We start from the raw sequence: 230,686 nt of genomic DNA, 5'->3' as shown, positions 1-230,686 counted from the left end.
TTAGCTTATTACTTTACTATTTCCGAAATTTAGACCTTTATTGGATTGGCGTAGTGGTGTGTTGCATCTACTAGATCAAGTCAATTCATAGCTCTAAACACACCTAATTCTTGGGCTTCCGTATATTTGCGATTACACGCTGAATCAGGCGTTATACATAGCTATTATTCTATAGGTCAAAAAAAAATACGAAAAACTGCATAATTAATCTGGAGTATGAAAAAATCATGGATGTACGAGCGTCTTGATTCGATATCTATTCGTTCCATAGCGATACGGTTTGAGACTGTGTTAAGCCAATTTTGCCAGGTGAGTGAACTCCTAGAGATATGTTTTAGATGACTATCTCTAAGAGTTCAACTTTAGGGTTCGAAAGTTGCTATTACGTCACTTTTAGCTATTACGTCGCTTTTGGCTATTACGTCGCTTTTGGCTATTACGTCGCTTTTAGCTATTACGCTGCCTTTAATGGGTACTTACTCTGGTCCGCTAGCTTGCGAGAACAGAGACTTCCTTTGTCTGCATTGTTGTTCTAAGGGACTGGAAACATCATTGGTGCAAACGTTCTTAATGATTGGAGATCGCTTCGTTGCCGAAACCATAGGATGGCAAGTCATTAATACATCAGGTATCAATTACGTCAGATATCAAACAGTTCTCTGAGGATTCCTCTATTGGTGCTGCAAAGCGCGATAGTCTTAGGTGGATTAAAATAGCCAGGAAACTTGAAAATCGCGCCCAATGAGTTTAGAAAATGGCTGAATTTGCCGCCAAAATAAACTCGCCTCTGGAACCCAATAAATAGGAGCAAATATGAGAGAACAACACTGGTATGGTGCTCTATTAAGAGGACTAACACACTATCTTTCTCGCAGGTTTCGTCGCTGGCAGTTACTGGTGCTAGCGACAGGGATAACCCTTGGCCTGGTGATCTTGGGGCACGACGCGATCGCACAAACTGATCCGGTTGAGACGACACTTGAAACCGGCCCGACCAATGCCGCCGTCTATCACTTCAAAGTGGGTGACCTTAACGCCATGGTGGTAAGTGATGGTACCCTCTCCTTTCCCGCCAGTTTCTTTGTCCCCAATGCCGACCCCAGTGCCGTAACAGCGGTGCTGACAGAACATTTTCTCTCAACAGAAGATGTGTTTGCCCACGTCAATGCTCTATACATTGAAACTGACGACCATAAAGTGCTGATTGATACGGGTGCAGGCAATGCCTTTGGGCCTACCGCTGGTCATCTGTTGGAAAATCTAGAAGCGGCAGGCATTGCTGCCACAGATATTGACACTGTTATTTTGACCCACGCTCACCCGGACCACATTGGCGGTATTTTAGACACCGATGGTCAGCTACGTTTGCCCAATGCCTGGTTCTACATCTCCCAGGCAGAATCTGAGTTTTGGATGGCGGACACCGTGGAGATGCCTAAGTCGCTATTGGACGAAGAAACACGCACCGGACTCATTGCGGCGGCTAAGGGGAACCTGACGGCAATTCGCGATCGCACCACCCTATTTGCCATGGGCGATGAGGTCATTCCCCATATCCAGGCGATTGATTCTGCCGGGCACACCCCAGGACAAGCGTCATTCCTCATTACCTCTGGTGAAGATAGTCTGCTCTCCACAGGAGATGTGTTCTTTAGCGATCCTCTCAACCTGGAAAACCCGGACTGGGAAGTTGTCTTTGATGATGATCCTGCACAGGGCGTGATGGCCCGTCGTGAGCTACTTGAAACGACTACAGCTGAGCGTCAACTGTTGTTGGTGCCCCATATGCCCTTTCCAGGGTTGGGGCACGTGAGAACCCAGGGGAATGCCTATGGTTGGGAACCTGTTGTCTGGCGGTTTACAGCTTAGCTTACTCCTAAATTTATGGAGATTGGGGTGCAGATCTTCTGTAGAGGTGTGTACCCCATTTCTTGTATTTCCAAGAGAGATTCCAGCAGGGTCGAGCGGCAGGGGTCGCGATTTTGTGGCAGTTATCCATGATCAAGCTGCCTTATACGAAATAATGAATCGTGACCACTCACCATCAGACTACCCGTCGCTACAGATGCCCTGCTGGGCAATGTCGCTCTCGGGATGATTGGTGAGATAGTCCTGGAGCCAGTCACAGCCAACTGCCATGGCCCGATCGAGATCTAGAACGCTGAGGTCCCAGCTGATTAGGGTATCGTCATAGCTGGCTGAAACTAAGGACTGGCCCTCCTGGAAAAACTTCACATCAAGGACAGCATCTTGGTGGCCTGACCAGGATGCGATCGCATCTCCGGATCGCTGCCAGAGGCGAATGGTTTTGTCAGCACTGGCGGAGGCCAGGAGCTGGCCGTCGGGACTAAACTCCACCCCGTACACTTCTCCTGTATGTCCCGCCAGGGTTTGTAGATCCCCTGAACCCACTGTCCAAAGACCCACCTTGTCGTCACTGGCGGCAAAGGCCAGCAAATCTCCGGCAGGGCTATAGTCAAACTGGTATACGCTGGCGGGGTAGTCAATTTGTTCAACCTTCTCGTAGGTCTGCATATTCCAGATCTGGAGGCCGCCTTCTCCGGCGACGGTCATATGCTGGCCGTCGGGACTGAAACCCACATTAAAGACCGAGTCGCCATAGGCCAGAGTGTGTTTTACCGTGCCATCTAGCCGCAGCAGATAAACTGTTCCATCATCTGCGGCGGCGGCAATGGTCTGATTCTCAGTGTCAAAGGCCACACTAACAACCCATTGACCATAGCGGCCCAGGCTGCGGAGGAGCTGACCTTCAGAGTCCCACAGCTCCACTAGGCCAGTGTTTGTGTCATCGTCGCTGCCGCCGCTGACAATATATTGACTGTTGGGGCTGACGCTAGCGTGATAGACAGTGTCGATCTCTCCTTGCAACACATGACTCTTTCCCTCCTGGTTCCAGATCCGGAGGTTGCCATCGGCGCTAGTGGACACCCACTGCCCCGGACCCGGACCAAGGGATACGCTGTAGACATCGCCTTGATGGCCCAAGTATTGCTGGGTCAGCGGTAGATCCAAGGCCCAGAAACGCACAACGCTATCGCGACCGGCGGACAGCAAGCTGCTACTGTCGGGGGTGAAGGCAAAGGTCTGGATCGCTCCCCGGTGCTGCCGTAGAGTTCTTACCAGGGTCTGATCCTGGCTATGCCATAGCTTGACGGTGCGATCGCGGCTGGCGGTGGCAATCCACCTGCCGTCAGGGCTAAAGGCTACGGCGTTGATTCTGTCGTCGTGGGCTACGAATTTTGTGATCAGAGTCCCATCTTGCTGCCACAGATGGACAGTGCCATCGTCGCCAGCGCTAGCCAGGGTTGTGCCATCGGGGCTAAAGGCCACATCCATCACCCAGCTCCCATGACCTGCTAAGAACTTTAAAGACTTACCGTCGGACTGCCACAGCCCCACGGTGCCATCATCACTGGCAGAGGCCAGCAGTTGCCCGTCGGGGCTAAAGGCCATTTTATTTACAATATCCTGGTGACCCGTCAGTTCCATGCTGGTCTGATTAGCCAGGTTCCATAGCCGGGCGGTACCGTCGTCACTGGCCGATGCCAGGGCGTTGCCGTCGGGGCTAAAGGCCAGGCCAACCACAAAATCTTGGTGTCCTTCCAGGGTGTATAGGGGGTCTCCCTCGGCGGTCCACAAGCGCACCAGGCTGTCTTCCCCGGCAGAGGCCATCATTTGCCCGTCAGGGCTATAGCGCACGTAGTTGATCGCTGCACCACCATGGGCGTCGGTCAGGGTCTGGCGCAGCTGCCCCGATGACTCCCAATATTTGATATCTCCATCCCGGCTAGCGGAGACGATCGTGCCATCGGTAGGATGTATTGCAAGACCGTATATCCAGTCGTTATGACCTTCGAGGCGGTTATATTCCTGGGTTTGATAGAGTGCCGTTACCATAGCGGTCCGCACCGACGCCAACAGATCTGGCTGCTTCAGCCAGTGGGCCTGCTGCTGCCGATGGCCCGCCTGGATGGCCTGATTTAGGCCATCCAGGGGATAGCCTTGAGCCAGGGTGGCGGCAGAGGCGGTGGTGAGGGCCGCAATTTCTCGGGTGACAGCGGTGCGTCGCCTCATCTCCCCGACAGTGGCGAAAAGACCAACCAGCAGCAGTAGGCTGGAAATTACCATCAAGGCCAGACGTTGCTGCCGCAGGGTTTGCTTTTGTTGCTGAGTTTCTGCTTGACGACTGGCAAGCAAATAGTTCCGCTGCTGCTCCGTCAGAGAAGAGCTTTGCTGAGCTGGGGACAGCGCCCACTGCTCGAAGAACGCTAGGTTTTTGCCCCTCAGCAACAGACTGGTATCCTGTTGGTGATGCAACCATTCATCGGTCTTAGTGAGCAGGCGGGTGTGGACACGGACAGCATCGAGATCTTTGCTGAGAGAATCGCACAGGTCGGTAAAAGCGGACTCGAATTGGTCGGGTTCTTTGTCAGGATCTGGAAAAAAGACCCAGTTAACGTTTGCGATCTTATGATTCACTGTCTGAGGCTCAACCGTTTGGTAGAGAATCGGCACTAAACGTTTGTTGTGGGCAATGGCACAGTCCACTTCATTAGTGCATTCTGCTGATGCCACAGAATCAGGGCTCATGATGTACAAAAAATTGTCTGCTGCAACAATCCCCTGACGAATTTCTTCTCGCCATTGAGACAGTAGGGGAATCTCTTCCCAATCTACCCATAGCTTGTAACCGACGGAGCGGAGCCGCTTCACCAGTTGTTGCACAAAGGCCTTGTTGCGTCTGGAGTAGGAAACAAAGAGATCGTACTGGCTGCGAGGGCTCTCTTGAACAGTATCAGGTGACGCGTCAGGTGACGCGTCAGATGACGTAGGTGAAAAATCCATTGGGAACACTGGGTAGATGGTAGTTAGGTGTAATCGTCTGGGAAGCACCAGGCTGGGGCTCTAGTAAACGGGCTCTAGCAAACAGAACGTGGGACACCACTGGCGCAAAGCCTACTTGTCCTTTTTCGTTTTAATCGGTGTCGTTAAACGAGTATCAAGACCGTAGTTGCTCACCTCTACCCACTTGGTGGTCAGCAGCGTCCACCAGTGGGTGGCCAGTCCCTGGAGCACATAATCATAGGACAGCCAGCCATAACCTTGCTTGCCCCAGTCAGTTCCCCAGGAGTTTTGAATCAAAAAGGCCCGGCGATCGTCGTCGTAGCCTATCGCCAAAGCCGCATGGCCCGTCACCTGGCTGTTGTTAGGGTCGTGAATTTGCTGCTTGAGGGCGCTGATTTTCTCTGAATCTATCGGACAGACAATATTACCCCCGTTAGTATATGTTTTGCCGTAGGGCTGATCGTAGGTTGCATCGTGGATAAAGCCAAAGACAGCAGGAAAGCCCGAGGCTAGAATCACTTTAATTTGAGACAGGATGATTTGAGCACATTCCAAGGTCGGCTCATTGGGGGACCCAGGATTCTCTGTTATGGGATCCAATCGGAAATATTTAAGTGCCTGATAACTTTGGGCAAAGGCGTAACAGAAGGGGCTGGGCTCTAGATCAAAATCTGGAGAGCTAGAAGTATAGGGCCAGTAGCGCTCTTGGGGAATCCCAAATAGCTGTAGTGCTTTAAAGGTTTGCCGCAGGGAAGCGCCGATATCGGTAAAGTCGGTCATAAATTCGGCGATTTTTTCATCGTCAATGTACTTCTGCAGCTGTGCGGTGGACGTAAACGCGACCTCCATGTCTGCCTTAAGCTGTTGCAAGAGAGCCTGCTGCTTTGCCTCGGAGACAGCCTGGCCGGTCTCGGTTTTGAGGTATCGACCATATCGTTTCACTGCGTCAGCTCCTAGTTCCCCAGCCCCCAACCGACGAGCAACCTTATATAAAAAGCGAGCGGAGAGATGGCTTGGGGTAAAGGTACCATCTGCTGATGAGCCCTGGGCGTAGCGATTTTGGAAATATTCCACCAGGGATGCAATGGCGCTGCTGGTACAGGCATTCAGGCTCCCTTGGTCCTTGACTGGCGAACACCAGTAGGATAAATCCACGACCCGAGGCAGCTCTAGCAGGATGTCTTCGCCATGGGTAATGCGATTCACCAGATGCCGAGTCAGGGGCAGTTGCAGTTTGATCGTCTTTGACTCCCCAGTAACCGAGTCTGGATCAGTAGTAGGGAGCGGAAACTGACGAATTTTAAGCTTGTCCCCCGATGGTCTAGTGGGTGATATCAAATTTTTGAAGTTGGTGAGGTTGGCTATTAGCTCTGGCTGCTGCATCAGCTCCTTTAGCATTTTTGAATCTGTGAAGTTGGTGAAGTTGGCTATTAGCTCTGGCTGCTGCATCAGCTCCTGTAGTATTGGTGCATTGGAGAGCTTAGCTATCAGCTCCGGTAGCAGGTGAAAAGCATCCTCAATCAGCTTTGAATAGGCTGCTTTTTTCTGTGCTGAAATAGGAGAAAGTTCCTGCAGAGCACCCTCAACCTGTGCCAGCAGCTCATGGTTAAATGCTACGCTTTTTGGCAGATTTGCTAGGCTGCTATCTAAAATCTTGGCGAGGTGCTGGCTGATTTCCGTGTCGATAGGGGGGGCGATGCGATCGCTATTGACCATATCCTTCTGGGCCTGGTAGTCATTCGGTATCACCAACTCAGCATCAAATAACTCTATGTCCGAATCAACATTAGCCAGAATCTGTTTAATGTTGTTTTGAAGATGCTTGATCGATGTGTTCAGCAGCTCATTCGAGCTAGCATCCTTTGTAAACCACTTTTTAAGGGATCTAAAAAATCTCGGGATGAGGTTTTCCTCAGATAGCTCCTGCTGGGTAGCCGCTAAAATTTCTTCATCATTCTGGGTAATTTCCTGCTTGGCCTTTTCCAGGAATCGAATAAACTGTTTGGTCACTTTTACACGGGTTAAAAGCGCCCTCACTTCTTGATTTTCTAGCTGGTAATCCTGGAGACTCTGCCCGTCAGTAATCCAGCCAGTTTTGCGATCGCCCATAGTACTCTTAGCACCCCTAATAGTGTTAGATACGATTGACTTTGCTCAAGTGCGAAAAAATCGTCAAAAAAGTCAGCAGTCAAGCTGCTACTTGGATCAGCCACCAACAGCTTGAGTGACCGTAGGTACCAATCTCTCCTTAAATTTGTAACTTCTTTGTAACTTCCTTGTAACTTCTTCTCCGAAACTACGGACTGATTTTTCGGACATAACTTAGTAAATTATCAAATTATTACCTGATTTCACGATCCGTTATGCTCAATCGCAGCAATTCTCAGTATGAGATCTTGGCATTGAAACTAGCCCCTAAAGCTCGGTTTTCTGAACGAAAAAATGGGCTTTCAATCCCTGGCTGATTTCAAAACAGCTCTGTCTATTGAGGGATAAAACAGTATTCATTGGTACCGTTCATCTGACAAAGTGGAGTGTGGTGGTTGCTCCATCTGTGGTCCACGCTGTTTTGGTGACTCGACATTGATGGCGACGAGTGGATTAGCCTCGCTATGGGACTATTACTGTTATTGCTTGATTGAGCAGACCATCGCCTAACAAATCTGTTGCCATAGAATAATGTAACGCTCTAGCATTGCCTGCACAAGGATTAACATCTCCCTGAGCGAGGCGAGATCATTATAAGCTAATGACTACCTACTGTTGCCTGAGATGAGGAGAGAACTTTGACGCAGTTAGATTCACAGTTTATTAGAAGTCAATTTCCTGCCTTTGCAGAACCGTCATTAGACGGATGGGGCTTTTTTGAAAATGCAGGCGGGTCCTATACATGCCGACAGGTAATTTCCCATCTAAACGACTACTATACACAGACCAAAGTTCAACCTTATTACAATTATCCAGCCGCACAAAAAGCTGGTGCGGCAATGGATGAAGCCTACCGTCAACTAGCTGCATACCTCAATGTTAGCGAAGATGACGTTCATTTTGGCCCATCCACTACCCAGAACCTCTATGTTTTGGCCCATGCCTTCCGGGAGATATGGCACGAGGGGGACGAAATCATCCTCTCTAATCAGGATCATGAGGCCAATGCCGGATTTTGGAGACGTCTTGAAAAAACAGGCATTGTGATTAAGGAATGGCGCATTGCCCCTGAGACAGGTAGGTTGAATCCGGATCATCTGGATACCCTGTTGTCCGATAGAACCAGACTGCTGGCATTTCCCCATTGTTCCAACGTCATTGGCCATACTAATCCGGTCGCAGAGATTGTCTCAAAGGTAAAGACTGCGGATATCTGTGTTGTTGTTGACGGGGTAGCCCATGCCCCCCATGGCCTGCCGGACATTAGGGCTCTGGGGGTCGATATTTATCTGTTTTCCCTATACAAGACATGGGGGCCACATCTCGGTCTCATGACTATTAAAAAAGAGATCATGGATAAATTACCCAACCAGGGACATTCCTTTAATGCACATAGTGCTCGGAAAAAGATGTTGCCAGCTGGTCCGGACCATGCCCAGATTGCTGCTGCTGTTGGTGTAGCCCAGTATCTGGATACAGTTTATGAGCATCATTTCTCTGAAGCTGTTAACCATGCAGAAAAGGGACGGCAGCTTAAGAAACTGTTCCAAGAGCATGAGAAAAGCTTGCTAAAACCTCTTCTGGAGTGGCTACGGCAGCGCGACGATATTTCCATTATCGGGCCAGATGATCCAGCGTTGCGCGCGCCCACTGTATCTGTCGTACCCAAAAAGAAATCCATTGATGAGATATGTGCGGTACTAGCAGAAAAGAAACTGATGGTAGGGCAGGGAAATTTTTACAGCATGCGTCCGTTAGCGGAGATGAATATTCCCGTTGATACTGGAGTTTTGCGATTATCGTTTCTCCATTACACAATCGAGGATGAGATTAGCCAATTGATTAACGGGCTTGCCGCTGCTTTGGATTAACACGATAAACCTCTCCATTTGCGCATGGGTTAGTCTAATCCGCCACTATCAATGCCAAAGCACATACCCGGCACATAGGATATGGCATCGGAAGCTAACCACTGGGGCGTTGCGCATGTCGACTTGTATGTAGGTGGCTTCGTCACCCATGGTGCGGCGGGAGAGGTTTGGTCTGGTTTTGGTGTTGGTTAGTTCTTTAAACGAGTGCTCCTGTAGGGGGGGATCTATCGGAACGATTGAATTGGCCTACAGCGCGCGCGCCCAGGCAAATGCTTGAACAGATATGCTTATTAGCGGTAGCTAAGCATATCTGAAAAAAATATTAATGGTCTGGCAAAAAAATGGTTGATCACTGGGCCAAAGATTGTGGACAAAAGTCTGTTCAGTGGAGTAGAGAGCTCTTTTCCAATATTAAAGGCTTCCTTAAGATCCGCTGGTTTGGTTTCATCGAGACGTTCTCGTTCGATGCCGATGTAGCCACGATTGCTATGGATGCTAGACCAGGCGAATTGCTGTTTTACGGTGAGGGGACGGTTAAAAAAAGCCGCGACTGATCAAAAGCTTGATCAATCGCGTATAAAGGAATGCCGTGGTTTTTTAGCTATGGAAAACCCACACCGTGGCAGGCTCGAAAAATTGCTTGCGCGGTGTGCTGCTGACTTTTTGGAGTGCCGACAAGAAATGTGGAACAGTCGATTATCGGTATCTCTGTTTACTGAGGTTGAACGTTATCAGTGTTCATTACCCAAGGATTAAGCGGCTTGTACTTGTAACACCTCTCTTACAAATTCGGTCTGAAACTCGGTGATTAAATCTTGCTGACCTTCATCCAGTAAATCCCACACTAATGTCTGTAGTGATTTTGGCACCTTTGGATAAAAGGCCTCCGCAATACCACCAGCAATGGCGGCCAGGCTTTTAGCATCACCCCCGAGGGCAATGGCTTTGCGAACAGCATCTTCAAAGTCCTTGGAGTACAGGAATGCAGTAATAGCTGCTTCCACAGTGTCTGTTGCTAAGCAGCTGAACTGATAGCTTTGTTGCAACTCTTGGTAAGGTGTCTTAAAGCTATAACCAAAAATACTGGTTAACAGCTGTGAGATGGTCTCCTTTGGAGCCTTTTCTTTGGCTAGAAAGATAGCAGCAGCAGTTGCTTGGGCACCTTTAATGCCGTCAGGATGGTTGTGACTGACCATGGCAGAGCGCTCAGCTTCTTCCATAACCTCTTTAAGATTGTCAAATGCATAGGCGATGGGGGCCGCTCTCAGTGCGCCATCGTTACGACAACTGTAGTAAGGCTTTAGGCCATTTGTCTTAGCCCACTCACTAAAGCTGTTGTTGTACCCTCCCTTTACATCGGGATACCAACTATACCAACGTGTATAGCTTTCTTCGTATTCCCCGCCATAGAGCAAGTAGTCTGCAGTAGCCAGTGTAAAAACTGTGTTTTCTGTCCAGTGGCTATCTGGAGTAATCAGTTCAAAGTCTTGGATTTTGGTGCGTTGATGGGCAGAACCAAACGCATCTCCAAGAATGACTCCGAGCATATCTTAGTTAATTGATTTCCATCGACATTCGCCGCTTCCGCATTCTAACGTATATGTGTTCAAGTGGGATACTGTTACTGATTAAAACCTGAAAATATCCTTTACAACTTGCGTTTGTGAGGCTTCATAAAGTTGATTTCCGGACCTTTGGGAACAATGCTGGTTGGATTAATGGTTTCATGACTTTGGTAATAGTGGCGTTTAATATGTGAGAAATTTACCGTTTGTGCCACACCAGGCATTTGATATAGCTCGCGCACATACCCCCAAAGGTTTGGATAATCCACAATCCGCCGCATGTTGCATTTGAAATGTCCGACATAGACTGGATCAAAGCGCACCAGCGTTGTAAACAATCGCCAGTCAGCTTCGGTAAGCTGATTACCGGTAAGATAGCGCTGATTAGTTAGAATCTCTTCCAGCCAATCAAGGGATTCAAACAGTGGTTTTAAGGCTTCTTCATAGGCTGTCTGGGTAGTGGCAAAGCCGCATTTATACACGCCATTATTGACGGTGTTATAAATACGTTCATTCAAGGTATCAATTTCTTTTCTGAGCGAATCAGGATAGAAATCTCCTGATTTAGCCCCAATTTGATCAAACGCACTGTTAAGCATGCGTATGATGTCTGACGATTCGTTGTTAACAATAGTTTGAGTTTGTTTATCCCATAGGATAGGTACGGTTACCCGCCCAGTATAGTTAGGGTCAGCATGGGTATAGATTTCATGTAAAACCTTAGCATTAAATAAAGAATCGGCAATGACGCCTTCTCCTGGTTCAAAGGTCCAACCATTGTTACCCATAAGCCAATGGACAACAGAGATCGATATGATCTCTTCTAGGCCTTTTAAGGTGTGAAAAATTAGGGTGCGGTGTGCCCAAGGGCAGGCGTAAGAGACATAAAGGTGATAGCGTCCAACTTCTGCCTTAAAGCCACCTGCTCCTCTGGGGCCAGGGGCACCATCAGGTGTAATCCAATTGCGGAATTGAGAGGCCTTACGAACAAAGCGTCCGCCGGTACTACTGGTATCGTACCATTGGTCTTGCCATATGCCATTGACTAATAGTCCCATCGCTATACGCTATTCTGGTAAAGTTCACTGTTTGAAATGTTGACAGTACTTCAGCTTCATAGCTAATAAGCTAAAGCACCCAACGCCTAACATCTGACAGCCAGGCAAAACGGGTATTTTATTTAGCGGTAAGTCCCTAAACACTCATGCTTAGCTTTTATCTAAAATCGTTTCTCTTCTAGCCAGGTTCCGTCGTTGCCTACAATCATATAACGGTAGTTTTGATCGGCAACTTGCCAATAGTCTTCTAGTAGAGCTGTGTCAAAATTCCCAGGGACATTAATTTCAAAATAGCCATTTTCTGGCACCCAGGCAATCCACCAGTCGCTGTTTTCATAGCCTATGGAGTTCCAGAAGTTAAGCCGGACTCTCTTTTCGGCCATGGCACCGATGGGGAAATTAACCTGTCGCCAGCTTGGTTGTCCCGCGTTGCGTAACAGGCTATCGGCTAGGTTATAGGGCTGGCTGCGACCCTGACTAAGATAGGCCCAGCTGTAGCGCTGTTTTTCGGTCAATAGGATAAACACAGTACAGCCGTCATACACTCCGCGTAGTAAACGGCCCTCATGGGTCATGACCTGGTAGGGAGACAGTCCCATTCCTGGTGCTTTCAGACGTTCTAAATAGTCTTCTTCGGTGAGGTAGTCTCGACTATCAAAGGAGAACAGTGTCTGAAGTACTTGCTGCTTTTGTTCTCCGTCGAGCGTATCAAAAGCTTCTGTTAGAAAGACCTGGCCGTTTTCAATACGTTCAAAAACACGGGCGTTACCCCATGGATAGCTGGTCTGGTTTTGTAGAAATTGGAAATGGGCGGTCATTGTAGGGCGATGCCACTCTACACTACCGACCCAATCGGGGCAGTTGGCCCAGGCTGGGGTTAGCTGAGTCAACCAGCTGATAACAATACCAGCGGTGATGCCAGAAAAGAATAACGTTTTGGATCTGAGGGATACCATCGCCTTTTCCAGATTGGTGAGGCTATTGTAGCCGCCCAATTTTGCCTTAATAGGTGCTAAGTGACACTTTTGCGATAAGAATCTTGATAAAAGTGGAAGGTGATGGAGGATAAGGAGAGTTCAAGGGGAAGAGGGAGTAAGGGGAGGCAGTTGTTTACTCTGTGCGATCGCATCCGACTTTCCATCAGCGTGATGCGATCGCACACCACTCAAAAACTTTTCCAAAGCCTACTTTAACGCCGCCAAAACAGCCTGAGCTGCTGGTTCAGACGAAGCTGGATTTTGACCCGTAATCAAGTTACCGTCCTGCTTAGCAAAAGCTCCCCAGTCTGGACCGGCTTCAAAGATTGCCCCCAACTCCCGCAGACGAGTTTCTAACAAGAAGGGAACAACCGTGTCTAATGCAACTGCCTTTTCTTCACTGTTGGAAAAGGCAGTGACTACTTTACCCTTGATCAACGGCTCCCCCGCAGAGGTTTTCACATTCACCAATCCAGCAGGCGCATGACAGACAGCTGCAATGATTTTCTCTTCCTCATCAAAGGCTTCAATCAAATTGCTCAGGGTAGAACTGGTTGCAAAGTCCCACATGGTGCCGTGACCACCGGGCATAAAAATAGCGTCATAATCACCTGCATCAACCTGGTCAATAGCCAGGGTATTGGCTAATGCGATTTGGGCTGCACTATCTGCTATAAAACGCCTTGTATCGTCAGTTTGACTCTCTTCTAGGTGACTTTTCGGATCTAACGGAGCCTGGCCCCCCTGGATAGATGCAAGCGTAACAGTGGCATCAGCATCTAAAAAGGTGTAATAGGGACAGGCCAGTTCTTCTAGCCAGAACCCAGTGGCATGTCCGGTGTCACCTAGTTGGTCGTGGGATGTGAGAACAATCAGAATACGAGGATTAGCCATGGAACGTTGCTCCTAACGAATTTAGAAAATCTGAAAAATTTAGCACAAAGAAATTAATCCGAAAACCCTAAAGCACGCTAAACCAATGCTATTTTGCCTAACTGTCAATACCCGTCGGCATTGTCTTAAAAGCCAGTACTACAGTCCCAGTTGGGTCGAATCGGTCAACTATATGCTTATTGTTGCTCAGGCAATATAAAATCGAGTTTAGTTAAATGACCTTTGCTCAGCAGCAACAATATAGATCCATGGGCATTTGGGATGGTGTGTCAGAATTTGTGACCGTGGTGGATGCAGGCAGTTTCTCCGCTGCCGCAAAGCGGCTGGGCGTTTCCACATCCTATGTCAGTCGTCAGGTGGCTGCTCTGGAGGAGCGATTAGGCATTCGGTTATTGGCCCGCTCCACCCGTAAAGTGCGCATGACAGATGCTGGAGCAGAATACTATCGTCGCTGTTCTGAACTGGTGGCAGGGTTAGAAGAAGCCAACCAGGTGGTGGTGGGTGAGACGGCTGAGGTGGTGGGTCGCATTCGCGTGTCGGCAGCAGGAGCTTTTGCAGAACGCTATGTGGCCCTCGCTTTGGCAGAGTTTGCTCGACAGCACCCCCAAGTGCACATCGACATCGACTTTAATACCCGTAATATCGACCTGATTGATGAAGGGTTTGACTTTGCCATTCGCTATGGAGTGCTGCAAGATAGCAGTCTGATTGCTCGCAAACTAACCGGGCGCACCCTGGTGGCCTGTGCCAGTCCTGACTATTTACGGGCATGGGGTAAGCCCATCGAGCCAGAGGAACTGCGCGACCATGCTTGTTTAATTGCCAATACTGACCGCTGGCGATTTTCCTACCCTAATGGAGAACGGTTTATCCGGGTATCTGGGGTCTGGCGTAGCAACAATGGACCAGCGTTAGCAGCAGCAGCTGTGATGGGATTAGGCATTGCCTATTCGCCTCGGGTAAATTTGGCGGAAGCTTTAGAGGCTGGACAGGTATTGCCTATTTTGCAAGACTTCTGGGATCGGGATCGCTCTACCTGGATTGTGTATCCCAATCGTCAGCATTTACCTTTGCGGGTACGTCGGGCGATTGATTTTTTGGTGGACTACTTTCGTCAGCGTCAGGAAACACTGGCTGTGTAGTCTAACGCCTACCGTCTTCACCTCCAGGCAATCCTATAATGTGTCCTTTAGCCTATGGAAAATCAATCTAATGAGCGATCTGGTGTTTCTACCTGCCCATAAGCTGGCAAAAATGATTCGGGACGGCAAAATCTCTGCTGTAGCGTTGCTAGAAGCTCATTTAGACCAGATTAATCGATATAATCCTCGGCTGAATGCTATTTGCACTTTGGATGCGGAGGGGGCAAGAAAACAGGCGCAACAAGCAGACGATGCTCTGGCAAAAGGAGAAAATTGGGGACCTTTGCATGGTGTGCCCATGACTGTAAAAGATATTTTTGAAACTGCTGGTCTCCAGACAACGGTGGGCTATCCGCCTCTAAAAGATTATGTTCCCAAGCAGGATGCCACCGTGGTGGCTCGTCTAAGAGCAGCTGGGGCTGTAATTATGGGCAAGTCTAATTTGGCGGAACTAGCGGCAGATTTTCAAAGTACGAATTCTCTTTTCCCTCGGGTGAATAATCCCTGGAATGTTGACTATACAGCTGGAGGGAGTTCAGGCGGCAGTGCGGCGGCAGTGGCAGCCGGATTATCGCCGCTGGAGATTGGTAATGACATTGCTGGATCGGTACGTCAACCCGCTCATTTTTGTGGAGTATATGGGCTAAAGCCAACAGAGCGAAGGATTTCCACAGCAGGTCATATTCCAGAAACACCTGGAATGCCCCACTGCCTGCGGCAAATGCTGACCATAGGGTGCTTTGCCCGTTCCATAGAGGATTTAAGGTTGGGATTCTCCTTGCTAGCAGGTGCCGATCCACGACGCCCAGAGATTCCGCCAGTGCCTTTAGATGTGCCTTCTGGCAAAGAACTCAGTGAGCTAAAAATTGCGTGGATTTATGAATGGCCAGAGATTCCGGTAGCCGCTGAGATTCTTGCAGCGATGCAAACGGTGGTACATACTTTAACAGAAGCTGGAGCCCAGACAGATCAATGGTCACCAGGTGATTTTGATTTGTCTGAGATATGGACGCTGTATGGTCAAATGGCGGCCTATCTTAATAACTACGCCCAACCTAAGGATTGGTATACGATCCGACGCAGTTTAACACTGTTATATCGAACGGCAACCCAGGGCGATCGCAACCTGCGTCAATTAGGTAATTTTGCCAAGTTCTGGCCAGAGCTGTTGCGACCTAGCCTCAAGGGTTACTTTGAAACCCTGACGGAGCGCGATAACTATATTGCTAGGTTGGATGCAGCCTTAGAACCATGGGATGTCTGGCTGATGCCCGTGGCGGCGACAGCAGCCTTTACCCATCGACCTGCCTGGACTGCTGTGGAAGTCAATGGCAAACAATATCCCCACAGTATTGCCAATGGTGCCTATACGATTCCATTTAGCTTAAGTGGCCATCCGGCGGTTGTCATACCCGTGGGGCAAACATCTCAAGGACTACCGGTAGGGGTTCAATTAGTGGGAAAACGTTGGCGAGAGATGGAATTGTTAAGCATTGCCCAAATGTTAGATCAATACATTGGAGAATGTTGGCAACCACCGGGATATTAGATGCCACACCTTGTAAGGTGCCCTATCCATGCACCGAAACCAATGCGGCACAAACGAGGGGGGGCTTTATCAGTGGGTTCTGGTAAGACCCTTAGACAGCCGCAGCCTTGCAGGGCAAATTGTTTCATGTGAGCTGTATGTTATTTCCGACGTGGACAAGACCCGGAGATAAAACGCGGGCATAGAGACGACTGGTACCGGGATGGTGTTTTTGGCTAATGCGGCTGTAGCGACGATCGCTGAAGTAGCGGCTAATGTGGCGGCAGGGGGCGGCATAGTCGGTGATCAGCAGCCGAACTGTATCGCCAAGCTGAAGTTGCATATTCGGTTCAAGTTGTGCCCACGTGAGGCCAGCCACCGTGATATTTTCGCCAGTGCTGCCTGGTGCTATGGGGTGGCCTTCGTTTTGTAAGGTTTGGATGATATCGGCGGACCAGAGGCAAACGGCACGGTCTGGGCCACCGTGATATTTGAGGTTGCGTTGGCGATCGCCGGTGAGACCAGCTGGGGTGATTTGAACTTCGAAAATAGGGCGTTTGGGAGTGCCGCCGTCAGAGATGTTGATTTGGACGATTTGACCTGAGGATATTTTTTTCATAGGTATTAGGCAGTGGTCATTGGCATCTACCCCCAAAAATTAACGAAGGTTGGCGTTGAGCAGTATTTATGAAGTGCCAACTTTCGTCCCATGCCACCGAGGTCTATTTGCGTAAATTTGCGACTTTATTTTTCTTAAGAATAGAAGGCGTTTTCCCCAGGGTTTTCCGTGACTTTTCCCCAGTTCACATGGAGTTATCCACAAATTAAGACGAAGATTCAGTGCATTCAGCCCTTTTGTGGAAAATGATGAAGACCGGGGATCGCTCTCAGTTTGTAACGATAATTAACAAAAAAATGGGCTGAACCCTATTGGTGTCGTCAGCCTAAATTTCGAATTAGAACATTCCCAAAACTGACGGACATTGCGAATTCCTAGGGTCTCCTGCACAATGAAACACCACTGCATCAGGCGACCTAGTTGCGTCTTCTTTGTCCTGTGTTCCAAATGTCGTTAGCCCTCCGTGGCACGCTTGGGCAAAGAGTTTGTACTAGGCTCCAGTTTGTTGTGTCTATACATTTATCTCGTTATCTTTATGACTCCAATGACCACAGCTCCAGCCACTGTCAGCCTCATGATCGAGATTCCCGAAACGCTACATCAATCAATGCAGGATTATTTGAGCACCCATGAACTGTGGAGCCAGGAACGGGTGATGCAGGCCGCTCTGTCCCTCTTTCTCATGCAAAATGGTGTGAATCAGCCCCAGGTGAATAAACTCTACCTGAACAGTTTGTTCGGCTGTGCCGCATAGCGGTTGATCGGCTACGTGCTCTTCATCGTGAGTGTCCAATCCGCCCGTGTCCAGTCATCGGTCCTGTCGATGATCTTAGCGTCGGCATCAGCGACTCACTCAGCGGTGCAGACATTAGGCTTAATGACCTAAAAGGGTCCTGATCAATCGATCAGGACCCTTTTAGAGCTAATAAAAAAGAGGAGAGTAAACAGCCTTACATTTGTTCAGTAGCAACCTGCTGAATAGTACGCATCAACATAGAGCGCTGACGGTTGCGCGATTGCTGACGATTGGCATGCTTAAGAAGGCGTCCTTTATTCTCAACAGAGGTTAGGGGAGTAACAGGATGTAGTGTCATGGGATTAACTTCCTCAATACAACGTGATGTGTCTAGAAATTGAGGTGCGTTCCTTCGGATGGCAGTGCATAGAAGCTCTGCTGCCTACTTCCATGACCCAACTCACTAGCAAAAGAAGTAATGAATGGATCACGAACGTTCATTTCTGTATCTATTGTTACCGTTTTTCTAGAAAGTCGTCAAGTGTTCTGGTAAACATTTCTAACTTTAGGCATCTAAGCTTTAGGTATTTGACCGACGGTGCTGCTCATCATTGCACTGTCAGTCAATATCAAAAAATGTGATTCTTATGGGCGTACTGGGCACTATTGCTCTACGAACAACGGCTGTAACTAATCATTGAAAGTTCTGCCGTTGCTGCTTGAGAGGATGAATCGATCGGCCAGACTTACCCTAAATTCGTAATTTTTCAGATTAAATCTTTCTGAGGATCACTTTCTGAGGATCAGTAACGCCAAAATTACTACTCATACGCACGCATATGGAGAGTATGAAACCCTTACTCACAATTTCTATCGGTGTTGGCTCTGCTTTAGTGTTCTTTGGTTCTGCTGCCCAGGCACAGTACGATTCGTTTGAGCCCCCATTGGGTTTTTATGTAGATTATGTTTGTTCCAGTCAAGAGGGATTGGAAGACCTCAATGTCGAGTTGTTTACCACCCAAGGGGGATTATTTCTGACTAGTGACGAGAGAGATTTTCCTCAATTTCTGGGGGTCAGCGACGAGCTGAGTCCCTATGCTGACTACAACGAATTTGGTGAGCCATGGGCATGGGAGTATGAGTTTACTGGCAGTTCAGTAGATGAACAATTATTCTATGATATTGTTCTGTTAGATCAGTAGAACTCTGATGACAGTGAGTATTTGAGAGTAACGCAGTATCCGCCAGAGTTGGATGGAGCACCTCGGGCACCCGTTGTTCTGAATTATGTTTGTGAGGTGACAGGAGCCGGTGTAAATCCTTTCTTGTAGGCTGCTGGCATTGGATTTATTGCATCTTCAGGTATTTTATGAATGTGGGCTGCATGCGGTGGGTGTGGACCGGGTGATTGCTGAGGCGAAAATTGCGAAGACGAGCCTCTATCGCTACTTTTCGTCAAAGGATGCGTTGATTCAGGCGTACTTGGAGCAACGGAATCAGCAGTTTTGGCAGTTGTTGGAGGCATTTTTAGCGAACTGTGACCCTGAGCCCATGGCTCAGCTGGTAGGCATTGTGGATTTCATTGCCCATTTGCTAGAGAGGTCTGACTGTCAGGGCTGTCCGTTTTTGCTGACGGCCAGTGAGTTTGCGGATGCAGAGCATTTATCGCGGCAGGTGGTTTTGGAGCATAAGGGGAGTGTGTGCGATCGCATCACAACCCTAGCCACAGCTGCCAATCTCAACCAGCCCAAAACCCTGGCAGCCCAACTAACAATGGTCATTGACGGCGGCTTTTCCCAAGCCCGATATTTAGGAACTGAGCAGATCGGCCATACTTTTAAGAGTGCTGCCATGGCCTTAATTGCCCAGGCTGTTGCAAAGTCATGCAAGTCGACCTAAACCAGATGCTGACTGCGCAATCGCTTTTGCTGTAACCACAGCACCACCAACAGAGTGAGCAGCACCAGCGGCCAGCTCATCTGATTAAGAAGTTCCCAGTCAAACCGATGAAATATTGGCCCTGCTAGGAATGTAGCTAGAGCGACAAAGCTAAACATAATAAAGTCGTGGATCGCCTGAACTTTTCCTTTCTCCTCAGGTGTATGGGTTTCTGTGAGTAGGGTGGTGGAACCCACGTACATAAAATTCCAACCTAGGCCCAGTAACAATAGGGCAATAGTAAAGTGCCAAAAGCTGGTACCGGATAAATTTAACCCCATACAAGCCAGATTTAGCACTGTTCCAGTCACGATAATTTGCAACGTGCCGAATCGCTTAATCAGCCAGCCCGTCACCAGCGAGGGAGCAAACATGCCAAGCACATGCCACTGAATGACAGAAGCCGTTTGCTCAAAAGAGTAGGTTGCTGCTGCCATGGCCAACGGCGTAGCCGTCATCACAAACGCCATGACACTGAAGCTGACAGTGCTTCCCAGGGTAGCTACCAAAAATTTAGGCTGTCGCATAATCTCGGCCAGCGGTCGTGTGTTCTGGGTATGGTGAGCTGATGTCATTGAAGGAATCTGCAACCCTAATAACAAAAGACTCGTGAATACATGTAGCCCCAGCAATGCCACTAGCGCACCGATGTATAGCTCACTGTTAAACCATCCTTGTGATCCTGTGGCCAACCATGGTCCCAGAATGGCTGCAATGATACCGCCTGCTAACACCCAAGAAATTGCTTGCGATCGAAATGCGCGATCGGCCACATCAGCTGCTGCAAAACGATAGTAACCAAAAAAGCCACCGGAGATACCGAGCACCGTCATGGAGAGGGTAAACAGCCAAAAATTAGCAATGGCGAGACTATAAATACCGACACCCGTACCAACCAGACCGATAAAATTGCCCATCAGAAATCCATTGCGTCGCCCAATTCTCTGCATGAGTAGTGAAGCTGGGATCGTGGCTACCATCATTGCAACTTGGCGTATGGCCAGTGGTAGTGTGGCCAGGGCTTTGTCTGTGGCGAGGGCGTAGCCGATGAGAACAGCAACAGTGACCAAGACCGTATTAATGGTCATGGCCGTCGCCTGACACAAGGCCAGTAGAGCAACCTGGGATTTAGCGGATTTCATGGGGGTGGGTTATGAGTAGGCTTCGAGCCTAGCATGTTTGTCCTTGGAGATCTATTTGTGATCTGTAGTATGGCTATCTATGGGATTGATTTAGGTTAAAACCGTTCTACCCAGGGGCGTAATTCTATTTCCCAGGTCCAGGCGCTGCGGTGTTGTTGCAGAATATGCCAGTAGCTGGTGGCATATTCATCCGGTTCCAGAAATCGATCAGGACTGTCCGCAGATTGTTGTTGCCCTGGTGGCAGGATGGCTCCATCGATAATGACGATGAGCGCTGTTTTGAAATCTGTCATGGTTTTTCCTTGGGGGATATGGGATGTTATATCAAATCCAAACGTATGGCTGCCTCTTGTGGTTACCCTGCGATATCTAGCAACACAAACCGAAATTCCACATTACGTAGGGGCATCCCTTGTGGATGCCCTGCAATACCAAGAGCCACCAACCGAAATCTCACATTAACGGGAAGCTATCTGTCGCCGCTGTCTAAGCAGCGCATCAATTGCCATAATACTGCTTGCTCCGGTCAAGGGAACGCCAAATAAAGGAATGAGCACAATAGGGAAAGTGGCAATATTCTCCATCAGAGGCACTTGCAATACGGTGAAGGTAAGCCCAGTGCCAACGGCAAGAATAAAATCAAGCTGACCGAACAGGTGGAACGCGATGTACTTTTGGATGCTTTCTTTGCCTAAAAGGATGATAGGGACTAGGAAGCCGACGGCTAAGTCACCGTAGCCAGCGTTGATGACGAAGCGTTCTGGCAAGAGGTTTTGACTGCCGTAAGAGAGAAAGGCAAAGCCTGCGACGATGCGCCATAGGTGGAAGATGACTAATTGTCGGGGAGGTAGGTTGTTGATATAGATGTTCAGTGCTGGGTTGCGGTAGTAGAGGACGACTAGGATAGTGAGGCTGAGGATGACGAGTAGGGCAATGCCGTTGGCAGGGATGTGGGTGAAGAGACCGAGATAACCGGTGATAGCGACGGTGGTGGCCCATATGGAGAGAGAGAGGAAGACTTTTTGTTGGGTATTTTTATGAGTGTAATGCATGATGATTGTCCTTTTTTGAGAGTAAGTTCTAAGAGTGTCCTCCCCTTACCGCCAGGGAGCTGTCTTAGGCGGAGGAGGGCGAGTGATGGCGTAAGTTTTCGAGCCTCCTCCCTGGCGGTTCCCCTTTGTTCGGAGAACCCTGCCTGAGGCAAGTGTTTAGCCTTGAAATAAGGTTTCTTTTTAGGAATGGTGCAGTAATGAGTCCTGCTGCTCATAAGAGCTACAAGAGTACTAATGGTGCAGACAATTTCTGAAGTTCTAAAGTGTTGCCCAGCCACCATCAACCAGGATCTCTTCGCCGAGCATGTAGGAAGAATCATCGCTGGCTAAGAACAGAACGGCTTTAGCAACCTCGTCAGGTTTACCAAAGCGACCAATAGGCGTACGTCCTAGCACTTGCGCAGGAACATCTTCAGGCAGATCCATCTTTGACCAGATAGGCGTTTCAATAGGACCAGGGGCGACTGCATTAACCCGAATCTGACGATCTAGCAGTTCTCTGCTGAGGGAACGGGCGAGAGAGCGAACAGCGGCTTTAGAGGCTCCATAGATGCCTTCACCAGGGAGGGCGGTTTGGTCGAGAATAGTGGTTGTCAGAATAATGCTGCTGCCATTGTTCATCAGGGGCTCTAGTTTTTGGACGGTGAAGAAAGCGCCTTTAAAGTTAATGGCAATTTCTTGGTCGAAGTCGGCTTCGGTAACATCGCGGAAGTTGGCACGTTTGGCGATGCCTGCATTGGCAAAGAGAATGTCGAACTGGCCAACGATTTCTTGGACTTGGGTAGCGAGAGAGTCAAGTTCATCGAGGGATTGGACATCGGCTTTGATGCCAGCGACATTGGAGCCAAGAGCAGCAACAGCTTCATCGAGGCGGGTTTGGTTGCGACCGGTGATGATCACCCGTGCGCCTTCGGCAATGAACAGCTTTGCGGTTTCAAAGCCGATGCCAGTGGTGCCGCCAGTGATAACTGCTGTTTTGTTAGTTAAACGTGCCATGGTGATACCTCCAAAGGTGAATAAATATTGACTGATCGGTCTAGGTTTTTGCAAAAAAATACCCCTCATCCCCCAGCCCCTTCTCCCCGAGAGAGAAGGGGAGTTAGAGAACGTGGATCTTATTCAAAATAAGAAGATCTTCAGTCTTCAAAGCCCTTCTCCCCAGGGAGAGGGATTTAGTGTGAGGGGGGCTCTTCCTCTAAAAGTAGCAACGCGGATTGCACTGCGCCTTTTAGGGTGGTGTCGTCTTCCATGACTCTGCCCAGGAGGGCAATGCCCTGGGTGGTGCAAAGTAGCAGGCGAGCCAGGTCCCGTGGGTTTTTGTTGGGGCTTAGCTCTCCGGCTTTTTGGGCGCGGGTGAGGGCGCTGCTGAAGGTGTCTTCTAGCTGACACAGGTAGCCGCGCATAACTTTGGCGATGGCTTCATCGTCGGTATTGAAGTCGGCGATGTTGGTGCCGAGCATACAGCCGCAGCTACCAGGGCGACCATGCATGGTTTGCCAGTCGAGGAGTAGCTGTTTGATGTTGTTAAGGGCAGAACCCTCTGCTGACAGGCGTTTGCGGATATCTCGCAGCGTAGTATGGGCGTAGTGCTCCAGAGCTTTGAGAAACAGCGATTGCTTGTTGCCAAAGGTGTCGTACAGACTCTTTTTGCCGATACCCATTTGCTTGAGCAATTGTGAGAGGCTAGCGGCTTCGTAGCCGTGCTCCCAAAACACGTCCATGGCCTTGCTAAGGGCGATTTCGGTGTCAAATTGCTTGCTGGGTCCGCGTGTCATGGGTCTGGGTGGTTGACGACCTTGATTTAAGAATAGCGAACTTAGACTAACTGGTCAAGGTTTATTTTGGATTAAGTTTTAGAGCTTGGCTGGTGTGGGTTTGGCAGAATAGCGGGGATGGTTTCTGGAGATGGTTGGTATGACGCGGGATGAGTTGCTGGAGGTGATTGAGGAAGCGGCGAGGACTGGGGCGACGAAGTTGAATTTGTCGGGGCGGGGTTGACGGAGTTGCCGCCGGAGATTGGGCAGTTGACTCAGTTAGAAACATTGCAGTGGGGTTGGAAACTTTATGAAGGGCAATTGATTCGGACCCAATTGAGTGCGCTACCACCCGAGATTGTCCAGCTGACGAGTCTTCAAACACTAGACCTTAGCAAGAACCAGTTGAGTGCGTTATCCATGAAAATGGGCTGCCTCCCCTTTTAGATGCGGCTAAGAATGAGGGCTGAAAATCATTTGGGTACCGATTAGTTCTAGTCTCTATGAAGAGAGTGCTATAGCGGAATATCAGACTGCGCATGCTCCGGAGCGGCCTTTGAAAAGTCTTAGTGCTGCTGAGCAAGATCAGGCTTTAGTGGAGATTTGTAAGGAAATTAAGAAGGCTGCTGGTGGTTAGTAATAATCGGGAGCCCCACCCCGGAGCCCCTCCCCGGAGGGGAAGGTTGTCGAGTAGTTGCCTAAGCTCTGATAAGAACAAGCTCCCTTTCACCTAGACAACCGTCTATAACGGTTCGTCAAATACTGATTAAGCCAACGCTCTAAGTAAATCGCGAGTTTCTCCATCCAGCGTACCCGACAGCCCACTGTCAACCGCCGTAGCAACGGCAACAACAAGATTTGATGTCGCTGCTGACCTAAATGTTTAAAACGCAGCATAAAATCCCGATCAATATCCAGAGACCACTTCTTTTGGAAATGAATCAGACTTTCCGCTTCCCAAGCATCACTCCAGCGCAGCATAAAATAGAGCAGATCCGACCAACGACGGGGCATCTCAGGAACATAGGTGACCACTGATGCAGGTTCACAGTAAATTTTGCCACCTGCTTGGGCCACACTGAGACAAAAATCAAGGTGCTCCTGAGAATTCAAGAGATTTTCGTCTAAGGGACCAATGTCGCGAAAGATACTGCGCTTTACCAGCAAACAGCTTAACTCTGCATAGTCGCAGGCACGCTGATGTAGCTGGCGTTGCATCAAAGAAACAGAACGATTAACCAAATGACACTTTTTGTACAAACGACGATGCTCAAATTCGTCACCTGTTTCCACAAAAAATCTGATCTCACCCCCAGCCATCAAAATTCGCTCATGCAATGGCTTGCCAATACACATAAGTGGAGAGACGACGGTAGCATCTGTTTCCTGAGCACATTCTAAAAGCTTCTCTAACCAACCAGGAGAGACATGAATATCGTTATCGATAAAAAGAACATAGTCTGTAGTTGCATGACCTAACCCCAGATTACGAACTTGATTTGGCGAAATAAACCGCTCGGTGCGTAGTAAAGTGAAATCTTTGTCAGCAGCTGATTGAGCTAAGTAATGGCGCAGGTGCTTTGGAGAACCGATATCAATGTATATCAGCTCAAACGGTAGTTTCGTGTATTTGTAAATGCTTTCCAGTGATGGTTGGATATAGCTGAAACGTTCCCGTGGTGCTATGATAAGCGTGACTGATGGTATAGAGAGACGTGTAGCTGTAGCACGTTTAGCAAGAGCTTGTGTTTTCATGTCATAATCTTCTCAAAAAAGAGGTGGAGTTCACAAGTGTATGTCTTGAAGAGATGGTAACTGATGGGACGTCGAGCAATTGCACTCGTTTGTTGCTGAAAAAGAGATTTTATAAAACTCCTAGGCATAGAGGATTATCTCTACCTATTTAGGAGTAAAGTAAACCTTTGAATGGGCTTTTAAGCCAGTATAGGCTGCATCTGCCTAACCTAGGCAAAGTAACCGGTCTAATGGGGCATTAAATGTGGTTGAGATAGTTGCGTAGGATGACTGTGACTATCAAGCACTGACCTATGCAATTTTTTGTGAGGGACAGTCTTATGATTGGGTGAGGGAGATGTAGGGGTTAGCTTTTTTATAGGGGTGTGCCGCAGTTTGGCATGGCGATCTGCAAGTATCTGGTTCAACCACTGTTCTAGCTTTATGACAATGTTTTCTAACCAAGAGACTTTGCGGTTTCCTTGCAGCCGATGTAGCAGTGGGTATAAGAATGTTTGATGGCGACGTTGGCCCAGCTGTCTGTATCGTTGTAAAAAGTACTCGTCCATGTCCAAAGCCCACTTTTGCTGGAAATACATGAGACTTTCTACTTCCCACATATCGCTCCAGCGCAGCATAAAGTACCCTAAATCAGACCAACGATAGGAAATTTCAGGTACATGGGTGACCACTGAAGCCGGTTCACAGAACATTTGCCCATTGGCTCGACTAACGCTTAGGCAAAAGTCTATATCTTCTTGAGTGCCCAATAGTTTTTCATCTAAGCATCCTAATTGTTCAAAAATATCTCGCCTAACCAGTGTGCAGCGCAGTTCTACAAGCTCACAGGCGCGTCGGTAAAGCTGATGCTTGATGGCGGCAGCGGAGCGACTTACCAAAAAACGTTTCTCATAAAGACGCCGCCATATCTGTTCGCCCTGCACATCCATAAAAATCCTGGCCTCACCTCCTGCAAAGTGAATCCGATCATGGAGTGGTTTGCCGATGCAAGTTAAGGGACAGACAGCAGCTGCATTTGTTTCTTTTGCACAACGTAAAAGAGGCTCCAACCAGCCACTCGAAACATGAATATCATTATCGATAAAGACTACATAGTCTGTCGTTATTTGACTAAGACCAAGGTTACGTGCCTGATTTGGTGAGAGAAACTGATCGGAACGTAGGAGGGTGAATCCTCTTTTAGCTGCTTCTCTTGCTAAATATTTTTGAATATGTTTAGGGGAGCCAGCATCTACGTATATGAGCTCAAATGGTATTTTTGTGTGTTGATAGATGCTTTCCAGAGACTTTTGCGTGTAGCCAAAGCGTTCTCGTGGGGCAACCACAATGGTAACGGATGGCTGTAACGCAGTGACGGTAGGCGGTGAGAGAAGTGTAGCAGTCATGGGAACTATCCAGAATTTGGCAGTGAGGACAGTGGGATAGTGCGGTCATGATTGACCGCGGACCTGAGTCCAGATATGCTTTTTTCCTGATGGTATTGAAGCCCCCTGATTAAACTAAGGAGCTACAGACGTTAGTTCAACATTTCGGTAGTGGCACCGAACATCTCTGAGTCAAAATTATGACAGGTGCGACTAAGAATCTAATGAAGTAGACATGAGATTACTTTCATGGAGGTCCATCATCATTGACTGATATAGATCTCTGATTTAGGTGAGTACTAGCTTAGATACTGCTGCGGGGGCATTTCAGCGTTCTTTTGCTACTTACTCCAAATCATAAGGTAATTCTCATCAAGAAAAATCAGTATAAATTGGTATTTTTTGGAAATCTTGTAAAATAAGGCTTTCGCGCTTGATTTAAAATATCGTTATGAACATATAGGATTTTTCGAAGACTGTTGAGAATAAATGTGTATGTATTTTTATATGTCTACAGTGGTCGTATTTTTACTGATTGGATGTGATTAAAGTAAAGTTCCATAGAACTGTAGCTGTGTGCCTCGATAATAGCATTTCTGAGATCTAATCTGCGAGAGATAAGTTTTGAATTTAGTCATGGTTTTGATACTAGTCGATAAACTTGGAGAGACCTACTTCTAAGGGGATGGTTAAATGTTGATGGCTTGGACGATGGGGCGATGGTTTTTGGGATAGTGGATGACGCTAAGGTGACCGGGTGTTAAGGAGATTTTTGCGCCTTCGTAGGAACGACCACCCAAGGTTTGGATGAGCAGGGTTTGGATACGGTTGGTGGGTGCGATCGCAATCCCCGTAATCAGTTTTTGCTCTGGCTCCAAAGCATCAGCTAAGATCTGTTGCCAATCCTGCAAAAAATCATCTCGGTCATCTATAAACTGAGCTGTTTGAGAATGATGCTGTAACAGCATCGGTAGCCAATACTTTCCGGTCGTATTCGACAGGCAAAAGTCCAACTTGATGGTTGCTAAACGGTGAGCGATTTGTTGACAGGCCTTATCGGTCAGTGAGTCTTCTGGTAGTAACAACAGTCGCAATCCTTCTTTGCCAGCTTTGAGTTTAGGCAGAGTCTCCTTAATCGCTGTCGTCTGATTCAGTTGAGTCAGCTGCACCCCCTGCCCCGAGAATTCCAAAATGCTGATGCCACAGTTAGACTGCTGCAAGCTATGGTGGTGCTCAGGAGATAGCCCAAACGCAGTACTAATTAAGGCATGATTAGTGCCCCCATGGCTAACGATTAAAACAGTTTTGCCTGTGTGATGATGTAAACTATGGGCCCAAAATTTTTGAGCACGCTGATAGAGATCCTTGACTGGAAAATGATAGCTATCATCAGCGGGTAGCTTAAACTCATGGGGCTGCTGTTGCCAACAGTTATAGGTCTCCCGATGGTATTGCCGGACATAGTCGTAGGTGAGACCTTCCCACACAGACAAATCAATTTCTCGGAGATAGCGACTCACGGTAATGGGTTTAGGGCGTTTATCCGCTATCGCTTTGAGAATCTCTCCTGTGGTTTGTTTTGCCCGCAGTAGGGGGCTGGTATACACAGCGTCGATGGTCATGGAGCGGAGATATGCACCCACCTGTTGGGCCGTGGTCACACCCTTGGGGGTGAGTATTGCCTCATCTGAACTGCCCTGATAGCGCCCTTGGTCATTAAAAGAACTGCGACCATGGCGAACTAAAATAATGCGACTAGGGAATGCGTCAGTTCGCATAACTCTTCTCTGCTGAATAACTACCGGATTGCAAACGATACATTTGGGCATAGCGACCCCCTAAGACCATGAGCTGATGGTGAGTCCCCCGTTCTAAAATGCAGCCTTGTTCGATGTAAAGAATTTGGTCTGCATGTTGCACAGTACTAAGGTTATGAGAAATCCAGAAACTGGTTTTACCCTGGGTGAGACGATTTAGCGCTTCGCTAACGAGGCGTTCGCTAGCGCTATCCAGGCCATTGGTGGGCTCATCCAAGATGATAATGGGGGCTCGACGAATGGCAGCTCTGGCAATGGCAATCCGCTGTCGCTGACCGCCGGAGAGAGTGGCCCCCCGCTCTCCAAGAATGGTTTCATAGCCTTCAGGTAGGTCCATAATAAAGTCATGGGCATTGGCCAGACGCGCTGCGGCCTCAATCTCTTCATCACTGGCCCCGATGGCCCCATAGGCAATGTTGTCGCGAACGCTGGCAGCAAAAAGTACGCTGTCCTGTAGCACAATACTAATTTGCTTGCGGAGAGAGGTGAGGGTGTACTCTCTGAGATCATGCCCGTCGATGTGAACGCCCCCTTCAATGGGATCATAGAACCGTAGCAACAAACTGATGAGGGTGGATTTACCCCCCCCAGACGGGCCGACAATGGCAACCTGTTCTCCGGGCTGAGCTGAAAAGGTGAGGTTGCGCAAAATTCCCTGCTCCGGATTGTAGGCAAAGGTGACATGCTTGCAGTGCACATCACCTCGAAAGACAGGAGCCGGTTTAGCTCCTTTCAGGTCACGCACTTCAGGTTCGGTCTCTAGCAAAGCAATGACTCGTTCACCAGAGGCAACAGCCTTCGCAATTTGACCCGTATATTTGGCTAGCTGTCGCATGGGCTTAAAGGCGACTTTAAGGTAGGTGATAAACACTAACAGGTCCCCTGGTGTAGCGCTGCCAGTCAGCACTAGCTGTACCCCACGCCACAACACCAGAGCTTGCACAATGGCAACAAGCGTTTCCACAAGACGTTCCTGCCCTGCTCGCAAACGTTGGGTTTCTGCACTTTCCTTTAGACTTTTACGATTGTTTTTGGCAAAAGACTTCCCCAGAAAATCTTGCAGTGATAATGCTTGCACCACTTTAATAGCCCCAATGGCTTCCGCTGCAGATGCGGCCATGGCTCCTTCCCGTTTACGCTGGGTGCGTGCCACCTTGTGGATTTTTTTTGACATGGTGGTGGTGGTAAGGATAAAGAGAGGGAGGATTGCGATCGCAATTAGTGCTAATTCCCAGTTCAGCCAAAACATCACACCCACCATGCCAATTAAGGTGAGAAAATGTGTGGTCAACGGGAGCGCAGCCACCACGGTCACTTCCCGCAGACGTTCGATATCGTAGGTGACGCGGGTAATCAGGTCACCACTTTTGGCACGGCTATGGAACGACAGTGAGAGCGCTTGGATATGACTATAGAGCTGTCCACGGATGTCGGTCATCACATGGGTTGCGGCTACGGCCATGCCAACAGTACTAAAGTAGGCGGCAGCCCCTCGTGCTGCTGAGATCACAATTAGGGCAGCGGCAAGGCCCGTGAGTATTAACAGTGGTGAAACTCCTCCCAGCGCTTCAATGTTGTGACTATGGATATTAAAGCCAGTAGGTAAAATGACCCGATCAAACATCAGCTTTAGGGGCCAGGGCTCCAGCAAGCGCAGACCTGTTTCTGCCAGCAGGGCAAAGAATGCGCCTGTGAGTAGGTGAGCCTGTTTACAGATGTGGGGCCAAAAGCGTTGGGCTATGCGTTTTAAACCGGGTAAGGATGACCTAAAGGATTTTTGTTTAGCCATAATGCTAGGATTGGGGAACTTCCCGTTATGGGGAATATGGATTAAATAATTTGTTCAAATTAAAGATGGCCTTGTAGGGGCGCATGGCCATGCGCCCTTCAACATATTGACCATTGGCCTGTGTTTCGCAGGGGGCACTGTGGTGCACCCCTACGGAGACAATGTTGTGTTTATCCAGGCATCTTACTCATGGTCTGTGTACCTTGCACCTGAGTATTTGTTCCATACAAGCGTTGATATCGACTGGTGAGCATGCGATTCAACTGTCTCTCTAGCTGAATAACCAGCTTTTCTAACCAAGGAATCGTTTTCCCAAACGTGAACTTTCGAACCAACGGACGCAAAAACGCATGATGTCGACGGTGTCCCAAACGCTTATACCGTTTCTTAAAATACTTGTCCTTATCCAAATTCCACTTCTTGCGGAACCGTTTGAGACTTTTCACTTCCCACTCATCGCTCCAGCGCAACATAAAGAATGCCAGATCCGACCAGCGATAGAGAATATCAGGCACATAGGTCACGACTGACGCTGGCTCACAATAAATGCGCCCACCTGTTTGACTGACATTCAGGCAAAAGTCAATGTGCTCCCGGGTGTTGAGGAGTTTTTCATCCAATACCCCAATCTGGTCAAAAACAGATCGTTTAACCAACATGCAGTGAAACTCTGCAAATTCACAAGACCGACGGTGCAACTGCTCTTCCACATCAATGACGGCACGATTCACAAAATAATGTTTTTCATGCACCCGACGATGGGTCTTATCACCCTTCAGGTCAGTAAAGATTCTGGCTTCACCGCCGGCTAGATGGATTTTCTGGTGTAAGGGTTTGCCAATGCAGGTCAACGGACAAACAACAGTTGCATCCGTCTCTTGGGCACACTGCCACAGCTGCTGTAGCCAGCCATGGGACACATGAACATCATTGTCGATAAAGAGCACATAGTCAGTTTTAACATAGCTTAGCCCCAGGTTACGAGCTTGATTAGGGGACAGAAAATGTTCGGTGCGCACCAGGGTAAAGCCTTTTTCCTCCGATGCCTGGTTCAGATACTGCTGGACATATTTAGGAGAACCGCCATCTACATAAACCAGCTCAAACGGTAGGTTTGTGTATTGGTAGATGCTCTCTAAAGACTGTTGACTATAGCTAAACCGCTCCCGTGGTACAACCACAATTGTAATTTCGGGTTGAGTAATATTAGATACGGTAGAGGTTTCTGTTGTGATCGTAGAAGTCATCATTAATCTCCTAAAGCTAAGATGCAAGAACGGTAAGAGATTGGCTCAAGACCTGGCGGTAGACCTTGGCCCAATTTCTTTGTTCAACCATGGGAGAGAGTTGCTGGCGGACGGTGGCTTGAGCTGCTTTTCCAAAGCGCTGTCGTAACTCTGGAGACTGAGCCAATATGAGAATGGCATCTTTAAGTTCAGCACTAGAGCCTGGAGTTACAACTAAGCCATTGTAAATATGATCTAAAATCTCGCCAATGGCGTCAACACTAGTACCGACAATGGCGCGACCAGCCAGCATGGCCTCCAGCAGAGCATTGGGGCAGCCATCGTGGAGAGAAGGTATGGCATACACGTCCATATATTGTAGGTAGGCCATGCCTTCAGTCCGAGGAACCATTCCTGTAAGCACGGTGTTATCCGCCATGCCACTTTCGCGAATAGCGGCTTCCCAGTAGGGACGTTCTCGCTCTGCAAAGTCGCCCACCAGTAACAGTGTTATCGGCATGGATTGTTTCAGATCTGCACAAGCGTCTAACAGATATTCCAACCCTTTCTTATCGCGGAATCGACCCACTGAGCCAATGACTAAGCCGGTGAGCCGATCGGCTAGGGGTGGTTTAGGTAGGTTTGAAACCTCTACAGGCTGAATTGAGTTCCAGAAGGCACTGGATTTCCCTTTAAGGGCAGGGACAAGCACCTGACCCCGTCGTTGTAAATCTCGACTGACAAAGGTGACCCAGTCTGAATTTTCTAAAATCCAGCCAATCTGACCATGTTGTTTGGGGCTAAATACGTGCTTGTGTAAGTCGCTGCCGCGCACGCTGTTGATGATGGGTATACCTTCTTCCTTAGCCAACAACGTAGTGATAAAGCCAGTTTCATTAATAAAAAAGGCGTGAAACAGGTTGAACTGGTGCTGACGGTGCAGTTGTTTCAACTGGAAATAAACTTCGCTGCGATAGTCTTGTAAAATTGGCGTATTTGAGCGACTAGCTGGAGTGAGTCGGTGCACCTGGATGCCATTTTTTTTGGTGGTGTCACAGTCTGAGCGACAATAACCTTCGGCCTTACGCTGTTTGGAATGAAAAACAGCAACGTGAACCTCATAGCCGATATCCTGAAGCAAATTGGCAATACGAGCCACTGACTCGCCAACGCCACCAACATCGGGGGGGAATTCTAAGGTGGTAATACAAATTTTAGACTGTGTCATAGATTGTAAGAGGTTAAGAGTTAAGAGTTTTGGATTTTGAGTGTTGAGCTCCCAGCTCAACACTCAACACTCAGGGGCAAAGACTGATGCTTGTCGTAGAGGATGGGGCTGGCTCAAACCAAAATCTCTTCTTTGATCAGTGCCTTAACGCGAGCAGCCGTCATCTCCACCCCACGAAGACAGAAGTGTTGATGGCTGGGGTTGACGCTTAACGTTTTCATCACCTTAAGGGAGAAGAAAATAGGATCCAAATCGTCAGGATTAATGACGTTGACAATGCCCAGATCTTCTAAACGGCTAGACCGCAGTCGTTGTTCCTGGTCATCATTACCGGTAAACGGTAGCTGCATAGCCCGCACCCCTGTCTGCAAAATGTTGAGAGTGGTGTTGTAGCCTGCCATGCTAATGGATAAATCGGCCTTAGCCATGTAGCTGAGAAGATCGGGGGTATAACGCTGGACTGTTAGATTGGAGCGATTGGTTGCAATTGTCTGTAAACGTTTATAGACGTCATCTGGTGAAAATGGCCCTGTAAACATTTGAATGTGGTGAGGGATCTTGTTTTCTAACAACTGACTGGCTTCGGCCACACATTGTAGAAGCTCATGGCCAAAGCGCCCACCACCAACGCTAGCCAGGATCATCGGTGGATCGGATGCTGTTTTTTGGGTAAATTGTCGATCTACATCGGGAACTACGTAACCGGTATAGTGAACCTCACAGTCAAGATCGTTCACCCTAGAAAAACTGTTTTCTAGGGGTAAAAACTCTGGGTCGCCATGGATCAGCAGCTGGTCAAAATACCGATTCATCAGTTTGCATACTTTAGCTTCATGGCGCTCCTGATCTTGCTTGGTGACAACAATGTCTCGGAGGCTGCAGGTGATTTTAGCGCCGTGGTCTTTAGCGCGCTCTAACAGCGGAATTAACTCGGTAGAAAAACGCCGACGACCAAAGGGGAATAGTTCTACCATGACGACGGCGGGGCGGATGCGATCGCAAACCTCCAACAACCGATCACGACGATATTCCAATGTGGACTCGACATCGGTAAACCCATCAGGTACCTGTAGTTCCCGAAAATTTGCATCGGTTTTAATGGCAGGTAAATTAATCACTTCAATGCCTGCCGGTACAGGAAAGTCCTGAATGACCTCTCCACCATTGACAAAGTAAACTTTGAAATCCTTAGTCAAGCCATGGGCAATAGCCATACTGCGGATCAGGTGACCGATACCGAGAATGTGTTGACAGTAAAAAAGCAAAGTCTTCATAGCATAGTCCCTCGCAGAACAGAGTATTGACGTAGATAAATCTCGAAGATATTTTCTTCCTGGGAAGTGGTTTTAATATCGCGATTCTCCTCTCCTAAGAGGGGAGAGTATAGGGTGGCACGTTGCTCAATGCGGCACGACCTTAGGAAGCAGCTAGCTTGAGTAAATCCCCTAATACACTGGCTTGAATTTGCGGTCTCATGGGTTCCTTAATAGCCTGTAGTAACCAATCTTTAACTGCGCCCACATTGCGACTCAGGCCAAACTTATTTAACACTGTAAGACGTCCGGCTTTGCCTAAAGCTGTTCTCAGGTCTGGCTGTCGCACAAGAGCCTCCAAAGCCTGTGCTAAAGATAGGGCATCCTTTTCCGGCACCAGCACACCATTTGCATTGGATCTCACCAGCTCAGAAATACCTGAGATATTAGTCGAGACCACGGGTAATTCCATGGACATGGCCTCTAACAGAACGTTAGGAATACCATCGCGGTCACCGTCATCGGTGACCAGGCAAGGGAGCACAAACATATCTGCCTGTTGGTAATACTCAATTAGCTGGTCCTGGGTCAGTTTGCCGACTAGGGTAACGTGCTTGTTGAGTTCTAGATCGTTAATTTGTTGTCGAATAGAATTCTCTAGGGGACCGTAGCCAACAATGACACAGCGAAAAGATAGTCCTACCTGTTTAAGTATATGGCAGGCCTTTAATAAATAGGGAAAACCCTTTTTCTCACAAAAACGACCAACACTCAAGATTAAAGGCACATCAGACGTTTGAGTTTTTGGTGCAGGAGTAAAGCGGCCTACATCTAAACCGTGATAAGCCAGGTGAATAGGAGTGCGAGATGTGGAAATCTGTTCAAGATAGTGACGGTTATAGTCGGTACAGGTGAGCACAAATTCCGCTTTGGCCATGCGCCGGTTCAGGGCATCATTGTTGCTTAAGTAAATGTCTTTGGCATGGGCCGTAATGCTGTAGGAGAGTCCGGTGAATGCCTGGGCAATTTCTGCTGTGGCTGTGGGCACATTGGCAAAGTGAGCATGGAGGTGAGTAATGCCTAGTGTTTTTAGCTTCCAGGCCAAGTAGCCGCCTTGTAAAAACTCGTGGAACCGTCGTTTCTCAGGGCGACTCATATAAAACTTTAGGGCCTTTAAATAGGTGCTGCCATCCTGGTGGAATAAGTCGAGATGGGCGTCCAGAAGCTTTTTTTCTTGGGCTGGGTCAAACTCCGGCAGCAATGATGGCAGGTAGGTGATTGGTGCTTTGACGGTGGCTACACCGGGATGGGTACATCGCTCTGGTGGTTGTCTTAAGGAGAATATGTGTAGGTTAAGGCCTTGCCTTTCTAACTCTAGAATCTCATTCAGAATAAAAGTCTCAGACAGTTTGGGGTAGGTTTTTAATAAAAAGCCAATTAAAGGGCGCATGATAGTTCTGCTAAATCACGGTTGGATGGATGGACGGCACAAGCCATGAGATCATGCATGAGCTGGGCGATGCGAGGCAGGCCATCTAGGCGAAAGCTGTTGATGGCATGGGGTTTGATGGTCAGTGCCCGATGTAAGGTTTGGGATAACTGTTGGGGGGTGAGTTGTTGGGGATGAATGGCGTATAGAAGGCCGCTATCGGCAAAGCGTTTGGCCCGCATCCACTGTTCTTGAACGGGACGAGTACGAGGTACAACAACGGCAGGTTTGCGTAAAGAGAGAATCTCGCAGGTGGTGTTGTACCCGGCCATGGCAACGATGGCGTCGGCGGCATTGAGATAGCTAATCAGGTCATCGCTAAATTCGAGGAGACGAATTTGAGGATAAGCGGCCACTTGAGTCTGTAGCTGTTGCTGTTCTTCAGTGGGCATCTCTGGACCTGAAATTATCACCGTTTTGGGGATGGGTTGAGCCGCTTTTAGTTGTTGGTCCATACTTGCCAAATAGGTTTGGATCAGTTGATGCCCATCGCCACCACCACCAGGGGTGACCACCACCAGTTTTTCCTGAGGGTGAATCTTTAACTGCTGGCGAAGGACAGTTTGGGATGTGCGGCCACAGCCACGGCTGAGATAGCCACAGAATCTAACTTTGCGCCGTAACGGCAGCGGAAAATTATACTCATCAGGTAGATTGAAAATCTCGGGTGTGCCTACAATCCATATTTGGTCATAATGTTGTTGGGTTAACTGGTAATAGTTGTTGACTTGCCATTGTTGAATGGTGGCAGCAGGAGTATCCAGGATATCTCTGAGTAGTAATACTCGTTTGGTGTTGGGGCTATGACGGTTCAGATGGTTGAGGGTTTCTTTGAGTTCATTGCGTAGGCCCAGAGGTTTTTTGTCAATGAGCAGCACATCCGGTTGAAAATGTACTACAGCGGTGAGAATTAGGTGAGATCGCAACCGCACCAATGTCTCTGGCATACTCTTAAGATATCTGGCCTCTAGCTGACCGGAGGTGTTGCGCCCCAGACAGGGCAATTTAATATAATCTAGACCTTCAGGTAGTCTCAGGGTGTGCAGGGCGGGGGAACCTGACACCACTAATATGGAAATATTAGGCAAGGTTCGTAGCAAATACTCACAGATTGTTAGCATGCGGCGAATGTTGCCTAACCCAAAGGCATCATGGGAATAGACCATCAATCTCATGTCAGGATCTCCTTAGGGTATCCGAACCTAGGCAGCAAGAACAGAATGGCGAACAGTGGGCCACAGCAACTGACCGGCACTGGGTCGACCAATCGCTTGGTAGTAGAAACCTGACTGTTGCAGCTGTTGTGGGTTAAGACAATTGCGACCATCGATCAAAATTGGGTGTTTCATACGACGGGCTAAATCGCTGTAGTCCAGGTTTTGAAACTCATTCCAGTCGGTGACTAGAACCAGGGCGTCGCAGTTATAGGCCAATGTTGTTGGTGTATCCACCAGGATGACGGGGGCAGAGATGTCTTCGATAATGGGGTCATAGGCCTTTACTTTGGCACCTAGCCGTTTCAGCTCAACAATAATGTCGAGGGCTGGCGCATCTCGCAGATCGTCTGTGTTGGGCTTAAAGGTGAGACCCAATAGACCAATGGTTTTACCCTTGAGAATTTTTAGGGTTTTTTGGAGCTGATAGACCACCTGTAGTCGCTGACGCCGATTGGTGGCAATGGTGGCATCCAATAGAGTTGTATCTACCCCGTAGTCCTGGGCGATGTGCATTAGGGCTGATACGTCTTTCGGAAAACAGGAGCCGCCCCAGCCGATCCCTGCCTGTAAAAATTTGCCACCGATGCGACTGTCGAGGCCAATGCCCTGGGCCACCTGGGTGACATCAGCACCGATGCGATCGCAAATATTAGCAATTTCATTGATAAAGCTGATTTTTGTAGCTAAAAAGGCGTTAGCGGCGTATTTAATTGTCTCAGCAGAGGCCAGATCGGTAACGACCACTGGCACCGCAGGTAAGGTGGTATCCACCGCAAACTGTCGGTGAATAATGGGTGCATACAGCTGTCGCATACGTTCAATGGCCTTGGGAGAATGTCCTCCCAAAACAATCCGATCTGGATTAAAGGTGTCATAAACGGCAGATCCTTCCCTCAGAAATTCAGGATTGCTCACAACTTCGAAATTGGCCTGAGCGTCGCGATCTTCCAACTCATCTAAAATGAGTCGACATACCCAATCACCAGAACCAACAGGCACTGTAGACTTATTGACAATGACTTTATAGTCGTTACCAATATGCTGACCAATCCCCCGTGCCACAGCTTCTACATAGCGAGTATCGCTTTCTCCTGTGGGTAACGGTGGTGTACCGACAGCAATAAAAATCACCTCGCCATGGCTCACACCAGCAGCTAAATCAGTCGTAAATGACAGCTGCTCTGAGTCCATGATATCGGTAAGCCCAGGTTCATAAATAGGCGACTGACCCGCCTGCAACATGGCAACTTTTTCAGCATTGTTATCTACGCACACGACTTCGTGACCGATGTGTGCTAGACAGGCTCCAGTTACCAGGCCAACATAGCCAGTCCCAATGACAGATACACGCATGGCATCATTCTCCAGTAGTTGCTCTTGAACCGATAAAACTACTGTCGTCAGGCTGATTAAATTCTCAATGAAGTGATCGTTAGAAAATTCTCATGAAAATTTCATTAAGTAATTCGCTCGATAGCCTGTTTAAATTGCTGGGGAGTTATCTCAGCTACCAACGGTAAAAATATGAAAATGATAAGCTGACATTAATTAAAAAACTTAGGTTTCCTGCAAACTGACTCTATGTAAGACTTCCCTATCTAAACTGAATCTTTTTAAGCATTCATCAAAGGTTTTTTAAAACGCCGCTTAATCGAGGAAAATGAACGGAATTTTATATTGAAATATCCTTCTTAGGGCTAATTTTATATCAACTGTGGTCAGTTTTTGAAATGTCACAACTTTGATGGCTTTGTTAAACAGACAACCTTACTTTTTGAGCAGTTCTGGATGATTTTCACAGAAAATACTGAAAATCACGGATGTTTTCCCTCACAATTGAACTAAGTATTATCCGTATACGTTTGTAGGATGCAGCGCTTTAAATTATTCGGTTTATTTAAGGAAGCACGGACCAGAATCTTTCTGATTTATGTGATCTTGATGCTAGTGGCTGTCTGTTTGTCTGTTCCTATTTTTAGGATATTGCTGTTTCGAGCTGTTGACGAACGTGTCAAGGAAGATCTTTTGGAAGAGGTTGAAGAATTTGATGATGTCTATGCTGAATGGGCACAGTCGACCGATCTATCTTACGAATCCCTCCAGCAGGCTCTGGATGACTACATAACGAATACACTGCCAGAAGACGATAATTTTCTCATCGCTATTTTAGAGGATAAAGTTTATCGGTCGAATCCACCGGCTCTGCCTTCTGTGATATACACAGAGTCAGAGCTATTTGAAAAATGGATTCAACTTGATGAGAGTACCCAAGGGCAGAAGGATACAGGGGATCCAGAAGCGGGTAACGCTCTCTATGTAGTAGAACCTATAACAGTTGATGGTACTTTACAGGGCCAGTTTGTGATTGTTCACCTCTCGGCAGGGGAAAGAGGTGAAGCTTTGGCCGGGATAGTTGTGTTTATGGAAGTTGCTGGCATCCTAATTCTGTTGTCACTGTGCCTGGCTTGGGTGGCAACAGGTCGACTGTTGCGACCGGTGCAAGAGTTGGCCAAGACGGCTCATAATATCAATGAAACTGACTTGAGTGGCCGTATTCAGGTCACTGGCACGGGAGAATTCGCCCAGCTAGCAAAGACATTTAACTCAATGATGGACCGCTTGCAGGCATCGTTTAGAACTCAGCGTGATTTTATCAATGATGCGGGCCATGAGTTACGCACCCCGATCACTATCATACAGGGGCATTTGGAGCTGATGGGAGATGATCCTGAAGAACAGGCTGAAACCGTTGATCTAGTCCTGGATGAATTGGATCGGATGGGACGTTTGGTCAACGACCTAATTCTGATTGTTAAGTCTGAACACCCTCAGTTTCTTCATTTAGAGACGTTAGATATGGCTAGTTTTTGTCAGGACATTTTTACTAAAGCTCAAACCTTAGCGGAGCGAGATTGGAAACTGGTTGTTAAAACCCGTGTACGTATTGTTGCTGATTCTCAACGGTTGACAGGGGCCCTGCTCAATTTACTGAACAATGCGGCTCAGCACACTCAACCAGGGGATTCCATTGAGCTTGGGTGTCGTCAAGCTGGCAATCAAGTGGAACTTTGGGTTAAAGATACAGGGGAAGGTATTCCTGAGGCAGAACAATCTCGTGTCTTTAATCGCTTTGCGCGGGTGCAATATACCCAGCGTAAGTCAGAGGGGTCAGGATTAGGGCTAGCGATTGTACAGGCAATCGTTGAAGCCCACTGTGGTGAGGTGGGGGTATCCAGTCAGCCTGGTTTAGGCTCAGTATTTACTCTGCGTTTACCCATAGATCTGTCTCAACCGATTTCTGTCTTATAGCCTCGTAAGGAACTGTGAACAAGGAAATGTGAACAATGAACCGGATTTTGATTGTTGAAGATGAGGTGCGAGTAGCTGAATTTTTGGATAAGGGGCTACAGGCCAATGGATTTATAACGACAGTAGCAACTACAGGTCTTGAAGCCGTTGCCTATGCGTTGGATGGCGAATTTGAGCTGATTGTGTTGGACTTAGGGCTGCCGGGTAAAGATGGTTTGTCAGTCCTGACCGAGTTGCGTGGCCAGGGCTGCCAGAGCCCGATTATAATTTTGACCGCCCGTGATGACATTGCCGATAAGATCACAGGCTTTGAATCGGGGGCGGATGACTATGTTACCAAACCATTTCGCTTTGAGGAACTCTTAGCTCGTGTGCGGGCGCGGTTGCGTGCAGCCAGCTCTAAACCTGAAAAGAAGTTTATCCTTAGACACCAGAATATTGTGCTAAATCTACGTACACGGTTGGTACATGTGGGTGAGAAGGCCATTGAATTATCAGCCCGCGAATTTACTTTGATAGAAACCTTTATGAGTCATCCGGGGCAAGTGCTTAGCCGTGAGCAGCTCTTGGATCGGGTATGGGGCTATGATTATTCCCCCGGTTCTAACGTGGTGGATGTCTATGTCGGTTACCTACGTAAAAAACTAGGCAGTGGCCTGATTGAAACTGTACGAGGCATGGGGTATCGCATGCCAACTTAGGTGAGCTACTCGCATCGTTGCCCTTGATTAATCGTGACTAATTGCAGTGTGGCGTCTACATGTGGTGAGCAGGCCCTTGCCTTATCTATGTCTGGTAGGGTTGCCCTGATCTTAATCCCCTTGGTAAATATTTTTAGCAGCCTGGGGTTGTTTGGGTAATGTGAAAAACACTTTAGTCCCGCAGCCTTCCTCGCTTTCTAAATCAAGATTGCCCTCATGTAGGTCAATACAGGCTTTAGTAATCGACAACCCTAAGCCAATGCCTTGAATGTCGCTAGCGTTGCTGGCTCGGCTAAAGGACTGAAACAAATGGGGCTGATCGGCACTGGGAATGCCAATGCCAAAGTCTTTGACGGAGAGCGTAATTGTGGTGTGTTCTCCCAGTAAATGAATTTCGATGCGGCCTCCATCGGGAGAAAACTTAATGGCATTGGAGAGGAGATTGTCGATGGCTATGCGTAGCATGCCCTGGTCTCCCCAAAAACCATTGGTTTTGCCGGTTATTTGCAGAATTAACTCATGGTTTTGGCTTGTTTCTCGATGCTCTTCAACAATATCTGCAACAAACTGCAGAATATTCATGGGAGCGGCCTCAAATCGGGCTTGATCAAGCTCACACTGATGCATCATCAGCATGTTGTCCACAAGTCGGGTCATGTGTTTGGCCTTATCCTGAATCATGCTCAGAAAGCGGGTCTGCTGTGATGTATCTAAACGTTCGCTATGGCGGTCAAGGGTAGAAGCAGCCCCGAGAATAACTGCCAGAGGAGATCGGTATTCGTGGGAAACCGTAGCTAAGATTTGGGATTTAAAGTGGTTCAGTTCTTGGGCTTTTGCTAATGCTATCTGGGTTTGGGATAGGAGTTCAGATTGTTGGATTGCGATCGCAAGTTGTACCGCTAATTCATTGAGAATATTATGTTCTTCAGGTTGCCAATCCGTTGTTTTAGAATGTTGATTAGCTACTAAATATCCCCAAATCTGATTTTGAAGTGACTGTGGTGAATTGATGACAATGGGGGCACTTAGTTCTCGATAGTTAGGCCTGGGCGGACTATCAGTATTCTGGTCATTAAGCTGGGCTGGTGCATTGAAAGATGAGGGGGGGTGATCGCGTGTTCCCAACTCAGCCTTGATGGTGGGTGTCTTCTGCAAGTCACATTGATAAACTGCCACATGGTCACATTCCAACAGCTGCTGTACTTCTGCTACTGCCGTATCCAAAATTTGCTCAAGGTCTAGCGATTGCCGAATACGTAACGCGGTAGTGGCGATTAGCCGTTGCTGCTCACGGGTTTTGTGCAGAGCAACATGGAGATGAGATTGTTGAATAACGCTTCTAACCGTGCGTTGTAATATCTCTGGTTGCAGATGGTGCTTCCCTAAATAATCTTGCACACCATTCTTCATTGCTTGCACAGCCAGTTCCTCATTCCCCTGACCTGTCAGCATGATGATGGGAGAATGAATTTTGCGTTGGTGTTTTTGTAACTGACTGAGAAACTCTAACCCAGTCATATCGGGCATATAGAAATCTAGCAACACAACATCAAACTGCTGCTTTAAAGAGAGTTCTAGAGCCACCTCGGCTAAACCAGCTTCGCAAAACTCATAGGTATTGTGAGGATCACAAGAAAGATATTCACGATAGACTTCCCTATCCTCTGCGCAATCATCAACGATGAGTAAAGTGTGAGCTACAGGCATATAACATAATGGGGCATCTCAAATAACAGCGTGCCACCATATTTTAATTGTTAATAAAATATAAAAGACAGTATACAAAAGTTAATAACGTGTCCGGGGCTGATCTAAAATCTGCTTTAGAAAGGTTTGCAAGTGCCCTAATCAAAATGTAAATGTGCAGACTTTGATCATCTAGAAGATTGCCTACCTTGTAAGGCAGTGAATTCATGCGCAATCTGACTTTCAGTCCGCTATACCCATTTGTCTGACTTTGATTTTTAAGCTTGATATATCCCTAATTTATCCCAGTTAATTCAACCCAATCAGGGGGAGTATTTGTATGCAACCAATAGTTTACAAAGGCTTGAATTGCTTTCTCAAATTTTTCTGTCCCAACCGGTTTTATTAGATACCCATTTGCTCCCTTTCTATAGCAAAATTTAATATCCCTTGGATCAGAATTAGTTGTAAAAATAACGATCGGAATTTCACGAAACTGATCATCTTGCTTTAGCCGTTCTAATACTTCTCTACCGTCGGTTCCAGGAAGATTTAGATCCAGCAAAATCATGGAGGGACGTGCTGTATTTTCAGGGGCTTCTTGATCCAGGTTTCGATACAAAAAATCTAGAGCTTTATCCCCGGTGGTGCAGCGATAGATAGGATTGGCAACAGCCAGATCTTCCATGAAGATCTGTAGGACTTCAAAGTCTTCATCGCTATCCTCAATGACTAATAGAGGCGTTGTGCTATTGTCGGGCATAAACTTAAGAAAGGTTTAATTTTTCGTTAGAGTTTATTATTTTTCTTCACAGTTTAGCACGAAGTAAAAGGTAGTCCCTTGACCATAGTTAGATGCCACCCAAATGTGCCCACCATGGCGTTCGATGATTTTCTTCGCAATCGTTAATCCCACCCCTGTTCCACCACCGTAACTATCACGTTCATGGAGGCGCTTGAATAGCCGAAATATGTTTTGAAAATGGCGTTCCTGAATGCCAATGCCATCATCTTTAACGTAAAGTACGCATGTATTGGGCGCGATGGTGATTTTGTCTTGACTGTCAAGCTGCTGCTCATGCTCAACTAAATAGCCAATTTCAATCATGGGCTGGGGCTTATCAGTGTATTTAAGGGCATTGCTAAGGAGGTTGCTAAAAACTTCCAAAATTAATACGGGGTCAGCCCTGACTGTAGGTAAAGGTCGTGGAATCTGAATCTGGAGTAGCGGTCCGCTACCTTCACGACCAGCTTGCAAAATATCGATAACTGTTGGTAAAAGCTTATTCAGATCGATGGGCTGAGAGTTCAATTCAGCTTGCCCTAGTCGTGAAAATTTAAGCAAAGCATCAATCAACCCATCCATGCGCTCTGCTAGCTTGACCAAAGTTTCTAATCGCTTGACACCAGAGTCACCTAAAGCCTGACTATGGCGTCTTAAAAGGATATTTGAAAAATTGCTAATCCCTCTCAAGGGCTCTTTGAGATCGTGGGAAGCTGCATAGGCAAACGAATCGAGTTCCCGATTGCTACGCTCCAATTCAAGATTGATTTGTGCCAGTTCATCAGCCTTATTCAGCACAATGCCAACGATGGCATTTTTTAAGGCTAGGGCGTTGTCTATTTCTGCTGCTTTCCAGGGCAGGGCTGTGGCTTGTACAGTCTCTTGCCATTGTTGAAATGACGTGCGGGGACAGAGAAAAATACTGCCATCTTCGGTTTCATGGATAGACTCTTGTGGATTTCCTGCCCAATTAACCGTTTGTAGAACTTCAGGCCGAAACCAGAGAATGAGATAACGCCGGAGTTGAGATATTTTGAGAATAACTAGACCACTGGCGATGTCCTTAAAATTGATGGCGGCTGGATATTCCTCAGACAGACAGTTGGTGTGAAAAATTTCTGTGGTTTTGGTTTCTATAGACCAGTTAATTAATGCCTGCACATCTTCCGTGGCAGGGGTATGACCAATTAGCGTAATATCTTCACCGAGACAAACTGCGACGCCTTGAGCCTGGAGGACTTCTAATAGCCTTGGTTCTGGATGAATCAGTGCCTGTTTAAAGTCTGTTGCGCTGGCAATGGATGAGATAAAGTCAGCCTGGATTGCCTTGAGGGTGTTGAGATAGTGGAGTTCATTTTGGTTAACTTTGCTGGTTAGTTCAGCGGCAATAAACTGTCCTAATATCTCGCAGACCGCTCTAACGGTACAAGGAAGGAACTTCTCTGTGGGGTGGTGGCATGAAATCAGACCCCACAGCTGATTGTTACTGACTAAGGCAATCACCAGTAATCCAGTGACGGCCATGTTTTGATGATATTCAATGCAGCAGGGGTCAACACCTCTGAGGATGGAATAACTTAAATCTAATGGTGCCTTACCCGACTCAAGCTCTGTAGAAATGAGTTCAACGGGGGGGGCGGTTAGATTGGGGATAAATCGCACCGTGCTCTTTTGATAAAGCTGTCGCACTGAGGTCGGGATATCTGTGGCGGGATAGTGCAGATCTAAGTAAGACACCGCCTCAGCGGGCTTTACTTCGGCAACCACTGCACCAGCCTGTTCTTCATCAAACTGATAGACCATGACTCGGTCATAGCCAGTCAATGTCTGTATTTCAGTGGCAGCTGCCTGGAGAAAAGCAGTTAAGTCGTTGACACCGCGTAAGCGAGCAATAGCCTGTTGAGCGTTGCTTTGTAAAACCGCCAGACCCTGGACCGTATATAGACGGGTTGGTTCTAGTTCTAGAATGATGGTTTCATTCATTCGATGCACCAGACCATCAAAGTATTTGGTGTCATCTGATGTGGAAATAGCAATGGGTATATAGCTGGGACGCTCCGGAGCGTTTGCTAAGCGGTGTAGCAGTTCCGCTTGCGTTGATACCGGGGACTCTAACAAATCCAGGAATGACTGTCCTAGCAATGTTTGGGGCTCGATACCTAGATAGTCAGTGGTATTACAACTGAGCTGTGTAATGGTGAAGTCTGATGCCGCTAGTGCCATCAACACGCCATGGGGCTGAGTCAAACCAATGCGATGGACAGGAAATGATTCATGGTCTTGCTGGAGCCTACCTGGACCGTGTGGCGGATCAAACTGTCTCATTCTGGAGGGGGCAACGAAGGGAGAGCTACACGGAACAACTTAATACATTTTCCTACTGCTACAAGTATTACAGAAAGTTAAGAGAACTTCAGCTTCTCTTAACAGTCCGAGGGATATTAGTTATAAATATGTACACACCTCTGATAAATGTGTTTGGTCCTAGCGCTTAGTCAGAGTTTTTAAGGTTCTCAATGTCGGATTTGAAGCGACTTGAGCTAGCATTTTTCCTTAATCAGCTATTTGCAGTTTGTTTTCAATAGGTTAAGTAAGTGCCTGAGACGGTTAACTGCTTTGCTTATTGAAAGTGTATGTCTCTACTGTTGATTTAGAATTCAAAGGCAATGGTTTCTCAGCGTCATTGGCCGGTAAAAGCGACTGTTATATTTTTGGCAAGTCTTGTTGTACTACCTACGGCCCTATATTGCTTTATTGTATGGAAGCTCTATGGGTTTGCTGCCATGGGTATTTGAGAATTGTTTTGTTCTGACATTGTCAGAAAGGGGTTGATTGTTAGCAACTTCACGAATTAAGTGGCTGCGGCTGCGAATGTACGCTCTGATCTCATTAGTTTCATCGTGGCTCAGATGAATGTTATCTTTTATTTTTTTCAATAACCATAGGCAGATAGCCTCGTCACTTAAGCCTTCCAGTATATAGCTATAAGTTTCCACCATGCTCCAAATCAGACGGAGATGCTCACTATTAAATGAAATCATTTTTATAAAGTATAAAACTGCTAAAGGTTAAAGAGATATACGAGTTTCCTTAGAGATAAGGAAACTCGTATTGTTTAATAAGCGTTTCAATCTGATGGAATGCAACTATGGTTGAGGTCTGATGTTTAGGCCGCACTAAATCTGGCACGTTTGTAGTTAGCATGCCGCTTTGCGATCGCATCCTTAAAACTTGCAAAATCAGTGGCACTATCCGTTTCACTAAGCAGGCGTTCGCTCGTAATGGACTGCAGGCTAACCAGCTCTGTGCGGGTGCTTGAATGGGCAAAGTGGTTAAGTAAGCGAGTAAAGCGACCATCTCCACTGACTAGCACAACGGTGTCGCAAAAAGCCGACTGTGTGATCATGTCCGTTGCTATTTCAACGCAAAAGTCAATAGAGCGCTGGGAGGCATCAGAATTCTCTTTTGTTGAAATCTCTTTAGTAATTACACGATAGCCATTGCGCTTCATCCACAGCAGAAACCCTTGCTGTTTAATGTTGTTGGGATCTACGCCAGAGTAAAAATAAGCCCGTAATAGCTGACCGTTGGGAACAAGCTGTGATATCAATTTGCTGTAATCAATCTCAATGCCCAGCGTTGACGCTGCATAAAAAACATGGGCAGCATCGATAAAGACAGATACCCTACCCTGTTCTAGAATTGCAGGGGAAGTGGGTAAGTCTTTAAAGGTAGCTGGGTTATTAGTTAGCATCGCAGAAAGATTCCTCTACTGAGTTAATAGATCAGAGAGATATTCGAGGCATTCTTTTGGATCGATTCCGGTGTTCTAGCGAATGGCTCGATTCTGAGCAGCTTGCAAGATCACTTGTGCCGAAAAACAAGATCGTCTACAGGACTCTCAATCGATATACAAATGAATTTTCGAAAACTCTCAACTGAGTTACTTAAAAAACTGCCAGATGACTAATAAAACCTGGCATGATTGGGGAGTTCAAAAAAACACTGATTTAATAATATCTTAAGATTTGCGGATTATTTTATATTCTGAGAAGTAAAAATATGTGAAAGTTCATTTAGGCCCAAGGTTAAGGGTGTTATGAAGCTGCTTAATCATCTAAACCAAAGACAGGTAATTGTTTAAAATGCTTGCCAGGCGTACTTTCAGGAATGTTGCGTGCTTTTAAAGTACTGGTTAGCCGCTGTCGCTTTTAGACTTAAGATTTTTGTTACATATGTCCATGAAAATAGGTGTCTGTACTGTGCTACTTGAGTAGATGGTGGGTGTCTGGTGGTCACTAGGTGAATCGTCTTTTTATGGACAGACCGCTCTGACTGCACCTGCATCACTCCCTCGGCTACACACATAGCCAGTGCTGGCGCTACCACTTACATCCATCCAGGCAGCATCGTAATAGATCTGATGAACAATAGAACGGATGCTGTCATCGGCAACATGCTCAATCCAGGTTGCTAGGTAGCCACCGCCATTGCCTGCATAATTGGTTACCAATACTTCCACCCAGGGGCGTTCAGCACTAATGCCTTCAGGGATTTCGTTGGGTAATATCCAGCCCCCTTGCAACCAACCTGCTTGTTTGGCTAATGCTCTGACCAGCATGTAAAGCGGCTCATTATCACTATCCCAAGGAGCAATATCCATATCCATAGTTGTTTCAATTGCCCAAGTACTGTTGTTGGGCTCTTCTATGGCTGCGCAGTCTAGTCCTAATCCACAGGTTGTAGCCCTATCAAGCGCTGATTGCTCAATTTGTGTAGCGGCTGGTAGCCAGTCAGCAGCCATATTCATCACAGGTAAAAATTCCAATCCAATGGCTAGGTGTGGCGTCGTGCTGTTTAAGCTAGGGTCCACATTCTCTACCCCATGGCTATCTACTAAAGCTTGATAAAGTGCTGGCGATAGATTGTAGTGATCGAGCTTTACGTGATAAAGAAACTCAGAATTTTGCCAAACCGGATACAAGCGCACTCTTACACGCCAAGTCGGTGTGTCTGGGATACCACCTAAACGTGTTGCATATTCTAAGGGTCCCATGGTTTGAAAATATCTGAAGCCTTGCTCATCAAGACTTTCTAGCCCATTGGGTGGTACCTGTTGCAGCTCGGCTGGTGTGGAGGTAGCTGGTGTGGCCGGGGCGGGGGCTTCAGCTTTGGCTAGACTGCAGGCAATCCACAGCGGCAGGATTAGGGCTACCACATGGCCTATATGACGAATACCCATGGCGAATCAGACTCCTAAGGAAATCAATTACAACTGGCTGACCACAAGCGGCAATCAGGTGCAAAGATATCTTCCAAATCTGGCTGGGGTTTTCCGGTAATGCTTGATGTTAGGGACCTATGCTAGCTCTCAGGTTGGTCTTACATGAGGAGTTTGGCCAGCTTTTTTCTATGAACTGTGGCTTTTCTCAGCAAGCCAACTGCATAATCAATACGCTTTAACCATATAACAAGGCTAGACTAGGTCAGATAAATAAGCCAAACTAATAATTGACAGAATATCCAATATGCCGGACGCATGGTTGAGCATGAACCAGAGGATCCTAGAATTCAAGAAATTATCCAGGCTGAAAACTTGCCACCTGAGGTTGTAGACCAGGTGGTGGATGAGTTTTTTAAGATCTTTAAGAGCTCTTACGCAACCATTTGCATACAGTTGAGTGAACGTCTCTTAGATGAAGCATTACGGATTGGCCGAGAAAGGATTAATCCTGACGATAGTTGAGAATGGGTAACTTAGTGTCAGTAAGCTCAGCAATTTAGCTCAATGCCACCAAAATCAGAATATTTTAATCACTGGCTACGTCATAGACCTGGAGGATGAGAGCATCAGGGGCTATTCTGCCAGTCGTACCCATAGCAAAGCCTCTAGTAATAAGTGCTAGAGGCTTCTTTATTTGAAAAATGTATCGTGGGTGGCTTATAGCTTTGGTCGCCCTAAAAGTAATGTAGTTAAGGCGTCTCGTGCACTTTCAGGACGGGGGCGATTAAGTAACCAACGTAGGGGCGGAAAGGCAATTTCATCGGGAAGTAAGACAGCTTGAAAATTAAACGGCAGCAACAGATAAGCAGTGTGGTTTGTCTGATCGTGAGTGATCTGGCGGATGCCAATCATCAATCCTAGGCTATAGGCCATCATCGGTGGAAGATCCTGGATGTCCTCAGGGGTCTCAATCAAATCTGTTATCAGATCCGCTACTTCAATCATCTCAATCAAAGGTCTGCCCGGTCTTAGGTTGCGGGTCTCTGGATCCAGGCCTAGACAATTCTCTCCTGTGACTCTGGTAACAAAAGATTCACCAGGGTTAATTACGCTTAATACTTGAGATCGAGATAAGTCGCCACTAATGGGGATGCCTGCACGTACAACGCGCTGTGTTCGTCGTGTAGTTCCTGAGCTGACCGTGCTTCTGTCCCAATCAATAAATACCTGGGCATCACTCGTTGTGTTGCGGATAGTGACATTGAGGTCCATCAGTGACATGGCCAGAGGCATGCGACCCATGGGGCCAACATTGACGGTCACTTTGCGCTTTTGCTGAGCATTATTTTGAGATGTGACCGTTAGTGCCAGTTGGGGAGGTAATTTATATCCTTTAAGCTCCAGCTCTTCGATTTCCGCCGTAATTTGCTGTGTATCGGGGAGTTGTTGCAGCTGTTGGTTAACCTGAGCAAGTAACGCTCCACGGTTTAAGTCAACCTTTAATTTGTTTTCCAGGGTATTTTCTACAGAGAGTGCCATTTGGTAGAGCACATAAATCACTACCAAAAAATAGACTGTCAAAATTAGAACATCACTACCCATTACCCGACTACAGCCCTATAGATTTACTACTGACCAAAAGTGCCTATAGGTTACACCTATTTGTAAAAAGTAGGGCTGTAGATTGGGGCAAGATGGTTAGGGATTAGAAGAGGATGAGTGGTCAGTGGTGGGTGGTGACTGAAAGGAATGTTCAGTATGCCAGTATTTGTCTAGGCTACGGGCTACCTGGTTGGATAGCAGCAGGAGACCCAGCATATTGGGAATACCAAGGGCAAAGACCATGATGTCACTAAAGCGAATCACAGTATCTAGGCCAATGATGGTGCCGCAAAAGCTACCCAAAATATAGAGTAGCTTATAGGTCAATAGACCTTGCTCTCCGAACAAGTAGCGCCAACAGGCTTCGCCATAATAAAAACAGGAAATAATTGTGGAAAAGCTAAATAGGCAAACAATTATGGCCAGCCCCCAGGTCATCATCGGCACTTCGGTGGCAAAGGCAGTCGTTGTGAGCTCAATGCCGTTGACGATGCTGCCAGGTTGATAAACACCTGTTAGCAAGCAGACTAAGGCGGTTAGATTGCAGATAATAACTGTGTCGATCAGTGGTTCTATCAGGGCGACGATACCTTCACGGACGGGTTCAGGATTCTTAGTGGTGGCGTGGGCAATGGCTGCAGCACCCGTACCTGCACCATTGGAGAAAACACCTCGCTGTAGACCCTGTACCATGACGCCGACGATGCCCCCTTCAATGGCAACTGGATGCCAGGCCGAATGCCAAATTTGACCCATGGCGTTGGGGATATCTCCCAGGTGATGGCACACGATCCAGAGGGCGGCAGTTAGGTAAAGCCCTACCATGGTTGGCACAATGGCTGAGGCTACTTGGGCAATGCGTTGGATGCCGCCAATAATCACGGTAGCAACGGCCAGGGCGAGAGCGATACCGTAAACGCTAGGCTCACTTAGCCAGCTCCACTGTAGGTGTTTCCCCAGGGCAGCGACTGCCATCCCCGACTGGTTGGCCTGAAACATATTGCCACCGCCGATGGCCCCAACCATGCAAAGAATGGCGAAGGTAGCTGCCAGCAACTGTCCCATGGGTTTGAGCCCGCGCTCGGCCAGGCCCTGGCTGAGGTAATACATGGGCCCCCCCAATACCTGGCCATCTTGGATAACGCGATATTCTTGGGCCAGGGTGCATTCGGTAAATTTGGTGGTCATGCCCAGTAGTCCTGCTACGGTCATCCAAAGGACTGCACCGGGGCCTCCCAGTTGGATTGCGATCGCAACTCCAGCAATATTCCCCAACCCCACCGTTGCCGACATCGCCGTCGCCAACGCTTGAAAGTGATTCACCTCCCCAACCTCATGCGGGTCATCATAGTCACCCCGCAGTACCGCCAGGCTATGGCGCAGCCCCCGCACATTAATAAACCCCATGCGCAGCGTCAGATACACCGACCCTGCCATCAACCACAGCACAATCAGCGGCACACCCCACAGTCCAAAAAACAAGGTACGCTCCAACAGCGTCACCCCGATATCAAAACCATGGTCCATATGTGTTAGCAGTTGATTCAAGGTTGCGCTTTCCATTAACGGCAAATCATCTTTTCTAGGATCAAGGTCACCCTAGGGCCATCGGTACAGGCCTAACCCGAAAACAACTCAGCCCATGCCTGTACCTGCTGCTGTGCCGCAACGGTTCCCTCTGCCGGAAACTGCTGCATAAAATCCTTATCTGCTGCTGGTACGTAAGGCCCTTCCTTAATCTCAAACATCACCGTATTTGGAGCCAGGGCGATCAGCGAGTGGTACTGTCCTTCCGCCAGCTCTAAACCATAGGTTGGTCCCTGGGCACATAGGCGCTCAATCTGAATCACCTGCCCCTGCTCATTCAGTATTAAAAAACCAATCTCACCCTGAAGCACCAGAAATAGCTCAAACCCATTGCTATCTTTAGCCCGTAGATGTCGGTGTGGACGCACATAGGTGCCAGGCTGTAACACATTGATAAACCGTTGGACAGAGTCCGGTAGCTGATGCAAGTTGTGGTTTTTCCGTAAACGAGGCAGCGCTGATGCCTCCTGGGAAACGCTGTCAAACAGCTCTTGAGATACGCGTTTGATGACGGTGGGCATGGGATGGAACAGTGATGATTTCGGAATAAGTTACCAGTTATCTACTAGTGTAAACCTATGTAAAGGGTGCCTCAATTTGAAAGCGCCCGCACTTGCTTATAAAGCTTTTCCATCTCCGGTACTTTGACCCCTACCTCTGCCGCGGCCCTCACCGGGTTACCTAAAATCGCCTCCACCTCCAATGGTCGCCCTTCATCAAAATCAATTTTCATGCTGGTACGATAGGGCTTCATTTTTGTAGTGGCATTCAGCATGTCAGCGGCCCAATTTATAGGAATATGGCGAGTCGAAGCAGTTTGCTTAGAAAGATGGTCAACCCATGTGTTGGCAGCCGTGATCACCTCCGTCATCAGGGCGTGGATCTGTGCCTTAACCGCCTCATCTGCCATCAGCTCATTCGTGGTCGCATCCAACACCACCGACAATCCGTTATAAGGCACGTTCCACACTAGCTTGCGCCAACGGGCCATAAACAAATCTTCGGTGACATCTATGGGAATCTTTGCTCCACGGAAGTCATCGGCAATTTCCATCATCGTGGTTGTAAGTTCTCGCTGTTGATTTTTCCCACTGTAGGCTCCGAGCTGAATTTTTCCGTAATCCAGGTGATGAATGTGACCTGACCCGACCTTGTTAGAACAGATAAAACAAAGGCCTCCCATAATCTGTTGTGGTGACACCAGTTGGGCAATATCTTCTTCAATGCCTAGGCCATTTTGTAAGGTGAGTATTACTGCGCCCTCACGCATCGGTGGCATTAGCTCTGTAAGGCGATGATTTTGTGTTGTTTTTAAGGCAATAACAACAACATCTACCGGTGGCATATCTGCTGGGCTATTGTATGCATTTACCTGGGGCAGTGTGATATCACCATCGACAGATTCCACCAATACGCCGTATTTTTTTACATGCTCATAGTCGCTACGCAACAGAAAATTCACATCACAGCCGCTTTGCTGTAATCGTGCTCCGTAATAACCGCCAATGGCCCCTGTGCCAATGATGACATAGCGTTTAGCCGACATCCTTCCCTACTCCGATGTATCATGCCCATCAATTGTACGGGGCAAACTGAGATCTCTGCCGTTGCTGATTTAGACGATGAATCGCCCCGTAAAACTTGCCAGCAACCTAGATTGGGCGGGTTGAAACATACCGCAGATCAGCAATGGTAGATTTTTCTTGGTTGTGGTGTTCGAGTATTCGATTGTTCGACAAAAACTGCCTCTCAAAAACAGAGTTAGACCTTAATGCCATACTACAGCCGCTATGTTTTTGGTTTAGGCGTTGTGTGTGGTGATGGTTTGGTCGGGTTTACCATTGACAGAATGGATAGCATTGATAAATAGATAAAAATCTATTGTCATTATTTGTTTTTTATTGAGTTTTGTTTACATAAGCTACATATGTATCAATATAAAATTATTTATAATCCTGAGTTCCTATTATTCTACAGGCTATAAAAAACCCTATTTATACTGAGTTTTCTTGATGAGAACTAATTAATAATTTAGATGAGTAAGATGAGAGCTAATTATTAACTAAAAGCAGCAGCAACAGTTTCTTGGAAAGCCCCCACATTCCTCTAGGCTGTTTGCTAAGCTAGAGCCCAGTTAACGCTTTTGTCTTCTTCCAGTAAGCTTTAATTCGAATGCCGATAGGTTAAGCCTGTTAGCTATTTATGGCTGAATAACTGAGGCTATTTGCTAAGCTAGAGCCCGGTTAACGCTTTTAATTTCTTCTTCTAGTCAGCTTCAATGTTGGATGCTGATAGATTAGCCTGTCAGCTATCCATAGCTGAATGACTTAGAAGAAATTACACCTCATTCCATTCTTATCTATTTTTTTTCTGTGTCTGTGAGGTAGCAATGTGTATGGTTGCCACTACAATATTTGAGTAGAATTACCCATGCTTTTAGTTTAGCTGTAAGCATGCTCCATTGAGAAAAAATAAGCTGAGAAAAAATAAACTATATCTACGCTTAGAGCCACCCGTCATTGCTGACAGTTACTGTCTATTGTCCTTGCCTGAAAACTTTGAGTGGTTTCCATGACTGCTAAACGCTTTAACCCCAATGCTTTACCCCAAGCAGCCTCAAAGCCTTCGATTACAATCGTCGTCTCACCGCGCGAATGCTTTGGTAGTACACAGCAGACTCTGGAAAGTATCTACAGGCATACTAAAATGCCATTTGAACTTGTATATGTGGATACTGGTTCACCCAAACAGATTAAAAATTACCTATCCCAAGCAGCAGTTAAATATAATTTCACGTTATTACGTTCTGAGCATTTTCTTACACCAAATCAAGCCCGGAATCTGGGCCTAAGTCAAGTTACGACAGATTATATAGTTTTTATTACTAATGATATTCATGTCTCAAATGGTTGGTTAGAAAGGCTTTGGCAATGTTCCCAAGAGACGGATGCAGCCGTTGTTTGTCCCCTTACCTGTGTGGGTACACCTTTACATGAGCGCATTCATCTAGCTGGTGGTGAGGCCAGGGTCTTCATGGATGTTCAGGATGGACAGCCCCGTCGTTGTCTTTATGAACAACCCTTTCTTGTGGGTTGTTCAGCAACAGCTATGAAATCTCAATTGTCTAGACGAGCCTGTGAATTTGCAGAGTTAAACTGTCTGTTGATTAAACGAGAGATTTTTGCTCAGATTGGCTATTTGGACCCAAGGTTGGTGGGGGCTCAGGCAGATATGGATTTTTGTCTCAATGTGAATCGCGTTGGTGGGCTCATGTTCTGTGAACCTGCCTCAGTTGTGACCCATGTTCCACAGAAACCCAATAATTGGGCTGATTGGTCTTGTTTTATGTTGCGTTGGAGTGATGCGTGGGGCCTGGAAAGTCTGATGCGTTTTCAACAGAAATGGGATTTAGATGTGGAACGCTATTTTCAGACGCGCTATAGTCATCTAGGACAGCATCGTCAGGAGACTGTTGTTTATCCTTTACTTCGTCAGTTAACCATAGGCAATATCTCTCCATGGTTGGAGCAGCTGACCATTGATGTTGAAAGGTGGTTCAATCAAACACTTGCAGATCGATATGCTCAGTCTAGTGAGGAGGCTGTTGGTAAGGTGGTTCACGCTGCTGTGGGATCGACTCAAACGATGGAGTCTCGCACACGGGCTTTAGTCAGTATTTCTTTGTAATAGCAGCCTTGTTATTTGAAGATCACTTAAGGTTTCACCAATTACTAACTCCATAATATCGTTGGACTTTGCATCCAAAATCGATGGATGGGCTTAGGGGAGGGGGATAGGTGTTGGATGGGGTGTTGGGTTTCATGTTTCAACCCAACCTGCGGGCTATCGTATATGCACATCTCGAAAAGATGTTCGATATCCTGCCTTATCAAGGGGAGATCTAGCTCAGACACTCTTGTATTCAAAGTTTTATTCTTGTTGTCCTTTTAGCTCGTTGTAACCTTAACCAATGTTTTCCTAGGTCGATGAATTAACAAATGAGCTGACGGGATAAAATACAACGCCAACAGTGTTGCCCCCCCTAGACCCCCAGCGATCGCAATCGCCAACGGTGGCCAAAACCCAGTCGAATCGAGCAATAGCGGCGTAAACCCAATAATCGTTGTAACCGTCGTCGCCACTACGTGCCGCGTTGCCCTCATCACCACCTGTCGCGTTGCGCCTGCATCTCCCTTTCGTGCCAGGGGATCATTTCGCAATGCTGCCAACACCACAATCGAGTCATTAATCGCTAGACCAATTAGACCCAGCGTACCAAGAATGGCAGTAAAGCCGAATAGTGAGTTAAACAACCACAAGGCCATTGCTGCTAAACCCACTGCCGCCACTGCAACAACTGCCAGCAACCCGGCCAATGCAAAGGAATTAAAGGACAATACCAGTGTCGCTGTCATCAATACCACCAAAACTCCCACCGTTGACAACAGATTACCAACGGCAGATCCTCTGGCATCAGCCTCCCCTCCATAGCTGAGACGATACCCCGTTGGTAGCTCAAAGCCCTGCTCTGTCAATGCCTGTTGAAACTCAGCCAAAACAGTGCTGGGCAAAGACCCCGCCGTAATAAATGCCTGTACCGTATTCACCCGCTGTCCATCCCGTCGAGCGATAGTGCTCAGTTCTGGACGTAAGTTAACCGATGCCACGGCAGAAAAGGGAACTGTTGTCCCAGTAGCACTGAGTAAATCAACAGAGGTAATGCTTGCTAAGTCACCGCGCTCCGGCTCCGGTAGCTGTACGCGTACAGGAATATCTTCTGTGTCTTCTAGAATAGAACCGCCTAGCTGACCATCTAGAAGAGTACTGAGTTGGGATGCGATCGCACCATTATCCAATCCCACTCGTTTCGCCGCTGCCTCATCCACCTCCAATGCTAGCTTTGGCGATAGCTCTGTCAACGTGGCCCGAGTATGGGTAACCTCATTCAGCTGAGACAATATTAGCCGCAGCTGATTTCCCAGTGTCCTCAACTGTTCCAAATTAGGTCCATAGAGACTTACCTCAAGCGGCGCATCAAAGGGCGGTCCCTGCTCCAGCTGTTTAACCAGGATTTGAGCATCTGGAAAGGCAGTATCTAACTCAGTTTGTAGAGTTTGAATGGTTTCTCGTAGATTGTCTGTTGACTCCAACTGCACAATCCCCTGGGCATACTCAGCTGCATTACGACGACTGCCAATGACGTTATAGAAAAAAGACGGGGCGTTTTGGCCTAGAAACCAATGGATATCGTTAACTGCCGGATGTTGTTGGATTAGTTCACGAATGGCTAAGGTTTGATTGCGGGTGGTTGCGATCGCGCTAGATGCCGGACGTTCCACTTCAATTTGAAACTGGTCACGATTTGTTGGTGGAAAAAACTGTTGTGGTAAACTGGCAAACTGTACAAATCCCACCATAGGCAGCACCATGGCTATCAATACACCTAAAATAGGTCGACGAAAGACAGCTCGTAAACTTCCCTCATAGATACGTGAGAGAGTTTGATTAGAGAAGCCACCAATACTCCAATGTTGAGAGTGAGAACGTAACGGTCGCCAACGATAGACTAAGCCGGCTAAGGCTGCAATTACAGTTAGTGAAAGAGTTAACGAACTCAGTAGCGCTAAAATTACAGTGCTGCCAATCGTGCCAATAAACTCTCCTGTACCACCAGGAGAGGTGGCAATGGGAACAAATGCCAGCACTGTAGTCAGTGTGGATGCCAGCAACGGAACTGTCAGGTGCTTCACTGTTTCACCCACCGCGATCGCAGGATGGCTGCCACTTTGCAAGTGTACCCGCACCTCATCCACCACCACAATGGCATTGTCAATCAGCAAGCCCAGGGCAATAATTAACCCTGTAACAGACATCTGGTGTAGCGGAATGCCCAGCACGTTCATACTGCCAAATACCATCAGTGTAGAGAGCGGTAGCGCCATGCCAACAATCAGAGCTGAGCGCCATCCCAGCACCACCAGGGAGATGCCAATCACTAAAAGAGAACTAACAATCAGGTTGCCAATTACCCCATTCAATCGCTGTTGCACATACCGACTTTGATCCAGCACAATGTTGATGCCAAGACCATCTGACAGATTAGCTTCAAACATTTTGAGAACTTTTCTGGCCTGCTGTGCCCATTGGTCTACACGGTAGTCAGACTCAACAGTGGCTGCCACTACAACCGCGGGTTGACCACCGATCAATGCCAGGTCAGAGACTGGAGTTTTTACTCCTTTGGTTACCTGAGCAATATCTCCTAGCTGAGCAATCTGCCCCTCTGCCCCTACCTGAATTGGAATTTCTCGAATCCGATCCAGCGAATCCAGAGAACTGTCCACCTCAAACAAGAGTTCAGTAGCATCACTTCGCAGCTCTCCAGTAGAAATCTTCGCATCGCTAGCCCTAATCTGTTGTGATAAACTCTGGGCACTAATGCCTAACTTCAGCAAATCAGCCTGACTAATTTCCACCTGAATCTCTTCATCTGGCTCACCAAACAGCTCTACACTGTCCGTCCCAGGCAAGTTTCTTAATTCAGCTTCCAAGCCCTCTGCCACCCGACGCAGAATCGAATAGTTAACTGGCTCATTCAGCTCCCACGTTAGCCCCACAATCATGGCGCTTGCCTGTACCTCTTGATCCTCATACTCAGGCCGACTTGCCTCAGCAGGTAGCTCAGGAATCACATCGTCAATCTGACTCCGCACCCGTGCCCATACTGGCTCCACAGCAGACACCGTATCCTTCAGCTCCACTGTAACTACCGATATGCCAGGACCAGAAGACGAACTAATCTCCTCAACCTCTTCAATATCAGACAGCTCTTCCTCAATTTTGTCAGTTACTAAAGACTCTACTCGTTCTGCACTAGCCCCTGGGAAAAAGGTAGTCACCGTCGATGACCGCTGAACAATTTCAGGATCTTCCAACCGGGGTAATGATAAGAATGCAGACAGACCCCAGACAATAACTAATGTTAGCGTCAAAAACAGTAACTGCCGATTTCGAAAAAATAGATTAAACATAATTAGGTCAAGAGAAAAAGCAGTTCTTAGTCAAGACTTTGTATAGGAAAATAGCTTGGTTAGCGGTGGGGGAGTGGAGGCCCCCACGAAAGGAAGGGTTTCAGGAAGGAAAGCCCTGAGCAACCCCCACCGCTATTGACCAATTTTCACGCTCCTAATTCTTCACCAGCTGCCCTGGCACCAGCCGATGTGTACCACTTGTAATAATCTCTTCCCCTGGCTGTAGAAGCCCCCGCACAAAAGCCCGATCACTTTCCGCATAAAGCACCTCCACCTCTCGACGACTCACCTCATAAAGATTCTCACCAATGTTAATTTCCGCCTCATCCAACACATAGACCGACCACAATCCTCGCTCTCCAGCAACAAGAGCACTGGTTGGTAACCAGTAGCCAATTTCATTCTGTTGATCTTGCAACTCCAGTCGTGCAGTTGCACCAATTGTTGGCTGTGCTGCCGGTGGCAAAGCCATTACCACAGTGACCGTCTGGCTAGCATCATCAAGCTCTGGTAGCACAGCAGTGACCCTGCCCTCGAATGCTACCCCATTGACTTCGATAGTCTGAACGTCTCCGTTATTAATACGATTTGCTATCTGGTTAGGCACTCCAATACGAGCTTCTAAAGCATTACCTTCCACCAGGCGCATGATGGTTTGACCTGGGCTGACAACGACACCTTCATCCATAAGCCTCAGAGAGACACGACCATCAAAAGGAGCGTAGATAACGCTTTTAGCAATTGAGACATCTAAATTTTTCAAACTGGCCTCAATTTGGTCTACCTGGGCATCCTGAGCGCTGACTTGTTCCACCCGAGTACCTGTGTTTAGCTCATCTAACTGACTTTTGGCCTGATTAAGACGACTTTCTAAGGCATCGGCACCAAATTTGGCCTCATCTCGTTCTTCTAAAGAAATTGCACCTTGAATATAGAGATTCTCACGGCGCACCTGCTGTAACCGCGCCAGGTCAAGCTGAGCTTGCAAGTCTTGAACAGCAGCAGCGGCAGCGGCAATATCTTCCTGACGGGGACCGCGTTCTAATTCTTCAAATCGAGCCTGAGCCTGACGACGTTGGGCCTCAATCTGCTGACGTTGAGCTTGCAGGCTGCGGGTATCTAACCGAGCTAGAGGTGCTCCGGCAGCGACGGTATCCCCTTCATCTACAAGCACTTCCACCAGGGTACCTGCTTGCTCAAAACCCAGATCACTACTGCGTCGAGCAACGATTTCACCGGTGTAGGTGCGCTCTACTTGATATTCATTAACACGTTCTAAGGCTTGGGTTTGAACGGGGAGCGGTTGAATCGCATCCTCAGCCACAGCTGAGCCAGACCGAAAACGCCCCAGCCAGATGGCAGGAGCTACTAATACCGGCAGCAACCATAACCAGTGCCAGCTAGGGCGCTTTGCACTGGTATCAGACGTTGATGAAACCATAGCTCAATATCCAAACAGTTGATATTCACTTAATTGATATTCGCGTAGTTGATAATCAAATAATTGATATCCAACTTGTTGCTTATGCTTCCATAGCGTATACTCAACATGTTGGATATGTCAACGGATTCTCCATTCAATCTGTCTGTTAAGTCTGTCTGTTAAGTCTTTAAATTCTATGGCCCTAGCCCACACCATCCTTGCGTTGTTAGCCCAGCGACCCGATAGCGGATACGACATTAGTAAACGCTTCGACGAAGGGCTTAGCTGCTTTTGGAAAGCTTCCCAGCAGCAGGTATATCGAGAGCTATCTAAAATGGAGTCCCAAGGCTGGGTGAATTTTGAAAAGGTGCCCCAGGAAGGTAAGCCGGACAAAAAGATTTACAGCATTACAGATTCGGGATGGAGTGAACTGACCCGCTGGTATGCAGAACCTACTGAACGCACCCAAATCCGAGAAGATTTGCTGGTGAAGGCGATGATTGGCTATAAAATGCCCCGGGAGATGTTGTTGAAAGAATTACACCATCGCCAGGCACTACATCAGGCACAGTTAGATGAGTATCGTGTTATTGAGGAGATGTGTTTGGGGCATCCTGAACCCCCTGTGGAGCTGCAGTTTAAATACCTCACCCTGAAACGAGGGATTGCTTACGAAACAAGCTGGCTGCAGTGGTGTGCTGATGTGCTTTCATTTTTGGAGCAGTACGATGCGCAGCAAAGGACTGTGTCTTAGGGTGGGGTGCGATCGCATACTAGTTTCGACGGTTGCCATGGCCTTAGTGCAAAATTATTGATTTGACTTCAGGCGTACAAGACTGATTATTATTCAATTGCAATTATCGTTATGCTTCTTTACGTATCCTAAAAGAAGTCTCAAAACCCTAACGATTTCTCAAGAATCTTCAGATATCAGTCGTTTCTAGTGGGTGAGCACCCCACTTAGAGCTCCCTTTTCTGAGGAAAATGCAACATAATTAAACAAATTGAGTAAATATACTTATCAGTTTTGCTAGTGGGGGACGGCCTGTCACTAATATGTCCTTGACTAAAGGGCTCTATGTCGGCCTGCTTGTCCATTTATAAAAGTCAATTAAAAATGCAGACACTTGCCAATAACAATCAGGTCATCCCCGTAGCCACCAACGGTGGTATCCGTTTAGAAAGTGGTGATGCCAGCGGCATTAAGATGTTTTCTACGATGGATAAAGCAGACTGCTTGCAAGCAGTTTATCGTCGTCTCTTCAAAGACAATCGCAACATTGATTTTCACCACAATGAGTCTCTGGATTCAGCTTATCTCAATGGTGAAATTACCACGCAGGAGTTGGTTCGCGAGCTAATTTGCTCTGATATGTTCGTGAACTACATTCTGGCCAACAACAGTAACTATCGCTTTGTTCAGCTTTGCTTTGAGCGGGTTCTAGGTCGCCCTGCCATTCAGTCAGAAGTATTCAAGTGGAGTTCATTGCTAGCTTCAGAGGGCATTCGCACATTTGCTGAGCAGCTGACCGGTTCTGAAGAGTACATAAATGCGTTTGGTCCTTACCAGGTGCCTAGCCGTCGTTCCATCAAGCTATCCTCTAGCGATCAGGATTTACCTGCTCTACCTAAGGAACTCAGCATCAAGCGTTATCAAGGTGAAGGTAACGTTAATCAGTTTAACTACATTGGTGCTATTAACCCACTATGGGACGGCAACATGCCGCCAGCTATTATCCGTAAGATTGGTGCTGTGATTACCGTTGCTGGCGTTATTGAAGTCACTCGCATATTGTTTACAGCGGCTGTGGGTGCCATTACTGCTGGCCACATGTAATGGTTGTTTCAATCATTTAATTACTGCCTAATTCTTTGGATTTCTGTAGGGGCAGCCATAAGGGCTGCCCCTACAACGTCTATCTTCAAAATTCAAGGTCTTCCTTGCATAAGGTCAGCACAAATAAACCCCATAGCGGCATAGGCTTGCCTCCATGGGGTTTTGTTTACGAGGAGATTCAGACAATTATCCCAGGGTGGAAGGCACCACCCCTACGAGATTATCCAGTTTGAATGTGAATCAGGGAGACTTTATCGAATTTGATATTATTTCCCTTCTGGTAATCGCTGGGAGCTACTAGCCAGATTGTTCACGGCACTGGCAATATCCAGGCCAGTCGTCTGTTTTAACTGTTCGATAATGGCAATTGCCTGTTTTGCGGTGCCCCCTGTCTGACTGTCAATCATGGTGACATTCTGAATGTCAACATCGGGTACCGTAGCACTCAGGGTCTTCAACAACATTTCTAGCTTTTGTAGTAAGAAAATGTCGCGGGCATTTGCTCCAGCAGCGCGCCAGGACTCGGCTAACTGTTTAGTACCTTCGGCCTGGGCTTTACCATCTTCAACAATCTGAGCTGCATCCCCTTTGGCTTCTGCCAACGATCGTTTGCAATTGGCCTCAGCTGGGGCAATCACATCTGCTTTGAGCTGTTCAGTCACTTGCTTGATGCGCTCTTGCTGTACTGGAATCTCGGACTGAATACGGACGAGTTCAGAGGCAATTTCAGCTTCTACCTCGGCCACAACAGCCCCTCGCTTAGTAAGGGCATCCTGGATTCGACGCTCGGCTTCCGCTTCAGCAATGCCAGTGTCACGCTCAATCCGGCGCACAGAGGTAATCTTTTCGTTCTCAGCTGTTTGAATAGCTGATGCTGCCTGGGCTTTGGCCTCGGCGATACGGGCATCACGCTGGAGCTGGGCCTGCTGTTTACGACCGATGGAGTCAAGGTAGCGCACGTTATCAGAAATGTTCTGAATCTGTAGGGTATCGAGCACTAATCCTAGCTTTTCGAGATCTTCTTCTGCTTCATCTAAGAGACTTTTGGCAAAGGCAATTTTGTCTTCGTTTACCTGTTCTGGTGTAAGGCTAGCGAGAACGCCCCGTAAGTTACCTTCTAGGGTCTCTTTGGCAATTTTTTCAATCTCTTTTCGACTCTTGCCCAACAATCTCTCAATGGCATTATGAATGGCGGGTTCTTCACCAGCGACCTTGATGTTAGCAACGCCATCTACCTGCAGCGGAATACCGCCTTTAGAGTAGGCATTAGTTACCTTGAGCTCGATAATCATGTTGGTGAGGTCCATGCGCAGCGCCTTTTCTACCAATGGCTTACGAATGCTGCTACCACCTTTGACCAGACGATAGCCTATCGTTTTTTGCCCCAATCGCTGCTGAGCGCCCGCAAAGATCAGTACCTCATTCGGCTGACAAATGTAGTAGAGGTTGCGGATGATTAGGGAGATTACTCCAGAACCACCACCGAAAATAACGAGTAAAAGAATTAAACCTTCCATTAGCGATTGCCCTCCATGTTGGGCTCTACAGTTGTTGTATTGGTTGTGATAGCGGGTTCCAACTGGCGCTGAAAATCTAAGCTTTGGTTCAGGGTGCCCGTAACATCGATACCCAGGGTGTCGTCTACCTGTTTAAGGAACTGACGGACAACGTCGGGATAGACATTGACCAGGTTGGCAATAGACTTACCGTCGCCATTGTCAATAACGTTGACATTCTTAAGATGGATGCGGTCAGGAATTTTAGCGGCTTCCTTCAGTACCATGTCAATTTGTTGAATCAAAAAGACCTGGGTGGCATCGGTCCCGGTTTCGGCCCAGACCTCAGCTAGCATGTTGTTGACGAGAGCAGCGGCCTTAGCATTCTCTTCGAGAGCAGCGGCTTGACCCTTGGCGTGCAGTTCCTGAGCTTGTTTTGCAGCTTGGGCAGGCAGTACTTCATCGGCTTGTAGACGCAGTCGCTCTAGCTCGGCTCGCACTGTCTGGAGCTGTTGCTCGGCACGGGCGCGGGCTTCTTTGGCGGCAGCGATAGTGCGTTCCTCTTCAGATTTGGCTCGTTCCTCTAGCTCAGCTTTGATTTTGCGAAGTTCGTTTTGCTGTTGCTGTACAACTGTCAGAGCCTGGGTTTTTGCTACTTCCGCTTGCTTTTGGCAATCGGCTTCGATACGGTCGGCTTCACCCACAGCTTCAGACTCGGCAATCTCAGCATCGCGAATGATATTGGCAATTTGGCGGCGACCAATGGAGCTGAGATAGTCCATATCATCGGTGACACTTTGAATTTTGAGCGTATCTAAATGCAGTCCCAACTTACTGAGATCTTTAGCAACGTCAGCTGCAATGCGCTCGGCAAAGTTCATGCGATCTTCGTTGACCTGCTCAGGAGTAAGTAGGGCGACAACACCGCGTAGGTTACCTTCAAGGGTTTCGCGGACCACCCGACGAATTTCGGAGCGGTTGCGGCCTAGAAAGCGCTCAATGGCGTTACCAACAACGCTGCGATTGCTAGAAATTTTGACATTAGCGATGGCCTGAATATTCAGTGGTGTACCCCCTTTGGCATAGGCATTTGTCACCTCAACGGGGATAGGCATGGTCGTCATGTCCATGCTTTGCACCTGTTCAATAATGGGTACCACCAACGTACGACCACCAAATACCACACGGTAACCAACTGTCTGCCCCCTTTTGTTTTTGTATTTACGACCCGAGATAATCAAAATCTGATTGGGGTTGCAAATACGCAGGCAGGTTTTGAGCACTATGATTAGCGCGCCAATGCCAATCAGGCCAAGAACTAAGGCACTACCGCCTAAAACGGCACCTGCCTGGGCTGTATTTTGGTTAGCCTGTGAAATAGGAATGACCTGGGCAAGTTCGTAACTAACGGTCTCAGTGGTTTCGGCCTGGACCGATATTTTTTGATCCCCTGCTGGTGTAGTCTGTCCCAGCAAGAATAAAGTGTGTGTCATGGGTATGAAATGGGTATAAGTTAGTTCTGCTGAGCAGCGGTTTCGTCTGAAACGACCCAAAGCCGGTTTTTCTCGACATTAACGACGAGCACTTTATCACCCGGTACAAATTGTTTGGTGTCGTCCGTGAGTGCCATCATGTGCAAAGTGCTACCACGTAGTTCCAGACGCACTTTGCCTTTGCTTTTGGCATCAAAGGGCAGTTCTACGATGCCCACCCGTCCAGCAAAATCCTCGGTACGAATAAGGCTATCGGCATGGCGACGAGCCAGGTGGCGCAGGGTAATGGCCAAGGTGCCTCCTAGCACAATGCCCATGAGCAAAGCGACGATAAAGATGACTGAGGCGGGCCAATTGGATTGTACCCAGCTCAGGCTGAGGCCCGTCAAACCAAAGAAAAATCCGCCGACAGTCCAGAATTTGAAACTGGTGAGGATGTTCAGGCTGAAAATGTAGGCTCCTTTAACTTTTCGTAGGAGCTGAAGATCAGTGTCTATCTCGGCATCGAAGCCACCACCTGTACTGATATTGGGGCCAATATCTGGCGCATCGCCGTCAAGGTCTACATCACCATCAAGATCTAAATCTGCATCTAGATCTATATCGGCATCAAAGTCAGCGTCAAAATCAACATCGGTATCGGCATCGAAATCTGCATCACCGGCACCACCTAGTGTGGCGATCGCAACAAAGACGCCGCCAATGACAAAACAAAACCAATAAATTGACTGCACAGTATCTCCTTAGGGTTCATTCCCTAGTGATAGTCAGATACAGTCTGTGCCTCTAAAATTCCTGACAATTTTTAATGATTGGTAGGGTGGGCAGCGCCCACCAATCCTTGCAGCGGAAGTGCTACCCAATATCGTCATCATAGAATAGATGTACTTATCATATCCCAGACAGATCAAGGTGCGCCGTCACTTAGTTAAATAACAGCGCACCTGATTTTAGTTATGAGAGTTTGTGCGGTTACTTATGGTTGCTAGCCTCAGCCACAATTTTCTCCTTTAATCTCTCAGGTACAGTATTCAGATGGTCGTACTGCCAGCTGAAGAAGCCCACACCCATACTCAACGAACGCAGTTCCAGGATCAGCGTTTGCATTTCAGCAACCGGTAGCTGTGCAGACACCTCATCCCAACCAGGCCAGTTAGCCTTGTTGGTATACCCCATCACCTGACCCCGACGACCGCTAATCAGAGTGAGCACGTTAGAGGTAAACCGATTCGGAACGGATATAGACAGAGAGGCAATCGGCTCTAACAGCGCAGGTTTGCACTCGGGTAGACCCGTTTGCATGGCAATGCGTGCAGCCTGCTTAAATGCCTGGTCAGAACTGTCTACATGGTGGTACGACCCGTTCTTAAGGGTGACCGAGACATCCACCACTGGGAAGCCTAATGGCCCTTGCTTGAGAAACTCTCTCACACCAGTCTCAACACTGGGAATGTATTGTTTAGGAACAACGCCGCCAACAATTTTCTCAGCGAACTTAAACCCTTCTCCGCGCGGTAGGGGCTGAATGTCGATGTAAATATCACCAAACTGTCCATGGCCGCCGGTCTGGTGCTTATAGCGTCCGCGAATGTCCTCTTTGGCATTGCGAATGGTCTCTTTATAGGCCACCTGGGGAACGTGAGTGACCATGGATAGATTGTACTTACGGCGGAGCCAGTCCATGGCAATTTTGAGATGGACGTCTCCTTGTCCCCACAAGATTACTTCGTGGGTGTCGCCATGTTGTTCCCAATGCAGAGCAGGATCTTCATCTACTAGCTTGTTGAGTGCTCCACTCAGCTTGACTTCGTCATCGCGCTTTTCGGGAGCAATGGCTAAGGAGTAAACCGCTGGCAGAATATCTGCGATAGGTAAGGTTTCGTCAGAGTTTTCTGCTGTGGTGAGGGTGTCGCCAGTCCTAGCGTGTTCTAGACGTGCGATCGCAACCACGCTACCTGCTTCCGCTGCACTGAGTGCCTGCTGCTGACTACCCATCAAAGAATACAAACCGCCCATGCGATCTAGCCCTAGGTTGGCTCCATCCTTGAGGGTGCCTCGCCACAGCCGAGCTAAAGACAGTTTGCCGCCTTGGGGACTATAGTAGGTTTTGAGAATCTGAACCAAAGGCTCAGTAGAGTTCAGATCAATGCCACGTCGTTCTGCAGTGACCTGAGGCTCAGGCGTTTCTCGTACTAATGCATCCAGCAGTGGACGAACGCCATAGTCCTTAGAGGCTACACCGACAAAGACGGGCACCACTAGGTCTGCGCCCAGTTCCATTTTGAGATCCTGGATAATCTCGTCCTCCGGTGGATCAATTTCTTCCAGTAGCTCTTCTAAGAGGTGATCATCGAAGTCTGCCAGGGTCTCTAGCATTTCCGTGCGGGCTATTGCTTCTTCGACCGCCAACTCCTGAGGCAATGGCACTGGATCGGCGGCGGCTCCTGCGTGGTAGTGATAGGCCTGCTCACTGACTAAATCAATGAACCCGACCAAGTCTGCTCCAGCGCCGATGGGATATTGATGGGGGACCAGGGGCCGACTGGAGACTGATTTTAAGGCTTCTAAGACGTCAGAAAATGGTGCACTGGCCCGATCCATTTTGTTGAGCCAGAGAACATGGGGAATTTCCCATTTATCTAGAAAATGCAGCAGTGGCGATACGGTAAGTACTCGGCTAGGGTCAGGTTCGCACACGACGATGGCGGCGTCTACTCCCATCAATATATGTAGCGGTTCTTGGAGCAGCTCGATGGAACCTGGGCAGTCAAGGAATGTAAAACGAATGCCGCCGTACTCAGTACAGGCGGCATTCGTTTCGACCGTCATTTGGCGATTGCGGGCTTCAGGTGTATGGTCTCCAATCGTATTACCTTCAGGAATGGATCCTTTTCGAGAAATCGTATCGGTGACCGAAAGTAGACTTTCAAGCAATGTGGTTTTACCACTGGAATATGGGCCTACAATCGCCACGTTTCGTGAACGAGAGACAGCAGCTTTTGCCATTAGGTTTACCCCTTTTTCTAAAGAGACGACTATTGGCCAAGCTCAGATTGACTTGTTAGGTTATAGGGCGTCTGAGCTGGTAGAGCGGGGAAAACAACCTCTTAACGGAAATTAAGGGCGAAACGATTGGTTAAGAAGTGTATAACCCCTTGGTTTTATATAGCCAGCCTAACGCTGCTGCAAACCTTTAATGACAAGGGGTTTGAAAAAGTTCACTAGGTTAAGAAGCATGAGCAACCTTGAAGTTTTGAGTGGTAAATGTTGAGTTTTGAATTGAGCTTAGAAAGTATCCAACTGGACAACTAAGTTAACGAATAACCGAGTCGCGTTAGGGTTTTTCCGGCAGATTGATGCCACAGGTCGATATGTTCTTGCGATAAGGCTGTTTTCCAGTTGTTGATATTTCCCTTGTTGATATGTTGGCCAATGCCTTTATTCTTAATGTTTTCAATATTGTAGGATTCTATAATTTGGCTCAGTTCTGTAGTCGTAATCTCTAAATCAATAAAGTTACAGATTTGATTGAGTTGAGTGATCGGATCTTCTCGAAGTTCCTCGTATTTGATTGAATACATACGAGCTGAAAAGGCTGGATCTAGAGAAAGTTTCTCACTTAAAGCAATGCATCTTTCCCATTGAGAAATTATGGTTCTTGTGTCGTATTCAGCCCATCGCTTTGTTGTAGCTCTGGCTTGTAAAGACGCACAAACATCCCGACCATCTCGGACTATGTTGATGATTCTGGCTTCGGGCCAACTATTTAAGATGACATCAGCATATTTAATGTGAAATGGAGTTTTTTCGAGAAAAAACTGTTGTGGCTGTCCGCCCACCTGTTCAAAAAAAATATCGATAATAAGCTGGATTAGGTACTGGGCCTTCTCTAGATCTGAATCTGAGTTTTGTCTTACTTGGTGGATTAAGGTTTTAAGTTGTTGATAGCTAATGAGATGATGTAAACCGATATCGTTGTTTTTTTGATAAATTTGATAGCTCTTCAAGATACTGTTCCAAACATCTGAAGAGGTTGCTCCAAACAACAAAGCAGGGATGCCAAAATGTCTTGCGAAGCGTGGCCAGTCTTGCCAACGGCGTTGTGCATTTAATTTAGTGATATAGGTGAATGGCTCATAGATAAGCCGATAAATATGACTCTCATTTTTTACGGGAATCACATTTCTGTGATTAGAGAGCATTTTCTGTAACCACGTAGTGCCCGAGCGAGGACAACCAACAATAAAAATCTTTTTGTAAGAAATCTGAGCTTCCATTTAAGCCTGCTTTATCGAGAAGTAAGGGCATCAATTTAAGCTGGGAAAGCTTGGCTGAGTAGGAGTTAGAAGCTCATGAATTCTGGCTTCTGACTCCTGACTTCTATGCTTGGAGACCTGTCCCGCTCTGACTTGATACCCGAATTAAACCTATAGGTTCGGTGAAATGAGAAACAGCTAGTCCAAACGGACTAGCTGTTTTCTATAGGTAAAATTCCCCTAAAGCGATGCGCGCTAACGGAAAATCACGAACTAGGCAACATGTTTCATATCTCTGTTATTTCTTATTTCCAATTTTTATTCACGCCAATGAGATTGCCAAATAACATGATGAAACCACTAGCCAAAATAATGATGGCCAAAGCTACAAAAATACCGTCGTAGGTTGCTAGGTCTTCCATAGTGCGGAGTGAAGGTTTTTATACTCTTATAGTTTAGAGGTTGGTGTTGAGTTGCGGGCACGCTGACCGTCAAACTTGTCAAGCATGATGTCGCTATAATGACTTGCGATCGCACCCACCGACAGCAAACATACTTCTAGCTCTGTTGGGTCCATATGTTGGCCACCCAAAATCCGGTTAGCAAAAAATACAGTACCGGCTTCATCGGTCTGAAAGGAGCCAAATCGCATTTTTCGGTTTTCGTCCAGTAAAAACCTCAGTAAATCTAACTCTGGGCCACAGCCGATGGCCACACAACTGCTGGCTCGCACAATGGCCAGTTCCTTATCGGGGTAAGGATGCGCCTCCCATGGCAATATGTATAGCTCAATCAGCGTTGTATTTTGGTAAATTAAGTCAAAATAAGGCTTTTCATCACTTGCCCGCACTGTTTCCTTAAATATGCTGCCACTTAGATAGTCTTGAACCCGTTCATAGGTTAGTTCTTGGGCATCATTTGTAAATTTCATAGGTGGTTTACCACTTACATGATGAACATGTCGGCGCTGACTTCTGTCATGGCACCTTTTGTCTTGCTTTGGACAAAGGCATTGGGAGTGGTATCTGATTCCAAACGACCGTCCACCAGGTTAATAATCCGATCGGCTACGTCTAAAATACGGTTGTCATGGGTAACCATCAGCACGGTGCAACCCTCTTGTCGCGATAGGGTGTGGAGATAGTTGACCACGTCCCGACCAGACTTTTTATCTAAGGCCGCTGTGGGTTCATCAGCCAAAATTAGCTTTGGATGGTTGACTAGGGCTCGGGCAATTGCCACCCGTTGTTTTTGTCCCCCAGACAGCGAATGGGGTTTATAATCGACTCGATCAGCGAGTCCCAGTGCACTGAGCATGGCTACGGCCTGCTCTCGCTTTGAAACAAAGTCTCCTGTCAGTTCCACGGCCATTTCTACATTTTGGCTGGCGGTCAGAGACTCAAATAAATTGTGAGCTTGAAAGATAAAGCCGATATTGCGTCGGACACTGACCATGGCGCGTTCGCTCATGCCAACGAGTTCTTGGTCCAGTATGCGCAGACTGCCGTCCTGTAAATGTCGCAAAGCCCCCGCCAGGGTGAGCAGTGTTGTCTTACCGGAACCTGATGGGCCGGTCAGGATAACAATCTGACCCTTGGGTAGCTCCAGGGAAATGTCGAACAGCACCTGCTTGCTCAGGTCGCCGATACCAAAGTAATAGTTAAGATGCTGAATATGGACGGCTAGGTCGTCCTGTGGAGGGTCAAACGTAGATTGTTGCTGAGTTTTGAACATGCTATTAACCTAATTCAACGCCACTATAAAAGTTGCTAAAACACGTCTGCTGGGTCGGTGGTTTGGACTTTGCGGACTGCGATCGCCCCCGACACTAAACACATAATGAATGTGGCCACTAGCAAATTCAGGACGCGTTCGGGGGTCATTTGAAAAAATAGACCAGTGGCATTACCTGCTGCCTGATAGAGCAGCTGACTGACCAGAACCCCTGGAATAAATCCCAATACAGATAAGATCAAGGCTTCTTGCATCACGACCCCCAGTAGATAGCCATTTTTGTAGCCCATGGCCTTGAGCGTGGCATATTCAGCCCAGTGGTCTGCCACATCGGTGTAGAGAATCTGGTAGACCAGGATAATGCCGACAAAAAAGCCCATGCTGGTCAGCAGCGAAAACACAAAGCCAATATTGGTGTTTTCTTGCCAATATTTACGTTCGCGAATGACAAAACCGTTCTCCCCATCGCGAGCCATGACCAACACATCATTGGGTAGATTGTCCTGCAGCGTTTTCACGATGCGATCGACATTGGTTCCTGGTTCAAGTTTGACGACACCTATATCCACCGTGGCAAAGCTACGCTTATCCTCCTCGGGACCTCGGTCAGCAAAGTAGCGCAGAAAGTTTTGGTCGCTCATGATCAGGTTGCCATTGCCTGAGGCAAAGTCAGTGCCCATGGTAAAGGTGCCGACCAAACGAATGCGTCGATCGGCCAATTCACTCACTACTCCAGCTTCCACTGGCCCTACCTCTGCCCGTGATTGGGTATCCATGAGCGCGGTTTCTGGAAGCTTCAAAACCTGGCGATGGGCCTTGATTTCAGGAATATTGAGGACTGGTTCATCGGGGTTGATGGCAATGACCCTGACACCACGCGACGTACGATTGTCTGGATTTTTCCAGTTCACTTCACTGACGTATATGGCGAAGGCGTCCTGGACACCTTCGAAGGCACGGGCCTGGTACAGCCGCCTGCGGGCAAAGGCCCGAGGCACAAACATGTTGGTACGCAATCGATTGACGATTATTACCTCACCGTTAAACCGATTGAGTAGCTGTAGCTGACTGTCGTATAGGGCATTCATAAACCCGTTGAACATAAACATCAGCAGCACAGCAAAGCCTACACCCGCTAACGACGTGGCAAAGCGTCTGCGGTCGTGGGTCAGGTTGAGCCAGGCTAGGGGAATGCGTTTGATCATGGCTTTCCCCTCTAAAAGATTTCTGCTGGGTCAGCTTTCACCGCTTTGCGTACGGAAATCAAACCCGATAGGCAGCACATGACTAATGTTAGGATCAGCACAAAGATGACTCGACCACCGTTCATGGCGACGGGTAACGTGCCAGCGGTGGCGGTGGCGGTGAGATGGTAGAGCCCGAGAGCCGCTGCTAGCCCCGGAATATAGCCCAATAATGCTAATAAAATCGCTTCTTGAAGCACGATTTTGAATAAGTACTGGGAGCGATACCCCATGGCTTTCATGGTGGCGTACTCAGGCAGGTGATCGCGAATGTCAGTGAACAAGATCTGATAGACAATCACGGCCCCCACTACAAATGAAACCATCACACCCATGCTGAAAATAAAGCCAATGGATGTGGCTTCTAGCCAGTAGGTGGAGTCATGCTCGATGATGCCTGCCTTGGTGTACACATCCACATCGGCGGGTAGGACTGAGCGCATGGTTTCTGCCACTTTTTCTGCCGAGACCCCTGGCTGGAGTTGGACGAGGCCCACATTGACCAGACTCAACGGTCGTGGTTCTAGATACCTGATAAAATTCTGATCGCTCATGATCAGGGTGCCATCGGCAGCAAATCCACCTCCTAGAAAATAGGTGCCGCCGATGGTGGCGCGACGACGATCCGCTTCAGTGGTGGTGCCAATGTCTTGGGGGCCAAACTCGGGGCGTGAGAATCTGTCCATAAATACGGTGTCGGGTTGACTGAGGATGCGGCGGGCCTCTTCACCCTGTAATTCAGGCATCAGAAATACGGGGTCATTGGGATTGACGCCATAGACAAAGATGGCGCGGCTGACACCGGTTTCTGGGTTACGCCACAGTAGATATTCGCTGTAGAGGGGCATGACGCGCTCCACACCATCCACGCCAGCGACCTGGTACAGTCGCTCCCGTGGAAAGGCGGTAGAAGTGCTAATTTCCAGTGTTTCTGGCGAAATTAAGAAGAGCTCGGCATTGAACTGTTCATAGAAATTGGTGGCAGTGGAGATCAGGGCTCCCATGAACCCAAGGTTCATAAAAATTAGAATGACGGCGAAAGCCACACCTGCGATCGCAACCACTAACCTGGTACGCTCGTGCATTAAGTTGGCCCAAGCCACCGACACCCTGGCCATCGCTAGTTCTCCTCAGCTTGGATGTCGATCAGCACATCCACCTGAAGATTAGTCAGCATGGCGACGGCATCATCTTGATCGACTGCAATGCGCACCTCCACAATGCGGGCATCGGCATTGGCAGCCGGGTCATCGTCCAACACATCATTTTTAAAGATTTGCAGACCGATCGTTTCTACGGTGCCGGTCAGTTCTCCTGCAAAGGCTCCGTTACGGCTAGTAATCATCGCCTTTTGTCCCGCTTTCACCAGGCCGACATCCGTTTCATAGACCTCGGCGACTACATACATTTCCTCCGTATCGCCCATGGAAAGCAGCCGATTGTTAGACACAGTCTCCCCTGGGCGCACATAGATATCGAGAATTTGACCCGCAGCTGGTGCTTTGATCACGGTGCGATTAAGTCTCGCTTCGGCCAGGGCTAAATTCTGCTGAGCCGCTTCTACGCCAGTTTCTACGGAGGCCAGTTGTAAATCTGCCTCTGCCATGGAAACTTGGGCAGCCGCATTGTCTAAGGCGGTATTTCGAGCTAGTTCTAGCTGGGTTTTGGTGGCCACAGCATTGGCAATGTCGCTGGTGAGTTCGTCGACCTCGGTTTGCTGACGGTCCAAATCTTGACGGGTAATGGCCCCTTGGCTAAACAATTCCTTAAACCGAGCCAGATCGGTTTCCGCCAGAGCCAGGCGAGCTTCTAAGCTGCGAATCTGAGCTGCCTGGGCCTCAATCGCCTGAATCTGCGGCTGATCAATTTGCCCCGCTTTGGTGTTAGCTTCGGTAATCCGGGCCGCGCCTAGACTGCGCTCCGCCGCTAAGGTTTGCTGAGCTTCCGCCAGCTGACTGGCGGCATAGTCCCGCTCAGCTTTACGGATTTCGTACATATCTAGCTCAGCTAAGACTTGGCCAGACTTTACCTGCACGCCTTCTTGCACCAGTAATTTAGCGAGCACTCCAGTCTCAGCGGCGGCCACATCAATCACTTCGCTTTTGGGTTCAATCCGCCCCAGGGCAGCGACATCTACTCGTTCGGGGGGGGGGTTAGCAGCTTCTTCCAGGGCTGCCTGTCGTGCCTGCCGTGCAGACCGTAGGGCTAGTAAGGATGCAGTGGCAATGAATAAAAGTAATGCAACCCCAATCCAGACGCTGGTTTTTCTCAGGGGACGTTGCGCAGACTGTGGAACCATATGGATCATTAAGTTCTTTCTCTATGGTGCTGGGGGTTAGAGAAAATTGGCTGAATTGTACTGTTTAGTTTAATTCTTCAATGAATCAAGTTCATTAACGTCACTTCCCATACCAAACGCGGTTGCACATATCTGAGCAGCTGCTTGCGTGCTAATTCCAGGTGTTCCATGCCTTGGGCATGGCCTTGCCGCCAGCGGCTTTGTTGGAGATAGTCCAGTAACCAAAGCTGGGATTCTGGTGCGAGGATTTGTACGATTTGGCGGGCGAGTTCTAGGGCGCTACGGACGTTGCTAATGGGTTGGCTGACCTGTTGTATTAGCTCTGGTGGAATGGACTGTAGCTGTTGCCAACTTGCGATCGCACTACCCGGACATCCTTGGGCCAGGGAGAGTACTTCAGGGGAGTCCAAAATCTCCTGGTGACCCACCTTAGTCAATACTTGAGCCATGTCAGCTGGGCTCAATCGCCGAAATGGAATGGTCTGACAACGTGAAATTAATGTGGGTAGCAGTGCCTGTTGGTCGGGGGCAATTAAGATAACTGACGCCTGCCCCGGCTCTTCCAGGGTTTTTAATAGACCGTTGGCGGCTGCTTCTGCAATTAGCTCGGCTGCTTCAATCACCACTATGGCTCTGGAGGCTTCTAAGGGTGGACGACTTAAAAACCGAGCAATGTCTCGAATCTGGTCAAGACGAACCTGGGGACGACCCCGTCGTTTAATACCAGCTGCTTGGGCTTCAGCGACGGTCAATAGCTTGTTTTGGTGCAAATAAGTGGGCTCAACCCACAATAAATCAGGATGATTGCGAGACTGAATACGACGTTGAAGGTTATTTGGGGCGGTGTGTTGATCGCCAAGCAGCATAGTGGCAAAGGCTTTGGCAGCTAGGCTACGCCCAATGCCATCGGGGCCTATAAATAAATAACCAGGGGCAATCCGTTGGCGAATGACGGCCTGAACCAGTAGGTCAACGGCCTGGGACTGCCCAACAATGTCAGCAAAGTGCTGCATCAACTGCTGTGTTTGCCCTATCGAGGCTGAGGACAATTTAGAAGGCATACCACTGCTGTAAATACTTGGAGACGATGGCTTGAATTTGCTCAGCCACTGCTTCTGGGTTGAGGCTAGCATCCACGGTAACGAACTCATCCCCTTCGGCTTGGATGCTGAAACCCTTATGGACCCTACGATGAAACTCAACTCCGGCCTGTTCGATCCGATCGGCTTCGCCACGGTTGGCTATGCGTTTAAGCCCTTGCATGACGTCTAGCTTGAGCCATAGGGTAAGATCGCTGGTCAAACCACCAGTGGCAATGGCGTTAAGGTTGTTGATCAGATTTAGGTCTAGCTGTCTGCCATAGCCTTGGTAAGCAACCGTTGATGCGGTGTAGCGATCGCAAAGTACCAGATGTCCAGTTTCAAGGGCAGGAATCAAAATTCGTTCCACATGCTGTGTACGATCAGCCGCATACAGCAACAGCTCAGTCCGACTCGTTAGACTCTCAGCATTTTTTGACGACTGTAATAAAATCTGTCTGATTTCTTGGCCAATGCTGGTGCCCCCTGGTTGTCGAGTGACAATCACCCCCGTTGGATAGTCAGATGGACCACTGCTGAGAAGTGTGTGCTCTAACCACTGACGCAGATGCTGAATTTGCGTAGTTTTACCACTACCTTCAATTCCCTCAAAGACGATAAGTTTACCGCGCATCCTTTTCCTCAGCAGCAGAATATCATTACACTAACCCAACAGGGATGCTCTGGGAATTTAACCTACATTTATCCTGAAAAGCTTACTGTTTTCGAGAAGGGTAAAGGTAGATGCAGATTTATATCTAGATCTAGTGACATAGTATATCTGGACAAAAAATTGCAAGTTTGTGACTTATTGTTTAGTCTAAATTTACTGCTCCCTATCTTAAACACCCTTAGATTCTGAAATTGTGCAATAGCTCCAGAATTTTCTATGGCCCGGTATACCAACATTTTTGTAAGCGTCCTACCCGCAAATAACTTGCGTGAATCCCTACCAGATGTACTACAGTCCTGTGGTCTTCATTTGGTCTATCAGGATGGAGACTACATGATGGCTAAAGAACGCCCTGGTCTGGTTTCCTTCAGCAAGCTAGCTACGGTTGAGGTCTTGATCGGTTCTACCGATGAAACTGAGCTAGTCACCCAACATAGTGCTGCAACTGTGAATCTGGTAGTGAAGAATGAAGAGCTGCCGTTACAGGTCAATAACCATTGTCACAAGGTTTTTCAGCAGGTTAATCAGGCTCTCGAAAGCAAAGCAGGTTAACCCGCTTATCAACAAGCCAGTAATAATTAATACACAGGGGCCTGCAAAACTTCTATAGACCCCTTTTGAGTTTTGCGCAATGGGATACGGTCAGAAAGCACTTAAACTACCCGTTTAATTCACTTTCCTCTTCTTCGTCAATCATGTTGGGGCTGATCAACGTGATATCGAATTCGTCGGGGGGAACAGTTGATGTGGTATCCCGTTTCAACTGATAGTAAATGGCCCGTGCTTGTGGCCCAAAGACAATCTCGTCTTCATTTTTTAGATCATGGGCCTGTAGCTTACGCCCGTTAATGAGCATGCCATTGGCACTAGGCTTACCTTTCAGGTTTCCATCTACAATCCGATAGTAGTAGGTCTCGTCGTCCCTAGGAAGCTGCACTAGTGTGGCGTGGTGCCGAGAAACAAACTGTGAAGCTAAGCGAATATCACATTTTGCATCGCGACCAACAGAATAGACGGAGCTATCTAGGACAATCTCCCGTCGACCTTGACTATCTTCGACTATAAGAATACTGCTGAGATGAGAACCTGAAGCCATGCTAACCGTGAAATGATAAATCTTCGAGAAAAAATCAGGCCGTCAATAATTTCTTTACTATATTATTCCGCCAGTATTTGGGGCCTTCAGGATTCTCCCATGCTCTTCAGCTTGATTCGATGGGGACACCATGTCTGTAGATGAATTCCGCTGTCTTCATAAGAGGTTGAATTAACCCAATAACAGCAAGATGTTACTGCTCATCAAATATTCATGAAGGCACAGCAGCCAATATAGCATTCCCGGCGGAATACTGGAATATGACAGTCCTTATCCTGTAGTCATTCAGTATCCCGTCTTAGAAAAATCCTGCCCATATCCAGAAAAATGCCATTTTGCTGAACCAGCAAAATGGCATCGAACTGATAGTACTTTGACTGATTAAGCAAGTGTCTTCAGCTTAAATAAGCGTCTTAAGCGACGACGGCGGCACTAACACCAGCTCGCGTATTCGTTAGACGTTCGTAAGTAGCGCGCATTTTCAATCCAACCAGCACTTGGAAGAGGCCGGTACCGTTGTTAGAGCCAGGATATTCCCGATGCTTTAACAACAGCTCAGTCATTTCACCGTAGCTACGGGTGGAGATATTACTGAGGTGCTCTTCAACATAGATTAGCTCCTCCAGCTTCTCAAACTGGCCATCAATTTCTAGAACTGACACCTCATTGCCCATATAGGTATCAGGACCATAGGTCATACGGATACCAGGATAGGAGCAAGTTAGTTTTCGACCACAGGGCACCCAGTTAATGGTAGAACCTTCATCAAATAGGTAGGCGGGCTCAAAGCCTTCAATGCCTTCCTTCTGAATCATTTGTACCCGTAAAATCTTGCGCTCTTTGTCCTCCTTAATCAGGTTAGTGGGTAGAACCTGTAGAACGACATCGGCATATTGCTTCTGAACGTCGATATAGGCTTCAAAGTCAGGTTTACGAGCTTGAATAGAGGCTAGAACATCCTCATAGGTGTGGCCCCGCTCAGCCATATCACGCTGGATTTTCCAGGCAATTTTTACTTCGTCGCTAATGTCAAGATAAACGCTGAAATCTAGCAGATCACGAACTCGCCCATCGTAAAGGGGGTGCAGACCTTCAATAACGACCACATGATTTGGATCAATACGTTCAGGCGGATCAATGAAACCAGTTTCGTGGTTGTAAATTGGCTTATCGATAGATTGTCCTGACTTAAGAGCCTTAATTTGCTCGTACATCAGATCGAAATTGTTCGCTTTTGGGTTGAGGGCCGTCACCCCAGCTTGCTTGCGTTGCTGACGATCCAGACTATGGTAGTCATCCAAACAGATGACGGTCATAAATTCTTCACCGAACAGATCGCTGAGGCGTTTCAAAAATGTAGACTTTCCACATCCTGAATCACCGGCAACACCGATTAAAACCACGCGGTCGGGCTGACTGGTCATGGAATCCTCTTCTGAAAATAGTTGACAAATTGATCTAAAACCAATCAACGAGTCTATGAACCCTGACTCATTTGGGTATCACTAGTGGGTTGTAAACGTTGCAAAAGTTAAGGTTGATCCTATCAGAATCTGTATTCTTTTGGAAGGCTGAAGTAGGGGCTGTGCTTATGAAATCGCTAAGTTAATTAAAAAGGTTGTTTGCCTGAAATAATAGATGACCTGATAGGGACTCCGTTAGCTCAAAAACAGCAAATCTGTAGTGGTTTTATCTCATTTGCTCAGTCATCATTTATTGAGAGTGCTGTTAACAGTTACTCCGTACCAGTCAGATAATGGTTCCTGATGATTTTGGGTGTGGGATTTATACCGTTTGTTAACCTTAGACTTTAAACTGACTATAGGCTTAATCATTGCCTGGTTAATAGTTTTCTAGTTTAAAGCGATGCTTTGGCAATGCTGACTATTCAGTCAGTCTGCCAACCTCATTTCAATACTCTTTCTAAATCAACATGGCTGTTTCTAAAGCAACTGTTTCTGACACAACCAATAAGGATAGTGTCCTGCGTCGTGAAATTTTAGGAGCTCGTCGTTGGAGCAACTATTGGTGGGCCGTGGTAACGACCATTGGGGGAACGGGATTTTTGCTGGCAGGCATTTCTAGCTACATGGGGATTAACCTTTTGCCTTTTGCAGATCCCACACAGCTTATCTTTATCCCACAAGGGTTGGTGATGTGTTTCTATGGCACAGCGGCTTTGCTGCTATCGCTTTACCTTTGGTTAATCTGTGCTTGGAATGTTGGAGGTGGCTATAACCTCTTTGATAAGAAGAGCGAGGAAGTGCAGATTTTTCGCTGGGGTTTTCCGGGTAAAAACCGCAAGATTGACTTCAAATATCCTTTGGCGTCTGTCACGGCGATTCGTGTTGATATTCGAGAAGGATTAAGTCCTAAGCGTGCGCTTTATCTGAAGGTTAAAGGTAAAGGAGATATTCCATTGACCCGTGTTGGTCAACCGATGTCGCTGGCATCTGTGGAAAATCAGGGTGCTGAGTTGGCTCGCTTTCTGCAGGTTCCCCTAGAAGGTCTGTAATAAATAGTGCCGAATGTCCAGGAGGCTCCCTATTGAAAAGGGTGTTTCCCTGTGACAAGATATGGTGCCCTTAGTGAACAAAGGAATTAATCATGGTTTTCGGTTTCCGGATGCAATGGGCCATTGGTTTGGTAGTGGCTTTGTTTATGGTGGGCTGTACGGCTGGGGCCACTGACCCATCTGAGTCGAGCACCACTTCGCTAGCTGAACCCGCTGAGTCAACGGAGTTGGCTGTGACTCCTTCTATACCTGAGGGTCTGGCTCGTCTAGAGGGTAAGGCCACTGTTGAGTTGACGGTGAATGGGGAGCGAATTCTGGTGGAGGTTGATGGTACTCAAGCTCCAATTACAGCTGGTAACTTTGTTGACTTAGTTGAACGCGGTGTTTATGACGGCACTGTCTTCCATCGAGTAGTGCGTGAGCCTCAACCGTTTGTGGTGCAGGGGGGAGATCCACAGAGCAAGGATCCTACTGTGCCTGTGCAGCAACTTGGTACGGGTGGTTTTGTTGATCCTGATACCCAGGAAAAACGCCTGATTCCTTTGGAGATAACCCCTGCGGGCTCAGAGCAACCTATCTATGGTCAAACCCTTGAAAATTCTCAGCCTGCTTTGCAGCATACCCACGGTGCAGTGGCTATGGCACGCTCACAATTTCCTGATTCGGCCTCTTCCCAGTTTTACTTTGCACTGGCAGATTTGCCTTTCTTAGACGGTAGCTATGCTGTCTTTGGGTATGTCACTGAAGGTCTGGATACTGTGGATGCTATTCAACAGGGAGATGTGGTTGAATCGGCCACGGTGCTTGAGGGCTTGGACAACTTGGTGACTGAATAGTGTAGGGAGCGTTTTGGTAAGTTTGCTTGATGGTTGATGTCGATATTACCGGCATTGGTTTATGGACAGCCTTGGGGAAAACAACCAAGACAACCTGGGCCAACTTACTAGCGGGTAAAAGTGCGATCGCACTACGCCAGCCTTTTCCCTCATTGCCTGTCATGCCCGTGGGCATGGCAGGCAAATTGCCTTCTGACCCAGAAGATATTGCGATTACCGCTGTCAAAGCCGCCATGGCGGATGCCGGTCTCCCATCATCGTCACTGGTGGATTGTGGGGTGGTGGTGGGTTCTAGCCGTAGTTATTTAAACCGTTGGGAGGCCATGGCACGGGGTGATATGGCAATGCATCATTGGCTCGCTGCATTGCCCTGCGGTTTGTCGCATCAGATCGCTCAAGCAGTGGGTAGTCAAGGGCCTGTGCTGGCTCCGATGGCGGCCTGCGCCACAGGTTTGTGGGCTCTGTTCCAGGGCTATATGTTGCTCCAGGCAGGGCAATGTGAGCGAGTGGTGGTGGTGGCTGTGGATGCGCCGATTACGCCCTTAACGCTGGCGGGGTTTCGACGGATGGGGGCGATGGCGAAGGATGGCTGCTATCCTTTTGATTGCGATCGCAGTGGATTAGTCCTGGGAGAAGGCGCAGCGGCTGTAGTTTTAGAAATTAGGGGGACAAGCACACGCCCATCTAATTACTACGGCCAAATATTGGGTTTTGGCCTGAGTAATGACGCGTACCACATTAGTTCTTCCCGTCCAGATGGAACGTTATCTGTGGCCCACCAATGTTTACAGCGTAGTGGTTTACATCCAGATGACATTGACTATATCCATACCCATGGCACGGGTACTCGTCTCAATGATGCCAACGAGGCATACATGATTCAGCAGCTGTTTCCTGAGGCTGCCGTCAGTTCCACCAAAGGAGCCACGGGCCATACCCTGGGTGCCGCTGGGTTGATGGGCGTTGTGTTTAGTGTGTTAAGCCTGCAACAGCAGTGTTTACCCCCCTGTGTTGGTCTCAGTAAGCCTGAGTTTGATCTGAATTTTGTGCGAGTTGCTTCCCCTGACGCTAAAACCGTGAAGCATGTGTTGTGTAGTAGTTTTGGGTTTGGTGGGCAGAATGGCATTGTTGCGATCGCCCGATAAATTCCTATCGGTTCAGGGATGTCTATCATCGCCCCCTGGTTAGCAGATTAGAACGCTAAACTGAGGATATTGATTTGACAAAGACCCACTGGCTTACTAGCTGTATTTTTAGTTCTACGTTCTCTTCTATGAATAAGCCCACCCCCCCCTCGTCCCATAAATCTGCCCTTAGCCGTCGGGCTGCTCGGACTTTGGCCACTGGATGGTTTGTGTTGCAAACTCTGATTGCAGCCCCCATGGTGGCAACTCAGCCAGTCCTTGCCCAGGCAGAAGGGGATGAAGAAACTAAAATTACCTATGGCCAGCTGTTAGAGAAACTGGAGCAGGGTGATGTGCAGCGGGTTGAGCTGGACAACCTGCGGGGTGTAGCCAATGTGCGCATTAAAGGCGATGACGATAATGCGCCGCTACATGAGGTGACCCTGTTTGCCAATGATGTTTACAACCAACCTTTGCTACAAAAGCTGCGCGGCAGCAGTGATGTTGAATATGAAGTTCTAGAACGCTCGGATAATAGTGCGCTGACGGGATTAGCCGTGAATGCCTTGTTAGCCCTGATTGTGGTGTTTGCGCTGTTAATGATCCTGCGGCGGTCTGCTAATTCGGCTAGCGGTGCCATGAATTTTGGCCGCTCCCGTGCCCGGTTTCAAATGGAAGCTAAGACCGGGGTCATGTTTGATGATGTGGCCGGGATTGAGGAAGCGAAGGAAGAGCTACAGGAAGTGGTGGTCTTCCTCAAAAATCCTGAGAAGTTTACGGCCATTGGAGCCCGTATTCCAAAAGGTGTGTTGCTGGTGGGCCAGCCTGGCACCGGTAAAACCCTCCTAGCTAAAGCAATTGCTGGTGAGGCCGGTGTGCCGTTCTTTAGTATCTCAGGCTCTGAATTTGTGGAAATGTTTGTGGGGGTGGGGGCTTCCCGTGTCCGTGACCTGTTTAAGAAAGCCAAGGAAAACTCCCCTTGCATTGTCTTTATTGATGAAATCGATGCCGTTGGTCGTCAGCGTGGAGCCGGTATTGGTGGCGGTAATGATGAACGTGAACAAACCCTAAACCAGCTACTGACGGAGATGGATGGTTTTGAAGGTAACAGCGGCATCATTGTGATTGCTGCCACAAATCGTCCCGATGTTCTGGATGCTGCATTGTTGCGTCCCGGTCGATTTGATCGTCAAATTACCGTTGATTTGCCTGGCTATAAAGGGCGTTTGGGCATTTTGGATGTGCATGCGCGGGACAAGAAGATTGCGGATGATGTCAACCTGGATGCGATCGCACGTCGCACCCCTGGTTTTTCCGGTGCTCAGTTGGCTAATTTGCTGAATGAAGCCGCTATTCTGACAGCCCGCCGTCGCAAAGATGCCGTCACCATGGCAGAAATTGATGACGCCATCGACCGACTGACCATTGGACTCACCCTGACACCGCTACTCGATAGTAAAAAGAAGCGGTTGATAGCCTATCATGAAGTCGGGCATGCGTTGGTCAGCACCATGCTGAAGCATTCCGATCCCCTAGCAAAGGTGACAATCATTCCTCGATCTGGCGGTGTGGGTGGTTTTGCCAGCTATCTGCCCAAGGAAGATCGGGTGGATGATGGCTTGATTTCCTATGCGGAATTGATTGACCGCATCACTATGGCCCTCGGAGGGCGTGCGGCTGAAGAGATTGTTTTTGGATCTGATGAGGTAACCCAGGGGGCTGCTAACGATATTCAGCAGGTGACCAATATCGCCCGTCAGATGATTACGCGTTTCGGTATGTCAGAGCTGGGGTCATTTGCCATGGAATCTCCCAGCAGTGCCGTATTCTTGGGGCGTAGCGACCTGATGCAGCGCTCGGAATACTCAGAGGAAATGGCTGCCAAAATTGACCAACGTGTGCGGGAAATTGCCATGACGGCGTACATTAAAGCGCGCTCAATGCTGAAGACCAATCGCTCACTACTCGATCGCTTAGTCGATCGGTTGGTTGAAAAAGAGACGATCGATGGTGAAGAGTTTCGCGGCATTGTGAGTGAATACGTAGACCTGCCGACCCCTCATCAATGAGCGAGGGAATAAAGGCGAGGCTGTAGTCCTATCAGCGTCTCAAATTCGCCCTAAAATGTACCCTTGTAGGAGCCAAGGGTACGTTAACTAAACCTAACTGCGGTCTCAAGTCTTGAGTAACAGCGCGGAGGTCTATTCGAGTGGTGCGCCGTCCAGCAATTCAATCCGACCGGAGGTGCGTAGACACTCTAAGCGCCAGCGCTGACCGGATACTCTACCGGGAAGAAAACCTGAGATGGTGAGATGATTTTCACCGCGGTCAGTTTTAACTTTGACCAGCAAGTCATCTTTACTCTGACTGACGATGAGTGCCTCGATTTCGAACTCACCTTCACGATTCCAAGGCAGTTCATATTGTGAATTGGGCTCTTGAGAACGAAGAACAGCGCGAGTGTTTTCAGCTTCAGACATTGGAGCAGTCATAGTTTAAGTGGGTGGTTGTCGAACAGGGGTACAGCTGTAATGTACCCAGCCACTCGCAATGATGGCCTTAGCTAGACGATAGCATCTCGGCTGGTTGATAGATTGTGCTACAGATCATAAAGACTCAAGAGTGCAAATCATGAAGCCCGGTGAGAGTCGGAACTTGTAGAGAACGTTAACCGTCTGTTCGGTGCTTGTAGCCGCCCATGACAATGCATTCAAGCCTATCGAATGGCCTGCTGATCGTCATACATTGCTCGTAAAACCATCGCTGGATCTACCCAGCTATTTTCAAACTTTAAGCCCCAGTGTAAGTGAGGGCCGGTGGTGCGTCCTGTCATACCGACACGACCAATGGGCTGGCCAGTGCCGATATTGGCCCCTTCTCGAATACGAATATTGCCATCGGGATCCACCATAACCCGTCTCCCTTCTTCATAGGAGACATAGCCTTGCATATGGCAATAAATGTGCAGCCACTCTCCTGATTCAATGACCACGGAGGTGCCGCAGGCGCTATCGTCTGAGATTTCCACCACATGGCCTTCCCACCAGTTGCGGATATAGCTGCCCAGCGGAGCAGCAATGTCTAACCCATAGTGGAATTGTTCGCCTCCATAGGGGGATTGGCGATAACCAAAGGGAGAGGTGTAGGCTTGAAAATTCTCCACTGGAAATGAAGCAAAACTCCAAGGATTTGAAGCTCTGGCGAGTTCTACTTCGGCAGCCTTGGCGGTTTTGCGTTGGGCCGGCAAGACCAGACCGATGATCATCCATAAAGACAGAACCCCCAAAAGTAAAACCCTGGTGTAAGCAGTACGTCGGCGTCGGGATTGCATGAGTTTTTTAAAGCGACCCATAAGAGTTTGGGTAAACCCCTTGAGAGGAATGGATTTAAAAGAACTCGATTTCATATATCCCGAAAACGCAGAACGATTGGTTTTGAAAGACTGGCCTTTACAATGTTTTCCTAGGTCAATGGGTAAATCAGTTTAGGGCGGAACTGAATTAGCCTAGGGCAGCCTCAATATTACGGAGCTTTAATTACGGAGATTTAATAAAGTGCGTCTATGACTGAAAGTCATTGATCGAACGCATTAGTTTGCCCAACTGCTGCTCATAGTATTGCCCGCTAATGTACATCAATTTCTTGAAATTGCATACATTTGTTTTTCTGATTAGTGTCAAGGATGTTTTTAGGTGGTTGTAATAAAACATATGGGTTGGCCTATGCAGTCTTGAGAGTGAATTGGAGAGGGGGATGGGATCGATGGATGAGCAATTACAAACTCCGGTGGATTGGTATCAAAAAGGTGTTTTCTTGGATGAGCAGGGGCAATCCCAAAACGCGATCGCATGCTACACCGAGGCCATTGACCTCCAGGCTGATTATTACGAAGCCTGGGTGCGACGTGGTCTGGCCCTGATGTTGCTGGAAGAGTTTCGGCCTGCGATCGCAAATTTTAATCAGGCGGTGGCGCTAAAAATGGATCTGGATTTAGCCTGGTATCTCAAGGCCTACTGCCATGCCCAGATGCAGGCGGATGATTTTGCCCTGTTGGCCTTACAAAAGGCCTTTGCCCTCAATCCTACGCAGTGGATTGCCATGGCGAATAAGGAGCCTGCATTTGATGGGCTGCGGGGTGATCCACGCTTTCAGGAATTAGGGGGTAATTAGCGCTGCTGTCGCTGAAGTCTGGCACCAGCTCTTCAGGAAAAATTCACGCGTCACCCTATTTTTTCTGCTATCTATAGTGGGCGCGGTGCGCAGTTTTTATTGGCTCCCTGACGGCTATGCAGGCGACAACTTCAATTCATACGGATTTATTTTTTGTGGGGGGAGGGCACACCCACGCGATTGTGCTACGCAAAATTGGCATGAAAGGTCTACCGGCGGGGGTGCGGCTGACGCTGATTACCAACCTGGTGGATACTCCCTATTCTGGGATGCTGCCTTGCCATATTTCAGGGCTCTATGACTTTGACCAGTCCCATATTGATTTGCGGCCGCTGACTCGGTTTGCCAATTGCCGATTGATTATGGATGAGGTGGTTGATGTTGATGTGAATCAACAGCTGATTCACTGTCGCCATCATCCGCCGATGCGCTATGACGCTCTGTCCATCGATATTGGTAGTACACCGGGGACAGTGTCGGTGCCGGGGGCGAAAGAATATGCAATTCCGGCCAAACCTGTGCCCAACTTGTTACGAGCCTGGCATCACTATTTGGAAGGATTAGATCAGGCGCAGTCGGCCACCATTGGCATTGTCGGTGGTGGTGTCGGTGGAGTGGAGCTAGCCCTCAACATGCAGGTGCGGCTACAGCAGGTTATGGGTGAAGCGGCAAATATCCATGTGTTTCATCGAGGGGCGCGATTAGCAACGGGGCGTAACCGGACGACGCAACGCCAGCTGGCTAAGATTTTTCGAGATCGCAATATCCATACCCATTTATCAGAATCGGTTTGTGCATTGGAGCCAGCGACAGCGGGGGCTGTCCAGGTGCACTGTGAGTCGGGGTTAAAGGTGAGTTGCGATCGCGTGTTTTGGGTTACCAGTGCCAGTGCCGCACCCTGGCTGGCTCGTACGGGGCTATCAACGGATAAAGATGGGTTTATTTTGGTCCAAGATACGCTGCAAACCTTGTCCCACTCCAATATATTTGCTGTGGGGGATGTGGCTACCATGGCGAACCATCGCCGTCCTAAGGCTGGGGTATTTGCTGTGCGACAAGGCCCCCCCCTATATAACAATCTGCAGCGTTATTTCTCTGGAAAATCCCTCAAGCCCTTTAAGCCCCAGCGTCAGTTTCTCAACATAATTGACTTGGGCATGGGGGGTGCGATCGCATCTCGCGGTCGCTGGTCCGCTGAATCTATATGGTTTCGGCGCTGGAAACATCAGATTGACGGCAAATTTATGGCGCTGTTTGATCAGTTCCCCCCCATGGTAAGCGGTAGCCAGATGACACCGGAGAGTGCAACCATGACGCCCCACTGTGCCGGATGCGGCTCCAAGGTCAGTAGTTCAGTGCTGAGTCGGGCCTTAAACCGCGCCAGGGCAGAATTTCCAGAGATGGAGCACTGGTCGAACCCCGTCAAGGTCGGTTTAGATGCACCGGATGATGCTGCCGTAGTTGCCATGCCCGCTGACAAGCTAGCCGTGCAAACGGTGGATCAGTTTCGAGCCATTGTGGATGATCCCTACACGTTTGCGCAGATCTGTGTGAACCACTGTTTAAGCGATCTCTTTGCCATGGGGGCAACGCCCCAAACGGTTTTAGCGCTGGCTACATTGCCCTACGGAACAGATACTCTCCAAACGGAGACCCTTTATCAGTTGATGGCAGGGACCTACCAGGCATTGGCCCCTGCCCAGACCTGGCTCGTGGGCGGGCACACCACCGAAGGTCCAGAGCTATCCCTAGGTTTTGCCTGTAACGGTTGGGTTGCTGCCGATCAGATTTTGACCAAACAAAACTTGCGACCTGGTTTAGGCTTAATTTTGACTAAGCCCCTGGGGACGGGGGTATTATTTGCGGCAGATATGCAGCGGGCGGCTAAAGGGCGGTGGATCGAAGCTGCTGTGGCCACTATGGTGCAGTCAAATCAGATGGCTGCCAAGTGTTTCCAAAAACATGGTGTAGTGGCCTGTACGGATGTGACCGGATTTGGTTTATTGGGCCATCTCCATGAAATGTTGCAGCCTGAGGTAGCGATAGATTTGAATCTGGATGCTTTGCCTGTATTGCCCGGCGCTCACACCTGTTTTGAGGCGGGCTATCTTAGCTCTCTTCAAAAACGTAATCAGCAAATTGAACGGCACTTACATAATCCTCACCCCCATCACTCCCATTACCCACTCTTGTTTGATCCTCAAACGTCTGGAGGACTCGTGGCAGCCATTCCCCAGAACCGTGTCAGTGATTGCTTGAGTGCTTTAAAGACTCAGGGATATAGCCATAGTTGTCACATTGGCAATGTTGTCCCTGCTGTGGAGGGACAAGCGCCTTTTACAATCAGAGGGTGAAATCCTGAGGGGTTTCATTTGTTTTTTCAGTAACCATGTGGTGACCCAACTTCTCCCGATTTCTGACTTTTGGCAGGCCCCCGGTCCGATTTTAGATGTGCGTAGTCCTGGGGAGTATGCCCAGGGGCATCTGCCTGAAGCCTTGAGCTTTCCTCTGTTTTCGGATGAAGAACGGGCTCAGGTGGGCACTTGCTACAAACAGCAGGGACAAGAGACTGCCGTTGAATTGGGGTTGGAGTTAGTGGCTCCTAAAATGGTGGGTTTAGTTAAACAGGCTAAGGCTTTGGCTCCGGAGCGTCAGGTCAGGGTGCACTGCTGGCGTGGTGGGATGCGCAGTGGGTCTGTTGGCTGGCTTTTAGAGACCAGTGGTTTAGAGGTCAAGTTGTTGAAAGGGGGCTACAAGGCTTTTCGCCACTGGGTGAGAACCACGTTAGCCACCCCTCGAACCCTGATTGTGGTGGGCGGTATGACTGGCACAGGCAAAACCGATATTCTCCATGCCCTTAGAAAGTTAGGAGAACAGGTTTTAGACCTAGAAGGTTTAGCCAATCATCGTGGCAGCAGCTATGGAGCCCTGATGTTGCCCCCCCAGCCCAGTACTGAGCAGTTTGAAAATCTGATTGCTGAGCAATGGGCAACCTTTAACCCTCAGCGCCCTGTTTGGGTTGAGGCGGAAAGTCGCCGTGTGGGTACCTGCCGAGTACCTGAGGAAATTGTGGACCAGATGGAAGCGGCTCCCACCCTGGAGGTGGTTCGCTCCGAGTCAGAACGGTTGGCAATTTTGGTGGATGTTTATGGTCAAGCAAACCCAGATGAGTTAACAGCCGCTACTGAGCGTCTCCGCAAGCGTTTGGGGGGACTACGTACCCAGGAGGCCGTTCAGCACATTAAGAAGGGGGAACTGGCAGCTGCGGCTGCAATTATCTTGACTTATTATGATCGTACTTACCGTCATGACTTGGTGCGTCGCGGTCAAGAAATTCCCAAAATTGATATTGCTGAGATGTCAGTTTTGCAGGCGGCCCAGCATTTACTGGGCCAGGTGAATCATTGGGGGTGGTATAACAGTTGACTTCTGTGGAGAGGTGAGTGAGCGTATAGTTTCTATGCTTATCGACTGTTGGCTTTCTGTGTCTATGCTCTGAAATATCTGATAAGTATCTGATTTGATTATGAGCTACTTGTACTACCTATTGCCCGCTAGTGTCACTTTCTTAATTGCGTCATATGCATTTTTTAAGGATACCGATGCTTCCAAAGCAAGTGTACTTAACTGGTCTTTTGTCATCATTTCAGGGGTACTTTGGCCAATTACGTTGCCGTTTATTGTTTGGAAAAAGATAGTGTCACGTTTTAGCGTAAACAGTGATGTTGCCTTTGAGTTCAAACGGATCCACATACGTTAGCTGCGGGCATAGAACGACACAACCTAGGTTCATCCATGTAAGACTCTGCTGTTTGTAGATGTTTGATCAGTGTGGGTTTAGGCAGAGGCCCTTCTAGGTGGTCCCAGGGTAAGGGCTGCTCTGTTGACCAATCTGTATAGACATAGAACTCTAGGGGGGGAAGTTGCCCTTTTAGTTCCTTAAATGCCCGACGGTAGCTGCCCAAGGAATCTCCGTAGTGGCGGGTGAGTTCTAATAGCTGGCCAATGCGTCGATCGCCTCTGGAAATCAGAGTTTGAATAACTGACCAGTTGTAACTTTCTGGTCTGAAATCAATGCCTTGCGATCGCAGCTTCTTCTGTAAAAACTTCAGCCGCTTTTCTGCTTTAGGGTTCACGCCGTACCACTGAAATGGGGTGTGGGACTTAGGGACAAACGTACTACAGCCCAGGGTGAGCCGCAGTCCCTTAGCCGCCTTCTTTAATTGCAGCATCATGTTGGCCGTATCCTCTAAATCGGTCTCCGTTTCACCGGGGATACCGGCCATACCGTAGAGTTTAACGCTGCTGAGACCGCCCGCTTTAGCATTGACGACGGCGCGTTCAATATCAGCGGTTTCAAGCTTTTTATTAATGGTTTCACGAACCCGTTCTGAACCACTTTCCACGGCAATGGTGATGGACTTGGTCCCGTGGTTAACCAGCGTATGGGCTAGTTTCTCATTGACGGTATTGGTGCGCACCGAAGCAATACTTAGCCGTACATCATCGTATTCGGGCCGATTAATATAGTCCAGTAGCTCTTCAAACCCTGGGTGCTGAGTTACCGAGGCCCCCAATAGCCCTAACCGTTTAGTGACTGCCAAGCCACGGTCAATGGCAGGAATGAGCGATTCATCCAGACTAGCTGTACGAAACGGCAGCGTTAGATAGCTGGCCAGGCAAAATCGACACATCTCGGGGCAGCTGCGCACCACCTCCACCATAAAAATATTTTCCCAGGCAGCCTTTTCTGTAACCACCGTTGAGGCTAGCAGCACATTGCCTCGATATGTTTGTTTTTTGACAACGGCGGGGACACCATCGGCGGGTTCTACTCGACTGATGGGTCCGGTGGGGGCGTCGTATATGGGCTGATAGAGGCTGGGTATGTAGATGCCAGGGACCTGGGCCAGAGCCTTCAACTGTTCCCATCGGCTGGCGTCCCGTACAGTTTGATAGGTGTCTATAAAAGTGGGAATCAGATCTTCACCATCGCCCAAAAGAACAATATCAAAGAAGTCGGCAAAGGGTTCAGGGTTAGCGGTGAGGACCGGACCGCCGCCAAAAATGAGGGGATGATCGGAGGTGCGATCGCTGCTACGAACAGGAATCTGCTGCTGCTCTAGCAAATTTAAGATATTGATATAGTCCAATTCCCAGGACACCGAAAACCCCATGAGCTCAGGCTTGGCAGGCAGACCACTGGCCAAGTCTGTAAACAGACGGCCCACGGCCAGATCGCTGCGCTGGGCCAACATGGCCCAAATTACCTGATACCCCAAACTCGTAATCCCAACGGAATATTCGTTGGGAAACGCGAAAATAACGGGAACTGCATCGGAGTGGGGGGCAGCGGGCTCAAAAAGTAGATGTTCGGCTGCAAATACGGACGCGGTCAAAATAATTGCCTATAGCGATGGGTGTCTCTTTCCATCATAGGGATTAACTGACGGCCCATATTATGGTCAGCTATTTAGCTGAACTAGAGACCGTGGCAATCAACTAGGGGTTAGTACGGTTATGGGGCTTTCAACGAGCACATTAGTATAGATGCGTACGTAGATTCATGCTCGCATTGCGCTGACTACCTGAGTTAACTACCTGAGCTGACTAACTGGGCTGACTAAGCTTCCTGGAGATTTGAGTATGCACAATAAGGATTCGCCAATAGTGATCTCCGGTAGTCAACTGCCTGCGGCGCAGAGTAGTGCAGATAAGATAGCTGATCACTATCTCAAGGAAGGATTGGCTTACCATCGTCAGGGTCGATACTCGTCTGCATTAGACACATTGCAAATTGCCTTGCATAGCCTGAATCCAACGGGTGATTGCCTCTTAGAAGGCAAAATTTATCATGCCATCGCGCTGACTCAGTATAGTCAAAAGCGTTATCTCTGGGCCTTAGACTCGGCTCGCAGAGCCCTTGATATTGCTAACGCCTCTAACTATGTTTATTTGCAAATGTCAGCTCTAGATCAAATTGGTAATAGCTATCGCCACCTGAATGATCTAGATAAAGCGCTCAATGCTCTGTGGCAAGGTTATGAGCTAGCTAAAGAACTGAATAACGATAAGGTGCTGAGCCGTTGCCTTAACAACTTGGGTTTAGCCTATAAAGCAAAAAGTCAGTATCCTCAGGCCATTGATTGTTATGAACAAAGCTTGCAATTAGCACAATCACATCAAGGTTCCAAAGATATAGCTCAAATCTTACGCAATATTGGCAACCTCTATCATCGTATCGGTGACTATGGCAAAACTGTTGAATACTACAGCAGACTTTTAGATATAGACAATCCTAGGTTGGATAAATCGGCAGCGATCAAAATTTTGCGTAACTTAGCGACTGCTTGCTACGCATTAGGCCGTTATCAATTGGCGGTTGGCTATCTGAAACAACGTCTCCAATTAGCCCGAGAATTAAGTGATTTAAGGGCTCAAGAACAAAGTTTAGACAGTTTAAGCATTAACTATGATGCTTTAGGTCAGACGGATGACGTTGTTCGCTATCAAGAACAACGTCTTCAGGTGTGTTTAGCACTGCAAAACTTGAATTTGCAACAGCAGGCACTCAACACCTTGAAAACGACCTGTTTAGCTTTAGGAGACTTTGATCGTATTCTTAAATACCAACATTTGTTCAATCGCTATAGGTCTCAAGTAGAGCAGACCGTATAACATTTAAGTCTTGAGACATGGGAACCACTATCCACTGGATGTGTTATTTGTAGACAAAGCCCGCTGCATACAAGATACAGCGGGCTTTGAATGCTTAGAAAGCTATGTGGGTTATGCTTGCCAATTAGCCGCAACAACCTCAGCTAGATCAACAACGCGTTGGCTATAGCCCCACTCATTGTCATACCAAGCAACAACCTTAACCATGTCACCATCCATAACTAACGTTAGGCTGGAGTCAACAATCGAAGATTCATCAGTCTTACGATAGTCGATGGAAACAAGAGGCTCTTCTGTATAGCCCAGAATTCCCTTCATAGAGCCACTAGCAGCAGCTTTCATGGCCTCGTTAACTTCTTCCTTGATTGTCTTCTTCTCAACCTGAACAACCAAGTCAACGACGGAAACGTTGGGTGTGGGGACGCGCATTGCAATACCGTTAAGCTTACCCTTCATATCAGGAATAACTAGAGCCACGGCCTTAGCAGCACCGGTGGATGTCGGCACAATGTTGATGGCAGCTGCACGGGCACGGCGCAAATCACGGTGGCTAGCATCTAAAATGCGCTGATCACCTGTATAGCTATGGGTAGTGGTCATTGTTCCTTTGATGATGCCAAAGGCGTCGTTAACGACCTTAACTACGGGAGCTAAGCAGTTAGTGGTGCAGCTAGCGTTGCTGATGATGGGATTCTTGCCGTGAACATACTGGTCAGCATTAACGCCAACCACATATGTATCAATGTTGCCACCTTTACCAGGAGCTGTAATCAGAACCTGCTTAGCTCCCGCCTCTAAGTGGCGGCGTGCGCCCTCTTCACTAACAAAAACGCCTGTGGATTCAATTACAAGATCAATATCCCAAGCGCCCCAAGGCAAATTGTTGGGGTTACGATCAGAACAGCATTTGATAGTCTTATTGCCGACGGTAATGGTGTCGTCGGTGAAGCTAACATCTGCATCCAAACGTCCCAACAAGGAGTCATACTTCAGCAAATGACAAGCTGTTTTAGGATCCGAGGTATTGTTGATTGCAACAATGTCAAATCCTGAATTTTCTCTGGTTAACCAACAGCGTAGGAAGTTGCGTCCAATGCGCCCAAAACCGTTGATAGCTACTCTAATCACTGCGCTTACCCTCTGTCGTACAACTGCGTCAAATTAGCGTTTGCGTTAGCAAAATCAATGATATCCCATTGTCTAAACAGCCCGGGCTCGTAGATATCACAGTCAAGCCTGCGCCAAATTCATGTAATAAAGGGATGCCCGGGCTTAACAAATGGATTATCGTTCTATATTGAAATTAAGTATAATTGCTCACGGTATTGGCTTACAAGTCAGTCTCAGGAATCTGCGTGAAGTTCTGACGAAGATCCAGCATATATCGCTTTCCTGGAATCAATGTTGAAGTTTTAAGGATTGGTACCTAGTAAATTGCGCGAAATGGCGAACCCTGGTAGTTGGGTGTGTAGCCATTCTATAGATTCCTGGTATTATACGCCTGAAATATCTGTGTGTGGTGTGTGAGGTAAGTTTTATGCCAATGGCAGTAGATTTTAATGGCAGACCATTACACTTTATTGGTGTTGGTGGCATTGGTATGTCAGCTTTGGCCTATGTATTGGCCGAAAGGCAGTTACCAGTGTCTGGGTCTGACTGCCATTTAACTCACATTACTCGGCGCTTGCAAGAGAAAGGTGTCCACATTTTTTGGAGTCAAGAAGCTGACAATATTGCTCAGGCAACCCAGACGCTAGCGGACGATACGCAGGTCTTGCCCCAAGTGGTTTGTTCTACGGCAATTAGTCCTAGTAACCCTGAATATAAGGCTGCTATGGATGCTGGCTGTCCTATGTTCCATCGCTCTGATATTTTGGCTGCCCTGATGAATGAAAGTCAGGGTATTGCGATCGCAGGCACCCATGGCAAAACCACCACTAGCAGCATGGTGGGGTATCTGCTGCTTAAGGCCGGCATCGATCCTTCTATCGTTATCGGAGGTGAGGTCGCGGCATGGCAGGGGAACGCCCATGTGGGGACCAGCGATTATATGGTGGCTGAAGCAGATGAGTCTGATGGCTCCCTAGTGAAACTGTCAGCTGAAATTGGTGTTATCACTAACATTGAACTAGATCATCCGGATCACTACAGCACTCTGGATGAGGTAGTAGGCATTTTCAAACACTTTGCACATCAGTGCGATGTGGTGATTGGTAGCGCTGATTGTGAGACGGTTATGAACCAGATTCAGCCTAACGTCACCTACAGTTTGCGGCCCGAGTCAGGGGCTGATTATATTGCCACAGATATTTGTGAAACATCGCAAGGGACAACGGCGGAGATTTGGGAAAGAGGCCAGCGTCTGGGGGAATTACACCTGGCGATTTTAGGGCGTCATAACTTAAGTAATGCTTTGGCGGCAATTGCTGTGGCTCGCCGATTAGGGGTAGAGTTTGATGTGATCTCCACCATCATGGCTACCTTTGAAGGTGCTAAGCGTCGCTTTGATCACCGTGGGTTTCACAACAACATATTGTTTATTGATGACTATGCCCACCATCCTAGTGAAATTAAGGTAACCCTGGCAGCGGCCAAAGTAAAAAGTACGGAGAGTCTAGAAGGTGTTAACCAACGCCTTGTAGTAGCTGTGTTTCAGCCCCATCGCTATAGCCGCATTACAACGCTACTGCAGGAGTTTTCAATGGCATTTGCCGAGGCAGACCAGGTGATTGTCACTGACATTTATAGTGCTGGAGAGAAAAATCCCTCGGGAATTACGGGCGAAGATGTCACTAGTGCCATTGGTGAACACCATACCCAGGTAAGTTACGCAGCTACTCTAGATGACGTGAAAGCAAAGTTGGCGGCGTTGTTGCAGCCGGGCGATCTGGTTATTTTTCTAACGGCAGGTAATCTAAACCAGGTAATTCCAGATGTGATGGACTATCAAGCCAAGCAATCTGAAAAAACCGCCCTGACAAGTGTTTAGGACACAGCCAGCAATCATGTTGTGCCAAGATGAAAATTTCGGCTGGCAACAACTTCTCTAATCCGTATTTTTAGCAATGGCCATTGAAAAGCAACTTACGAGTACCGGCTGTATCGCTAAGGCCCAGTATCCCCTGGCAAGTCTGACCACATTTAAGGTGGGTGGGCCAGCGGAGTGGTTTGCTGCCCCCCGCAGTGTCAGCGAGCTACAGGCCTGTGTTCAGTGGGCAAATGCTGAAGGGTTATCCATTACTCGTCTGGGGGCTGGCTCCAACTTGCTGATTAGCGATCGCGGTTTACCCGGTCTGGTAATTTGTACCCGCTATCTGCGGCAAACTCAGTTTGATGAGGCAGGTCGAGTCACTGTCGCTGCCGGTATGCCCATGGCCACATTAGCTTGGAAAGTGGCTAAACGCGGCTGGAGGGGGCTGGTGTGGACTGTAGGAATTCCAGGAACCGTTGGTGGAGCGGTTGTCATGAATGCGGGAGCCCATGGCAGTGATACCCAAGAAATTTTGGTGAGTACTCAGGTGTTAAATCCAGATGGCTCTCTAGAAACCCTGGTTCCTGAGCAGCTGCAGTTTCAATATCGAACCTCTGTTCTACAAGCCGATCCACGGATTGTGACCCAGGCCACGTTTCAACTACAGCCTGGCCATGAGCCAAAAGTAGTTCGGGCAGAGACCTCTGCCGATCTAGAGCAGCGCCGATCCACCCAGCCTTATCATTTACCCAGCTGTGGCAGTGTATTTCGCAATCCTCAGCCCAAAAGTGCAGGCTGGCTGATTGAACAATCAGGTCTGAAGGGATTCAAAGTGGGGCAAGCTCAAGTGGCAGAGCGGCATGCCAACTTTATTCTCAACTGTGGTGGTGCAACCGCTAGCGATATTTTCAAGCTGATCCGGCATATTCAGGGCATTGTAGATGACAAATGGTCTTTGCAACTAAGGCCTGAGGTGCAGATTCTAGGAGACTTTCAGGCTGTATGAGCCAATGGACAGTTGTCGATACTGTGTGAGTAGCGATTGCAATTCCTGCCAAGGCGACGTATAGTTTGACAGTTCATTTAGTAAAATCACGCCGCCAATTATGAGCAAAGGGCAAGGTTTTGGCTTCGGTCTTGGAAAAATGAAAGAGCTGAGCGAAGCCTTTAAAAAGGCTCAGCAAGTTCAAGAGGGAGCTAAGAAACTCCAGGAAGAACTTGAACTAATGGAAATTGAAGGCCAGTCTGGCGGTGGCTTGGTTAAAGTTATCCTCAGTGGCAATCAGGAGCCCAAACGGGTTTCTATTTCCCCTGAAGCGATGAATGAAGGGGCAGAGGTTCTCTCTGACCTAGTATCAGCCGCTATGCGTGACGCTTATCTCAAATCTACAGAGACCATGCGTGAGCGTATGGAAGAGTTGACGGGTGGTTTACAGCTTCCAGGCCTCTAAGTCCATAGAAATAGTTTTTGCCCAAAGGCGGCTAGCGTACTGATCGCTAGTCGTTTTTGTATAGCCAATTTCTCTACGTTCATCGAGTTTCTGCCATGACGACCCGACTCTTATTTGTCTGCCTAGGCAATATCTGCCGATCTCCATCAGCAGAAAACATCATGAACCATCTGTTGGAGCAACGAGGTTTGCAATCGAAGGTGGTTTGTGATTCTGCAGGAACATCGAGCTATCACATCGGCAGCTCTCCAGATAGCCGTATGACAGCTGCTGCTAAAAAGCGCGGCATTAAACTAGTCGGTCGGGCAAGACAGTTTACAGTGTCTGACCTGGATCAATTTGATCTGGTGCTAGCCATGGACGACAGTAACTATCGCGATATTTTGGCCCTTGACCCGTCTGGGAAATACGCGCACAAAGTAAAGCGGATGTGCGATTTTTGCCAGACACATTCTGACCGGGAAGTGCCTGACCCCTATTATGGTGGGTCAGATGGGTTTGACTATGTGATTAATTTATTGATGGATGCCTGTGATGGCCTGCTGCGAGAGTTGAATATGTAGTAGCTGCTAATCGACTTTGAAGACAAAGTCGTAGCTTTTATAGAGGCCTTGCTCGTAATTGACGACAAACCAGGTGTCTGGGTCAAACTCTAAGGGATAAGCCTCGCTTTGCTTGCTTTGATTTGCTTTAGACAATGTGCAATAGGGGCTAGAAATGGTTTCATGGACGATTGTCTGGGCTGAATCTTGGGCAATCACTAAAAATTTAGTTAATTGGCCACGGGAAAGACGCTGGTCGGCATTTACGACTGTCTCGCATGTTTGAGTCGCCTTGGTGCGATTCAGATACCATGGCTGCACAGACTGTGACTGGGTAGGCTGAGTAGAGATCGGCATGGAAATGCGCGACCATATATCTTGGGGAATAAGTGCTAAGGTCGCTAGTGCAATGCTGCCAAATAGCCAATTGGGTCGCTGCGATGACCGGGATGAACGTGCTTTGACGTAATAACCTGCGGGGTGTCTTTCATGACGTCTTTGGGGCCGTCTTTGGGGTGCTGGACGACGGCGTGGTGTATACAGATCAGACCGAGACATAGGACAAACGTTCTAATGGTTGTGACATCAATAATAGTACATTTGAACTAAAAAGAGGCTAGTCTAGGGCCATAAAACAAAAAAGTTTTTATCATTTAGGCAGCGAATTATAGCGAGCACCAAAGGTATGGATGTAATCTGCTGGGCTAGGAGGCGCTGATGAATCGGACGCTAGTGTGGTTTCGTCGTGACCTGCGGATATATGACCATGAGCCCCTTTATCGAGCCGCACGTCGTGGCGCAGTCATACCGGTGTTTGTGTTTGATCGTGCGTTGCTAACGCATCCAGAAACGGGGGCTGCTCGAGTCGCTTTTATGGTGGACTGTTTGCGTCATCTGCATCAGGATTTGCGCCATCTTGGGGGGCGCTTAATTTTGCGTAGTGGTAACCCAGTGGATGTGTTGCCCCGTCTGATTAGGGAAACTCAGGCTGAGGGCATTTATAGCTATACCGACTGTGAGCGCATCTATGGTCGAGTTCGCGATGCCAATCTCCATAGAGTGCTAGCCGCTCAGCAGATGAAAATTCGCTGGTTTGAACCACCTGCTAGCCGGTCAGAGTTGATGGCCTATCCTCGGTACCGTCAATGGTGGTACCAAGAGATGGCAATGCCATTGGTGCCTGCGCCATCTTGGGTAGAGGTGCCTGCTGAAGTGGTCAGTGATGAGCTGCCTGATCTAGAACAGCTGGGGCATAGTTTGGATGATAAGCCGATTCCCATAGGCAGTACTCAGGCAGCGCGACGGCAACTACAGCAGTTTTTAGCCGAGAAAGCCGATCGCTACTATTGGCAACTGTCTTACCCCAGTGCGGAAATTACAACGGGGCTAAGCCCGCATATCAAGTTTGGGGTAATTTCTGTCCGGGAGTGTGTACAGACTATTCAACGGGCTGATGACCGGGGTGACCGCCGTATTCAACGTAGCTACCATCAGCTGATTTCTCGATTGCGTTGGGGAAATGGGTTTACCCAGCGTTTTCGCTATCTGCCTCAATTGGAGCTGCGATCGCTATACAAAATTTTTGACGACGACGGCTGGGACTTCGACGAGGACCTTTACCAGGCTTGGCAGCATGGGCAGACCGGATTTCCCATGGTGGATGCGGCGGCGCGCTGTTTGCAGGCCACTGGTGGGTATTTATCCCTCAATTTTCGATCGCGGGCTATTTATTCCAGTTTTCTCAGCAATCTGCTGGGCATGGACTGGCGTTATGGAGCGTTGCACTTTATGCGTCACCTAATTGATGGTGACTGCCCGATTGACCATTATCAGTGGGCTATGCAGTCGGGCGTGACCCACTGTGTGGATAAGACCTGGACGCGTATTTATAACCCTCAGCAGGTGGCCGTTGACCGCTGTGATCCAGAAGGGCTGTTTATTAAGCACTGGGTGCCAGAACTGGCCCACTTACCCCCAGAACAGCTAGGGACACCGCCGCCCACCAAGGGATATCCAGAGCCAATTTTGGACTATCGGCAAACGAGATCTCGCCGTGTACAACAATTAGAACAACAACGGGAAAAATTCTTACACAGCGATAATGTTGTGCCCTATTTAGGGCGTATGCCCAAAAATGTGATGCCTTTTGGCGTTGAACGCTACCCTAGTGAGACAGATTGGGCCGCTACTGAGGCCCCCAACCTGTTCCCGACCGCACTAGAGTTAGACAATTTGGACGCTCAGCAGTGTAGTGATTTACGTACATGGTTTGTCGCCCATGGGAACATTACACCCCCTAAAAAACGCAAACAAAAATCGTCGGATTCGCCGGATTTACAACAGCTACGCCTACTCTAGATCTAGCTACAGTGCTTATATAGCTGCGAGCGCCAGGAAAGTAGCGTATGCTTGATAACTTAACAACTGATGGTTGCAATTAATTGCAAACCTAAGCCGTGGTTAGTTCTCGTTCAATTGCAGTCATTAAAAGGCGATTGCAGATTTTGTTGGTTGTCTGTCTGTTGGTGGGCATTACATTGCGCTGCACTAATGCCGCCCACAAAGTTTACTGGCATGACGAAGTATACACAACAATTCGAGTATTAGGCCATTCAGGCAAAGCGCTTGAAAAGCAAGTGACTCAAGCGCCTGTAATATCAGCATCTGAGCTACAGGAACTGCAGCAATTTCCTCAGCCCAGACGTTGGGGCGATACCTGGTCTGCTCTGGTCAGCCACCCAGAACATCCACCCTTGTTTTATCTGTTAGAACGCTTGTGGGTAGGAGTTTTATCACCTTCCATAACATCGTTTCGAGCATTGGCTATTGTATTTGGTTTAGCCTTATTGCCGTTAACCTACTGGCTTTGTCAGCAACTTTGGCAAGATCACTGGGCTGGCCTAATTGCCACCTGTCTTATGGCGCTGTCACCCGTACAGCTACTCTACGCTCAAGAGGCTCGAGAATATAGTCTGTGGGCTTGTTTGATTTTGGTGGCCAACGGCTTTTTAATCAGAGCAATGCGTTCTTCTGGCCGATACTCCAGCAGTGCTATCGTGGTCCGTTCTTCCTTGGCAACGGTTGTACGTCCGTGGGGGTTTTACGGTCTCAGTGTTGCATTGATGTTATACACGACGCTGTTGAGTATTTTGGTGATAGTAGCCCACAGCTTGTATGTGTTGATCAGTGGTTCACGACAACATTGGCAACGGTTTGCGATCGCTCTTGGTGGAGCATTTTTAGCCTTTATTCCTTGGCTATTGGTCATATTGAGTAACAGGGCCAAGTTAGAGTCAGCAACTGAATGGACCTCGTTTCGACAACCGTTAGGCCAGCTAATCAAATTGTGGGGACTGCATCTCAGCTCAACCGTGATTGATCTGGGGTTGCCGCTGGAACATTCGTACACTTACTGGGTGCCCCCTATTGTGTTGGCATTGTTGTTGATGGCTCTATGGCAGTTGCTGTTGGTGACTCCGCCCCCTACAATGGCCTTCTGCATAATGACCCTGATGGTGCCTGCTTTAGGGTTGATTTTGCCTGATTTGATTAATGGTGGGCAGTTATCTATCAGTACCCGATACTTTATGCCATCCTTGCTGATGGTGACGTTAATATTGGCAGGTTGGTTACGACAGCTGATGTTGTCTGACCGGGGACTATATCGGCTTTGGGGGCAGGGTATTTTAGTCCTGTTGTTGGTTATGGGATTAGTCTCTAACACCCTCAGTGCAGCATCCTTTACCTGGTGGAATAAGAATATTAATTATCACGGTAATGTGATGGGAGAGGTTATTCGGCAAACTACAAAACCCTTGGTAATTGCTGAATTGGGATCGACGGGGTTAGGCAGCATGATTTCATTGAGTTATGCAGTGACGCCTGAAACTGACTTTGTTTTGTTTAAACCTGGTCAGCTACCTGACATTCCAGCAGGATATAGTGATTATTTTGTTCCCTATGCAACCGGGGAATTGTTAGATGCGATCGCATCTAAAACTGGCCGTTCTCCCGTACTAGCTGGAGGAGACTATCCTTTGTGGCGACTAGAATAGTTTTGTGGCTACTTTATTCTCAAACCGTAGCTATGAAAATAAAAATCTTTTAGATAAGAGAATGTGAGGTTTCAAATAAGAGTTGAGTCTTAGCTGCTTCAAAAACAGGAATGGCAATTCTCTAATCACTGACACCACCAGAGAGTATTCATATCGATCGATACCTACTGTGTAGATGGTCTAACTCAATAAATGTTCCCCTTAGATCTTCTAGCGTCGATCCTCTAGTGCCTAAATAAAGCTACTCGGTGCTGATGCGAAATCCTGCCTGATAGTGTCCGGTGCCCGGTGCAGTGTCCGGTGCCCAGTGCAGTTCCGGTGCCCGGTATCAATGAATTCGGATTGGGGATTACTTATGCCGAGTAGCTTTTAAAGCTTCTTTTTGGAACAAATAAAAGGATAGATGCTGTGTTTAAATAGCTCTTTAAAGGTTGTTTGAATTGGAACAATAATTCTTGATTTGTATGCCTTGAATTTGATAAAGAGATGGCAAAAATTCTACTAACTTTTGGTGAAAAGCACTGCTTATAGGGATTAAGTAGATTACTTTGAATAGAAGGTAATAGCAAGCTGTTTTATCTTATCCTCAAGATGAATTGTTTTGCTGACAGTTGATGCATAGCAACAATGAGAGATAGAACTATCTTCTAATTGAGCTAACGCTCAATAGTCTGAGTGAGGTATCTGAGGAATCATTCTACGTAGCAAAGATTATCTAATATGCTAAATAGCTCTCATCGCTCCCAGGTAGAAACAGTTAGCCATTTAGGTGATGTTTGGGCCGCACGTTATCGCCCTGATTTTTCTGCGTTAGAAGCCAGTGCAAGATCTTTGATTATTGGAGAGATATATCAATCATTGCAAGCACCGGGCTGTAGAAAAGTATCGGAAAAACTAAATGACCAAAGGGTTGTGGAGTCATGCAAGCTTGCTGCGGTCAGAGCTAAAGACTTCTATGTCCAGTTTGATGACTTAGACTTGCAGGAGATTACAAGCCTGGCTAGACTAGCGAGCTGTGTTTACCGGCAATTGCTGGAGTTTTATCAAGCCTATCCAGCTGTACTAACGGTCTCAGAGTGGGAATTAGAGCATTTTCCATTAGATCGTTTGGGCCAACTTTTTAAGGTTCCTAATCTGAATGAACTGTCGTGTATTTTAGAGCCGCTTCTCGATCGGTTTGGGGCTCAGAGCATTCGCTCAGATGGTGGGAAGAATTTGGGGTTTATGACAACACAGATAAACTTGACGAATACGTTGCTATTGCAAGATTTAGACCCGGTAGAGCAAGCTTTGATGAGTCCTTACCTTCACTTTTTAGAGGACCACATTGCTGTGCCATGGCGCAGGCTATGTGTTGCCGCAGGAAACCATAGGGTAGGCGGACCTGTGTTTGGGGTGGTTGAACGCATGTTGCCCATGATTTCTGACATTTCCAGGGCAACGTATACACCATGGAGTCAGGACTTTCCCTATTATTGTGGCCGTAGAGGTCGCCTGGATAATCCCGATGTGAGGCATTCTTCGCTGCGGGATTTCAACATGTTTCAGGTCTATCTATGGCTTAGCTTTTTGCAGAGCAATTCAAAAGTAATTGTAGAGGAGTTGGTACCTCTGTGTCGGGTAGTATATGGTCAAATCGGCATTTCTTGGGAAATGACAATGCAAGGAACAAAGCTGCTAATAGATAAGCTGCTGAGTTGTTTAGAGCCCCATGAACTTAGTTTGGTGAGCCCATTTGCATCCAATATGATCAATGCATTTATCGATAGTAGTGCTGTGGATGTTACACCTATCAGCGCGCTGCGTTATCCACTGTTTAGGTGATGCTGGTTTCAGTTCTTGGTGCTCTTAGTTCTCGGTGCTTAGTTCCTGGTGCTTAGTTTTGAGTGGGGCCTGTTCCTAAGGATAGTACTCGGAAGTAATACGAATTCGGATGTCTTAAACCTGATTAACAATGGACAATCCTGTTGGGGCACTCCCTTGTGGGGGTCGGCTGAGGCTTCGACGGTGAGCTCAGCCGAACCGCTCACCATCGAAGCCATGCCCTGCGATGACTAGCCAAAATTTCCCGACTTACGTGATACCCATTTAGTGCTGATTTATCCTTTGGCTACAGTCATTGCTTTAACTCGGATGTCACCTGTGAGTACCCGTGGTCGGAAGAGCGTTTTGATTAAAATCCAGAGGGATTGCAGCTCACCTGGTGTATTCCAACGTTTCCACTGACCGGGACGACAATACAAAAGCTCAACCATTTTGCGAGTTTCGGGTAGGGTGACATTTTGGAACTGCACGTTAACGCAGGGAAATTCCCCATCATTGCTCACACTGGTTAATACCCCGCGTAGAGAAATCAGGTCTTCGCTAATGGAGAGTTGTACTGGTCGAGTTTCCCCAGGTGCCAATTGGGGTAATCCTCGCTGAGTAAGGGTAATCTGAGCTCCAATTTCTGAAATAGCTGTTGTGGTGCCCCACCAGATGCGATCGCCAATTTGTAGACGCACCACCCGACGCAGATCAAACCAATCGTAAGGGTTAGGGCGAGGAACATCTAGCAACACCAGCAAAGCCGCACCCAGCATCATCAGGTTGTACAAGCTCCAGATCCAGCCGATGCCAAGACCCCGTAAATGGGCTACAGCCTCAGGCGTTACTTCCAATGCCCAGTTGCCGCGTGCCAAACATTCTCCCAAATTTAACCAGATGCTACAGGCCGTCAGCACAAACATGAGCATTAGAGGCCAGGCTAGACTCCAGTTAAATCGAAAGCTTTGACTGGATGTGCCCTTGGGAGTGACCTTAAACCCTGTGCCAAAGGGTGACAGCAGTGCCTGAATGACCGTTGCTGCCAGAGGAAATGCTAGCACTAGCGAATAGACATCCGAAAGAATGGCGGAACGCGAATGGTGGTTTAGCCAGGAAAAAACGGTGATCTGCACAAAGTAGTAGGGTAAGAAGAAATAGATAATTTCTTCGGGGGTGGAACGAATGGGAATCACACCGAATGCATAAAATAGGGGTGCAATTAAGAAAATAATCCTGGATATGCTGGTAAACCAGTGCAAAATGCCTTCCAAGTGCCCCAGGCGTTGGATCAGCTTTAATCCTGGAATTGTCAGTGGATTCGTTTCAATAAAGAAAGATTGCAGTGTACCCCGAGCCCAGCGTAGCCTCTGAATTGCGTGGGCTGTAATATTCTCAGCCGCTAGACCGGCACTTAGCTTCTCATCCAGGTAAATAATTTTGTGACCCTTGGAGGCCAGACGAACTGCCGTAAAGTAGTCTTCGCTTAGAGAATCGGTGACAAATCCTCCGGCTGCTTCCAGGGCGTTGCGTCGGGCAACAAAAGATGTACCAGAGCAGACGACACTGCCTACGCCGTCTCGCATCGGTTGGATTTGCCGATAAAATACTTCCTCTTCAGGCGTGAGAATATCTTCTAGACCCAGGTTACGGGCGATGGGATCAGGGTTATAAAAACTCTGGGGAGTTTGTGCCAAAGCTACGGTTGGATCTTGGAAAAAACCAACCGTGCGCAGGAGAAAGTTGCGGGTAGGGACAAAATCGGCATCAAAGGAGGCGATTAAGTCGCTGTCGGTGTTTGCGATCGCACTATTCAAATTCCCCGCCTTAGCATGGAGATTATTGGGACGAGTCCGATATTCGCAGCCTAGCTTAGCCGCCAAGGCCTGAATCTCAGGCCGCCGTGTATCATCCAGCAGATAGACTTTTTTATTTGGGTAATCCATCGCCTGGCAGCCAATGATGGTGCGCCGCAAAATAAACTCCGGCTCATCATAGGTGGGAATAAACACCGCCACCGATGGCAGAAATGTCTGATCCATTACCGCCTGCTGCACTTGATCCGCCTGGGCATGGCGGTCTCGCACCCGCAGCAGCAGCACCAGTTGGATAATGCTCACTAGCAATCCCAGCATTTCCATGGCAAACAGCACCGTGCTAGCCAGACCATTGAGGGGATCATCAAAATTTAAGGTAGACAGGCTGCGCCACGACACATAGCGAATTACCAAGATGAGCAAGACAGCCACCACCAGGGTGCGTGACCAGGGTTTGGGTTGGGGTGAAATTCGAGTGATCGCCACTGCAAACAAAAACAGGGCGACCGTTGGAAAAATTAAATAGTGGCCTGCCACCATGGGGGCCTCTAGCCACATGGGTGGAGATTGCTGTAACAAATTAAGCTGGGCAAAAATCCGGCTGATTTTCCCCTCGCCTGTAAACCATGCAAAGGCCATGGCGAGAGCGATCGCAACTACGGCTACCATCACTACCGTCGCGTTAGAAATAGAAAGCGGTCGTTGCAAGGCTGGTTTACTGATCCGAACCATGGATTCTTCCACGAGTAATACGCATTAATAGAATTAAGTCTATGTAAGGTTACGAATACGGCACGAATTTGGATGTATGCCACGCTCAACTTACACATATAGGTGTTGCCCCAACTGTTCAATAAGTTGCATACTGGGCTGAAAATTTGCTGAGAGCTCAGTGAATTGTCATCTTTAAACTTTTCAGCTAGTCATCAGCTACTATTTTTAGTTTCATCATGCAGCGGGTTTCTAGTCCGTTTACAGTGGTCCTGAAATTCAGAAATCCGGCATAGTAGTTTTCCTGAACTATTGCAAAATACTAGTTGTTATCCAGCAGACATTAACCAGCAAGTGAGAGAACGATGACCATCAACGATTGGCTTAGACTCATGCATCCGATACTGGCGGTAAGTGTGGTATTCCCGCTTATTGGTATGGTGTCCTATTTTGCACTTCAGACTCGGCAGCGTCGTCTAGCAGTGCAGGCAAAAGAAAAATCCAAAATTCCACCCGTAGTCGGTAAAGAGCATGTCAATTTAGGCAAGTGGCTAACGGGGGCTGTTGTGGGTCTAACCTTAGTTGGAGTAGGGCATCCAATCATCAAGAACATCGTTAAGAAAGCGGCGACAGATAGCCCAGTGCCCCAGGGCACAGTGATATTTATCGCGATCATGTTTTTGTTCACCATAGGCTCATTAGTGTGTTTATACCGGGCAACAGCTCCACAAAAGCTCTGGCGTGGTCTGTTTGCTGCCCTGACCACTGCAGGCCTATGGATTTTGGGTAGTCAGGATGGCGTGTTTCGTCGCACCTATGAGTGGCAAGTGTCTCACTATTACTACGGCATGATTGCGGCGACGCTGATGATCATTTCGTTAGCAATTTTGCCAGAGATTTATAAATCTAAGACCTGGCGAAAAGTCCATATTGCTTTGAACTGTATTGCCCTGTTGTTTTTTATTGGCCAGGGAATTACGGGTACCAGGGATTTGTTAGAGATTCCCCTCAGCTGGCAGGAGCCCTTTGTGTTTGGGTGTGACTTTGTTAATAAAACCTGTGGATGATGGGGGCAGTAGGGGCGCACAGCAGTACACCCCTACCGAGCCATATGTGAAGCTACGGTCCTTTTTTATAAAGTTACGGTTTGCTGTGTGCTGCAATCTGGGGAATATCTCTAGATGGGTCTGTTAAACCCCTTGTGCGCTCAAGTTGATCTAACAGAATGGGACGAGTAAATCGGCGACTGGGATGGTTGGCAGGCTTACTAGTGCTAGCCGTGGGCACTAATCACCCTGCCCAAGCATTCTCGGATGATTGGTTTCTCGTCCTATTCTCCTCATCGGTTATCCGCTGTTTTCATTGATGGTCAGATTCGTTTTTGTCAGTGCTCTCTGGCTGAGATTATTCTGAAGGAGTTGGTTCAGGATTCCCGCCGGGCGATGGGTGTGAGGGGGCGAAAGTTTACCTCTTTTTCTGCTACAAGCTTAAGTTGTACGCCTCAATTTTTATGGTCAAGAGATCCGATAGAGGAACTGACTTAGCTACATGAGTTGTTGATTGAGTCTATTGCCAAGTTGTTGCCTAGTGATCCGTAGGCGACTGTTGTTTTTATTTCTCAAGAAGAAGAGAGATTGGTCTGCGTTTACGTTGATTGGGGCGAACTAGTGGGAGTTATCTCCACTGGCTACAGACGTCTTTCATGGCGTCGACTATGCCGCGCATGGCTTCTTCGCCGCCGAGGTGGATGATGGCGGGATAGAGAGTGACGAGGTCTTGCATTAGGTCGCTGCGTTTGCGGGAGGCGAGGAGGTGGAGGAATGATTGCCAATCAATATAAGATAATTTTTCGAGTGAAAAACAGGTAAGAGAATCACTGAGAGATCTAGCTGCTATGGGCTTTTGAGTCAGGTTATTAATTGCATCCTTTATCTTTGGAAGAAAACTTTGGTAAACTTGGTGAGCCAAGTCTACCAAGATATCAGCCTGACTAGACTCATTCTGTAGCTCACGTGCGGCGCTCAACAACTTGTCGAAATCTGCCCCATCAAGTTTGGCTAAGTCCCTCAATACATCAATTCGCTTAGACTCATCCTGTATCCTGCGCGCGTTACTCAACGCTTCAGCGAAGTAAGTGCTATCAAGTTTGGCCAAGTCCTTCAACACATCGACCTGCTTAGACTCATCCTGTATCTTACGCGTGGTGCTCAACAACTTATCGAAATCTGCCCCATTGAGTGTAACCAAGTCCTTTAATACATTGGCCTGGTAGGACTCATTCTGTAGCTCACGCGTGATACTCAACAATTTATCGAAATCTGCTCCATCGAGTTTGACTAAGTCTCTCAATACAGCGCCTCGCTTAGATTCATTCTGTATCTTACGCGTTGCATTCAACGCTTCATTGAAATAAGCCCCATCGAGTTTGGCTAAGTTCTTCAATACATCGCCTCGGTAAGACTCATTCTGCAACTCATACGCAGTCCTCAACAATTTATCGAGATCTGCTCCGTCAATTATAGCTAGGTCCTTCAACACATCAGCCCGATAGGAATCATTCTGCAGCTCACATGCAGTCCTCAACAATTTATCGAAATCTGCCTTGCCGAATTGAGCCAAGCTCTTCAATACATCAGTACGCTTATACTCATTCCGTAGCTCACGCGCAGCGCTCAACAATTGGTCGAAATCTGCTCCGTCAAGTGTGGCTAAATCCTTCAGCACATCGGCCCGACTGTACTCATTCTGTATCTTATTCGTGGCACTCAACGCTTCATTGAAGTAAGCTCCATCGAGTGTAGCTAAGTCCTTTAATGCATTGGCCCGACTGTACTCATCTTGTATCTTACGCGTGGCACTCAACGCTTCATCGAAGTAAGCTCCATCGAGTGTAGCCAATTCCTTCAATACATAAGCCCGTTCATACTCATCCTGTAGCTCACGTGCGGCACTCAACGCTTCATCGAAGTAAGCCTCATTTAGTGTGGCTAAGTCTCTCAACATATCTGCTTGCTTGGACTTGTCCCGTAGCTCACGCGCAGCGCTCAACAATTTATTACAATCGACTCCGTTAAGTGTGGCTAAAATTTTCAATACCTCTGCCCGTTCATTCTCATTCCGTAGCTCACGCGCAGCGCTCAACAATTTATTGCAATCGACCCCGTTAAGTGTGGCTAAATCCTTCAACACCTCTGCCCGACTATACTCATTCCGTAGCTCACGCGCAGCGCTCAACAATTGGTCGAAATCTGCTCCGTCAAGTGTGGCTAAATCCTTCAACACCTCGGTCCGACTATACTCATTCTGTAGCTCACGCGCGGCGCTCAACAATTGGTCGAAATCTGCTCCGTCAAGTGTAGCCAGATCACGCAACACATAGCCCCGATGGAATTCATCTTGTATCTTGCGCGCAGCGCTCAACGCTTCATTGAAGTAAGTACCGTCAAGTGTAGCTAAAGCAATCAATACATTGCCCCATCTGTAGTCATCCTGCAGCTCACGTGCGGTTGCCAACAATTTATCGAAATCTGCTCCGTCAAGTGTGGCTAATTTACTCAATACATCGGCTCGACTGTAGTCATCCTGTAGCTCACGCGCGGCACTCAACGCTTCATCGAAGTAAGCCCCATCGAGTGTAGTCAAGGTACTCAATACATAAGCTCGATTATTTTCGTTATATATATTATGTAGTATAGCGCTCAGTAATTTATCGAAATCTGCCCCATCGAGTGTAGCTAAGTCCTTGATTGCCTTAGCCCGTCTGTAGTCATCGTGTATATTACACGCGACACTCAACGCTTCATCGAAGTAAGCTCCATCGAGTGTAGCTAAGTCCTTCAATATCTTGGCCCGCTTGTAGTCATCCTGTATATTACATGCGGTGCTCAACGCTTCATCGAAGTAAGCCCCATCAAATGTAGCCAAGTCCTTCAATATCTCGGCCCGCTTGTAGTCATCTTGCAGCTCATGCGCAGCGTTCAATAATTTATCGAGATCTGCCCCATCAAGTATAGCCAAGTCACTCAACATGTAGGCGCGCCTGCAATCATCCTGTAGCTCACGCGCGGCACTCAACGCTTCATTGAAGTAAGCCCCATTGAGTGTGGCTAAGTCACTTAACATGTAGGCCCGTCTATATTCATCCTGTAGCTCACGCGCGGCACTCAACGCTTCATCGAAGTAAGCCCCATTGAGTGTGGCTAAGTCTCTCAACATATTAGCTCGCCTAGCTTCATCCTGTATCTTACGCGTGGCACTCAACGCTTCATCGAAGTAAGCTCCATCGAGTGTAGCCAATTCCTTCAATACATAAGCCCGTTCATACTCATCCTGTAGCTCACGTGCGGCACTCAACGCTTCATCGAAGTAAGCCTCATTTAGTGTGGCTAAGTCTCTCAACATATCTGCTTGCTTGGACTTGTCCCGTAGCTCACGCGCAGCGCTCAACAATTTATTACAATCGACTCCGTTAAGTGTGGCTAAAATTTTCAATACCTCTGCCCGTTCATTCTCATTCCGTAGCTCACGCGCAGCGCTCAACAATTTATTGCAATCGACCCCGTTAAGTGTGGCTAAATATTTCAATACTTCTGCCCGTTCATTCTCATTCTGTAGCTCATGCACAACATTTAATGCTTCATTGAAGTAAGAGCTATCGAGTGCGGTCAAGTTTTTCAACACATCTGCCCGATTGGATACATTCTGTAGCTTACGTGCCTTATCTACAGCGATTTGGAATATTATCTTTGATGGATATAAATGATTTGCTAAAGCTTTAATTGCTGAGGCAATTTTTGTCTCATCCTGCATCTGTTCCACATACGCCCAGGCCTGTTCCGCTGACCAATAATCGCGTTTAACAAATTCTGCCATCATACTAGTGGGCAAGTTCCCAACTAGACTATTAAGCGTTGTCGTAATCAATGCATACTTGCATTGCAACTCAATTGATCGGCCTGTGTCCTGGTCGTACAACTTCTCGGCAAGTCGCCATCCTCGTGCCACGTCCTCCACAAAAATTGTGGGCTTCCCAAGCCTGTCACAAGCCTCGAACCAAGCATTCCGGCCTTTAGCATCCGACATTGTGATAAGCAAATGACTCTCATCAATCCAATTCCCTTGTTCCATATGCCAGGTTAAATGGCGATGGATGTAACCGTCATTAGGTAAATTAGTCCAACATTGATTTTGGCTGATATTTCGGTACTGTTCCAACAACTGTCTATGGGCTAAGATAAGATTCTTTTTGCTGTTTTGAGAGAATTTCTCCTGACAATTTTTAATTGTTGTATTTTGACTAAAATGATTTAGATTACCCTGTTCAATTAGGCTGCGAGCCATATCATGCATTAAATCATGCACGCGATATGTTGCCTCATCATCAATTGTGATAATTCCACTGGTCAAAAACGATCTCTCAAACAGTGTCAATAAAGTCTCTTCCGCTTCCCAATCTTCCACACTCCAAAGTGTTGTTGCCATCTGCTGTTGTAATATCACATCCTCTGGTAATACTCCTAACCATACAAATCGCTCAAAATACTCCAAGCTATCTTTTTTCAGACGCTCCAAACTCACCTGAAAACAAGCCTGCAAACTATACTTTCGCTGTTCTTCCTCTGAAAGTTCTGTTAACCGAACACCTGGATAATCCAGTGCTTGCAATCCCTTTGCTGCTTTCAAAAATGCCTTTTTCAGTGTTTTCCACTTCCGCCCCCGTGCCACCTGAACGGCCATCAATCGCACTGCCAGTGGCAGATGTCCTACCATCCGAGCGAATTCCAGCGCCGGTTCCTTCAGCTCCGCTGTCCACTTTGCTCCTAGTTCTCCCTTAACCAGGTCTAGTGCTTCCTGTGGTGTCATCAAATCCAGGCTGTACCGCTCTGCCCCAGAAATGACCGCTTCCCGGGTTGTCACTAACACCCGACAACTAGGACCACCCACCCGAAACCATTCAGCATGAGCCGGATTCCATACATCATCCACCACCAGCAACATCCGCCGCTCAGCGAGTAAGTTTCCGAGATACTGGGAAGCTGCATTCAAAGTATTTGCAGAAAAACTCTCCCGCGACTTATCCAACTCTCGAATCCAATCCCCCAACATGGTCAACAGGTCAGGGTTTTGTCCTAACGTGACCCACAAAATCCCATCCGAAAAACGAGCCTGTATCTCTTGATCCAGAACTAAAGCCGTCGCTAAGACCGATTTTCCTAAACCCCCTAATCCAGAAATCGCACTCACCACCAGCGTGCGCTCATCCTCTGCTAGCAGCATGTCTTTCACTGCCTTCATCGCGTCCGGGCGCTCCACATAGTTCTCCGGTAACCGCACCCTAGGAAACGGAGCCCCCAGCTTCAACCCAGTCTGCGACCTTGCCAGTTCCGGCTCATCCACCTCCGTAAATGCATCCGGCCACAGTACAGGCATATCTGAATCACCCGCACCCTGTAGCTCCATCGCTGTTTTGCCAAACTCAAAGGCAAACTCTACCGGTCGTCCACTACCTAGAGCATCGTAAAACCCCACCGCAAACTCAATCGCTGCCTGCTCCTTCACCGCCCGACGCATACCAATCACATGGGGAATATGCTCAGCAATTGCTGCCGCCTGATTCAGGGAATAACAACCATTCAGGACAACACATTCACAGTCTTGTTTGAATAATTTGAATAGCCTAGCCAGAGCATCTCCAGTCACTAGCTGGGCATTCCCCGCCTCGTCCTCAAAGACCAGTCCAGTATCACCTCCGCTATGGCCCGTAAAATGCACAATCTGCGGTGACTCGTCCAGCATGGCCCGCTGTAGATCCCGAGGCTGCACCGCCCACCGCTGTATAACTTCAAACTCATCTCGCTTTTTTGCCCGTTCCAGACCCTTACGAATATCCCGAGCTTCCTCATCTAACCGACGGCGGGTGACATCTTTAGGGTTAGCTGCCAGAATTAGGATTTTTTTGCGCATTGACGGTCCAGGATCAGCGGTGAGGCTAAGTAACCTGCATGCTCAGTAGGCTTACTTTTTAGGATTGCTCATAGTCTAGCCATTCACAGCTGAATTCCAAGGGTATTTCACAAAAAGTACCCCTGGAAGGTTGTGGCTGTAAGCTGCCCTAATTCAGGGGATTAGTGATGTAAATTATCAAATTTTTTGAGGGGGCACGCTTCATAGCATAGCAGTCGCGTCAACACTACCATGGAGGATAGTTCTGCTTGTTTTCTTCTATGCCTCAGTGTGAACTTTGCCAGCGTGATTGCCCAAAACTAACGGAGCATCACCTTGTACCCCGTCAACAGACTAAGCGAAAAAAGCAAGACCCAGGACCAACGACAGATATTTGTGCCCCATGCCATAAGCAAATTCACACCCTGTTTACCAATAAAGAATTAGCCCAAGATTTAAATACGGTGGACCGATTGAGGTCCCATCCGAAAATGGAGAAATTTTTGGGGTGGATTCAGAAGCAAGATCCGTATAAGAAGGTGCGAACGTATCGTTAGTGTGGGCTGTGCCTTAGTAGGGGCTGTGCCTTGTGCCAGCCCCGCGATACTGAAGATTATCAACCAGGATTTAATATTATTGATCTTCCGTTAAGCCGCCAACGCTGGATAGTCTACATAACCCTTACGATCGTGGGTATAAAACGTAGCCGGATCTGCTTCATTTAGAGGCGCACCTTGCTTAAAACGCTCGACCAAATCAGGGTTAGCAATAAAGGGAATGCCGTAGGCAATTGCATCTGCTTCATTATTCTGAAGGGCGGCGGCTCCAGTTTCTGCGTCATAGCCTCCATTCAGAAGGATGGGTCCCTTAAAGGCCTGACGCAGATGGGGGGTGATGCGTTCAACGCCGTCTGCGGCTGCCATAAAATGGCCCGGCAAAGCTTCTATGACATGGAGATAAGCTAGATTAAATCGGTTCAAAGCTGTCGCCACATAGGTAAACGTAGTTAGAGGAGCGCTGTCTTTCATGTCGTTGAAGGTGACATAGGGTGACAATCGCACACCGACGCGATCGCAACTCCATGCTTTCACCACCGCTTCTGTAACCTCTAGCAAAAACCGAGCCCGATTTTCCACAGTACCGCCATAGGTGTCAGTACGCTGATTAGAGCCATCTCGTAAGAATTGATCGATCAGATAGCCATTGGCTGCATGGATTTCCACACCGTCAAATCCGGCTGCTTTGGCATTGAGAGTGGCTGTGACATACTGCTCAACGACACCTGGAATCTCTTCTAACGTCAGGGGGCGGGGAGCGACATAGGGCTTTTTGCCAAGGGGCGTATGAATCTCTCCTTCCAGGGCAATGGCCGAAGCAGATACCGGTAACTCACCATTGGGTTGAAAGTCAGGGTGAGATGCCCGCCCAGTATGCCATAGCTGTAGAACAATCTTGCCACCTCGCTGATGGACAGCCTCGGTAATCTTTTGCCAACCGGCGATCTGTTCAGCAGTGTAAATGCCCGGGGATTGTTGCCAGCCAGCTGCCTGTTCAGAAATTTGTGTGGCTTCAGAAATAATCAGGCCGGCACTGGCTCGTTGGTTGTAGTATTCCAGCATCAGGTCGTTGGGGATGCGGGATACCCCAGACCGGGCGCGGGTTAACGGAGCCATGATAATGCGGTTGGGAATTGCGATCGCGCCCAATTGCAAAGGTTGAAAAAGCGCGGCTAATGCTGGGTCAGCTGTAGCGGTAACCATAAAAAACTTTCCTTATTCAATAGTTCGAAAGTTTCGAATAATCGAACTATAGCTTGCTAATCGACAAATCGGCAACTGTGATTCAGGGGTGGTTACTTCACAATTTGGGTTGATGGCATAGGAGATTGTCCTTGCCGACCGTAATGTCTATTGTGTAAAACTTGGGTCAATGCTAACCCACATCACCAGATCAAATTGCTCGGACTGAATCGATGCGTCCAAGATCCGCATAGTAATGCCGGACTCTTCCAGGCGACGTAGGCTCAGGCGATCACCCAAATTCTTGGTGAATGCCTCCAGCAACTGTTCTGGTGCTTCGCTGTCATTGACCGACATTTCCGGGTCTACCAAAATCAAGCGATGACCGTTTTCAATGGTAAAGCCAGTCTGAGCCTTGATTTTTAATCCTTCCCCCAGGCTCGGCTCAGAGAGATCCAGCTCTAGCTGGAGGCGATTGTCGGGTAAAAAAGTTGCCTTAGGATTGCTAAACTGATAGCGGCTAGCTTCACGGGACTGGGCCGCATTTCCTAAGTTAATTTCAATGTTGTTAAGCCGTTCTGTAAATTCCGGTGACAGCAGATACTCGTTGAGATCTTCTGGTGTAATTACCAAATGAAGTGCGCCATTTAAGGGCTCATCGAGGGCTACTTTGCCGCGTCTGAGTTTATTGAAATCTAGATCAATGGGGTCAGTGTCCAGGTCTGCGATCGCAACCCGAAACCCTTCCACCGGATACATACCCCGCACACCCACCTGTAGCCGGTTGATCTTACCCTTCAGCAAGTTCAAATTCGAGCCATTATCCACCCGTACCTGAATATCTTCCACGCCATTGAGCCGAGCCCGCAGCGCATTTTCGGCCAGGGTATCCAGGCCCAAGCCAATGGGTGAACCGATAAAAATCAGGCTAGAAAGCAGGATTGAAATAAATTCCATGGCCTACAAAAATAATTGCCATCAAAACTGTAGGGGTATCCCAGGGTGAGGGAATCACCCAATGGCATCGTCAACCCATTGCTTGATGGTGCTGACCACCTTGTCTACGGCCAGCTCAACCGATTCGCCATCAGCCCGCTTGACCGCTTCTACCTTACCCTCTTTCAATGAGCGCCCGGTCACTACCCGGAAAGGAATACCGATGAGTTCAGAATCTTTGAATTTCACACCGGCCCGTTCTTTACGGTCATCTAGCAATGTTTCTACACCGGCTGCATTTAGCTCTTCGTAAAGCTTCTCAGCGGCGGCCATCTGGTCAGCATCGTTGATGTTGGGCACGACAACGACGGCCTGGTAGGGGGCGATCGCAACTGGCCAAATAATGCCATTCTTGTCATAGGACTGCTCCACCGCAGCCTGGGCCAGACGGGATACGCCGATGCCGTAGCAACCCATGACCAATGGCTGAGACTTACCACCTTCATCGGTGTACGTTGCGCCCATGGCAGTAGAATATTTGGTGCCCAGCTGGAAAATGTGGCCGATTTCGATGCCCCGTGCAGTTTGAATGGTTTGGCTAGGGTCGTGGACAGCGCGATCACCGGCATTGGCCTTGCGGATATCTATCACGATCTCGGGCAGGGTGAACTGGTCACCCCAGTTAGCACCGACCACGTGGTAGCCCTTCTCATTGGCCCCAGTGGCAAAATTCTTGAGGTCTACAGCCGTTTCATCCACCAGCCGCAGAAACTTGGGCGCTACATTGTCCAGCGTTTGAATGTAGTCATCGGAAATATCGGGGGCAATGTAGCCCAGGGGTAACGGCTTGGCCGCCCATTTGGCTTGGGCCTCGGGGTCGGGCACTTCTAAGGACAATAGAGTAGACGCATCATAATCTGCCGCTAGATTAGTCAGGGCATTTTGCAACTTAGTATCGTTGACGTCCTGGTCTCCCCGGATATTGATCAACACCAGTACCGTTTTGCCATTGTCATAGACCGCCTGGTACAGAACGTTTTTGACGATCTGTGTGGGCGAGCAGTCTAGAAACTTCGCCATGGTCTCAATGGTGGACGTGTTAGGTGTCTCTAGTTTTTTGTATTCGCTAAATTCTGAAGGAACTGCATCAGCGGGTACAGACACTGCCTTTTCTACGTTGGCCGCGTATTTGCCATCCTCGGTGTACAGCACCTCATCTTCGCCTGCGTCGGCCAGCACCATAAACTCATGGGATCCCGAACCACCAATGGCACCAGAGTCCGCTTCCACAGCGCGAAACTTAAGTCCACAGCGACTCAAAATATTGCTGTAGGCCTGGTACATATCCCCATAGGTGGCCTTGAGGCTATCCATATCCGCATGGAATGAATAGCCGTCTTTCATAATGAATTCGCGCCCCCGCATCAGGCCAAAACGAGGCCGAATTTCATCGCGAAATTTGGTTTGTATTTGATATAAATGGGTGGGCAGTTGCCGATAAGAGCGCACCATATCCCGCGCCACCATGGTGATGACTTCCTCGTGGGTAGGCCCCAGGGCTACTTCCTGCTGGCGACGATCCGTCAGGGCAAACATAATGCCTTCTGCCTTGGTGTAGGTGTCCCACCGCCCGGACTCTTGCCACAGTTCCGCAGGCTGTAGCTGAGGCAGCAAACATTCCTGGGCTCCAGTCCCATTCATTTCGTCGCGCACAATGGCCGATACCTTATTTAGAACCCGTAGCATCAGCGGCAAATAGGCAAATACACCGCTGGAAATCCGTCGGATATAACCCGCCCGTAGCATTAGCTTGTGGCTGGGAATCTCCGCTTCAGCAGGATCCTCACGCAGCGTGACAAACAGCATCTGGGACAGGCGCATAATTCAGCAGGTTTTCACAACATCAACACAGTCTAGTGTATTAGGGTAAAGGGTTGCTGCATTGGGGCGAAAAATTTTAGAAGAGGGTAGGCACTGCCCATCCTCCTCTGATTCGGGCATGCTTCTACCTCGGTAGTTGCACGGTAAATGTTGTCTTTTGCTTGGTGCTCTTAAACCCAATGTTTCCACCCAAATTGCTCACCAACTGCTTGACTAAAGCCAGACCCAGACCGCTACCGCCATAGTTCTGCTGGTCCAGTTCAGGTACTCGATAAAACCTCTCGAAAATGTGGGGTTGATGATTGGCTGGAATCTGTACGCCTGTGTTTGCGATCGCAATTTCCACTGCTTTATCCGTTGCCTGGACTGCGATTTTGATGGTTTTTTTAGGAGGCGTATACTTGATTGCGTTGGTCACTAACTCGGTGATGGTACGTTCTAGCTGAGTGATGTCGCATTCCACTAACAGAGGTTCAGCAGGAATGTTGGTTTTTAGGGTTAACTCTTCTTGCTCTAATCTAGTCTCGAATGTGCGCAACAGTGAGGGTAGCCAATCGCTGAGGTTCATCAACATGGGTTCTGATGTTTTCTGATGTTCAGGAAACATCAGGGTGATGAGATTGTCGACAAACTGTTTTTGTCTGCGACATTCTTGGCTAAGTAAGCTCAACACTTTTAGTACAGTGCTGCGTTGGGGCACCTTTCGCCATGAGACGTCTTTGAAGATTCTTTCTAAGGTTTGGGTGGAGAGTTGGATATTCCCTAGGGGAACAAATAGTTCGTGGGAGATGAGCTGTAGAAATTCATCCTTGGCTTGGCGTAATTGATGAATTTCTGTTTTCTGGATGTTAACTGTCTGGGTCAGTTGGGTTTGGTGCAATGAGATCGCAAGACAATCAACAATCTGTTGTAACTCCTTGATCTCAGTCTCATTAAAGGTTTCATCCCTACGGCGGACTACCCAAACACTACCTAGCAAAGTTGTTTGATGTAACATTGGACAGCCTAGCCAAGGCAAAGACGTTGTTGAACCATTATCTATGCCTAGTTGTTGAGCGTTCAGCAGCAAGGACTTACCCAGTTTGGAAGGCTTATAAAATTCCCAGACTTTGTCGAGGTTACGGGATTGGTTAAGTGGAATTGACCAACCAGTACCCACGTTGCCAACCAAGGTGGCAGTGCGTTGGTTCTCATCCACTAGTTCTATTTGGCAACCCTTCAGCTTGAAGTTCTCTGCGATGGCTGTCGGTAACCAGTGAATCAACTCTTCAAAAGTACCCCCTTGGAGAGTCGTGAATAAAATCTTTTGCATCAGGGTTTGATAACTGCGGGCAGTATGGGAACCTGCAAAAGCCACGTTGAACCGGTCTGAATCAATCGTTTCAGACTGCAATGGATTGCCTTCGAATCCGTTACTTATCAAAAGTCGACCTAGCCTCCTAAATCCAAGTCGCTTTCAGCTAGTAGCCATGTCATACCTACTAGCTACCTGCTATTAAAACATATGTAAAAGTTAGACATCCATAAAAGTCTTAGCTTCTTGGATAGCTAAGACATCATTGCATAGATTATCTAGTGTATTAATGAGGTGCTTTAATCAATAGTTATAAACCTGATATGAGTTAGGTATTGTCCTGGTCCATATCTGCATGGAAACGTTTATCGAGAAATCAGTTTACTAGAAAGTAGTACATTGAAAAATGGTGATGAATACCCCTATAACTCACTGAGCAATAATGTATCTAAAGACGTTCATCAATATGACTCTGTGGGCAAAATTAAGGGAGCAATCAACGGGCCTTTCAAGGTTAAAAAACTTAAAACAATAACAATTACTAGCCCTTTAACTAATCATTTAAACCTTTATTCTAACTTTCTAAACATATAGATACCAAGGCGACCGATTTATAACCTCGCATGAAACTCGCTAAAAGTATTAGACTCCAGCGCCTGGCGAACGTCGATTGAGCGACACATTAATTTAAAAATGTATCGAATTATTAAGGGCCTCTCTCATTAGTGAGGGATTAGGATTTAATCAGACCTTTCAAATGCTACAGTAGCTAACTAGTAAGACTTCATCAATATAGGCAGATTTAGCAAGATTAAGGGAACTTGGATGCAGCAAGAAAGTAATTAAGTCACTTTTAATTCCTCTTTGAGGAAAGTTTTTTCTTCGGTACTATGGCGTATGGGTAGGTATTATTTCCTCACTCATAGGTTAGTTATTTGGCTAGTTATTCATTGTTTATCTAGCTATCTACGAGTACCCCAATTGCTTTTGCCGATTTATCCTCCACGATGCTCCGAATGAGCAAAATTAACGCCCTGTGGCGCTCATTTTGCGGGGCTTTGTATTGAGGTTATATCAGGTGGGTAACTTTAAGGCTGTCATCCTAATTGCTGAGGATGAGGTTCACATCCGTAATGCTTTACAGCGAAATCTCATTAAGGCTGGATTTGATGTGATTCTGGCCTCAGATGGTGAGGAAACCATGGCTCAATTTAGAGCTAATGTGGTTGACCTTGTTGTCTTGGATGTCCTGATGCCTAAGTTGGACGGTTTGCAGGTGTGTCAGCTGATTCGGCTAGAATCGGATGTACCGATCATTATGGCCACTGTCTTAGGGAGTCCAGCAGATCGAGTGACTGGATTAGATCTGGGGGCTAATGACTACATTGTTAAGCCATTTTCGAGTCGAGAGCTGATTGCGCGCATTCGATCGATACTTAGGCGGGTATCTCCAGGTGTTCGTGGTACATTAGCGGATCGAAGTGTTGATACGACTGTGGTTTCTGTCGGTGATCTTGTTCTCTATCCCCAAACTCGAAAAGTCTATGGGCAAAATGCATATATCCGGCTGACTGAAATAGAGTTTTATATTCTATATTTTTTGGTTCAAACTCCAGGTCAAATCTTGACGCGAGAGAATATTTTGCAACAGGTATGGGGATATACTGCGGATGCTGATTTGAATACTAAGGCCCTAGATGTTCACATTTCGCGCCTGAGAACAAAGCTAGGTCATAGCACGGTGCGGATTATGACTATTCAAGGACACGGTTATATGTTGCTTGCCCGGTAGGGGCGATTGATTCCTGGTTTGGGGGGCGTTGCATACAACGCGCCCCTACATCGCGATAGCTCCCACGGTGGCCTGGGTTGCCTTGATGTAATCCTGGGGAGTTAGCCATAGCATGGCCCCACGCATACCGGCGGATACGGCAATGTGGTCGTGGGCCTCAATCCATTCGTCTACGTAGGTGGGATAGTGCCTTTTGCAGGCAAGGGCGGTAACGCCGCCTCGGATGTAGCCGGTTAGAGGCTGCACTTCTTTGAGGTGAACCGGTAGTACTTTTCGGTCTTTGGTGAGTTTAGCTAAGGCTTTGAGGTTGAGTTGGGCATTGGCAGCCAGCACAGCTAAGCAAATACCGTTGCGATCGCCACGAATAACTAGAGTCTTAAACACCTGATCATGGGGCAGGCCTAGTTTGTCGGCTGTAGCGCCAGCCACTAAATTATTGGGATCTACCGGGTAGGTCAGGATCCCATAGTCAATGTCCAAAGCGTCTAGAAGACGAGCCGCATTGGTTTTCATCTTTGGTGTGCAATCAATGGTGCCAAATCATTGTTGCTGGGATATCTCCACATGTCCAATGGCAAATTGATTGCGACCGTTGGATTTTGCTTGATAAAGCCCCTGATCGGCGGCGGCAATGATTGCTTCGTAAGTGCCTGGGTCGGTGGATGTCACACTGCCAATACCTAGACTGACCGTCAGCCATGGGCTAACGTCTGAAAGACGATGTTCAATGTGCAGTGCATGGACAGCCGCTCGAATTGTCTCTGCCACGTGTTGTGCCCCTTTCCCGATTGTATTGGGTAGCACGACCGCAAATTCCTCTCCACCATAGCGAGCGACAAAGTCAGGTTCGCGCTTGACAGCCGTTTTGAGTGCTTGAGCCACCTCTTGGAGACAGGCATCTCCCGCCTGGTGACCATAGGTGTCGTTGTAGAGTTTGAAATAATCGATATCGCAAAGAATCAGTGTTAGGGGGGTGTTGTTACGAGCTTTCCATGCCTTGTCGAGAAATTCATCAAAAGCCCGACGATTGGCGATTTGCGTGAGGCCATCTACCCGTGCCAGGGCTGTCAGTGCCTGGTTCTGCTGTTGCAGTGCCTGGGCATTTTCCTTATGGGCAGTAATATCTGTGGCTGTTCCTAGCAACTGTTGTGGTGTGCCGTCTGAATTCCATTGGAAAATAGTTTCTCGGCATAACATCCACAACCAATCGCCTTGTTTATGGCGAAAGCGATATTCATTCTCCACAATCTCACCCCGGGTCGACGTTGCCAGATGCTTGCGGGTTTGGTGAATGGCTTGGATAGTTTCAGCATGGGCCAGTCTTTCTAAAAACTGGGCTCCAAATTTTTGAATTTCTTCAGGAGAATACCCCAGAATATTCTTCATGTAACCGTTAATGTAGTAGTTTTCACCACTGGCAAAATCGTTTACATACAGAATATTAGTACTGGCATTCAGGATGCCTTGAATAAAGTGCTGACTCTCGTGCCAGGCTTGCTCAGCCTGCTGCCGCTCAATCATTTCGAGCTTGAGTTGACGTTTTTGTTTGCTTAAAATTTTTTGTTTTTTTTGTTCGCTGGCATGGCTAATAGCTAGAGCAATGAGACCAGCGGCTGTAATCATGAAATGCTTATGTGCTGCCTGCCAGACCCTGGGAGATTCTTGCTGATTACAGCAGAGAACGCCAACTACTTGGGTTTGATGGTAAATGGGAATTTCAATTAAGGCGGTAATGGTCTGCTCTTGACCCGATAAATAGGGAGGAAACAGTAATAGGGGAGCGTCTTTGTCATCTGTTGATGATGGTTGCCCTAACTGTTTACCTGGCTGTTTGCCTAACTGATTAGTAGTGGCGTCACCCGTATTGAGGACAAGCCAATTTTGCTGGGTTAAGCAATGAAAATAGTCGATATGGTTGTCTACATGCAGCTGGCTTAGCGGGGTATTGGCAGCATGGGGACCGTAATCAGCCACTAATTGAAATAGGTTACGGTCCTCGGTGTATAACCAAACCTGACAGTTGGTTGTACCTAGATTTTTAACAATGGAATATGTAACAGCGGCGGTAGCGGCCTCTACATCACCGCTGTAGATTGCTGCACATTGGCTTAGCTCTAAAAGTGCTTGTGATAAGGCATGGTGAGGTGAATGACTGTCTAAAAAAACAGGCGTGACCAATGGCTGATTAGATTGCTCAGGCGCAAGCGACATCCCAACTGATGAAGAATGGATCAAGCTGATGTGAAACTCCGATTGGGTTACATTCAACCGGAGTTCCACATCAGACTTACTTCAATAAGGGTGCCTCAAATGGGCGGTGTTTTAACTATAGTTAGACACTTCTCTTCATGTCAATTCAGTCTCAATCCGCTAGCTCAGCTCTCCTTAAACCAGATTCTCCAGGTTAGTCAAAAATATTGCCAAAGAACTCAATTGTGTCTTTGAGGGCAGTGACAAAGCTGTCGATTTCATCGTAGGTATTGTAGAAATACAGGCTGGCCCGAGCAGTGGAGTCGTTGCCTAGAAAGCGGTGTAGTGGCTGGGTGCAGTGATGCCCAGAGCGAATGGCAATTCCAGTTTGGTCCAGGAATGTCGATAAATCTTGGGCGTGGAGATTCTCAACGGTAAATGTTGCGATCGCAGCCCGTCCACTGCCATCAGCTTTGGGTTTAGGGCCATAGAGTTTGATCTTAGGCACATCGGCCAAACGTTCGTAGAGGTACCGTGTCAGCTCATGCTCATATTGGGCAATGCGATCCATGCCAATGCCTGTGAGGTAGTCGACCGCTGCCCCTAACATGATCACCTCAGCAATGGCGGGCGTACCTGCTTCAAATTTGTGGGGCAGTTCAGCATAGGTGGAATGATCCAGGTAAACATCCTGAATCATTTCACCACCGCCCAGGAAGGGGGGCATTGCATTGAGAATATCTAGTTTGCCGTAGAGGAAACCGGCACCCGTGGGACCACACATTTTGTGACCTGAGGCGACTAGCCAGTCACAGTCAAGGGATTGTACATCTACTGGCATGTGGGGCACGCTTTGGCAGGCGTCGATCAGTACCTTGGCACCTTGGCCATGGGCTAGCTTGATGACGTCTTCAACTGGGTTAATACAGCCAAGGGTGTTGGAGATGTGGTTAATGGCCACTAGGCGGGTGCGATCGCAAAGCAGCCCTTTGAAATGCTCAAAATCGAACTCTTGAGTATCCGTCAGCTGTACATGCTTGAGCACAGCACCCGTCCGTTCAGCCACCAGCTGCCAGGGCACCAGATTGCTGTGATGCTCCATCACCGACAGAATCACCTCATCGCCTGCCTTGAGGTTACTCAAGCCCCAGGCATAGGCCACCAGGTTAATGGCTTCACTGGCATTGCGGGTAAAGACAATCTCATCGCGACTGGATGCATTTATAAAGGCTGCTACCTTGTCACGGGTACCTTCATAGGCCGCCGTTGCCCGAGCGCTGAGGGTGTGTACACCACGATGAACATTGGCATTGTCCTGGTGGTAATAATCCACAAGGGCATTAAGAACGACCTTAGGCTTTTGTGACGTGGCCGCATTATCAAAATAGATGAGCGGCTTACCATTCACCGTCTGGTCCAAAATCGGAAAATCCGACCGGACTTCATCGGCGAGAGGTTTAGCCATAGTTAAAGTCATTGCCTACACTGTCCATTGCTGAATGTACTGATTCATGCGCTCTCGCAAGGGAGCCACAGTAATCGGCTCAATAATTTCCATTGCAAAGGCGTAAATTAATAGCCGCTGGGCCTGGTCACGATTGATGCCCCGACTTTGCAGATAAAACATCTCATCCGGTGCCAGTTGGCTCACAGTTGCACCGTGGGCGCACTTGACGTTATCAGCGACAATATCAAGCTCTGGCTTAGTGTCTATTCGGGACTTGGATGACAGTAGCAGATTACGGTTCAGCTGTGATGCATTGGTGAGCTGGGCCTGATGGGGCACATACACCCTGCCATTGAATACACCATGGGCCCGATCGTCCATAATGTTTTTCTGTAGCTGATTGGCAGTGCCGTAGGGGTGGCTAAGGGCAATCAGACTGTGGGTATCAGCCAATTGTTTGTCGCGAACAGCCGTTAACCCAGTGAGTTCAGTTTCAGTTTGGGGTCCTGTTTGATAAACCTCCAGGTTATGGCGAGAAATGCCTGCCCCAAAAATGAATGCCGTATTCCGATAACGACTATCCCGCGCTTGAGAAACCGCTGTTTTACCAATGTGGACTGCCTCCGATGACTCCTGCTGTAACCGCAGATGAGTCACCTCAGCATTATCATGAACCCACACTTCACTGACGCTGTTGGTAAAGCTAGCGCCACTGCCATGAAACTCCTCTACCAGCGTGACAGCGCTACCTGCTTCCGCAACTACGAGACACCGTGGCTGTACAAACAACCCATTACCAATGGTCAGATAAACAATCTGAATCGGTTGCTCAATGGCTGTGTTTTTCTTGATATGGAGTACGGCAGCGTCGGTAAAGCCAGCTGTATTCAAAGCCGTAAAGACTTCATTGCTTCCCTGTATCTGAGCCAACGCATCAGGTGTAGCTTCTGCCTGACTTAGAACGCTAGTGCCGTCACCGACGTTAGAGAGACTATCTGCAAAGATGCCATTAACAAACACTAGGCGAGCTGTATCCCCCAGGCTGATGTTGGCCAACTGCTGTTTAGCCTCAGCAATCACCGAATCTTTTAAAGCCCCTGGGGCCTGAAAAGACATTTCCAACATGGATGACAGATCGGTAAATCGCCAATCTTCATCGCGGTTGGATGGAAATGTGCGTTCCTGTACGAGCGCACGAGCGGCGGCTCGTAAGGTATCTAACCCTAAGGGAGACTGCTTAGCGGAGAGGGCCGCCTGCTCAAGGAGTTCCCCTAGATAGCGATCTCGCTGGGTTACGGTAGCTACTTTACTCATGAAGCCACCACCTGCTCTTCTAAGAGCCATTCATAGCCTTTAGCTTCAAGGGCTAGGGCCAGTTCTCTGCTGCCGGTTTTGATGATTTGCCCACCGCACATCACATGGACATAGTCCGGCACAATGTAGTTAAGCAACCGTTGGTAGTGGGTAATCACCAAGTTAGCACTGTTCGGTGTGGCCAGCTTATTAACGCCTTCTGCCACAGTCTTTAAAGCATCAATGTCCAAACCAGAATCGGTCTCATCTAGAATGGCCAACGTAGGTTCTAGCAGTGCCATTTGCAGAATCTCATTCCGCTTTTTCTCACCACCAGAAAAGCCCTCATTAACGCTACGGTCTAGAAAACTCACATCCATTTTGACGATTTCAGTTTTCTCTTCGATTAAATCATCAAAGTCGAATACATCAATCTCGTCCTCCCCACGGGCCTTACGGTGGGCATTGTAGGCCACCCGCAAGAACTCACGGTTGCTGACACCCGGAATCTCCAGAGGATATTGAAAGGCTAGAAAAATACCTGCTGTGGCCCGTTCATGGGGTTCTAGCTCGGAGAGATCTTTACCATAAAATTCAATGGTGCCACCCGTAACTTCATAGTCAGGGTGACCGGCTAGCACCTTAGAAAACGTACTCTTACCGGAACCGTTGAGACCCATAATGGCGTGGACCTCACCAGCTTTCACTTCAAGGTTGACACCTGTCAGGATTTCAGTTCCATCTATGCTGGCTCGTAGATCTTTGACAGAGAGAATTGTTTTTGCGTCTGAGTTAATCATTGAAAGTGCGTCTGACGGTGTAGATTCAGGCGTTAGCCAACAGAATTTTCCAACTTAAGGGCCAGTAGCTTATCAGCTTCAGCTGCAAACTCCATGGGTAGTTTGTTAAACACATCGCGGCAGAAGCCACTGATGATCATAGAAACCGCATCTTCAGGAGAAATGCCGCGCTGGGCAAAGTAGAACAGCTGGTCCTCACCAATTTTCGAAGTAGAGGCTTCATGCTCTACCTGACCAGTGTTGTTCTGGACTTGAATGTAGGGATAGGTATTGGCGTTAGAGGTATCGCCAAGCAGCATGGAATCACACTGAGAATAGTTACGGGCGTTCTCAGCTTTGGGGCCTACCTTTACAAGACCGCGATAGCTATTTTTAGAATTTCCCGCAGAGATTCCTTTGGAAATAATCGTGCTGCGAGTATTTTTACCCACATGGATCATCTTCGTGCCCGTATCGGCTTGCTGCATATTGTTAGTCAGCGCTACCGAATAAAATTCACCGACAGAATTATCACCCACCAGTACACAGCTGGGGTACTTCCAGGTGATTGCTGAACCGGTTTCTACCTGAGTCCAGGAGATTTTAGAATTCTTACCCGAGCACAGGCCTCGCTTGGTGACAAAGTTGTAAATACCACCTTTGCCATCTTTATCACCAGCAAACCAGTTCTGCACTGTGGAGTAGTTAATCTTGGCATCATCCAAGGTAACTAGCTCAACCACAGCCGCATGTAGCTGATTGCTGTCATACATGGGGGCGGTACAGCCCTCTAAGTAGGTGACGGAACTGCCCTTGTCCGCAATCACCAGTGTGCGCTCAAACTGACCTGAATCTCCATTATTGATCCGGAAATAGGTGGACAAATCCATTGGACACTGAGTGTTTTCAGGGATGTAAACAAAGGAGCCATCACTGAAAACGGCTGAGTTTAGGGCTGTGAAGTAGTTATCGGCTGACGGTACAACGCTGCCTAAATACTTCTTAACTAAATCTGGGTACTCCTGTACAGCTTCAGATATAGAGCAGAAAATAATGCCGTGCTCTGCCAGTTCTTCTTTAAATGTGGTTGCGATAGAAACGCTGTCAAAGACAGCATCAACTGCCACATTGGTTAAGCGCTTCTGCTCTGACAGAGGCAGGCCGAGCTTTTCAAAGGTAGCCAGAATTTCTGGATCTACCTCATCCAAACTTTTCAGCTTTTCACTTTGCTTGGGGGCTGAATAGTAGATGATGTCCTGATAGTCGATGGGCTTGTAATTGACGTTAGGCCAAGTAGGCTCTGTCATTTTTAGCCACTGCCGGTAGGCCTTGAGTCGAAACTCAAGCATGAAGTCCGGCTCGTTCTTTTTCTCTGAAATCAAACGAATAATGTCTTCACTCAATCCACGGGGGATGACATCGGATTCTACGTCAGTGACAAATCCGTACTTGTAAGGTTGGCTAACAACGGATTGAACGCTACTAGTGCTCATGGTTTAACCGAGAAGGTTGGGAGGGGCGATTGAACGAAATGTGGAAGTTTATCGGGGTCGGAATGGCAGGACTAAAGTGGAATGACCAGGGTGACAGAAATCGGCCTTAGACCACAATAGCTGTCTAATGTCTAATATTTATTCGTCTCTGTACGAATACGATCAAAGGAAATTTCCTGATCCTTACCAGCGAAGTCATTGTCTTCCGTTAAGAACAGCATGCAATGGCATTCTCTGCGTTCCTGCATGGGAACACAAGGACAATTCCAATAGGTGCTCTTGACTTCGGCTTCCTTATCTTCATAGTGGCGACAGGGACACAGGGGAGAGCCAAAATCGTCTTTATGCTTTGCCAAACCCTCAAGCACTACGGAAGTCACACCAAGGTCAGCACAAAAATAAGTGCCAGTGCGTTTGGCATAGCTTTGGGCAAAATTCCGCATCAGCTCAAGGTTTTTTTCTGTGGCCTGGGTCGGCTTACTTATGCTCATGGGTGAATGGGGATGCTGAGACAACCAGATGATTCTATAATTAAACAACACATAGGTTGCTTAACTCTTTTTAAAGAGTAATAGAGTTAGCAGACTTTAGCAACATATATGTTGCTAAAGTGGGATCAGATCAGGTTTACTGTTTACAGTCTGTAATATTGCGATCGAAACTTCAGGCCATGAAGTCAGTGCAGCCATCCACAAAGGACGATATACTCCAGTTTTTAATGAAGGCGGGTCAAGCGACAGCGCAGACTCTAGCTGAAAATTTAAGTGTGAGCCCCCAAGCCATTCGTCGTCACCTTAAAGATTTGCAAGCCGAGGAGCTAGTTGAGCACCAGGCAATGCAGTCAGGTATGGGACGTCCCAACTATATCTATCAACTCAGTTCCAAAGGGCGTGATCAGTTTCCATCCCAGTACGATCAGTTTGCAGTTTCCCTACTCGATACATTGACCGACACCGTCGGTTCTGAGCAGGTGGGCGTGATCTTGAAGCAGCAGTGGCAGCGCAAGGCTCAACACTACTTTGAAATCATCGGTACTGGATCATTACCTGAACGAGTAGAACAACTGGTAGAACTTCGCCAGGCGGAAGGCTATATGGCGGAGCTACATCAGGGCGACGACGAAAACACCTATATCGTCGCCGAATATAACTGTGCTATTTCCCAGGTGGCAGCGTCCTATCCATCGGTTTGTGGTTATGAGTTAGCCATGTTTGCCGTAGCCCTACCCGATTGTCAGGTTGAGCGTACACATTGGCTAGTACGGGGTGAGAACCTCTGCGCCTATAAGATTCAAAAGAAATAGGGTTTATTTAAATTTAGGGACGTTCCATGGAACGTCCCTAAATTATTAGTGCGCAAGATAATTAACTACCTTGAATTTTATGTTCGATCAAACCCTTCAGTTTTTAACGCCCGAAGAATCTGCTGAGGTAGACAAAGCTCTGCTAACGACACCAGAGAAGTTTCTCACTCGATTAACGCTTTCGACAGCAAAGCTGTTGGCGTTTATAGCTAAGGATATGGATATTTCTGTAGACGAGCTGACCACAGCCCAGATCATCGCCTGGTTTGAAGCAGATTCTAAGCGTAAGCAAGAGCAAGGTATAAATGCCTCGGTTCTGAAGTGGGAGGCCACAAACTTAGAGGATGTAAACCTAGAAAGCTAGCACTATCTGACTTTTCAGGATAGCCACAACGTCATAGCTTTACGAGTTTCTATTAGCATCTGGCCTATTTATAGTAACGGTAAAGGATTTCTCTCAAAGGAAACTGTCCTTAGTTAAGGACAGTCTGGGGTAATAAGACAGATGATTTGAAGCGTTTGCTGTAGGTGGATGTTTTAGGGATAAACGGCATTCTTGCTATGGATGCTGTTTATCAAGAAAACCCGCCCAGCATAGCGATTGTGTTATGCGAGGAATCTCCATGGGCTTTGGTTGTTCATGGAGGCCAGGTTTCTATGGCATGCGTTTCAGTCTGGCTGCTGTGTGAAGGATTATGGAATTTGAGTGAATATGATGATGCTATTTGATCGGGGCAATCGTTCAGCAGATAACCTTTATTTAGACGCTCGTAAGCGATGGACCAGAGTTGTGAGTCTCAGCATTCATGACAGTGAAGACATGCTGCATTCAGTGGAAAGATTGCTACAAAAAGCTAGACGACAAAATTCTCGTCACGTTCCATCACTGGTGTTACTGAGTGATGTGTTGATGGCGCTTGGGTCTACGCAGAATGCCATGGAGATTGTGGACTCGCTCATTGCCATTGAGCCAGGTAATGATACTCACGTTCAAAAAAAGGCCTTGCTTGAGCGGCTACAGGTGACTGCTAATTATGACAATCGTGAGGCTATATGGGAGTTTATTGAAGCTCGATGGACCCAAACTAGTGATTGGTAAGGGGGCTAATCTACCTACTCGTGGATGTTGCCGTTGGGCATAATCGTGCCCGTTAACCTGGCAGCTGTCAGTTTGACCATGATTTTATCGCCATAGCCGATAATGGCTCCACTGAGGTCAGCCCCACTGAGGTCAGCCCCACTGAGGTCGGCCCCAATCAGGTTGGCCTCTCGGAGGTTGGCGTGACTGAGGTTAGCTTGTAGTAAGTTTGCGCGGAAAAGTTTTGCTTTGTGTAAATTTGCCTGGTTAAGGTTGACCTTATGTAAAAACGTATCGCTAAGGTCAGCCCCTTCTAAATTCGACTTGCTGAGATTTCTACCTGAGAAATCTTTTTCCTTAAGATTGGCCCCTTTAAAGTCAGACCCTTCCAAATCGGTATCGGGTTTCTTGCGGGTCGGTGAATTTTGAGGCGGCGAATAGGTGGGTTGAGGGGCTCGGTAGATGTAATCTGCGTAGCTATTGTCGTTGGTAGGTCGATAGGACGAACTGTAAGGCGAACTGCGCCCATTATTAGATGCGCTGCTGCGGTCATTGCTGCTGCTACTGCTCGCGGCAGCGCCATTGGTCGCAGCACCATTAGCGGAGTCATGGCTTTTAGCCGAGCTGTTGGAGCCGTTGGTAGAACCACCAGCTGTGCTATACCCATTGGATGAAGCTGGATTGGTAGTAGACGGCTTGGGCGCTGTAAAGCCGTTAGAGTTAGAGCCATTAGAATTATGTGTGGGTCGGTTGCTACTGGCTGACCTATAACCATTCGTGGGTCGGTTGCTATTTTGGGCAGATGGACCACCGTTTCTTGCGCTAGCGCCATTGCTCCTATGGTTGGCATACCCGGCGGCGGCGGTGTCGTTTGTTGACCCATTGCCGTTGCTAGAACTGTAGGGATGGGTATACCGGGTTTGGCTATAGGAACGGTAGCGGTGGCTGCCGTAACGTTCAGGGTTGTATTTATTGTTGGATTTAGAGGCTGTTGTTGTGCCGTGGTGACGCAGATGCTGTTTGAGACGGCTACGAGCGTCATTAAGACGTTTGAGTTTGTCTTGGGCTTTATCGCGTAGCCGTGTGTTATCGGCTGGAATCCGATCAGGATGCCAGATAAAGACCAGGTCTTTGTAAGCCTGGTTTACGTCTGAGAGTGAAGCACCGGGCTCTAACTCCAGTACGGTATAGGCTTTCGCGATATCGTCCATAGGTAGAGTTATAACAACGGTGATGGAACGGCGAGTCGATTAAAACAAGAAATTTGTTTGTTCAGAAGGCGCTGCCGTACAATCGCCAGTCTAAATATGCTGGAAAATGATGAACCTATCAATCGGTTCACTAATGCATGGGGAGTCTTTAAGGGTATTAACTCAATTTCAAAACGGTATCTAAAAATGCAACTTTTATATTAAAAGTCTAATGTACGCCGATTATGCCTGGCGTTTTAATGACTGGCCTTAGAACCTCCAATTCCTTTAAGGCTCCGTTGCAATTCCTTATTAAAAAAGACTATTTAGTAACAAACTACTGTTCAGCTAGGCTCAGTTCGTAAATATTCCATAATGCTCCCAGGGGAGAGTATTTCACATTTTGGACCTTGTTGCGAATGGCTGCCATGGAGTACTGATTGATCAGGTAGATAAACGGCAGCTGCTCTTGAACAATACGCTGAGCTTCCACATAGATTTCGCGGCGTTTGGCTTCATCCAGTTCCTGGGCTCCTTTGATATAGAGCTGACCGATTCTTGCTTCCCAGTCGGCCACTTCACGACCTTCAATGGGGTCTTGACCTGGCAGTGGTTTTTGGTTAAATGCATGCAGGCCACCGTCTGGGTTCCATACGTTGGAGCCACCATTGGGTTCGAGTCCACCGACCAAGCTAATCATGTGGCATTCCCAATCAAGACTATCCCCTAGCTTTTCCACCAAGGAGCCCCAGCTGACGGGGTTAAAGTCCACAGTTATGCCAATTTTGCTCAGATCCTGTTTAATTTGAGCGCCGATGGCTTCGCGCACCTTATTGCCAGCATTGGTAATCAGGGTAAACCGCACCTGGTTACCGTCGGCATCCTGTAGTTGACCGTTGGCATCATATTGAAACCCAGCGGATAGCAGCAGGTCTTTAGCTTTTTCTAAGTTATAGTCATAGGCCCGAACACCATCTTCTTCAGGGCTTGCAGAATAAGGACTTAGGGGAAAAATAGATGAATTTTGCAGAACACCCAGCCCCTGATAGATGTTGTTTAACATCGTCGGTCGATCAATGGCGTAGGCCACAGCCTGTCGAAATTCTAGGGCATTAAACCAACGGGACTTGACGGGATCGACTAACGGCTTACCATCGCGGGAGCCTTTATTCAGGTTGAACGATATGAATAGGCTGCTGGGGGCCGGACCACCGTTATAGATGGTGAAATCACCCCGCTCTTCCTCGCGCTTGAGCAATGAGAAGTTATCGGGTTTGACGCCGGTTAAATCTAAACCGCCGGAGCGAAATTGTACGAATTCACTATCCTGGGACTCTACTACCTGCCAGATGACTTCCTGCAAATAGGGTTGAGGCTGACCCTGGTCATCTGTGCGCCAATAGTAGGGGTTGCGCTCAAAGACGACGCGCTCACCCGGAGTAAAGGCCTTGAGCATATAAGGTCCATTACAGACAATTTCATTGGGCGCTGTGCTGGTGCCCCAGGTGGATAAAAATAACGGGTTGCCTTCGGCATCTGTTTGGGTGATGGAGTTGGCCAGGGCGTGCTTCGGCAGAATACTGACCCCAGTGTTTCGTAAGAAAGGGGCAAAAGGTTCAGGTACTTCAAACTTAACCTGGCGCTCGTTCAGCTTGATCACCTTGGGCAATTTGCCTTCTTCTCCAATGCGGAGGACATCGCGAATTTGCGTGGGAATGGTGTCATTTAGAAAAACGTCATTGTAGGTAAAAATGACATCGTCAACGGTGAGGGGTTCGCCGTCGGACCATTTTAGGTTTTCCCGTAGGGTATAGGTCAGGGCAAGACCATTGTTGGAAAATTCCCACGACTCAGCGAGTTCTGGTTCAATTTCACCAGTTTCGTAGTTTTCGGCGATCAGTCCTTTATAGGTCATTCCAAAAATATTGGGGCGTTCGCTGTTAAGGGCGTAGTTAAAGGTTTTGGGATCGCTGAGGATGCTATAAACCAACCGTGATGATTCAATGTCTCTGGCTTTGAAGTTATCTATGGAGCAGCTTGCGATCGCAACCACCATCACCAAGCTCATCAGCAAGTAGAGCCACTTGCGCAACATACGAAAGGACATAGGACTATCCAGAACCAAGTCCTAGCTATTCTAGCGATTCATGCCCACCGATACATGCCATTGTCGGCTGGTCCCTGTGGGCATGGTCCACCTTGCTAACTTTTGGGATATCGGATTAGCCAGGGAGATGGTATTGGTTGAGGGACTTCGTTGCTAATGCGCTGACGAATCGTTTGGATATCCCGACCGGTAAGGCGAGCTAAATTTTGGGACTCCCGCTCAAAGCGAGCCATGAGGTTACGTACATAGGCCCGCCCACGGTCTTGGGCATCGTCAACAATTTTGCGGTAGTCTTCACCGGTCCATGCTTCCAATTCACGACGAGCCTCGACATTGGGGTACTCCTCCCGTAGGCGAGCTGGGCAATCGAGGCTGCCGGTAAAGGCATGGCGAGTGACATAGCGCCCCTGGAAAAACTGCCGATTAGATGTAGTTTGAAACATCAGATCTTCCGGAAACTTATCGCGGTTGTAACGCACGTGGAGCCGGGAAATAAATATAGAAGGTGCTGCTGGTCTTGGCGGAGTGCCAATATTGGGAGACGGACGTCGCTGGTTCGCGCCTTGGCTGAGCCAGGTGACACCGGCTGCCTCTAGTTCAGACAGATTCAATACCGGAGCCGAGCATGGATCACAGCTGCGCATATCCCAGGCATATTCAAGAAACGCCACATTTTTATTTTCCTGCTCATAGCGCCGCTGAAACATCTCTGGATAAACATTGCCAAAGTCGTTCTGCACAAATAGAGGCAGGTCAACATCAGTGGGAATATTCACCGTGCGATAGTTCGTCAGCTCAATACGTCCTTCTGGTGAGAGAAGATAGACCAGCAGATCCTGATCACCATCGGCGTTCAGCATGCCCAGCCGTATCGGCAGCATAAATTTTGGTGAATCATAGCTAATCTGCAATGGTCTCAAAGATTGATATCCACTGCTATCAAACTCCTGCAAATTGACCTTAGCCACAAAGAACTTCATTCCCTGACGAATGTAAGGGGCCAATACCTGGCTAGCGCCGTCGGGTAGCTGATATTGATTTTGTCTAAGCCAGGTTTCTAGTCCATCCGATTCACGGGCACTGAGAATTAAAATGTCATATTCCCCAACGGAAAATTGTTCCTCAATGGTGACACCTAAAGCTGCTGACGAGCGGGGTGATGGGGCTGCCGAGGGGGGAGCACCATCGGCAAATCGCAGTGATTCTTCGGTTTCCAAACGGTACATAATTTCGCAAGGATCACTGTCGAAATATTCCACCAGACGCGGTGCACTGAAGGCATCAAGGCGGTCGAGCACCACTTTTTCGGCCACGTCCACCTGGTCTTCAGTAATGATGGTGGGCACAGGCACCACCAGGGCAAAGTCGCTTACCTCACCCTGATAGTCGTTACCCATGGTCAATACAGTGTGGTTCCCATCGCGGGCAATGGCGACCTGAGAGGCTTTGTTGTAAAGGCTAGTATCGGCCTTGGCAACATAAAAGCCACAGAAGGCGTGGGCAGGTTGGGGATGGATGATGAATGTGCCAATGGCAATCATCACCATCATGGCTATGCGCAACAAACTAGTCATACAGGGTTCCTTCACTAAAAACGGAAAATAGAGAGATAATGCAGTCCTTAATGCGAAGCCGAAACTCTCTCCCCTCCTGGGCTACGGTGTATACATAAGTCGGAGAGCTAGCTCTAGATTTCGAACCCACTCTGCGAGAAGAGCAAAGCTCTACATCCCCCAACCCCTTACTCCCTGAGGGCTACCGTGTATACATAAGTCGGAGAGTCGCTCCAAATCTCGAGCCCTCATCCCCCAACCCCTTACTCCCTAAGGGAGAAGGGGGGCCTAGCCTCAAAGTCCTTCGCCCCCAGGGAGAAGGATTTAGGATGAGGGCCAATTCAAGGCCAAGCCTACCTTTTACTCCCTAAGGGAGAAGGGGGGCCTAGCCTCAAAGTCCTTCGCCCCCAGGGAGAAGGATTTAGGATGAGGGCCAATTCAAGGCCAAGCCTACCTTTTGGGACATTAGCTTCTAGATGTGTATACCCTGTAGCCCGAGAGGGGATGTTTTGTGTTGGTAGATGTTTCTGAACTAATTAGAAGAGTTTTGTTGAGGCATTTTTTGTCTATTTTGCAGACGATATCTCTACTCTCCCAAACTGTTTCCACTCAAATCGAGGAGACTCCCAAAGTTTGTCAAGCATAATTGTTAACGGAGCTAACGCAAACAATGCCCAAAAAACTGCTGTAGAGAGATAAAAGTGATTACGTAAAACAAACGTCAGCACAGCAATTGCTAACGCCCAAATTAGTCTGGCTGGTCGGGCATTGGGAATTGACCTTGGATCCGTTACCATAAACAGCGCAAACAACAATAACGAGCCGCTCATCATGCGGTGTGCCCACACATCCCAGGTCCAGCCAAGATATAGATTACGCACTGCTTCTAGTAGGGCATAGCTGGCTAGAAACATGCCGGTGGTGTCCCAGCGGCCTACGCGCTTGAGTACCATGCCTCCAGCACCCATAAAAATTAGGCCGTACCAAATCTCATCCCCCCATTGTCCTGGTGATACCCAAGCGTCATTGGTGAGCGTCAGAGCCGCAATAATGCCAAGATTGGCAGGATTGAAAAAATGTTTGTCGTTAACCTTAAAAAGGAATTTGCTGGCAATGGCAATGCTGGCGGCTAGAGCCATAGTGGCTATGTGGTCTGTCCTTAGCAGTAGGCTGAGACCTAATGCGGTAATCAGTGGACTACGCCAGTTGAATTCAGCTGGAGATATTGTTTGCAGCTGGTTTGATGATGAATTGTGAGACATTAGCCAAGAAAATAACCCCTGGCTCCCCAGCGCTGTGATGATTGCTGTAGCGACGATGGCTGGCTGTAGTGACCAATCGCGCATGGCAACACCTAAAATTAGAAATAAGGCTAAACACAAGATCTGATAATCCCGTGCATCTTTGAAAATGCTCAGCTGAGCTTGAATGGTGGGGATAACCATAGGCCGATTTCCATACAGGCAATTATGGCCGCTAGTATGGCTGATGCTGAGCCCAGATGTCCTCTGAGTTACAAAAAACGAAACGAATTGAATCGCTGAATGACTCACTATGTCTTAGATTCAGAAAGACTACTGTATAGCTGGCTTATTTTTGGCTTAATTCTTGCTCTCTGTCACTCTGGACTAAGGCGTCTGCATGAAAATAATGTGGTTGGTTGTGATGTTCTGTTATAGATATTCAGTTCTGTTAGATAATTGTTTCCATCCCCGCAAGGGGAATTTGAATTCTGCTGGGAGTTAATTGTTGAACCTTTTGGTTGACTAGCGATTCATTGGCTATTCGCAACAGCACTAACAACAGCGACGAGAGCACTCATCCAACTATATCAGCCCTAACCACGAATCACAGTAACTTGTCTCCCCTGAGGTGTATCCGTCACCATAGAGTTGGTTCTATCTGCAATGGCAGGCAGTCCCTGCCGTCGATCAAAAATCACTAACCAGCCCTGGTTTAACCCCAGACCCGCCAGGTAATTATCCAATTGCACCAGTCCCTGATCCATGGGGTCCGGTCGTCCCTCTCGCCAGACCTTCAGCTCCATCGCCAGGGTCACATCGCCATATCGTAAACACAAATCCATCCGACGGCTGCCAATGGCATATTCCCGCTGTAGGGTGCCGCCGCCATTCACTACCCGATGCAGAAACGCCATCATCACCAGGTGAGGTGCAATCTCATGGTACGGAGAACTCTTGAGTAACGGCTCACCATGTTGTTTCCAAAAACTGAGAAACGCATCCAACAGTGCTGCTGGATCTAAGCGTCCGTCGATGGTTAGCCAGCCAGGGCTAATCACCGGCAAACTATCTTGAGGTCCACTCGCCAATGCCCTTGGTAACACTTCGCGATAAATGGGATTAGCAGGCATCAAACCACCTGCCGGGTTACGGTTGACTAGACCAAGGTCGATCAAAAACTGTCGATCATCCTGGGAAACAATCCCCAGTTCTTCCCCGGCTAACATCGGTTCGATCACAGCCCGTACCCGGTCTTCACGCAAAATGCTTACCAAACTATCCAGGTGAGTATCCTGCCGTCGAATTAATATATCTTTAGCCGCTTCTATATGGCCTAGGGTAATGGGTTCAGCTAGATTGGTGACCAGTTCTTCTACGGTTTCTTTGGCAATGGCATTTACCAACCATGGCTGGCCCTGGGTGAGATGATATACATGTGCGATCGCATCCGACTCAAACACCTGGCCCGTTTCTGCCGTGTGCTGGCCATAGAGTTGAGCCACTTCCGTAGCCGAAAAATTTCTCAGCGTTAACGACTTAACTTTGATATTAAACGGACTGGCTGTATGCAGTCGGGTACTGCCTCCAGAAGCAACTTTATAGTCACGGATATCCCGCACACCAATCAGTGCAATTGACTGGGGAAACCCCAGGGGCCGACGGGGATAGCCATCCCGCAGCTGCCGTAACAGTGAGATTAAAGCTTCATCTTGCAGCGCATCCACCTCATCAATAAATAACACAATGGGGCGCGACGATTTTTTAGCCCACTGACTTAGGGCTTGACCAATACTTGCCCCGTCTTCCCAGACCGGTGGATGCAGCGCTGGCGGTAGCCAAAATGTAGCCGACTCTTGCCATGCGCGTAAAATAGCCGTTTCAGCCTGTAGGGGAGATTGAGCATAGGGGGCTCCCACCTCAGCCGAAACCATCACAGCCGTGTAGCGATCGCTAGCGGTAAGTTGCTGAGCTAAGGCCAGCATAGCGGTAGTTTTACCCGTTTGCCGGGGGGCATGGATAACGAAATACCCCTCTTGGTCAATGACGCGCTCTAGATTGGGCAGTCGCTCGGTTGGTGGCAGTGTGTAATGCTTATCTGGCTTGCAGGGACCAGCTATGTTAAACCAACGCGCCATGGGGAAAACGGTTACAAACGCCGTTATTTTAGCCTGTTGAGCGTTAGATGAGTTTGATTGCTGAAAATGATGAGGTGATATCTCGTTGTCCAGCCTCTTACAACCGTGTTTAGCTTACGTCACTGTGGCAGTCGATCCGCCATAGGGAAAACAGGCTGGAGCTACAGTCCATACTTAATCCCCAACTGGAAATAGCCATTTCCAGTCTTTGGCACTGATTCCGTGCGAGAAGTGAGGGGATGAGCCTGAATGCAACAGCTCGGACCTTGAGGCGTCTGCATGAAAATAATGTACCTCTTTGAGATATGTTTGAGGTTTGCTGTCCCCCTTACGGTTGACTTTCGAGGGTCAACGTTAATCTTTAGGCACTAATCGTATATCCGATAGACTTAAAGAAAAGGGAGCCTCGGTTTCAAAGCCTAACGCTGTCAGCCTAGCCATATCTGCGCCAGCGTCTACCAGGCTACGTAAACTAATTTCTGTCTGGGTCCATTCTCCCAAAGACTCGGTCATAAATAGCTGAGTCATATCCAAATTAGCGCGACAGTTCTCGCCGCACTCTGCAAATAGTGTGACCGGTGCTTCTGGTAGGGCATCTACCCGATACTGTAGGACCAATGTCATACCATCGTAGTGGGATGCAGCGCTGTAGTCAGTGGCAGGTCCAGTGAGTACTATTGCAGCCTTTTCTTGCCCGTTCCAAATAAACTGTTTTGCATCTTCCTGCGCTACCCGATCAATTGAACGGATGGTGAGCACATTATTTAGCTGAGTGTGTGCATCCACGACTGTACTGGCGGTATCGCCTACAATACCTTGCAGACTCCAGGGTGCCATGGGTCTACCCAATGCAAAAAGAGCATTACTGGTGGTCTGTTCGCTGCCATCTAAACCTGAGAATTCAGGTAGTTGCGGTAGATTGCCATTGTCTTGATAGGTTAACCCATACCCATAGGGAAACAATGGATCGTAATTATCATCACCCCGATTTACTTTGGCCTGAATCGCTGTGCGAGGCCATGAGAAAGAGAGTTTGCCTGTAAAGTCAAAATTGATGTCACCATTGGGTTTGCGAATTAACACATCGGCTATACCCGCTCCCTCCGTGCCCGGTAACCAGGCAGCGACAAATGCCTGGGCAGCATTAATCTCAGGGGTGACCCATAGGGGCCTGCCTGAGAGAAAAACAGCAACTGTGGGAATGCCTGCTGTTTGGAATGTTTCGAGTAATTGCAATTCCTGATCGGAGGCAAAATTTAAGTTGTCTAAATCTCCCTTAAACTCAACATAGGGATTTTCTCCAAAGACCACGATGGCCACATCGGGTGTTTGATCATAGCTGCCATCTGAGCTGAGGATGGCGGTTCCACCACCGGCTTCAACTGTGTTGCGAATGCCTTCCCAGATTGAAGTGCCGTTGGGGAAGTGAGCATTGGTGTTGCCAGTGCCTTCCCATGATAGGGTCCAACCACCGGTCTGCTTGCCGATGGCATCAGCCCCGTCTCCCGTGACTAATACCGTTTGATGGGTCTGTAAAGGTAAAAGATTATCTTGGTTTTTAAGTAGAACAAGAGACTCACGTACGGCCTGTCGTGCTACAGCCTGGTGATTAGGATGCCCCAACAGCGAATAATGACCAGCAAGGGGACGCTCTGAGGGTTTAGGTTTTTCAAACAAACCAAGACGAAATTTTACCCGAAGAATACGGCTTACTGCATCTTCCAGGCGCTCACGAGAAATTTCTCCAGACTTGACTTGTGCCACCGTATTCTGGAGTAGCTGACGCCAGCTGTCTGGAGCCATAAACATATCAATGCCTGCATTAAACGCAGCGGGGCAACTTTTGGTGGAACAGCCTGGAATTTGAGCATGGCCGTTCCAATCGCCCACAATAAAACCGTTAAAGCCCATGCGCTGCTTGAGCACATCGGTTAACAAGGGTCCATGGCCGTGCATGTGCCGACCATGCCAGGCTGAGAATGATGCCATGATAGTTTGTACTCCGGCTTCGAGCGCTGGTGGATAGCCGGCACCGTGATAGTCTCGCAGGTTAGCTTCACTGTCGATGTTGTCGCCCTGGTCTTTTCCGTTATGGGTGCCGCCGTCGCCAATAAAATGTTTAGCTGTGGCCAGAATGTGTTGGTTGCTGAGAAAATCATCGGTGCCCAGTGCCCCTTGGAGGCCTTTGACAATTGTTGTGGCATATTGGGCAACAATCTCAGGTTCTTCGGAATAGCTTTCGTAAGTGCGTCCCCAGCGGTTATCACGGGCAACTGCTAGGGTGGGGGCAAAGGTCCAGTCCATGCCAGTAACAATTACTTCCCGTGCTGTTATCTCGCCAATTTGTTGGATCAGATCTAGATTGCGAGTGGCCCCTAATCCAATATTATGGGGAAAGACAGTGGCTCCAACAATATTGTTGTGGCCATGGATGGCATCTGTGCCCCACAGTATGGGAATAGCCTGACCGCCGTTGCTGGTATCCATGGAGGCTGCATAAAATTCATCAGCGAGGGCTAACCAATCTTCAACTGGGGCTCGAACATTTTCACCAGGAGCTGAGTTTCCACCGTTGAGAACTGAGCCTAGACGATATCGACGCACATCCTCTGGGGTGACATGATCAATATCTGCTTGAATGGTTTGACCCACCATTTCTTCAAGGGTCATTGATGCCATTAATTCATCAATGCGGGCTTCAATCTCAGGTTCTATGGGTGCGCCGCCATGGGTGGTTGGCCAATTTTCTGGAGTAATTTGAGGGGAGGCGCTGCTGTCTATCGATGGCATCCCATTTCCCTTAGCTGCTGTTCTCAAGTATGCAATCAGTGCACTACTGAGTGTGAATACAAACAGTAGGCCAATAAGGGTGACTTTCATATTGATCATAAGAGTTTAAGGGATGGGCTGCCATGGAAGATCGTAAAGTGAATTCTTCTCTGTGTCGGTGTTAAGTACGTTTACTAGGTCTTAGCTTTATGAGCGGCTGTTTAAATCATCAAAACCTTTAGATACTCTCAGGATGGGCTCATTTTGGTTATTTAGCATGGCTGCAACTTTTATAGCTCCAACCATGACTTTAATTCCCCGTACGGCAGCCTTTGTAACGGCTGGTCTGATGGCCACATCTATACCGCTTGTGACGACTGCGGCCTGTGCTCAAACACCAGAGCGGCTGGAGTTGATGACATTGGCTCGTCTAGAGCAAATCCTACAGTCGGAGGTTGATAACGTTGAGGGAGAAAATGGTCAGTGGCAATTTAGGGTTAGCGATCGCACCGTCATTATCCTGGCCGATGCCAATAACGATCGGATGCGGGTATTTAGCCCAGTAATGCCGGTGGAAGAATTGACGGCTCAGCAAGTTCAGGCAATGCTGGCGGCTAACTTCCATACGGCCCTAGATGCGCGCTATGCCGTTACCGATGGCGCTGTGGTTGCTGTATATTTACATCCTTTGAGCACTTTGCAGGGAGACAACTTTCGTTCAGCCCTGCGTCAGGTGGTGAGCTTGGCTGAGACCTTTGGCACGTCTTACTCCAGTAATGAGCTGAATTTTGGTCTGCGCCAGCGCCAGCGCCGTAGCAATGTGGAAGAAATTTAGGCGGCTTAGCCTTTGACGCAGATGACTTGTTTTAGGGTGGCGACGACTTCTACCAAGTCCCGCTGGTTAGCCATGACTTCATCAATGGGTTTATAGGCTGCGGGAATTTCGTCGATGACGCCTTTGTCTTTACGGCATTCTACGCCGGCGGTCTGTTCGATCAGGTCGTCAAGGGTATAGGTATCCTTTGCTTTGCTGCGGGACATGACGCGACCGGCCCCGTGACTGCAGGAGCAGTAGCTATCGTGGTTCCCTTTGCCCTTGACAATGTATGACTTGGTGCCCATGGAGCCAGGAATAATGCCATAGTCGGTGGTGCGTGCCCGAACGGCTCCTTTGCGGGTGACGTACACATCTTTGCCAAAGTGTTCTTCTTTTTCAGCGTAGTTGTGATGGCAGTTGACGGCCAATAATGGCTTAAAGGGTTTGCCGCCGCCAAGATGTTTTTCGATGATGTGCTTAAATCGAGCCATCATTTCTTCTCGGTTTTGTAGGGCGTAGGCCTGTGCCCACTGTAGATCGTTCCAGTAGCTACGAAACTCTTCAGTACCGGCGACAAAGTATGAGAGATCGAGGTCTGGTAGTTTCTGGTTGGCTAGCTTTTGGAGGTTTTTGGCAGTACTGATGTGGTTTCTGGCTAGCATGTTGCCGATATTACGGGAGCCGGAATGGAGCATAAGCCAGACGGTGTCTTCGGTATCGATGCACACTTCGATAAAGTGGTTGCCACCACCAAGGGAGCCCATTTGACTCAGGGCTTTCTTTTCTAGATGCTGCACGCCCTTATGTAGGTCTTTAAAGTGACGCCAGCCTTGCCAGTTGTAAACGGATTTGCCAACTTTCTTGTTGCTTTCGAAGCCAGTGGGGATGGTGGCTTCGATTTCTTTACGGATTTTTTTGAGTTTGCCGTCTAGCTTTTTGCTTTTGTAAGGCGTCTGAAGAGCGCACATGCCACAGCCGATATCGACGCCGACGGCAGCGGGGACTAGGGCGTCTTCGGTGGCGACGACGGAGCCGACGAGGGCTCCTTTGCCGAGATGAACGTCGGGCATCAGGGCGACATGTTTGTAAACAAAGGGCAGTGAGGCGACGTTTTTGGCCATTTGGATCTCTTTGGAGCCGAGATCGTGGTTGGCCCAAGAGAGGACAGGTTTGTTGGTTTTGAAGGGGACGGGTTGGTAGGGCATGGTGCGATCTTATTCGTGATCTGGGAGGAATGGTGAAGATGTGGGCTGGTTATAGTTTTTGTTGACTGGTTTATAGCGGAGTGGGTTGCTCAGGGCTTTCCTCCCTGAAACTCCCCGATCTGGGGAACTCAACTTCCCCAGACCCCTCGCATAAGAGGTTTACAGGGGAATAGCTGAAGGTAGTTGCACTGGTTGCCGGTGAGGTGGTTACGCTGCTCCGCGTTCGCTCCACACCGTAAAAAAGAGGTGATCGAAACTTCTTAAATCGGAGGGGGTGTTTACCCCATATCTCTAGTGCGCAAAGTGAATATCTTCGTAGGGGTGCGGCCTTGTGCCCACCCGGCAGTATTGATGGCTGTTATGCAGAATTTTGTGTTAGCTCTTTTCAGGCCAAGCAATAATCTCATCAAGTGTCATTGAATCTAGTGGTTGGAACTTGGTGTCGGGGTATTTGCGTTGGAGTCGTCGTAAGGCTTTGGCTTGCTGGGCGGCAAAGGTTTCTTGTTGTTGGAATCGATAGCGAATGGAGCCGCTGACAATATCATCTAGGCTATCTTGGAAGGCTTCGATTTCATCACGCCAGTGTTCAGCTGCTTGATCATCAGGAAAAGCTTGTAATTTAAGGATATGGATGATGATTTGACGGGTTAGGGAGGCGGTTTTGTTAAATTGCTCCCGACCCATATCGCTAATTTCCTCAATTAAGTTTGCTAAGTCTAGATTCCTGAAGTCCTGAGATCGCAACGCCTCGGCTTGATACTCACACCAAGCCATAAAATCAGTGTCGTACAGATTTTCTCGTGGCGCTGAGGCCGCTGAGGCATGCTCTGTTGTAGGTGCTTGATTAGTGGGACTCGACATGGCTATCTCTGGGAGATGGTCTCATTGGCTTGGTGACACTTCTACTACTTGTATACTTCGTTCATCCAGCTTTGGACAAAATCGCGACGTTCAATATCGGTCCAGTTGAGCCAGTTTTCTTGGGTGACTTGGCTGGTGACGGTATCGACTAATGGCCAGAAGGCTTCGTCTAGTTCATGTTTAAAGCGCTTGGGTTGGGCATACATAAATTTAGACTTTTTGGGTGTCATCCTGGCTAAGAATTTGGTGCGCAGGTAATAGGGACTCTTTAATTTCAAGGCGAAGCTGCCGTCGCTGGCGAGGCGGATCATAAAGCCTTCGTGTTCAACGTGGTGGGATTTGGAAATGGCGTCGCCAAAGCTACAGAGAAACCAGGTGGGACGTGGTGTTTGCAACGTGGACGCGATCGCATCCAACTCTTTTTCACCCACAAATCCATTGCCTAAAATTCCGCCCCCAATTAAATGAAGGCCATAATCGTCTGATCCATACTGAATAATATGGGGGTCTTCTGGATGAATCGCCTCCCATAGCAATGTGGTGTACCGATGAGCCTTGAGCCAGGCTAAAACGCGACCATAGAGGCCATCTTTGTAAAGCAGTGACTTGGCGTATTCTACATACTCTCCCTGAAACGATCCAGAACAGGTCACAACAACCTGATGGGGATCGTAGGGATGCAAAAATGTGGTGACTAAAAAGCCATTGAGTTTTTCGACGGCAATCACGTCGGTTTCATGGGGTAGAGTGGTGTCTCGTTCTAGATAGTTAAATGTGCGTGGAAAGGGTTGACTGACGGGATTGCCATCCAGCCCGACCACTATGCCACGGGCCAGTTTTAGCTCGGGATAGTCGTCCCAGGCTGAGGGGGTGAAAAAGGCTTTGGAGCTGTACTTATATAGGGTGAGCCAACCTTCATTGACTCGCTTGACTAGCTTTTTCGGCACAAGTGCCTCCATCTGTTTGGCAAAGCTGGGTGGGCATTTGCTGTAGTCAAACTCGCAGGGGACGTCTAGTTGTTCTTGCTCGGGTAAACGCATGGCGGCTAAGGGGCCACCAAATCCGGCTCCTTTTTCTAAGGAGTAGGTGCGTTCACCTGCTGAGGTGAGGGGAATGTGACCGCGAACGACGGTTAAATTACTGGTCTTGCGAAAAACACCATCGGTGTCGTGATTTTCGCCTAGACGGCAGCGGCCATACACTCGATCGTGGGCGGGTTGTAACACCGGATCAAACCATTCAATATCACCATGGCACAGCACATAATCGCGGTATCGATAGAACGAGGGTAGGGATTGGATAAACTCTCGGATCCGAGCCTGGTAATCTTGGTCACACTGCATGGCTTTGTGCAGCGTTCCCCGCGTAGATTTGCTTTTGATGGTATCGCCGCGTAATCCTCGGGCCAGGTTGTTGTCGTGGTTACCCCGCACACAATAGTGGCCCTGACTCACTGCCTGCATAACAATATCCAGGACTTCTAAGGACTGAGGTCCACGGTCTACCAAATCTCCTAAAAAACAAAGTTTGCGCCCTTCAGGATGGATTAGATTCTCGTCATAACCCAGCTTGTGGAGCATGGTCTGGAGGGTGTTGGCCAATCCGTGGATATCACCAATGGCATCTAGCTTGATAGTGTCTGGAATTGTAGGGATTTCCACTGACAATGTGATGTCGCCTTCGGTCAGGATGAAGGGCCATTGGGAGTTGGTTTGGATGCGATCGCAAAACTTAGCCACCACCTGCTCTGGCACCCTACAGCGTCGTTGCTTATTCTGCTGCTGTACCCGCTCCAACGGTGGATTAAAAATCACCACTTGCACAGGCACGCCCAGTTCTTCGGCAATCGTGGCCAGGGGTTTACGTTCTTTATCACTAATCAACGTAGCGTCCACAATGGTGGTTAGCCCCGCCTTTAGCCGCGCTCGAACGACGCTTTCCAGGGTGGAAAAAATCAGTCGGTCGTCGGTGGCTAAGGGACGGTCGGCCACCTGCCCATCAACCAGTGTTTTAGCGGTGCCAAAAAAAGTTTGCCGCAGCGCGTCACTGGATAGGATTAATGCCGATGGCAGGTGCTGACATGCTGTGGACTTGCCTGCTCCAGGGGCTCCTGACAGTAACACTAGACTACCAATTTGAATTGAAACCAGGTTTTTAGAATTATCCATAGTAGTTCTATTCAAGCAATCCCGATGGCATTTCGGCAGATGATACCCAAAAAAAACAAGAAAAAACCAGGAACATAAAGCGTTCCTGGTTGAGGTGTTTCCCTTATTGATTTGTATGCTGATGCACCCTGGAATAACTAGCGAGGGCGACGATTGCCGCGATTGGTTAGTATTTCCTGCAATTGCGCCTTTTGCTCATCGGTCAACACAGCATCGGCTGCGACTCGGGATTCTTCACGAATGACCTGCAGCTCTGCTCGTTGGTCTTCGCTAAGATCGAAGCTGCGCATCGCCTGTCCCCGCTCGCGACCGGTTTTACCCTCCAGTGCTGCCAGTTGCTCCTCCGTCAGAATTGCTTCCACTCGGGTGCGAGCATCTTCCTTAATGGCATCAAGTTCAGCCCGCTGCTCAGCGGTGAGATTCAGTTCTTCTGCAAACTCTTCACGGCGGTTTTTACGACCCTCTATGCGGTTAGCTCGCATGGCCTGGAGCTGAGCCTGTTGCTCATCTGTAAAAACCTCATCGGCAGATGCTCGGGATTCTTCACGAATGGCCTGGAGCTGGGTCCGTTGCTCTTCACTGAGATTGATACTGCGCATGGCCTGTCTGCGATCGCGACCCGTTTGCCCGTCCAGTTCCGCCACCTGGTCCTCAGTCAAGATAGCTTCAATCTGAGTGCGGGCGTTATCTTTAATGGCGTTTAGTTCAGCCTGCTGTTCAGACGTAAGATTCAGCCCTTCTGCCATATTTGGGAAGAACGCATTGGCGTTACTGGCTTTGAGAATAGCTGGGCTGGCTATTAAAGCGGTCAACATCAGGGCCCCGCCACAGCATTGTTTGATGGTTGGAAATTTCATAGGTTTTGTTTGCTTGTTGATGGCCTCATCTTAGCCAAGGGAGATCTTTGATGGCTGCTAGCGAGAGTCATCCGTAAGGAAGGACCGAAGTCATGGGAGAAGTGATGACTTTAGTCACTGGTCCAATAAAGTACCTGTATAAGCTTGAAATTTTGGGTAGGGTTGGGAAAGGGGTAGGGATGTAAGGTAAGCAATAACCACCATCCCGGTGTGTATCCTGAAAGGATTTTTGTCTATGAACCGAGCCATCCAGTTTCAGAATCATCCGTTTCGATTTTTACTCTATCTAGAGTGGGGCTTGCTGGCGGTGTCGATCATGGGGATCCTGACAGCACCACCGCTGCGGGATATGGCTCGTCGTAGCTTACCGAATGTGCCTGTGCGTATGTTTACGCAGTGGCCATTGGTCACGGTGGGTTGCCTGTTGTTATTTGGCTTTTTGGGCCTCTACTTGCCCACTAGAGGCTTTTGGCTGCGATTTGGCCATATTGCCCTGCAAGTGGCATTGATTTTAGTCACATCAGGGCTGATGCTGCGAGGAGCTAGGCTTTTCCCGTTTGTTTATTTGGTTCTGGTCATTCGTAGTTGCTTAATGGTGGGGGTCATGGGTCGGATTGCGGTGACGGCCCTCTCGTTTTTGTTATTTATGACCACACTCAGCCTGAGATTCAGAGGATTTGACGGGCAAATCCCTCGGCATATTCGAAAACATTTAGTTGGTAGTCTCCAAATGAACCTGATTGTGTTCTTTGGCCTTTCTCTCGTATTTACATTGTTGTTGGTGAATGCATTGCTCAATGAGAGAACGATTCAAACCCGTTTACAGAAGGCGAATAAAGAGTTAAAGCGCTCTGCATCCCAGGTGAAACAGCTAGCAACCGTTCAAGAACGTAGCCGAATTGCTCGTGAGATTCATGATTCGTTAGGTCATTCGTTAACGGCTCTTAATATTCAGTTAGAAGGGGCTCTGAAACTCTCTCAACGAGATCCTCAAAAATCAAAAACTCTTTTAACTGAGGCAAAACGGCTGGGCTCTGTTGCTTTGCAGGATGTCCGCCAGTCTGTGGCAACATTGCGGGATGATGGCCAGTTAAAAGAGTCTCTGCATACAAAGTTAAATGTACTGATTGACACCCTACGCACCAGCGCTGGCATTACCCCTAATATCAATATTCAGCTATTGCAGCCATTGCCTGAAGCAACCAGTATGGCCCTTTATCGCATTGCCCAAGAGGGCATTACTAACATTGTGAAACATGCTGAAGCAACGGCAGTAGAATTCACATTGATCACTGATGAGTCTGGTACGAGACTTTTATTGCGCGACAATGGTCGTGGTTTTGACCTTAGTCAAACATCGACAGGCTTTGGCTTACAGGGGATGCGAGAGCGAGCCCAGGCCATGGGTGGTCGACTTACATTCAATAGTCGACCGGGGGAGGGGTGCGAAATTCGTTTAGTTATTCCGAGCTAGGGGCATCCCTTGTGGTTGCCCTAAACGATAGATACTTATAGCAATACAACAATGACGCAACAAGATTATCAACCTCATGCCATTCCTGTGATGCTGGTGGATGATCAGCAGATTATTCGCCAAGGGTTAAAGACTTTATTAGATTTAGAAGACGACATTGTGATTGTTGGCGATGCCGATAATGGTGAGACAGCATTAACCGTGCTGGGGCAGCTGGAGTCAACGGCTCAGCTGCCGGCAGTGGTGCTGATGGATATGCGCATGCCGGTGATGGATGGGGTGGCGGCAACGGATGCGATCGCATCCCGCTATCCATCGATCCAGGTCCTAGTGCTTACCACCTTTGACGATGACGACCTAATTGCCCAGGCCATGGCCGTCGGTGCCAGGGGTTATTTGCTTAAAGATACCCCGTCTGAAGAACTCGCCCAGGCCATTCGTACCGTGGCTAAGGGCTACAGTCAGTTTGGTCCCGGCATTTTAGAAAAAATATTAGCCGGACAGCAGGACCCTCCAGTAGATGTGCCTGAAGGATTTGATGAGCTGACGCCTCGCGAAAAAGATGTGCTGCGCCTGATTGGCACCGGGGCCAATAATCGGGAAATTGCCGAAGCGTTATTTTTGTCAGAAGGGACGGTGAAAAACCATGTGACTAGGCTTTTAGGGCGTTTGGGCGTTCGCGATCGCACCCAGGCCGCCCTGCTTGCCGCCAAACTATCCTCCAAATTATCGTAGGGGCGTTCCATAGAACGCCCCTACAACATCCATTCCATCCCAATACCTAGTCGACTATCCGTCGCCCCCGGCGCAAACTGCCACTCCACATCCGTTGCCAGCCGTAATCGCTCCGTCAGGCCATAGCCAAACTCCAACTGAGTAATCATCACCGAATCATTTTCCGTAGGACTCACCCAGGTCTGGGTATAGGCAAAATCAGCACCGCCCCCCCGCGATGGCACCACCTTTACCTGAAACCCTACCTGCACACCACTTTCGCTATAGTCCACCGCCTCAACATGGCGATAGCCCAAAATGGGAGCCACATTCACATAGCCACCTAAGGGCAATACGTAATAACGCAGGTGTGCCCCGTAGGCTTCTCGGTCCATATCCCCACCATCAAAATTAGCTACATAATCAGCATTTACCGTCAGCGGTAAATCCCCGACAAAGACATCTTCGACCCCGATGGATAAACCACGCTCATCTTGGCTAGATGGAAATAGCGCGTAGCTTAGCTGTAGCCTTGAGGGAAAGCTGGGCTGATTGCGGATATTGCTAAGCACATCCGGAGTTCCCTGCAACCACTCCTGTAGGACGGGGCTACTATCCACTGTGCCTGGTTCAAGTTCAAACTCAGACTCTATTTGTTCATTAATCGTGGGTTCTGCTAGAGCAACTGGAATAGAAATAAAGCATCCAATAATGACTGGGGCAACTAGTCGGCTGATTCGAGTATAGATATCAGCCATGGTTTATCCAGCCCAAGTTGGTGAGTGCTTGCATCGGCATAATGACTGTGACTGTAAATCTGGTAACGAGTACTGTCGCAAAAGATGTCTGTACGCTTGTAATCTAGTTCTACAAGAATCCCATGGGATCTACCGGATTACCATTACGACGCACTTCAAAGTGTAAATGTGGCCCAGTTGAAAGACCAGTGGAACCTATTGCTGCTATAGATTGCCCTTTTACCACCGCTTGGCCCTCACGAACATTTAATCGACTGGCATGGGCATAGAGGGTGGTCAGCCCACCACCGTGATCAATAATCACCGAATTACCATAGCCACCGTACCAACCCGAAAAAATGACCTTGCCTGAGTCAGCGGCGGTAATGCGGGTGCCATAGGGCGCACCGAAGTCCACACCAGCATGAAAGCGACGATATCCCAGCACAGGGTGTATTCGTGAGCCAAAACGACTGGTGATAACGCCTGAGGTGGGAATGCTCATCTGGCCTGTGCCCAGTACGCTGCCATTGGCTGCGGCAATGCGCTGGCGAATTAAATTAGCCAAACTTTCAGAATCTCGCGCTAACTGAGCCTGAGCCGCTTCTAGCGCACTGCGATTATCCTTAAGCCTGGTGATCAGCTGAGTTTGCTGATCTGCTTGAGCCTCGTATTGATCCCGTCGGGCGAGCAGCTGTTGACGTAATAGGGCAATAGAGTTCTTCTGAGCTTCCACCCCTTGCTGCTGCCGGACGATAAAATCAGCTTTTTCTTGAAGTTCCGCCATAAAATCGCGGTCTGCCTGGTAAATCTTACCAAGCCGATAGCGTCGCTCTAAAAACTCGTTTAGGTTTTCACTTTTAAGCAATACGGCCCAGCCTTCGGCATCCTTCTGTCTTTGCATAAACTGCAATCGCTGTACCGCGCCGATTCTGACCGTTTCATATTCGTTCTGGGCCATGGTCAGCGTATTTTCTAGACGCTTTAGCCGCTCTTGGGCTTGGGTGATTTGAAACTCTGTTTCTTCAATTTTGAGATCAGTAATGGTAATACTGTCCTGTAGGCCTTCTAGCTGTTGAGCTGCTTCGTTTTCTAGATTCCTTAGCCGGTTTTGTTCTCTTTCTAAATCTTGCTGCTGTTGTTCATTTTTTTTCTGTTGCTGTTGTAACTGTTCCAATGGCGCACTGTTTTGAGTTTGCCCCAGAGCTATGGGCACTAAAAACGACACGCCAATTATCACACTGGCAAAGAGGGATAAAAACCGCTGTGTTCGTTTTGCAGTCATTGGTTTTGTCAGGAACTCGCTTGATCACCAGCTGAACACACGCAGCACATGATAGCCCGACTTGGTGATTTAAAAAACGAAATTCATCTATAACGATTTTCAGTTTAAGGGTACTGTCCATCCGATCAAAGTCATGGATTCTGCTGTACGAACTTTAAACTTCAAGGGGCGCGATACAATCAGCTACCTCATTACGGGGGCTGTTTACCAGGGTGCTGACTGGGTAAGCCTCCATGTCATTGGCATTGTAGGGTTGCATTAATCCCTGTACCTGGGCTGGCATTGCCGTTAGCCAGCGGTCATAGTCTGATTTAGGAATAATCACTGGCATCCGATTATGGATAGGCTCCATCAGTTCATTCGGTGTCGTGGTGAGAATTGTACAGGTTTCCAGGTAACTGCCATCGCCGCTTTCCCATTGCTCCCATAGTCCAGCAAAAGCAAATATAGGCCGTTCTCTCAAGTGAATATAAAAAGGCTGCTTCTTTTTATTACTGGCCGTGCGCTGCCATTCGTAAAAACCATCGGCTGGAATCAGACAGCGCCGGCGTTTGAAGGCAGCGCGAAATGAGGGTTTCTCGGCAGCGGTTTCAGATCTAGCATTGATCAGCCGATAGCCGATTTTGTAATCTTTAGCCCATGAGGGAACCAGACCCCATTGGAAGATGCGATAGTCAGGACCGGCGATGATGGCCGAGACGGGCTGGGACGGAGCGATGTTATAGCGCGGTGGTGGTTCCGGCTCTGTGGTGAGTTGAAAGGCCTCAGCTAAGTCTGCGCCGGAGTGGGTTTGGGTGTAGCGACCACACATGGGGAGTAATGTGAACTGAGACAATTGTACTAAAAATTTTTGAGAGGGAGGATAAGGCGATGGAAATGCTGTATCGCATTGCGCCAGCGGCTGATGTTCAGATGGCAGCGGCGCAGGGGTGGTTTGAGTCAGCTGATTTAGCAGAGGAAGGCTTTATCCACTGTTCGTTTTTGCACCAGGTCATGGGGGTGAGTCGTCGGCACTATGCAGGGCAGCAGGGGCTGGTGTTGTTTAGTATTGACCCGGCAGCGGTGGATTGTGAGATTCGTGTGGAGAATACGTCGGGTGGAACGGAGTTGTATCCCCACATTTATGGGCGGGTGCCCTGGGCGGCGGTGAAGCAGGTTTATAAGGATACCTATGATCAGGCGGGGGTGTTTCAGTTGCCGTTGGCGCTAAAATAAGCTTCCTGCATAAATCCCCGGTTTCCATTAGGCCCAGGCCAATTCTAGAAACCGAGGATCTGTCGGGGTATGGCGGAATAGTTATGGCGCGGCCATTACACGGCCATTCCACTTAAGATGCCTGACTGACCTTCCAACGCTAGGAAGGAGATGGATTCGGGGGTGTGGTTGAGCTCACTATTGAGGGACTTCTCTTCGTAGACACCGACACCAAAGCTCTGACGGGTGATATCGTCAATTCGGATGTTGGCGGTGTCTGCACCGTAGAATGACCCCAGTTTAGCGATCAGTGAAGGTGCCGTATCAAACCCTGCCTTGAAGTTGACCTGAGAACGATTGTGATCGTAGCTGCGGCTGGTGGTTCCCCCGTGTAATAGTGTGTCACCATCATTTGCTGTGCCCTGCTCAATGGCCAGCCAGCCTAAGGTTTCAGTGGCATGTCCTCCCTGATTTAAGGCTTCTTCTTCTTGCATTGCCAGTTGGAAACCCTGGGAAGATTGTTGTTTGACACGGGTGGTCACCCAATCGCCACCGTTGTTGGTTTGTACCTGGGACAAGATTGTGGGAGTTTTGTCGAAGCCCTGTAGCTTCCTGGTATCAAAGCCTTGGGAGGTCAAACGGTTGGAGTTGTAAGTGCCAGCTGAGATGCGAGTGCCATCGTTAAGGGTCCAATCGCCAGCCTCCATGACGAGATAGGAGAGGGACTCATTTTTATGGATGCCGTCACTGTAGTTGGGTTCCTGGAGCCTGATTTGGAAGGATTGTTTGCCCACATTGCGGAGACGTATAGCGACCGGGTCTGAATCATTGACTGTGGGGTCAGAAACAAGGACAACTGGGTTTTTGTAGGTGTCATCTAGGGAAACCGTTTTCCATCTATGGTTGAGCGTAAGATTGCCGTATTCGCCAATAGATTCTATTCGGGCTTTGGGAGACGTCGAAAAGGTGCCTTCAAATGCACTAATAGTGGCGCGATTATTTTGTTGCATGCCACGTTGATTGCCTGCGATCGCACCGGCTCGACTACCTCCATCAATGGCGGGGCTACCGGAGCGCAGCGGATGGATTAGGGCACCGTTGCGTTGTTTCAAGGGGGCTAGCTTGGGATCTGCAACCAGGCTGTTTTTTAGCACCCGCATGGACTTGCGATCGCTAGAAAATTCAACATTGCCGCCCCCATCAATGGCCTGAAAACCCACTTGATTCTGACGTTTATCTTTGTCAGCCGTATTAAAGGCAATGATGGAGTTCTTTAAGGTTACTGCATGGTTTCTGGCATACCAAAGGGCTCCATTGGCCCGACCTGCCGAGTTATAAGCAATGGTTGAATTGGTGATGTTGACCGGTGTGGAGCGATTATTCAGGAACATGGCTCCGCCAGCATCCTTAAACACTCGATTGCCTGAGAAAGTGCTATTGACGATATTGGCGGGTAAATTGGACTCCAGCCATAGGGCACCTCCTTGTTGGGTGGCGGTGTTGTTGGCCAAGGTTACATTCTCCAGGTTCAGACCTATTTTGGCCCAGATAGCTCCCCCTTTGGCATCCCCTTTGGCATTGAAAGTCACTTTGTTATCGATGATGACGGTGTCTTTGATGATGGCTTTATCTTTGCCATAGCCCCAGAGGAAGAGTGCACCGCCCATCCCTTGTGCTTGATTGCCTTCAAAGCGACTGCCTCGGATGACAATGGTGCCTTTATTGCCAGGACCGGAATACCCGATGGAACTAACCCCATCTGTGAAAATTGCTCCACCGCCACCTCTGTTGACAGCAACGTTATTGCGGAAGACAGAGTTTTCAACCCGAAAGGCAACGGTGGAGCGACCGTAAATGGCTCCACCATTAAAGCCGCGATTATTTGCGAAGGTGCTTCCTTTGACGATTAAGTGAGCCCGCGATTCGTCATGGGAAATGGCCCCAGCACTAAAACCTGCATACTTGTTGGTGAGGGTACCATCATTGCCTGTAAAGCGACTGTTGATGATGTTTGCCTTGGCAAGATGCCCGACACGAATGCCACCACCTAAGGCTGAGGTATTGTTTCTGAGGGCCACATTGAATAGGTTCAGGGTACTTTCGTGGCGTGTGAGGATGCCGCCACCGCCACCTTTGGTTTTGCCATTGGCGATGATCAGGTTCTTAAAAGTGGCTTTCTGATTTCGTTCCACTAGGAACACACGGCTAGAGTTATTGCCGCTGATGGTTAAGCCAGGTGCCTTTTTGCCATCAATTGTGACTGATTTATCGAGTGAGAGTTGTCCACTGGTCAAACTAATGGTTTTCTGTGAGAGTTTTTTGGCGAACTGGATAGTATCGCCTTTTTTGGCTTTTGCGATCGCGCTTCTAAGTGATCCTGCTCCTCGGTCTGCTGTAGAGGTGACAGTGATAGTGGCCATAGCGAGTTTAATAATGGTTGCAGGTAATGTGGGCGCAGGGAAATTCCGACAGATCCAGGCGCTGTCGGAAGCACAACAATAATGTCGGTAATGTTGGTTAGAGCTGTCTGATTTAATGCACCGCCTGAAATGCGGTAACAATTAATACCCCGAAATCCAGATTATGGGTTGCGACCATATAGACCACCTACCTCTGAGTAGGGTATGGCCCGGATAATGGTTTGATTGAGGGTAAAGACTTTACCGTTCAATGCCTTTTTGTGTCGCTAAAGAATGTATAGGGAACTAGATTTTCGGTAAGATGCATGTCAAAGAAAGGTTCGTGCGGGATGCACCTTCTTTAACTCCTTTGTAGTTTTCCCAGAATTTAATTTATTAAAACTTCTTGGGTGAGCGCTTGTCAAATCTATAAACAGATTCAACCCCGTGAACCCCAACGATACCAAGCGATACCAAAGATATCCAAAATCGTAGGTTGCGGTTGAGCCACCAGAATAAACGTTTTATGCCGGAATCTCAATCTTGCGAAACCCAACGAAGCCAACGATATCCGAAATCGTAGGTTGCGGTTGAGCCACCAGAATAAACGCTTTATACCGGAATCTCAATCTTGCGAAACCCGACGAAGCCAACGATATCCGAAATCGTAGGTTGCGGTTGAGCTGCCAAAATAAACACTTTATGTCAGAATCTCAATCTTGCTAAACCCAACATAGCCGATAATTCCAAATGGTGATTGTATAAAAAATGTTGGGTGTCATATTAATGACGATGGTGGTTGGAAGTGTTGGGTTTCGTGCCTCAACCGCAACCTACGGTGTGCCGTCAAATGGTGATTGTGTTGGATGAATAATGTGCTATGCGGAATCTCAATCTTGCGCAACCCAACATAGCCGATAATTCCAAATGGTGATTGTATAAAAAATGTTGGGTGTCATATTAATGACGATGGTGGTTGGAAGTGTTGGGTTTCGTGCCTCAACCGCAACCTACGGCGTCTTGCATTGTGGCATTGGCAAAACTTCTACTCTGGTGGACAAAGCTCGATCAGGGGAATACCCGTGGCTTGGCTAACTGTCTGACATTGTTGTTGATGCTCACTAACAGAAGTGTTGCGAATGCCATTGAGTGCATCTGTCATCCAACGCTGAGCCCGTTGCATAAGGTCTTCCTGGCCTAACTCTTTCATAATGAAAAATGCTTGTTGAAGAGTGTCTAGGGCTTCTGAATAACGGGCAAGTTCAACGTAAACTGTGCCAATTAGATAGGTTCTAAACGCTACTGTAGAAGGAAGGTTTAGTTCCTGTGCGATGGAAAGAGCTTGTTGATAATAAGTTATCGCTGTTTTATCTTCTCCTTGGTCATCATAAAGGAAGCCAATATTGCTGAGGGTGGTTCCTTCGCCCGCGCGATCGCCCACCTCGCGCCGAATGGCCAAGGACTGTTCGTAATAGCTGAGTGCCTCAGCATAGTTGCCTTGATTGTCATAGACTAAGCCAATGTTGTTAAGGGTGGTTCCTTCGCCCGCGCGATCGCCCACCTCGCGCGTAATGGCCAAGGACTGTTCGTAATAGCTGAGTGCCTCAGCATAGTTGCCTTGAGCGCGATAGACTAAGCCAATGTTGTTAAGGGTGGTTCCTTCGCCCGCGCGATCGCCCACCTCGCGCCGAATGGTCAAGGACTGTTCGTAATAGCTGAGTGCCTCAGCATAGTTGCCTTGATTGTCATAGACAGCGCCAATGTTGTTAAGGGTGGTTCCTTCGCCCGCGCGATCGCCCACCTCGCGCCGAATGGCCAAGGACTGTTCGTAATAGCTGAGTGCCTCAGCATAGTTGCCTTGATTGTCATAGACTAAGCCAATGTTGTTAAGGGTGGTTCCTTCGCCCGCGCGATCGCTCACCTTGCGCGTAATGGCCAAGGACTGTTCGTAATAGCTGAATGCCTTAGCATAGTTGCTTTGAGCGCGATAGACAGTGCCAATGTTGTTAAGGGTGGTTCCTTCGCCCGCGCGATCGCCCACCTCGCGCCGAATGGCCAAGGACTGTTCGTAAAGGTCTAAAGCTGTTGTATATTCAGACCGACGCCAATAGATACCTCCAATTAAATTTGTAGCTTTTGCCTCACCGTGTCGATTATCAATTGACTGATGAATATCTAGAGCTTTTTGATATTCGTCCAAAGCAGAGGCATACTGTCCCTGAATTTCGTACAACCCTCCAATGGTTAGGTGCATATCTCCAACACCAGCCTTATCTCCTAACTCTGACAATTTATCTATAGCCAACCGATAGTTTTCTTGCGCAGCATCATAGTTAAATTGCTCAGCCCTAAGCTGACCCACACCGCGCAAACTATCACTCAGACCTTTGATATCATCAGCATCTCTAGACAGTACTTGCGCATACTCATAGTCATTAAATGCTTCATCATAGTTGCCCTGGCGCTTTTTAATGTCAGCTATCTTTCTCCAGGTTTCTGCTTCGCCAACACTGTCCTGAGCAGCTTTAGCAATAGCAATAGACTGTGCATACTGCTCCAGGGCTACTGCTGTCTTACCCTGAAAATCATAAACATCCCCCATATAGCTACGAATCTGACCTTCTCCAAATTGGTCTTTAATAGCGATAGCAATTTCTAAACTCTCTTGATGGATTTCTAAGGCCTGATCCGGTTTACCCGTCGCTAAATGTACCCGTCCCAGGTGCATTAATGCCTGACTTTCACCTAATTTATCCTTTGTCTCACGGGTGATTGCTAAATGTTGTTCATGATATGTCAAAGCTTCGGAATATTTACCCTGGTTATAAAGCACTTCGCCCTTATTGCCCAGGGCTTGTCCTTCTCCTTGCCTATCTTGAATCTCTATGGCAATTTCTAAATGTTTTCCGTGAAATTCTAAAGCTTGAGGATATTGCCCCAAAACGTTATGAACTTCGCCCAAGTTTCCGTGCACATAGCTTTCTCCTCGTTTATTTTGAGTCTCTTGAGTTTTTTCTAAACCATCATTGAGGAAGCTAATGGCTTTTTGTAAACCACCCAGCTCATAAAAAGTATTTCTAAACCGCTGAATGCCTAAGGAACCAATGGAAAAACGAATGGCTTCCTGAGCCTGTTCTCTTTGATTGACGGCAATACTACGAGCCTTTTCTGCACTTTCAAGATCTTCATTTGCTTGACCAAGTGCCCTCTGTGCGGCATCTACTGCCTGTGTTACTCGATTAAACTCAGTTTGAATACTAGAAAGTTTTGTTTGTACTGTTCCTAGTTGATTATTCTTATTTGTTAAATCTTGAGTTAATCCAGAAACCTGAGACTCAATAGTGGCTGCTTCCTGCCTGGCAGCTGTTGCCTCAGCTTGAGCAGTCTTTGCCTCAGCTACTGATTCTTTATTGGTTTCCTCCAGTTTGTTTTTCTCGTTATTAAGAGTTTTATTGCTGTCAACTAAAAGTGTGTTTTTATTCTCTAATCTGTTGCGTTCGTTTTCTACTTCTTTTAATTCTTTCTTGGCAGTGCGAGTTTCCTCAACAGCTTGTCGTGCTTCTGCGCCTTTTGCATAAGCTTCTTTCCCAGCCAATACGGCACCAAACACAGATAGACTTATAAGGCCAACACTCAGTATTGACGACAGTCGAGTCCGCTTGCGTACCCTTCTGAGGTCTGCTTTAGCATTGGCTAACTCATCATCTGCCCGCTGAATCGCCTTATTTTTCGTATTCAACAATTGCGTCTGCTGTGCCACTGTCGCCTGCACTGCTGCCAACTCAGCCCGCAACCCCAGCTTCTGACTCTCCACCAAATACTCATAGTCCTGCTTCCCCAAACTACGCGACTCCGACCAATCTAGCGCGTCGGTCAGCTCTTTCCCCTGCAACAACAAAGTATCCTGCGGGCCCGTCACCCACGCCTCCAACTTCTCCCCATAGGGTCGAATACTCACCAACGCATCCCTTATCCAGTCCTGGGTAAACACCGTCTGGTAAATCGGGTTATACACCTGCAACCTGCCATCCCGCTCCACCACCAGCCCCGACAGCCGCAGTGCCATTTGCTTAGCACTGCCGTCTACAGCGATATGCCCCCGCTCCACAATCTCCTGATACAGGCTCAACAACTGTCCCGCCCGTGAATTCTCCCTTAACCGGTCCCGAATTGTCTTTAAATGGGGCGGCTCATCCTGCATCTCCCAGTTGTCAATAATGTGGGTATGCACCACCTGGGCCACCAGCTGATCAGCTGTGGGTTGTTCTGCTGTGCGTTCCACCGCCTGAATCACTAACTGACATACCTTCTGGGTTAAAAAAGGTTGTCCTCCCGTCCAGTGCAGCACCGCCCGCAACACCGCTTCTGGATCGCTTACCTTCTCTCTTAACCCCGGCAGCAGTGGAGCCGCTTCATCAAGCGTAAACCCCGTTAGCTGAATCGCTCGACCAATATTAAACGGTGTCCGTTCTTTTGCCTGGATCAAATTTGTCGGTGTAGCCACCCCAATCAGGGCAAATGTCAGGCGATTATAGTCAGGGTTATCCGCGCGATTGTTAAAACACTCTCGAATAACCGCAAAAAAATCATCCGCATCAAATTCCAGGCTGAGAACGCTATCAATTTCGTCTAGAAAAATCACCATGGGCTGGGCCACTGTCCGCAGCAGCACATGGCTAAGAAACTTACCAAACCTGCGCACTGGGGGAAGATTATGGTTCTCCTCCCACCAGTCATCCAGATCAAAGCCAGGATCTAGCCCATCGATATTAAATCGATCCACCAGGCTATCCATAATGCCGAAATACCACTCCGCCGGTTCGATAGTAGTGGTACCCAGGCCGCTCACATCCAAAGACGCACAGGCCACCCCTTCCGCCTGCAATCGGTTAGACGTGCGCACCCGCAGGCTAGATTTACCCATCTGCCGTGAGTTTAGTACATAGCAAAACTCCCCAGCCTTAAGCAACCGGTAAAACTCTTCGTCTGCCGCACGCTCAACATAGGTTTGGGCATCTGGCGGCAGGCTACCGCCCACTTGATATCGATACTCAGCCATGATCTTTTAGGGGGTGTGCATCAGGAAAGTAATCGTTTAACGAATGCTGAATCTTGAATGAAGTCCAAGGTCTGGAAAATTATCACAATCGCTCATTTTGGCAACGGTTCCCCTTCGCAAGGCTACCGTGTACACATAAGTCCTGGAACCTAGCGTTCGCGGTTGTCTAACCCCCTCTAACTCCCCCTTACCAAGGGGGAGGACCGGAGTTTCCCCCCTTACCAAGGGGGGATTAAGGGGGGTAATGCAAGATTGTGAACTCCCTTTCGAGATGTATGTACACCGCCTTCGTAAGGGGAACCAACGGAGGGGGCTGGATAACTTTCGCCAACGATCGAAGACCCCTCCGCCTTCGGCACCTCCCCTTATAAAGGGGAGGATCTTACTCAACGATGTCCTATCAGGGATTTGCCGCATATTCAATTGTTTAACCTCACAACCGCGATTGGAAATATTGCCGGTATAAACCACATAACGGCACCACTGCATTGCCGTCATATTTCACCAGCCCCATACTGTGCAGCTTAAAGGCTTCTGTGGAGCCAATCTGTACCGGCTGATAGCTGGGAATCACTTGCTTAAAGGCCCTGAGCAAAGCTGAATCCGCTTCCAGATTAAGTAAATGCCGCCGCAGATGATCGCTGTATAAACCACCCTCAGTGGGTGCTTCTTCCATCAGCTGAGTCAAACTCATGCGACCTCGCGCCAGCTGGTAAAGGGCCGCCCGCATGAGATATGGATGTCCCCCCACCAATTCCACTAGCTGCTGTTTTTGATGGGCAGAAAGACTGAGCTGATGCCGAGCAATCAAGGTTTCGATTTCGTCTGCGTTCAACTGCCGTAGTTCAAGGGGTAACCCCACATTAAAGGGGGAACGGTTAATGCTGAGGGGAACGTACACCTCTTTAGAATGGACAATTACCAGATTGAGCTTGCGCCATATGGGGTTGGTTTTACCTTCTTCGTGCCATACCCGCAACATGCCAAAAAAGTCTGTGGCGATTTCGGGATGCTCAAACACCTGATCCACTTCATCCAGGCCTAACACCAGCGGTTGCTCCAGCTCCTTCAACAAGTAGCGTTCAAAATAGCGTTGACATCGGCGGACGATGCCTCGCGCTCCTTTCCAATAGTCCGTCAGCCGATCTTCTAAATCCAGCTCTTCGGTAACGCTGCAGCAAAACCACTGGAGAAACTCATCCAGGTCGTTCAGGGTTTCATTGTCAGAGGTTTGAAAGCTTAAGCGCACCGTCTCAAACCCGTGTGCCCTGGCATGGGCCATGCTTCTGACCAGCAGTGATGTTTTCCCTAGCTGTCGGGGGGCCTTGATCCGAATCAGAGACCCTGGTCTGACGACGGTTTCATAACAGTCGGTTTCAATGGGCAGCCGTTCTATATAAAAAGGTGAATCTAAGGGTACTAGTCCCTCTGGTTCTTCAAGGGTGATGGGTTTAGCAGTTTTAGCAACAGAACGTTGCTTAGTTTCTGGTTCAAGCTCAGGTTTGGCTTTATTGTTAGTCTTTGATGTTTGGGGCTCTGGAGACTCATCGAGTTTTTCGGTTAACCCTTTGCGTATTTTCAGAATGGGGGTGGCAACTTCATCAATGCCCTCTAACGCAATGGCTGATAGGCCAACTTCATAGGCAAAGGGCACCGGATGGCCATAGCCCAGGGCATCATAAAAACCAACGGCAAACTCAATGGCGGCCCTATCTCCCATGGCATTGGTCATGCCGACCACATAGTCCACATGCTCCACCACGGCCTCTGCTTGATGCTGCGAATAACAGGCGTTAAGCAGCACACATTCTACACTTGTAAAGAGTCGGAATAGACGCGATAGGGCGATGCTGCTAACGGGTTTTGTCTCGCCCGTGTCATTTTCTAAGAGCAGTCCTGCTGCGCCAGCACCGTGGCCTGAAAAATGAACAATTTGGGGTTGGTACTTGAGCAGGGCACGCCGTAGATCGTCAGGGCGGGTGGCCCATTGGGACACTACGTTAAAGCTGTCCCGTTCTGCGGATAGGTTTAATCCTGCTTGGATTTCGCGAACTTCTTCGTCTAACCGCAAACGGCTAGTATCCGAAGGATTTGCCGTCAGGATCAGGATCGTCTTTGCTGCCATGGTACTTGGCAAAAGTGGGGGCTAATGGGGAGCAGGTATCTGTCTTTACTCTAGTCTCTGGAGAAAAAATATTTTCGACAGCTTAACTAAAAATTTTGATACAGCTTTCCAATGGTCGTCTATTACCCCCAGGGGTACTTTTACAACGACTCTGGATTCACCCCTAATTCCCGCAATTTTTCTTCTAATGCCTGAATCCTTTGCTGATCTGCTTGCCTGAGTTTCCGTTCAGCTTCTAGCAGTTCTCCCAACTCCACGTAGGTCAAAAACCGTTCCCCATCAGGCCGATAAATTTCTAACGTTTCTTCCGTTAGCTCAAACCGGATACCTAAGGCCGGACTTATCCAGCCTCGCATATCACTAACTAACTGTAGTGCCTTTCCCGAACGTTGCAATCCGGTCAGTTCATTATCATCTGGGTTGTAAATGTAATATTCCTCCACACCATGCATCTGATAGAAATTCAGCTTCCGTAGCATTTCCCCAGAGCGATTCCCCGGTGACAAAATCTCAAACACCACCTGGGGCGTAATGCCATCTTCTAACCACTGCCGATAAGATCCCCGATCTCTTTTTGGACGACCAAACACCACCATTACGTCCGGTGCTTGACGTAGCTTTGGATTCCCCTCCACCGGGTACCACAGCAAATCCCCGGCAACAAAGACATCTGCATTACCCGCAAATAGCCGCTCCAGATTTTCCTTAATTACTACGATCCACCGGAACTGCTTCGTATTGTCGGCCATGGGTTGCCCATCGCTGTCAGGGTATTGCTCAGGAAGCTGACTGTCGGAGATTAGCTGCTGAACCATAGGTCTGGCCTCAAAATAGCCTGTACTCTAGTTTAACTGCACCAGTTAGAGCTTGGCCGTTTGCTGGATAGACAGGAATTCTAAGCCCATCTAATAAAATGGAGCTGTTAAGCAGGGCGAATTTTGTGGCTTACAGTCAATTCAAAACCATTGCCAGTGTAAAAATGGCCTTTGACCTCACTGTGGTTGAAGGTAAGCGATTTTTACCAAAACTCGACGATATTACTCCATCTGCTATCCTTGCGGGTTATCTCCAAGAAAGCCTGCCGATTGTCGCTACATCCGGCAGCGAGAAAGCCCGCTCTGAAGGCATTATCTACCCTGTCCTATTAGAAGTACGCCGTTACCTGGATCGCCACGTCAGTCTATTTTCAGGAGAAGACTTTAATGTTGATGAAACCGTTGGCTTGAATGGCCAATGTGATTTCCTCATCACCCGCTCGACCGAAGTACTTGAAATTGAAGCGCCTGCCATTATTGTGGTCGAAGCGAAGAAAACGGATCTTAAAACTGGTTTTGGTCCATGTATTGCTGAAATGGTAGCGGCCCAGCGGTTTAATCAAGATCAGGGAAATGAGATTGCAACCATTTACGGCAGTATCAGTAATGGAATTCAGTGGCAGTTTCTGTCCCTTACAGAATCCATGGTCACCATTGATTTGGCCGTATATGCCTTACCTCCTGTTGAGCAAATTTTGGCATCCCTAGTATGGATGGCATCATAGTCGTTGTTGTTTTCCTCGCCTTATCCCCGCCAGCTTAGGGCAACAATCCCAAACCCGGTAATCAATACCCCAAACACACGATTTACCCAAACCAATCGCCCAGGTGTTAGCCAATGGCGTAAGCGAGATACCCCACTGCTTAGAATCAGCCACCATAGAGCCGAGCCCAAAAATACGCCACCGACCATTACTACTGCCTGGCCATAGTCCAGTCCTGTCGGGGCAAAGCCAGCGAACAATAGCACGAAGGATAAAATCGTGGCTGGGTTTGTTAAGGTCAAACCAAATGTGGATAGATAGGCTCCGGCTAAGCCAGTGCGGCTAGTCTCTGTGGTTTTCTCGGCGGGTTTACTCAAAAATGTGGTGATGCCTAGATAACAGAGAAATAGGCCGCCGATGATGCCCAGCCACCGGGCCTGATTCGTTAGGAAATTGGAGATAAAGGCCAGGCCGAAGGCTGCGATCGCACCATACACTCCATCCGCCGTTGCCGCCCCTAACCCCGACAGCAAGCCTGTAATGGTCCCATAGGAAAGACTGCGCCGAATACACAACAACCCAATCGGACCGACGGGGGCCGAAATCGATATCCCCAACACTAAACCTCGCAAAAACAAAGAAATCATGGCAATACACCCCAAATTTATCGATTAATCCGTAGGGGCTCCCCTTGTGGGTGCCCTGCATCGCATAGACCCAATATCGAATGGTTTCTCAGAGGAGACATCCCTGTAGGGGCTCCCCTTGTGGGTGCCCTGCATCGAACCTCGCCCCGCCTTAAACCGCCAACGCCGTTGTTTCCTTCACCGTCGATAACGCAATCGATGTCTTCGTCTGCAAAATTCCTGGCAGTCCCTTAATGTCCTCACTGAGAATCTGCTCCAGGTCAGCCATCCTGCCGCACCGCACCTTCAGTAGATAATCCCCATCTCCCGCTACGTGATGGCATTCCTGGATGGCAGGTGTCCCCTGGACATAGTCCAAAAAACCCTGGCGATATTGCGGATGCTCCAATACCACCGCCACAAACGCCGTGATGTCATAGCCCAGTTCCACCGCATCAACCACCACTCGATAGCCCTGAATAATGCCGCGTTTTTCTAAACGCCGTACCCGTTCGCTAATGGCGGGTGATGACACCCCATAACGAGAAGCCAGGTCAGACCACGTCACCCGACCATCCACCATCAATGCCCCTAAAATTTTGCTGTCAAGGTCGTCCATTAAAAATGTATTTAAGTATTTTTTGGTTTTACCTTGTTTTTTTAAGTATAAATCTATTTTTTATTTTTAAATTAAGACTAATTTGGATTTTTCTTAAATAATTTAAAAAGAGGTGATTGCTGGTAGAGGGTCTGCCCCCCCATTGAGGGGCTGGATGAGTAAGAATTACTACTATCAAGACAGGGTGTAGTACGCAGGATTGCTTTACGCCTGGTCTGCACTACCCGAGAAAATATGTTTAAATTCCTTTCTGACGTCGTCACAGCTACGACGGTCTCTACCGACTGGATCGGTATTCGTGCCGTCAAAGATATAACTAAGTCCTGTGCTATCCGCGATTCACATCCGGAACGCAACACTCAACAATTTGGCCATGGAGCCATGGTGGAAGTGCTGGCTCAAGGGCAATTTGGCTACAGCGCCACCAATGATCTCTCGGCGGCTGCCCTGACCAGGGCTATTGAGTCTGCCTACCATCAGGCCATTGCGGCTAGTACCTGGGCAGTCCACAGGTTTACAACAGCTGCCCGACCCAAAGCTACTGGGAATTATGTATCCCCCCATCGCAAAGGGTTGGATGCCCTATCTCCCGCTGAACTCAATCAAATTTTGCTGCAGGTTTGCGATCGCCTGAAGGTCTCTGACAAGATTGCTCAGACCAGTGCATCCGCTAGAAGCCATGATATTGAGACCTGGTTTGTCAGCAGCAATGGTTCAGAGATTTACCAGCGTGACTACTTAGTAGAGACCCACTTTGGCACTATTGCCCAAGATGGGCCGACCACACAACTGCGCACTGACCATGGCTATTTAGCCCATAGCTATCAAGGGGGTTGGGAGCTATTTCCAGATTTAGATCTGTGGCAGCGGGTGCAGCAGGTGGGAGAACAGGCGGTGGAGCTGTTGGATGCAGACAATTGCCCCAATGTGGCCACTACCCTGGTGCTGGCCCCCGATCAGATGATGCTGCAAATTCACGAGAGCATTGGGCATCCCTTAGAGCTGGATCGGATTTTGGGGGATGAACGTAACTATGCCGGGGGCAGCTTTATCAAATTGGAGGATTTTGGCTCTTTGGAGTATGGCTCCCCCTTGATGAATGTCACCTTTGATCCCACCGTGCCCGGTGAGCTTGCCAGCTATGGCTTTGATGATGTGGGTACTCGGGCTACCCGTGAGTATTTGATTTGTGGGGGTAAACTGGAGCGAGGCTTGGGGGGGCTGGAAAGCCAGCAGCGTTCCCAGGTGCCAGGGGTGGCTAATTCCCGGGCGTCCTCTTGGAATCGACCCGCCATTGACCGCATGGCCAATATTAATTTGGAGCCGGGGGATCGCTCCTTTGAGCAAATCATTGGCAGCATTGAGCACGGCGTCTACATGGAGACCAATCGTTCCTGGTCTATTGATGATCAACGCCACAAGTTTCAGTTTGGTTGTGAGTACGGCAAGCTGATCGAGAATGGCAAGCTGACTCGCACCATCAAGAACCCTAACTATCGCTCTGTCACACCGCAGTTTTGGCACAGTCTTTCCCAGGTGGGCGATCGCAACACTTGGGAAATGTATGGCACCCCCTTTTGTGGCAAGGGAGAACCCAATCAGCTGATTCGGGTGGGGCATGGTTCGCCGATGTGTGCATTTGACAATATTGAAGTGTTTGGGGGTGCGGTATGAGCAGTGTTGTAGCGGAAACAGTTGCAGAATCAGTGACGACTAAGGAATGTGTTTTTGGTCAGCTGGCTGATGCGTTAGCCTCTGCCCATGCGACCATTAATCATTACACCTTGACCATCAGTGGTGAAGATAGTCAGTTCACTCGGTTTAATCGGGCCCGGGTGCGGCAAACGGGGCAGGTAAGCGATGGCAATCTGACCTTGACCCTGATGCAGACCGATCGTATAGCGTCAGCGACGGTGCCCTTTGTGGGAGATTTTGAAACTGACTGGCCGTTGCTAAAAACGGCATTGGACGATTTGCAGGCCATGGTGCCTCAGTTGCCGGTTGATCCGTTTTTGGTGTTGCCTACGGGGTCAGCCAGCAGTCGCACTGTCCATCAGGGAGAGCTGTTGGCAGCCGATGAGATCGCATCCACCCTGCTCGATCCGGTCCAATCCCTGGATTTCACAGGTATTTATGCTGGTGGCCTCATCTTCCGAGGGTATGCAGATTCTGCCGGTCAGCATCACTGGTTTGAGAGCACCAGCTACAGTCTGGATTTCTCTCTATTTGATCCTCAAAATCGCGCTGTCAAAGGCACCTTTGCCGGTAGCCAATGGCAGCAGGCCCAGTTCATCGATAAAATCAACCAGGCTAAACAGCAGTTGACCATGATGAGCCGTCCGGCCAAAACCATTGAGCGGGGGCAGTATCGCACCTATCTTGCACCAGCGGCTGTGGCTGAATTACTCCACATGTTTTCCTGGGGCGGTGTGGGGGAAGCCGACCTGCAGCAGGGCAACAGTGCATTTTGCCTATTGCGTCAGGGCGAGCGTCAACTTTCGCCTAAATTTAACCTGCGGGAAAATTTTCATCAGGCTAATACGCCTCGATTTAATACCTATGGTGAAGTAGCCCCCCTACAGTTGCCCATTATTGAGCAGGGGCAGTTGGTCAATAGTTTGGTCAGTTCCCGTAGCGCTAAGGAGTACCAGACACCCTCCAATTACGCCAGTCGTGGTGAGCATTTGCGTGCCCCCGAGATTCTGCCGGGAAAATTGGCGGCTGACAAAATTCTATCCAGCTTGGATCGAGGGCTATATCTTTCCAATTTGCACTACCTAAACTGGAGCGATCACCCCAATGCTCGGGTGACGGGCATGACTCGCTACGCTTGCTTCTGGGTAGAACATGGGGAAATTGTTGCTCCCATTGAAAATCTGCGGTTTGATGAAAGCCTGTATCAATGCTTTGGCGATGGTCTGATTGATCTGACTGATTTTCAAGAAACCATTTCCAGTATCGATACCTATGACCAGCGCAGTCTGGGGGATAGTCGTGTACCGGGTGTGTTGGCGGATGATTTTACCTATACGTTATAAAGGCCAGTAGACTAAAAACACTGCACCCTATTGCCACTTTATGGCCAAAGAATCCTGGGCCGAAAGCTCAGCTAATAATTCACCTCAGCGGTTAACCATCTCTGTCAGTAGTGTTGTGCTGTTAATAGCAGCCATTCCATTATTGGTTCTACTGTGGCAACTCAAAAGTTTACTGCTGCTGGTGATGATTTCAGTCGTCCTGGCCTGTTCAATTGCTCCTGTTGTTGACTGGGCTGAACGCTATCGAGTCCCTCGCTGGCTGGGGGTAATCTTGGTCTATCTCACGTTGATCGGTGGCCTGGTTTTGCTGGGGTTGCTGATTGGCCCAACGGTATTTGAACAGGTAGAACGGATCATTCGCCGCTTGCCGGTGGCGATCAGAGGGTTACTCAATGAAGCAGATGCTTGGCTGACGGCCTTTACGGATACTCAGGCCTTAACCACTAATGAACTTTTTACCCAGCTAATTGATGTCCAGGGCTTGATTAGCTGGACGATTAAGTCGAGTCAGCAGTTGCTGATTCGTTCCTACGGGGTAACCACGGGCATTTTGGGGGGCGTGCTGAGTTTAGTGTTGGCCCTATTTGTGTCGGGCTACATGGTGGCTGACAGTCGTACCCTGATCAAAAACTTGACCCGCTTGCTGCCGAGTCCATGGGATGAGCGAATTTTGGCCCAGGTACCTCCCATGGGGCAGCGGATTGGGGGATATTTGCGGGGACGGATTGTGGTGTCGGCGTTGCTGTCCGTTGCCACTGGTGTGGGGCTGAGTTTACTCGGTTTAAGGGATTTAGCAGTGGGGCTAGGTGCGATCGCAGGCATCACCAATTTGATCCCATTTTTAGGGCCAATTTTAGGGGCCGTGCCAGCTCTGTTAGTGGCTATTCCCCAAGGCGGCTGGACGTTTTTATGGGTGCTTTTGCTATATGTTGTGGCGCAAAATCTTGAGACCTATGTCCTTGATCCATTGCTCGTAGGCTCCTCTGTGGGAGTACATCCCCTGTATCAGCTACTGGCGGTTTTGGGCGGGGCCCAGGTCTTAGGCATTATTGGTGCATTAATCGTTCCTCCCTGGATTGCTGGAGGTGCTGTGCTGCTTGAAAACCTATATCTGCGTCCCAAGCTGATTGCTGAACGGCAGCAGCGCCGCAGTGGAGCTTTACCAGAATTAGCTGCGTTTCAGGCGGATAGCTAACTAAACCCTGTGTAATTAGTGTCGAACGCCATCAATTTTTGGAGCACCCTGTCTGTGAGGCTCTGATGAAGTTCCGTTGATACGGACGACTTGTGCTACAAACTCACTGTTCGTACATACGTCAGGCTCTGCTGACTCTAGGTGTGTGCCTCTGTAAATTCCTAGAAAATAGTGAATAAGCAGCTGGAAGTGTCCCTAAATTAGCAGCGGTCTACATTAAGTTAATGTGATGAGTTAATGTCGCCTGCAATAGTTTGTTTATCTTGCCGTAATTTAACCAAAGACCCTAACCTTAGGTTGGATAATTTGTCATGGTTACCCTCTATGGCATGTCAAATTATTGAGGGCATATGTTCCCTTAAGTCCTAAGGTAGAAGGGTTTTGTAGATTTTCTACTCCGTAGGGCTGGCTGATATATATTCTCGACTTTCTTATAGTTAAGTAATTTTTCACGCTAAGGCTTACTCGTTATTGGTCTGGCTAGCGATGTATGACTATTGATATTCAAATTCTTATGACTCTGGGGGTAACTGCGGTTGCCCTACTGCTATTCATAGTGGAATGGTTGCCAGCAGACATCACAGCCCTTGGTGTGATGGTGGCTCTGATGGTTCTAGGCCTAGTGAGTCCCCAAGAAGGTATTGCTGGATTTAGTAACTCAGCCACCATCACGGTAATGGCCATGTTTATTCTGAGTGCCGGCATTGCTCGCACTGGAGCGCTACAGCAAGCCAGTAATTGGTTGATTCAGTGGGGGGGCAAAACCTGCCGCCGTCAGATTTTTGCATTGGGCCTCATTGTGGGTCCCATCTCTGGTCTGATCAACAATACAGCGGTTGTATCCGTGTTTTTGCCCATCATTGAAGACTTTTGCCAACAGCATCGTATTTCCCCATCAAAGCTGCTGATGCCCTTATCGTTTGCCACAATCCTGGGCGGTATGCTGACGGTTGTGGGTACATCGACTAGCGTATTGGCCAGTGGTTTGTCAGACCAGTTGGGTTACGGCGAATTTTCCCTGTTTCAATTTGTGGAATTGGGAGCAGTCATATTTGTGGTGGGATTGCTGTATCTCACATTTATTGCTCCGTTCCTGTTGCCCAATCGCGATGTTTCTGGCAATAGCCTGAGCCAGGAATATGGCCTTAAAGAGTACGTGAGTGAGGTGGTTGTCACCCCCCGCTCCAGTCTGGTGGGACAGACACTACAGTCAAGTCAGCTACAGCGTCGGTTTGACCTAGATGTCCTGGAAATTATCCGTAACGACAACCATTTTCCTCAGCCCCTGGGGGATAAGTCCTTATGTGCGGGGGATATTTTGCTGGTGCGGGCTAGACAGCATGATTTGCTGAAAATCCGTGATGGCGAAGGTATCGAAATTTTGCCCGATGTGCAATTTGGACAAAAGTCCTGGCAGGCAGACTTGAGTTCAGGGCAAGAGGGCGTCGCCGAGGCGCTAGTCATTGCCAATTCCAATTTAGTTGGCTCCACTTTGAAGGAACTGCGGTTTCGTCAGCGCTACAATGTGACAGTTTTGGCGATTCGTCGAGGTCAAGATCTGGTGCGTGAGCGTATGGGCAAGGTGCGGCTGAAGTTTGGCGATTTGCTACTAGTGCAAGGGCCTAAGCAGAGCTTATTGGGTTTGCAAACTAGTCGCGACTTGCTAGTCCTAGAGCAGCGCGATCTGGAAAGTCTGCGATCTGATCGAGCTAACTTAGCCATGGGGATTGGTGTGGGTGTAGTTGCCGTTGCAGCATTTACACCCATTAATATTTTGGTCTCAGCCCTGGCAGGGGTGATGCTGATGATCCTGACCGGCTGTCTAAAACCTGGAGAACTATATCAGGCAGTACGGTGGGATGTAATTTTTCTACTGGCGTGTTTAATTCCTCTGGGAACCGCCATGGAAAGCTCTGGTGCAACAGCTTTGCTAGCCCAGCAACTTATTTCGATAGGCGGGAGTCTATCAGGTTATGGGTTACTAAGCGCGCTATATGTGCTGACAACGGTGCTCTCTAGCATTTTGTCGAACAGTGCAGCTGTTATTTTGCTTTTGCCAGTAGGGTTAAGGGTGGCTTCAGAGCTAGGCCTTAACGTGTTCACGGTGATGTTTGTGATCACCTTTGCTGCCTCCAACAGTTTTATGACTCCCATCGGCTATCAAACGAATACCATGGTGTATACGGCAGGAGGCTATCGCTTCTTGGATTTTGTTAGGGTGGGAGGACCTCTGAGTCTGTTGTTGGCTCTAGTGACACCACCGCTGGCAATTTGGCTCTACGGCATCTAGTAAACGAATGCGTTTACAATTTTGGGTGAGTAGTTTGTTATTTATACAGCTAAGAACCAAAAACGGATTAAGCTCTTATGGAGTCATCGTAGAGTCGCCAAAGCATGGAGCGTTACTTAAGCTACCCCTTTATGAAGATTAGTAACGTATAATACGTTTGCATGAATATGGGTAGCGTTCAAATATAGTTTTTAGGAGTATCTTTATATGCAACATCGTGGTGTAACCGTTTGGTTTACTGGCTTGAGCGGCTCAGGCAAGACTACTATCAGTCAGGCTCTAGAGAAAAAATTACGGGCGGCTGGTGCCAAACTTGAAGTGCTAGATGGTGATATTGTTCGTACCAATCTCACTAAAGGTCTGGGCTTTAGCAAAGAAGATCGCGACGAAAATGTTCGCCGCATTGGTTTTGTATCTCACCTGCTAACTCGCAACGGTGTGATTGTGTTGGTCTCAGCAATTTCTCCTTACCGTGAAGTGCGCGATCAGGTCCGTCAGCGCATTGGCGATTTTGTAGAAGTGTATGCCAACACACCGGTTGAAGTGTGCGAACAGCGTGATGTAAAAGGCCTTTATAAAAAGGCTCGTTCTGGTGAAATTAAGAACTTTACCGGCATTAGCGACCCCTATGAAGAGCCACTAAACCCCGAGGTTAATTGTGAGACTGTTAACGAGACTCTAGAAGAGTCTGTAAATAAGGTGATGGCCAAGCTTGAAGAGCTTGGTTACTTATCTCCTGTAGCAGCTTAAAAATGTTCTTCGAATTGCTGTTTGAGTAAACAGCGAATTGTCTTCTTTGGGATAAAAAGGGATAAAGAGACATTATGTCTCTTTATCCCTTTTACTGTTTTTGTGTATTATTTTTGGCTCAGTTTTTCTAAAGCCCATTGGGCTCTTGCTTGCACCGCTGCTGTTTCGTCACGATGACTAAGCTGGCTAAGACATTGAGTGATTTGAGTGCTGTGGGTACTGTGGGTGAGCTCCATGGCTAAGGCCTCTAGCCCTACAACCGCTGCGTAACGTACCACCCATTCTTCGTCCCCAGTAACCTGCAACAATGTTGTTAGCGATCGCACCATCGCCACATTACGCTTATCCTCTTCTATGTCAGACCAACGAATGGTGCCTAGACCTCTCGCTGCAGCCCGTCTGACGCTGAGGGAAAAGTCATTGGCAGCGGCATCCAGTAATAGTTGTTGACCACGCGGATCGCCAATGCCCGCCAATGCCCGAATCGCCCAGGCCCTTGCGCCGTAGTTATAGTTATCCAATTTTTCCAACAGGTGTGAGACCGATGGAACACCAATTTGGACTAATCCTTCAACGGCGGCGACGGCGGCACCTGGATTATTAAAGCCTAATACTTGAATTAACGTGGGAATGGAGCGTTCATCCTTAAGGCTGGTTAGATCTTCAACGGCATCTAACAAGCCTTGGGCAGAATCCGCATCGTTAACCGCTTGTAAACAGCTATCAAAGGTTTTCAGTAGGGCGACCATTACAACAAGCTATCCATTAGTTCCATCACTTGACGGCTGTCGTCAGAAATGGGTGACGTGTCTTCCCCAGATTGTATTTCAAAACTAATTTGGTGCTCAAGTATGCCCCTGAGGGCAATCAGTTTCATGCTGTTTTCAGCTAGGGTGTTTGCGATCGCAGTTGCCCCGGCCAAATAACCGACAGCTCCTAAATCCATCAGTGCCGCTCGTCGCAGCTGTAGCTGATCATGAGCTAACACTTTGACTAGGCGTTCCGCGTACTGAGTTTCTCCCGTAATTTGATACATTGCCCGAGCTGCCGCGTTACGTACCTGGGGAACGTCATGGTCTAAAAAGGGGCCAATAATTGTTACTAATTCTGCATTTCCTAAGGTGCCCAGTGCTTCCAAAATAGCGTTGTAAGGTTGCACCAGGTGGGGTTTGTCAGAATCCTGGACGGCTGCTGCAACACCGCCTTCGAGTAGATTGATGAGCGGGGGAACAGCCAGCGAGTCCCCTAAACTTTCAAGGGACTGGGCTGCTTTTTCTCGCACATAATAGTCATCGCAGTGGAGGCAATTAATTAGGGCAAGCACCACCCGGTCATTGCCTTGGCCAATTTTTCCCAGAGCCGTGACCGCATTACGTCGTAGGGGATAACCACCATCTGGCGAACGATCGGTTTCATCTTCCAATGCCAATAGCAAAGCGTCTATTGCCTGCGGTTGGCAAATACGCATCTTACCCAACCACCAGGCGGCATAGTAACGTAAGCCTGGATCTGCGGTCTGGTTAATATTGATCAATGCCTGGTCAGTGGTTAACGGCTGACCGTCTGGATTATGAGGGACACCACTCACAACGTAACCTCAAGAATAGACAGATTGCCTACAGATTTAATGTACAGAGGTTGCATGCAACGTCTCTCCAATGCCTAAACATAACAAACCCCAGAGGTGGAAGAAAACACCAGTCAAAACCAGCGCTTCCAAATACCTCTGGGAAATAATTGAAACTCAAACAACGTAGCAGTGTGCTACAGAGGCTCAAGACTCAATTAGCTTAGGGCATTGATAGCGTAATCGATATAGGCATTAGCTTCAGTAGCAGCCTGACCACTCAAACCGTGGCTAGCCTTGATGTACTTAAGCGCCTCAATGTACCAGCTAGGAGACAACTCGTAAGCACGGTTGATCTCATCTAGACCCGCTACTAAGTACTCATCCATGGGACCAGTACCACCTGTAATGAGGCAGTAGGTAACCATGCGTAGATAGTAACCAACGTCACGAACACACTTATCTTTACCAACCTGGTCGGAAGCATAGGTGGGACCAGGAGTGGAAACAGTGTAGGGAAACTTGCTGTAAACGGCGTTTGCTGCACCAGAGCATAGAGCGTCAGCTTTAGCAGTCAAACCACGAGCAGCTTCCATACAAGCTGAGGCACGCTGGAAACGACCAAAAGCAGACTGAATCTCGGTGGAACTTAGGAAACGACCTTGCGAATCAGCAGCAGATACTGCTTCAGTCAGAGGGGTTTTCATTGCTTGAGATATCTCCCAAAGTTTCTAAACAGACAGACAGAAAAAGGAAGTTATTGATTAGAGAACTCTCTTGATCTGTCAATTACCAAACTCACTAAAGCTTGTCGAGCATTAAGCTCGCCAAAAACTACCTAGGGAGTTAACTTAAGCAACAGCAGCAGCTGCACGATCAAAGTAACCTGCAATCTCAGCCATTAGACTGGAGCAGTTACCAGGAGTAATGCCATTGGAATCATTAGCGATCGCAATAGCAGCTTCCTTCATCTTCTGAACGCCAACGGCAACCGAAGCACCGGGAGTACCGAGAGCTAAATAAGTCTCGCGTAGACCATTCAAGCAACGATCATCTAGAACACTAGCATCGCCAGTGAAGATAGCATAAGTTACATAGCGTAGGATAATTTCCATGTCGCGCAGACAAGCTGCATTACGACGGCTAGTGTAAGCGTTACCACCAGGAGCGATGAGTGAAGGCTGCTCGGCAAATAAAGCACGAGCGGAATTTGTCACGATAGCGGACGCATTGCTGGTAATACGGTTAACCGCATCCATGCGCTTGTTGCTGTCAGCAACCATTGCAGATAAAGCGTCCAATTGAGCACTGCTGAGATATTCGCCTCTTGCATCAGCCTGGGAGACGACCTTAGCAAACGCATCAAACATAGATTGACTCTCCTAAATTTGATTCGTCGAAGTAAGTTTCCAAAAAAGTGGGGACGAGAACCCGTTAAGCAACTGCATCAAAAACAGTTTCATTATAGAGATAGGCGAATGCAGACAATCTGAAACGACTTTTACAGAAGTCATGAATCATCTCAGCAAACATCGCTCTCCCCAATTTGAAGATTAAAGCGAATAGGGACCGAATCTAACAAAGTTAAAGAAACTTCACCCTTGGCAACAGATGTTTGTTTGCCTTCTGTAAAAAACAGCCACAAGCCTGTCTGCTACAAGCTATCAGTCTATTTTATATACTGCGTCGGGGACACAATATATTACGAATTATAAGGGTTGTGGGGATTTGGTAACAGATGTAACACCTAAAAATATGATAGATTTTTCAGCCCTCGTCAGAAATATTTTGCCAGGATAACTTTACCCTATGCATACATGGGGTTCGTATTCTGTCAATTAAAAACATTAAACCAAACGAGTAAGTGGCACGGAGTTATTTAATCTCTTCCACTTACTTGTTAGTTACTTAGGCGCTTGCGCTTAAATCATCCCCCCATTACCCCATCACGCATCCCCTAAGGGCCTACGCAGTTTGTAAATGGCGTTCCAGGTCGAACAGAAATCCATGGATATATTCTTCAGTCCACTCAGCGCCGTAGTAGCGAGTTAACATACCTCGGGCCGGATCTTTCTCAGCACGATAGCGAATATAGCTAATTTGGGCGGCTTCAATGGCCTGAAGCCGTTCTGGGTCGGTTACGGGTTGCGCGGCTTCCACAAAGCCTATATAGGCGTCTAAATAGTCTTTAAAGGCGTTAAATACATGGGTGGTCACGTCTTCTAGTTCAGTGGGTCGGGTCCATAGAAACGCAGGGGAAAAGAAGGGTTGTGCTTCTGCTGGAAAATCACCGCCCCAAGGTAGCTTCTGCTGATAGCGCTCAAACATGGGCATAATCGGCTGGCTATAGCGAGCCTGATAATCTTTGCTATCGCGGAAGAGTGGTTGCATGTCAATGGCGATCAGGTGCCCGCCAGGTAATGTCACTAAATCTCCACCAAAAAAGGGCAGGTCGTATTCTAGCCGGGGGAAGATCACAAAGTTGAGGACTTGTAAACTGTCGCCTGCTTGAACATGGGCTGCCCGAATCTGTCGTAGTTTGGGAGAACAATAGCCGTGACTGGTGGTCAGTACAGTGACTTCGCGCTTGCCCTTGCCAGTGGTGGCTGTGTTGCTCTCAAAACCGGCGGGAATTGGGTAGGGAGAAAGCTTTAGGCGATCTTGGAGAGTGGCGATCGCATGGTCTAAAAACGGTTGATATAGAGTCATAGGAAAAAACAATTAAAGCACCTGCCATAGATTCCTTATCGTGTAAGGACGTCTCTAACAGGTGCCCTGAAATATCATCAGTTGGGTGGGGCTTATCTCACGAATAGGCTTAAACCTAATGGGCTTGCACAGCAAGGGGAACCGCATCTTCAAACAGGAACTCATAGAGGAAGCGATCTGCCCACTCTGCGCCAAAATAGCTGGTAAATAAGCCGTGAGCCGGGTCACGTTCTGCGCTGTACTGGTCATAGTCAATCTGAGCTTTTTTGACCCGATCAATCTCTGCATCGGTTGTTAGCGGCTCAGCATTTGCTAATATCTGCCAGTAAAGATCTAAATAGTCTTTGAAGGCTGACAAAACTCGCGTAGAGACAGTTTCAGTATCTGTCTTGGCAAACAACAGATATTTTGAGAAGTACTGATTGGCATCGTAAAACTTCATTTCCAGACCCTGGGCCAACTCAGCGTAGTTATCGCGTAACTCCTTGAGTGGCATCAGATACTTGGCTTCGTAAGCTTCATCCTGGAACAGGGGTTGAAAATCGAGAACAATTAAGTTCTTAACCTTGCCAAAGGATAAAAAGTCAATCCCCAGTAGGGGCACATCGTAGCAATGATTAGGATAAAGGACACTATTAAATATTTGTGCGCCTTTACCAGCGTCGATATATGTGTAGCGAATTTTTCGTAATTCAGATGACTGATAACACCAGCTTTGAATCGATGCTGGATTCCGCCCTCGCTCGCTAATTTGGCACTCTAGTCCCTCTGGAATAGCCCGTGGCTGTAGTTCAAATCTCTCTTTTAAGGAGGCTTCTAAATGCTCTAGAAAAGGGCGGTACATGTGTCTTCGCCTTAATTTATAACGGTTACGACAGATACCTTCTGCCATTTGCAGCATAGGAGATATCTGAGGCCCATGTCTTGAATCTTAGAGACAAAGATACATTCCGTTACATCAGGCTGTGGGCAAGCGGGCGGCATTGGCTTGAACCATCGCTGCCAGGTCATCCTGGGTGACAAACCGTCGCTCTGAGCAGTAGGTCATCAGATTAATGCCGTTGGCGAGTCGGGCTGTGCTGACCCGCACGCGAAAGTCGTCGGAGAGAAACCAGCAGCGCTCTTGTCCCTGGTTTTTGTCATACTCGTTGTCAATGGTCAATACACCATCATCAGCAAATCCATAGCGTCCTACCACTGGCATATTTTCCACATAGCCGCGGTCCCTTAAAAGTTGGCCAGCGCGACCCTGGTCATTGTTGGGAATATCCACCAGGATGGCTGCATATTTAGAGTCATAGGTAAATTCTTTGGTATTAGATTGCCAGGAAAACTGAGCTCCCCCCGCTGCTTTCCCTGGATCCACCCCCTGGCTCTGACAAATTTCTACAATGCGTGGATCCTGCGCTTCGATGACATCCACGATCAAGTTAGACTCTCCTGATTCATCGGCCACCGAGTCAAAATGATGGACGGCCCGCTGAATAAACCAGATGCCTTCGCTTTTGCGAAAAAAATCCATCATGGTCATGGGAGATTGAAATGGCATGGGAGATTGTCCGTATTAAATAGGTTATTTGCTCAAGAATGTGTTCAAGGGCACTGTTACACTGACCTTAAAGAACACCTTTAAATCATTGCTTTCGTCGCTGATTCATCCCTGCGAGGCCCAGCGACGTTTCATCCTTTAGTTACAAAGTTTAGCTATCTATGAGCCATCCCGAAACTCTAAGTTTAGATGCGTCGTTGTTAGATCGTCTGGCAGTTCACCATGATTTGTCAGGAGCTGATCTCTCGGGTAAAGATCTGCGGGGCTTTGATTTATATCGAGTTAATTTATCAGCGACCAATCTGACCAATAGTTGTCTGCAAGGGGTGACCTTAATTGGTGCTAACCTCGCTGGCGCAAGTCTGAGCGGTGCCCAGCTACAACAGGCTGATTTGCGCGGTGTGGAGCTCACAGGGGCCGATTTAAGTGGAGCGGATTTGACAGGGGCCTTTGTTCATCGTTCTGACCTGCGTGGGGCTAACTTTAGCGGCGCAGTATTATCAGAGACTAAGCTCAACATTGCGCTCTATGATGATAAAACCCTTTGGCCAGAAGGATTTCGCTACAAAAGCTGTGGGGCTGTTGGCCCAGAAGCTGTCCTCAATGGTGCGTTTTTAAACACGGCCTATTTGCGGGGGGCCAATCTTCGCGGAGCAAAACTTTTAGGCGCTTACCTAAGTGGGGCCGATTTAACAGGCGCTATTTTGGATGATGCCAGCTTGAGTGGAGCAAACTTACAGAAGGCGTTTCTGACGGGGGCCAGTTTGCGAAATGCTCGAGTCAGCGGTACTGAGTTTCAGAAAGCGGATCTGCGGGCAGCAGACCTAACGGGTGTGGAGTTTGACATGGTGGGTAATATTGCCGGAGCCGATTTTACGATGGCTCAGGGGCTGACCCAAAATTCCAGAGGCCAGTTATTGGGCCGTTCGTCCGGTGAATTAGATGTATGGAATGGTCTGACCCGCAATTCGACGCGGCGGAGTTTAACGCTCGACGCTGAAGCAGGATAGACAGGTGGAATCCTTTGGAGGGTGGGCATTGCCCACCCTCCAAAGGATTTACGCCCGTGTCTCTAAATATTGACCAATCATGATTTCCTGACCAGCTCTCGAAATGATGGTTTGGCGCGTACGGTGCTTGTCGCCGACTAGCTTAAGCTCTTCATCGAAGGCAGAACCGCCGTACTCAGTGTGGAGCTGCATGGTGTTGAGATCGCGCATCTCATAGGTCGCTAACACAGGTTTTGCCGTAGCAAATCCGCGATCGCGATACAGGATATTGCCTTGCAGCCCAAAAACAGTAGAACCCGTGGCTTGTTTACGGCTGGGACTAATGTAGTTGCTTTCCCACGAAGATTTCACACCGCAAATGATCGGTGTGTCTAGGCCATGCATGGCTTCTAGGGCGACGAGTTCAGGGTGACTAGCCTCTAAAAACTCGATATTTAGGGCGCTCACGACTTCTTGAGCTTCACCATTCTTGAGCGTGTAGTAACGACGTTGGGAGGTCCATTGGCCAGCAGATTGCTCAAAGAAATTAGCCGCCAAGGCTTCCAAGTTGTCAATAGGGGTGGTAATCACAGGCAATGACATAGAATCTAGGACCTTAAAATTAAGCGATGCACTCGAAATCAAGCTATAGGTAAACAAGTTTATATTTATTTACATTAAAGGTAGCGAAAATCTAATCAAACAGCAATAAAGCACTTATTGAACGCGCCACGTCTCTCCCAGTGGACTCAACTAATCTTCCACTGAGAGAAAAGCTAACAGAGCTGAGCTCTGATGGCTGTAGCCATACCTACCGTTCTACGGCTGGCGGGGGCATTCGTAGGCTATGACTCAGTTTCATTGCCCAACTCTCCGTACAGAATTGTCTGTCCTTCAGGTGGCGTCACTGGCATCTATCAAGGTTCGTCCAGTGGGAATAGGCTGAGTGAGTGTCGCTTGTGCTTAGGGCACCAACCCTTCCAGGGCGGCGGCGACAACCTTATGTTGCTGATCCTGGCGCAGTTCTATCAACGCCTCTTTGGCTGCTGGCGCGTCGAAGCGCTTAAGGGCATAGGCGACATGCATGCGTGTGTACCAGTTCTCTGCCGTTTTCAGGGGTAAGATTGCGGCTAGTGCTGCCTCTGCTTGGTGGGTATTTGCCAAGGTGCTCAAATGGTCGATGCCTGCGTTGATTACGGTCAGATCGCTGTCGATGATGGCCGCTAGACAAATGTCAAGCATATTTGTTGGGCTATTGAGGTCGATCATGGCGGCTAGAATGCTACGCCGAATCAGCCAGTTGCTGTTGCTATGAAATGTCTTAACCAGATGGGGAATAGATGCGTCACCATACATTGCCAGGGAGTTAGAGGCTTCTGCCCGCACGTTAGCGTCTGGATCATTGTCAATCATTGCCAGTAGTGCCTCGAAGCCGGTGTCGCTACGTTTCCGCCCAAGGCCCATGGCTACGAATGAACGGACCAAGAACTCAGGATCGTCCTTTTTACTTAGCAGTAGCGGGCTGGCCGTATCAGCGTCATAATCTTTGAGAGCCACAATGCCCTTCAGGCGCTCCTGCGAATCGGGGTGTTCAAGGATGGCTTGAATATCGGAAAGTTCCATAGTTGATTGGGCGAATTGTCAGCAGCGGACCACTGATGAAGCGTTACATCTAGGATGATTTTACCTTGGTTGTAACAGTGTGTAACAATAATTAGAGAGCGTTAAAACAATCATGTCATCGTCCCTCAGTCCTCGGGTCAAAGAACTCATCTTTAAAGCACGAATTGTCAGTTTTAATGGCTGGCAAGACGAATTTGGAGAAGATGCGATCGCACAGCTCCAAACCGCCGATAACGAACGTGTCTACTTAGACGATGCGTTACTAGACACAATGCCTGCTGGTCCCATTGCCCGTCACCTACGCGACCATGCCAGTGCGATTGTGGATGCTGCTCGGGCACAAGTCCTTGAAAAATTTCCTGGTATCACTGGGGCCGGTGGCAGATTATATCCAGCGATTCGTGCTGAAGCCTGTTGGCGAGATTTTTGGCATTTTTTACGCTGCATTACCTATGGCATCGCGGCCCAGCGACCTGACTATACCAATAGTACGGGCCTGTCTTACATGGAGCAGCTTTACCAAGAGTTGCAGGTACCCCTCGATGCCATGGTGTATGGTTTGCAGTCTCTAAAAACGGCCAGTAAAGACCAACTAGCAATGTTGGAGATAACGGCTATCGATCGCCAGATTGACCCCTATTTTGATCACCTAATTCAGGCCCTGAGCCAGTTTCAACCTGCCACTTAGTTTTACGAACGCCATGTCATCTACCCATGAACCCTTGGTTAATGCCTGTATCCGTGGTGATGTGGCAACGATCAAAAGGCTTTTAGTGAAAGGTACCGACATTGAAGGTATCTGGCGGAGTTGCACAGGATTAATGTGGGCGGCAGCTGAAGGACATCTATCTATTGTTGAGCTGTTGCTGGACGTGGGAGCCAATGTCAACGCTCGCAACGAAGTTAACTACACGGCCATTCTGTATGCAGCTGAAGCCGATCAGCGAGATATTGTGCTCACATTGCTTGACCATGGGGCACAAACCGATTCCAGTGTCTGCAATCGCTATCAAGAAACCATCCTGCTGCTCATGGCTCGTCAAGGTCATGCCGATATTGTGGAGCGATTGGCCCAGATCGGGGATGATGTGCACCACACCAACAAGATTGGCGACACGGCATTATATCTGGCCGCTAGTAATGGTCATGCCCCTACTGTGGCGAGTTTAATCCGGTTGGGTGCAGCTGTGAATACTGCCAATGTAGGGGGGTGGACACCTTTGATGATGGCTGCCGCCCGAGGTGACATTGACATTATTGAAATACTTCTGGCAGAAGGTGCTGATGTGACGTCCCAAAACCGTTGGGGAGGTACGGCTCTCAGTGAAGCTCAGCAGTCATTTCGTTCAAGCCAGGCCGTTACTATGCTGCGTAAAGCAGGGGCTGAATAGTGCATTACTGAGGGAATAAATGTAGAAATGTAAACTTTGAAGATCTGAGTTGCTAGAAGGCTTGAAATCTCGTTTGTGAAAATCCCCTGATTTAATGCTTAATATATACTTTTGTATCTTTCGGGCTGCTAGTTAAGTCAAACTGATAGGTCATATCAGGGGGGTGTCAATGGACGTTAAAACGTATATATAAATAGGGTTTTCATCCTCTGTTTGATGGTCGTGATCATCAGTTTTGTATCCCCTGTACCAGTCTGGATGCCGAGTTTATAATTCTTGATGATTAGAGGCTGCTTTTATATACGAAGATGGGTTCTAGTGAGTGTTTATGCCTGGTTTCAGTATGATTTGTCAGAGCTGTCTAAACTAACTTGTTAGAGACTAGTCAGCAGTTCTAACAAGTTACATAGAAGATTCAGCAATGCTTGGAGGGTATTGTTACCCTTAAGCTTCTTAACATTCCGAGATAAAATTATTTAGACCATTGTTGTCGTCTAGGAGATAGCATTAATGGCTTTTGGACCAGCTTCACGATTGGGCGTGAGCCTTTTCGACGAGACCCCTCCAGTCGAGTGGGTTCCTGGCCTTGATAGTGAGGGCCTCGAGTCTATTATCAAAGCCGTCTATAGACAGGTTTTAGGTAACGCATATGTGATGGAGAGCGAGCGCCTTGCGGTGCCCGAGTCCCAGTTTAAGCGTGGTGAGTTGACGGTACGTGAATTTGTCCGCTCAGTGGCTAAGTCTGATATGTATCGTGCGCGCTTTTTTGAGAGCTGCCCTCGTTACCGCAATATTGAGCTTAACTTCCGCCACCTACTTGGCCGAGCTCCCAATAGTTTTGAAGAGATGAAAGCCCATAGTGCCATTCTGGATACTGAGGGCTTTGAGGCTGAGATCGATTCTTATATCGATAGCGATGAGTATCAGGATGTTTTTGGACAAGATTTTGTCCCCTATATTCGTGGCTATAAGACCGAAGCTAGTAATATGGTTGGCTTTACCCACACCTTTGAGCTAGTACGTGGCGCTTCTAGCAGCTCTTTAAAGGGCAGCGTTAATGGTAAGAAACCTCGTCTGAACTCGTTGGTAATCAACGCTATTCCAGCACCTGTTCTATCTCCGTTGTCTGCTGGCGGCACCTTCCAGACTCCCCCCGATTCTTCTCGTACTCGCCACGGTGTTGGTGCCAGTTCTAATGGCAAGATTTATCGTGTTGAGGTTACCAGCTATCGTTCCAATGCCTTCAACCGCGTGTCCAAGTTCCGTCGCGCCAATAAGGTGTATATGGTTCCCTTTGACAAATTGTCTGATGAGTATAAGCGGATCCATAAACAGGGTGGTGTGATTGCCAGTATTACCCTGGTTTCCTAGGTAACGGTTATCTGCAATGGTCAGAAAATGGGTTGTATCAGCCTTTTTCTGATCATTGCTTCGGATGACTTATGTGTTGAGAACGTCTTTTCAAAAAACAGTAGGAGATTTCCAATGACAACGTTTGAGTTGTGGCCTGTTAGCAGCAGCGAAGATAAGCAATCCATCATTCGTGCTGTATACCGCCACGTTTTGGGTAACCCCCATGTGATGGAAAGCGAGCGTTTGGTAAGCGCTGAATCTCAGTTTTGTGATGGCTCTCTCTCTGTTCGGGACTTTGTCCGTGCTGTTGGTAAGTCTGACTTTTACCGCAGCCGTTACTTTGAGTGCTGTGCTCCTTATCGCTTTGTAGAGCTAAACTTCATGCACTTTTTGGGGCGTGCTCCTGAGAGCCAGGCTGAGCTTTCTGAACACATTCGTCGCTGTGTAGAAGAAGGCTACGATGCTGAAATCGATTCCTATATTGATAGTGACGAGTACCAGTCTCGCTTTGGTGAGAATGTAGTGCCGTTCTACAACGCTAGTGTTACTCAGGTGGGGCAATCCCAGGTAAGCTATAACCGCATCTTTGCCATTGATCGTGGTCCTGCTCAGGTTAGCAGTGCTGTGAAGTCCGCTCAACTTGTGTCTCAGGTGGCTGGTGCTGAGAAAGGTAATAAGGTTAAGCGTGCAGCAACTAACTTGAACTCTGGAACAACCAAGCGGTTCAAGATTAAGACCACTGCAGCTAAGTTTGATTCTCCCCGTCGTGTCAGCATGAACGAGTACATCGTGTCAGCTGATAAGATGACGCCTCAGATTCAGCGCATCCATCGCACAGGTGCCAAAATTGTCAGCATCACTGAGATTGTTTAATTCATTCAGCTGTTTTTGAGTAGAGAATTCTCACAGTTAGAGAGGATTCTCTACTCAAGCTGGCGTTTGAAGTATCAACATTTGGGGGTGTTGCAATTTTTGCGGCACTCTGTTCTTAAAAAAATAACTTAATTGTTGGAGGATTTTTTCATGGCACTTTGGGTTGCAGATGCAGCACCGATTGAGCTTCGTCCTAACGCTACTGAGGACGATCTCCAGGTTGTAATCAATGCCGTTTACAGGCAAGTTTTAGGCAATATGCATGTTATGGATAACATGCGTATTGCTAGCGCTGAGTCTTTCTTGCGTGATGGCAAGATTACTGTCAGAGGGTTTGTTCGTGCTGTAGCTAAGTCCGACCTTTATCGCACTGCATTTTTTGAAACGTCATCTCCCTATCAGTTTATTGAGCTGAACTTTAAGCACCTTTTGGGGCGTGCTCCTCAAGATCAGACTGAGATTGCTGAGCATGTTGCCACCTACAACGGTCAGGGCTACGATGCTGAAATTGATTCTTATCTGGATAGTGCCGAGTATCTAGCTAGCTTTGGTGAAGATATTGCTCCCTATGTGCGTGGTGCTCAGAGCTTGCCTGGGTATAAGAACGTAAGCTTCAATCGTACATTTGCTTTGGTGCGTGGTGATGCGACGAGTGATCGCGGTCGTTCTGCTCGTTTGATTGGTTCTGTTGCGGGTAATCTGACTAGCAAAATTGCAGCGCCCCGTGGTGGCTCAGGCACTTACACCAATACTGGTAAGCGTTTCCGTATAGCAGTATCCACATCTGCTGCTGCTGCTGCTATTAACCGCGTTAGCAACCAGGAGTACGTGGTTTCCTACAGCCAAATGTCTAAAACCATTCAAAATGTGTTGAAGCGTGGTGGCAAAATCGTCAGCATTACTGAAGCCGGTTACTAGGCTTCTTTTCAAGGCAGCCCTTGTCTAAGGCAGGGGCTGCCTCTTTTATTGACTATTGGCTTTGCTTTTGTCGTTGCTGATTTAGTGAATTCTTCAGTCTATTAAATGTGCTATCGCTCAATACTTGACTGATAAAATCATCCCGATGATCAGCAACGCTTTGATTTTTAAATTCAATCATCACTAAATAGGAGAATAATAGCCATGGCACTTTGGTTAGAGAGCCTTGAAGCCACTGAGTTGCGTACTAATGCAACTGAAGATGATCTACAGGTTGTCATCAGAGCTGTTTATAAGCAAGTTTTGGGTAATCAGCACGTGATGGACAGTCAGCGTCTGACTAGTGCTGAGTCGATGCTCAGAGATGGTTGTATCACTGTTCGAGGATTTGTTCGTGCAGTAGCTACGTCTGATCTATATCGCTCCCTATTTTTTGAAAATTCTTCTTCGTACCGCTCTATTGAACTGAATTTTCAACATTTGTTGGGTCGTGCTCCTCAAGACCAAACTGAGATTGCTGAGCACGTTGCTATTTACAACACTCAAGGTTTCGAAGCAGAAATTGATTCCTACATCGATAGCGATGAGTATGATGCTGCTTTTGGTGAGAACACTGTGCCCTATGTGCGTGGTAACTCCAGTCAAGCTGGTTTGAAGAATGTTGCGTTTAATCGTACATTTGCTTTAGATCGCGGCTATGCAGCTAGCAATGTCACCAGCACATCTCTGGTTAGCGACATTGCTGGTAACCTGGGTACTAAAATCAAAGCCCCAACGTCAGCTTCTGGTGCTTATAGCAATACCGGTAAGCGTTTTCGCATTACTGTTTCTAAGGCAAACTTTGGGGCACGGGTTACTAAGAGTAATTACAGTGTAGAAGTGGGCTTTGCTCAGCTTTCTAAGCGTATTCAGACTGTACAGCGCTCGGGTGCAAAAATTGTTAACATCTCAGAAATCTAGTTTTGATTTCAGTGACTTTCAGGTGATAGCTAGTGAGCTTTTAAACAAGCTAGCTTAGTTATCTTTGAAGCCTCCAGCAAGATGTGTTGGGTAAACCGGACACATCTTGCTGGAGGTTTTGTTATGGGCTTTTACTTTTGGTGGAGTTAAGGGTTACTTTAGATAAGCAGCAATAAAATTTTTAAGCTTTTGTTCTAACTAAATGGATATTGAAACTTTTGTGCAACGTTCGTTAGGTGAATGGCGATCGCAACGTAGTGCCCATCACCTAGCATTTGCCCATTTTGAAGAAGTGCGTTCTACCATCAATATTGAGCCTCTCACAGTAGATGAGCCAGGGGTATTAGAACTGTGCAAACGCTATGATGTTGCTCCAGAAATTATAGTGAGCCCTTTCAAAATGAGCTGGGAAGGTGAATCTGACTGGGATGAAGATGAGGTCATGGCAGGGTCTACCATTCTTGTGCCCGTGCCTGATAGTGCAACTACAGGGAAGCTATTGCGAGAGCAGGGGTATGCGGAAACAATGGAAGCCGTTGGTACCTATTCTTTAGGCGAAGATGGCACCTTTGTGCTGACTACCTCCTATGATCGGGCGGCTGCAGAGGAAAAAATTTGGTTTGCCACTCCTAACCTAAGGTTTCGGGTGTCCTTGATTAAGACCAGTAGTGGCAAGGGGGTGACTACTGCTAGTTTTTCATCAGAAGTTCGACGTAATCCTGGGTAAGAAATAAGTAAGGTGAGTCATCGAATGCTGATAACCTGTGGGTCAATATGCTCCTAATGCTGGCACTTTTACCCGTTGCTTGCGTACACTAAATCAAGTGGGTGATATTGGTTGTGTGAGATCTCAAGAGATCGGCAACGCCTCAACATAAAACTGTTGTCCTAGTTAATCTGTGGGCAACGTTGAAAAAATAAACATTTATTACAAGAATGGTGCTTACTGGCAATGCTGATGTCTCTTCTTCTACAGAGTCTTATTCTCAAGACTTTATAACTCTTGTTCGGTGGATGTCTGGGGATTTTAGCAATCAGCAACAAGCCTTTGACGAACCCACAAAATTTGCCCACATTCGGATTTTTTTTCGACCACTGCCTTACGACTTTTTTTCAGGAGTAGGGCTATATTCAGAACAAACCTATGACTATGACCTGTGGACTCCCTATAGGCAGGGGGTACACCGTCTAGTTGATAAGGGGGATCATGTTTATATCGAGAATTATGGCTTGAAAGATCGCCTGCTTTACGCAGGGGGCGGTCATAATTTGGAGATCCTTAAAACTGTTACTCCTGAGTGTATTGAGCGTCGTGAAGGCTGTTCAATGGTGTTTAGGCGTGAGGGAGATACGTTCATTGGCAGCGTAGAACCTGGTAAGGCTTGCATTATTCCTAAAGAAGGCAAAATTACCTATCTCACTAGTCATGTGGAGCTTACTGAAAGCACATGGATGAGCATCGATCAGGGTATGGATATTGAGACAGATGAATATGTGTGGGGCTCAACAGAGGGGATTTTGAAATTCCGAAAGCGCGCCAGTTTTAATAATGAACTACCTTTCTGAAGAATTTAAAACGAACGTTGATATAGACCTTAGAGCGGTTCAGATTTCCATGCTTCCTCCTCAAGCACAAAAGAAGATGAAGACGTGGATCCGCAGTCGTCACCTGATTCGTTCAGGTAACTTCTTCATTTTTGAAACCGTAGAATACTCGACGATAGAAAAGTTTCAGGATTGCCTTAAGGCTTTGGGGGGCACTTTAATATGTGTTGATCCAGTCAAAAAAATTTGGATTGGGCAGCATCGACGTGTTGTTCTGTATCGGGCCAAGGCCAGTTTGCATACCCCCCACCACGATTTACAGCAATATTGGATCAAGTACGGCAGTTTCCATACTCGATTTGATGAACGAGTTTAAGTAGATTATTTCTTCATTTCCTCTAACCGTTGCCATCAGGCTGTTTTAAATGATTTTGTGCCTTATGTAACGGAATATTGCTTTCTCCTCACTAAATGAGACTTGGGTAACCATGATTCATTATTGTTTCGTTAGTGGTTGAGCCAAACGAAACGGGCTTATCACTAACGAAAAGTTTTTAACAAAACAAGGAGAGCTCAATGCTTGACGCTTTTTCTAGAGCGGTAGTATCCGCTGATGCCAGCACTGCACCTGTCGGTGATCTATCTGCCCTTAAGGCATTTGTTGCAAGTGGCAACCGTCGTCTGGATGCTGTAAATGCCATTGCATCCAACGCAAGCTGCATGGTATCTGATGCTATTGCTGGCATGATTTGTGAGAACCAGGGTCTCATCCAAGCGGGTGGTAACTGCTACCCCAACCGTCGTATGGCTGCCTGCCTACGTGACGGTGAGATCGTTCTTCGCTATGTAACTTACGCGCTACTAGCTGGTGATGCATCCGTTCTAGATGATCGTTGCTTGAACGGTCTAAAAGAGACTTATGCTGCTCTAGGCGTACCTGCAACGTCCACTGTACGTGCCGTACAGATCATGAAGGCCCAGGCCACTGCTCACATTAAGGATGAGCCTAGCGAAGCACGCGCTGGTGCACGTCTACGTAAGATGGGCTCTATTGTAACTGACGATCGTTGCGCTTCCTTGGTTGCAGAAGCTGGCAGCTACTTTGATCGCGTTATCTCTGCTCTAGGTTAGTCACCGTTTGACGGCTAAGCGAGATTGTTCTGATTGTTCACGATCAATTTAACTACTGGAGAAAATTACGAAATGAAATCTGTTGTTACCACTGTGATCGCTGCAGCTGATGCAGCTGGTCGTTTTCCTTCCACTTCCGACCTAGAGTCTGTACAAGGTAGTCTTCAGCGTGCAGCAGCGCGTCTTGAAGCTGCTGAGAAGCTAGCAGGCAACTTGGATAACGTAGCTAAAGAAGCTTACGATGCATGCATCTCCAAGTATCCCTACTTGAACAATGCAGGTGAAGCAAACTCCACTGACACGTTCAAAGCTAAGTGCATGCGTGACATTAAGCACTACATGCGTCTGATCAGCTACAGCCTAGTAGTGGGTGGTACTGGTCCTCTTGATGAGTGGGGTATTGCAGGTCAGCGTGAAGTTTACCGTGCGCTTAACCTACCCACTGCACCTTACGTAGCTGCTCTAAGCTTTGCCCGTAACCGTGGTTGTGCTCCTCGTGACATGTCTGCTCAGGCTCTAACTGAGTACAACGCTCTGGTTGACTACGTAATTAACTCCCTTTCCTAAGGGACCCTTTCCTAGTCATCTGACTACGATTAAGAGCTTGACTACATTGAGTTAGTCAAAACCTGGAGATTCTTTGGAGTCTCCAGGTTTGTTGTCGTTTGTTGGCTTCGACTGCGCTCAGCCAACGAGATTTATAAAACGATTGCACAATGCTTCGTTTTCCTGGCCATCTTTCCCTGAGCGGAGTCGAAGGGAATGTTCACGATTTTTGTCGCTCAACCGTCCTATGGATAAGCGTTTCGCCAATATTTTCGGTTTAACAGAAGAACAATCGATTGCTCTTCTGGATACGCCTCCTGAACAGGCCGCTGATGAGAGTGAGCGCTATGTTGCGGCGTCTCAATTGGCAAATTATCCATCAGAGGCATCGATTGACGCGCTTATTCGAGCGGTGAATGTTACCCACGACTCGCTGGATAATCGGATTACTCGACGTAAATCGGTTGAGTCTTTGGGTAAGTTGAAGGCGACGCTAGGGTTGAATGCTATTCGTACCTGTTTGTCTGATCCAGATCGCTATACCGTAGAGTCTGCTGTCTGGGCGATTGGTGAAATTGGAACAGAAGATGCAGAGATTTTAGAAGAGATTACTCAACTGCTGGCAAAACCAGATCAGACCTATCGAGTGATTATTCATACGTTGGTGAAGTTGGACTATGATGCAGCGGTGGATCGGGTGCGGCCCTTTATGGATCATGGAGATGAGCCGACGGCTAGTGCTGCGATCTCAGCCGTCTGCCGTTTTGCCCGAGATTTTAGCCAAATTGATCGAGTCATCTCATTTCTCCAAAGCGATAACATTAATGCTCGCCGGGCCTGCCTCGAAGATCTGATTAATTCTCAGTATTACGCAGCGATTCCGGCGATTGCGCGCTGTCCTATTTCTCTAATGTTTCGCTTAAGGGCTGTTCGCACATTAGCAGAGAGCGGTATGGCCTCTGGTGAGGTGGGCATTGATGATGCGTTACCCGTGATTGAGCAGATTTTGCGAGATCATCCCCAAGATTTGGAGCTAGTGCACGAATATGATCAGCCCCCTGCCCTAGACTTTCTTATTCGGGAGCTGTACCACACTGACTTTGGCCGCACTTATTTGGCGATTCAAACCTTTATTGATCAGCAGCTTGACACTGCGCCAGCGGCTCTGTTTGCCACCTATGAGGATGAGGCCCATAACGACTATGGTGCTCACTACCATGTGATGAAGCTCATGGGCTGGCTCAAGCATCAACCGGCTTACGATTTACTGCTTGAGGCTTTGAACAATACATCTCCCCAATTTATGAAATCTCGAGCTGGAGCTGCTCTATCTTTGGGAGAACTGGGCGATCAGCGAGCGATTACCCCATTACAAACCAGTGCCCACAGTAAAATTTGGATGCTTCAATATGCTTCGTTAATGGCCTTAGAAAAATTAGGCGATTATAGTCAGCATAAACTGTTATTAGAAGCAAATGATTGGGCTGTAAGAGCCAAGGCTCATCGTTCGATTCAAATGGCGCAGGCTTAAGCTGGTGCAGAAAATCTGTTGACTTCGACTTCACTCAGGCAACGGATTTTTTGCCAGTGTGCCCCGAGCGGAGTCGAAGGGTACGTCTACAATCTATTCTTCTTTAGTTAAAAATTCTTGTTACCAACCCATGGACGCTTTTTTTGAACAGCTTAAGCACCCGAATCCCAATATGCGCAATCGCGCCATGGTGGATATTATCGACAATCGTGATGAGACTACGATTCCCCGCCTGATGAGTGCCTTGGATGCCGAAGACACTACTTACCGCCGGGCGGCTGTCAAAACGTTAGGAGCTGTTGGCTTAGATGCCGTACCTGCTATTGTTGAGGCCCTGGCTAATAGTGAAAATGTCACTGTGCGGGGTAGCTGTGCTAAAGCTCTAGCACAAGTAGCCTTAAACTATCCCGATGAGCCATTTCCAGAGTTAGGGCTACAGGGTCTAAAACAATCTCTCAATGATCCGAATCCAGTGGTTCATATCGCCTCGGCTATGGCCCTGGGGGAGATTGGTAATGCAGCTCTGGATATCTTGCTAGAGAGCCTGCAAACTACCGATAATCTTGCTCTATCGGTTTCTATTGTGAATGCGTTAGCCTCTGTCGGTGGAGATCAGGCTTCAGAGGTGCTGGCCAACCTGGCCGACGATGACTCGGTGGATGGCTATGTGAAGGAAACAGCCATCAGCGCTTTATCACGTATGGAAATGGTACAAAATTTCTCTCGTCCTAAAGAGTAATGCTGCTGTGATTTCGCAAACGAGTGAAGGGTGCTTGGAACTGTCAAAAGCTTTTGACAGTTCCAAGCACAACTTTAACCCTTTAAAATAAGGGGTTCTTGGTCGGCCTGTACCAAGGTAATACGGTCCGCATAGCTTGCTATGGCAATAATTTTGGATCGCTGTGCTTTGAGTCGTTCTTCAATCTCCATCGAAGGACAGTGAATAATTAACCCATTGCTACCTGTATCCCATTTAAGGTCACAGGCGGAAATATCAGCAATATCAGCTTTTAAGGTGTGCAGTAATTGGTTGATAGCCTTGAACTTTTGTAGCCATTCTGAGCTGTTGAGCTCATCTTCTAGCTGACTACGCAACGGATTTTGATCATCCAACATGACTGTGCCTGTGACGTTTTACTGAGGTCAAGACCTGCAGTTATGGCTGGCTAGGCTTGACCTCAGAAATTTGAAGACTATTCGGCTGTAGTGTCAGGGGTGAGGGCTGCTAGCTGTGCATTGAGTTGAGCCAGGGCCGCATCAATTTTGGCAAGCTCGGGCTCTAACTTGGCCATGGTCTCTTTCTTCGACATTTTTGCTTTTTTAGCAGCATCCAAAGTTTCGTTGGTTAAACGCTCACGATACTTCTCAAACTCAGTGATGAGTTCAGTGATTTCTTCAACGGTAACTTGGGGGGTGGCAGTATCAGTCGAGCTAGTCATGATGAGGGTCCTTTCAGTTTTTCAAAAAAATAGTTCATCTATATAGCTATATTTTTACGGCTGAGCTGTCGTTTGTCATTAGTTGCTGCCATCTAATATGAATTAAATGAGGCATATGTAACGGAATATTGCTTTGTTGTTGATATTAAGGACTTAGGTAAGGTCTGTTGCATATGGTTAGTTCGTGGCACACCGAACTGCTGTGGCGGTTGCCCGAAGAGTTTGCCCAATGTGTTTTTGAAGTAAGGAGAGCTCAATGCTTGACGCTTTTTCTAGAGCGGTAGTATCCGCTGATGCCAGCACTGCACCTGTCGGTGATCTATCTGCCCTTAAGGCATTTGTTGCAAGTGGCAACCGTCGTCTGGATGCTGTAAATGCCATTGCATCCAACGCAAGCTGCATGGTATCTGATGCTATTGCTGGCATGATTTGTGAGAACCAGGGTCTCATCCAAGCGGGTGGTAACTGCTACCCCAACCGTCGTATGGCTGCCTGCCTACGTGACGGTGAGATCGTTCTTCGCTATGTAACTTACGCGCTACTAGCTGGTGATGCATCCGTTCTAGATGATCGTTGCTTGAACGGTCTAAAAGAGACTTATGCTGCTCTAGGCGTACCTGCAACGTCCACTGTACGTGCCGTACAGATCATGAAGGCCCAGGCCACTGCTCACATTAAGGATGAGCCTAGCGAAGCACGCGCTGGTGCACGTCTACGTAAGATGGGCTCTATTGTAACTGACGATCGTTGCGCTTCCTTGGTTGCAGAAGCTGGCAGCTACTTTGATCGCGTTATCTCTGCTCTAGGTTAGTCACCGTTTGACGGCTAAGCGAGATTGTTCTGATTGTTCACGATCAATTTAACTACTGGAGAAAATTACGAAATGAAATCTGTTGTTACCACTGTGATCGCTGCAGCTGATGCAGCTGGTCGTTTTCCTTCCACTTCCGACCTAGAGTCTGTACAAGGTAGTCTTCAGCGTGCAGCAGCGCGTCTTGAAGCTGCTGAGAAGCTAGCAGGCAACTTGGATAACGTAGCTAAAGAAGCTTACGATGCATGCATCTCCAAGTATCCCTACTTGAACAATGCAGGTGAAGCAAACTCCACTGACACGTTCAAAGCTAAGTGCATGCGTGACATTAAGCACTACATGCGTCTGATCAGCTACAGCCTAGTAGTGGGTGGTACTGGTCCTCTTGATGAGTGGGGTATTGCAGGTCAGCGTGAAGTTTACCGTGCGCTTAACCTACCCACTGCACCTTACGTAGCTGCTCTAAGCTTTGCCCGTAACCGTGGTTGTGCTCCTCGTGACATGTCTGCTCAGGCTCTAACTGAGTACAACGCTCTGGTTGACTACGTAATCAACTCCCTTTCTTAAGGGACCCGTTCCTAAGGGTTTGATGCGATTCAGAGCTTGACTGCATTTAGGTAGTCTAAACCTGGAGATTCTTCGGAGTCTCCAGGTTTGTTTATAGGAGAGACTGATCTATCCGTCCTGTCTCTAGATATTGTCATAACAACATACTTCCCTAAATCTGCTAAAACTACGATGACAGTCGATTCTCTCTTTGAGCAACTCAAACATCCTAATCCCAATCTGCGTGAACGAGCCATAGTAGAGTTGGCCGAGTCCTATGATGAGCAGACGATTGCTCGATTGATGGCTAATTTGCTTGAAGACGATGTTGTTTATCGGAGAGCATCGGTTAAAGCCTTGGGTTATATTGGCCCAGACTCTGTACCTAGTTTGGTGCAAAGATTGCAGAGTAGTGAGAGTCCAACTGAACGGGCAAGCTGTACTAAAGCCTTGACGCAAGTGGCTGTACGTCATACTGATACACCATTCCCAGAAGAAGGATTGCAGGCATTGCAACAGGCCCTTGAAGATCCTGCCCCAGTGGTTAATATCTCTGCGGTGATGGCATTGGGACAGGTGGGTGAGCCTGCTTTAGATATTTTGCTTAATGCTCTCAAAACTACAGAGAATATAGCAATATCAGTCGCTATTCTCAATGCACTAGGGTCTGTTGATAGTGAGAAAGTTGTGACTGTGTTGACTGAGTTTAGTCAGAATGCTGATGTGGATACGTACCTGCGCGAGTCAGCTACTAGTGCCTTATCTCGACTAGAGCTAGTTAAACAGTATTCTCCTGACTAAAGGCATTACCTTTATCAAAGACTAATGTCAAAGACTAAGAAAAACACAGTATCGAATGAGCGTTTGCTGTTCAATACTGCGTTTAAGTAGTGCTACCCAGATTTAAGCCAAGACATTTTGAATTAGCTTAATTAGGATGCTAATTCAGTAATGCTTGAAATTTTGCCCCCAGACGTATGAATGTTCTGTACAGCTTGGGACATTTGAGCGTAGGTCACCACAATGGTTTGCTTGCTGAATCGCTTGAGGCGTGAAGCTGCTGCACCGCTAGAAAATGCAATCTTGAAGCTCTTGCCAAGATTGCTATAGCCAGAAGCATTTCCCTTGGCCAGAGGCTTGATCGGAGTGGCAATATTAGCAGCTAAGGAGGAAATTAGCTGAGCACCTTTATTGCGATCGCTAGTGGCGGAACCCCGTAGAAGGGAAAACATCCGGTTAAACCCTTCATTCTTAACGCCTGCTTGGGAACGAATACTCCGGTGATAGGGCACTGTCGCCTCACCAAAGTTATCGATATATTCGTTGCTGTCGAGATATGAGTTGATTTCGGTGGCGTAGCCCTGCTCATTGTAGAGAGTGACATGCTCTCTAATCTCTGCTTGATCGCGTGGGGCACGACCCAGGAGATGCTTGAAGTTTAATTCGATAAATCGGTACTGAGAATTGCCATCAAAGAAGAGAGAACTGTATAGCGCTGATTGAGCTACAGCCCGGACAAACCCTCGTACAGTGATATCACCATTGCGTAACATAGCTTCGGCACTGGCTAGCCGATCATTATCGAGGATATGAACATTCCCCAACACTTGGCGATACGCAGCACGGATCACCTCCTGTAGGTCTTCTTCATTGGCAAAAGAGCGCAGTTCTACCGGTGCGCCTTCAAACGCATCCAAGCCCAGGGATGCGGAAGCTGTTAAATTTCCCATTAATATGGTCTCCTGACAATCTCAAACAGAGTTTTCGATATATTTTTCTGGTGTTGCTGATCCTTGGAAGGATTTAATCTATAAAATCCTGACAAATGGCATTGAGTCTAGCTCAAGTACAAATCAGCAACGACGTTTCTTTTGGGTCAAGAATCTGGGTAGGTACTTTGGACAGTAGGTGAAAATGAAAGGGGAGATCTTGTATATGAGGAAGAAGTTAACAAATGTTCAATGTTTTGTGTCGTGTTAGTTACAACCTGGGGACGTAAGAACCGCTAGTCATGAAAAAAACGTCGTTTAGTATTTTTCATCTCACCGAAGAGCAAGCTATTGCGCTTTTACATACGCCATCTGATCAGCTTGAGGAGCCGTCAGATCGATATATTGCGGCCTCTCGATTGGTGGAGCATCCATCGGAACGTACGGTACAAGCCTTGATCCAGGCTATTCATCAGCCAGGCGATGATCTTGATAATCGGATTGTGCGCCGCAAGTCGGTAGAGACGTTAGGGCATTTGCGCGCTGCCCAGGCACTGCCATCCATTCGTTCTTGTTTAGGGGATGACGACTGCTACACCGTGGAGAACGCAGTGTGGGCCATTGGTGAGATTGCTAGTGGAAAAGATGAGCGGCATATCTCGCTGGACGAGGCGATTCTAGAAGAGATAACAAATGTTCTCACTCGGCCTGGGCAAAATTATCGAGTCGTTATTCAGACGCTGGGTAAACTTGGCTATAAAGCGGCGGCTGATCGGATTCGACCTTGGATGCAAGCGGATAATCTAATGGTGGCAAGTGCTGCGATCGCAACACTATATCGTTTTGGCGACGATATCTCGGCTATGGCTCGCGTTGTCGACATGCTGCAAGATGCCAATGTCAACGTACGTCGCAGCTGTCTACAGGACCTGATCGATACCCATTACTACTCGGCCATTCCTAAAATTGCCCAGTCCCCTATTTCCATGGTGTTCCGTTTGCGGGCAATTCAATCCTTGGCCCTGGTAGGCATAGACGATCAAGCCATCACCTTTACTAAGGATGTCGAACCTTATCTAGACCAAGTCATAGCCGATCATCCCGACACCATAGAACTGGTTCATGAATATGACCAAACCCCCACCCTTGAGTTTGCCGTTAATGAACTGTATGAGACAGACTTTGGCCGCTGTTATTTAGCTACCAAAACATTATTGGATGTGTATCCTCAAAAAGCTCCTGAGGCCCTGATGACAGCCTACGAGGATAAAGCTCACCATGATTATGGCGGCTACTACCATGTTATGCGTTTATTTGGTTGGCTGGACTATGAGCCTGCCTACAAGCTTTTGGTCAAGGCACTGCACAACCCAGAAGCTCAGTTTAAGAAAGCGCGGGTAGCGGGTGCGATCGCCCTTGGTAGATTAGGTAACCCTTATGCCATCGATGAGCTGCAGTTGGCGTGGGATACAGCTACCTGGGAACTGCAATACGCCATTCTCATTGCTTTGAATCATTTAGATGGTCTTAACCAGAGCGAGTTGTTGCAGTCAGAGCATCCATTGGTGCAAGCTAAGCTGTCGAGTTTAAAGGGATGAGGTGTAGAGGATTACAAGAGACTGTTGATAGCTTTGATTCTTGAAAATATTGGCTGTGAGATAATCCTCTCGGAGGCCCCCTTTCCAGAAATAACTACGTTTTCTCAGTTAGGCATACTGGGGGTTTCCCAAATTCTGGGGGCCTCCGGAAACTTCGCCAGGTTCCAAAATACTTTGCCAAAGCCTACATATGACCGCCAGTAATAGCCTGTAGTGCAACAGTCAGCACCACACGACCTACTTCGATAGCACCTGCCACTGTGACTACAGCACCAATCTTGCGAATGATGGCTGGGGGCATATTGCCTTCCCAGAGCGGGTTAATCGAACCGATAAACTTATATTGATTCTCATTGCCTTCTCCTTGATAGCGTTTAATGCTCAGCTCCTTAGGGAGGGCAGGCATATTTTGGTCGCTGGAGAATAGCTTGATGGAACGGCGATGAGGAACTTGGTGAAAACCAAAGGCAGCTACATACTCATCACAGGTTGTTAGCTTTTCAGCAAAAGAGATAATGCCTTCAGAGGCTAAGAGAGAACTCCACTTAAAGACCTCTGATTGAATCGCAGGACGACCCAGTACCCGCTCAAAGCAAAGCTGCACAAATCGATAGTTGCTATTGGTAGCCAAAATAAAGTTAATGAACATGTCGGAGCAAATTAGCTCACGCACCAAATCCTGTGTGGTGATCTCATTGTTGAGATAGGCAGAATCAAGGGCTTCATTGTGGTGAAAATCAATATTACGATTGTCCTTAAAGATGGCACGATATACGGCCTGCAAACAATCTCGCTTATCCATGGCAGATAATGCTTTAGCCTGACCCGACTCAACATTTGCGAGAGAATAGTAACCGTTTTGAGCTGCAGGGATGAATTGATTATCAGTTGCCAGTGTTTGCATGTTTGTTTGTGAGTATTGATTTTATTAAATAGCCTAAGGCTTTAGCATTGATTTACCTAAGCTATGGCCATTCTAGGAAACTCTGCGAAGTAATCAAGAAAAGCGATAAGTATATTTACTTATTTCATTGCGCTGTGTTGCAAAGTTCTCAGAAATGGCCAATTTGGAGAGGTTTAAGATATTAACCCTTTGTCTAGAAACCTTGCTGGGTATGGAGTTTTTAGATCTGAGATGGTTTAGCTGTCTGTCTGTGTAACTCGTAAAGTCATGTAACAGGTGATGCTTTTTTGCGTAGGTAAATCAGCAGGAAATACTGGTTTTTATGTTGTGGAGAAAACGCTAAAAGTGCACTTGGCTATAAGGCTCAATCATCTTCGTCCATACTCTACTTTGCACTTTTAGTCGGTAATCAAAGGGCTCAATTTTCTTCTTTGAAAGATGAAGCTTTGTAACTTTGTTTTTCATAAACAGGGTGCTAAGTACATTGCTTCCTGTACTTTAATTCTTGGTTGGTCGCCCTTGATGACGTCAGGGTGTGATCAATCACATAGTAATCAGTCCTTAATTAATAAAGTAAGGAGAGTCTAATGCTTGACGCTTTTTCAAGAGCTGTAGCCTCTGCGGATGCAGGTGGTAAGTTTGTTGGCGGTGGTGACCTCGACGCTCTTAAGTCGTTTGTCGCAGAAGGTAACAAGCGTCTCGATGCTGTTAACGCTATTGCGTCTAACGCTAGCTGCATCGTGACTGATGCTGTTGCCGGTATTGTTTGTGAGAGTCCTGGTCTAACCGCTCCTGGTGGTGGTGTTTACACCAACCGTAAGATGGCTGCTTGCCTACGCGATGGTGAAATCGTTCTACGTTACATCACTTACGCTGTATTGACTGGTGATGCTTCCGTACTTAACGACCGTTGCTTGAACGGCCTCAAGGAGACTTACTCCGCACTGGGTGTACCCATTGGTAACACTACCCGCGCTGTAGCAATCATGAAGGCTTGTGCCGTTGCCCACGTTAACGACACTAACACTGAAGCTCAAGCTGGTAGCAAGTTCCGTACAATGGGCGCTACTAAGGGCGACTGTGCTGCTCTAACTGCTGAAGTTGCTGGCTACTTCGATGCTGTAGGTGCTGCTATCAGCTAGTTAGATGCGTTCTTGCCAGTCCACTGAGACTTGGTGCGCATTTTCTGAATTGAATTTGTTCAAAGTCGTTGCTGATTTGAGCGATCAACCTGTCTGACCAATTTGTCATTCATCTGTGACTAATATTTGGCCTTTGTAGGGGATCAGCAACGCCAAATCAAATAATAGGAGATAACATTAGCTATGAAATCCGTTGTAACTACGGTTGTTGCTGCTGCTGATCAGGGCGCTCGTTTCCCCAGTAGCTCCGACCTTGAGTCCGTACAAGGTAGCCTTCAGCGTGCTGCTGCTCGTATGGAAGCTGCTGAGAAGCTAGCTGGCAACTATGATGCAGTTGCTCAAGAAGCTGTTGACGCTATCTACAAGAAGTATCCTAGCGGCCAGGGCCGTGACATGGATGCTGGTACTCAGAAAGAGAAGTGCAAGCGTGACATCGTTCACTACCTACGTCTTGTTAACTACTCTTTAATCGTTGGTGGTACTGGCCCCATTGATGAGTGGGCTATCTCTGGTGCTCGTGAAGTTTACGGTGCTCTAGGTATCGGTACTGATACTTATGTTGCTGGTCTTAGTGCTCTGCGTTCTCGTGGTTGTGCTCCTCGTGACATGTCTGCTCAGGCTCTTGTTGAGTACAACGGCCTGCTCAGCTACTTGATCAACTCTATGTCCTAGATTTTTAGCGTCGCTCCAGGGGAATATCCTCTGGGGCAATGCTAATCACTAGCAAAGCCATAGTTAACGTCTGACTGTCAAGCCTTACTGGGAAAAACAGTCAGACGTTTTATTGTGTGAGAATTTTTCTTTTTAAGAATCATATTGGAGAGCTTCAATTGCGGTTAAAAGGCCTCTGGTTAATTGGCTTCCAGAGTGTCAAGAACAAACTGTGTATCTGCTAGGACTTTTTTCCATCTAAAAAATGGGGTGATGAGTAAATTCCTCAACCTACGGGCACGTTTGGCTTTTTGAATGAGTTGGTTAACTTGATAGGTATGATGAAAACCAACATTGTTGAGTTGTTTTTGTTGTAAGAGGTCTTCAACCTCTTGACGCCAGTTACTCATGGTAGAACTCAGTATTTTTACTGATGATTGATGCCTTGATTTTAAACGACTCTGTGCCAACCTTGTCAGCATTGCATACAACACTTACAAGACTATGTCTATGAACTGGATGTTAGAGCAACAATGCATCAATTGCTCTCTGGAAAAGATTAACTAATCCCAATCGTTAGCACCCTGCTGTTGTTTTTCCAGTTGTCCAATGGCAAGGGTATAAATGGCTCCACTGCTAGCTTCAGAATCTTTTTCTTTGGAGGCTTTCAACGTTTCAAGAACACTAGCATCGCCAATTTTCATCAAGGATAGAATAGCGGATTTTCGAGTTCCCCACACTGGATGCTCTAAAAGCTGTAGTAACGTAGGTATTGCGGGTTTATGGGCAAGATTTCCAAGTACTGCTGCCGCTTCACTGCGAACGGTTTCTGCTTCGTCGTTGAGGGCATTGATCAGGATAGCAAAGTTGTTTGCATTGGGGTCTTCTTGGGTGACTTTTGCGATCGCAGCCACCACTGCCGCCCTGACCTCTACGTTATCTGTTTCCAACGCCTGATACAGAAGATCCTTAGCTTCAGCCCCAATAAAGGCTAACGCCCAGGCCGCATGACCCTTCATACTTTCAGTAGTATCAGATGATTCTAAGATCTTAATAAGTTCTGGAGCAGCAGCTTCTCCTGTACGGGCCAAGGCTCCCACCGAAGAACCTTTAACAACAGTATCTTCATCGTGGAGAATGGCGTTAATTAATATGGGAATTGCCGTTGGATCACCAATCAATGTCAAACTTTTCGCACAGGCCCGACGCACTACGGGATTTTCATGACTAGATAGAGCCTTTGTCAGGAAAGGTGTGGCGGGTTCCCCAATTTGTCCCAGGGTTTCCGCAATGCGTAGTCGTACCATGCCACGCTTATCGGCAAACCCTTCCACTAGCTCTGTCAGTAATTCACCATCGTTGGGGTCAAACGTGAGGGTATCAATCTGCTCAGTCACCTTGCGAATAATATTATCCACATGGGCCTGGGCTAGAGCAAGCTCAGCTTCAGTTTGGGCGTCTAGGGTGTTGTCAACCATAGTGTGTTAAGACAGAACCAGTGCAGTTCACTTTTTATTCCTTCACTACTTTAGTACGACTGTAGAGCATACGCATAGGGGAGTTGGATCAAGCTGACAGCTTTGGACAGAGTAGTAAGTGATCAGTAGTAAATGGTGAGTGGAGTCTGCCCTCACTACCTGCTCCCCAAACTACACTTGCTATCCAAAACTCCCTATCCAAAGGCTGTCATAGCATCACCTAACTTTTAACGAAAGTTGCGCTGTTGCCATTTATTCAGGCGAGACGCACCGACAGCAGCCAAGGCTTGAGCTTCCATTAGTTCACCCCGCAAGCGTTCGATCAGGGCAGCTTTTTCGTCAGCTTGTTTTGAAGAAATACCCCCACTAAGGACTGCTTTTGGTTGTGCTCCTTTGCGCAGAACAGATTCCCCAACGCTTGCGGTAGAACGTAAGTCGGCCAGCTGTTGTTGAAGCTTGGCGATGAGTATATCTTGTTCGCTTTCCTTGGGCTCTGGGATAACCGGTGTTGCAGCTGGCGTGAAGTTAAAGATTTCTGCCAGAATCTCTTGAGCATCGCGGGGCTTGCTCACTTTGATCGGTTGATAGGGCAACATCGCGTTAGTTACGCGGGGGCGATTATCCGTTAGATCCTTATCACTGCCAGAGGCTCCCTTGAGCAGGTGCAACATATTGGTGAATTCCACCATGGTCTGTCCTGGCGCACTGTTATAGCCCCGATAGTAGGGCACAATGTTCTCGCCAAAGGCATTTTGATATTCATCGCTGTTGATATAACTATCGATGTCGGCTTCGTAGCCTTCGGTATCTAGAATGGCGCTGTGGGCCTTCATTTCGGCAAAGTTTTGGGGGGCACGACCTAAGAGATGTTTGAAGTGCAGCTCCATGGCCCGATAGCGATAGCAGTTTGTAAACCGAGACTGATAAAGTTCAGACTTAGCAACTTGACGAACAAATTCGCGAACGCTCAGATTACCATTTTTGAGCTGAGATTCAGGGACCACTAAACGCTCACTTTCCATAATGTGAGCATTGCCCATCACCTGACGATAGATGGCCCGGATAACCACTTCACTTTCCTCTGTTGATGCACCTGGCAATAGTTCTATTGGTGATGTTTGACGGAAAGGTGCGTAACCCTGGAATGTTTGCTGGGCAATTTTTTCTTGCTCAGTTAGACGTCTCTCGGGTTCTATCACAGTCAGCTGGCGATTAGCGGGGCTATTAACCGCTTCGATTTCGCCAATCTTATTGGTCATGGTGGCCTGGATTAGCCGTGCTTGGGAGAGATAATAAGCCGGGTTGCTATCATTGCTCGCTCTGCCCCGCAGTAATTTTAGTAGGTTCGCAAATCCGGCTACTTTTTGTCCGATAGGAGACTGGTGTCCTCGATAATAAGGCACTGTGTTTTCCCCAAACACCTGGAGATATTCATCGCTACCGAGGTAAGCGTCGATTTCGGTTTCATACCCTGCTGAATCTAGGATCTGGCTATGGTCAGCAATGTCACTGTAGTTATTGGGCGCACGGCCTAACAGGTGCTTAAAGTTCAATTCAATGAACCGACTGCGGGAGCAGGGTTCAAAAAAGCGAGACCGATATAGATCTGATTTGGCGACTCTGCGAATAAACTCGCGCACGGTGATGGTTTGACTTTGTAGCTGTGCTTCTGCATCCGCAATGGCAGCCCGCTCACTTTCCATCACATGGGCATTGCCCAAAACCTGTCGGTAGACTGCCTGAATCACCACCTCAACGGCTGCCAATGAATCGTTGGGGCGTAGTTCAACTGGGGCTGTTTCATCAAAGGCCTGGGTCCCTAACTCGATGGCAGGTCTATCGGGTGAGATCTGTGCAGCAGCATAGGCCGCATAACGTGCCTCTAACTCCTGGGTGGCTGGAGATTTCCAGAGTGTGGTGGGACGAGTGACAGGAGCAATCTTACCAATTTGATTTGCCATGAGGGCCTGATTTAACCGGGACTGTTGGTTGTGGGCTAAGTTGTTGTCATGGCTAGCCGCGCCGCGCAGTAGCTTTAGTAGATTGGGAAATCCGGATACCTGCTGGCCTGTCGGGGATTTGTGCCCCCGATAGTAGGGCACTATGCTTTCACCAAAGGTTTGTTGGTACTCATCGCTATCTAGGTAGGAGTCAATGTCTGCTTCAAATCCTTGTGCCTCTAAGAGATAACTATGGTCAGCAATATCGCTATAACTATTGGGTGCTCGCCCTAATAAATGTTTAAAGTTAAGTTCAATAAAACGATTGCGAGAACAAGGCTCAAAAAACCGAGACCGATACAGTTCTGATTTAGCAATCTGGCGAATAAATTCTCGGACGGTGATAGCATGACTTCGTAATTGTGATTCTGCGTCTGCCACGGTGGCCCGCTCACTCTCCATCACATGGGTATTGCCCAAAACCTGCCGGTAAACAGCCCGAATAACGACCTCGACGGTTTCTAAAGAGTCATTGGGCCATAGTTGAACGGGATCTGTTTCATCAAAGGCTTGGGTGCCCAAACTAATGGCAGAATTAACAACAGGATTTGCAAATGTGCTGACCATTCACCGTCTCCAATTTTTATAGCTGTATAAGTTGAACCGGGTCTGTGAGCCGTTTTGCTCAACAAAGGCAGAAATCCAGCCCATTTTAAACAGTGTGTATTGTTACCATTTTATTAAGATTAGGGTCTGTAAACTTTGAGGAATTGTTACAACTCAATGGCAACTCCCAGCGCTGGCGCTTCACATCTGTTTGCAGGGCGTTTCATAATGTATTGGGTGGTCTGATTGGGTATTCCTTCAATCAGCTTTTGTGAGGCTAGCAGCATGAATGTGCAGAACAGAAACATAGAGACGCCATGGGATCACAGGATAGAGCTGCCGAGTGTGGATACTGGGGGTGCCTTACCCCAAAAGAAAACGCCAGGTGGTCGGACAACGGTTTTGCATATGAACTTTACGCGAGGCCAAACCGAGGTATCTGCCGAAACTGAAAGAGAATATTTGAGATTCTTTGCGAAAATAGCCAATGAGCTGGGGGTATACCTGGAAATCTTGACGGACGGCGGCTGTCGAGAAGAGATTCAGCAGGAATTCGCAAAAGATTGCTATAAGGCGCTTAACTATACAATTACCGAGAACCTAAAGCCTGTATCAAAGTGGGCTGAGGATAGTGTGGAATATCTGGCAAATGGTTGTGTGGCCGTGCTGAGACAGTTGGATGATGATCTTCTGGCAAAGGCGATGACCGCAGGGCGACGACAACGGTGGCAAGGAAAACTGACCCCAGATATTTTGGAGGAAGTGCTACAGGATGACCACTTGTGGATTCCCTTGGGAATCAGGGTGAATGAATTCAAAATGGCGGTGGAACGAGAGCTGGTTGCCCAGATAAGGGGACAAACTGTCGGTCACATTCGAGCCTATATAGAAGGGGGAAATATGATTACGGGGGAGGATGCCACTGGCAAACCCGTGATTTTGGTTGGCAAAGATGCGATCGCAACCACAGCCCATCTCTATCAGCTCAATGATCATGAGGTGCGCCATGTGATCTGTGAGGATTTTGGATTAGCAAGTATTGATCAGCTGGTCTGTGTGGAGCAGCCCGGACAATTCCACTTAGATATGGGCATGCTGTTTATTGGTAAGGGAGTTGTCATTGTCAATGACAACAGCCAAGCGCTTAAAGACGCCATTGAGATGGCAGAAATGGTGCCTTGTATGACAACAAAAACCATGGCAGCGAAGCTGAAACTGCAATGCAGTTTAGAAGAAGATGCAGCCCAAGACCTATTAGAAGCAGGGATGGAGGTACGACGAGAGAATCTAGAGAAGGCCATGCTCTATAACTTCTTCAATGGAGAGTTTGTGGAGGGAGCGGATGGCTGTTGTTACTACATTACCAATGGCGGACCCAACGAGCAAGAGATGTTGTTTGAAATGTTGATGGTAAGAGACTGGCAGGTTGTAGAAAAAGTGTTCTTTAGCCCTCAAGAAGTCGCCCAAAAAAGTCTCCAAGATCGAGGAGGCGTCGGCTGCCGACTGAAAGGTGCGATGCAATGATTTTAGTTCTTGGTTATTGGTTATTAGTATTTAGAAGCCTTTTGTTATCAAGTGTTTTACTTTCTTTTGTAGGGCTACTACTTCTGATGTAGAAATCTTTTTCGTCAGCTGAAACTTTTCTTTGGTAACCACTGTACCTGTAGGGAAAGTTTGTTGATACTCAATGGTATTGTTGGCTCCATAAACAATTTTGGTGCTGCCACCACCAATGTCGATGACTAAGGTGTTGTTCTGTTGTATGGAGGGCACAAGGGAACTAACGGCTCCTTGAAGCGTGTAATAAGCTTATAGAATTGGTGTCGATATCGATTGCAAATCGATTGCAATATGAGTGGTTGCGTTGGCCATGATCGATTTCTATCATTGATGTTGCGTCTAAACATAAAATGCAATAAAAGGCAATTGAACGCAATCAAAATATACGGGCTTTGTTGAAATGAAGAAAAATTTTAGCTTTCGGGCGATGCCTTGATTCTGGTTGGTTTGTCCGCAGACAAGCCAAGCTGGGGAGCGAAAACAGTGTTAAGGGTTTGGTGCCAAACTAAATTTCAGGGCCAGAATGTTCGTGGACTTGAAGCATTCGCATCAAAAATCTATGCGCCCGATTCGTACCTTTAACGTTACACCCACACTACCCGCTTCGTTAGCTCCTTTGCGTCAGCTTGCTGAAAATATCCATTGGGATTGGGATGTGGGGACGATTGACCTGTTTAAACGTCTGGATCCCGACCTTTGGGCATCTAGTCGCTACAACCCCATCTTAATGCTCAGCACCATTAGTCAGGATCGGCTCCATGCCGTTGCTGAGGATGGTGGATTTATTGCCCAGATGAACCATGCTGTCGAGCGTTTAGAGCACTATTTGAATGCCCAGTCATGGTACGACGTAAATCGGGCAAATCCTGTGGATAACGAGTGTTACGCCTACTTCTCTATGGAGTTTGGTTTGACGACGTGTCTGCCGGTGTATTCGGGAGGTTTGGGCGTTCTAGCGGGTGATCACTTAAAGACGGCTAGCGATTTAGGGCTGCCCTTAGTTGGCGTTGGTTTGCTCTATCAAGAAGGCTACTTTGCCCAGTATCTCAATGCTGATGGCTGGCAGCAGGAACGCTATCCTATCAACGATTTTTACAACATGCCCCTGGCTCTGGAGCGGGACAATGAGGGGAATGAATTGCGCATTTCTGTAGATTATCCGGGGCGTAAAGTCTATGCACGTATCTGGCGGGTGACCGTAGGGCGTGTGCCTCTGTATCTGTTGGATACCAACATTGAGCCGAATGCCCCCCACGATCAGGACATTTGCGATCGCTTGTACGGTGGCGACATTGATATGCGAATCCAGCAGGAGATGATGCTGGGTATTGGCGGTGTCCGTATGCTCCAGGCCTTGGGGTTAAAGCCATCGGCCTATCACCTCAATGAAGGTCACTCAGCCTTTTTGGCTTTAGAGCGCATTCGTATGCTGATGGATGCCCAGGAACTCAGCTTTAGTGAAGCGCAGCAGATGGCCCAGGCAACTCAGCTATTTACTACCCACACCCCTGTCCCGGCAGGCATTGACCTCTTCCCCCCAGAAAAAATATTCCATTACTTAGGTCATTATGCTGCACGCTTTGGTCTGTCCCATGAGCATTTCTTGGGGCTGGGACGAGAGGATGACGTCGATCATGATGCTCCGTTCAGTATGGCGGTGTTGGCCATTAAGATGGCCTCATTTGTCAACGGTGTGAGCAAGCTCCATGGTGCTGTATCCCGTAAGATGTTTGGTGGTCTATGGCCCAGTCTGCCAGTGGATGAAGTGCCGATTACGTCCATCACCAATGGCGTCCATGCCCGCAGCTGTGTGGCTAAATCTACCCAGGAGCTTTACGACCGTTACTTAGGACCGAACTGGGATAGCGTCGGTGTGGATGATCCGTTATGGGACAAAGTGGCTGCCATTCCCGATGAAGAGATCTGGCGCAACCACGAAAGTTGTCGTTCTCACCTGGTTGTGTCTGTTAGAGACCGGCTACACAAAGCGGTGAAGGAGCGAGGCGGTTCTCATTTAGAAATGGAACGGGCCCAAGAAGTGTTAGACCCGGGTACTCTTACCATTGGTTTTGCTCGCCGATTTGCCACCTACAAGCGCGCCACACTCTTTTTGAGAGATGTTGAACGTCTGCGGAAGATTGTTTCTAACACCTTGGGGCGGCGGGTGCAGTTTGTGATTGCCGGTAAAGCTCACCCTAAGGATATTCCAGGCAAAGAGCTGATTCGCAACATTATTCACTTTACCCGTGATGAAGGCTTAGATCGCTCCATTGTGTTTGTTCCTAACTATGACATTCACGTCGCCCGCTGGATGGTATCAGGCTGTGATGTCTGGTTGAATAACCCCCGTCGTCCTCGGGAAGCATCGGGAACCAGTGGGATGAAAGCGGCAATGAATGGTCTTCCCAACCTGAGTGTGTTAGATGGATGGTGGGATGAGGCGGATTATGTACGCACAGGCTGGCCCATCGGTTCTGGTGAAGACTACGATGATCAAGACTATCAGGATGAAGTGGAGGCCAATGACCTCTATGAGCTGTTAGAGACCGCCGTTGTCCCTCTCTTCTACGATCGGAATAGCCATGGCATTCCCCGTGGGTGGGTGGCGAAGATGAAGAATGCTATCCGGTTGAATACCCCGACCTTCAATACGGCCCGCATGCTACAGGACTATGCCAACCAAGGATATTTTGCAGCGTCGGATCGAGGGCGGCAGTTGGTCGCCGAGAGCTATGCTCCAGCTAAGGCTCTAGCCCAGTGGCAGTCAGACTTGTACCAGCACTGGCAACAGATTTCTATCGCCGAAATCTATCTATCCCATGATGTTGGTTTGCAGGTGAATGAACCGCTACAGGTAAATGCTCGCGTTTATTTGGGGCAATTGAAGGCCTCGGATGTTTCGGTGGAGTTTTACCAAGGGGGGATCGACATTGATGGTGAGTTGCAAGGTGGCCAAGCAACAGAGATGGTTTATCGCGGTCAAGATGCCGATGGCAGCAGCTTGTATAACCTCAATGTTGCGTACACCCAAAGTGGTCTTCAGGGCTTCTCTCTAAGGGTGTTACCTAAGCATGAATATCTGAGTAGTTCCTATATGCCGCGCCTCATTCTTTGGGCCGATCCAGACAATGTAAGCATTGTCATTGGCTATTTAGAGGCTATGGAAGCTACCCAGGTAACTGCCTAGCTGGATAAGAGGAGAAGGCAGGCAAACCCCTGTCTCTCTCCTCACGTTTTCGTTGAAGCATGCTCTTCTAGGGCGTTTAGCTGGCCCTGAGATTTCTCGTCTATAGGACTGCTTCAATGGTGGCAATCACTGATTGGCTCAGGGCCTGATAATCGTAGCCCCCCTCCAGTCCAAATAGGACTCGGGGGGCTACTTTGTGACAGGCTGCTGCCAAAAAGCCATAGTCTGCGGGCATTAAATCGATGCCTGCCAGGGGATCAGAGGCGTTGGCATCGTATCCCGCACTGACGAGTAATAAATCTGGCTGAAACTGTTGCAAAAATGGGACCACTTGCTGTTCAAACCGGTGTTTATAATCCTCGACGGTACTACCTGAGGCCATGGGAATGTTGAGCACATTGCTGTGCATCCCTGTTTCCCCTGCTTGACCAGTGCCGGGGTAGGCGGGCATTTGATGTAAGGAGCAGTAAACGATCTGACGTTGATTGCTGATTAGCTGCTGGGTGCCATTGCCATGGTGCACATCCCAGTCAAGAATGGCAACTCGCTCAATGCCAGGTTTTTCTAGGGCGTAGTGGGCCGCGATCGCAACATTGCTGAGCAGACAAAACCCCATACCCTGACCATATTCAGCATGGTGACCCGGGGGACGGGCGAGGACAAACCCAGAGGTGCCATGGTTGTCCGTAACATAGTCCACCCCATCTAACCAAGCAGATACAGCCAGTAGGGCAGTTTGGTAGCTGGCGGTTGACACCGGAGTATCGGCATCCAATCGCCCCCCTCCCCGTTCAGCAATGCGTTGCAGGGCCAGGACATAGACCGGATCATGGACAGCATTAATCCAGTCTAGGGGGTTGCGATCGCAGGGTTCTACCCACTCCAACTGGTTGCCCATGGCATGGGCTTTCAAGGCTGTGACCACCGCCGTTAATCGGCCGGCATTTTCAGGATGGCCCGGTCCTGTATCGTGGTCCAAAAAACGGTCGGAATAGATGATGCGAAAGGGGGCAGTGGTGGGTATCACTAATTTTCTCTCCAGAGTCTTTAAAGGCCATTGCAAATTACTTTTTTCGAGAACTCCTTTTATCGGAACATCCCCATGGATAATTCGTGGGGCTAGACAGTGACATAGGATCCACCTCAAACCCCCTTTTTTATTGGGTTACGGTGACCATCAAGAATGCCAGTAATGTGCTAAAATTTTATGCATTCTTAGTGAAAATTTCCCAGGAAAACTTTCCTAAATATCCCTAAATTTGGGACCTTAAAAAACCTGCTAAGAATTTATCAAGTTAGGTATTGTTTTTCCGGCATTTTTGGAGTCTCTTTTCCGTATGAGTAATCCCCAAGAGCGGATTGTATCCACTGATCTGCGCAACGAGATGTCCCGGTCCTACTTAGAATACGCCATGAGCGTCATTGTAGGGCGGGCCTTGCCGGACGCTAGGGATGGTCTAAAGCCCGTACATCGTCGCATTCTCTACGCTATGCACGAATTGGGCTTAACTGCGGATAGACCTTTCCGAAAATGTGCTCGTGTTGTTGGTGAAGTTTTAGGTAAATACCATCCCCACGGTGACACCGCTGTGTACGATGCCCTGGTGCGGATGGCTCAAGACTTTTCCATGCGGGCCCCGTTGATTGATGGCCATGGAAATTTTGGTTCCATCGACAATGATCCGCCAGCGGCCATGCGATATACCGAGTCAAGGTTGCATGCGCTGACCAGTAATGCACTGCTACAAGATATCGAATCCGAGACTGTTGACTTTGCAGATAATTTTGACGGTTCTCAGCAAGAACCCACCGTCATGCCTGCACGGATACCTCAGTTATTGCTAAACGGGTCTTCTGGAATTGCCGTGGGGATGGCGACTAATATTCCTCCCCATAATCTTGGTGAGCTAGTCGATGGCGTGATTGCCCTGATTCAAAATCCTGAAATCACTAGTCAGGAACTGATGCTGAATCATATCCCTGGACCCGATTTCCCCACAGGGGCTCAGATTATTGGCAGCAATGGCATTCGCGATGCTTATTTGACAGGTCGTGGTTCTGTCACCATGCGTGCTGTGGCCACCATTGAGACCATTGAATACCCAGGTCGTCCTGATCGGGAAGCCATTATTGTTACGGAACTGCCCTATCAAACTAACAAGGCTGGTCTGATTGAGAAGATTGCTGAACTCGTTAACGATCGTCGATTAGACGGCATTTCCGATATCCGTGATGAGAGCGATCGCGACGGCATGCGTATCGTCATCGAACTCAAGCGAGACGCCTATCCTAAGGTGGTGCTCAACAATCTCTATAAGCAAACGCCGTTACAGAACAACTTTGGCGTCAACATGTTGGCCTTGGTCAATGGTGAGCCTCAGTTGTTAACACTGCGACAGTTTTTAGAGGTCTTTTTAGAGTTTCGAGTAGAGACAATTACCCGACGGACTCGGTATGAGCTACGTAAGGCTGAAGAGAGAGACCATATTTTACAGGGATATCTGATTGCCCTGGATAATCTGGATGCGGTGATTGCGCTGATTCGCCATGCCGCCGATGTGGGCACTGCGAAACAGGAACTAATGGAATCCTATGAGCTATCGTCTGCCCAGGCCGATGCCATCTTGCAGATGCAACTGCGTCGTTTGACCGCATTGGAAGCTGACAAAATTCAACAGGAGCATGAAGCTCTCCAGGAGAAAATCGCCGATTTGCGTGATATTTTGGCTCGTCGTGAACGCATTCTGGCCATTATTGAGGAAGAATTACAGCAGCTGCGTAATAGCCATGCCAATGAACGGCGCACTGTAATTGAAGCAGCTGAAGACGAGCTGACGGATATTTCGTTAATTGCCAATGAGCAGGTTGTCATTCTGGTGACCGAGCAAGGCTACATCAAGCGTATGCCTGTGTCTACATTTGAGGCGCAGAATCGAGCGACTCGTGGTAAGTCAGGTACCCGGATGAAGGACAATGATGCCATTGAACACTTCATTACCTGTTGCACCCACGACCATATGCTGTTCTTTACCGATCGGGGTGTGGCCTATACGCTGCGGGCTTATCAGATTCCGGAGGGGTCTCGAGTAGCACGGGGTAACCCAATTGTGCAAATGTTGCCCATTCCTCGGGAAGAGAAAGTGACGTCAGTGCTGGGTGTGCAAGAGTTTGCCGAAGATGTGTACCTGGTTATGCTCACCCAGGGGGGCTTTATCAAAAAGACGGCCCTATCTGCCTTTGGCAATATTCGGGCCAATGGTCTGATTGCTATTTCTCTAGAAGAGGGCGACCAGCTGCGATGGGTCCGCTTAGCCCGCGCTGAAGACAGCATTATTATTGGTTCTCAGCAGGGGATGACAATTCACTTTAGGGCTGACAACGATCAGCTTAGACCCTTGGGACGCCCCACCCGTGGTGTGAAGTCCATGTCTCTGCGGAATGGTGATCGGCTGATTAGCATGGATATCTTGCCTGCGGCGGTTACCGCTCAGGTGGCAGCGTCTGATGCGGATGCGGATGAGAATGATGAGGCGACTGTGGCCGAAGGAGATTGTGGTCCCTGGGTATTGATTATTGCGGCTGGTGGCTTGGGTAAACGGGTGCCTGTGGATAATTTCCGCCTGCAAAATCGGGCTGGTATGGGCTTGGTGGGTATGAAATTCCGCAAGGAAAATGATGAGCTAGTCGCCCTTCGAATTGTAAACTCCAAGGATGAGCTCATGTTAGTTACCCAACGCGGCATCATCATTCGTCAGGCAATTGATGCCATTTCAATCCAGTCAAGAATGGCAACGGGCGTGCAACTGCAGCGTTTGGATGGCGATGATGCGATCGCGGCGGTAGCTGTTGTGCCTGAGCTAGAGATTGCGGATGATGTCACAGAGGCTGTGATCGCAGAAGATGACGTCCCAGAGGCTGTGATCACAGCGGAGGTTCAAACGGATGAGTCCCCCGAGCCTGGAGATGAGTCTGTAGCTGATGCGGCTGTTAACGATGAATTAGAAGATGCTAATGGCGATGACGCATCTGGTGATGACGCATCTGGTGATGAATAGTCTGAGGAGTCAGTGTCTGGGGATCAGCAATGCCCGGAATAGCCCATGGACTGAGTAGTCTTCTGCATACGTGAAGTAGCAAAAAATGCCTAAAATCGGCTAATTGTTGCTTGACAACCCCAGGAAATCATGAATTATGGGCGGTTGTACCTAGAAATACAGGGGATTTATTACAAAGTCTGCTATTAATGTAGCTTCCGGGAAAAAAAATTGATATTAGGCGCTAACCTATGGGCAAACATGATTTTTTTTGCCCATAGGTTAGCGCCATGTTCGGCACATGTAGATGTTCAGTAGGCAATAGAGAACAATGACTCAACTCCACGGGGTGGTTGGGTTTGACTGGTTAAGTTTGAACCCTACATTCAATCTTGCTCAGACAAATTCGATTACTGAATTTACGAGTAGCATTAGTAATCAGCTGGGTACGTTTTTGCCTGGTTTGTTCGGTGCATTCTTGCTTTTAATTGTGGGCCTGGTGGTTGCCACAATTGCGAAAGCATTTGTTAAGTTTTTGCTCAGTAAAACAAATCTCGACAATCAGCTAGCTAGTAAGGCTGGGTTAGGGAATGATGTCTCTGTCGAGAGCACGGTCGGTAGCGTCGTGTTCTGGGTGGTGATGCTTTTCTTCTTGATCGCCATTTTGAATGCGCTCAAATTGGATTCGGTTTCACAGCCCATTAGCGGTTTATTGCAAACTGTCTTTGAGTATGTGCCTCGTCTTGCAGGTGCAGCTGTCATCCTATTTGTTACTTGGGTGATTGCTAAGGTAGTTAAGTCCGCTGTTGTTAACGGTCTTGGTCGCTTTAACCTGGATGAGCGGTTGTCTGAACAGACGGGCGTTGATTCTGAAGGCAATTCTTTCCAGGTAAATGACACCCTAGGGAATGTCGTTTACTGGTTTATTTTCCTCCTATCTTTGCCGCTGGTACTGAGTGCTCTACAGCTGCCCGGTTTATTAGGTCCTGTTGAAGAGCTGCTCAGCAATTTCCTATCGGCCATTCCTCAGATCATTACCGCCGGTATTGTCTTTGGCATTGGTTGGTTGGTTGCCAATATTGTTAAAGGAATCGTCACCAATCTGCTGATGGCAACGGGAGCTGATAACTTTGGCGCTCGTTTTGGTCTGGCCTCTCGCCCTGATGATGGCACGTCTATTTCTAGCCTGGCGGGTGTTTTGGTTTACACCTTGATCTTGATCCCAGCTGCGATCGCAGCCCTAAATGAGCTTAACATTGAGGCAATTTCTGGGCCTGCCGTGGAGATGTTGGAGCGAGTGCTCTTTATCATTCCTCAGGTACTTGCTGCTGGTGTAGTATTGGTGGTCTTCTACTTCATTGGTCAATTTGTGTCCGATTTAGTGGTGGGTTTACTATCGGGTATCGGCTTTGACAATGTTACTAGCCTGCTTGGTTTCCCTGAACTCACTGAGACTGAACCTGAAGTGTCTACCTTGGCTGAAGGTGAGCCCATGCCTGCCGTAGAGCCACCTCAAAAAACCCCTTCTGAGATTGTTGGGATAATTGCTCTAGTGGGCATTGTTCTACTCGGTGCAGTGACTGCTACTGAAATTCTTGGTTTTCCCGTTCTAACTGAAATTGTTAGCAATATTCTGGCCGTCTCAGCCCGAGTGCTAACCGGTGTTCTTATCTTTGCCGTTGGCCTATATGCGGCGAACTTAGCCTTCCGTTTGGTTAGCGGTATGGGCATGTCTTCGTCGAATACCCTGGCCCAGACTGCTCGGATTGCCATTATTGCTTTAGTTGGCTCGATGGCTCTACAGCACATTGGTTTGGCCACTAGCATCGTTAATCTGGCCTTTGGTTTATTGTTGGGGGCTGTGGCTGTGGCAATTGCGATCGCCTTTGGTTTGGGTGGACGTGATGTGGCTGCTGAAAACCTGCGTGATTGGGTAAATACCCTGAAGCGTTAATCTGCTCAGGGATACAAGCATCCAAAATACTTGATAGGATGCTAACTTAATTAAAAACCCGCAGAGAGAAGCTAAAGTGCTTCCCCTTCTGCGGGTTTACTCATTAGGACGGTTCACCATAACGAGTCTGGATTTTTCAGTAAGGTAAAGATGGTGTGAAAAAAATATACCTCTGTCAGTGACCTTACCTTACTATTTGCGAGGGCAACAATCCTATGAACAGCCATGAGTTAGCAAAATATATTGAAGCAACTGACGGTATGAGTAAACCTTGGCTGCTTATACAATTACGGCTCAAAAAGCTTCAAGAACGTCGTCATGAGCTATCGGCGGATGACTATGCTAAGCAGGTGGCAGATATCCATGACGACCTCATGAAATTGGGCGAGTGGTGGGTCGGTCGTGAGCGTGATGTTTTCTAGAACAAGTCAGAAATAGACTAGGGATATCTACAAAAATGTTGGATAAAAGCGCTGAGAAAACGGCACCTAAGAGGTCGAAAGATGATGATGTTAATGGCCAAGCTAAAGCAGTATCCTCTGATATTGACTTAACCTCGCCTAACTATTACATCAGTCGAGAATTAAGCTGGCTCTCGTTCAATGAACGAGTGCTCCACGAAGCGCTAGATCCACGTACACCCATGCTAGAGCGGCTAAAGTTCTTAGCGATTTTTAGCAATAATCTAGACGAATTTTTTATGGTGCGCGTGGCGGGGATCAAAAAACAAATTGAAGCCCAGGTCAGTCGTCGTACTGCTGATGGTCGTACCCCTATGGAACATCTGCAAGCCATTGGCAGTAAGCTCAGGCCAACATTTGCTCGGCAACAAGATTGCTTTTTGCAAGTCAGAACTCAGCTCCATGAACACGGCATCTATCTGCTGGACTATGACGATCTCAGCAGCAAGCAAGTGGCTTACCTACAAGCCTATTTCGAAGATCAGATATTTCCGGTATTGACACCACTGGCCGTAGATCCGGGCCATCCCTTTCCCTATATTTCTAATCTGAGTCTCAATCTAGCGGTTGTGGTGCGGGAGGCAGATTCTGAAGAAACTCACTTTGCCCGGATCAAAGTACCTAGGGTTTTACCAAGATTTATCCAACTGCCTAAGTCACAACAACCGAAGGGCGCACTCTGGGCTGCTATACCCCTAGAACAAGTGATTGGCCAAAACCTCGCGTTCCTTTTCCCTGGCATGGTAATCGAAGACTATTACACGTTTCGCATTACCCGTAATGCCGATTTGTTCGTGGAAGAGGATGATGCTGATGATTTAATGTTGGCGCTGGAGCAAGAACTGCGTAAGCGTCGTCTGGGAGGTTCCTTAGTACGTATAGAACTCCAGGTAAATACGTCTCCTGAGGTACGTGCCACCTTGCTTTCAGAGATGGATTTGACCGAGGACGATATTTATGACGTCGAAGGTCTTATTGGTCTAGGTGATTTGATGAAATTAATTGGATTACCTCTGCCAGAGTTGAAAGATCCTGACTGGAATGCTGTGATTCCTTTGCCATGGCACCGCATCAACCATGATGAGACCGACGGTGAAGGCGATGATGTATTTTCAATTATTCGCCGTCGCGATCGTCTAGTTCATCATCCCTATACTTCATTTGCGGCCACCGTTCAGCAATTTATTACTCAGGCGGCAACTGATCCGGATGTGCTAACGATTAAAATGACGCTTTATCGCACATCCGGAGATTCTCCCATAATCAATGCGCTGATTTCAGCAGCTGAAAATGGGAAACAAGTTGTTGCCTTAGTAGAGCTAAAAGCTCGTTTTGATGAAGAAAACAACATTAACTGGGCTCGTACCCTAGAAAAAGCGGGAGTACATGTGGTTTATGGGCTCTTAGGTCTGAAAACCCACACTAAAGTTGCCCTTGTTGTGCGTAAAGAACACGATGGCATCCGTCGTTATGTTCATATCGGCACTGGCAATTACAACCCTAAGACCGCCCGGATGTACACAGATCTGGGCCTGCTGAGCTGTAGTGAAGATCTGGGTGCAGACTTAACCGATCTCTTTAACTACCTGACGGGATACTCGCGACAAAAAGCGTATCGTCAGCTGCTGATTGCACCCATTACTTTGCGAGAGCGCATGCTGGCATTAATTCATCAGGAAACTGCCCATGGTGATAAGGGGCGCATCATTGCCAAGATGAATTCTCTTGTAGACCCCGGTATTATCCAGGCTCTCTACCAGGCATCTCAAACGGGGGTAAGTATCGACCTGATTGTGCGGGGTGTCTGTTGTTTAACGCCTGGTGTCAAAGCTGTGAGCGAAAATATTCGAGTCATTAGTATTATTGGACGATTTTTAGAGCACTCTCGTATTTTTTACTTTCAGAATGATGGCAATGAGCAGTTTTACATTGGTAGTGCCGATTGGATGCCCCGCAACTTAGATCGCCGAGTTGAAGCTGTGACACCGATTCTAGCCCCGCATTTACGCCGAGAGCTGAGCAATATTTTGGATATTTGTCTTGCCGACAATCGTCAGGCTTGGGAGATGCAGTCAGACGGGACCTATGTGCAGCGTCAGCCGCAACCCAAGGAGGTAGAAAAGAGTACCCATCAATGTTTGATGGAGCAGGCTAGAGGTGTCAAGGTCTACTAAGATTCTCTGCGGAGTTGTTCTCCTTGGTCAAATATACCGATGTTTGTGAGACAGTTCGGCGGACACTTTCATGGCTGTTGAAGGAATATGTCCATGACACCTTGCTAGAAATGCACTTTTATCAGCAAAAGTGCGTATAAATATGGACTGAAAAGACCTGGTTGGTGGCTGGGTATTCTGTTAGAAAAGAGCCATCTACCTACGTATGTTTGGAAGTCTGTATATGAGGTTTACTGTAATTTTAAGGAACCGTTCAAATGCCTGAGCCTTCTAAAAACTAAGTCTTACATTGGATGTGATCTAAGCATGGCATCATTAAAAATACGATTTACGTACATATCCGGAAGGTGCATCAATTGAAACATCAAATTTTAAAATTTGATTTATATAAACTGCTAAGGCAAAACATATAAACTTTCGACCAGTTCCTACGAAAATACTTGCATTTCTAAAACAGTTGATTGAAATTAGTCAACATAACCGTGAAATGAATCGTTCAAGCTTGTGTTCTTCGATTGTCGTTAAGTTCAATTTGAAAGAAACTCTAGGAAAATACAGATTCTGTGCCTGGATCAGCTTGAGCTTAATTTCAATATAGGTGTATCTACTTAGTTGTTAATTACTTCTCATCTTTATTTATATCAAGAGAGTGCAAGGCAATTAATTTCTTTTTAATTGCTTGGATAACGACACCAGGAAGAGACTGCAATTTCGATATTGTCACGACTGTATCGAATCTGTTTCCACTAGTCCTTAAGTCATCATCCATCGCTGCTCTATCTGATTTTTACCCCTTCGAATACCGTTCTTTGACCGGAACTCTTCCCATGGTTTTAGCAGGCACTATTACACAAAAAACATTACATCCGCTCACGTTGCTAGCTCAGCTTGTCGGGCGTCAAGTGAGTGGCGAACTCTTGGTGGTTTCCAATGATGTTCGTTGGTCTCTATGGCTACAGCGGGGTAAGCTCCTGTTTGCAACGAGTTCTCAGAATGGATTCGATGCACTGAGATTTGAAGGACGCCAGCTGTTTCCTGACGCAATTTCCGATTTGGTTCTAGCCCAGCTGCAGCTCTACCATCGGCAATATACGCACCAGGGCAATGATTTGACTGCTGACTATCGAGCTATTCGTTGGCTCGTAGAGCAAGAGCACATCACTTTTGACCAAGCAGGGCAGTTTATTCGTGCTTTGGCAGTGACTACAGTCACATCGCTACTAAGGGTTAGCCGAGGCAGCTATGAGGTTAATAACTTTAGCAATATTGTTGATTACCCAGCTTTTTGTACGCTAGATATTCGTACATTGGTTGAGCAATGTCATCAAGAGGCAGAAACCTTTTCATCCAAGCGGAATACGCCACCTCCTGTTAAACAACAGGAGGTCGTTATGCCTGAGCCAGGAAACGTTATTGATCAACTGGTTCAGCCAAAGAGTGATATTGATACCCTGCTCAATCAGGCGTCGTCTTCCAGCACATTTGGGTCCTCTTTACAGGTACTGAGCCCTGATACGTTTAATCCTGCTCAAATGGTTGCAGGGGGTGGATCTCCTTCGTATCAGCTCGTTTGTATTGATTCTGATAGCCAATCCTTGCGGGAGCTGAGAGAGTTTCTAGAAGACACGGTCTTTTCCATTACATCAGTGGATGACGTGGCTACAGCCGTAGCAGACCTGGCAAAGTGTCAGCCTGATTTGATTATGCTGACCACCGCGATGGAAGGTTTGGACGGATTTGACCTATGCTCTCACCTGCGTCGGCATCCCCAGTATAAGGATGTACCGATTATTCTGATGGCTAGGAAAGCCAACCTTATTGGCCGTATTCGCGCCAAACTGTGTGGTGCTTCCTTTTATATCAGTAAGCCTATCAATCGTACAAAGCTGATGGTGAAGCTTTTCACCCTGCTGGTTTAGGCAAAAGCGTTGTAATGGAACCATAAGGGGGTCCCAGGTTAAAAATCAGAGTATTAAGGCCAGAGGGCATCAACAACAATGATGTCCTCTGGCCCTTTACTGTGAGGGGGCAAATCTTCAGGTATCAGGGGCACCTATTGGTTTAATGGGATGTCCAGCTGGTGAGTTGCTCTTGAGGATTTCGATGGGCTGTACTATGTTGTTCCACGGGCTCAATCGAGTGAAAATGATTGTAGTCCACGACAGAGCGACCTTTATCATTGGTTGAAATAATATCTACGAACTTATGATTCCAGTAGATGTCGTATGCACTGAAAGAGTGGCGTGCGTGGATTGTCTGGGATAAAGTTTCATCTAAACCGGTGAGGGTAACAATAATCTCAGCTCGGTTTTGGCGTAATGTTTCTGGGGTTTCACCATAGAATGGGCTATCGCTGGTCAGGCGGTGCATGGCGGTCCAGGAGAGGCTAAATACGGGTGTATGGGAACGGACCAGGGGGAGATCGTGGAAGCGGCGAATGTACTCACCTTCTTCAGTGGTTTCATCCCGAACGAGGGTAACCCACAGCTGCGCCTCTAGTATGTAGTTACGGCGCTCATTGGCAGTGCGAAACATCAATGTGGGGACGCCATTAAAGGGGGCTACCACTGCGACACGACTATATAGAATTCGAGCGGTGGGCAGGGAGAAGCGGGCAAATACCAGCCCCGTAGTGACCGCGATGAAAAACACACCAAAAATTGCCTCGATCACCACTAGCCAGTGGGTGTATGTACTGGTGGGGTACATGGCACCGTAGCCGATGGAGGCCATGGTCTGAACGCTGAAGAAAAATAAGTCCTGAAAGTGACCATCTCGAATGTTTGCGATCGCATTCGCATCCAGACCATAGGCCATGGCAAACAGACTATTCACCAGTAGATAGCAACCGCTGACCAGCATGATAAAAGCCGGCCAGGAAATGGTCAGTAAGATGTGATAGAGGTCTCCCCAATGGGAATGGGTTACCCCAATCCGCTCAATATTGGGGTAACGTTGTTCTCGGTACAGCAGTAGCCGTCTTGAGGCACGACGAAGTCGAGGTTTTAGCATACGGTCTTAGCGAGATAGGACTAGGAGGACATCAGGATTTGTTACAGCCAGATACGACAAACATAGGGCATGGGACAACTACAGCCACATGTCGCAGGTTGAACAATATGGGTTAGCCCTATTTGCTGTAAGAATGCCAGGCTGGAACCAGGTTTTATTAGAGGTAACAGCTGGAAAATATGAGCATTGATGGCAAGCGCTTAAGCCAATTAAAATAGCTCAATCCGGAATGTGTTACAAATTTTCACGCTTTGTTTCCGCTTATTGTAGCTAAAACCGATTGCTTTCCCAGTATTCGTTTATCGATTGGTTCTAATCTTAGGACAAAACACCTGAAACCATAGGTGGGTGTCCAAGGATCACGCCAAGGCAAAGTTGCCCCCATACCAGCTTTAAATAGCTGATATTTTTACGTAATTATGCGTGCTGATATTGACGAAGGCTTATATTCCTTAGGCAGGTGATTTAATAGACATATCGCGCATATCGGAGAAAATCTGGGCGTAATTTCACTTAGCCGGATGTTGTATTTGTTAGAAATGATGACATTAGGACAACAAGCCATGAGCGTTTCGGTTTTTTTGCCCACCATTCGTCATACTGCTCGCCTCAGTGTCAAGCTGCTTGTGGGTGTCTGGTTGTTAAGCTGTGTGCCTGCTATGGCGCAGATTCCAACCCGATTTGATGGGTCTGTTTTAATTGCCCAAAGTCGGCTCCGTCTTCGGGAAGGCGATCGGGGCCCTGCTGTGCTAGAGCTACAGCGACAGCTAGACAGTATCGGGTTGTTTCCTGTTGCCATCAATGGCGTATATGGTCCAGCCACTACCCAAGCAGTACGACAGTTCCAACGTATTCGCCGTCTCGATGTGACCGGCATTGCTGATGCGGAAACCTTAGATTTGCTCGGGGTTGACCTGTCGCGTTTACCTGTCGGCCTATCCCATCCTGTGCACGGGGCAATTAGTTCTGATCGCATTACGCCTGCTTCCAGTCGAGACGATGTGCGAATTCTACAGCGAGTACTCAGAACCTTTGGCTTCAATCTGGAGGCAGATGGTGTTTATGGCGCTCAGACTGAGCAAGCGATCAGAACCTACGAGCGAACAGCAGATCTACCGGTTGATGGCATTGCCGATCGAACCACCTTGATCGATATGGGATTTAGCGCCGGTACTACTGGGGACAGCTCTATTCGTGATGCTGACAGTAGTCGGTCTCCTCGGGGACGTTATGTTGCCGCGATTATTGCCGGTCCATCTCAGCTAAGTAAGGTTCAAGAAGATTTTCCCAATGCCACGGTGGAGCGGAATAATCTAGGCGAATATATCAGCATTGGACGCTTTTTCGACCAGTCCGATGCTGGTACTTGGGCTGATTTCGCCAGTGACCTTGGTTATGACGCACGGGTGCTGCGGGATTAAATGGGAGTGATTGCCACGCTAATCAGTACAATTTCGGTGATCATCCGCTAATATATACGCCATCCAGCTGAGCGGGACTGATATCCACTGAGCTGGCATGAGCGTATATGGCTGAGCAGCTGTTTGTACGCTGAGTTAGCATCTGTCGCATTATAGTCAGGGATTATTGTGATGCCTAAGTTACTGACAGCTGTCGTCGTTAGCAGTATTTTTCTACTTCTAGGGTCGTCTGGTAATGCTCAGCAGCGCTTACCACCCCCACCAGGACCACCGCCACTGCCTAGTCCTAGTGGGGTGCCTCGGTCCGTGACGACACCTTCCCTTGGGCCGGGTGATTCGGGCGAGGCCGTCGCTGCATTGCAACAAGCTTTGAATCGTAACGGGATTGAAACAGGTCCGGTCGATGGTGCCTATGGCCCCATGACCCAGGCTGCTGTGGCAGAGTTTCAGCAGCTGTACGATTTGCCGGTGACCGGTGTGGCTGGCCCACAAACCCTCGATATCCTGGGGCTCAACCCCAATACAGTTGATGTGGTCGTAGAAGATGGTCGCAATGGCGGCAATGAGCAGGGAGATGATACGCCCTATGTGGCTGCCGTTATCGAGTCACGTAGAAAGTTAGGACAAGTTCAACAATCCTTTGGCAATGCCACCATAGACTATGTACGTCAGGGTGAGTTTATTAACATTGGGCGTTATGGCAGTCATGCTGATGCGGTTGCCCGAGTGCGGGAAGCTCGCCGATTAGGATTTGAAGCTCGCGTGCTTTATCAGCGATAAAGCCTTTATCAGCGATAAAGGCTGCGATAAAGGCTGGGTAAGCTCCCTCCGGGCTTGATTCTACGCTGATTCTACGATGCCCAGTGCCTGTCCTAGGCTGGGTATGGACGGGCATTGTTGTACGTAGTTGTAATACACCTCCTGGGATCGCTCTAAATTGAGATTGAGTCCCAAGTTAGTTCCCAAGACAATTAATCGTTTAATGCCTTGAATAGCAATTGGATTGACGGCGAGGGTACAGGCTTGATGCGTCGCATCAGTTTCAATCTGCAATGTTTGACGTAGAGCTTGTAAGATTAAGCCCTCTAAAATCGGTGTTGCTTGGGGTAGGGTGAGGTGACATCGCAAATGATTGGCTTCAATAGCGATACCCTCTAGCTCCCCTAGATAGCCTGTGCTGATGGCTAAAATGTGTTCGTCAATATCACTAAGGTCTTGTTCTAAACGTCGTAAAACGTCGATAACACGGTGGCTAAGGGTGATTTCGGCAGCTACCTGTAGTTCTCGGGGAACATCCATGCTTTCTCGATGAAAAGCCATGAGCACGCCATAGTTTTCCCGATAAATTTGGGTATACAGCTGGTTAAGCTGATCCAAGGTATTTTGGCTCAGCAGCTGCATAATGTGCTGTCGTTCTTCACTAAACAGCTGTTGTAAGTTAAAGGTGTACTCTCCAAACTGAGTCTGGATGGCATCAATTGTCTGGACAATGCTGCCCTGGGCAAAAATTCTGAGTACGGCTTCTTTAGCCCGGGCATAGGCAATTCGATTTTTGAAGGGGCGAATGCCACACAGGAATTCTTGGCCCCCTAGATGACATACGGCAAAGGTATAACAGCCCTTTGCCTGGGTGATTTCTGACACAATGGTCACCTGACCCAGGGCTAGGGTGAGGGCTCCCATGGTCTGTTTTTGATAGTCCTGGTGCGTTAGCGTATGGCAGTACAGACGCTGTTCGCGGTGATAGGTGTGAAACAAGGAGGACATTGCGTAGTGGGCCACCACCTGCTCGACACTGATGCGGGCAGGGCGTACCTGGGCTCGATAAACCCCAGCGCCATCCCTAAATAGGGGGATATTGCTGGGGGCCAGGGCTAGCTTGGCAATAAAGTCTTCTTCTAGCGACTCACCGCAGATTTCTTCCGCTAGTTCAATGGCACGGGCTGCGTAACGGAGCACCTGGGTGCCTTCTGGACGGGAAATTTCTTCAAAGAACCAACCACAGCTGGTATACATCAGCATGGCATGGCGCTGCATCTCTAAGAGAGACAAAGCATCTGTGCGTTCAACCTGTGTCAGCTCATGGTGCTGATGTTTGGCGAAAAATTGTTCGATGGTGAGGGGGGTGCGATCGCAAATAATATTGATATAGCTATCCCGTGCCGCCCAAGCATCCTTAAACAGATCTTCCCCAGTAATTTCGTAAATCTCGATCAGCTCATCCCTCAGCCAATCTAAGGCCTGACGCAATGGGGCACGCCATTGTTGGTGCCACTCACCACCGCCACCGCAGCCGCAGTCACTTTGCCAGCGCTCTACACCGTGGGCACAGCTCCAAGCCGTGACCGGTTTCAGTTCCAACTCCCAGGTGGGGGGAAATAGGCTGAGATACCGGGCATAGCTAATGACATTCCAACCCCGATCCATAAACTCATGTTGCAGAGCATAGGCTAAGGCACGTTCTGCCCCACCACGGTGGTGACCAAAGGTTTCTCCATCGGTGGCGACGGAAATTAACTGAGCCCCTTTGCGCTCGCCACGGATAGCCTGGCCGATGCGGTCAGCAAAGGACTGGGACGATTGCAAAATATCACTAAAGCCCATGTCCCCAGAAATCGGCCCGTCGTAGACAAAAATATCAATGTAGTTTTGCCCTGCCGGTAAACCTGGCACAAAACAGCGATAGGGACGGGTGGGATCAATCTGGCCGCCACCCACCTGATGCCATTCTCCGGCGGCCTGATCCCCAGTTGCCATCTGACGACAACGCTGTACCTGGGACGGAGCCACAATGGTGAACTTAATGCCCTCTTGGATTAAGACCCGCAGTGTATCTTGGTCAATCGCTGTCTCCGCCAGCCACATGCCTTCGGGATCACGATTAAATCGCTTACGAAAATCTGCAATGCCCCATCGCACCTGGGTGAGCTTGTCACGCTCGTTGGCCAGGGGCAGAATGATGTGGTTATAGACTTGGGCAATGGCATTACCGTGGCCGTTATTGCGATCGCAACTGCGTTTATCAGCAGCCAAAATTTGTCGGTATGTTTCAATATCGTGGCGAGCTAGCCAGCTCATCAGCGTAGGGCCAATATTAAAACTAATAAACTCATAGTTGTTGATAATTTGCAGTATCTGGCCCTGGTGATCCAGGATGCGGGCAAATGCGTTAGGGCGATAGGACTCACGCAAAATCCGTTCATTCCAATCATGGAAAGGGGCTGCACCTGACTGTCGCTCAACTACTTCTAGTGAGGGATTCTCTCGAGGCGGCTGATAAAAGTGCCCATGAACACATACATATACTTCAGACGAGGGCACCTCAGATGAAAGTACCTCAGACGACGGCATCAACCCTTGATTATCAGAGAATGATGTCGTCACAGAATGGGAATTAACCATGTTATGTGACACTGCACTATAGACAAAAATCTTCTAAAAAGAGACTGGCGATAGACTTTCCCTGGGATTCACCATATCCAGAGTGATTAGCCTTGAAAACTCAGCCTACATACACTAGCTAGAGTAATCGCCTGCTACGATATCAGGACCATGTATAGTCCAATGACACTTTAACGAAGGTAGGATTTCTGATCCAGCGTCGTTACGTTTCTCAAGGCAGTGTTACGTAAAAAAATATTCTCTATGCCTAATTTTTTCTGTTGTTCATTTTGTTGTGACGACATAACACTTTTTTCATGAGAGTGAGAATTGTTTAGGCATTATTGAGGCTACATGACGGTTCCATTCCTTATTTAAACCAATAAAGAAACCTGAGCTTTCAACCGTTGCTTTTGAAAACCCAGGCGATTTGGACAGTGCTGATGGGATGCATCGTTAAGACAGATGTACACCCAAGTAAGTTTTAGATAGATAGTTGGCAAGACGCTTCACGTTATTCTGCACGGCTGGGCGTACACTTTCTCCTGATCTGATCCCTAGAAAATTGGCAAAATCTTCATCAGACAGGGTGCCATTTTGATGCTGTCTAAATGCATCAATAACTGACAGTAGCTCATCGTTAGAAAACTGGTAGCCCATGGATGCGGCTAATTCAATCACTTTAGGAGCCCGCTGGCTAAGGGCTAACGATTCTTCGGGATCAAGGTTGACGCTGGAACTAATGTCGCCGTCCCCGCAGCCAAGCAATTGCTCAAGCTGCTTCTGGAGTGCGGTATTGCCAGCGGTTTTCTGCATAAACTGCAGAACATTATGGGTAGTCATGGTTAGCATTAGGGTAGGTTGTTCAATTGATCTAGTGAAAAGTCCCCCACGAGTTAATACTCCAAAAGGTCTATTCACATCACTAGCTATAACAACTCTGCCCCGCAGCTAATGTTAACAAAAACAGAAATTTTACCGAGCACCGCCAGAACGTGTACGTCTGGGCTTGCCATTGGGCGCAGGAGCAAAGCGATGGCGGTTACGACGTTTGTTACGTTTGTTGTGAGCCAAATAAGCCATGGTGCAGAGTCCTTTAACTAATATTACAGGTGCTGTCAGAAAGCCAATGGCCAACGTGGGTATAAAACGCTGGTTGTGATTTCTCTGTATTGGTTTCTTCAGAGACCCTGTTCGGAATTCCGCACTTTTCTAATCAAATTCCCCTTAACCTTAAACAGTGAACTCGCTGCTTCACCCTAATATTTTTTTAGGATATGTAGGTGTGCATTGGGCTCACCGCAGCCCTATAAAATGTGATGGGATCAAACCCAGTGCCTAGCATTAATGGTTCCACACACTTAAAATCCTATCTATAATTAATTTCGTATAAGACCCTACTAACGATGTCATGCTCGATCTCGTCGTTCTTGCTGAGAAACTTAAAACTGGCGATCTCAAAGATAAAAAGCTATCGCTGGCAGCTTTGCGAGACGTACCGGGGCCGGATGCATTAGAGCTGATTAAGTTGGTTCTGGATGATGATAATCAGCAGGTTCGCTCAATGGCAATTTTTGCGTTGGGTGTGAAGCAGACTGACGAAAGTTTTCCCCTTTTAGTCAAAATCTTAGAGACGGATCCAGACTATGGAATCCGTGCAGATGCCGCAGGTGCCTTGGGCTATTTGGAAGATCCCCGCGCATTTGAACCCCTGATTCATTCGTTCTATGAAGACACCGATTGGCTGGTGCGTTTTAGTGCAGCGGTATCCTTGGGCAATCTCAAAGATCCCCGTGCCCATGATGCTCTGATTCAGGCTCTCCACAGTCCAGAGGTGATTTTGCAGCAAGCGGCCATTGCTGCCTTTGGTGAAATCGGTGACCTGGAAGCCCTGGATGAAATTTTGGCGTTTGCTCAATCCGACGATTGGCTCGTACGCCAGCGATTAGCCGAAGCCTTAGGCAATATGCCTAGCGAGAAGGGGACATCAGCCTTACGATATTTGGCCAAGGATAGCCATCCGCAAGTGGCTGAAGCAGCAGAAATTTCATTAGATCGTCTAGCTGGACGTATTGTGGGCTTGGAAGGCCGCATCTAGATTCGACGTTGAGCCTAGTTATGCTCACGTTGGTCATGCTCATGTGAACAAGGTATCTAGCTCGCTGTAGTCGGGTAACGTTGTATCAATTTGTTTCCCTTGGTGGAGTACTACTCGATCCCACTGGGCCCTGGCTACTAATTCATTCAACGTCCGGGCCTTAAAGCAAATTAGACTGGCCCAATTGCCGGGGGCTAACGTTCCCATATTGGCTAGACCCATGAGTTGGGCAGGGCGACTGGCTAGACTTTTGGGCCAGTGGGTAAATGGACGATCGAGGTGACCAATGCGAGCTGATTGTTTAAACACCTCTAACCCATCATGATCGCCATAGGCATAGAACGGATCTCGGCAGTTATCGCTAGCAAGTGCTATGGGTATGCCGTAGTGATGCAGTTCATGCAGGATGGTCACCCCACGGTAGCGAGGCGTGTAAGCAGGCCGGCGATCTTGCAGATACAGATTACACATGGGCAGGCTAACAATGCCGATATTGGCAGCTTTGACCAGTGAGAGGGTTTTTTCGACGACTTCAGGGGACTGAACCGATAGGCTACAGCAGTGACCACAGGTAATTGAGCCTTGAAAGTCATGGCGTAATGCGGCTTCTGCCACATAGCGCAGGGTTATATCCTCTGGGTCGAGGCTTTCATCTGTATGGAAATCGAGATTTAGACCATAGCGTTGGGCCAGGGTAAAGACCTGGTCTAATTGGGCGATGATGTCTTTATTCATGTAGGCTACGCCGCCGAGGATGCCGCCAAAATTGGCCACTAGCTGAGCTAAAGGCTCACCGTCGGGGGTCAGGAAATAATCGAGGGATACGAGGCAGACAGCTTGTAAGGTGAGCCGATCGCTCCACTGACGTCGCAGCTGGTCAAATACGGTGAAATTGGTTTTGCCCAGGGGGCCAAAGCTGTCTAAATGGGTGCGAATAGCCTGGGTGCCGTGGGCATAGCTGCACTTCAAACCAAATTCCATGCGCTGATACAGTTCGTCAGGGTGCCAGTTGCCATGGTCCTGTCGTACAGTTTCTAGGGCTCCCATAAATGTGCCGTTGGGGTTAGGGCAGCGTGGCCAGATATGCCCCTTGTCCAAATGGGTGTGCATATCAACAAAGCCAGGCCAAATTAAACCTTGTTGTAGATCTACTTGTCGTTCTATGGCCGGTTGGGGGGATAAATCTGTTGTGTCTGTTGGCCTGATACTTGCGATCGCTCCCCCCCGCACCTCGACATCCACCGCCACTAGGTCTTCTTGATGCGGCACTGCCTGTAAAGATGGCATTGGCTTGAGGTCCGTATCATTCTCCAAAAAACAAACCGGTATTCGACCATTGGCTAACCAATAATGGTCTTCATCAGGAATAGCAACAAATCCAGTTTTAGGCATCATTCCGTATTCCGTTCCCCACTCCCTATTCCCCATTTTCAGTAGCTAATGTCGTTTACGTTAATTTTCGCGCCGAACCGCGCTCTCATGCCAATGCCGGAGCAGGCGATCAGACAGAACCGTTAACCCAACAAAAATAGCCACCCCTAGCACTGTCGTCATTAACAGAGCGGCAAACATGCGAGGAATTTGCAGGTTAAAGCTAGAAATTAGGATTTGATAGGCAATGCCAGAACGGCTACCGCCAGTGCCCGCCACAAATTCAGCGACGACTGCCCCAATTAGGGCGAGACCGCCGCTGATGCGCAAACCCCCTAGAAAATAGGGTAAAGCACTGGGTAAACGCAGATGAATTAGGGTTTGCCAGCGAGATGCTCCATAGATTTCAAACAGATTCTGGAGGTTGTGGTCAGCGCTGTTGAGACCCAGGGTGGTGTTGGACACAATGGGAAAAAAGGCCACAATCCAGGCGCATACCACCAGGGCCATAAAGGTGTTGTTTTGTAGCCAAATGATAATTAGGGGTGCGATCGCAACAATTGGCGTTGTCTGCAAGATCACCGCATAGGGAAAAAAACTGCGCTCCACCCACTTGCTTTGGGCAAATAAAACAGAAATCAACAAGCCTGAAATCACAGCAGCTAAAAAAGCCATCACGGTGATTTGAACTGTGATCAACAGTGATGGGAACAAATCTCCCCATTCTTCTATGAGAGTTTTAATCACTAGCCCTGGTCCTGGTAAGAGATAGGGTGGAGTATGGGTGGCGCGGACAAAAATATCCCAACCAATGACGGCTGTAATGCCTACCAATGCTGGAGCTAGCCAATTCCACACAGCTGCTGGTTTTCTCTGCTTAAACACCTGTTTTTGATTCCCTCTCTGATGTACGCTATCCTACACTCACACCTTCTTCTTGCGATAGAGCGGCCATAATCTCGCGACAATAATGATTAAACTGTGACGATGTGCGAAACGAATCTGTTCTGGGATAGGCTGCTTCAATGGGAATATCTGCCACAATTCGGCCAGGGCAAGCGGCCATAACGATAACCCGTGTGGAGAGATAGACTGCTTCATAAATATTGTGGGTGACAAATAAGACGGTCCAATGTTTGGCTTCCCATAGATGCAGCAGGTCACTGTTCAAACGGCTACGGGTCATTTCATCCAGGGCACCAAAGGGTTCATCCATTAGCAGTATTTGAGGTTTAGTGACCAGTGCTCGGGCAATGGATACGCGCATTTTCATCCCCCCTGATAGCTGGCGAGGATATCTGTGTTCGCAGCCGGAGAGGTCAACGGTGTTGATGGTTTCTTGAATGCTTGCCCGCACAGAACGTAATGACTGCCCCTTTAGCTTGAGAGGGAGATGAATATTGTCCACAACGCTGGCCCAGGGCATGAGGGCGGGATCTTGAAATACAAAGGCTAGATGCCGCTGCTGGCTAGGGTCTTGCCAGTCTATAATGCCGCCTGTGGGGGCACCCAACCCGGCCACTAAACGCAGCACGGTGCTTTTTCCACAGCCCGATGGCCCCACCAGGCTAATGAATTCCCCCGGTTTGACATCTAGATTGAGCCCCTGCAAAGCGACTGTACCGTTTTGATACACTTTATCGATATCCTTAAGGGAGAGCAGGGAGGCCGGCATAGGGGTTGTCGTGAATCGTCGAATTCTAGGGTAACGGCTTTGGTGCGATCGCATCGCTATTTTTGCTACTCTACAGAGGGAATGGGTGCAAACTTGAACCCTAGCCCCTGATTAATCATTGAGACAGCGGGTATTATGGGCCTAGAATTAAGCTGCTATATGGGTACTGACCTGTAGATATGAGCAATGGACTATTTGCCTGGCGTGTGGGTTTGCTGGGTATGCTCGGGTTTTTGGTATATGTTAGCCCTAGCTATGGCCAAAACGTAGTTTCCGATGGAACGGTGGGTACGACCGTTTCAGGCAATGCTTCTTTTATAGTCACTGGAGGTAGTCAGCAACTGACCACACTGTTCCATAGTTTTCAAGAATTTTCACCGAATACAGCTGATGTTCTATTTCAGTTAGATGGCACTCAGAGCACTGTAGATGTTGTTATTAGTCGCGTAACCGGTACAAATCTCTCTTTAATAGATGGACGATTACAGCTAACTGGTGGTAACAATCCAGATTTCTTTCTGATTAATCCCAACGGCATTACCTTTGGCGCTAATGTCGATTTGTTGTTGCCAGGCTCATTTTTTGCCAGTACAGCAGAAAGTGTTTTATTCAATGGTGGTCTGAGTTTTAGCAGCCGTCAGCCTGGAGATGCTCCTTTGTTGTCAGTGAGTGTGCCAGTAGGCCTACAGTTTGGAACTGTTGCCAGGCCAATTACTGTGGAGCAAGGAAGTCTAGTGGTTAATCCAGGAGAATCCCTAGGATTTTTAGGGGGAGATCTTCAGTTTACAGAAAGTCTCTTGAACGCCCCTGAAGGAATGTTATCTCTAGGTAGCGTAGCCTCCGGTAGTCAAGTTGGTCTGGATTTAGATACTTTTGTGCTGGCCTACACCAAAGCAACCTCTTTTCAGGATATTACCCTCGACCAAGGCACCGATGCTGATGTCAGTGGTGATGGCGGTGGTAGATTCCAAGTTCAGGGGCGTAATGTGAGGTTACTTGGTAATGCTACTTTGGAAGCCTCTAATCTGGGACCAATCGATGGTGGAACGGTGACCATTCGAGCGTCTGAACAGTTAGAGGTGACGGGTACAAATAGC

At 48.1% G+C, this 230,686-nt stretch carries 187 protein-coding genes and 1 pseudogene (1 of these 188 running past the window's edge); 77 read left to right on the top strand and 111 right to left on the bottom strand.

The annotated features are described in order from the left end of the window. The first annotated feature begins 813 nt into the window (after positions 1-813). A complete protein-coding gene (locus SPB21_RS17190; RefSeq protein WP_163701086.1) occupies positions 814-1,869 on the top strand; it encodes an MBL fold metallo-hydrolase in 1,056 nt (351 codons plus the stop codon). A gap of 180 nt (positions 1,870-2,049) precedes the next feature. Here SPB21_RS17190 and SPB21_RS17185 read toward each other — a convergent pair whose 3' ends face one another. After that, positions 2,050-4,866, bottom strand: a complete 2,817-nt coding sequence (locus tag SPB21_RS17185; protein WP_499867255.1) for a WD40 domain-containing protein — start codon at positions 4,864-4,866, stop codon at positions 2,050-2,052. Positions 4,867-4,977: 111 nt separating this feature from the next. Next, positions 4,978-6,975: a C1 family peptidase gene (locus tag SPB21_RS17180; protein WP_499867254.1), complete on the bottom strand. Its 1,998-nt coding sequence runs from the start codon at positions 6,973-6,975 to the stop codon at positions 4,978-4,980. A 677-nt stretch (positions 6,976-7,652) separates the two neighbouring features. Here SPB21_RS17180 and SPB21_RS17175 point away from each other — a divergent pair. Continuing rightward, positions 7,653-8,885: an aminotransferase class V-fold PLP-dependent enzyme gene (locus SPB21_RS17175; RefSeq protein WP_250564945.1), complete on the top strand. Its 1,233-nt coding sequence runs from the start codon at positions 7,653-7,655 to the stop codon at positions 8,883-8,885. Positions 8,886-9,175: 290 nt separating this feature from the next. Here the strand turns inward: SPB21_RS17175 and SPB21_RS17170 are convergent, their stop codons facing one another. The 5 genes from SPB21_RS17170 to SPB21_RS17150 all read right to left on the bottom strand — a co-directional run bounded on the left by SPB21_RS17170 (position 9,176) and on the right by SPB21_RS17150 (position 13,379). Next, on the bottom strand, positions 9,176-9,379 hold the full coding sequence (locus SPB21_RS17170) for a hypothetical protein (RefSeq protein ID WP_348918289.1): 204 nt from the start codon (positions 9,377-9,379) through the stop codon (positions 9,176-9,178). A gap of 258 nt (positions 9,380-9,637) precedes the next feature. Then, positions 9,638-10,432: an ADP-ribosylglycohydrolase family protein gene (locus SPB21_RS17165; protein ID WP_163664632.1), complete on the bottom strand. Its 795-nt coding sequence runs from the start codon at positions 10,430-10,432 to the stop codon at positions 9,638-9,640. Positions 10,433-10,533: 101 nt separating this feature from the next. Further along, entirely contained in the window at positions 10,534-11,508 is a 975-nt protein-coding gene (locus SPB21_RS17160; protein ID WP_163664634.1) for a glutathione S-transferase family protein, read from the bottom strand. Positions 11,509-11,669: 161 nt separating this feature from the next. Next, positions 11,670-12,464, bottom strand: coding sequence for a phosphoribosylaminoimidazolesuccinocarboxamide synthase (locus SPB21_RS17155; protein ID WP_163701074.1), 795 nt, complete (start codon positions 12,462-12,464; stop codon positions 11,670-11,672). Positions 12,465-12,692: 228 nt separating this feature from the next. Beyond that, a complete protein-coding gene (locus SPB21_RS17150) occupies positions 12,693-13,379 on the bottom strand; it encodes a type 1 glutamine amidotransferase domain-containing protein (RefSeq protein ID WP_163701071.1) in 687 nt (228 codons plus the stop codon). Between the two features lie 215 nt (positions 13,380-13,594). Between SPB21_RS17150 and SPB21_RS17145 the strand changes: the two genes are divergently transcribed. Both SPB21_RS17145 and SPB21_RS17140 read left to right on the top strand, forming a co-directional pair. Further along, a complete protein-coding gene (locus SPB21_RS17145; RefSeq protein ID WP_348917968.1) occupies positions 13,595-14,521 on the top strand; it encodes a LysR family transcriptional regulator in 927 nt (308 codons plus the stop codon). 70 nt (positions 14,522-14,591) lie between these two features. Continuing rightward, positions 14,592-16,070 (top strand): amidase, encoded by a 1,479-nt coding sequence (locus SPB21_RS17140; protein WP_499867252.1) that lies wholly within the window; start codon positions 14,592-14,594, stop codon positions 16,068-16,070. 124 nt (positions 16,071-16,194) lie between these two features. Here the strand turns inward: SPB21_RS17140 and SPB21_RS17135 are convergent, their stop codons facing one another. After that, on the bottom strand, positions 16,195-16,668 hold the full coding sequence (locus SPB21_RS17135; protein ID WP_163702888.1) for an MOSC domain-containing protein: 474 nt from the start codon (positions 16,666-16,668) through the stop codon (positions 16,195-16,197). 535 nt (positions 16,669-17,203) lie between these two features. Here SPB21_RS17135 and SPB21_RS17130 point away from each other — a divergent pair. Next, positions 17,204-17,422: a DUF2811 domain-containing protein gene (locus SPB21_RS17130; RefSeq protein ID WP_156828329.1), complete on the top strand. Its 219-nt coding sequence runs from the start codon at positions 17,204-17,206 to the stop codon at positions 17,420-17,422. Between the two features lie 196 nt (positions 17,423-17,618). Here the strand turns inward: SPB21_RS17130 and SPB21_RS17125 are convergent, their stop codons facing one another. After that, positions 17,619-17,762 (bottom strand): hypothetical protein, encoded by a 144-nt coding sequence (locus tag SPB21_RS17125; RefSeq protein WP_006515612.1) that lies wholly within the window; start codon positions 17,760-17,762, stop codon positions 17,619-17,621. 490 nt (positions 17,763-18,252) lie between these two features. Here SPB21_RS17125 and SPB21_RS17120 point away from each other — a divergent pair, with 490 nt between their 5' ends. Next, positions 18,253-18,606 carry a hypothetical protein gene (locus tag SPB21_RS17120; protein ID WP_499867251.1) on the top strand — a complete coding sequence of 118 codons (354 nt, stop codon included), beginning with the start codon at positions 18,253-18,255 and terminating at the stop codon, positions 18,604-18,606. A gap of 139 nt (positions 18,607-18,745) precedes the next feature. Beyond that, on the top strand, positions 18,746-19,303 hold the full coding sequence (locus SPB21_RS17115) for a TetR/AcrR family transcriptional regulator (protein WP_499867250.1): 558 nt from the start codon (positions 18,746-18,748) through the stop codon (positions 19,301-19,303). On the opposite strand, the gene SPB21_RS17110 is transcribed toward SPB21_RS17115, so the two are convergent. The 15 genes from SPB21_RS17110 to SPB21_RS17040 all read right to left on the bottom strand — a co-directional run bounded on the left by SPB21_RS17110 (position 19,300) and on the right by SPB21_RS17040 (position 37,781). After that, positions 19,300-20,484, bottom strand: a complete 1,185-nt coding sequence (locus SPB21_RS17110; protein ID WP_163664652.1) for an MFS transporter — start codon at positions 20,482-20,484, stop codon at positions 19,300-19,302. The two genes, SPB21_RS17115 and SPB21_RS17110, sit on opposite strands and share 4 nt — an antisense overlap. Before the next feature lie 95 nt (positions 20,485-20,579). After that, positions 20,580-20,777: a Rossmann-fold NAD(P)-binding domain-containing protein gene (locus tag SPB21_RS17105; RefSeq protein WP_431732022.1), complete on the bottom strand. Its 198-nt coding sequence runs from the start codon at positions 20,775-20,777 to the stop codon at positions 20,580-20,582. Positions 20,778-20,942: 165 nt separating this feature from the next. Further along, positions 20,943-21,536, bottom strand: coding sequence for a DUF8737 domain-containing protein (locus tag SPB21_RS17100; protein WP_499061644.1), 594 nt, complete (start codon positions 21,534-21,536; stop codon positions 20,943-20,945). Positions 21,537-21,794: 258 nt separating this feature from the next. After that, positions 21,795-22,532 carry an SDR family oxidoreductase gene (locus SPB21_RS17095; protein ID WP_499061645.1) on the bottom strand — a complete coding sequence of 246 codons (738 nt, stop codon included), beginning with the start codon at positions 22,530-22,532 and terminating at the stop codon, positions 21,795-21,797. 176 nt (positions 22,533-22,708) lie between these two features. After that, positions 22,709-23,311, bottom strand: coding sequence for a TetR/AcrR family transcriptional regulator (locus SPB21_RS17090; RefSeq protein WP_499867248.1), 603 nt, complete (start codon positions 23,309-23,311; stop codon positions 22,709-22,711). Between the two features lie 705 nt (positions 23,312-24,016). Then, positions 24,017-25,045 carry a glycosyltransferase family 2 protein gene (locus SPB21_RS17085; protein WP_163702881.1) on the bottom strand — a complete coding sequence of 343 codons (1,029 nt, stop codon included), beginning with the start codon at positions 25,043-25,045 and terminating at the stop codon, positions 24,017-24,019. A gap of 227 nt (positions 25,046-25,272) precedes the next feature. Next, positions 25,273-26,430: a glycosyltransferase family 2 protein gene (locus SPB21_RS17080; protein ID WP_499867246.1), complete on the bottom strand. Its 1,158-nt coding sequence runs from the start codon at positions 26,428-26,430 to the stop codon at positions 25,273-25,275. Between the two features lie 668 nt (positions 26,431-27,098). Continuing rightward, positions 27,099-28,187: a histidine phosphatase family protein gene (locus SPB21_RS17075; RefSeq protein WP_499867245.1), complete on the bottom strand. Its 1,089-nt coding sequence runs from the start codon at positions 28,185-28,187 to the stop codon at positions 27,099-27,101. Then, complete coding sequence (locus tag SPB21_RS17070) at positions 28,177-30,015, bottom strand: ABC transporter ATP-binding protein (RefSeq protein WP_499867244.1); 1,839 nt, start codon at positions 30,013-30,015, stop codon at positions 28,177-28,179. The genes SPB21_RS17075 and SPB21_RS17070 overlap by 11 nt, the downstream gene beginning before the upstream one ends. A 170-nt stretch (positions 30,016-30,185) precedes the next feature. Beyond that, positions 30,186-31,262, bottom strand: coding sequence for a glycosyltransferase family 2 protein (locus SPB21_RS17065; RefSeq protein ID WP_163702877.1), 1,077 nt, complete (start codon positions 31,260-31,262; stop codon positions 30,186-30,188). Positions 31,263-31,278: 16 nt separating this feature from the next. Continuing rightward, positions 31,279-32,469, bottom strand: a complete 1,191-nt coding sequence (locus SPB21_RS17060; protein WP_499867243.1) for a glycosyltransferase — start codon at positions 32,467-32,469, stop codon at positions 31,279-31,281. A gap of 113 nt (positions 32,470-32,582) precedes the next feature. Next, entirely contained in the window at positions 32,583-33,743 is a 1,161-nt protein-coding gene (locus tag SPB21_RS17055; protein WP_499867242.1) for a glycosyltransferase family protein, read from the bottom strand. 142 nt (positions 33,744-33,885) lie between these two features. Further along, positions 33,886-35,172 carry a glycosyltransferase gene (locus SPB21_RS17050; RefSeq protein WP_499867241.1) on the bottom strand — a complete coding sequence of 429 codons (1,287 nt, stop codon included), beginning with the start codon at positions 35,170-35,172 and terminating at the stop codon, positions 33,886-33,888. Then, positions 35,160-36,386 (bottom strand): glycosyltransferase family protein, encoded by a 1,227-nt coding sequence (locus tag SPB21_RS17045; RefSeq protein ID WP_499867240.1) that lies wholly within the window; start codon positions 36,384-36,386, stop codon positions 35,160-35,162. The genes SPB21_RS17050 and SPB21_RS17045 overlap by 13 nt, the downstream gene beginning before the upstream one ends. A gap of 27 nt (positions 36,387-36,413) precedes the next feature. Continuing rightward, positions 36,414-37,781: a UDP-glucose dehydrogenase family protein gene (locus SPB21_RS17040; RefSeq protein WP_499867238.1), complete on the bottom strand. Its 1,368-nt coding sequence runs from the start codon at positions 37,779-37,781 to the stop codon at positions 36,414-36,416. 516 nt (positions 37,782-38,297) lie between these two features. Between SPB21_RS17040 and SPB21_RS17035 the strand changes: the two genes are divergently transcribed. Both SPB21_RS17035 and SPB21_RS17030 read left to right on the top strand, forming a co-directional pair. After that, on the top strand, positions 38,298-39,737 hold the full coding sequence (locus SPB21_RS17035) for a sensor histidine kinase (protein WP_499061656.1): 1,440 nt from the start codon (positions 38,298-38,300) through the stop codon (positions 39,735-39,737). A 35-nt stretch (positions 39,738-39,772) separates the two neighbouring features. Beyond that, complete coding sequence (locus tag SPB21_RS17030; protein WP_163667964.1) at positions 39,773-40,438, top strand: response regulator transcription factor; 666 nt, start codon at positions 39,773-39,775, stop codon at positions 40,436-40,438. A gap of 111 nt (positions 40,439-40,549) precedes the next feature. On the opposite strand, the gene SPB21_RS17025 is transcribed toward SPB21_RS17030, so the two are convergent. From SPB21_RS17025 to SPB21_RS17000, 6 genes are all read right to left on the bottom strand, one after another. Then, complete coding sequence (locus tag SPB21_RS17025; RefSeq protein ID WP_499867237.1) at positions 40,550-42,145, bottom strand: hybrid sensor histidine kinase/response regulator; 1,596 nt, start codon at positions 42,143-42,145, stop codon at positions 40,550-40,552. A 274-nt stretch (positions 42,146-42,419) separates the two neighbouring features. After that, positions 42,420-42,887, bottom strand: a complete 468-nt coding sequence (locus tag SPB21_RS17020; RefSeq protein WP_163667967.1) for a response regulator — start codon at positions 42,885-42,887, stop codon at positions 42,420-42,422. Positions 42,888-42,923: 36 nt separating this feature from the next. Further along, complete coding sequence (locus SPB21_RS17015; RefSeq protein ID WP_499867236.1) at positions 42,924-45,233, bottom strand: ATP-binding protein; 2,310 nt, start codon at positions 45,231-45,233, stop codon at positions 42,924-42,926. A gap of 416 nt (positions 45,234-45,649) precedes the next feature. Continuing rightward, positions 45,650-45,949, bottom strand: coding sequence for a hypothetical protein (locus SPB21_RS17010; RefSeq protein WP_163703346.1), 300 nt, complete (start codon positions 45,947-45,949; stop codon positions 45,650-45,652). A gap of 125 nt (positions 45,950-46,074) precedes the next feature. Next, a complete protein-coding gene (locus SPB21_RS17005; RefSeq protein ID WP_499867235.1) occupies positions 46,075-46,662 on the bottom strand; it encodes a LabA-like NYN domain-containing protein in 588 nt (195 codons plus the stop codon). A 561-nt stretch (positions 46,663-47,223) separates the two neighbouring features. Continuing rightward, the gene (locus SPB21_RS17000) at positions 47,224-48,150 is read right to left on the bottom strand and encodes a hypothetical protein (RefSeq protein ID WP_499867234.1); all 927 of its coding nucleotides are present in this window, start codon (positions 48,148-48,150) and stop codon (positions 47,224-47,226) included. Between the two features lie 297 nt (positions 48,151-48,447). Between SPB21_RS17000 and SPB21_RS16995 the strand changes: the two genes are divergently transcribed. Beyond that, a complete protein-coding gene (locus SPB21_RS16995; protein ID WP_006515584.1) occupies positions 48,448-48,654 on the top strand; it encodes a hypothetical protein in 207 nt (68 codons plus the stop codon). A 195-nt stretch (positions 48,655-48,849) separates the two neighbouring features. Here SPB21_RS16995 and SPB21_RS16990 read toward each other — a convergent pair whose 3' ends face one another. The 4 genes from SPB21_RS16990 to SPB21_RS16975 all read right to left on the bottom strand — a co-directional run bounded on the left by SPB21_RS16990 (position 48,850) and on the right by SPB21_RS16975 (position 52,867). Further along, complete coding sequence (locus tag SPB21_RS16990) at positions 48,850-49,734, bottom strand: hypothetical protein (RefSeq protein WP_163667975.1); 885 nt, start codon at positions 49,732-49,734, stop codon at positions 48,850-48,852. A gap of 96 nt (positions 49,735-49,830) precedes the next feature. Beyond that, on the bottom strand, positions 49,831-51,282 hold the full coding sequence (locus SPB21_RS16985) for an alanine/glycine:cation symporter family protein (protein WP_499867232.1): 1,452 nt from the start codon (positions 51,280-51,282) through the stop codon (positions 49,831-49,833). A 71-nt stretch (positions 51,283-51,353) separates the two neighbouring features. Continuing rightward, positions 51,354-51,842 (bottom strand): WbuC family cupin fold metalloprotein, encoded by a 489-nt coding sequence (locus tag SPB21_RS16980; RefSeq protein WP_163703349.1) that lies wholly within the window; start codon positions 51,840-51,842, stop codon positions 51,354-51,356. Positions 51,843-51,913: 71 nt separating this feature from the next. After that, positions 51,914-52,867 carry a putative 2-dehydropantoate 2-reductase gene (locus tag SPB21_RS16975; protein WP_499867230.1) on the bottom strand — a complete coding sequence of 318 codons (954 nt, stop codon included), beginning with the start codon at positions 52,865-52,867 and terminating at the stop codon, positions 51,914-51,916. A 1,025-nt stretch (positions 52,868-53,892) separates the two neighbouring features. On the opposite strand from SPB21_RS16975, the gene SPB21_RS16970 reads away from it, so the two are divergent. Then, the gene (locus tag SPB21_RS16970) at positions 53,893-55,008 is read left to right on the top strand and encodes a glycosyltransferase family 2 protein (protein WP_499867229.1); all 1,116 of its coding nucleotides are present in this window, start codon (positions 53,893-53,895) and stop codon (positions 55,006-55,008) included. 260 nt (positions 55,009-55,268) lie between these two features. On the opposite strand, the gene SPB21_RS16965 is transcribed toward SPB21_RS16970, so the two are convergent. Next, positions 55,269-58,352: an efflux RND transporter permease subunit gene (locus SPB21_RS16965; protein WP_499867227.1), complete on the bottom strand. Its 3,084-nt coding sequence runs from the start codon at positions 58,350-58,352 to the stop codon at positions 55,269-55,271. A gap of 154 nt (positions 58,353-58,506) precedes the next feature. Then, the gene (locus SPB21_RS16960; protein WP_499867226.1) at positions 58,507-59,793 is read right to left on the bottom strand and encodes an efflux RND transporter periplasmic adaptor subunit; all 1,287 of its coding nucleotides are present in this window, start codon (positions 59,791-59,793) and stop codon (positions 58,507-58,509) included. A gap of 178 nt (positions 59,794-59,971) precedes the next feature. On the opposite strand from SPB21_RS16960, the gene SPB21_RS16955 reads away from it, so the two are divergent. Both SPB21_RS16955 and SPB21_RS16950 read left to right on the top strand, forming a co-directional pair. Further along, complete coding sequence (locus SPB21_RS16955) at positions 59,972-60,529, top strand: PadR family transcriptional regulator (RefSeq protein ID WP_499867224.1); 558 nt, start codon at positions 59,972-59,974, stop codon at positions 60,527-60,529. Positions 60,530-60,892: 363 nt separating this feature from the next. Then, positions 60,893-61,612, top strand: coding sequence for a phycobilisome rod-core linker polypeptide (locus SPB21_RS16950; protein WP_250565089.1), 720 nt, complete (start codon positions 60,893-60,895; stop codon positions 61,610-61,612). A gap of 266 nt (positions 61,613-61,878) precedes the next feature. On the opposite strand, the gene SPB21_RS16945 is transcribed toward SPB21_RS16950, so the two are convergent. From SPB21_RS16945 to tmk, 12 genes are all read right to left on the bottom strand, one after another. Beyond that, positions 61,879-63,129, bottom strand: coding sequence for a flotillin family protein (locus SPB21_RS16945; protein WP_499867223.1), 1,251 nt, complete (start codon positions 63,127-63,129; stop codon positions 61,879-61,881). Then, positions 63,129-64,601: a flotillin family protein gene (locus SPB21_RS16940; RefSeq protein WP_499867222.1), complete on the bottom strand. Its 1,473-nt coding sequence runs from the start codon at positions 64,599-64,601 to the stop codon at positions 63,129-63,131. The genes SPB21_RS16945 and SPB21_RS16940 overlap by 1 nt, the downstream gene beginning before the upstream one ends. Positions 64,602-64,621: 20 nt before the next feature. Then, on the bottom strand, positions 64,622-65,335 hold the full coding sequence (locus tag SPB21_RS16935) for an NfeD family protein (RefSeq protein WP_163702623.1): 714 nt from the start codon (positions 65,333-65,335) through the stop codon (positions 64,622-64,624). 238 nt (positions 65,336-65,573) lie between these two features. Next, positions 65,574-67,607 carry an elongation factor G gene (locus SPB21_RS16930; RefSeq protein ID WP_163668007.1) on the bottom strand — a complete coding sequence of 678 codons (2,034 nt, stop codon included), beginning with the start codon at positions 67,605-67,607 and terminating at the stop codon, positions 65,574-65,576. Between the two features lie 302 nt (positions 67,608-67,909). Further along, positions 67,910-68,878 carry a sulfotransferase family protein gene (locus tag SPB21_RS16925; protein ID WP_499867221.1) on the bottom strand — a complete coding sequence of 323 codons (969 nt, stop codon included), beginning with the start codon at positions 68,876-68,878 and terminating at the stop codon, positions 67,910-67,912. 427 nt (positions 68,879-69,305) lie between these two features. Further along, positions 69,306-69,788, bottom strand: a complete 483-nt coding sequence (locus SPB21_RS16920) for a T3SS (YopN, CesT) and YbjN peptide-binding chaperone 1 (RefSeq protein WP_499867219.1) — start codon at positions 69,786-69,788, stop codon at positions 69,306-69,308. 14 nt (positions 69,789-69,802) lie between these two features. Beyond that, positions 69,803-70,591 (bottom strand): ATP-binding cassette domain-containing protein, encoded by a 789-nt coding sequence (locus SPB21_RS16915; protein WP_499061672.1) that lies wholly within the window; start codon positions 70,589-70,591, stop codon positions 69,803-69,805. Positions 70,592-70,626: 35 nt separating this feature from the next. After that, the gene (devC, locus tag SPB21_RS16910; protein ID WP_163702628.1) at positions 70,627-71,796 is read right to left on the bottom strand and encodes an ABC transporter permease DevC; all 1,170 of its coding nucleotides are present in this window, start codon (positions 71,794-71,796) and stop codon (positions 70,627-70,629) included. Between the two features lie 11 nt (positions 71,797-71,807). Continuing rightward, positions 71,808-72,953 (bottom strand): ABC transporter permease DevC, encoded by a 1,146-nt coding sequence (gene devC / locus SPB21_RS16905; protein ID WP_163668017.1) that lies wholly within the window; start codon positions 72,951-72,953, stop codon positions 71,808-71,810. 2 nt (positions 72,954-72,955) lie between these two features. Then, positions 72,956-74,134, bottom strand: coding sequence for an HlyD family secretion protein (locus SPB21_RS16900; RefSeq protein WP_499867217.1), 1,179 nt, complete (start codon positions 74,132-74,134; stop codon positions 72,956-72,958). 77 nt (positions 74,135-74,211) lie between these two features. Then, entirely contained in the window at positions 74,212-75,195 is a 984-nt protein-coding gene (locus SPB21_RS16895; RefSeq protein ID WP_499867216.1) for a DNA polymerase III subunit delta', read from the bottom strand. Next, positions 75,185-75,847, bottom strand: a complete 663-nt coding sequence (gene tmk / locus SPB21_RS16890; RefSeq protein ID WP_163668021.1) for a dTMP kinase — start codon at positions 75,845-75,847, stop codon at positions 75,185-75,187. Before tmk ends, SPB21_RS16895 begins: the two co-directional genes overlap by 11 nt. Before the next feature lie 255 nt (positions 75,848-76,102). Between tmk and SPB21_RS16885 the strand changes: the two genes are divergently transcribed. After that, positions 76,103-76,438, top strand: a complete 336-nt coding sequence (locus SPB21_RS16885; protein ID WP_006515553.1) for a hypothetical protein — start codon at positions 76,103-76,105, stop codon at positions 76,436-76,438. A gap of 106 nt (positions 76,439-76,544) precedes the next feature. On the opposite strand, the gene SPB21_RS16880 is transcribed toward SPB21_RS16885, so the two are convergent. Then, positions 76,545-76,982 (bottom strand): FHA domain-containing protein, encoded by a 438-nt coding sequence (locus SPB21_RS16880; protein WP_006515552.1) that lies wholly within the window; start codon positions 76,980-76,982, stop codon positions 76,545-76,547. Between the two features lie 413 nt (positions 76,983-77,395). Further along, entirely contained in the window at positions 77,396-78,406 is a 1,011-nt protein-coding gene (locus SPB21_RS16875; RefSeq protein WP_163668023.1) for a phosphoribulokinase, read from the bottom strand. A 509-nt stretch (positions 78,407-78,915) separates the two neighbouring features. Between SPB21_RS16875 and SPB21_RS16870 the strand changes: the two genes are divergently transcribed. The 4 genes from SPB21_RS16870 (at position 78,916) to ftsH (ending at position 83,526) form a co-directional block, all read left to right on the top strand. Beyond that, positions 78,916-79,497: a photosystem I assembly protein Ycf4 gene (locus tag SPB21_RS16870; RefSeq protein WP_499061676.1), complete on the top strand. Its 582-nt coding sequence runs from the start codon at positions 78,916-78,918 to the stop codon at positions 79,495-79,497. Positions 79,498-79,589: 92 nt separating this feature from the next. Next, on the top strand, positions 79,590-80,333 hold the full coding sequence (locus tag SPB21_RS16865) for a peptidylprolyl isomerase (RefSeq protein WP_163668027.1): 744 nt from the start codon (positions 79,590-79,592) through the stop codon (positions 80,331-80,333). Between the two features lie 29 nt (positions 80,334-80,362). Then, positions 80,363-81,478, top strand: coding sequence for a beta-ketoacyl-ACP synthase (locus tag SPB21_RS16860; protein WP_499867215.1), 1,116 nt, complete (start codon positions 80,363-80,365; stop codon positions 81,476-81,478). Positions 81,479-81,606: 128 nt separating this feature from the next. Next, positions 81,607-83,526, top strand: a complete 1,920-nt coding sequence (gene ftsH, locus SPB21_RS16855; RefSeq protein ID WP_163702630.1) for an ATP-dependent zinc metalloprotease FtsH — start codon at positions 81,607-81,609, stop codon at positions 83,524-83,526. A 132-nt stretch (positions 83,527-83,658) separates the two neighbouring features. Here the strand turns inward: ftsH and SPB21_RS16850 are convergent, their stop codons facing one another. Continuing rightward, the gene (locus SPB21_RS16850; RefSeq protein ID WP_163668033.1) at positions 83,659-83,949 is read right to left on the bottom strand and encodes a hypothetical protein; all 291 of its coding nucleotides are present in this window, start codon (positions 83,947-83,949) and stop codon (positions 83,659-83,661) included. Positions 83,950-84,173: 224 nt separating this feature from the next. Further along, entirely contained in the window at positions 84,174-84,863 is a 690-nt protein-coding gene (locus SPB21_RS16845; protein ID WP_163668035.1) for a M23 family metallopeptidase, read from the bottom strand. 356 nt (positions 84,864-85,219) lie between these two features. Here SPB21_RS16845 and SPB21_RS16840 point away from each other — a divergent pair, with 356 nt between their 5' ends. The 3 genes from SPB21_RS16840 to mnmH all read left to right on the top strand — a co-directional run bounded on the left by SPB21_RS16840 (position 85,220) and on the right by mnmH (position 89,053). Beyond that, the gene (locus SPB21_RS16840; RefSeq protein WP_163668038.1) at positions 85,220-85,627 is read left to right on the top strand and encodes a tetratricopeptide repeat protein; all 408 of its coding nucleotides are present in this window, start codon (positions 85,220-85,222) and stop codon (positions 85,625-85,627) included. Positions 85,628-85,743: 116 nt separating this feature from the next. Beyond that, a complete protein-coding gene (gene selD, locus SPB21_RS16835; RefSeq protein WP_499867214.1) occupies positions 85,744-87,981 on the top strand; it encodes a selenide, water dikinase SelD in 2,238 nt (745 codons plus the stop codon). A gap of 40 nt (positions 87,982-88,021) precedes the next feature. After that, complete coding sequence (gene mnmH, locus SPB21_RS16830; protein ID WP_499867212.1) at positions 88,022-89,053, top strand: tRNA 2-selenouridine(34) synthase MnmH; 1,032 nt, start codon at positions 88,022-88,024, stop codon at positions 89,051-89,053. A 311-nt stretch (positions 89,054-89,364) separates the two neighbouring features. Here mnmH and SPB21_RS16825 read toward each other — a convergent pair whose 3' ends face one another. After that, entirely contained in the window at positions 89,365-91,026 is a 1,662-nt protein-coding gene (locus tag SPB21_RS16825) for a B12-binding domain-containing radical SAM protein (RefSeq protein ID WP_499867211.1), read from the bottom strand. 247 nt (positions 91,027-91,273) lie between these two features. On the opposite strand from SPB21_RS16825, the gene SPB21_RS16820 reads away from it, so the two are divergent. Then, entirely contained in the window at positions 91,274-92,305 is a 1,032-nt protein-coding gene (locus SPB21_RS16820; protein ID WP_163668044.1) for a tetratricopeptide repeat protein, read from the top strand. Between the two features lie 111 nt (positions 92,306-92,416). On the opposite strand, the gene SPB21_RS16815 is transcribed toward SPB21_RS16820, so the two are convergent. Continuing rightward, on the bottom strand, positions 92,417-93,433 hold the full coding sequence (locus SPB21_RS16815) for a type I glyceraldehyde-3-phosphate dehydrogenase (RefSeq protein WP_163668046.1): 1,017 nt from the start codon (positions 93,431-93,433) through the stop codon (positions 92,417-92,419). A gap of 409 nt (positions 93,434-93,842) precedes the next feature. On the opposite strand from SPB21_RS16815, the gene murC reads away from it, so the two are divergent. The 4 genes from murC (at position 93,843) to SPB21_RS16795 (ending at position 97,290) form a co-directional block, all read left to right on the top strand. Next, the gene (gene murC / locus SPB21_RS16810; protein ID WP_163668048.1) at positions 93,843-95,294 is read left to right on the top strand and encodes a UDP-N-acetylmuramate--L-alanine ligase; all 1,452 of its coding nucleotides are present in this window, start codon (positions 93,843-93,845) and stop codon (positions 95,292-95,294) included. Positions 95,295-95,370: 76 nt separating this feature from the next. Beyond that, positions 95,371-96,282, top strand: a complete 912-nt coding sequence (gene murB, locus SPB21_RS16805; protein ID WP_499867210.1) for a UDP-N-acetylmuramate dehydrogenase — start codon at positions 95,371-95,373, stop codon at positions 96,280-96,282. A gap of 97 nt (positions 96,283-96,379) precedes the next feature. Beyond that, positions 96,380-96,727, top strand: a complete 348-nt coding sequence (locus tag SPB21_RS16800) for a YbaB/EbfC family nucleoid-associated protein (RefSeq protein WP_163671767.1) — start codon at positions 96,380-96,382, stop codon at positions 96,725-96,727. Between the two features lie 95 nt (positions 96,728-96,822). After that, a complete protein-coding gene (locus SPB21_RS16795; RefSeq protein WP_163668053.1) occupies positions 96,823-97,290 on the top strand; it encodes a low molecular weight protein-tyrosine-phosphatase in 468 nt (155 codons plus the stop codon). A 6-nt stretch (positions 97,291-97,296) separates the two neighbouring features. On the opposite strand, the gene SPB21_RS16790 is transcribed toward SPB21_RS16795, so the two are convergent. After that, entirely contained in the window at positions 97,297-97,827 is a 531-nt protein-coding gene (locus SPB21_RS16790; protein ID WP_163668055.1) for a hypothetical protein, read from the bottom strand. Between the two features lie 159 nt (positions 97,828-97,986). On the opposite strand from SPB21_RS16790, the gene SPB21_RS16785 reads away from it, so the two are divergent. The 3 genes from SPB21_RS16785 to SPB21_RS16775 all read left to right on the top strand — a co-directional run bounded on the left by SPB21_RS16785 (position 97,987) and on the right by SPB21_RS16775 (position 103,148). Further along, positions 97,987-99,627, top strand: coding sequence for an FAD-binding domain-containing protein (locus SPB21_RS16785; protein ID WP_499867209.1), 1,641 nt, complete (start codon positions 97,987-97,989; stop codon positions 99,625-99,627). A 98-nt stretch (positions 99,628-99,725) separates the two neighbouring features. Continuing rightward, positions 99,726-101,324, top strand: a complete 1,599-nt coding sequence (locus SPB21_RS16780) for a glycosyltransferase family 39 protein (RefSeq protein ID WP_499867208.1) — start codon at positions 99,726-99,728, stop codon at positions 101,322-101,324. 720 nt (positions 101,325-102,044) lie between these two features. Then, positions 102,045-103,148 carry a hypothetical protein gene (locus tag SPB21_RS16775; RefSeq protein WP_499061682.1) on the top strand — a complete coding sequence of 368 codons (1,104 nt, stop codon included), beginning with the start codon at positions 102,045-102,047 and terminating at the stop codon, positions 103,146-103,148. 275 nt (positions 103,149-103,423) lie between these two features. Here the strand turns inward: SPB21_RS16775 and SPB21_RS16770 are convergent, their stop codons facing one another. Beyond that, the gene (locus tag SPB21_RS16770; protein WP_163668064.1) at positions 103,424-105,676 is read right to left on the bottom strand and encodes a glycosyltransferase; all 2,253 of its coding nucleotides are present in this window, start codon (positions 105,674-105,676) and stop codon (positions 103,424-103,426) included. A 344-nt stretch (positions 105,677-106,020) separates the two neighbouring features. Between SPB21_RS16770 and SPB21_RS16765 the strand changes: the two genes are divergently transcribed. Together SPB21_RS16765 and SPB21_RS16760 are read left to right on the top strand one after the other, a co-directional pair. Further along, on the top strand, positions 106,021-106,722 hold the full coding sequence (locus tag SPB21_RS16765) for a DUF4079 domain-containing protein (RefSeq protein ID WP_163668066.1): 702 nt from the start codon (positions 106,021-106,023) through the stop codon (positions 106,720-106,722). A 158-nt stretch (positions 106,723-106,880) separates the two neighbouring features. Next, positions 106,881-107,021 carry a hypothetical protein gene (locus SPB21_RS16760; protein WP_499867207.1) on the top strand — a complete coding sequence of 47 codons (141 nt, stop codon included), beginning with the start codon at positions 106,881-106,883 and terminating at the stop codon, positions 107,019-107,021. A 308-nt stretch (positions 107,022-107,329) separates the two neighbouring features. On the opposite strand, the gene SPB21_RS16755 is transcribed toward SPB21_RS16760, so the two are convergent. After that, positions 107,330-112,618: an NB-ARC domain-containing protein gene (locus SPB21_RS16755; protein ID WP_499867205.1), complete on the bottom strand. Its 5,289-nt coding sequence runs from the start codon at positions 112,616-112,618 to the stop codon at positions 107,330-107,332. Between the two features lie 260 nt (positions 112,619-112,878). On the opposite strand from SPB21_RS16755, the gene SPB21_RS16750 reads away from it, so the two are divergent. Continuing rightward, on the top strand, positions 112,879-113,154 hold the full coding sequence (locus tag SPB21_RS16750; RefSeq protein WP_499867204.1) for an HNH endonuclease: 276 nt from the start codon (positions 112,879-112,881) through the stop codon (positions 113,152-113,154). A 90-nt stretch (positions 113,155-113,244) separates the two neighbouring features. Here the strand turns inward: SPB21_RS16750 and SPB21_RS16745 are convergent, their stop codons facing one another. From SPB21_RS16745 to SPB21_RS16730, 4 genes are all read right to left on the bottom strand, one after another. Further along, positions 113,245-114,357, bottom strand: a complete 1,113-nt coding sequence (locus SPB21_RS16745) for an alkene reductase (protein ID WP_499867203.1) — start codon at positions 114,355-114,357, stop codon at positions 113,245-113,247. A 147-nt stretch (positions 114,358-114,504) separates the two neighbouring features. After that, complete coding sequence (locus tag SPB21_RS16740) at positions 114,505-115,293, bottom strand: LmeA family phospholipid-binding protein (protein ID WP_163670281.1); 789 nt, start codon at positions 115,291-115,293, stop codon at positions 114,505-114,507. Positions 115,294-115,347: 54 nt separating this feature from the next. Continuing rightward, positions 115,348-117,153: a proline--tRNA ligase gene (gene proS / locus SPB21_RS16735; RefSeq protein ID WP_499867202.1), complete on the bottom strand. Its 1,806-nt coding sequence runs from the start codon at positions 117,151-117,153 to the stop codon at positions 115,348-115,350. A 124-nt stretch (positions 117,154-117,277) separates the two neighbouring features. Beyond that, positions 117,278-118,546, bottom strand: coding sequence for a sensor histidine kinase (locus tag SPB21_RS16730; RefSeq protein WP_499867201.1), 1,269 nt, complete (start codon positions 118,544-118,546; stop codon positions 117,278-117,280). Between the two features lie 937 nt (positions 118,547-119,483). Between SPB21_RS16730 and SPB21_RS16725 the strand changes: the two genes are divergently transcribed. Further along, complete coding sequence (locus tag SPB21_RS16725) at positions 119,484-120,239, top strand: response regulator (RefSeq protein ID WP_499867200.1); 756 nt, start codon at positions 119,484-119,486, stop codon at positions 120,237-120,239. Between the two features lie 45 nt (positions 120,240-120,284). Here SPB21_RS16725 and ybaK read toward each other — a convergent pair whose 3' ends face one another. The 7 genes from ybaK to SPB21_RS16690 form a co-directional block, all read right to left on the bottom strand. After that, positions 120,285-120,752 carry a Cys-tRNA(Pro) deacylase gene (gene ybaK / locus SPB21_RS16720; RefSeq protein ID WP_499867199.1) on the bottom strand — a complete coding sequence of 156 codons (468 nt, stop codon included), beginning with the start codon at positions 120,750-120,752 and terminating at the stop codon, positions 120,285-120,287. Positions 120,753-120,779: 27 nt separating this feature from the next. Continuing rightward, complete coding sequence (locus SPB21_RS16715) at positions 120,780-122,450, bottom strand: diguanylate cyclase domain-containing protein (protein ID WP_163702646.1); 1,671 nt, start codon at positions 122,448-122,450, stop codon at positions 120,780-120,782. 193 nt (positions 122,451-122,643) lie between these two features. After that, positions 122,644-123,906, bottom strand: coding sequence for a SufS family cysteine desulfurase (locus SPB21_RS16710; RefSeq protein WP_163670303.1), 1,263 nt, complete (start codon positions 123,904-123,906; stop codon positions 122,644-122,646). Positions 123,907-123,909: 3 nt separating this feature from the next. Then, positions 123,910-125,190 (bottom strand): Fe-S cluster assembly protein SufD, encoded by a 1,281-nt coding sequence (sufD, locus tag SPB21_RS16705; protein WP_499061692.1) that lies wholly within the window; start codon positions 125,188-125,190, stop codon positions 123,910-123,912. Continuing rightward, positions 125,187-125,969, bottom strand: a complete 783-nt coding sequence (gene sufC, locus SPB21_RS16700) for a Fe-S cluster assembly ATPase SufC (protein WP_163670307.1) — start codon at positions 125,967-125,969, stop codon at positions 125,187-125,189. The genes sufD and sufC overlap by 4 nt, the downstream gene beginning before the upstream one ends. A gap of 32 nt (positions 125,970-126,001) precedes the next feature. Beyond that, the gene (gene sufB, locus SPB21_RS16695; RefSeq protein ID WP_163670309.1) at positions 126,002-127,441 is read right to left on the bottom strand and encodes a Fe-S cluster assembly protein SufB; all 1,440 of its coding nucleotides are present in this window, start codon (positions 127,439-127,441) and stop codon (positions 126,002-126,004) included. 131 nt (positions 127,442-127,572) lie between these two features. Continuing rightward, positions 127,573-127,932, bottom strand: a complete 360-nt coding sequence (locus SPB21_RS16690; RefSeq protein WP_163670311.1) for a ferredoxin-thioredoxin reductase catalytic domain-containing protein — start codon at positions 127,930-127,932, stop codon at positions 127,573-127,575. A 179-nt stretch (positions 127,933-128,111) separates the two neighbouring features. Between SPB21_RS16690 and sufR the strand changes: the two genes are divergently transcribed. The 3 genes from sufR to SPB21_RS16675 all read left to right on the top strand — a co-directional run bounded on the left by sufR (position 128,112) and on the right by SPB21_RS16675 (position 129,843). Further along, positions 128,112-128,744 (top strand): iron-sulfur cluster biosynthesis transcriptional regulator SufR, encoded by a 633-nt coding sequence (sufR, locus tag SPB21_RS16685; RefSeq protein WP_006515512.1) that lies wholly within the window; start codon positions 128,112-128,114, stop codon positions 128,742-128,744. Between the two features lie 79 nt (positions 128,745-128,823). Then, complete coding sequence (locus SPB21_RS16680; protein ID WP_499061694.1) at positions 128,824-129,108, top strand: NDH complex assembly factor CRR9; 285 nt, start codon at positions 128,824-128,826, stop codon at positions 129,106-129,108. Between the two features lie 348 nt (positions 129,109-129,456). Beyond that, on the top strand, positions 129,457-129,843 hold the full coding sequence (locus tag SPB21_RS16675) for a tetratricopeptide repeat protein (RefSeq protein ID WP_163670315.1): 387 nt from the start codon (positions 129,457-129,459) through the stop codon (positions 129,841-129,843). Between the two features lie 14 nt (positions 129,844-129,857). On the opposite strand, the gene SPB21_RS16670 is transcribed toward SPB21_RS16675, so the two are convergent. From SPB21_RS16670 to SPB21_RS16645, 6 genes are all read right to left on the bottom strand, one after another. Then, positions 129,858-131,033, bottom strand: a complete 1,176-nt coding sequence (locus tag SPB21_RS16670) for a pentapeptide repeat-containing protein (protein WP_499867196.1) — start codon at positions 131,031-131,033, stop codon at positions 129,858-129,860. 316 nt (positions 131,034-131,349) lie between these two features. After that, on the bottom strand, positions 131,350-133,119 hold the full coding sequence (locus tag SPB21_RS16665; RefSeq protein ID WP_163699307.1) for an ABC transporter substrate-binding protein: 1,770 nt from the start codon (positions 133,117-133,119) through the stop codon (positions 131,350-131,352). 95 nt (positions 133,120-133,214) lie between these two features. Continuing rightward, positions 133,215-134,693 carry a DUF2330 domain-containing protein gene (locus tag SPB21_RS16660; RefSeq protein WP_499061696.1) on the bottom strand — a complete coding sequence of 493 codons (1,479 nt, stop codon included), beginning with the start codon at positions 134,691-134,693 and terminating at the stop codon, positions 133,215-133,217. 545 nt (positions 134,694-135,238) lie between these two features. Then, a complete protein-coding gene (locus tag SPB21_RS16655; protein WP_499061697.1) occupies positions 135,239-136,117 on the bottom strand; it encodes an RnfABCDGE type electron transport complex subunit D in 879 nt (292 codons plus the stop codon). 392 nt (positions 136,118-136,509) lie between these two features. After that, a complete protein-coding gene (locus SPB21_RS16650) occupies positions 136,510-138,051 on the bottom strand; it encodes an ATP-binding protein (RefSeq protein WP_499867195.1) in 1,542 nt (513 codons plus the stop codon). A 354-nt stretch (positions 138,052-138,405) separates the two neighbouring features. Then, entirely contained in the window at positions 138,406-140,940 is a 2,535-nt protein-coding gene (locus SPB21_RS16645) for a glycoside hydrolase family 3 protein (protein ID WP_499867193.1), read from the bottom strand. Positions 140,941-141,124: 184 nt separating this feature from the next. Here SPB21_RS16645 and SPB21_RS16640 point away from each other — a divergent pair, with 184 nt between their 5' ends. Further along, positions 141,125-141,655 carry a type III secretion system chaperone gene (locus tag SPB21_RS16640; RefSeq protein WP_163670342.1) on the top strand — a complete coding sequence of 177 codons (531 nt, stop codon included), beginning with the start codon at positions 141,125-141,127 and terminating at the stop codon, positions 141,653-141,655. Between the two features lie 5 nt (positions 141,656-141,660). Here the strand turns inward: SPB21_RS16640 and SPB21_RS16635 are convergent, their stop codons facing one another. The 4 genes from SPB21_RS16635 to SPB21_RS16620 all read right to left on the bottom strand — a co-directional run bounded on the left by SPB21_RS16635 (position 141,661) and on the right by SPB21_RS16620 (position 146,728). After that, positions 141,661-142,842, bottom strand: a complete 1,182-nt coding sequence (locus SPB21_RS16635; protein WP_163670344.1) for an RtcB family protein — start codon at positions 142,840-142,842, stop codon at positions 141,661-141,663. A gap of 375 nt (positions 142,843-143,217) precedes the next feature. After that, positions 143,218-143,703, bottom strand: a complete 486-nt coding sequence (locus SPB21_RS16630; RefSeq protein ID WP_163670346.1) for a DUF29 domain-containing protein — start codon at positions 143,701-143,703, stop codon at positions 143,218-143,220. A 44-nt stretch (positions 143,704-143,747) separates the two neighbouring features. After that, a complete protein-coding gene (locus SPB21_RS16625) occupies positions 143,748-145,871 on the bottom strand; it encodes an AAA family ATPase (RefSeq protein ID WP_499867192.1) in 2,124 nt (707 codons plus the stop codon). Between the two features lie 137 nt (positions 145,872-146,008). Then, positions 146,009-146,728: a Spy/CpxP family protein refolding chaperone gene (locus SPB21_RS16620; protein ID WP_499867191.1), complete on the bottom strand. Its 720-nt coding sequence runs from the start codon at positions 146,726-146,728 to the stop codon at positions 146,009-146,011. Positions 146,729-146,963: 235 nt separating this feature from the next. Here SPB21_RS16620 and SPB21_RS16615 point away from each other — a divergent pair, with 235 nt between their 5' ends. Then, entirely contained in the window at positions 146,964-148,202 is a 1,239-nt protein-coding gene (locus SPB21_RS16615) for a sensor histidine kinase (protein WP_499867189.1), read from the top strand. A gap of 51 nt (positions 148,203-148,253) precedes the next feature. Further along, positions 148,254-148,937: a response regulator gene (locus tag SPB21_RS16610; protein ID WP_499061704.1), complete on the top strand. Its 684-nt coding sequence runs from the start codon at positions 148,254-148,256 to the stop codon at positions 148,935-148,937. Between the two features lie 20 nt (positions 148,938-148,957). Here SPB21_RS16610 and SPB21_RS16605 read toward each other — a convergent pair whose 3' ends face one another. The 3 genes from SPB21_RS16605 to SPB21_RS16595 all read right to left on the bottom strand — a co-directional run bounded on the left by SPB21_RS16605 (position 148,958) and on the right by SPB21_RS16595 (position 151,749). After that, positions 148,958-149,674: a hypothetical protein gene (locus tag SPB21_RS16605; protein WP_163670356.1), complete on the bottom strand. Its 717-nt coding sequence runs from the start codon at positions 149,672-149,674 to the stop codon at positions 148,958-148,960. A gap of 109 nt (positions 149,675-149,783) precedes the next feature. Continuing rightward, positions 149,784-150,938, bottom strand: coding sequence for a murein hydrolase activator EnvC family protein (locus SPB21_RS16600; RefSeq protein WP_163670357.1), 1,155 nt, complete (start codon positions 150,936-150,938; stop codon positions 149,784-149,786). A 154-nt stretch (positions 150,939-151,092) separates the two neighbouring features. After that, positions 151,093-151,749, bottom strand: a complete 657-nt coding sequence (locus tag SPB21_RS16595; RefSeq protein WP_490793340.1) for an SOS response-associated peptidase — start codon at positions 151,747-151,749, stop codon at positions 151,093-151,095. Between the two features lie 59 nt (positions 151,750-151,808). Here SPB21_RS16595 and SPB21_RS16590 point away from each other — a divergent pair, with 59 nt between their 5' ends. Further along, positions 151,809-152,153 carry a DUF952 domain-containing protein gene (locus tag SPB21_RS16590; protein WP_499867187.1) on the top strand — a complete coding sequence of 115 codons (345 nt, stop codon included), beginning with the start codon at positions 151,809-151,811 and terminating at the stop codon, positions 152,151-152,153. A gap of 95 nt (positions 152,154-152,248) precedes the next feature. Here the strand turns inward: SPB21_RS16590 and SPB21_RS16585 are convergent, their stop codons facing one another. The 4 genes from SPB21_RS16585 to SPB21_RS16570 all read right to left on the bottom strand — a co-directional run bounded on the left by SPB21_RS16585 (position 152,249) and on the right by SPB21_RS16570 (position 162,530). Beyond that, on the bottom strand, positions 152,249-154,552 hold the full coding sequence (locus SPB21_RS16585; protein ID WP_499867186.1) for a choice-of-anchor Q domain-containing protein: 2,304 nt from the start codon (positions 154,550-154,552) through the stop codon (positions 152,249-152,251). Between the two features lie 1,024 nt (positions 154,553-155,576). Beyond that, entirely contained in the window at positions 155,577-159,590 is a 4,014-nt protein-coding gene (locus SPB21_RS16580; RefSeq protein WP_499867185.1) for a tetratricopeptide repeat protein, read from the bottom strand. A 433-nt stretch (positions 159,591-160,023) separates the two neighbouring features. Beyond that, complete coding sequence (locus tag SPB21_RS16575; RefSeq protein ID WP_499867184.1) at positions 160,024-161,715, bottom strand: AAA-like domain-containing protein; 1,692 nt, start codon at positions 161,713-161,715, stop codon at positions 160,024-160,026. Between the two features lie 140 nt (positions 161,716-161,855). Beyond that, positions 161,856-162,530, bottom strand: a complete 675-nt coding sequence (locus tag SPB21_RS16570) for a Uma2 family endonuclease (protein ID WP_499061708.1) — start codon at positions 162,528-162,530, stop codon at positions 161,856-161,858. Between the two features lie 125 nt (positions 162,531-162,655). Here SPB21_RS16570 and SPB21_RS16565 point away from each other — a divergent pair, with 125 nt between their 5' ends. Continuing rightward, the gene (locus tag SPB21_RS16565) at positions 162,656-163,255 is read left to right on the top strand and encodes a hypothetical protein (protein ID WP_163670369.1); all 600 of its coding nucleotides are present in this window, start codon (positions 162,656-162,658) and stop codon (positions 163,253-163,255) included. A 20-nt stretch (positions 163,256-163,275) separates the two neighbouring features. Here SPB21_RS16565 and SPB21_RS16560 read toward each other — a convergent pair whose 3' ends face one another. Together SPB21_RS16560 and SPB21_RS16555 are read right to left on the bottom strand one after the other, a co-directional pair. Continuing rightward, a complete protein-coding gene (locus SPB21_RS16560) occupies positions 163,276-163,881 on the bottom strand; it encodes a LysE family translocator (protein ID WP_499867183.1) in 606 nt (201 codons plus the stop codon). Positions 163,882-164,032: 151 nt separating this feature from the next. After that, the gene (locus tag SPB21_RS16555; protein WP_163670373.1) at positions 164,033-164,479 is read right to left on the bottom strand and encodes an Lrp/AsnC family transcriptional regulator; all 447 of its coding nucleotides are present in this window, start codon (positions 164,477-164,479) and stop codon (positions 164,033-164,035) included. Positions 164,480-164,713: 234 nt separating this feature from the next. Between SPB21_RS16555 and SPB21_RS16550 the strand changes: the two genes are divergently transcribed. From SPB21_RS16550 to cysC, 5 genes are all read left to right on the top strand, one after another. Then, on the top strand, positions 164,714-166,153 hold the full coding sequence (locus SPB21_RS16550) for a TldD/PmbA family protein (RefSeq protein WP_163702040.1): 1,440 nt from the start codon (positions 164,714-164,716) through the stop codon (positions 166,151-166,153). After that, entirely contained in the window at positions 166,150-167,517 is a 1,368-nt protein-coding gene (locus SPB21_RS16545) for a TldD/PmbA family protein (protein WP_499867182.1), read from the top strand. The genes SPB21_RS16550 and SPB21_RS16545 overlap by 4 nt, the downstream gene beginning before the upstream one ends. A 40-nt stretch (positions 167,518-167,557) precedes the next feature. Further along, a complete protein-coding gene (locus SPB21_RS16540; protein WP_163670379.1) occupies positions 167,558-168,712 on the top strand; it encodes an AI-2E family transporter in 1,155 nt (384 codons plus the stop codon). Between the two features lie 490 nt (positions 168,713-169,202). Further along, a complete protein-coding gene (locus SPB21_RS16535; RefSeq protein ID WP_163670381.1) occupies positions 169,203-171,002 on the top strand; it encodes an SLC13 family permease in 1,800 nt (599 codons plus the stop codon). Between the two features lie 207 nt (positions 171,003-171,209). Further along, positions 171,210-171,752: an adenylyl-sulfate kinase gene (cysC, locus tag SPB21_RS16530; RefSeq protein WP_006515466.1), complete on the top strand. Its 543-nt coding sequence runs from the start codon at positions 171,210-171,212 to the stop codon at positions 171,750-171,752. Positions 171,753-171,859: 107 nt separating this feature from the next. On the opposite strand, the gene cpcF is transcribed toward cysC, so the two are convergent. From cpcF to SPB21_RS16495, 7 genes are all read right to left on the bottom strand, one after another. After that, on the bottom strand, positions 171,860-172,501 hold the full coding sequence (cpcF, locus tag SPB21_RS16525) for a C-phycocyanin alpha-cysteine-84 phycocyanobilin lyase subunit CpcF (protein ID WP_163702033.1): 642 nt from the start codon (positions 172,499-172,501) through the stop codon (positions 171,860-171,862). Further along, positions 172,501-173,340, bottom strand: coding sequence for a C-phycocyanin alpha-cysteine-84 phycocyanobilin lyase subunit CpcE (gene cpcE / locus SPB21_RS16520; protein ID WP_499867180.1), 840 nt, complete (start codon positions 173,338-173,340; stop codon positions 172,501-172,503). The genes cpcF and cpcE overlap by 1 nt, the downstream gene beginning before the upstream one ends. A gap of 197 nt (positions 173,341-173,537) precedes the next feature. Beyond that, positions 173,538-174,026 (bottom strand): C-phycocyanin subunit alpha, encoded by a 489-nt coding sequence (gene cpcA / locus SPB21_RS16515; protein ID WP_163670387.1) that lies wholly within the window; start codon positions 174,024-174,026, stop codon positions 173,538-173,540. Positions 174,027-174,170: 144 nt separating this feature from the next. Beyond that, on the bottom strand, positions 174,171-174,689 hold the full coding sequence (gene cpcB / locus SPB21_RS16510; protein ID WP_163670390.1) for a C-phycocyanin subunit beta: 519 nt from the start codon (positions 174,687-174,689) through the stop codon (positions 174,171-174,173). Positions 174,690-175,284: 595 nt separating this feature from the next. Then, on the bottom strand, positions 175,285-176,028 hold the full coding sequence (locus SPB21_RS16505) for a phycoerythrobilin:ferredoxin oxidoreductase (RefSeq protein ID WP_163670391.1): 744 nt from the start codon (positions 176,026-176,028) through the stop codon (positions 175,285-175,287). A 115-nt stretch (positions 176,029-176,143) separates the two neighbouring features. Next, the gene (locus SPB21_RS16500) at positions 176,144-176,872 is read right to left on the bottom strand and encodes a 15,16-dihydrobiliverdin:ferredoxin oxidoreductase (protein ID WP_499867179.1); all 729 of its coding nucleotides are present in this window, start codon (positions 176,870-176,872) and stop codon (positions 176,144-176,146) included. A gap of 114 nt (positions 176,873-176,986) precedes the next feature. Next, positions 176,987-177,577, bottom strand: a complete 591-nt coding sequence (locus SPB21_RS16495) for a phycobiliprotein lyase (RefSeq protein WP_006515459.1) — start codon at positions 177,575-177,577, stop codon at positions 176,987-176,989. 161 nt (positions 177,578-177,738) lie between these two features. On the opposite strand from SPB21_RS16495, the gene SPB21_RS16490 reads away from it, so the two are divergent. Beyond that, positions 177,739-178,587 carry a pentapeptide repeat-containing protein gene (locus SPB21_RS16490; protein WP_499867178.1) on the top strand — a complete coding sequence of 283 codons (849 nt, stop codon included), beginning with the start codon at positions 177,739-177,741 and terminating at the stop codon, positions 178,585-178,587. 48 nt (positions 178,588-178,635) lie between these two features. Here SPB21_RS16490 and SPB21_RS16485 read toward each other — a convergent pair whose 3' ends face one another. Both SPB21_RS16485 and SPB21_RS16480 read right to left on the bottom strand, forming a co-directional pair. Next, a complete protein-coding gene (locus SPB21_RS16485) occupies positions 178,636-179,169 on the bottom strand; it encodes a phycobiliprotein lyase (RefSeq protein WP_499867177.1) in 534 nt (177 codons plus the stop codon). Between the two features lie 360 nt (positions 179,170-179,529). After that, positions 179,530-180,189, bottom strand: a complete 660-nt coding sequence (locus SPB21_RS16480) for a HEAT repeat domain-containing protein (RefSeq protein WP_490795599.1) — start codon at positions 180,187-180,189, stop codon at positions 179,530-179,532. A 112-nt stretch (positions 180,190-180,301) separates the two neighbouring features. On the opposite strand from SPB21_RS16480, the gene SPB21_RS16475 reads away from it, so the two are divergent. The 13 genes from SPB21_RS16475 to SPB21_RS16415 all read left to right on the top strand — a co-directional run bounded on the left by SPB21_RS16475 (position 180,302) and on the right by SPB21_RS16415 (position 191,176). Then, positions 180,302-180,877: a bilin-binding protein gene (locus SPB21_RS16475; RefSeq protein WP_499867176.1), complete on the top strand. Its 576-nt coding sequence runs from the start codon at positions 180,302-180,304 to the stop codon at positions 180,875-180,877. 13 nt (positions 180,878-180,890) lie between these two features. Further along, the gene (locus SPB21_RS16470; protein WP_499867175.1) at positions 180,891-181,580 is read left to right on the top strand and encodes an ankyrin repeat domain-containing protein; all 690 of its coding nucleotides are present in this window, start codon (positions 180,891-180,893) and stop codon (positions 181,578-181,580) included. A gap of 510 nt (positions 181,581-182,090) precedes the next feature. Continuing rightward, the gene (locus SPB21_RS16465) at positions 182,091-182,951 is read left to right on the top strand and encodes a phycobilisome rod-core linker polypeptide (RefSeq protein WP_163670405.1); all 861 of its coding nucleotides are present in this window, start codon (positions 182,091-182,093) and stop codon (positions 182,949-182,951) included. Between the two features lie 114 nt (positions 182,952-183,065). Beyond that, entirely contained in the window at positions 183,066-183,806 is a 741-nt protein-coding gene (locus tag SPB21_RS16460) for a phycobilisome rod-core linker polypeptide (RefSeq protein ID WP_163670406.1), read from the top strand. Between the two features lie 150 nt (positions 183,807-183,956). Next, positions 183,957-184,724, top strand: coding sequence for a phycobilisome rod-core linker polypeptide (locus SPB21_RS16455; protein ID WP_163670408.1), 768 nt, complete (start codon positions 183,957-183,959; stop codon positions 184,722-184,724). A 204-nt stretch (positions 184,725-184,928) separates the two neighbouring features. After that, on the top strand, positions 184,929-185,684 hold the full coding sequence (locus SPB21_RS16450; protein ID WP_499867174.1) for a phycobilisome rod-core linker polypeptide: 756 nt from the start codon (positions 184,929-184,931) through the stop codon (positions 185,682-185,684). A 202-nt stretch (positions 185,685-185,886) separates the two neighbouring features. After that, positions 185,887-186,411: a phycobiliprotein lyase gene (locus SPB21_RS16445; protein WP_163702027.1), complete on the top strand. Its 525-nt coding sequence runs from the start codon at positions 185,887-185,889 to the stop codon at positions 186,409-186,411. Between the two features lie 209 nt (positions 186,412-186,620). Next, positions 186,621-187,250 carry a chromophore lyase CpcT/CpeT gene (locus SPB21_RS16440; RefSeq protein WP_163670413.1) on the top strand — a complete coding sequence of 210 codons (630 nt, stop codon included), beginning with the start codon at positions 186,621-186,623 and terminating at the stop codon, positions 187,248-187,250. A gap of 49 nt (positions 187,251-187,299) precedes the next feature. After that, a complete protein-coding gene (locus tag SPB21_RS16435) occupies positions 187,300-187,605 on the top strand; it encodes a CpeR family transcriptional regulator (protein WP_163671845.1) in 306 nt (101 codons plus the stop codon). Between the two features lie 200 nt (positions 187,606-187,805). Continuing rightward, positions 187,806-188,360: a phycoerythrin subunit beta gene (gene cpeB / locus SPB21_RS16430; protein WP_163671552.1), complete on the top strand. Its 555-nt coding sequence runs from the start codon at positions 187,806-187,808 to the stop codon at positions 188,358-188,360. A gap of 72 nt (positions 188,361-188,432) precedes the next feature. Beyond that, entirely contained in the window at positions 188,433-188,927 is a 495-nt protein-coding gene (gene cpeA / locus SPB21_RS16425; protein ID WP_006515445.1) for a C-phycoerythrin subunit alpha, read from the top strand. A 226-nt stretch (positions 188,928-189,153) separates the two neighbouring features. Further along, positions 189,154-190,437, top strand: a complete 1,284-nt coding sequence (gene cpeY / locus SPB21_RS16420; protein WP_499867172.1) for a C-phycoerythrin alpha-cysteine-82 phycoerythrobilin lyase CpeY — start codon at positions 189,154-189,156, stop codon at positions 190,435-190,437. Positions 190,438-190,567: 130 nt separating this feature from the next. Then, positions 190,568-191,176 carry a HEAT repeat domain-containing protein gene (locus SPB21_RS16415; protein WP_163703355.1) on the top strand — a complete coding sequence of 203 codons (609 nt, stop codon included), beginning with the start codon at positions 190,568-190,570 and terminating at the stop codon, positions 191,174-191,176. Positions 191,177-191,250: 74 nt separating this feature from the next. Here the strand turns inward: SPB21_RS16415 and SPB21_RS16410 are convergent, their stop codons facing one another. Together SPB21_RS16410 and SPB21_RS16405 are read right to left on the bottom strand one after the other, a co-directional pair. After that, positions 191,251-191,553 (bottom strand): hypothetical protein, encoded by a 303-nt coding sequence (locus SPB21_RS16410; protein ID WP_163671550.1) that lies wholly within the window; start codon positions 191,551-191,553, stop codon positions 191,251-191,253. Positions 191,554-191,630: 77 nt separating this feature from the next. Beyond that, the gene (locus SPB21_RS16405) at positions 191,631-191,876 is read right to left on the bottom strand and encodes a DUF8630 family protein (protein ID WP_163671551.1); all 246 of its coding nucleotides are present in this window, start codon (positions 191,874-191,876) and stop codon (positions 191,631-191,633) included. A gap of 256 nt (positions 191,877-192,132) precedes the next feature. On the opposite strand from SPB21_RS16405, the gene cpeB (SPB21_RS16400) reads away from it, so the two are divergent. The 3 genes from cpeB (SPB21_RS16400) to SPB21_RS16390 all read left to right on the top strand — a co-directional run bounded on the left by cpeB (SPB21_RS16400) (position 192,133) and on the right by SPB21_RS16390 (position 194,034). Continuing rightward, positions 192,133-192,687, top strand: coding sequence for a phycoerythrin subunit beta (gene cpeB / locus SPB21_RS16400; RefSeq protein ID WP_163671552.1), 555 nt, complete (start codon positions 192,133-192,135; stop codon positions 192,685-192,687). A 72-nt stretch (positions 192,688-192,759) separates the two neighbouring features. Beyond that, positions 192,760-193,254, top strand: coding sequence for a C-phycoerythrin subunit alpha (gene cpeA / locus SPB21_RS16395; RefSeq protein WP_006515445.1), 495 nt, complete (start codon positions 192,760-192,762; stop codon positions 193,252-193,254). A gap of 171 nt (positions 193,255-193,425) precedes the next feature. Further along, positions 193,426-194,034 carry a HEAT repeat domain-containing protein gene (locus tag SPB21_RS16390; RefSeq protein ID WP_163667232.1) on the top strand — a complete coding sequence of 203 codons (609 nt, stop codon included), beginning with the start codon at positions 193,426-193,428 and terminating at the stop codon, positions 194,032-194,034. A gap of 131 nt (positions 194,035-194,165) precedes the next feature. On the opposite strand, the gene SPB21_RS16385 is transcribed toward SPB21_RS16390, so the two are convergent. Then, on the bottom strand, positions 194,166-194,963 hold the full coding sequence (locus tag SPB21_RS16385) for a phycobilisome rod-core linker polypeptide (protein WP_499867171.1): 798 nt from the start codon (positions 194,961-194,963) through the stop codon (positions 194,166-194,168). A gap of 281 nt (positions 194,964-195,244) precedes the next feature. Between SPB21_RS16385 and SPB21_RS16380 the strand changes: the two genes are divergently transcribed. Next, on the top strand, positions 195,245-196,540 hold the full coding sequence (locus tag SPB21_RS16380; RefSeq protein WP_499867170.1) for a HEAT repeat domain-containing protein: 1,296 nt from the start codon (positions 195,245-195,247) through the stop codon (positions 196,538-196,540). A 184-nt stretch (positions 196,541-196,724) separates the two neighbouring features. Here SPB21_RS16380 and SPB21_RS16375 read toward each other — a convergent pair whose 3' ends face one another. Continuing rightward, positions 196,725-197,444, bottom strand: coding sequence for a phycobilisome rod-core linker polypeptide (locus SPB21_RS16375; protein WP_163667241.1), 720 nt, complete (start codon positions 197,442-197,444; stop codon positions 196,725-196,727). Positions 197,445-198,031: 587 nt separating this feature from the next. On the opposite strand from SPB21_RS16375, the gene cpeB (SPB21_RS16370) reads away from it, so the two are divergent. Both cpeB (SPB21_RS16370) and cpeA (SPB21_RS16365) read left to right on the top strand, forming a co-directional pair. Next, the gene (cpeB, locus tag SPB21_RS16370) at positions 198,032-198,586 is read left to right on the top strand and encodes a phycoerythrin subunit beta (RefSeq protein WP_163667244.1); all 555 of its coding nucleotides are present in this window, start codon (positions 198,032-198,034) and stop codon (positions 198,584-198,586) included. Between the two features lie 183 nt (positions 198,587-198,769). Beyond that, positions 198,770-199,258 carry a C-phycoerythrin subunit alpha gene (gene cpeA / locus SPB21_RS16365; protein WP_163667246.1) on the top strand — a complete coding sequence of 163 codons (489 nt, stop codon included), beginning with the start codon at positions 198,770-198,772 and terminating at the stop codon, positions 199,256-199,258. 179 nt (positions 199,259-199,437) lie between these two features. Here the strand turns inward: cpeA (SPB21_RS16365) and SPB21_RS16360 are convergent, their stop codons facing one another. The 3 genes from SPB21_RS16360 to SPB21_RS16350 form a co-directional block, all read right to left on the bottom strand. Continuing rightward, on the bottom strand, positions 199,438-199,647 hold the full coding sequence (locus SPB21_RS16360; RefSeq protein WP_163667249.1) for a hypothetical protein: 210 nt from the start codon (positions 199,645-199,647) through the stop codon (positions 199,438-199,440). Between the two features lie 153 nt (positions 199,648-199,800). Then, positions 199,801-200,715, bottom strand: coding sequence for a HEAT repeat domain-containing protein (locus tag SPB21_RS16355; protein WP_163667252.1), 915 nt, complete (start codon positions 200,713-200,715; stop codon positions 199,801-199,803). A gap of 227 nt (positions 200,716-200,942) precedes the next feature. Next, entirely contained in the window at positions 200,943-203,282 is a 2,340-nt protein-coding gene (locus SPB21_RS16350) for a phycobilisome rod-core linker polypeptide (RefSeq protein WP_499867168.1), read from the bottom strand. Between the two features lie 264 nt (positions 203,283-203,546). On the opposite strand from SPB21_RS16350, the gene SPB21_RS16345 reads away from it, so the two are divergent. Continuing rightward, the gene (locus tag SPB21_RS16345) at positions 203,547-204,785 is read left to right on the top strand and encodes a hypothetical protein (protein WP_499867167.1); all 1,239 of its coding nucleotides are present in this window, start codon (positions 203,547-203,549) and stop codon (positions 204,783-204,785) included. Between the two features lie 30 nt (positions 204,786-204,815). On the opposite strand, the pseudogene SPB21_RS16340 reads toward SPB21_RS16345, so the two are convergent. Further along, positions 204,816-205,058 (bottom strand): annotated as a pseudogene (locus tag SPB21_RS16340) (Ppx/GppA phosphatase family protein); the annotation flags it as partial. A 322-nt stretch (positions 205,059-205,380) separates the two neighbouring features. Between SPB21_RS16340 and glgP the strand changes: the two are divergent. Then, the gene (gene glgP / locus SPB21_RS16335) at positions 205,381-208,008 is read left to right on the top strand and encodes an alpha-glucan family phosphorylase (RefSeq protein WP_499867166.1); all 2,628 of its coding nucleotides are present in this window, start codon (positions 205,381-205,383) and stop codon (positions 208,006-208,008) included. A gap of 100 nt (positions 208,009-208,108) precedes the next feature. Here the strand turns inward: glgP and SPB21_RS16330 are convergent, their stop codons facing one another. Next, complete coding sequence (locus SPB21_RS16330) at positions 208,109-209,035, bottom strand: histone deacetylase family protein (RefSeq protein WP_499867165.1); 927 nt, start codon at positions 209,033-209,035, stop codon at positions 208,109-208,111. Positions 209,036-209,345: 310 nt separating this feature from the next. Between SPB21_RS16330 and gyrA the strand changes: the two genes are divergently transcribed. From gyrA to SPB21_RS16305, 5 genes are all read left to right on the top strand, one after another. Next, the gene (gyrA, locus tag SPB21_RS16325) at positions 209,346-212,063 is read left to right on the top strand and encodes a DNA topoisomerase (ATP-hydrolyzing) subunit A (RefSeq protein WP_499061724.1); all 2,718 of its coding nucleotides are present in this window, start codon (positions 209,346-209,348) and stop codon (positions 212,061-212,063) included. 310 nt (positions 212,064-212,373) lie between these two features. Further along, on the top strand, positions 212,374-213,996 hold the full coding sequence (locus SPB21_RS16320) for a mechanosensitive ion channel (protein WP_499061725.1): 1,623 nt from the start codon (positions 212,374-212,376) through the stop codon (positions 213,994-213,996). Between the two features lie 215 nt (positions 213,997-214,211). Beyond that, positions 214,212-214,418, top strand: a complete 207-nt coding sequence (locus tag SPB21_RS16315; protein ID WP_163667274.1) for a hypothetical protein — start codon at positions 214,212-214,214, stop codon at positions 214,416-214,418. Positions 214,419-214,453: 35 nt separating this feature from the next. Continuing rightward, positions 214,454-216,631, top strand: a complete 2,178-nt coding sequence (gene ppk1 / locus SPB21_RS16310; RefSeq protein ID WP_163700989.1) for a polyphosphate kinase 1 — start codon at positions 214,454-214,456, stop codon at positions 216,629-216,631. A gap of 827 nt (positions 216,632-217,458) precedes the next feature. Continuing rightward, positions 217,459-218,550 (top strand): response regulator, encoded by a 1,092-nt coding sequence (locus SPB21_RS16305; RefSeq protein WP_163667279.1) that lies wholly within the window; start codon positions 217,459-217,461, stop codon positions 218,548-218,550. 142 nt (positions 218,551-218,692) lie between these two features. Here SPB21_RS16305 and SPB21_RS16300 read toward each other — a convergent pair whose 3' ends face one another. Next, positions 218,693-219,643 carry an ion channel gene (locus tag SPB21_RS16300; RefSeq protein ID WP_250565074.1) on the bottom strand — a complete coding sequence of 317 codons (951 nt, stop codon included), beginning with the start codon at positions 219,641-219,643 and terminating at the stop codon, positions 218,693-218,695. A 563-nt stretch (positions 219,644-220,206) separates the two neighbouring features. Here SPB21_RS16300 and SPB21_RS16295 point away from each other — a divergent pair. Then, positions 220,207-221,064, top strand: a complete 858-nt coding sequence (locus tag SPB21_RS16295; protein WP_163667282.1) for a peptidoglycan-binding domain-containing protein — start codon at positions 220,207-220,209, stop codon at positions 221,062-221,064. A 171-nt stretch (positions 221,065-221,235) separates the two neighbouring features. After that, positions 221,236-221,844 carry a peptidoglycan-binding domain-containing protein gene (locus SPB21_RS16290; RefSeq protein WP_499061726.1) on the top strand — a complete coding sequence of 203 codons (609 nt, stop codon included), beginning with the start codon at positions 221,236-221,238 and terminating at the stop codon, positions 221,842-221,844. A gap of 60 nt (positions 221,845-221,904) precedes the next feature. On the opposite strand, the gene SPB21_RS16285 is transcribed toward SPB21_RS16290, so the two are convergent. Both SPB21_RS16285 and SPB21_RS16280 read right to left on the bottom strand, forming a co-directional pair. Further along, entirely contained in the window at positions 221,905-224,466 is a 2,562-nt protein-coding gene (locus SPB21_RS16285; RefSeq protein ID WP_499867163.1) for a DUF3536 domain-containing protein, read from the bottom strand. 435 nt (positions 224,467-224,901) lie between these two features. Continuing rightward, positions 224,902-225,288, bottom strand: coding sequence for a Nif11-like leader peptide family natural product precursor (locus SPB21_RS16280; RefSeq protein WP_163667291.1), 387 nt, complete (start codon positions 225,286-225,288; stop codon positions 224,902-224,904). Between the two features lie 568 nt (positions 225,289-225,856). Here SPB21_RS16280 and SPB21_RS16275 point away from each other — a divergent pair. Then, complete coding sequence (locus SPB21_RS16275; RefSeq protein WP_490794618.1) at positions 225,857-226,543, top strand: HEAT repeat domain-containing protein; 687 nt, start codon at positions 225,857-225,859, stop codon at positions 226,541-226,543. Between the two features lie 39 nt (positions 226,544-226,582). On the opposite strand, the gene SPB21_RS16270 is transcribed toward SPB21_RS16275, so the two are convergent. Genes SPB21_RS16270 through SPB21_RS16260 form a run of 3 tightly spaced genes read right to left on the bottom strand, consistent with a single transcriptional unit; the run spans position 226,583 to position 229,589 of the window. After that, the gene (locus tag SPB21_RS16270) at positions 226,583-227,938 is read right to left on the bottom strand and encodes a cytosine deaminase (protein WP_499867161.1); all 1,356 of its coding nucleotides are present in this window, start codon (positions 227,936-227,938) and stop codon (positions 226,583-226,585) included. A 57-nt stretch (positions 227,939-227,995) separates the two neighbouring features. Next, on the bottom strand, positions 227,996-228,799 hold the full coding sequence (locus SPB21_RS16265) for an ABC transporter permease subunit (RefSeq protein WP_163667301.1): 804 nt from the start codon (positions 228,797-228,799) through the stop codon (positions 227,996-227,998). Positions 228,800-228,827: 28 nt separating this feature from the next. Then, positions 228,828-229,589: an ABC transporter ATP-binding protein gene (locus tag SPB21_RS16260; protein WP_499867160.1), complete on the bottom strand. Its 762-nt coding sequence runs from the start codon at positions 229,587-229,589 to the stop codon at positions 228,828-228,830. A gap of 179 nt (positions 229,590-229,768) precedes the next feature. On the opposite strand from SPB21_RS16260, the gene SPB21_RS16255 reads away from it, so the two are divergent. Continuing rightward, positions 229,769-230,686, top strand: the beginning of a protein-coding gene (locus SPB21_RS16255; protein ID WP_499867159.1) for a two-partner secretion domain-containing protein. The gene runs 1,755 nt beyond the window's last position; 918 of the gene's 2,673 nt are visible here — the first part of the coding sequence; its start codon is at positions 229,769-229,771; its stop codon lies beyond the right edge, outside the window.

The organism is Leptothoe sp. ISB3NOV94-8A (genome assembly GCF_043421595.1).
Taxonomy (GTDB): Bacteria; Cyanobacteriota; Cyanobacteriia; order Phormidesmidales; family Phormidesmidaceae; genus Leptothoe; species Leptothoe turfae.
Note: the sequence above shows the minus strand (reverse complement) of the source record. Positions and strands in the feature narration are given on the sequence as shown.

Excerpts from the sequence above, each read along its gene's own strand:
- SPB21_RS16450 (WP_499867174.1), top strand. The coding sequence starts at position 184,929 with ATGGCACTTTGGTTAGAGAGCCTTGAAGCCACTGAGTTGCGTACTAAT.
- SPB21_RS16460 (WP_163670406.1), top strand. The coding sequence starts at position 183,066 with ATGACAACGTTTGAGTTGTGGCCTGTTAGCAGCAGCGAAGATAAGCAA.
- SPB21_RS16945 (WP_499867223.1), bottom strand. The coding sequence starts at position 63,129 with ATGGAAGGTTTAATTCTTTTACTCGTTATTTTCGGTGGTGGTTCTGGA.
- SPB21_RS17060 (WP_499867243.1), bottom strand. The coding sequence starts at position 32,469 with ATGACACAGTCTAAAATTTGTATTACCACCTTAGAATTCCCCCCCGAT.
- SPB21_RS16470 (WP_499867175.1), top strand. The coding sequence starts at position 180,891 with ATGTCATCTACCCATGAACCCTTGGTTAATGCCTGTATCCGTGGTGAT.
- SPB21_RS16980 (WP_163703349.1), bottom strand. The coding sequence starts at position 51,842 with ATGCCCACCGTCATCAAACGCGTATCTCAAGAGCTGTTTGACAGCGTT.
- ppk1 (WP_163700989.1), top strand. The coding sequence starts at position 214,454 with ATGTTGGATAAAAGCGCTGAGAAAACGGCACCTAAGAGGTCGAAAGAT.
- SPB21_RS16490 (WP_499867178.1), top strand. The coding sequence starts at position 177,739 with ATGAGCCATCCCGAAACTCTAAGTTTAGATGCGTCGTTGTTAGATCGT.
- proS (WP_499867202.1), bottom strand. The coding sequence starts at position 117,153 with ATGCGCCTGTCCCAGATGCTGTTTGTCACGCTGCGTGAGGATCCTGCT.
- SPB21_RS16755 (WP_499867205.1), bottom strand. The coding sequence starts at position 112,618 with ATGCGCAAAAAAATCCTAATTCTGGCAGCTAACCCTAAAGATGTCACC.
- cpeB (WP_163667244.1), top strand. The coding sequence starts at position 198,032 with ATGCTTGACGCTTTTTCAAGAGCTGTAGCCTCTGCGGATGCAGGTGGT.
- SPB21_RS17070 (WP_499867244.1), bottom strand. The coding sequence starts at position 30,015 with ATGGCTAAACAAAAATCCTTTAGGTCATCCTTACCCGGTTTAAAACGC.
- SPB21_RS17010 (WP_163703346.1), bottom strand. The coding sequence starts at position 45,949 with ATGATTTCATTTAATAGTGAGCATCTCCGTCTGATTTGGAGCATGGTG.
- SPB21_RS16380 (WP_499867170.1), top strand. The coding sequence starts at position 195,245 with ATGAAAAAAACGTCGTTTAGTATTTTTCATCTCACCGAAGAGCAAGCT.
- sufR (WP_006515512.1), top strand. The coding sequence starts at position 128,112 with ATGAAGTCAGTGCAGCCATCCACAAAGGACGATATACTCCAGTTTTTA.
- SPB21_RS16920 (WP_499867219.1), bottom strand. The coding sequence starts at position 69,788 with ATGAAATTTACAAATGATGCCCAAGAACTAACCTATGAACGGGTTCAA.
- SPB21_RS16505 (WP_163670391.1), bottom strand. The coding sequence starts at position 176,028 with ATGACTCTATATCAACCGTTTTTAGACCATGCGATCGCCACTCTCCAA.
- SPB21_RS16640 (WP_163670342.1), top strand. The coding sequence starts at position 141,125 with ATGACTTTAATTCCCCGTACGGCAGCCTTTGTAACGGCTGGTCTGATG.
- SPB21_RS16675 (WP_163670315.1), top strand. The coding sequence starts at position 129,457 with ATGATGATGCTATTTGATCGGGGCAATCGTTCAGCAGATAACCTTTAT.
- SPB21_RS16645 (WP_499867193.1), bottom strand. The coding sequence starts at position 140,940 with ATGATCAATATGAAAGTCACCCTTATTGGCCTACTGTTTGTATTCACA.
- tmk (WP_163668021.1), bottom strand. The coding sequence starts at position 75,847 with ATGCGCGGTAAACTTATCGTCTTTGAGGGAATTGAAGGTAGTGGTAAA.
- SPB21_RS16875 (WP_163668023.1), bottom strand. The coding sequence starts at position 78,406 with ATGACCAGTCAGCCCGACCGCGTGGTTTTAATCGGTGTTGCCGGTGAT.
- sufD (WP_499061692.1), bottom strand. The coding sequence starts at position 125,190 with ATGAGTAAAGTAGCTACCGTAACCCAGCGAGATCGCTATCTAGGGGAA.
- SPB21_RS16660 (WP_499061696.1), bottom strand. The coding sequence starts at position 134,693 with ATGACTAGTTTGTTGCGCATAGCCATGATGGTGATGATTGCCATTGGC.
- SPB21_RS17185 (WP_499867255.1), bottom strand. The coding sequence starts at position 4,866 with ATGGATTTTTCACCTACGTCATCTGACGCGTCACCTGACGCGTCACCT.
- SPB21_RS16775 (WP_499061682.1), top strand. The coding sequence starts at position 102,045 with ATGCTAAATAGCTCTCATCGCTCCCAGGTAGAAACAGTTAGCCATTTA.
- SPB21_RS16320 (WP_499061725.1), top strand. The coding sequence starts at position 212,374 with ATGACTCAACTCCACGGGGTGGTTGGGTTTGACTGGTTAAGTTTGAAC.
- SPB21_RS17005 (WP_499867235.1), bottom strand. The coding sequence starts at position 46,662 with ATGCTAACTAATAACCCAGCTACCTTTAAAGACTTACCCACTTCCCCT.
- sufC (WP_163670307.1), bottom strand. The coding sequence starts at position 125,969 with ATGATTAACTCAGACGCAAAAACAATTCTCTCTGTCAAAGATCTACGA.
- devC (WP_163668017.1), bottom strand. The coding sequence starts at position 72,953 with ATGGCCAGGGTGTCGGTGGCTTGGGCCAACTTAATGCACGAGCGTACC.
- SPB21_RS16925 (WP_499867221.1), bottom strand. The coding sequence starts at position 68,878 with ATGGAAGCTCAGATTTCTTACAAAAAGATTTTTATTGTTGGTTGTCCT.
- SPB21_RS16880 (WP_006515552.1), bottom strand. The coding sequence starts at position 76,982 with ATGGCTTCAGGTTCTCATCTCAGCAGTATTCTTATAGTCGAAGATAGT.
- SPB21_RS16405 (WP_163671551.1), bottom strand. The coding sequence starts at position 191,876 with ATGACTAGCTCGACTGATACTGCCACCCCCCAAGTTACCGTTGAAGAA.
- SPB21_RS17150 (WP_163701071.1), bottom strand. The coding sequence starts at position 13,379 with ATGGCTAATCCTCGTATTCTGATTGTTCTCACATCCCACGACCAACTA.
- SPB21_RS17190 (WP_163701086.1), top strand. The coding sequence starts at position 814 with ATGAGAGAACAACACTGGTATGGTGCTCTATTAAGAGGACTAACACAC.
- SPB21_RS17015 (WP_499867236.1), bottom strand. The coding sequence starts at position 45,233 with ATGAGACAGTTTGATCCGCCACACGGTCCAGGTAGGCTCCAGCAAGAC.
- SPB21_RS17085 (WP_163702881.1), bottom strand. The coding sequence starts at position 25,045 with ATGAAAACACAAGCTCTTGCTAAACGTGCTACAGCTACACGTCTCTCT.
- cpcF (WP_163702033.1), bottom strand. The coding sequence starts at position 172,501 with ATGGTCGCCCTACTGAAAACCTTTGATAGCTGTTTACAAGCGGTTAAC.
- SPB21_RS16345 (WP_499867167.1), top strand. The coding sequence starts at position 203,547 with ATGAATGTGCAGAACAGAAACATAGAGACGCCATGGGATCACAGGATA.
- SPB21_RS17095 (WP_499061645.1), bottom strand. The coding sequence starts at position 22,532 with ATGGCACGTTTAACTAACAAAACAGCAGTTATCACTGGCGGCACCACT.
- gyrA (WP_499061724.1), top strand. The coding sequence starts at position 209,346 with ATGAGTAATCCCCAAGAGCGGATTGTATCCACTGATCTGCGCAACGAG.
- SPB21_RS16655 (WP_499061697.1), bottom strand. The coding sequence starts at position 136,117 with ATGGTTATCCCCACCATTCAAGCTCAGCTGAGCATTTTCAAAGATGCA.
- SPB21_RS16790 (WP_163668055.1), bottom strand. The coding sequence starts at position 97,827 with ATGTCTCGGTCTGATCTGTATACACCACGCCGTCGTCCAGCACCCCAA.
- SPB21_RS16895 (WP_499867216.1), bottom strand. The coding sequence starts at position 75,195 with ATGCCTTCTAAATTGTCCTCAGCCTCGATAGGGCAAACACAGCAGTTG.
- SPB21_RS17075 (WP_499867245.1), bottom strand. The coding sequence starts at position 28,187 with ATGCGAACTGACGCATTCCCTAGTCGCATTATTTTAGTTCGCCATGGT.
- SPB21_RS17030 (WP_163667964.1), top strand. The coding sequence starts at position 39,773 with ATGAACCGGATTTTGATTGTTGAAGATGAGGTGCGAGTAGCTGAATTT.
- SPB21_RS17025 (WP_499867237.1), bottom strand. The coding sequence starts at position 42,145 with ATGCCTGTAGCTCACACTTTACTCATCGTTGATGATTGCGCAGAGGAT.
- SPB21_RS16285 (WP_499867163.1), bottom strand. The coding sequence starts at position 224,466 with ATGGTTAATTCCCATTCTGTGACGACATCATTCTCTGATAATCAAGGG.
- cysC (WP_006515466.1), top strand. The coding sequence starts at position 171,210 with ATGCAACATCGTGGTGTAACCGTTTGGTTTACTGGCTTGAGCGGCTCA.
- SPB21_RS16360 (WP_163667249.1), bottom strand. The coding sequence starts at position 199,647 with ATGAGTAACTGGCGTCAAGAGGTTGAAGACCTCTTACAACAAAAACAA.
- SPB21_RS16610 (WP_499061704.1), top strand. The coding sequence starts at position 148,254 with ATGACGCAACAAGATTATCAACCTCATGCCATTCCTGTGATGCTGGTG.
- SPB21_RS16355 (WP_163667252.1), bottom strand. The coding sequence starts at position 200,715 with ATGGTTGACAACACCCTAGACGCCCAAACTGAAGCTGAGCTTGCTCTA.
- SPB21_RS17140 (WP_499867252.1), top strand. The coding sequence starts at position 14,592 with ATGAGCGATCTGGTGTTTCTACCTGCCCATAAGCTGGCAAAAATGATT.
- SPB21_RS17135 (WP_163702888.1), bottom strand. The coding sequence starts at position 16,668 with ATGAAAAAAATATCCTCAGGTCAAATCGTCCAAATCAACATCTCTGAC.
- SPB21_RS16600 (WP_163670357.1), bottom strand. The coding sequence starts at position 150,938 with ATGACTGCAAAACGAACACAGCGGTTTTTATCCCTCTTTGCCAGTGTG.
- SPB21_RS16740 (WP_163670281.1), bottom strand. The coding sequence starts at position 115,293 with ATGGAATTTATTTCAATCCTGCTTTCTAGCCTGATTTTTATCGGTTCA.
- SPB21_RS16585 (WP_499867186.1), bottom strand. The coding sequence starts at position 154,552 with ATGGCCACTATCACTGTCACCTCTACAGCAGACCGAGGAGCAGGATCA.
- SPB21_RS17160 (WP_163664634.1), bottom strand. The coding sequence starts at position 11,508 with ATGGGACTATTAGTCAATGGCATATGGCAAGACCAATGGTACGATACC.
- SPB21_RS16970 (WP_499867229.1), top strand. The coding sequence starts at position 53,893 with ATGACTGCTAAACGCTTTAACCCCAATGCTTTACCCCAAGCAGCCTCA.
- SPB21_RS16915 (WP_499061672.1), bottom strand. The coding sequence starts at position 70,591 with ATGTTCAAAACTCAGCAACAATCTACGTTTGACCCTCCACAGGACGAC.
- SPB21_RS16975 (WP_499867230.1), bottom strand. The coding sequence starts at position 52,867 with ATGTCGGCTAAACGCTATGTCATCATTGGCACAGGGGCCATTGGCGGT.
- SPB21_RS16840 (WP_163668038.1), top strand. The coding sequence starts at position 85,220 with ATGGATGAGCAATTACAAACTCCGGTGGATTGGTATCAAAAAGGTGTT.
- SPB21_RS16550 (WP_163702040.1), top strand. The coding sequence starts at position 164,714 with ATGTTTAAATTCCTTTCTGACGTCGTCACAGCTACGACGGTCTCTACC.
- SPB21_RS16605 (WP_163670356.1), bottom strand. The coding sequence starts at position 149,674 with ATGGCTGATATCTATACTCGAATCAGCCGACTAGTTGCCCCAGTCATT.
- SPB21_RS17100 (WP_499061644.1), bottom strand. The coding sequence starts at position 21,536 with ATGCATTACACTCATAAAAATACCCAACAAAAAGTCTTCCTCTCTCTC.
- SPB21_RS16900 (WP_499867217.1), bottom strand. The coding sequence starts at position 74,134 with ATGGTTCCACAGTCTGCGCAACGTCCCCTGAGAAAAACCAGCGTCTGG.
- selD (WP_499867214.1), top strand. The coding sequence starts at position 85,744 with ATGCAGGCGACAACTTCAATTCATACGGATTTATTTTTTGTGGGGGGA.
- SPB21_RS16750 (WP_499867204.1), top strand. The coding sequence starts at position 112,879 with ATGCCTCAGTGTGAACTTTGCCAGCGTGATTGCCCAAAACTAACGGAG.
- SPB21_RS17035 (WP_499061656.1), top strand. The coding sequence starts at position 38,298 with ATGCAGCGCTTTAAATTATTCGGTTTATTTAAGGAAGCACGGACCAGA.
- SPB21_RS16940 (WP_499867222.1), bottom strand. The coding sequence starts at position 64,601 with ATGACACACACTTTATTCTTGCTGGGACAGACTACACCAGCAGGGGAT.
- SPB21_RS16670 (WP_499867196.1), bottom strand. The coding sequence starts at position 131,033 with ATGGACGATATCGCGAAAGCCTATACCGTACTGGAGTTAGAGCCCGGT.
- SPB21_RS16820 (WP_163668044.1), top strand. The coding sequence starts at position 91,274 with ATGCACAATAAGGATTCGCCAATAGTGATCTCCGGTAGTCAACTGCCT.
- SPB21_RS17130 (WP_156828329.1), top strand. The coding sequence starts at position 17,204 with ATGACTCCAATGACCACAGCTCCAGCCACTGTCAGCCTCATGATCGAG.
- SPB21_RS16885 (WP_006515553.1), top strand. The coding sequence starts at position 76,103 with ATGGCCCGGTATACCAACATTTTTGTAAGCGTCCTACCCGCAAATAAC.
- SPB21_RS16635 (WP_163670344.1), bottom strand. The coding sequence starts at position 142,842 with ATGCCCTACCAACCCGTCCCCTTCAAAACCAACAAACCTGTCCTCTCT.
- SPB21_RS16715 (WP_163702646.1), bottom strand. The coding sequence starts at position 122,450 with ATGTCGCTTGCGCCTGAGCAATCTAATCAGCCATTGGTCACGCCTGTT.
- SPB21_RS16860 (WP_499867215.1), top strand. The coding sequence starts at position 80,363 with ATGGTTGATGTCGATATTACCGGCATTGGTTTATGGACAGCCTTGGGG.
- SPB21_RS16680 (WP_499061694.1), top strand. The coding sequence starts at position 128,824 with ATGTTCGATCAAACCCTTCAGTTTTTAACGCCCGAAGAATCTGCTGAG.
- SPB21_RS16350 (WP_499867168.1), bottom strand. The coding sequence starts at position 203,282 with ATGGTCAGCACATTTGCAAATCCTGTTGTTAATTCTGCCATTAGTTTG.
- SPB21_RS16995 (WP_006515584.1), top strand. The coding sequence starts at position 48,448 with ATGGTTGAGCATGAACCAGAGGATCCTAGAATTCAAGAAATTATCCAG.
- SPB21_RS16620 (WP_499867191.1), bottom strand. The coding sequence starts at position 146,728 with ATGAAATTTCCAACCATCAAACAATGCTGTGGCGGGGCCCTGATGTTG.
- SPB21_RS16415 (WP_163703355.1), top strand. The coding sequence starts at position 190,568 with ATGGACGCTTTTTTTGAACAGCTTAAGCACCCGAATCCCAATATGCGC.
- devC (WP_163702628.1), bottom strand. The coding sequence starts at position 71,796 with ATGATCAAACGCATTCCCCTAGCCTGGCTCAACCTGACCCACGACCGC.
- SPB21_RS16555 (WP_163670373.1), bottom strand. The coding sequence starts at position 164,479 with ATGGACGACCTTGACAGCAAAATTTTAGGGGCATTGATGGTGGATGGT.
- SPB21_RS16465 (WP_163670405.1), top strand. The coding sequence starts at position 182,091 with ATGGCTTTTGGACCAGCTTCACGATTGGGCGTGAGCCTTTTCGACGAG.
- SPB21_RS16950 (WP_250565089.1), top strand. The coding sequence starts at position 60,893 with ATGCAGACACTTGCCAATAACAATCAGGTCATCCCCGTAGCCACCAAC.
- SPB21_RS17180 (WP_499867254.1), bottom strand. The coding sequence starts at position 6,975 with ATGGGCGATCGCAAAACTGGCTGGATTACTGACGGGCAGAGTCTCCAG.
- SPB21_RS17145 (WP_348917968.1), top strand. The coding sequence starts at position 13,595 with ATGACCTTTGCTCAGCAGCAACAATATAGATCCATGGGCATTTGGGAT.
- cpeA (WP_006515445.1), top strand. The coding sequence starts at position 192,760 with ATGAAATCTGTTGTTACCACTGTGATCGCTGCAGCTGATGCAGCTGGT.
- SPB21_RS16475 (WP_499867176.1), top strand. The coding sequence starts at position 180,302 with ATGTCATCGTCCCTCAGTCCTCGGGTCAAAGAACTCATCTTTAAAGCA.
- SPB21_RS17065 (WP_163702877.1), bottom strand. The coding sequence starts at position 31,262 with ATGACTTCTACGATCACAACAGAAACCTCTACCGTATCTAATATTACT.
- SPB21_RS16865 (WP_163668027.1), top strand. The coding sequence starts at position 79,590 with ATGGTTTTCGGTTTCCGGATGCAATGGGCCATTGGTTTGGTAGTGGCT.
- SPB21_RS16275 (WP_490794618.1), top strand. The coding sequence starts at position 225,857 with ATGCTCGATCTCGTCGTTCTTGCTGAGAAACTTAAAACTGGCGATCTC.
- SPB21_RS17050 (WP_499867241.1), bottom strand. The coding sequence starts at position 35,172 with ATGCGCCCTTTAATTGGCTTTTTATTAAAAACCTACCCCAAACTGTCT.
- SPB21_RS17105 (WP_431732022.1), bottom strand. The coding sequence starts at position 20,777 with ATGACAGATTTCAAAACAGCGCTCATCGTCATTATCGATGGAGCCATC.
- SPB21_RS16485 (WP_499867177.1), bottom strand. The coding sequence starts at position 179,169 with ATGTCATTGCCTGTGATTACCACCCCTATTGACAACTTGGAAGCCTTG.
- SPB21_RS16690 (WP_163670311.1), bottom strand. The coding sequence starts at position 127,932 with ATGAGCATAAGTAAGCCGACCCAGGCCACAGAAAAAAACCTTGAGCTG.
- SPB21_RS16315 (WP_163667274.1), top strand. The coding sequence starts at position 214,212 with ATGAACAGCCATGAGTTAGCAAAATATATTGAAGCAACTGACGGTATG.
- cpeY (WP_499867172.1), top strand. The coding sequence starts at position 189,154 with ATGGATAAGCGTTTCGCCAATATTTTCGGTTTAACAGAAGAACAATCG.
- SPB21_RS17120 (WP_499867251.1), top strand. The coding sequence starts at position 18,253 with ATGAAACCCTTACTCACAATTTCTATCGGTGTTGGCTCTGCTTTAGTG.
- SPB21_RS16870 (WP_499061676.1), top strand. The coding sequence starts at position 78,916 with ATGGCTGTTTCTAAAGCAACTGTTTCTGACACAACCAATAAGGATAGT.
- SPB21_RS16500 (WP_499867179.1), bottom strand. The coding sequence starts at position 176,872 with ATGTACCGCCCTTTTCTAGAGCATTTAGAAGCCTCCTTAAAAGAGAGA.
- SPB21_RS16305 (WP_163667279.1), top strand. The coding sequence starts at position 217,459 with ATGGTTTTAGCAGGCACTATTACACAAAAAACATTACATCCGCTCACG.
- cpeA (WP_006515445.1), top strand. The coding sequence starts at position 188,433 with ATGAAATCTGTTGTTACCACTGTGATCGCTGCAGCTGATGCAGCTGGT.
- cpcA (WP_163670387.1), bottom strand. The coding sequence starts at position 174,026 with ATGAAAACCCCTCTGACTGAAGCAGTATCTGCTGCTGATTCGCAAGGT.
- cpeB (WP_163671552.1), top strand. The coding sequence starts at position 192,133 with ATGCTTGACGCTTTTTCTAGAGCGGTAGTATCCGCTGATGCCAGCACT.
- SPB21_RS16570 (WP_499061708.1), bottom strand. The coding sequence starts at position 162,530 with ATGGTTCAGCAGCTAATCTCCGACAGTCAGCTTCCTGAGCAATACCCT.
- SPB21_RS16445 (WP_163702027.1), top strand. The coding sequence starts at position 185,887 with ATGGATATTGAAACTTTTGTGCAACGTTCGTTAGGTGAATGGCGATCG.
- ftsH (WP_163702630.1), top strand. The coding sequence starts at position 81,607 with ATGAATAAGCCCACCCCCCCCTCGTCCCATAAATCTGCCCTTAGCCGT.
- SPB21_RS16960 (WP_499867226.1), bottom strand. The coding sequence starts at position 59,793 with ATGGTTTCATCAACGTCTGATACCAGTGCAAAGCGCCCTAGCTGGCAC.
- SPB21_RS17055 (WP_499867242.1), bottom strand. The coding sequence starts at position 33,743 with ATGAAGACTTTGCTTTTTTACTGTCAACACATTCTCGGTATCGGTCAC.
- SPB21_RS17080 (WP_499867246.1), bottom strand. The coding sequence starts at position 26,430 with ATGACTGCTACACTTCTCTCACCGCCTACCGTCACTGCGTTACAGCCA.
- sufB (WP_163670309.1), bottom strand. The coding sequence starts at position 127,441 with ATGAGCACTAGTAGCGTTCAATCCGTTGTTAGCCAACCTTACAAGTAC.
- SPB21_RS16850 (WP_163668033.1), bottom strand. The coding sequence starts at position 83,949 with ATGACTGCTCCAATGTCTGAAGCTGAAAACACTCGCGCTGTTCTTCGT.
- SPB21_RS16665 (WP_163699307.1), bottom strand. The coding sequence starts at position 133,119 with ATGTCCTTTCGTATGTTGCGCAAGTGGCTCTACTTGCTGATGAGCTTG.
- SPB21_RS16965 (WP_499867227.1), bottom strand. The coding sequence starts at position 58,352 with ATGTTTAATCTATTTTTTCGAAATCGGCAGTTACTGTTTTTGACGCTA.
- SPB21_RS16615 (WP_499867189.1), top strand. The coding sequence starts at position 146,964 with ATGAACCGAGCCATCCAGTTTCAGAATCATCCGTTTCGATTTTTACTC.
- SPB21_RS16765 (WP_163668066.1), top strand. The coding sequence starts at position 106,021 with ATGACCATCAACGATTGGCTTAGACTCATGCATCCGATACTGGCGGTA.
- SPB21_RS16280 (WP_163667291.1), bottom strand. The coding sequence starts at position 225,288 with ATGACTACCCATAATGTTCTGCAGTTTATGCAGAAAACCGCTGGCAAT.
- SPB21_RS16785 (WP_499867209.1), top strand. The coding sequence starts at position 97,987 with ATGAATCGGACGCTAGTGTGGTTTCGTCGTGACCTGCGGATATATGAC.
- SPB21_RS16990 (WP_163667975.1), bottom strand. The coding sequence starts at position 49,734 with ATGGGTAGTGATGTTCTAATTTTGACAGTCTATTTTTTGGTAGTGATT.
- SPB21_RS16295 (WP_163667282.1), top strand. The coding sequence starts at position 220,207 with ATGAGCGTTTCGGTTTTTTTGCCCACCATTCGTCATACTGCTCGCCTC.
- SPB21_RS16580 (WP_499867185.1), bottom strand. The coding sequence starts at position 159,590 with ATGGCTGAGTATCGATATCAAGTGGGCGGTAGCCTGCCGCCAGATGCC.
- SPB21_RS16270 (WP_499867161.1), bottom strand. The coding sequence starts at position 227,938 with ATGATGCCTAAAACTGGATTTGTTGCTATTCCTGATGAAGACCATTAT.
- cpeA (WP_163667246.1), top strand. The coding sequence starts at position 198,770 with ATGAAATCCGTTGTAACTACGGTTGTTGCTGCTGCTGATCAGGGCGCT.
- SPB21_RS16545 (WP_499867182.1), top strand. The coding sequence starts at position 166,150 with ATGAGCAGTGTTGTAGCGGAAACAGTTGCAGAATCAGTGACGACTAAG.
- SPB21_RS16480 (WP_490795599.1), bottom strand. The coding sequence starts at position 180,189 with ATGGAACTTTCCGATATTCAAGCCATCCTTGAACACCCCGATTCGCAG.
- SPB21_RS16290 (WP_499061726.1), top strand. The coding sequence starts at position 221,236 with ATGCCTAAGTTACTGACAGCTGTCGTCGTTAGCAGTATTTTTCTACTT.
- SPB21_RS16795 (WP_163668053.1), top strand. The coding sequence starts at position 96,823 with ATGACGACCCGACTCTTATTTGTCTGCCTAGGCAATATCTGCCGATCT.
- SPB21_RS16300 (WP_250565074.1), bottom strand. The coding sequence starts at position 219,643 with ATGCTAAAACCTCGACTTCGTCGTGCCTCAAGACGGCTACTGCTGTAC.
- SPB21_RS16375 (WP_163667241.1), bottom strand. The coding sequence starts at position 197,444 with ATGCAAACACTGGCAACTGATAATCAATTCATCCCTGCAGCTCAAAAC.
- SPB21_RS16650 (WP_499867195.1), bottom strand. The coding sequence starts at position 138,051 with ATGGCGCGTTGGTTTAACATAGCTGGTCCCTGCAAGCCAGATAAGCAT.
- cpcB (WP_163670390.1), bottom strand. The coding sequence starts at position 174,689 with ATGTTTGATGCGTTTGCTAAGGTCGTCTCCCAGGCTGATGCAAGAGGC.
- SPB21_RS16625 (WP_499867192.1), bottom strand. The coding sequence starts at position 145,871 with ATGGATAATTCTAAAAACCTGGTTTCAATTCAAATTGGTAGTCTAGTG.
- SPB21_RS16495 (WP_006515459.1), bottom strand. The coding sequence starts at position 177,577 with ATGCCATTTCAATCTCCCATGACCATGATGGATTTTTTTCGCAAAAGC.
- SPB21_RS16770 (WP_163668064.1), bottom strand. The coding sequence starts at position 105,676 with ATGGTTCGGATCAGTAAACCAGCCTTGCAACGACCGCTTTCTATTTCT.
- cpeB (WP_163671552.1), top strand. The coding sequence starts at position 187,806 with ATGCTTGACGCTTTTTCTAGAGCGGTAGTATCCGCTGATGCCAGCACT.
- SPB21_RS16590 (WP_499867187.1), top strand. The coding sequence starts at position 151,809 with ATGGAAATGCTGTATCGCATTGCGCCAGCGGCTGATGTTCAGATGGCA.
- SPB21_RS17000 (WP_499867234.1), bottom strand. The coding sequence starts at position 48,150 with ATGGGTATTCGTCATATAGGCCATGTGGTAGCCCTAATCCTGCCGCTG.
- glgP (WP_499867166.1), top strand. The coding sequence starts at position 205,381 with ATGCGCCCGATTCGTACCTTTAACGTTACACCCACACTACCCGCTTCG.
- SPB21_RS17165 (WP_163664632.1), bottom strand. The coding sequence starts at position 10,432 with ATGCTCGGAGTCATTCTTGGAGATGCGTTTGGTTCTGCCCATCAACGC.
- murB (WP_499867210.1), top strand. The coding sequence starts at position 95,371 with ATGGCCATTGAAAAGCAACTTACGAGTACCGGCTGTATCGCTAAGGCC.
- SPB21_RS16385 (WP_499867171.1), bottom strand. The coding sequence starts at position 194,963 with ATGGGAAATTTAACAGCTTCCGCATCCCTGGGCTTGGATGCGTTTGAA.
- SPB21_RS16955 (WP_499867224.1), top strand. The coding sequence starts at position 59,972 with ATGGCCCTAGCCCACACCATCCTTGCGTTGTTAGCCCAGCGACCCGAT.
- SPB21_RS16575 (WP_499867184.1), bottom strand. The coding sequence starts at position 161,715 with ATGGCAGCAAAGACGATCCTGATCCTGACGGCAAATCCTTCGGATACT.
- SPB21_RS17110 (WP_163664652.1), bottom strand. The coding sequence starts at position 20,484 with ATGAAATCCGCTAAATCCCAGGTTGCTCTACTGGCCTTGTGTCAGGCG.
- SPB21_RS16745 (WP_499867203.1), bottom strand. The coding sequence starts at position 114,357 with ATGGTTACCGCTACAGCTGACCCAGCATTAGCCGCGCTTTTTCAACCT.
- SPB21_RS16455 (WP_163670408.1), top strand. The coding sequence starts at position 183,957 with ATGGCACTTTGGGTTGCAGATGCAGCACCGATTGAGCTTCGTCCTAAC.
- murC (WP_163668048.1), top strand. The coding sequence starts at position 93,843 with ATGCCAATGGCAGTAGATTTTAATGGCAGACCATTACACTTTATTGGT.
- SPB21_RS17090 (WP_499867248.1), bottom strand. The coding sequence starts at position 23,311 with ATGACACGCGGACCCAGCAAGCAATTTGACACCGAAATCGCCCTTAGC.
- SPB21_RS17155 (WP_163701074.1), bottom strand. The coding sequence starts at position 12,464 with ATGGTATCCCTCAGATCCAAAACGTTATTCTTTTCTGGCATCACCGCT.
- SPB21_RS17020 (WP_163667967.1), bottom strand. The coding sequence starts at position 42,887 with ATGCCCGACAATAGCACAACGCCTCTATTAGTCATTGAGGATAGCGAT.
- SPB21_RS16595 (WP_490793340.1), bottom strand. The coding sequence starts at position 151,749 with ATGTGTGGTCGCTACACCCAAACCCACTCCGGCGCAGACTTAGCTGAG.
- SPB21_RS16260 (WP_499867160.1), bottom strand. The coding sequence starts at position 229,589 with ATGCCGGCCTCCCTGCTCTCCCTTAAGGATATCGATAAAGTGTATCAA.
- SPB21_RS16540 (WP_163670379.1), top strand. The coding sequence starts at position 167,558 with ATGGCCAAAGAATCCTGGGCCGAAAGCTCAGCTAATAATTCACCTCAG.
- SPB21_RS16710 (WP_163670303.1), bottom strand. The coding sequence starts at position 123,906 with ATGACTTTAACTATGGCTAAACCTCTCGCCGATGAAGTCCGGTCGGAT.
- SPB21_RS16535 (WP_163670381.1), top strand. The coding sequence starts at position 169,203 with ATGACTATTGATATTCAAATTCTTATGACTCTGGGGGTAACTGCGGTT.
- SPB21_RS16845 (WP_163668035.1), bottom strand. The coding sequence starts at position 84,863 with ATGAAATCGAGTTCTTTTAAATCCATTCCTCTCAAGGGGTTTACCCAA.
- SPB21_RS17045 (WP_499867240.1), bottom strand. The coding sequence starts at position 36,386 with ATGAGATTGATGGTCTATTCCCATGATGCCTTTGGGTTAGGCAACATT.
- SPB21_RS16560 (WP_499867183.1), bottom strand. The coding sequence starts at position 163,881 with ATGATTTCTTTGTTTTTGCGAGGTTTAGTGTTGGGGATATCGATTTCG.
- SPB21_RS16390 (WP_163667232.1), top strand. The coding sequence starts at position 193,426 with ATGACAGTCGATTCTCTCTTTGAGCAACTCAAACATCCTAATCCCAAT.
- SPB21_RS16630 (WP_163670346.1), bottom strand. The coding sequence starts at position 143,703 with ATGTCGAGTCCCACTAATCAAGCACCTACAACAGAGCATGCCTCAGCG.
- ybaK (WP_499867199.1), bottom strand. The coding sequence starts at position 120,752 with ATGAAAACCAATGCGGCTCGTCTTCTAGACGCTTTGGACATTGACTAT.
- SPB21_RS16410 (WP_163671550.1), bottom strand. The coding sequence starts at position 191,553 with ATGTTGGATGATCAAAATCCGTTGCGTAGTCAGCTAGAAGATGAGCTC.
- SPB21_RS17040 (WP_499867238.1), bottom strand. The coding sequence starts at position 37,781 with ATGCGTGTATCTGTCATTGGGACTGGCTATGTTGGCCTGGTAACTGGA.
- SPB21_RS16435 (WP_163671845.1), top strand. The coding sequence starts at position 187,300 with ATGCTTCCTCCTCAAGCACAAAAGAAGATGAAGACGTGGATCCGCAGT.
- SPB21_RS16440 (WP_163670413.1), top strand. The coding sequence starts at position 186,621 with ATGGTGCTTACTGGCAATGCTGATGTCTCTTCTTCTACAGAGTCTTAT.
- SPB21_RS16760 (WP_499867207.1), top strand. The coding sequence starts at position 106,881 with ATGGGACGAGTAAATCGGCGACTGGGATGGTTGGCAGGCTTACTAGTG.
- SPB21_RS16930 (WP_163668007.1), bottom strand. The coding sequence starts at position 67,607 with ATGGCAAAAGCTGCTGTCTCTCGTTCACGAAACGTGGCGATTGTAGGC.
- SPB21_RS17125 (WP_006515612.1), bottom strand. The coding sequence starts at position 17,762 with ATGACACTACATCCTGTTACTCCCCTAACCTCTGTTGAGAATAAAGGA.